Source organism: Paractinoplanes maris, from assembly GCF_023544465.1.
GTDB classification, from domain to species: Bacteria; Actinomycetota; Actinomycetes; order Mycobacteriales; family Micromonosporaceae; genus Actinoplanes; species Actinoplanes maris.
The window spans coordinates 1-230,686 of record NZ_JALPVL010000007.1; the positions used below are offsets into that span (position 1 = coordinate 1).

Annotated in this window: 184 protein-coding genes and 3 pseudogenes (1 of these 187 cut by a window edge); 93 read left to right on the plus strand and 94 right to left on the minus strand. The window is 69.4% G+C overall.

Translation table 11 applies throughout. From position 1 onward, the window contains the following. Nucleotides 1-949 (minus strand): RNA-guided endonuclease InsQ/TnpB family protein (locus NAG42_RS20760; RefSeq protein WP_250032165.1); only part of this gene is annotated, 949 nt, incomplete at its 3' end. 45 nt (nt 950-994) lie between these two features. Here NAG42_RS20760 and tnpA point away from each other — a divergent pair. Further along, a pseudogene (gene tnpA / locus NAG42_RS20765) lies at nt 995-1,174 on the plus strand (IS200/IS605 family transposase); the annotation flags it as partial. On the opposite strand, the gene NAG42_RS20770 reads toward tnpA, so the two are convergent. Continuing rightward, nucleotides 1,171-1,482, minus strand: coding sequence for a hypothetical protein (locus NAG42_RS20770; protein WP_250032166.1), 312 nt, complete (start codon nt 1,480-1,482; stop codon nt 1,171-1,173). The pseudogene tnpA and the gene NAG42_RS20770 overlap by 4 nt on opposite strands. 377 nt (nt 1,483-1,859) lie before the next feature. Between NAG42_RS20770 and NAG42_RS20775 the strand changes: the two genes are divergently transcribed. The 6 genes from NAG42_RS20775 to NAG42_RS45520 all read left to right on the plus strand — a co-directional run bounded on the left by NAG42_RS20775 (nt 1,860) and on the right by NAG42_RS45520 (nt 11,789). Next, nucleotides 1,860-4,688, plus strand: a complete 2,829-nt coding sequence (locus tag NAG42_RS20775) for a PQQ-dependent sugar dehydrogenase (protein WP_250032167.1) — start codon at nt 1,860-1,862, stop codon at nt 4,686-4,688. 11 nt (nt 4,689-4,699) lie between these two features. Further along, nucleotides 4,700-6,403: a ThuA domain-containing protein gene (locus NAG42_RS20780; protein ID WP_250032168.1), complete on the plus strand. Its 1,704-nt coding sequence runs from the start codon at nt 4,700-4,702 to the stop codon at nt 6,401-6,403. Beyond that, nucleotides 6,400-9,276 (plus strand): glycosyl hydrolase family 95 catalytic domain-containing protein, encoded by a 2,877-nt coding sequence (locus NAG42_RS20785; RefSeq protein ID WP_250032169.1) that lies wholly within the window; start codon nt 6,400-6,402, stop codon nt 9,274-9,276. The genes NAG42_RS20780 and NAG42_RS20785 overlap by 4 nt, the downstream gene beginning before the upstream one ends. Before the next feature lie 188 nt (nt 9,277-9,464). After that, entirely contained in the window at nt 9,465-9,836 is a 372-nt protein-coding gene (locus NAG42_RS20790; protein WP_250032171.1) for a hypothetical protein, read from the plus strand. After that, the gene (locus NAG42_RS20795) at nt 9,833-11,413 is read left to right on the plus strand and encodes a caspase, EACC1-associated type (protein WP_250032177.1); all 1,581 of its coding nucleotides are present in this window, start codon (nt 9,833-9,835) and stop codon (nt 11,411-11,413) included. Before NAG42_RS20790 ends, NAG42_RS20795 begins: the two co-directional genes overlap by 4 nt. 232 nt (nt 11,414-11,645) lie before the next feature. Beyond that, complete coding sequence (locus NAG42_RS45520; RefSeq protein WP_438872426.1) at nt 11,646-11,789, plus strand: hypothetical protein; 144 nt, start codon at nt 11,646-11,648, stop codon at nt 11,787-11,789. Nucleotides 11,790-12,122: 333 nt separating this feature from the next. On the opposite strand, the gene NAG42_RS20800 is transcribed toward NAG42_RS45520, so the two are convergent. Then, nucleotides 12,123-12,761, minus strand: coding sequence for a TetR/AcrR family transcriptional regulator (locus tag NAG42_RS20800; RefSeq protein ID WP_250032179.1), 639 nt, complete (start codon nt 12,759-12,761; stop codon nt 12,123-12,125). Between the two features lie 74 nt (nt 12,762-12,835). Next, a complete protein-coding gene (locus NAG42_RS20805) occupies nt 12,836-13,360 on the minus strand; it encodes a GtrA family protein (protein WP_250032181.1) in 525 nt (174 codons plus the stop codon). A gap of 295 nt (nt 13,361-13,655) precedes the next feature. On the opposite strand from NAG42_RS20805, the gene NAG42_RS20810 reads away from it, so the two are divergent. Beyond that, nucleotides 13,656-14,168, plus strand: a complete 513-nt coding sequence (locus tag NAG42_RS20810; protein WP_250032182.1) for a SigE family RNA polymerase sigma factor — start codon at nt 13,656-13,658, stop codon at nt 14,166-14,168. A 1-nt stretch (nt 14,169) separates the two neighbouring features. Beyond that, the gene (locus NAG42_RS20815; RefSeq protein WP_250032184.1) at nt 14,170-15,153 is read left to right on the plus strand and encodes a hypothetical protein; all 984 of its coding nucleotides are present in this window, start codon (nt 14,170-14,172) and stop codon (nt 15,151-15,153) included. A gap of 115 nt (nt 15,154-15,268) precedes the next feature. Here the strand turns inward: NAG42_RS20815 and NAG42_RS20820 are convergent, their stop codons facing one another. From NAG42_RS20820 to NAG42_RS20870, 11 genes are all read right to left on the minus strand, one after another. Beyond that, nucleotides 15,269-15,673, minus strand: coding sequence for a cupin domain-containing protein (locus NAG42_RS20820; protein ID WP_438872431.1), 405 nt, complete (start codon nt 15,671-15,673; stop codon nt 15,269-15,271). Between the two features lie 42 nt (nt 15,674-15,715). Then, the gene (locus tag NAG42_RS20825; RefSeq protein WP_250032186.1) at nt 15,716-15,853 is read right to left on the minus strand and encodes a hypothetical protein; all 138 of its coding nucleotides are present in this window, start codon (nt 15,851-15,853) and stop codon (nt 15,716-15,718) included. 180 nt (nt 15,854-16,033) lie between these two features. Further along, nucleotides 16,034-18,166: a UvrD-helicase domain-containing protein gene (locus NAG42_RS20830; protein WP_250032187.1), complete on the minus strand. Its 2,133-nt coding sequence runs from the start codon at nt 18,164-18,166 to the stop codon at nt 16,034-16,036. Next, on the minus strand, nt 18,166-20,052 hold the full coding sequence (locus tag NAG42_RS20835; protein ID WP_250032188.1) for an N-6 DNA methylase: 1,887 nt from the start codon (nt 20,050-20,052) through the stop codon (nt 18,166-18,168). The genes NAG42_RS20830 and NAG42_RS20835 overlap by 1 nt, the downstream gene beginning before the upstream one ends. A gap of 61 nt (nt 20,053-20,113) precedes the next feature. After that, on the minus strand, nt 20,114-21,982 hold the full coding sequence (locus tag NAG42_RS20840) for a protein kinase domain-containing protein (protein WP_250032189.1): 1,869 nt from the start codon (nt 21,980-21,982) through the stop codon (nt 20,114-20,116). Between the two features lie 112 nt (nt 21,983-22,094). After that, nucleotides 22,095-23,831, minus strand: coding sequence for a DrmB family protein (drmB, locus tag NAG42_RS20845; RefSeq protein ID WP_250032190.1), 1,737 nt, complete (start codon nt 23,829-23,831; stop codon nt 22,095-22,097). A gap of 56 nt (nt 23,832-23,887) precedes the next feature. Beyond that, on the minus strand, nt 23,888-27,064 hold the full coding sequence (locus NAG42_RS20850; protein WP_250032191.1) for a helicase-related protein: 3,177 nt from the start codon (nt 27,062-27,064) through the stop codon (nt 23,888-23,890). Then, complete coding sequence (locus NAG42_RS20855; protein ID WP_250032192.1) at nt 27,057-28,868, minus strand: UvrD-helicase domain-containing protein; 1,812 nt, start codon at nt 28,866-28,868, stop codon at nt 27,057-27,059. Before NAG42_RS20855 ends, NAG42_RS20850 begins: the two co-directional genes overlap by 8 nt. Further along, nucleotides 28,865-33,520 (minus strand): DEAD/DEAH box helicase, encoded by a 4,656-nt coding sequence (locus NAG42_RS20860; protein WP_250032193.1) that lies wholly within the window; start codon nt 33,518-33,520, stop codon nt 28,865-28,867. Before NAG42_RS20860 ends, NAG42_RS20855 begins: the two co-directional genes overlap by 4 nt. A 566-nt stretch (nt 33,521-34,086) precedes the next feature. Further along, nucleotides 34,087-35,283: a hypothetical protein gene (locus NAG42_RS20865; protein WP_250032195.1), complete on the minus strand. Its 1,197-nt coding sequence runs from the start codon at nt 35,281-35,283 to the stop codon at nt 34,087-34,089. A gap of 357 nt (nt 35,284-35,640) precedes the next feature. Then, a complete protein-coding gene (locus NAG42_RS20870; protein ID WP_250032197.1) occupies nt 35,641-36,510 on the minus strand; it encodes a LysR family transcriptional regulator in 870 nt (289 codons plus the stop codon). 50 nt (nt 36,511-36,560) lie between these two features. Between NAG42_RS20870 and NAG42_RS20875 the strand changes: the two genes are divergently transcribed. Beyond that, complete coding sequence (locus tag NAG42_RS20875; RefSeq protein ID WP_250032203.1) at nt 36,561-37,199, plus strand: type 1 glutamine amidotransferase domain-containing protein; 639 nt, start codon at nt 36,561-36,563, stop codon at nt 37,197-37,199. Nucleotides 37,200-37,329: 130 nt separating this feature from the next. Continuing rightward, nucleotides 37,330-37,467 (plus strand): hypothetical protein, encoded by a 138-nt coding sequence (locus tag NAG42_RS20880; protein WP_250032204.1) that lies wholly within the window; start codon nt 37,330-37,332, stop codon nt 37,465-37,467. 195 nt (nt 37,468-37,662) lie between these two features. Here the strand turns inward: NAG42_RS20880 and NAG42_RS20885 are convergent, their stop codons facing one another. Next, the gene (locus NAG42_RS20885) at nt 37,663-39,516 is read right to left on the minus strand and encodes an AfsR/SARP family transcriptional regulator (RefSeq protein WP_250032205.1); all 1,854 of its coding nucleotides are present in this window, start codon (nt 39,514-39,516) and stop codon (nt 37,663-37,665) included. Nucleotides 39,517-39,684: 168 nt separating this feature from the next. Between NAG42_RS20885 and NAG42_RS20890 the strand changes: the two genes are divergently transcribed. After that, the gene (locus NAG42_RS20890; RefSeq protein WP_250032206.1) at nt 39,685-40,425 is read left to right on the plus strand and encodes an ABC transporter ATP-binding protein; all 741 of its coding nucleotides are present in this window, start codon (nt 39,685-39,687) and stop codon (nt 40,423-40,425) included. A gap of 2 nt (nt 40,426-40,427) precedes the next feature. After that, a complete protein-coding gene (locus NAG42_RS20895; RefSeq protein ID WP_250032207.1) occupies nt 40,428-41,750 on the plus strand; it encodes an FtsX-like permease family protein in 1,323 nt (440 codons plus the stop codon). 14 nt (nt 41,751-41,764) lie between these two features. Here the strand turns inward: NAG42_RS20895 and NAG42_RS20900 are convergent, their stop codons facing one another. Then, complete coding sequence (locus NAG42_RS20900) at nt 41,765-42,232, minus strand: MarR family winged helix-turn-helix transcriptional regulator (RefSeq protein ID WP_250032208.1); 468 nt, start codon at nt 42,230-42,232, stop codon at nt 41,765-41,767. A gap of 107 nt (nt 42,233-42,339) precedes the next feature. Between NAG42_RS20900 and NAG42_RS20905 the strand changes: the two genes are divergently transcribed. The 5 genes from NAG42_RS20905 to NAG42_RS20925 all read left to right on the plus strand — a co-directional run bounded on the left by NAG42_RS20905 (nt 42,340) and on the right by NAG42_RS20925 (nt 49,861). Continuing rightward, nucleotides 42,340-42,708, plus strand: a complete 369-nt coding sequence (locus NAG42_RS20905) for a nuclear transport factor 2 family protein (protein ID WP_250032209.1) — start codon at nt 42,340-42,342, stop codon at nt 42,706-42,708. Further along, a complete protein-coding gene (locus tag NAG42_RS20910) occupies nt 42,705-43,160 on the plus strand; it encodes a nuclear transport factor 2 family protein (RefSeq protein WP_250032210.1) in 456 nt (151 codons plus the stop codon). The genes NAG42_RS20905 and NAG42_RS20910 overlap by 4 nt, the downstream gene beginning before the upstream one ends. A 100-nt stretch (nt 43,161-43,260) precedes the next feature. Continuing rightward, nucleotides 43,261-45,966 (plus strand): AAA family ATPase, encoded by a 2,706-nt coding sequence (locus tag NAG42_RS20915; protein ID WP_250032212.1) that lies wholly within the window; start codon nt 43,261-43,263, stop codon nt 45,964-45,966. Continuing rightward, entirely contained in the window at nt 45,963-48,773 is a 2,811-nt protein-coding gene (locus NAG42_RS20920; RefSeq protein WP_250032213.1) for a helix-turn-helix transcriptional regulator, read from the plus strand. The genes NAG42_RS20915 and NAG42_RS20920 overlap by 4 nt, the downstream gene beginning before the upstream one ends. A 119-nt stretch (nt 48,774-48,892) precedes the next feature. Beyond that, complete coding sequence (locus NAG42_RS20925) at nt 48,893-49,861, plus strand: alpha/beta hydrolase (protein WP_250032214.1); 969 nt, start codon at nt 48,893-48,895, stop codon at nt 49,859-49,861. 77 nt (nt 49,862-49,938) lie between these two features. Here NAG42_RS20925 and NAG42_RS20930 read toward each other — a convergent pair whose 3' ends face one another. After that, on the minus strand, nt 49,939-50,940 hold the full coding sequence (locus NAG42_RS20930) for a hypothetical protein (RefSeq protein ID WP_250032215.1): 1,002 nt from the start codon (nt 50,938-50,940) through the stop codon (nt 49,939-49,941). A gap of 241 nt (nt 50,941-51,181) precedes the next feature. On the opposite strand from NAG42_RS20930, the gene NAG42_RS20935 reads away from it, so the two are divergent. Further along, nucleotides 51,182-54,031 carry a helix-turn-helix transcriptional regulator gene (locus NAG42_RS20935; RefSeq protein WP_250032216.1) on the plus strand — a complete coding sequence of 950 codons (2,850 nt, stop codon included), beginning with the start codon at nt 51,182-51,184 and terminating at the stop codon, nt 54,029-54,031. Between the two features lie 6 nt (nt 54,032-54,037). Here NAG42_RS20935 and NAG42_RS20940 read toward each other — a convergent pair whose 3' ends face one another. Beyond that, nucleotides 54,038-56,911, minus strand: coding sequence for an AfsR/SARP family transcriptional regulator (locus NAG42_RS20940; protein WP_250032217.1), 2,874 nt, complete (start codon nt 56,909-56,911; stop codon nt 54,038-54,040). A gap of 154 nt (nt 56,912-57,065) precedes the next feature. Further along, nucleotides 57,066-59,864: an AfsR/SARP family transcriptional regulator gene (locus tag NAG42_RS20945; protein WP_250032218.1), complete on the minus strand. Its 2,799-nt coding sequence runs from the start codon at nt 59,862-59,864 to the stop codon at nt 57,066-57,068. A 165-nt stretch (nt 59,865-60,029) separates the two neighbouring features. On the opposite strand from NAG42_RS20945, the gene NAG42_RS20950 reads away from it, so the two are divergent. Together NAG42_RS20950 and NAG42_RS20955 are read left to right on the plus strand one after the other, a co-directional pair. After that, nucleotides 60,030-60,911, plus strand: coding sequence for an NmrA family NAD(P)-binding protein (locus NAG42_RS20950; RefSeq protein WP_250032219.1), 882 nt, complete (start codon nt 60,030-60,032; stop codon nt 60,909-60,911). A gap of 9 nt (nt 60,912-60,920) precedes the next feature. Next, entirely contained in the window at nt 60,921-62,093 is a 1,173-nt protein-coding gene (locus NAG42_RS20955) for a low temperature requirement protein A (protein ID WP_250032224.1), read from the plus strand. A 33-nt stretch (nt 62,094-62,126) separates the two neighbouring features. On the opposite strand, the gene NAG42_RS20960 is transcribed toward NAG42_RS20955, so the two are convergent. The 11 genes and pseudogenes from NAG42_RS20960 to NAG42_RS21010 all read right to left on the minus strand — a co-directional run bounded on the left by NAG42_RS20960 (nt 62,127) and on the right by NAG42_RS21010 (nt 76,291). Further along, a complete protein-coding gene (locus NAG42_RS20960) occupies nt 62,127-62,600 on the minus strand; it encodes a GFA family protein (protein WP_250032226.1) in 474 nt (157 codons plus the stop codon). Nucleotides 62,601-62,667: 67 nt separating this feature from the next. Then, nucleotides 62,668-63,864 (minus strand): DUF4331 family protein, encoded by a 1,197-nt coding sequence (locus tag NAG42_RS20965; protein ID WP_250032227.1) that lies wholly within the window; start codon nt 63,862-63,864, stop codon nt 62,668-62,670. Between the two features lie 32 nt (nt 63,865-63,896). Continuing rightward, nucleotides 63,897-66,521 (minus strand): TIM barrel protein, encoded by a 2,625-nt coding sequence (locus tag NAG42_RS20970; protein ID WP_250032229.1) that lies wholly within the window; start codon nt 66,519-66,521, stop codon nt 63,897-63,899. A gap of 23 nt (nt 66,522-66,544) precedes the next feature. Further along, nucleotides 66,545-68,413, minus strand: a complete 1,869-nt coding sequence (locus tag NAG42_RS20975; protein WP_250032230.1) for an oxidoreductase — start codon at nt 68,411-68,413, stop codon at nt 66,545-66,547. A 3-nt stretch (nt 68,414-68,416) separates the two neighbouring features. Further along, nucleotides 68,417-69,151: an ABC transporter ATP-binding protein gene (locus tag NAG42_RS20980; protein WP_250032231.1), complete on the minus strand. Its 735-nt coding sequence runs from the start codon at nt 69,149-69,151 to the stop codon at nt 68,417-68,419. Further along, nucleotides 69,148-70,959, minus strand: a complete 1,812-nt coding sequence (locus NAG42_RS20985; protein WP_250032233.1) for a branched-chain amino acid ABC transporter ATP-binding protein/permease — start codon at nt 70,957-70,959, stop codon at nt 69,148-69,150. The genes NAG42_RS20980 and NAG42_RS20985 overlap by 4 nt, the downstream gene beginning before the upstream one ends. Further along, the gene (locus tag NAG42_RS20990; RefSeq protein ID WP_250032235.1) at nt 70,956-71,825 is read right to left on the minus strand and encodes a branched-chain amino acid ABC transporter permease; all 870 of its coding nucleotides are present in this window, start codon (nt 71,823-71,825) and stop codon (nt 70,956-70,958) included. Before NAG42_RS20990 ends, NAG42_RS20985 begins: the two co-directional genes overlap by 4 nt. Nucleotides 71,826-71,891: 66 nt before the next feature. Then, nucleotides 71,892-73,046: an ABC transporter substrate-binding protein gene (locus tag NAG42_RS20995; protein WP_250032241.1), complete on the minus strand. Its 1,155-nt coding sequence runs from the start codon at nt 73,044-73,046 to the stop codon at nt 71,892-71,894. Between the two features lie 29 nt (nt 73,047-73,075). Next, nucleotides 73,076-73,525, minus strand: coding sequence for a thiamine pyrophosphate-dependent enzyme (locus NAG42_RS21000; protein ID WP_250032243.1), 450 nt, complete (start codon nt 73,523-73,525; stop codon nt 73,076-73,078). 343 nt (nt 73,526-73,868) lie between these two features. Continuing rightward, nucleotides 73,869-74,816 (minus strand): annotated as a pseudogene (locus tag NAG42_RS21005) (thiamine pyrophosphate-binding protein); the annotation flags it as partial. After that, nucleotides 74,816-76,291 (minus strand): aldehyde dehydrogenase family protein, encoded by a 1,476-nt coding sequence (locus tag NAG42_RS21010; protein ID WP_250032245.1) that lies wholly within the window; start codon nt 76,289-76,291, stop codon nt 74,816-74,818. The pseudogene NAG42_RS21005 and the gene NAG42_RS21010, both read right to left, overlap by 1 nt. A gap of 238 nt (nt 76,292-76,529) precedes the next feature. Here NAG42_RS21010 and NAG42_RS44940 point away from each other — a divergent pair, with 238 nt between their 5' ends. The 3 genes from NAG42_RS44940 (at nt 76,530) to NAG42_RS21025 (ending at nt 79,574) form a co-directional block, all read left to right on the plus strand. Next, the gene (locus tag NAG42_RS44940; RefSeq protein ID WP_250032247.1) at nt 76,530-77,324 is read left to right on the plus strand and encodes an IclR family transcriptional regulator; all 795 of its coding nucleotides are present in this window, start codon (nt 76,530-76,532) and stop codon (nt 77,322-77,324) included. Between the two features lie 54 nt (nt 77,325-77,378). After that, the gene (locus NAG42_RS21020; protein ID WP_250032248.1) at nt 77,379-78,590 is read left to right on the plus strand and encodes a CaiB/BaiF CoA transferase family protein; all 1,212 of its coding nucleotides are present in this window, start codon (nt 77,379-77,381) and stop codon (nt 78,588-78,590) included. A gap of 195 nt (nt 78,591-78,785) precedes the next feature. After that, nucleotides 78,786-79,574, plus strand: coding sequence for a citryl-CoA lyase (locus NAG42_RS21025; protein ID WP_250032249.1), 789 nt, complete (start codon nt 78,786-78,788; stop codon nt 79,572-79,574). A gap of 54 nt (nt 79,575-79,628) precedes the next feature. Here the strand turns inward: NAG42_RS21025 and NAG42_RS21030 are convergent, their stop codons facing one another. Both NAG42_RS21030 and NAG42_RS21035 read right to left on the minus strand, forming a co-directional pair. Next, nucleotides 79,629-82,304 (minus strand): outer membrane protein assembly factor BamB family protein, encoded by a 2,676-nt coding sequence (locus NAG42_RS21030; protein ID WP_250032250.1) that lies wholly within the window; start codon nt 82,302-82,304, stop codon nt 79,629-79,631. A gap of 19 nt (nt 82,305-82,323) precedes the next feature. Further along, complete coding sequence (locus NAG42_RS21035; protein WP_250032251.1) at nt 82,324-83,385, minus strand: ThuA domain-containing protein; 1,062 nt, start codon at nt 83,383-83,385, stop codon at nt 82,324-82,326. Between the two features lie 571 nt (nt 83,386-83,956). Between NAG42_RS21035 and NAG42_RS21040 the strand changes: the two genes are divergently transcribed. Genes NAG42_RS21040 through NAG42_RS21055 form a run of 4 tightly spaced genes read left to right on the plus strand, consistent with a single transcriptional unit; the run spans nt 83,957 to nt 86,630 of the window. Next, complete coding sequence (locus NAG42_RS21040) at nt 83,957-84,505, plus strand: dihydrofolate reductase family protein (protein WP_250032252.1); 549 nt, start codon at nt 83,957-83,959, stop codon at nt 84,503-84,505. A gap of 14 nt (nt 84,506-84,519) precedes the next feature. Further along, entirely contained in the window at nt 84,520-84,876 is a 357-nt protein-coding gene (locus tag NAG42_RS21045; RefSeq protein ID WP_250032253.1) for a DUF1801 domain-containing protein, read from the plus strand. 28 nt (nt 84,877-84,904) lie between these two features. After that, nucleotides 84,905-85,330 (plus strand): YciI family protein, encoded by a 426-nt coding sequence (locus NAG42_RS21050; RefSeq protein WP_250032255.1) that lies wholly within the window; start codon nt 84,905-84,907, stop codon nt 85,328-85,330. 13 nt (nt 85,331-85,343) lie between these two features. Beyond that, nucleotides 85,344-86,630, plus strand: a complete 1,287-nt coding sequence (locus NAG42_RS21055; protein WP_250032257.1) for an RNA polymerase sigma factor — start codon at nt 85,344-85,346, stop codon at nt 86,628-86,630. A 218-nt stretch (nt 86,631-86,848) separates the two neighbouring features. Here NAG42_RS21055 and NAG42_RS21060 read toward each other — a convergent pair whose 3' ends face one another. The 4 genes from NAG42_RS21060 to NAG42_RS21075 form a co-directional block, all read right to left on the minus strand. Then, nucleotides 86,849-89,599: a helix-turn-helix transcriptional regulator gene (locus tag NAG42_RS21060; RefSeq protein ID WP_250032259.1), complete on the minus strand. Its 2,751-nt coding sequence runs from the start codon at nt 89,597-89,599 to the stop codon at nt 86,849-86,851. Nucleotides 89,600-89,784: 185 nt separating this feature from the next. Continuing rightward, on the minus strand, nt 89,785-92,493 hold the full coding sequence (locus NAG42_RS21065) for a helix-turn-helix transcriptional regulator (protein WP_250032261.1): 2,709 nt from the start codon (nt 92,491-92,493) through the stop codon (nt 89,785-89,787). Between the two features lie 241 nt (nt 92,494-92,734). Next, the gene (locus tag NAG42_RS21070) at nt 92,735-93,499 is read right to left on the minus strand and encodes an SDR family NAD(P)-dependent oxidoreductase (RefSeq protein WP_250032263.1); all 765 of its coding nucleotides are present in this window, start codon (nt 93,497-93,499) and stop codon (nt 92,735-92,737) included. Nucleotides 93,500-93,530: 31 nt separating this feature from the next. Next, nucleotides 93,531-94,106 carry an NADPH-dependent FMN reductase gene (locus tag NAG42_RS21075; protein WP_250032894.1) on the minus strand — a complete coding sequence of 192 codons (576 nt, stop codon included), beginning with the start codon at nt 94,104-94,106 and terminating at the stop codon, nt 93,531-93,533. Between the two features lie 381 nt (nt 94,107-94,487). Here NAG42_RS21075 and NAG42_RS21080 point away from each other — a divergent pair, with 381 nt between their 5' ends. Further along, the gene (locus NAG42_RS21080; RefSeq protein WP_250032264.1) at nt 94,488-94,871 is read left to right on the plus strand and encodes a hypothetical protein; all 384 of its coding nucleotides are present in this window, start codon (nt 94,488-94,490) and stop codon (nt 94,869-94,871) included. Here the strand turns inward: NAG42_RS21080 and NAG42_RS21085 are convergent. Then, nucleotides 94,842-97,574 (minus strand): ATP-binding protein, encoded by a 2,733-nt coding sequence (locus NAG42_RS21085; protein WP_250032266.1) that lies wholly within the window; start codon nt 97,572-97,574, stop codon nt 94,842-94,844. The genes NAG42_RS21080 and NAG42_RS21085 overlap by 30 nt on opposite strands. A 403-nt stretch (nt 97,575-97,977) precedes the next feature. On the opposite strand from NAG42_RS21085, the gene NAG42_RS21090 reads away from it, so the two are divergent. Continuing rightward, nucleotides 97,978-98,745 (plus strand): SDR family NAD(P)-dependent oxidoreductase, encoded by a 768-nt coding sequence (locus NAG42_RS21090; protein ID WP_250032273.1) that lies wholly within the window; start codon nt 97,978-97,980, stop codon nt 98,743-98,745. A gap of 106 nt (nt 98,746-98,851) precedes the next feature. Here the strand turns inward: NAG42_RS21090 and NAG42_RS21095 are convergent, their stop codons facing one another. Together NAG42_RS21095 and NAG42_RS45335 are read right to left on the minus strand one after the other, a co-directional pair. Further along, nucleotides 98,852-100,057, minus strand: a complete 1,206-nt coding sequence (locus tag NAG42_RS21095; protein ID WP_250032275.1) for an MBL fold metallo-hydrolase — start codon at nt 100,055-100,057, stop codon at nt 98,852-98,854. 4 nt (nt 100,058-100,061) lie between these two features. Further along, a complete protein-coding gene (locus NAG42_RS45335) occupies nt 100,062-100,163 on the minus strand; it encodes a VOC family protein (protein WP_369077103.1) in 102 nt (33 codons plus the stop codon). A gap of 308 nt (nt 100,164-100,471) precedes the next feature. On the opposite strand from NAG42_RS45335, the gene NAG42_RS21100 reads away from it, so the two are divergent. Beyond that, nucleotides 100,472-101,674 carry an epoxide hydrolase family protein gene (locus NAG42_RS21100; protein WP_250032280.1) on the plus strand — a complete coding sequence of 401 codons (1,203 nt, stop codon included), beginning with the start codon at nt 100,472-100,474 and terminating at the stop codon, nt 101,672-101,674. A 72-nt stretch (nt 101,675-101,746) separates the two neighbouring features. Continuing rightward, a complete protein-coding gene (locus NAG42_RS21105) occupies nt 101,747-103,042 on the plus strand; it encodes an epoxide hydrolase family protein (RefSeq protein WP_250032281.1) in 1,296 nt (431 codons plus the stop codon). A 1,585-nt stretch (nt 103,043-104,627) separates the two neighbouring features. Here the strand turns inward: NAG42_RS21105 and NAG42_RS21110 are convergent. After that, nucleotides 104,628-105,233, minus strand: a complete 606-nt coding sequence (locus NAG42_RS21110) for a MarR family winged helix-turn-helix transcriptional regulator (RefSeq protein ID WP_250032283.1) — start codon at nt 105,231-105,233, stop codon at nt 104,628-104,630. Between the two features lie 159 nt (nt 105,234-105,392). On the opposite strand from NAG42_RS21110, the gene NAG42_RS21115 reads away from it, so the two are divergent. From NAG42_RS21115 to NAG42_RS21135, 5 genes are all read left to right on the plus strand, one after another. Beyond that, nucleotides 105,393-106,364 (plus strand): aldo/keto reductase, encoded by a 972-nt coding sequence (locus NAG42_RS21115; protein ID WP_250032284.1) that lies wholly within the window; start codon nt 105,393-105,395, stop codon nt 106,362-106,364. 30 nt (nt 106,365-106,394) lie between these two features. Beyond that, nucleotides 106,395-107,513, plus strand: a complete 1,119-nt coding sequence (locus NAG42_RS21120; protein WP_250032286.1) for a Gfo/Idh/MocA family protein — start codon at nt 106,395-106,397, stop codon at nt 107,511-107,513. Beyond that, the gene (locus tag NAG42_RS21125) at nt 107,488-108,021 is read left to right on the plus strand and encodes an SDR family NAD(P)-dependent oxidoreductase (protein WP_284045706.1); all 534 of its coding nucleotides are present in this window, start codon (nt 107,488-107,490) and stop codon (nt 108,019-108,021) included. Before NAG42_RS21120 ends, NAG42_RS21125 begins: the two co-directional genes overlap by 26 nt. A 225-nt stretch (nt 108,022-108,246) precedes the next feature. After that, nucleotides 108,247-108,468: a hypothetical protein gene (locus NAG42_RS21130; protein WP_250032287.1), complete on the plus strand. Its 222-nt coding sequence runs from the start codon at nt 108,247-108,249 to the stop codon at nt 108,466-108,468. 51 nt (nt 108,469-108,519) lie between these two features. Beyond that, entirely contained in the window at nt 108,520-109,383 is an 864-nt protein-coding gene (locus tag NAG42_RS21135) for an LLM class F420-dependent oxidoreductase (RefSeq protein WP_250032289.1), read from the plus strand. Nucleotides 109,384-109,557: 174 nt separating this feature from the next. On the opposite strand, the gene NAG42_RS21140 is transcribed toward NAG42_RS21135, so the two are convergent. Continuing rightward, nucleotides 109,558-109,818, minus strand: coding sequence for a hypothetical protein (locus tag NAG42_RS21140; protein WP_250032291.1), 261 nt, complete (start codon nt 109,816-109,818; stop codon nt 109,558-109,560). Between the two features lie 581 nt (nt 109,819-110,399). On the opposite strand from NAG42_RS21140, the gene NAG42_RS21145 reads away from it, so the two are divergent. Then, nucleotides 110,400-110,672 carry a hypothetical protein gene (locus NAG42_RS21145; protein WP_250032293.1) on the plus strand — a complete coding sequence of 91 codons (273 nt, stop codon included), beginning with the start codon at nt 110,400-110,402 and terminating at the stop codon, nt 110,670-110,672. On the opposite strand, the gene NAG42_RS21150 is transcribed toward NAG42_RS21145, so the two are convergent. Then, nucleotides 110,669-111,712, minus strand: a complete 1,044-nt coding sequence (locus NAG42_RS21150) for a GlxA family transcriptional regulator (protein ID WP_250032294.1) — start codon at nt 111,710-111,712, stop codon at nt 110,669-110,671. The genes NAG42_RS21145 and NAG42_RS21150 overlap by 4 nt on opposite strands. On the opposite strand from NAG42_RS21150, the gene NAG42_RS21155 reads away from it, so the two are divergent. Further along, a complete protein-coding gene (locus NAG42_RS21155; RefSeq protein ID WP_250032297.1) occupies nt 111,693-112,676 on the plus strand; it encodes an NAD-dependent epimerase/dehydratase family protein in 984 nt (327 codons plus the stop codon). The two genes, NAG42_RS21150 and NAG42_RS21155, sit on opposite strands and share 20 nt — an antisense overlap. 106 nt (nt 112,677-112,782) lie before the next feature. Beyond that, complete coding sequence (locus NAG42_RS21160) at nt 112,783-113,850, plus strand: alkene reductase (RefSeq protein WP_284045678.1); 1,068 nt, start codon at nt 112,783-112,785, stop codon at nt 113,848-113,850. A gap of 432 nt (nt 113,851-114,282) precedes the next feature. On the opposite strand, the gene NAG42_RS21165 is transcribed toward NAG42_RS21160, so the two are convergent. From NAG42_RS21165 to NAG42_RS21170, 3 genes are all read right to left on the minus strand, one after another. Next, the gene (locus NAG42_RS21165; protein WP_250032301.1) at nt 114,283-114,642 is read right to left on the minus strand and encodes an STAS domain-containing protein; all 360 of its coding nucleotides are present in this window, start codon (nt 114,640-114,642) and stop codon (nt 114,283-114,285) included. Nucleotides 114,643-114,732: 90 nt separating this feature from the next. Then, on the minus strand, nt 114,733-114,861 hold the full coding sequence (locus NAG42_RS44205) for a hypothetical protein (protein ID WP_284045679.1): 129 nt from the start codon (nt 114,859-114,861) through the stop codon (nt 114,733-114,735). A 449-nt stretch (nt 114,862-115,310) separates the two neighbouring features. Next, nucleotides 115,311-115,976 carry a TetR/AcrR family transcriptional regulator gene (locus NAG42_RS21170; protein WP_250032303.1) on the minus strand — a complete coding sequence of 222 codons (666 nt, stop codon included), beginning with the start codon at nt 115,974-115,976 and terminating at the stop codon, nt 115,311-115,313. Nucleotides 115,977-116,084: 108 nt separating this feature from the next. Between NAG42_RS21170 and NAG42_RS21175 the strand changes: the two genes are divergently transcribed. Beyond that, entirely contained in the window at nt 116,085-117,005 is a 921-nt protein-coding gene (locus NAG42_RS21175; RefSeq protein ID WP_250032305.1) for an SDR family NAD(P)-dependent oxidoreductase, read from the plus strand. 243 nt (nt 117,006-117,248) lie between these two features. Here NAG42_RS21175 and NAG42_RS21180 read toward each other — a convergent pair whose 3' ends face one another. Then, the gene (locus tag NAG42_RS21180) at nt 117,249-118,034 is read right to left on the minus strand and encodes a helix-turn-helix domain-containing protein (protein WP_250032307.1); all 786 of its coding nucleotides are present in this window, start codon (nt 118,032-118,034) and stop codon (nt 117,249-117,251) included. Nucleotides 118,035-118,097: 63 nt separating this feature from the next. Here NAG42_RS21180 and NAG42_RS21185 point away from each other — a divergent pair, with 63 nt between their 5' ends. Beyond that, nucleotides 118,098-118,907, plus strand: coding sequence for an SDR family oxidoreductase (locus NAG42_RS21185; protein ID WP_250032308.1), 810 nt, complete (start codon nt 118,098-118,100; stop codon nt 118,905-118,907). Nucleotides 118,908-119,068: 161 nt separating this feature from the next. Here the strand turns inward: NAG42_RS21185 and NAG42_RS21190 are convergent, their stop codons facing one another. The 7 genes from NAG42_RS21190 to NAG42_RS21220 all read right to left on the minus strand — a co-directional run bounded on the left by NAG42_RS21190 (nt 119,069) and on the right by NAG42_RS21220 (nt 129,164). Beyond that, on the minus strand, nt 119,069-119,407 hold the full coding sequence (locus tag NAG42_RS21190) for a response regulator (protein ID WP_250032311.1): 339 nt from the start codon (nt 119,405-119,407) through the stop codon (nt 119,069-119,071). A 94-nt stretch (nt 119,408-119,501) separates the two neighbouring features. Further along, on the minus strand, nt 119,502-124,913 hold the full coding sequence (locus tag NAG42_RS21195; protein WP_250032313.1) for an AAA family ATPase: 5,412 nt from the start codon (nt 124,911-124,913) through the stop codon (nt 119,502-119,504). A gap of 39 nt (nt 124,914-124,952) precedes the next feature. Next, entirely contained in the window at nt 124,953-125,393 is a 441-nt protein-coding gene (locus NAG42_RS21200) for a hypothetical protein (protein WP_250032314.1), read from the minus strand. Nucleotides 125,394-125,434: 41 nt separating this feature from the next. Further along, nucleotides 125,435-127,057 carry a ribosomal protection-like ABC-F family protein gene (gene abc-f / locus NAG42_RS21205; RefSeq protein WP_250032316.1) on the minus strand — a complete coding sequence of 541 codons (1,623 nt, stop codon included), beginning with the start codon at nt 127,055-127,057 and terminating at the stop codon, nt 125,435-125,437. A 246-nt stretch (nt 127,058-127,303) separates the two neighbouring features. Beyond that, nucleotides 127,304-127,999, minus strand: a complete 696-nt coding sequence (locus NAG42_RS21210) for a sigma-70 family RNA polymerase sigma factor (protein WP_250032318.1) — start codon at nt 127,997-127,999, stop codon at nt 127,304-127,306. A gap of 116 nt (nt 128,000-128,115) precedes the next feature. Continuing rightward, on the minus strand, nt 128,116-128,970 hold the full coding sequence (locus NAG42_RS21215; protein ID WP_250032320.1) for an alpha/beta fold hydrolase: 855 nt from the start codon (nt 128,968-128,970) through the stop codon (nt 128,116-128,118). After that, on the minus strand, nt 128,970-129,164 hold the full coding sequence (locus NAG42_RS21220) for a hypothetical protein (RefSeq protein ID WP_250032321.1): 195 nt from the start codon (nt 129,162-129,164) through the stop codon (nt 128,970-128,972). The genes NAG42_RS21215 and NAG42_RS21220 overlap by 1 nt, the downstream gene beginning before the upstream one ends. Before the next feature lie 190 nt (nt 129,165-129,354). Between NAG42_RS21220 and NAG42_RS21225 the strand changes: the two genes are divergently transcribed. The 3 genes from NAG42_RS21225 (at nt 129,355) to NAG42_RS21235 (ending at nt 133,714) form a co-directional block, all read left to right on the plus strand. Continuing rightward, nucleotides 129,355-130,197, plus strand: coding sequence for an oxidoreductase (locus tag NAG42_RS21225; RefSeq protein WP_250032323.1), 843 nt, complete (start codon nt 129,355-129,357; stop codon nt 130,195-130,197). 133 nt (nt 130,198-130,330) lie between these two features. Then, nucleotides 130,331-130,663 carry a hypothetical protein gene (locus tag NAG42_RS21230; RefSeq protein WP_250032324.1) on the plus strand — a complete coding sequence of 111 codons (333 nt, stop codon included), beginning with the start codon at nt 130,331-130,333 and terminating at the stop codon, nt 130,661-130,663. Between the two features lie 309 nt (nt 130,664-130,972). Next, nucleotides 130,973-133,714: an AAA family ATPase gene (locus NAG42_RS21235; RefSeq protein WP_250032325.1), complete on the plus strand. Its 2,742-nt coding sequence runs from the start codon at nt 130,973-130,975 to the stop codon at nt 133,712-133,714. A gap of 60 nt (nt 133,715-133,774) precedes the next feature. Here NAG42_RS21235 and NAG42_RS21240 read toward each other — a convergent pair whose 3' ends face one another. Together NAG42_RS21240 and NAG42_RS44215 are read right to left on the minus strand one after the other, a co-directional pair. Continuing rightward, nucleotides 133,775-134,227 (minus strand): SRPBCC family protein, encoded by a 453-nt coding sequence (locus NAG42_RS21240; protein WP_250032326.1) that lies wholly within the window; start codon nt 134,225-134,227, stop codon nt 133,775-133,777. 108 nt (nt 134,228-134,335) lie between these two features. Beyond that, nucleotides 134,336-137,062 carry an ATP-binding protein gene (locus NAG42_RS44215; protein WP_308201166.1) on the minus strand — a complete coding sequence of 909 codons (2,727 nt, stop codon included), beginning with the start codon at nt 137,060-137,062 and terminating at the stop codon, nt 134,336-134,338. Between the two features lie 377 nt (nt 137,063-137,439). On the opposite strand from NAG42_RS44215, the gene NAG42_RS21255 reads away from it, so the two are divergent. From NAG42_RS21255 to NAG42_RS21265, 3 genes are all read left to right on the plus strand, one after another. Further along, a complete protein-coding gene (locus NAG42_RS21255; protein WP_250032327.1) occupies nt 137,440-138,156 on the plus strand; it encodes an alpha/beta fold hydrolase in 717 nt (238 codons plus the stop codon). Nucleotides 138,157-138,188: 32 nt separating this feature from the next. Beyond that, nucleotides 138,189-139,004 carry an alpha/beta fold hydrolase gene (locus NAG42_RS21260; protein WP_250032328.1) on the plus strand — a complete coding sequence of 272 codons (816 nt, stop codon included), beginning with the start codon at nt 138,189-138,191 and terminating at the stop codon, nt 139,002-139,004. Nucleotides 139,005-139,301: 297 nt separating this feature from the next. After that, on the plus strand, nt 139,302-140,324 hold the full coding sequence (locus NAG42_RS21265) for an alpha/beta fold hydrolase (protein ID WP_250032330.1): 1,023 nt from the start codon (nt 139,302-139,304) through the stop codon (nt 140,322-140,324). Between the two features lie 54 nt (nt 140,325-140,378). Here NAG42_RS21265 and NAG42_RS21270 read toward each other — a convergent pair whose 3' ends face one another. The 7 genes from NAG42_RS21270 to NAG42_RS21300 form a co-directional block, all read right to left on the minus strand. Beyond that, entirely contained in the window at nt 140,379-143,108 is a 2,730-nt protein-coding gene (locus tag NAG42_RS21270; RefSeq protein WP_250032332.1) for a helix-turn-helix transcriptional regulator, read from the minus strand. A gap of 147 nt (nt 143,109-143,255) precedes the next feature. After that, nucleotides 143,256-143,855: a GAF domain-containing protein gene (locus tag NAG42_RS45525; protein WP_438872427.1), complete on the minus strand. Its 600-nt coding sequence runs from the start codon at nt 143,853-143,855 to the stop codon at nt 143,256-143,258. Continuing rightward, nucleotides 143,738-144,523: a hypothetical protein gene (locus NAG42_RS45530; RefSeq protein ID WP_250032334.1), complete on the minus strand. Its 786-nt coding sequence runs from the start codon at nt 144,521-144,523 to the stop codon at nt 143,738-143,740. The genes NAG42_RS45525 and NAG42_RS45530 overlap by 118 nt, the downstream gene beginning before the upstream one ends. A gap of 220 nt (nt 144,524-144,743) precedes the next feature. Next, nucleotides 144,744-145,961 carry an epoxide hydrolase family protein gene (locus NAG42_RS21285; RefSeq protein ID WP_250032336.1) on the minus strand — a complete coding sequence of 406 codons (1,218 nt, stop codon included), beginning with the start codon at nt 145,959-145,961 and terminating at the stop codon, nt 144,744-144,746. Between the two features lie 12 nt (nt 145,962-145,973). Further along, entirely contained in the window at nt 145,974-146,432 is a 459-nt protein-coding gene (locus NAG42_RS21290) for a nuclear transport factor 2 family protein (protein WP_250032338.1), read from the minus strand. Nucleotides 146,433-146,516: 84 nt separating this feature from the next. After that, nucleotides 146,517-147,113 (minus strand): TetR/AcrR family transcriptional regulator, encoded by a 597-nt coding sequence (locus NAG42_RS21295; protein ID WP_250032340.1) that lies wholly within the window; start codon nt 147,111-147,113, stop codon nt 146,517-146,519. Nucleotides 147,114-147,417: 304 nt separating this feature from the next. Further along, nucleotides 147,418-147,795 (minus strand): nuclear transport factor 2 family protein, encoded by a 378-nt coding sequence (locus NAG42_RS21300; RefSeq protein WP_250032341.1) that lies wholly within the window; start codon nt 147,793-147,795, stop codon nt 147,418-147,420. 240 nt (nt 147,796-148,035) lie between these two features. On the opposite strand from NAG42_RS21300, the gene NAG42_RS21305 reads away from it, so the two are divergent. Then, nucleotides 148,036-150,669: an AAA family ATPase gene (locus NAG42_RS21305; protein ID WP_250032343.1), complete on the plus strand. Its 2,634-nt coding sequence runs from the start codon at nt 148,036-148,038 to the stop codon at nt 150,667-150,669. Here NAG42_RS21305 and NAG42_RS45350 read toward each other — a convergent pair. From NAG42_RS45350 to NAG42_RS21315, 3 genes are all read right to left on the minus strand, one after another. Continuing rightward, a complete protein-coding gene (locus NAG42_RS45350) occupies nt 150,567-150,980 on the minus strand; it encodes an ATP-binding protein (protein WP_369077105.1) in 414 nt (137 codons plus the stop codon). The genes NAG42_RS21305 and NAG42_RS45350 overlap by 103 nt on opposite strands. Before the next feature lie 213 nt (nt 150,981-151,193). Then, a complete protein-coding gene (locus NAG42_RS21310; RefSeq protein WP_250032345.1) occupies nt 151,194-151,550 on the minus strand; it encodes a hypothetical protein in 357 nt (118 codons plus the stop codon). 132 nt (nt 151,551-151,682) lie between these two features. After that, nucleotides 151,683-153,221 carry a tannase/feruloyl esterase family alpha/beta hydrolase gene (locus tag NAG42_RS21315; RefSeq protein WP_250032347.1) on the minus strand — a complete coding sequence of 513 codons (1,539 nt, stop codon included), beginning with the start codon at nt 153,219-153,221 and terminating at the stop codon, nt 151,683-151,685. A 174-nt stretch (nt 153,222-153,395) separates the two neighbouring features. Here NAG42_RS21315 and NAG42_RS21320 point away from each other — a divergent pair, with 174 nt between their 5' ends. The 4 genes from NAG42_RS21320 (at nt 153,396) to NAG42_RS21335 (ending at nt 157,274) form a co-directional block, all read left to right on the plus strand. Then, nucleotides 153,396-153,974 (plus strand): TetR/AcrR family transcriptional regulator, encoded by a 579-nt coding sequence (locus NAG42_RS21320; RefSeq protein ID WP_250032349.1) that lies wholly within the window; start codon nt 153,396-153,398, stop codon nt 153,972-153,974. Nucleotides 153,975-154,031: 57 nt separating this feature from the next. Continuing rightward, the gene (locus NAG42_RS21325) at nt 154,032-155,306 is read left to right on the plus strand and encodes an epoxide hydrolase family protein (RefSeq protein ID WP_250032351.1); all 1,275 of its coding nucleotides are present in this window, start codon (nt 154,032-154,034) and stop codon (nt 155,304-155,306) included. Next, nucleotides 155,303-156,748, plus strand: a complete 1,446-nt coding sequence (locus tag NAG42_RS21330; RefSeq protein ID WP_284045681.1) for an MFS transporter — start codon at nt 155,303-155,305, stop codon at nt 156,746-156,748. Before NAG42_RS21325 ends, NAG42_RS21330 begins: the two co-directional genes overlap by 4 nt. A gap of 88 nt (nt 156,749-156,836) precedes the next feature. Then, the gene (locus tag NAG42_RS21335; RefSeq protein ID WP_250032353.1) at nt 156,837-157,274 is read left to right on the plus strand and encodes a DUF1877 family protein; all 438 of its coding nucleotides are present in this window, start codon (nt 156,837-156,839) and stop codon (nt 157,272-157,274) included. Between the two features lie 434 nt (nt 157,275-157,708). On the opposite strand, the gene NAG42_RS21340 is transcribed toward NAG42_RS21335, so the two are convergent. The 6 genes from NAG42_RS21340 to NAG42_RS21365 form a co-directional block, all read right to left on the minus strand. Next, nucleotides 157,709-158,764 carry an aldo/keto reductase gene (locus tag NAG42_RS21340; RefSeq protein ID WP_250032357.1) on the minus strand — a complete coding sequence of 352 codons (1,056 nt, stop codon included), beginning with the start codon at nt 158,762-158,764 and terminating at the stop codon, nt 157,709-157,711. After that, nucleotides 158,761-159,993, minus strand: coding sequence for an MFS transporter (locus tag NAG42_RS21345; RefSeq protein ID WP_250032358.1), 1,233 nt, complete (start codon nt 159,991-159,993; stop codon nt 158,761-158,763). The genes NAG42_RS21340 and NAG42_RS21345 overlap by 4 nt, the downstream gene beginning before the upstream one ends. 66 nt (nt 159,994-160,059) lie before the next feature. Continuing rightward, the gene (locus NAG42_RS21350) at nt 160,060-160,905 is read right to left on the minus strand and encodes an enoyl-CoA hydratase/isomerase family protein (RefSeq protein WP_250032360.1); all 846 of its coding nucleotides are present in this window, start codon (nt 160,903-160,905) and stop codon (nt 160,060-160,062) included. A gap of 12 nt (nt 160,906-160,917) precedes the next feature. Beyond that, complete coding sequence (locus NAG42_RS21355; RefSeq protein ID WP_250032362.1) at nt 160,918-161,571, minus strand: TMEM175 family protein; 654 nt, start codon at nt 161,569-161,571, stop codon at nt 160,918-160,920. Further along, nucleotides 161,571-162,413: an alpha/beta fold hydrolase gene (locus NAG42_RS21360; protein ID WP_250032364.1), complete on the minus strand. Its 843-nt coding sequence runs from the start codon at nt 162,411-162,413 to the stop codon at nt 161,571-161,573. Before NAG42_RS21360 ends, NAG42_RS21355 begins: the two co-directional genes overlap by 1 nt. Then, nucleotides 162,410-163,243 carry an alpha/beta hydrolase gene (locus NAG42_RS21365; protein WP_250032365.1) on the minus strand — a complete coding sequence of 278 codons (834 nt, stop codon included), beginning with the start codon at nt 163,241-163,243 and terminating at the stop codon, nt 162,410-162,412. Before NAG42_RS21365 ends, NAG42_RS21360 begins: the two co-directional genes overlap by 4 nt. A gap of 148 nt (nt 163,244-163,391) precedes the next feature. On the opposite strand from NAG42_RS21365, the gene NAG42_RS21370 reads away from it, so the two are divergent. Together NAG42_RS21370 and NAG42_RS21375 are read left to right on the plus strand one after the other, a co-directional pair. Beyond that, on the plus strand, nt 163,392-163,850 hold the full coding sequence (locus tag NAG42_RS21370; protein WP_250032367.1) for a winged helix-turn-helix transcriptional regulator: 459 nt from the start codon (nt 163,392-163,394) through the stop codon (nt 163,848-163,850). A gap of 49 nt (nt 163,851-163,899) precedes the next feature. After that, entirely contained in the window at nt 163,900-165,552 is a 1,653-nt protein-coding gene (locus NAG42_RS21375; protein ID WP_250032368.1) for an FAD-dependent oxidoreductase, read from the plus strand. A gap of 15 nt (nt 165,553-165,567) precedes the next feature. Here the strand turns inward: NAG42_RS21375 and NAG42_RS21380 are convergent, their stop codons facing one another. After that, nucleotides 165,568-166,032 carry a winged helix-turn-helix transcriptional regulator gene (locus NAG42_RS21380; protein ID WP_250032370.1) on the minus strand — a complete coding sequence of 155 codons (465 nt, stop codon included), beginning with the start codon at nt 166,030-166,032 and terminating at the stop codon, nt 165,568-165,570. Further along, nucleotides 166,029-166,883: an enoyl-CoA hydratase/isomerase family protein gene (locus NAG42_RS21385; protein WP_250032372.1), complete on the minus strand. Its 855-nt coding sequence runs from the start codon at nt 166,881-166,883 to the stop codon at nt 166,029-166,031. Before NAG42_RS21385 ends, NAG42_RS21380 begins: the two co-directional genes overlap by 4 nt. A gap of 119 nt (nt 166,884-167,002) precedes the next feature. Here NAG42_RS21385 and NAG42_RS21390 point away from each other — a divergent pair, with 119 nt between their 5' ends. From NAG42_RS21390 to NAG42_RS21410, 5 genes are all read left to right on the plus strand, one after another. Beyond that, on the plus strand, nt 167,003-167,704 hold the full coding sequence (locus tag NAG42_RS21390; RefSeq protein ID WP_250032373.1) for an SDR family oxidoreductase: 702 nt from the start codon (nt 167,003-167,005) through the stop codon (nt 167,702-167,704). Between the two features lie 83 nt (nt 167,705-167,787). Further along, complete coding sequence (locus NAG42_RS21395) at nt 167,788-168,252, plus strand: NUDIX hydrolase (protein WP_250032375.1); 465 nt, start codon at nt 167,788-167,790, stop codon at nt 168,250-168,252. Beyond that, a complete protein-coding gene (locus NAG42_RS21400) occupies nt 168,249-168,977 on the plus strand; it encodes a 5-formyltetrahydrofolate cyclo-ligase (RefSeq protein WP_250032377.1) in 729 nt (242 codons plus the stop codon). Before NAG42_RS21395 ends, NAG42_RS21400 begins: the two co-directional genes overlap by 4 nt. A 70-nt stretch (nt 168,978-169,047) precedes the next feature. Next, a complete protein-coding gene (fxsT, locus tag NAG42_RS21405) occupies nt 169,048-171,297 on the plus strand; it encodes an FxSxx-COOH system tetratricopeptide repeat protein (protein ID WP_250032378.1) in 2,250 nt (749 codons plus the stop codon). 306 nt (nt 171,298-171,603) lie between these two features. Then, complete coding sequence (locus NAG42_RS21410) at nt 171,604-172,290, plus strand: hypothetical protein (protein WP_250032380.1); 687 nt, start codon at nt 171,604-171,606, stop codon at nt 172,288-172,290. Here the strand turns inward: NAG42_RS21410 and NAG42_RS21415 are convergent. Further along, nucleotides 172,230-173,000: a diguanylate cyclase domain-containing protein gene (locus tag NAG42_RS21415; protein WP_284045714.1), complete on the minus strand. Its 771-nt coding sequence runs from the start codon at nt 172,998-173,000 to the stop codon at nt 172,230-172,232. The two genes, NAG42_RS21410 and NAG42_RS21415, sit on opposite strands and share 61 nt — an antisense overlap. A gap of 122 nt (nt 173,001-173,122) precedes the next feature. Here NAG42_RS21415 and NAG42_RS21420 point away from each other — a divergent pair, with 122 nt between their 5' ends. Beyond that, nucleotides 173,123-173,935, plus strand: coding sequence for a hypothetical protein (locus tag NAG42_RS21420; protein ID WP_250032385.1), 813 nt, complete (start codon nt 173,123-173,125; stop codon nt 173,933-173,935). A gap of 84 nt (nt 173,936-174,019) precedes the next feature. Here the strand turns inward: NAG42_RS21420 and NAG42_RS21425 are convergent, their stop codons facing one another. The 3 genes from NAG42_RS21425 to NAG42_RS21435 form a co-directional block, all read right to left on the minus strand. Then, nucleotides 174,020-174,991, minus strand: coding sequence for an alpha/beta hydrolase (locus NAG42_RS21425; RefSeq protein WP_250032386.1), 972 nt, complete (start codon nt 174,989-174,991; stop codon nt 174,020-174,022). Further along, nucleotides 174,988-175,818, minus strand: a complete 831-nt coding sequence (locus NAG42_RS21430) for an alpha/beta fold hydrolase (RefSeq protein WP_250032388.1) — start codon at nt 175,816-175,818, stop codon at nt 174,988-174,990. Before NAG42_RS21430 ends, NAG42_RS21425 begins: the two co-directional genes overlap by 4 nt. A gap of 104 nt (nt 175,819-175,922) precedes the next feature. Further along, a complete protein-coding gene (locus tag NAG42_RS21435; protein WP_250032390.1) occupies nt 175,923-176,393 on the minus strand; it encodes a winged helix-turn-helix transcriptional regulator in 471 nt (156 codons plus the stop codon). A 66-nt stretch (nt 176,394-176,459) separates the two neighbouring features. On the opposite strand from NAG42_RS21435, the gene NAG42_RS21440 reads away from it, so the two are divergent. Continuing rightward, nucleotides 176,460-176,939, plus strand: a complete 480-nt coding sequence (locus tag NAG42_RS21440; protein ID WP_250032391.1) for a hypothetical protein — start codon at nt 176,460-176,462, stop codon at nt 176,937-176,939. Nucleotides 176,940-176,967: 28 nt separating this feature from the next. Here NAG42_RS21440 and NAG42_RS21445 read toward each other — a convergent pair whose 3' ends face one another. Next, complete coding sequence (locus tag NAG42_RS21445) at nt 176,968-178,983, minus strand: sensor histidine kinase (RefSeq protein WP_250032393.1); 2,016 nt, start codon at nt 178,981-178,983, stop codon at nt 176,968-176,970. A 68-nt stretch (nt 178,984-179,051) separates the two neighbouring features. Between NAG42_RS21445 and NAG42_RS44950 the strand changes: the two genes are divergently transcribed. The 4 genes from NAG42_RS44950 (at nt 179,052) to NAG42_RS21465 (ending at nt 181,824) form a co-directional block, all read left to right on the plus strand. Next, nucleotides 179,052-179,705 (plus strand): response regulator transcription factor, encoded by a 654-nt coding sequence (locus tag NAG42_RS44950; RefSeq protein ID WP_250032394.1) that lies wholly within the window; start codon nt 179,052-179,054, stop codon nt 179,703-179,705. Between the two features lie 129 nt (nt 179,706-179,834). Next, nucleotides 179,835-180,500: a DUF998 domain-containing protein gene (locus tag NAG42_RS21455; protein ID WP_250032396.1), complete on the plus strand. Its 666-nt coding sequence runs from the start codon at nt 179,835-179,837 to the stop codon at nt 180,498-180,500. Beyond that, entirely contained in the window at nt 180,461-181,606 is a 1,146-nt protein-coding gene (locus NAG42_RS21460) for an EamA family transporter (RefSeq protein ID WP_250032397.1), read from the plus strand. The genes NAG42_RS21455 and NAG42_RS21460 overlap by 40 nt, the downstream gene beginning before the upstream one ends. Further along, nucleotides 181,540-181,824, plus strand: coding sequence for an ester cyclase (locus NAG42_RS21465; protein WP_369077108.1), 285 nt, complete (start codon nt 181,540-181,542; stop codon nt 181,822-181,824). Before NAG42_RS21460 ends, NAG42_RS21465 begins: the two co-directional genes overlap by 67 nt. Nucleotides 181,825-181,833: 9 nt before the next feature. Here NAG42_RS21465 and NAG42_RS21470 read toward each other — a convergent pair whose 3' ends face one another. The 3 genes from NAG42_RS21470 to NAG42_RS21480 all read right to left on the minus strand — a co-directional run bounded on the left by NAG42_RS21470 (nt 181,834) and on the right by NAG42_RS21480 (nt 184,110). Continuing rightward, a complete protein-coding gene (locus NAG42_RS21470) occupies nt 181,834-182,283 on the minus strand; it encodes a YsnF/AvaK domain-containing protein (RefSeq protein ID WP_250032398.1) in 450 nt (149 codons plus the stop codon). Between the two features lie 83 nt (nt 182,284-182,366). After that, nucleotides 182,367-183,167 (minus strand): PRC and DUF2382 domain-containing protein, encoded by an 801-nt coding sequence (locus NAG42_RS21475; protein ID WP_250032399.1) that lies wholly within the window; start codon nt 183,165-183,167, stop codon nt 182,367-182,369. Nucleotides 183,168-183,342: 175 nt separating this feature from the next. Further along, nucleotides 183,343-184,110, minus strand: a complete 768-nt coding sequence (locus NAG42_RS21480) for a TetR/AcrR family transcriptional regulator C-terminal domain-containing protein (protein ID WP_250032400.1) — start codon at nt 184,108-184,110, stop codon at nt 183,343-183,345. Between the two features lie 400 nt (nt 184,111-184,510). Between NAG42_RS21480 and NAG42_RS21485 the strand changes: the two genes are divergently transcribed. The 23 genes from NAG42_RS21485 (at nt 184,511) to NAG42_RS21595 (ending at nt 209,512) form a co-directional block, all read left to right on the plus strand. Continuing rightward, complete coding sequence (locus tag NAG42_RS21485) at nt 184,511-185,572, plus strand: YihY/virulence factor BrkB family protein (protein WP_250032401.1); 1,062 nt, start codon at nt 184,511-184,513, stop codon at nt 185,570-185,572. A gap of 46 nt (nt 185,573-185,618) precedes the next feature. Next, a complete protein-coding gene (locus NAG42_RS21490) occupies nt 185,619-186,047 on the plus strand; it encodes a phage holin family protein (RefSeq protein WP_250032402.1) in 429 nt (142 codons plus the stop codon). Next, nucleotides 186,044-186,403 (plus strand): DUF3618 domain-containing protein, encoded by a 360-nt coding sequence (locus tag NAG42_RS21495; protein WP_250032403.1) that lies wholly within the window; start codon nt 186,044-186,046, stop codon nt 186,401-186,403. The genes NAG42_RS21490 and NAG42_RS21495 overlap by 4 nt, the downstream gene beginning before the upstream one ends. Next, nucleotides 186,400-186,672, plus strand: a complete 273-nt coding sequence (locus NAG42_RS21500) for a DUF4235 domain-containing protein (RefSeq protein ID WP_250032404.1) — start codon at nt 186,400-186,402, stop codon at nt 186,670-186,672. Before NAG42_RS21495 ends, NAG42_RS21500 begins: the two co-directional genes overlap by 4 nt. A gap of 36 nt (nt 186,673-186,708) precedes the next feature. Next, a complete protein-coding gene (locus NAG42_RS21505; RefSeq protein WP_250032406.1) occupies nt 186,709-187,014 on the plus strand; it encodes a hypothetical protein in 306 nt (101 codons plus the stop codon). Between the two features lie 179 nt (nt 187,015-187,193). After that, complete coding sequence (locus NAG42_RS21510) at nt 187,194-187,748, plus strand: TetR/AcrR family transcriptional regulator (protein WP_250032408.1); 555 nt, start codon at nt 187,194-187,196, stop codon at nt 187,746-187,748. A gap of 359 nt (nt 187,749-188,107) precedes the next feature. Then, nucleotides 188,108-189,322 (plus strand): alkane 1-monooxygenase, encoded by a 1,215-nt coding sequence (locus NAG42_RS21515; RefSeq protein WP_250032410.1) that lies wholly within the window; start codon nt 188,108-188,110, stop codon nt 189,320-189,322. Between the two features lie 24 nt (nt 189,323-189,346). Beyond that, on the plus strand, nt 189,347-189,736 hold the full coding sequence (locus NAG42_RS21520; RefSeq protein WP_250032412.1) for a DUF302 domain-containing protein: 390 nt from the start codon (nt 189,347-189,349) through the stop codon (nt 189,734-189,736). Between the two features lie 163 nt (nt 189,737-189,899). After that, the gene (locus NAG42_RS21525) at nt 189,900-190,559 is read left to right on the plus strand and encodes a hypothetical protein (protein WP_250032414.1); all 660 of its coding nucleotides are present in this window, start codon (nt 189,900-189,902) and stop codon (nt 190,557-190,559) included. A gap of 58 nt (nt 190,560-190,617) precedes the next feature. Then, nucleotides 190,618-191,391 carry a PRC and DUF2382 domain-containing protein gene (locus NAG42_RS21530; protein ID WP_250032416.1) on the plus strand — a complete coding sequence of 258 codons (774 nt, stop codon included), beginning with the start codon at nt 190,618-190,620 and terminating at the stop codon, nt 191,389-191,391. Between the two features lie 182 nt (nt 191,392-191,573). Next, on the plus strand, nt 191,574-193,040 hold the full coding sequence (locus tag NAG42_RS44955) for a GGDEF domain-containing protein (protein ID WP_250032419.1): 1,467 nt from the start codon (nt 191,574-191,576) through the stop codon (nt 193,038-193,040). 46 nt (nt 193,041-193,086) lie between these two features. Next, nucleotides 193,087-196,764: a SpoIIE family protein phosphatase gene (locus NAG42_RS21540; protein WP_250032420.1), complete on the plus strand. Its 3,678-nt coding sequence runs from the start codon at nt 193,087-193,089 to the stop codon at nt 196,762-196,764. Nucleotides 196,765-196,833: 69 nt separating this feature from the next. Then, nucleotides 196,834-198,786 carry a PAS domain-containing hybrid sensor histidine kinase/response regulator family protein gene (locus NAG42_RS21545; RefSeq protein ID WP_250032422.1) on the plus strand — a complete coding sequence of 651 codons (1,953 nt, stop codon included), beginning with the start codon at nt 196,834-196,836 and terminating at the stop codon, nt 198,784-198,786. Nucleotides 198,787-198,959: 173 nt separating this feature from the next. After that, nucleotides 198,960-200,597 carry a methyl-accepting chemotaxis protein gene (locus NAG42_RS21550; protein ID WP_250032423.1) on the plus strand — a complete coding sequence of 546 codons (1,638 nt, stop codon included), beginning with the start codon at nt 198,960-198,962 and terminating at the stop codon, nt 200,595-200,597. 45 nt (nt 200,598-200,642) lie between these two features. Then, entirely contained in the window at nt 200,643-200,930 is a 288-nt protein-coding gene (locus tag NAG42_RS21555) for a hypothetical protein (RefSeq protein ID WP_250032425.1), read from the plus strand. 2 nt (nt 200,931-200,932) lie between these two features. Continuing rightward, complete coding sequence (locus NAG42_RS21560) at nt 200,933-201,454, plus strand: GAF domain-containing protein (protein ID WP_250032428.1); 522 nt, start codon at nt 200,933-200,935, stop codon at nt 201,452-201,454. A 129-nt stretch (nt 201,455-201,583) separates the two neighbouring features. Next, a complete protein-coding gene (locus NAG42_RS21565; protein WP_250032437.1) occupies nt 201,584-203,848 on the plus strand; it encodes a putative bifunctional diguanylate cyclase/phosphodiesterase in 2,265 nt (754 codons plus the stop codon). 330 nt (nt 203,849-204,178) lie between these two features. Then, nucleotides 204,179-205,552, plus strand: coding sequence for a sensor histidine kinase (locus tag NAG42_RS21570; protein WP_250032439.1), 1,374 nt, complete (start codon nt 204,179-204,181; stop codon nt 205,550-205,552). A gap of 34 nt (nt 205,553-205,586) precedes the next feature. Next, on the plus strand, nt 205,587-206,021 hold the full coding sequence (locus NAG42_RS21575; protein ID WP_250032442.1) for a roadblock/LC7 domain-containing protein: 435 nt from the start codon (nt 205,587-205,589) through the stop codon (nt 206,019-206,021). Continuing rightward, entirely contained in the window at nt 206,018-206,392 is a 375-nt protein-coding gene (locus NAG42_RS21580) for a DUF742 domain-containing protein (RefSeq protein WP_250032443.1), read from the plus strand. Before NAG42_RS21575 ends, NAG42_RS21580 begins: the two co-directional genes overlap by 4 nt. Continuing rightward, nucleotides 206,370-206,945, plus strand: coding sequence for a GTP-binding protein (locus NAG42_RS21585; RefSeq protein WP_250032444.1), 576 nt, complete (start codon nt 206,370-206,372; stop codon nt 206,943-206,945). Before NAG42_RS21580 ends, NAG42_RS21585 begins: the two co-directional genes overlap by 23 nt. Next, nucleotides 206,942-207,508: a GAF domain-containing protein gene (locus NAG42_RS21590; protein WP_250032446.1), complete on the plus strand. Its 567-nt coding sequence runs from the start codon at nt 206,942-206,944 to the stop codon at nt 207,506-207,508. Before NAG42_RS21585 ends, NAG42_RS21590 begins: the two co-directional genes overlap by 4 nt. A gap of 417 nt (nt 207,509-207,925) precedes the next feature. Then, the gene (locus NAG42_RS21595) at nt 207,926-209,512 is read left to right on the plus strand and encodes an acyl-CoA dehydrogenase family protein (RefSeq protein WP_250032447.1); all 1,587 of its coding nucleotides are present in this window, start codon (nt 207,926-207,928) and stop codon (nt 209,510-209,512) included. 79 nt (nt 209,513-209,591) lie between these two features. Here the strand turns inward: NAG42_RS21595 and NAG42_RS44960 are convergent, their stop codons facing one another. From NAG42_RS44960 to NAG42_RS21605, 3 genes are all read right to left on the minus strand, one after another. Further along, nucleotides 209,592-210,401: an alpha/beta fold hydrolase gene (locus NAG42_RS44960; RefSeq protein WP_369077106.1), complete on the minus strand. Its 810-nt coding sequence runs from the start codon at nt 210,399-210,401 to the stop codon at nt 209,592-209,594. Continuing rightward, on the minus strand, nt 210,320-210,832 hold the full coding sequence (locus NAG42_RS44965; RefSeq protein WP_308201168.1) for an epoxide hydrolase N-terminal domain-containing protein: 513 nt from the start codon (nt 210,830-210,832) through the stop codon (nt 210,320-210,322). The genes NAG42_RS44960 and NAG42_RS44965 overlap by 82 nt, the downstream gene beginning before the upstream one ends. Nucleotides 210,833-210,968: 136 nt before the next feature. After that, a complete protein-coding gene (locus NAG42_RS21605; RefSeq protein ID WP_250032448.1) occupies nt 210,969-211,973 on the minus strand; it encodes a magnesium and cobalt transport protein CorA in 1,005 nt (334 codons plus the stop codon). A 67-nt stretch (nt 211,974-212,040) separates the two neighbouring features. Between NAG42_RS21605 and NAG42_RS21610 the strand changes: the two genes are divergently transcribed. Further along, entirely contained in the window at nt 212,041-212,373 is a 333-nt protein-coding gene (locus NAG42_RS21610) for a nuclear transport factor 2 family protein (RefSeq protein WP_250032449.1), read from the plus strand. 121 nt (nt 212,374-212,494) lie between these two features. Then, nucleotides 212,495-213,457, plus strand: coding sequence for an AraC-like ligand-binding domain-containing protein (locus NAG42_RS21615; protein WP_250032450.1), 963 nt, complete (start codon nt 212,495-212,497; stop codon nt 213,455-213,457). On the opposite strand, the gene NAG42_RS44970 is transcribed toward NAG42_RS21615, so the two are convergent. Next, nucleotides 213,454-214,971, minus strand: a complete 1,518-nt coding sequence (locus tag NAG42_RS44970; protein ID WP_250032451.1) for a diguanylate cyclase domain-containing protein — start codon at nt 214,969-214,971, stop codon at nt 213,454-213,456. The genes NAG42_RS21615 and NAG42_RS44970 overlap by 4 nt on opposite strands. 197 nt (nt 214,972-215,168) lie before the next feature. On the opposite strand from NAG42_RS44970, the gene NAG42_RS21625 reads away from it, so the two are divergent. Continuing rightward, nucleotides 215,169-216,758 (plus strand): methyl-accepting chemotaxis protein, encoded by a 1,590-nt coding sequence (locus NAG42_RS21625; RefSeq protein WP_250032453.1) that lies wholly within the window; start codon nt 215,169-215,171, stop codon nt 216,756-216,758. Between the two features lie 12 nt (nt 216,759-216,770). Here NAG42_RS21625 and NAG42_RS21630 read toward each other — a convergent pair. The 7 genes and pseudogenes from NAG42_RS21630 to NAG42_RS44975 all read right to left on the minus strand — a co-directional run bounded on the left by NAG42_RS21630 (nt 216,771) and on the right by NAG42_RS44975 (nt 228,489). After that, a pseudogene (locus tag NAG42_RS21630) lies at nt 216,771-218,378 on the minus strand (carboxylesterase/lipase family protein). Between the two features lie 56 nt (nt 218,379-218,434). Continuing rightward, nucleotides 218,435-221,566, minus strand: a complete 3,132-nt coding sequence (locus tag NAG42_RS21635; RefSeq protein ID WP_250032455.1) for an alpha-L-rhamnosidase — start codon at nt 221,564-221,566, stop codon at nt 218,435-218,437. Further along, nucleotides 221,566-222,783 carry a glycoside hydrolase family 1 protein gene (locus NAG42_RS21640; protein ID WP_250032456.1) on the minus strand — a complete coding sequence of 406 codons (1,218 nt, stop codon included), beginning with the start codon at nt 222,781-222,783 and terminating at the stop codon, nt 221,566-221,568. Before NAG42_RS21640 ends, NAG42_RS21635 begins: the two co-directional genes overlap by 1 nt. Before the next feature lie 33 nt (nt 222,784-222,816). Further along, a complete protein-coding gene (locus NAG42_RS21645) occupies nt 222,817-224,082 on the minus strand; it encodes an ABC transporter substrate-binding protein (RefSeq protein WP_250032458.1) in 1,266 nt (421 codons plus the stop codon). A 20-nt stretch (nt 224,083-224,102) separates the two neighbouring features. Next, nucleotides 224,103-226,739, minus strand: coding sequence for an alpha-L-rhamnosidase (locus NAG42_RS21650; protein ID WP_250032459.1), 2,637 nt, complete (start codon nt 226,737-226,739; stop codon nt 224,103-224,105). Then, on the minus strand, nt 226,736-227,557 hold the full coding sequence (locus NAG42_RS21655; protein WP_250032460.1) for a carbohydrate ABC transporter permease: 822 nt from the start codon (nt 227,555-227,557) through the stop codon (nt 226,736-226,738). The genes NAG42_RS21650 and NAG42_RS21655 overlap by 4 nt, the downstream gene beginning before the upstream one ends. Beyond that, nucleotides 227,554-228,489 carry a carbohydrate ABC transporter permease gene (locus NAG42_RS44975; RefSeq protein ID WP_250032461.1) on the minus strand — a complete coding sequence of 312 codons (936 nt, stop codon included), beginning with the start codon at nt 228,487-228,489 and terminating at the stop codon, nt 227,554-227,556. The genes NAG42_RS21655 and NAG42_RS44975 overlap by 4 nt, the downstream gene beginning before the upstream one ends. Nucleotides 228,490-228,727: 238 nt before the next feature. Between NAG42_RS44975 and NAG42_RS21665 the strand changes: the two genes are divergently transcribed. Further along, entirely contained in the window at nt 228,728-229,753 is a 1,026-nt protein-coding gene (locus NAG42_RS21665; RefSeq protein ID WP_250032463.1) for a LacI family DNA-binding transcriptional regulator, read from the plus strand. 148 nt (nt 229,754-229,901) lie between these two features. Here NAG42_RS21665 and NAG42_RS21670 read toward each other — a convergent pair whose 3' ends face one another. Further along, nucleotides 229,902-230,686, minus strand: partial view of a dienelactone hydrolase family protein gene (locus NAG42_RS21670; RefSeq protein ID WP_250032466.1) — the 3' portion only. The gene runs 91 nt beyond the window's last position; the window shows 785 of its 876 coding nt (coding positions 92-876); its start codon lies beyond the right edge, outside the window; the stop codon is at nt 229,902-229,904.

Genomic DNA, 230,686 nt, shown 5'->3' on the forward strand with positions numbered 1-230,686 from the left:
GGCCGAAAGTGCGCCCGTACCGCGCCGCCTTGTACTCCAACATGCCGGTGAATCCGGCCCATCCCGCATCGTGCACAGACTTCGCCAGTCGGGTCCGGCCGAGACCGACCACGCACAGATCCTCGACGTACACCGCTTGGTTCTCGCGGATGATCGCCGTGGACAGTTTGTGCTGCCAGTCCCGCCGGGTGTCGGCCACCCGAGCGTGCGCCCTGGCGACCTTCACGACGGCCTTCTTCCGGTTCTGACTCCCGCGCTGCTTGCGCGAGAGCGCCTGCTGCAACCGCTTTAGCTTGCGCGCCGCGCGGCGCAGGAACTTCGGTGCGGCCACCTTCGTGCCGTCCGAGAGCACCGCGAAGTGGGTCAGTCCCAGATCGATACCGACCTCGGATTCGACCGGCGGCAACGCCTCGTCGGTGCTCTGCACAACGAACGAGGCGAAGTAACGCCCGGCCGCGTCCCGGATGATCGCCACACTCGACGGGTCCGACGGCAGCGTCCGGGACCAGCGGACCGCAAGGTCGCCGATCCTCGGCAGGCGCAACCGGCTGTTGTCGAGGACCTTGAACCGGGAGTTTTTCGTGAAGCGGATGGCCTGCCGGTTGTCCTTGCGGGACCGGAACCGGGGCGGGGCCAGCTTCCGCCCCTTGCGCTTGCCCGAGATCGAGGCGAAGAAGTTGCGGTACGCGGTGTTCAGGTCCGCCAGGGCCTGCTGCAAAACCACGGACGACACCTCGCCCAGCCATGCCCGCTCAGGCGTCAGCTTCGCCTCGGTGATCAGGCGGCGGGACAGCTCGCCGTCCGAGACGTACTTCTCGCCCGCCTCGCGGGCCTGCTGACGCAGACGCAGCCCGTCGTTGAACACCACCCGCGCGCACCCGAACGCCCTGGCCAGCTCGATCTGCTGGCTGGTCGTCGGGTAGACGCGGAAGTTGTAACGAAGCTGCACGAGACACACTGTGCCATGTCGGTTTATCGCTGAACCGTGGCCCGGCTGGTCAACAGCCTCAAGGGCGTCTCCTCGCGGCGGCTGCGGCAGGAGTTTCCCGACCTCGTGCGGCACTACTACCGGGCCAACAAGCTGTGGTCGGGCTCGTACTTCGCAGGCTCCGTCGGCGGGGCACCGCTCAGCGTCGTAAAGCAGTACATCGAGCAGCAGAACCGTCCCGGTTAAGGCACCGCTCGGGCCTGGCGGCCCTCCCAGCGCGGGCCTTCACCCCCGGCCTGAAGGCCGGAGCACTGGCCCGCATTCCGGTAGCTGTCGCCGGCGTTCAACCCGTACAGCACCAGCGGCTCGCCGGTGAAGTTGTCACCGGCCCGGGCCCAGTTGACGCCCTGGAACTGGCTCGTCGCCGCCGACGCGCCCGGTGCGCTGGCCACCACGGCCAGCGGGATCGCCGCCAGCGCGGCCACGGCGCCGGCCAGCGCCGCGACGACGCGGCCGGCCGCGGGCCACCCGCCCTTCACTCGCCGTCCGATCATGGTCCTCCCCTATCCGCCGCACATCGGGGTCCATCTATACAACACACGTCATACGAATATCTACGCCGGTGGCGCCGATTCGCGCGATGCGCACGAATGTGAACGTGCACTCGCTACCGGCACGGACGACGGGCTTGCCTGCATTGACTGCCCTCTATCCGGCCCATAGCGTAAGACGTCATATGAATTAACGTTCACAATTTGGCCACGAAGACCGCGACAGTGCGGCGAGGCCGGGGTCGGTCGCGCGCACTGGCCATCGGGTTCCGCCTGGACGGCCACCGGCCGGTCCGGCGTGACTCGCCGGCCTGACGGATCCCACCCCGGCGCCTGGCGCCGCGCCCGCATCGAAGCCGACGACGAAAGTGTGACCATCCATGAGAACACGCGTGATGGCGGCGGCAGCGACCGTCGTTCTTCTGGCCACCGGCACGGTGGCGACCATGCTCGGCCCCGGGTCACCGGTCGCCGCCCACCCGGTCAACGCGGCCGAATTCCAGCAGGTCGAGCTCGCCCGCGGGGTCGGCGAGCTGGGCGAGCCGATGTCGATGGCCGTGTTGCCGGACCGCTCGGTGCTGCACACCGCCCGCAACGGGGTGCTACGCCGGACCACCACCGCCGGGGTCACCACCGCGATCGGCACCTTGGCGGTCTACACGCACGACGAGGAGGGCCTGCAGGGCGTGGGGGTGGATCCGGCTTTCTCGACCAACCGGTTCATCTACCTGTTCTACGCACCGCCGTTGTCCACGCCCAGCGGTGACGCGCCGGCCACCGGCACCAACTTCTCCGCGTGGAACGGGGTGAACCGGCTGTCCCGGTTCACGCTCAACGCCGACTACACCCTCAACACGGCCAGCCAGGTGACCGTCATGGAGGTGCCGACGAATCGCGGCATGTGCTGCCATGTCGGCGGCGACATCGATTTCGACGCGGCCGGCAACCTGTACTTATCCACCGGGGACGACTCGAACCCGTTCGACTCGGGTGGCTACACGCCCATCGACGAGCGCAGCGACCGCAACCCGGTCTACGACGCCCAGCGCAGCGCGGGCAACACCAACGACCTTCGCGGCAAGGTGCTGAGGATCAAGGTGAACGTGGACGGCACGTACTCGATCCCGTCGGGCAACCTGTTCGCGCCCGGCACCGCCCGGACCCGGCCGGAGATCTACGCGATGGGCCTGCGCAACCCGTTCCGGCTCAGCGTCGACAAGACAACCGGTGCGGTGTACGTCGCCGACTACGGGCCCGACGCCGGCACGACGAGTTCGACGCGCGGACCGGCGGGCCAGGTGGAGTTCAACCGGATCACCTCGGCCGGCAACTACGGCTGGCCCTACTGCACCGGCTCGAACACCACCAACGAGACCTATGTGGACTACACGTTCCCGTCCGGCCCGTCGGGGAACCGGTTCAACTGCGCCGCGCCGGTCAACAACTCCCCGCGCAACACGGGGCTGACCACCCTCCCGGCCGCACGCCCGGCCTGGATCAAGTACGACAACTGCTCGCTGGCCGCGTTCGGCTGCGGCTCGGAGTCGCCGATGGGCGGCGCGGTGTACCGCTATGACGCCGCCAACCCGTCCACGGTCAAGTTCCCGGCCACCCTCGACGGGCACTACTTCGCGATGGAGTTCGGGCGGCGCTGGATCAAGAGTGTCGACGTCAACGCCGACGGGTCGGCCGGACTGATCAGCGACTTCCCCTGGCGCGGCACGCAGATCATGGACAGCGCCTTCGGCCCCGACGGGGCCCTGTATGTGCTGGACTACGGCACCGGCTGGGGCAACGGCGACGCGAGCTCGGCCCTGTACCGCATCGAGTACAACGGGGCCGGAAACAACCAGTCGCCGATCGCTCGCGTCGCGGCCAACCCCTCGTCCGGCGCCGCACCCCTGACCGTCAGCTTCTCCTCGAGCGGCTCGTCCGATCCTGAGGGCGGGGCACTGACCTACTCCTGGAACTTCGGTGACGGCAGTACTTCGTCGGCGGCCAATCCCAGCCACACCTACGCCAGTACCGGCCAGCGCACGGTGACGCTCACCGTGACCGATTCCGCCGGCCTCACCGCCAGCGCCTCGACCACGATCTCGGTCGGCAACACCGCCCCGACGGTGGTGCTGAACACGCCGGCCGACGGAGCGCTCTTCGCCTTCGGCGACAGCGTGCCGTACACGATCACGGTGTCCGATCCCGAGGACGGCGCCGTCGACTGCACCCGGGTGAAGCTGAGCTACCTGCTCGGCCACGACGACCACGCGCATCCGATCAGCTCGAGCACCGGCTGTTCAGGAACGCTGCAGATCCCGGTGGACGGCGAGCACGACACGGCGGCCAACCTGTTCGCGGTGCTCGACGCGGAATACACCGACCAGGGCGCCAACGGCCAGCCCGCGCTGACCACCCGGGCGCAGAAGATCCTCCAGCCCCGGCATCGGCAGGCCGAGCACCGGAACACCCAGTCGGGCACCTCGCTGTTCAGCAAGGCCACCGCGGAGGGTGGCCAGACGGTCGGCGACATCCAGAACGGTGACTGGATCGCGTTCCAGCGCTACACGCTAGCGGGCGAGAGCCGGTTCACGGCCCGGGTCTCGTCGGGCGGCGCCGGCGGCACGCTGTCGGTGCGCGCCGGGTCGCCCACCGGCACAGTCCTCGGAACCGTCACGGTGCCGGTCACCGGGAGCTGGGAAACCTTCACCGACGTGTCGACGACCCTGTCCGGAGCGCCGGCCGGCACCGCCACCCTGTACCTGACCTTCAGCGGCGGCTCGGGGACGCTGTTCGACGTGGACGCGTTCACCATCGGCGCGGCGCCGGGCGGCGGAGGCACCGGCCGGATCGTCGGCGCCAACGGCTCCTGCGTCGACGTCAACGCCAACAGCTCCGCCGACGGCACCAAGATTCAGCTCTGGACCTGCCGCACCGGCACGAACCAGCAGTGGACCCGCAACGGCAGCACCTGGCGTTCGCTGGGCAAGTGCATGGGCGTGGCCGGCGGCGCGACCGCCGACGGCAGCCTGGTACAGCTGTCGACCTGTAACGGTTCCGCCGGTCAGAACTGGACGGCGGGGACCAACGGATCGGTGGTCAACACCGGATCCGGCAAATGCCTGGACGCCAACGGCGCCAGCTCGACCAACGGCACCCAGCTGATCATCTGGACCTGCCACGGCGGCACCAACCAGCGCTGGACCCTGCCATGAGAGGCCCGACCATGCGAACACTGACCCGCACACTCCTGGGCTCGGCGGCAGCGGTGCTGCTGACCCTGGCCGGCATCGGCGCGACACCGGCGAACGCCGCCGACGCACCGTACGACGTCCTGGTCTTCTCCAAGACGGCCGGCTTCCGGCACGACTCGATCCCGGCCGGCATCCAGTTGATCCGTGATCTGGGCTCGGCCAACAGCTTCACTGTCACCGCGACCGAGGACGCCGGCCAGTTCACCTCGAGCAACCTGGCCCAGTTCGAGGCGGTCGTCTTCCTCAACACCACCGGCGACGTGCTCAACACCACCCAGCAGAGCGCGTTCGAGAGCTACATCCGGGCCGGCGGCGGGTACGTCGGTGTGCACGCGGCGTCGGACACCGAGTACGACTGGTCGTTCTACGGTCAGTTGGTCGGGGCGTACTTCTCCTCGCACCCGGCGATCCAGCAGGCGACCACCCGGGTGGAGGATCGGGCGCACGCGGCGACGGCCGGGCTGGCGCCGACGGTGGTGCGTACCGATGAGTGGTACAACTTCCGGACCAATCCCCGATCGTCGGCGCGGGTGCTGTCGTCGCTGGACGAGTCGAGCTATTCCGGCGGCACGATGGGCGGCGATCACCCGCACACCTGGTGCAAGACGCTCCAGGGTGGACGATCCTTCTACACCGGGGCGGGCCACAACCAGGCCAACTACAGCGAGGCGGGCTTCCGGGCGCTGATCCTCGGCGGCATCCGGTACGCGGCCAACCGCACCAAGGCCGACTGCCGCCCGGAAACCGGGTACACCGCCCTCTACAACGGTTCCACCACTGGCTGGTCCCAGGCCGGGCCGGGCGCGTTCAGCAACAGCAACGCGACGCTGACCTCGTCCGGTGGGCTGGGCATGCTGTGGTACAGCGCCAAGGAGTTCCGGTCGTACTCGCTCAAGCTCGACTGGACGGTGCCGGGCGACGACAACTCCGGCGTCCTGATCGGCTTCCCGGCCGGCAGTGACCCGGACGCGGCCATGGCGAACGGGTACGAGGTGCAGATTGACGCCACCGACGCGGCCGACCGGACCACCGGCGCGGTGTACGGGGTCAAGTCGGCCGACATCGCCGCCCGCGATGCGGCGCTGAACCCGCCGGGTCAGTGGAACACCTACGAGCTGCTGGTCGAGGGGGAAAGGCTGCAGGTCTTCCTGAACGGCGTCGTCGTCAACGACTTCACCAACACGGATCCCGCACGGTCGCTGACCTCCGGCTCCATCGGCATCCAGAACCACGGCACCGGTGACGACGTGTCGTTCCGCAACATCAGGATCAAGGAACTGGGCGGTACGACCACCCGGACCGGTCCGATCACCAGCGCCGGCGGCAAGTGCGTCGACGTCAACGGCGCCACCTCGGCCGACGGCACGAAGATTCAGCTGTGGCGGTGCACCGGCAGCACCAACCAGCAGTGGACGGTCAACGGAAGCACCCTGCGCTCGCTCGGCAAGTGCATGGGCGTCGCCGGCGGCAGCACCGCGAACGGCGCGCTGGTCCAGTTGTCGGCCTGCACCGGCTCCGGCGGTCAGAACTGGACTCCGGGAACCAACGGCTCCCTGGTCAACCCCCAGTCCGGCAAATGCCTGGACGCCAACGGCGCCGGCACCGCGGACGGGACCCAACTGATCATCTGGTCCTGCCACGGCGCCGCCAACCAGCGCTGGACCCTTCCGTCATGACCGACCTGACACGCAGAAAACTCCTCGCGGCCGGGATGGCCGGCGCCGGAGCCGCTCTGCTGCCGACCGGGTGGACGGCGGCCGCCCAGGCCGGGGCCGCGCCCCCGGCGGGTGTGCTGGCCGCCGGGGACCTGGCCCTCTGGTACGACGAGGCCGCGGGAACGGACTGGCTGCGGGCCCTGCCCGTCGGGAACGGGCGCCTCGGGGCCATGGTGTTCGGCAACATCGACACCGAACGGCTCCAGCTCAACGAGGACACCGTCTGGGCGGGCGGCCCCTACGACTCGGCCAACACCCGGGGCGCGGCCAACCTGGCGGAGATCCGGCGACGCGTGTTCGCCGACCAGTGGACCCCGGCCCAGGATCTGATCAACCAGACGATGCTCGGCAACCCCGTCGGGCAGCTGGCCTACCAGCCGGTCGGCAACCTGCGGCTCGCCGTCGGCAGCGCGTCCGGCGCCTCCCAGTACAACCGGACGCTCGACCTCACCACGGCCACGGTGACCACCACGTACGTGCTGAACGGCGTGCGATATCAGCGGGAGGTGTTCGCCAGCGCGCCGGACCAGGTGGTGGCGGTCCGGCTGACCGCCGATCGCGCCGGCGCGATCACCTTCAGCGCCACGTTCGACAGCCCGCAGCGCACGACCACGTCCAGTCCGGACTCCGCGACGATCGCCCTCGACGGCATCTCCGGCGACATGGAGGGCATCGCCGGCTCGGTCCGGTTCCTGGCCCTGGCCGGCGTGAACGCCGGCGGGGGCACGGTCAGCAGTTCCGGCGGCACGCTGCGGGTCTCCGGGGCCACGAGCGTCACCGTGCTGGTGTCCATCGGCACCAGTTACGTCGACTACCGCACTGTCAACGGCGACTACCAGGGCATCGCGCGACGGCACCTCGCCGCCGCCCGTACCTCCGGCTTCGACCAGCTGCGCGCCCGCCACGTGACCGACCACCAGGCGCTGTTCAACCGGGTGACCATCGACCTGGGGCGCACGACGGCGGCCGATCAGACCACCGACGTACGGATCGCCCAGCACGCGAGCGTCAACGACCCGCAGTTGTCGGCCCTGCTGTTCCAGTACGGCCGTTACCTGCTGATCGCCTCGTCGCGGCCGGGCACGCAGCCGGCCAATCTGCAGGGCATCTGGAACCAGGAGATGGCCCCATCCTGGGATTCCAAATACACCATCAACGCGAACCTGCCGATGAACTACTGGCCGGCCGACACCACGAACCTGTCCGAGTGCTTCCTGCCGGTCTTCGACATGATCAAGGATCTGACGGTGACCGGAGCTCGCACCGCCGGCGTGCAGTACGGCGCGAGTGGCTGGGTGACCCACCACAACACCGACGCGTGGCGCGGTTCCTCGGTGGTCGACGGCGCGCTGTGGGGCATGTGGCAGACCGGCGGCGCCTGGCTGGCCACGATGATCTGGGACCACCACCTGTTCACCGGGGACGTCGAGTTCCTCCGCGCCAACTATCCGGCCATGAAGGGCGCCGCACAGTTCTTCCTCGACTCGCTGGTGACCCACCCGACGCTCGGACATCTGGTCACCAACCCCTCGAACTCCCCCGAGCTGCCCCACCACTCCAACGCGAGCGTCTGCGCCGGACCGACGATGGACAACCAGATCCTGCGCGATCTGTTCAACGGCGTCGCTCGGGCCGCCGAGGTCCTCGGCGTCGACGCCGCCTTCCGCACCCAGGTCCTGGCGGCCCGCGACCGGCTGGCGCCGACCCGGGTCGGCTCGCGCGGCAACATCCAGGAGTGGCTCGCCGACTGGGTGGAGACCGAACGGAATCACCGGCACGTCTCGCACCTGTACGGCCTGCATCCGAGCAACCAGATCACCCGGCGCGGAACGCCCCAGCTGTACCAGGCCGCGCGTCAGACGCTGGAACTACGCGGCGACGACGGGACCGGCTGGTCGCTGGCCTGGAAAATCAACTACTGGGCCCGGCTGGAGGACGGTGCGCGCGCTCACAAACTGATCCGCGATCTCGTACGGACGGACCGGCTCGCGCCGAACATGTTCGACCTGCATCCCCCGTTTCAGATCGACGGCAACTTCGGCGCCACCTCCGGGATCGCCGAAATGCTGCTGCACAGCCACAACGGCGAGCTGCACGTGCTGCCCGCGCTGCCGTCGGCCTGGCCGGCCGGCAGCTTCACCGGGCTGCGCGGCCGGGGCGGGCACACCGTCGGCGCCTCCTGGAGCAGCACCGGCACCGAACTCGTCATCACGCCCGACCGCCCCGGTACGGTCCGGGTCCGCAGCCGCATCTTCACCGGCACCTTCGAGATGCGCGACGACACGAGCGGCGTAACGGTGCAGCCGACCCGGCTGGAGACCGACCTCGTCCAGTTCGCCGGCCAGGCCGGCCACACCTACCGCGCCTCGGCGGCACGGTCGGGGCCGGTGTCGACCGGTGTGAACTATCGGCTGGTGGTCCAGCACAGCGGGAAGAGCGCCGACATCAACGGCGCGTCGACCGCCGCCGGAGCGCAGTTGATCCAGTGGCAGGCCGCCGGCTCTCTCAACCAGCAGTTCGACTTCCTGTCCTCCGACGCTGGCTACTACCGGATCCGCGCCCAGCACAGTGGTCTGGTGCTGCAGGTCGCCGGCACCGGCACCGGCGCCGACATCACCCAGCAACCCGACGCCGGCACCACCGACCAGCAGTGGCGGGTGGAGGACCAGGGCGGCGGGGTGGTCCGGCTGGTCAACCGCCGGAGCGGATTGGCCATGGACGTGTGGCAGGCCGCCACCGCCGACGGCACCCGCATCTCCCAGTGGACTCCCGGTGGCGGGGCCAACCAGCGTTTCCACCTCCAGCGCGTCGAGTTCATCGAAGGAGCCGCATGATGCTCGGCCAGGACGGCACAGCCACCGCGAGAACGCTATTGCGGCGGTCCCGGATATCGCCCCTTTCGACGTCATCCATGCGCTGTTTCCGCCGTACCGGTCTTAACAAGATCAATACGAAAGTGGGGCCAGGGTTACTGGTGCGTTTCGCTTGACCAGCGATGGCGGCCAATCCATAATCCTCTGCTGTGCCACGACTCGAAATCACGGTGAGTGGATCAGAGTTCGTCGACGACGATCTTGCGTACGCGGTGCAGGCGTTGCGGTCAGAGCTCCTCAACCTTGATGTCGACGACGTGACGGTCCCGGACGGCGGCACGCCCACGCCCGGGGCGAAGTCCGCCGCACTGACCGCGGCCGGGCTCATGCTGGTCTCCACCGCACCGGAGGTGATCCCCGCGGTGATCGACGTGGCGCTGAGCTGGCTCAAGCGTCAGCCGCTGGACGTGCACCTCGAGGTCGACGGCCAGATTCTGACGGCACGGGTCACCCGGAAACAACGCGACGCCCTGGTAGCGGCGTATCTCGAGCGAATCGGCCGGGACGCGAGCGAGGCGTGACCGCGCCCGCCGGTACGCAGCCAAGGTCACGGCGACGCGCTCTGCTGCTCGCCTGCAGCCGATTCACCGACGAGACCCTTCCCGCCCTGCGGTCCCCCACCCGGGACGCAGAAGCACTCCAGCGGCTCCTCGACCAGATCGGGTACGAGACCAGGACGCTGACTGACTGCACCGCCCAGGAAGCCCGGCACGCGGTGGCCGAGTTCTTCGAGACGGCCACCCGGCGCGATGTCAACCTGCTCTACTTTTCCTGCCATGGGCTGCAGGACGCCGAAATGAATCTGCATTTCGCGTTCTCGGACAGCCAGTATCGGCGGCCGGACGTCACTGGAGTGAGTGCCGAATTCGTCCGGATTCACATCGCTCGCAGCCGGGCTCGATCGACGGTCGTGATCGTTGACTGCTGTTTCAGCGGAGCGTTCCTGCGCGCCATGCGACCGAAGGCAAGCCGGGACGCCGGCGTGAACGCTCTGGTACGTGACCTACCCGAAGGCACCGGAGTAGCAGTGCTGACCTCATCGGGCGCGACCGAGTTGAGCCTCGAGGATCCGAGCGACCAGCACGCCGCAAGGTCGCGGGGATCCTATTTCACCGAGGCGATCCTGACCGGCCTCGGGACTGGAGCAGCGGACACGGACCTCGACGGGCGGATCACCGTCGACGAATTGTTCAGCTACGCCTCGGACCGTGTCGCCGATGGACCATCCCATCAGAAACCCCGCAAGTACGTCGAGGCGGTCGGCGATCTCGTGGTCGCCGCCGTCCGGGTGCGCAAACCCGAGCCTGGGCCGCCTGTCCCGCCACCGGCCATGTCCGGTGCGACTCTTGCCGCCCAGGATCCGATACAGCCGTGGCCGCCGCTGCCGGGTCCGGGTCCGGGTCCGGAAGAATCCCGACGCCGTAACCGTCGTCGCCGATCTCGTCGGCCGCTCTCGGTCGGGGTCGCGCTGGTGGTGGCGCTCGCCGGCGGCCTGGTGCTTTGGACGAACTGGCCGTCGATGGCCCAAGCCGAACCGGTTCCGGTCCCGCCGGTCGTCGGGCTGACTCGCGCCGACGCGGAGACCGCGATCCGGTCCGCCCGGTTGATCCCGGTCGCCGTTCCCGCATCGACGGCCGCGGCCGCCTGCGCGACCGGATCAGTCACCGGCCAGGCACCAGCGCCGCGGAGCACAGCTGCGCAAGGTTCCACCGTGACATACCAGGTCTGCGCCCGCTCGAAGTCCGCCGTCCCGGAAACGAGCCCTACACCGAAGCGCGGCAAGAAATCGACGGTCTCGCCGGCACCTCGCACGAGGACTCCCGCCATTGGACCGACCTCGAACTCACCGTCACCGAAGCCATTGCCGCCGAAGGTGCCGTGCGTCGCCAACTACTCCGAGGAAACCGCGACCGCTGTCCTGGGCGAAGCCGGATACAACGTCAGCACGGTCACCACCACGGATGGCGGCACCCCGGGTGCGGTGACCTCGCAGAGCCCGAGCTGTGGCACCCGCCTCGTCAAAGGCAACACGGTACGCATTTTCGTACCGGCCGAGCCCGAGCCGGATACCTCCGACGATCCCGGCAACGGCGGCTGACTCCCCACTGTGGTTTCCATGCCGTTCTGCTTCTCCTTGACGGGAAACGTCAGCACGGGATGAGGCGCGCCGGACCGCCATTGCCTGACTTCAGGCAACTCCTGCCGACGCCGGTCGATCGACGGCGGGCCCATCATGGAGGACCGCCGGCCGGCGACGAAGTGCCGCCCGATGGGACCCGAGGTGCTGCGGCTGGCTGGAGGTACCCGATCCGCAGCCCGGCCCGGACGAGGTGCTGATCCGGGTGGAGGCGGCCGGGGTCAACTTCATGGACCTCAAACGGCGGAAGGGCATGCCGTACGACCCCCCGACGCCCCCGCCGTTCGTCCCGGGGCCGAGGTCGCCGGCACCGTCACCGCGCTCGGCGAAGGGGTGACCAACTGGTAGGTCGGCGCCCGGGTGTTCGGACCGTACGGGTCGCCGGCCGGCACCGGCTGGGCGGAGTTGACGACGGCTCGGGCCGACAGCGTCTTCCCGGTGCCGCCGGGCTTGACCGCCGAGCAGGCAGTGTGGACAGACGGCTGATCCGGCGATCGTGGCCCTGCCCCGGGCGTTGTTCGGCCACCGAATCTTGGCCACCGAGCCATTGCTCGTACGTCAGCGATCGAACTGCTCCATCGCGCCTGACGCGCGGCCCGGCGCCCATTTCACGCCAACGGCGAACCTCAGGAGCGAGCCGGTGCCACGAGCCGGTCGGCGCGACCGGGAGTCAGCAGTTCAGGTGGGCCAGCGCCGTGATCATGCGGTCGTCGATGTCGGGCGGCGCGGGCAACTGGTGAGTGACGGTGCGCTGATGCGCGAGCCCGTGCAGGCCGAGCCAGACCCCGACCGCGTCGCCGGCTGGGTCGGCACTCGAGGAGACACCGGCGGCGACACAATCGGCGAGCGCCTCGGCGAGCATCCCCAGGCCGACGTCACCGAGGGTGGTCAGGTCTTCCACGGTCACCGAGCTCTCGCCGGGCGTGGGGGTCCACAGGCCGCCGAACATGGTGCGGTATCGCTGCGGGCGCGCCTGCGCGAAGTCCAGGTAGGCATGGCAGATGGCCAGCAACGGTGCCGGTGGCGCCGCCTCGGCGTAGTCGACGGCGGCCCGCAAGGTCTCGTGCAGCTCGCGGAAGGCGTCGCGCACCACAGCCAGCATGATGGCCGGCTGATCGGGGAAGTGGCGGTAGATCGAGGGCGCCGCGATGCCGGCTCGCCGGGCGATCGACCGCAGGGTCAGGGCGCGTTCGTCGCCGGTCTCGTCCAGCAGTTCGACCGCGGCCTCGACGATCTCGTCGCGCAGCCGCCCGCCTTCGCCCCGGCGGTTGCGGGACCTGCCGATGGCTGTCACGTCTGAGCTCGTCATGTCCGAACCTTACAGCTGAAAACTTCGGTACGTAAGCTATCAGCCGTAAACTTCCAGCGGCGCGTCTGTACGCTTCACGCGGGCGCCCGATCGCCGGCGAAGACCCACACGCGCAGCAGAACGAAACGGGTGAGCCCGACCACCGCGTTGACCGCAGCGATCAGAAGCACCCCGGATCGCCAATCGTCGCCGACCACGTCGCCCAGCAACGCCAGCGCCAGACTCGATGCCGCCAGTGCGGCGGCGGACAGCCCGCCGCCCTCCCACTGCGCGGTCAGCCAGGAGACGCGGGCGCCGGCGCGGAAGGTGAGCCGGCGGTGCATCTCGTTGGCCAGCATCGACGACAGAACGACGCCGGCCAGGTTCGCCACCTGCTCGCCGGCCCCGAAGAGCAGGAAGAAGACGCCGAACTGGAGAAGCGCGGTGGTGCCACCGGTTGCGGCGAACCGCACGAGCTGAGCCACCACCGCGTCGGAGCGCAACCACGCGGCCGGGATGGATTCGGCACGGCGAATCGTCGGCTTCCGCGCCTCGAAACCCCGGGCGTACGCCCGGACGCCGAGAGCATCTCGCAGGGGGAGGGCAGCGGTTTCGGTCATGACGGTCAACTCCCGAATGGACGACTGCGTTAACTAACGAGCGTTAGCTAACGCCCGTGACTCTAACTTGTCAAGGCCGGGAGCCAGTGCGAACCACGCTCCGGCCACCCCACTGAGCAACCGGCCCACGTACCGGAAAGCAGTTGTCGCGTCCAGCCGGTGAACGGTTCTCCTCGCCTCGTGCGGCCGGGAACCGAAGTGACGAACAGTGACGGGTCCGCGCTCACGAAAAAGTTTCCTGGCCGCTGACAACGTCTTCAGGAGCAGAAGGGTCTTACCGGATGTGACGACCGTTATGAGCCACCGAGCGTCCGGGACGCACGACGCGGAGCAGGAGTTCCGCGTCTTCGTCGAGGGCATCGCCGATTCGCTGCACCGCACCGCTTATCTGCTGTGCGGGGACTGGTATCTGGCCGATGACCTTGTCCAGGAGGCTCTGGCCAAGGCCTACAGCAACTGGCGCAAGGTTCAGCGGGCCGACAGCCCGTCCGCGTACGTGCGTCGCATCCTGATCAACGAGTCGCGGCGGGGCTGGCGCCGGAACCGGAATCACACCGTGGAGTCCGGCACCCGGGTGCCTGATCCGGCGGTCGCCGACATGACCGACAGCGTGGTGAACCGGGAAGAGCTGCTGCACGCGTTGCAGTCGCTCCCGGCGCGGCAGCGAGCCACCGTCGTGCTGCGGTTTCTCGAGGGCCTGAGCGAACGGGAAACCGCCGCGACCCTCGGGTGCAGCGAAGGCACCGTCAAGAGCCAGACAAGCCGCGCGTTGATCAAGCTGAAGTCCGTCCTGAAGGAAGAGTACTGATATGTCGCACGACACCGAGGATCGCCTCACCACGGCACTGCAGGGCTTCCGCTCCGACCCGTCGTTCTCGCCGGAGATCGACGACATCCTGGCCCGCGGCAAGAAGATCAGCCGTCGCCGGATCGCCTGGCGCGCCACGGCCGGTGGCACCTTCGCCGCCGCCGCGGTCACAGCGGTGGCTCTCGCCGCCGGCGGCACCGGCATCCCGGCCCGGTCGCCGGCGCCCAACCTCGCTGCCCCGGGCTCGTCCGCAACTGCGGAACAACCTCCGGTCGTACGACTGGTCGGCCACCTCACCGCGCTCGAGCAGACCGAGGGCGACGCCACGCTGATCTCGCGCAGCCAGGCCTACACCGACGGCAAGAAGGTCGACGTCTGGGACCTGCACGCCGACAACGGCGACTACTTCTTCGCCAAGACCCGCGCCGGGCTCCCGGCCCGGGTCGAAAAGGGCCGGTCGCAGATGGACAAGGCGGACGAGGCCGGCCGTAAGCGGGCGGTCGCCGCGGCGAAGCTGGCGGCCAAGGGCGACCTGAACGAGGCCCGTAAGCGGATGGCGCGCGCCTTCTACACCGGCGACAACCCGGTGCCGATCGAGGCTCCGGGTGCCGTCAAGCCCCTCACCGAGGGGGACAAGATCAAGGCGAAAGCCACTGGCACCAAGGCGGTCGCGGGCAACTACACCGACAACTGGGTGTGGAACACCTCGATGGACGCGCTGCGCGACGGCGCCGGCGACCCGGCCGTCCGCGCCGGTGTGCTGCGGCTGCTCGACCAGATGCCCGAGATCTCGATCGAGGAGGGCACCCTCGGCGGCCGCAAGGTGCTGACCCTGACCGCCGGCGCCCCGGCCGTCGACAGCCCCGAGAGCGTCGTCGTCGACGCCGGAAGCGGCATGCCCGTCAAGTACACCAACACGTTCGTCACCGTCACCTACACGGTGACCCGGGTGACGCTCGCAGACGTCGCCGCCGGCAAGTTCTGATCACCGCCAGATCAGGAGGCCGCATCCGGGGAACACCCTCGGGTGCGGCCCTGTCGCGTTCAAGGTTGTGCCTACCAGGCCGGGTCCGCCCTGTAAGACCGGCCGCAGCCCGCCCTCATTCCAGGTGGAAGTCGGCGAAATCGAAGCCAGGACTCACCACGCAACTGACCAGAACGTGGTCGTCGCCCGCCGGTGCGGCTGATTGCCACTCCCCCGCCGGCACCAGGATCTGCGGATTGCCGGCGCTGAGGATCGCGGGCTGGTTTCCCTTGCCGATGGTGAGCGCCAAGGGGCCACCTGAGTGCCAGAACCAGATCTCGTCGGACCGTACGGTGTGCCAAGCCGACGACTCGCCTGGTTGGAGGAGAAACAGGATCGCCGTCGCGGCAGCACGGCGGCCCGGATAACCATCAGGCTCGAACGCCACGGCCGACCGGTACGTCTCCCTGAACCACCCACCTTCAGGATGCGGCTGGAGGTCGAAGCGTTCAGCGAGAGGCGGGCGCACGGTCATGGAGATCATGCTAGTTCGGCCTGACGGCGCCCAGCGGTGTCAGACCTGTCACGTACCGAAGCCCACGGCCGAATACGACCACACCACGGCGTACGCGATACCCGCCACCGTCACGAGCATGAGCAGACCGAAGACGAAGGGCCAGGCCCACGCGACGGTTTCGCGGTCGTTCGATGCCAGCGACATGATTGCTCCCAGAAACGTCGTTGCTTCTTGACGCTCCTGATTCTTCGATCCGACCGCCTCTCCCACATCCGCACGTGGGTGGATCCTCACCCGACTCGACTACGACTTTGGTGGGAAGCCGGCGCGCCCGCTCCGATGGGCAACTCGAGTCCGCGCCATTCCGGAACGGCGGCAGGGCCGTCAGCGGCGCACGGACAGGAACGGACTCGGTGTGCCGTGCCAGAAGATCGCCAACTCGTCGCGGGCTCGGGTGCAGGCGACAAACAGCAGCGACCGGTCACGCTGTTGTTCGCGCTGAAACCTCCGGGGATCGCTGTCGCGGTAGCGGTAGATCATCTGACGCGGAACGAGGCCGTCGGTGACGCCAGCGATGATCATCTTTCGGTATTCCAGTCCCTTGAAACGGTGCATGGTGCCGACATGCACGCCGTCGGACTGCTGGGGACCGTCCGGACCGATTTCCACCGCGATTATGCCGTCCTTCCCGAGTCGGGCCACAACATCAGTCACCAGCTCACGGGTCGGCAGGCAGACGGCGACCGACCCGTCCGCCGGGGTACCGCAGGATCTGAGCTCCTCAACAATCAACTCGCGCTCCTGATCCCAGCTGTCCGCGCCGATGAAGCGGGGTTCACCGCCCTGCAGCAAGGAGCGGTACCCGGCGAGACTCTCGTCGCCGCCGTCGAGGTCGTCGTAGGTGACTCCGCTCATCACCTCGAGTGCCGCGGCCAGGATCTGCCGTGTGGTGCGATAGCTCAATGTGAGCCGCGCCGACCGGCCGCGAATGTTGATACCAAGGCTGCCCAGCGTCACTCGGTTGTCGTAAACACGCTGGTGAGTGTCACCGGTGAGGAACATGTCGTCGGGGCCGGACGAGACCATGGCTCGCAGCATCCGCCAGTGGGCGGCGCTCAGGTCCTGCGCCTCATCGACCACGACGTGCTTGTAGCGGTGGCTCCCGGCATCGGCGTGCGCTGTCTCGAGAACGGCCGCGCGCACGGCGACCTGCCGCCAGGTCCACAGATCCTGGGCGGCGAGCCACCGGACGAAGCGATCGGTCAGCTCCCAGATCTGATCACGTTCCATCCGGGTGAGGTTCCGCCCTCGATAAGGCCGGCGTGCCCGGAAATAATCGGATCGCGAGGACAGCGCTTGACCGAGAATCACCTGCTCCCACTCGGAAGCAAGGAAGTCCGCGTCCCACCCGGTGGTTCCGATCTCGCCGGTCAGAAACCTCCGCCACAGCTGGGGACCTTGACTGTCATCGACCTTCCGCTTCGGTGCACGGGAGTCGTTCTCCGCCACGACCCGACTCGCCAGGCGATCGATGGTCACCACATCCACCCGGGCGACAACTTCCGCGCCCCCCAGAGCCAGCAGGCGCGCACGCAGGTCGGCCGCGAGATTGCGGTTGAACGTGGTGAGCAGAATCGGCCTGTCCGAGCCGGGTGGGAGCTGCCGGACCAGGTGAACCACCCGGTGGAGTGCCACGATGGTCTTACCTGTACCGGGGCCACCGCCGATACGGGCTGGGCCGCTGTACCGGCGCTCCACAATCTTCCTCTGGGTCGGATGGAGAAACACCTGCCACCGCTCGAACGACCCGGCCAACATGAACTGCAAGGCCTCGTCGTCGCTCGTCACCTGGGTGGCGGGTCTCATGACCGCAGCCGCGAGGTCCTCGACGTCCACCTCGTCGTGCGCCTGTACCGGCTCGGTGATCCCTTTGAGCACCTCGTCGTACGATTTGCCGTCGAACAGCGCGAACAGCACGTCCGTCGTCAACTGAGGCGCCCTGTCGAGAAGTTCCATCAACTCGTCCTCGCTGGTGAGACGCCGGATCCGCGGAAGCAAAGGCTCGGCGACTCCCAGCCTGATCAGTTGTGCGTCGCTGTGTTCGGCGAACAGCGGACGCGATTCTTTCACGTCCGAGAGGACCCGTCCGACGATGCTGTCCCCGACCGGTCTCGTATCGATCGGCTCGAGTTCCGTCACCTCGATGCCACCGGTCACCCGGTTGATCCGGTAGGCGAACCGGTCCAGGTCCTCGTACACCGCACTGCGGTGCTCCACGCCGATCAGCAGATAGTTCTGTTCGGTGACGTGCAGCAGCAATGCTCGCAGATCCCGCTTGACCCGGGCGGACAGAAGTCTGTTGTCGCCCTGGAGGGCCTTGAGGTTGATTCCGGGTTGGTGAGGGTTGTTTCGGAACTTGTGCATGAATTCGTAGACCGCCCCGATGTCGGAGCGGGACAGTTTCATGATTTCTTTCTCCGCACGGTCCAGGACCTGCAGGCGCGCCGCGGTAGTCATCACGCCTTCACCGCCGAGGTTCCCTCGGATGATGCGTCGTCCTCCCGATTCGGGGTCAGCGCTCCGGCCGCCAAACCATCGGCGGTCTGACGGGTCAGCCGATCCCCGATCACGGTCGCCGCACGCACAGCCATGTCGAACTGCTGAAGCTTCCGGAAGATCGAACCGTGACGACGCTGCTCCTCGACCGGAATGCGAGGCACCTGCGCCCTACGGACGTCGGAGCGCTGCGAGCCCGACGAACTTCCGGTCTGACGTTCGTTGGCCGAGGTGCGCAGATAGCCGGCGAGGAACCAGGGATCCAGGCTTTGCTGGTCCGATCGCAGAAGATGGAGCCCTCGGCCGAGCAACGGTCCACCGTCGACGATCACGCGTGGGGACAAACCGAATGCTGCGGTGGGAACCACGACATCTCCAGGCTCCAACGTGATCAGTGGGGCCGGGCGAAGATCCGCGCGGCCGGCCGGTCGGCCTTGAAGGACGTCGTCGCTCGTCAGGACGAGAACCTCGGAGGCGGATCCGGAGTCCGCCGAGCCGACCCGGACCGGTCCGAGAAGTTGTAGATGGCCGGACCGGATCAGATCGGCAACGGAGACCGAGGGCAGAGCGATCCCGGGTTCGGCAATCGCGCTGACCGCGGGAAGAAGCTCATGGAGCGAGTCGAGAACTTCGGAGAGACGCTTCCAGTCGTCGAACACAGCGGCAGCGAAGTCAGGTCCGCTCGGCCCGGGGTGGCCACGTCGGCCCGGCGTCAGGTCGACCTCGTCGTCGAGCAATTCGACCACCGGCACGGAGTGCACGAGCGCTCCACCTCGTTCGACCGCGTCCGTGATGCGCTTGAAGGCAAGGTCGAGAGGCTCCGTGCCCGCATCGACGAACAGCACATCCGAGGCAGGCGATGCCACGTCGCGTTCGAGAACCCACAGGTGCAGGCCGACAGCGTGGGGCGCAGCCGCTCCCGGCGGAAGGGCAACAACGGCTCGAACAACACCTCGCCTCAAGAGTTCCGCCCGGATCCGTCGGCCTGCACGCCGGCCGGCCGCCGACGGGGGCATCAACAACACAGCTCGTCCACCGGTCGTCAGATGTGCCAGCGCGTGTTGCACCCAGGCGAGCTCGGGCTCGGTGCGCGGCGGCACCCCGAACTCCCACCGCCGATCGTAACCGAGCTCCTCGTGTCCCCAATTCGTCAGCCCGAACGGCAGATTGGCCACCACCGCGTTCACAGTCAGGTCAGGAAAGCCATCGTGTCGCAACGAATCACCCGTACGGATCTCGCCCGCGGAGCCGCTCGAGCCCAGCCAGAGCGACGCCAGCCGGGTGGCCGCCGCATCGTTGTCCTGGCCGTAGACCGCCTCGGCGCCGGCGCGCGTCGCGGCGCGCAACAGCCGACCGGTCCCACATGCGGGATCAAGAACCGAGCCCGCTCGTACGCCCGCAAGAGTGACCATAAGATCGGCAAGTGCGTCGGGCGTGGTCACCGCGCGTTGACCCGGCTGGTCGGCGAACCGATCCCACAAAGCCTCGAGAGCCGGCTCCTCACCGATTGCCGCCGACAAGGCATCGAGTGCCGGCCGGAGCTCCTCGAACGGCAGAGCCTGGCGTCCGAGCAGGTGTTCACCCGCCACGGCGAGCGCCTCGGCCGGACCCTCCGCGACGGCCAGCAGACTGCGCCAGAGCCGGTCCTCGTCCGCCACGGCCGGCAGCTTTCCCTGCTCGGACAGCCACTGCTCGACCTCGTCCAGATCGAACTGTGGACTCGCTGCTGTGCCACCCACAGGCCGCGGGAAAGATTCGTACCGCTTGCGCCAGTTGCTGACCGCGGCGCGTCCGACCCCGGCCAGCCGCGCGATGTCGGCTGCGGTGATCTTTGCTCTTGACTGCACGAACCGCAGTGTACGCCTTCGACAAGCTACACGAGTGTTGACATGGTTGACGAACAACACGTCATCGAGCGAACCTCTTCGCGATCTCCTCGGCCGTCCACCTGTCGGTGGTCCGTGCATCCCAACCAGCCGCCAGGAAAGCGGCATCTCGAGCCACAGCTTCGCGACCACTCCCGCTCAGGAGGACAGCGGTCTTCCGGTCAGGCCAGGCCAACTCGGCCGGCCACGCCTCGTCGCCGAGTTCGTAACCGACCACTGGCACCGGTACGCCGCGCCCGGCGAGGCTGATCACCAACTGGTTCAGAGCCGGCTCCTCCCGGTCGGCGTAGGTGAGCACCTCTCGCCACGCCGGGTCCACCCGGGCCACCTCATCGTCCGTTCGCATCGAGTTCAAGAGACCCGACACCTCCTCAGGTGCCCGGCCTTGCGGATCGGGGAACCGCCGGAGGTCCGCCAACAGACCCGTCAGAGTCTGCCGAGCGGCTCCTCGGCGGCCCGCACCGAGCTGAAGCAGCCCGATCTGCTTCCGCAGCTCCAGTGTCCGAGGATCGTTCTCACCGGAGGTCCGGCGGCGTTCGGCGAGCAACTCGTCGAGCTGGCTGATGGCCTGGCCGACCTGGCCGGTGAGCGCGTAGCAGGTGGCCTCGTTCAGGCGGCAGTCGAACAGAAGGTCCGCGGAGCCGGCACGGGCAAGGTCCGCAGCGAGAGCGTGAAAGGCGGGAGCGGCACGCCGATAGTTGCCACCGTCGAACAGGGTGGTGGCCAGATCGTAGCGGACTTTGACAACATCGTCGTCGGTGTTGCCGAACGCTTTACGGGACCGCCTTTCCACGTCCTGCAAAGCCTCGGCGGCCTGCCGGAACCGCGACTGCCGCACCAGATCCCGAGCCTCGTTCCGCGTTCGGGTGAGGTCTTGACGGCTGATGCCGGCGTCCGTCGTCCGGGGCGCATCGTCGTCACTCACCGCAACAGGCACCGGCGACGACGCGGCCGCGGCCACGGGTCCTGGCTGGATCCGACTCAGGACCCCGGCGTACATCCGATTTCCGCTGGTGCGTCCCGGCGGGTCGAGGGCACCGAGAAGTGGACCGAGGTCGGTGACGAACGGCAGCAGACGCTCGTAGACGACGTCGGCGCCCGCCGGACGGTCATCCGGCTTCTTCTCCAGCAGGTCCAAGATCAGGCGCTCGAGCTCGGCCGGGACGTCCGGCCGTAGTGAACGCACCGGCGCGGGTTGTTCCTTGACCTGTTGAGCCATGACCGCGTACGACGTCGATCCGGCGAAGACATGGCGGCCGGTCAACATCTCGTGCAGCGTGCAGCCGAGTGCGTAGAGATCGGTGGCCGGTTCGCTGAGGTTGGTCTCGACCTGTTCCGGAGCCATGTAGGCCGGAGTGCCGAGATGTTCTCCCGTCTGCGTGATGCGGGAGAAGTCGGCCAACGTCAGCGCGACAGCCAGTCCGAAGTCGAGAACCTTGACGCCGCCGTGCGGCTCGAGCACAAGGTTGCCCGGTTTGAGATCACGGTGCACCAGGGACTCCGCGTGAGCCGCGACAAGCACTGAACACACTTGCGCTGCGATCGCCGCCACCCAGCCGATCGGAAGCGGCTTGTGCTCCTCGAGCAGATCATTTACGCCGACGCCATGAATGCGTTGCATGACGATGAAAGGGAGCCCGTCGTCGACGCCCACGTCGTAGATGGCCGGGACGCCTGGATGTTCCAACCGAGCGGTGATCCGGGCCTCTCGGGAGAACCGGCGGAGAATGTGCTCCTCGTCCTGGGTCCCGGCCGGCAGCCGGACGAACTTCACCACCACCTCGCGATCAAGGGTGGTGTCGCGCCCCAGCCAGACCTCCCCCATCCCGCCTCGCGCCAACGGCAGGCTGTCCAACTCGTAACGCCCGTTGTTGAGGCTGCGCCCTGGCACTGTCTCTCCCCGGCTCGCATTGATGTTCGACGTTCCGTGGTGGCGCGAACACCACCCCGGACTCCGTCGTGCATTCTCGCGTACGGACGTGTGCCCGTGCGGCCGGCCTTGGTCAAGCGCTGAAGAAGCCGCTCTGTGGGCTGCCGGGCCAGCCGACGACCAGACCGCGGTCGAGGAGCGTGTTGTTGTGCTCACAGCTCGTCTCGGGCAACAGGCTGCAGACATGGCAGGCGGCCAGGTTCAGGCTGTCCGCACCGGCGGCGTCGGCTTCCATGCAGAGCGGGTCGGCCGAGCACCACTCGGCACGGCTCAGCGCCGACGCCAGAGTGCGGCCGAGGCGATCCGAGGTCGCCTGACGGACGATGCCGCCGAGGCTTCCCGCCGAGTCGCTGGTGGCGGTGTAGATCAGGAACCCAGCCATCTCGCCGGTGGTGTAGAGCCGCTCCCTCATGGCCGACGCCGAGTAGCCCGAGTCCAGGCTCCACTCGTTGATCAGCAGGTGCGCGATGGTATGTATGAGGAGCGTCCGCGGCGTCACCTCGGACATCGGCGCATCCCGTCCGGTGGTCGAGGCACGCCGATCGAGCAGCTTCTGATGGTTGGCGACGATCCGACCCGCGCGTTCCCGTACCGGCGTGGACGACTCCCAGCTCTGAAGCCGCGTCGGGTCGAGCCTGATGAAGACGCCTTCGCCTCGGACCTCCATGGCGGGCAGCCAGTCCAGTTGTCCGATGGACAACGAGGCACGACGACCACCCGCATCCGCAGGGCTCGGCGGCTCCACGCGGGTGAAAGCTTGCAGTGCACGTACTTCGCGCAGCCGATTCACCTGCATGACCTGCACGATCTGCGGCGCCGGCGGATCGCCGACGGCGGGAACGCATTCGAAGTCGTGGTTCTGTTCGATCTCGTCATCCGTGGCGGGCGTGCAGAGCTGCTCGTACTCGGCCACCTTCAACGTGTCGTCGAGTTGCCCGTCGTCGTCGGGGTCGACGCCGGCGGTCAGCTGCTCTCGTCGTCGGACAGCGTCGATCACGTGCTGGGCAGTCACGTTGCCCTTCAGCCAGCCTGCCTTCTCGGCCATCCTGGCGATCGTTTCGTCGCTCTCGCCTGCGAGCATGTCGAACCGCTCGTCGATCATCTGGTGCAGCTCGCTGGACCATGGCGGAATCGCGAGCGACGAACGAACCACCCCGAACCAAGCGGCCGACGATCCGCGCTGCATGGTTCGAGGCGGCTTGGTACAGCCGGCCATCCGATGACTGCTGCCCAGCCACGGCCGGCCACCGCGACACTTGATACCGAGCCGGCCGAGCTCGCTCCGACGGAAAGCACCTTCCATCGAAGCCTTGCGCCCACACTCGCAGATGATCTCGATCGACCGCAGCGAGGCCGACCGGCCGGTGGAGACCAGGTGAAGGGCCCGGTCGCACCAGCCGTCCTCCGAGCCACGATGCACCCAGGCCCGATAGGGGAAGTCGTCCAGATGACCGTCCTCGCACGCAACGACGAAGCGGGACGGGATGAGCGAACCGCCGCAGACGCAGGCGGAGCCACCCCCGAAGCGACGGTGCTCCTGGAGAAGGTTGCACGAGCCGCCCTGGCACGAGTACATCTCGGGGAAGCGGCGAACAGCGGCTCCGTGGAACGAGTTCTCCGACGGCGGCAGGTAGAGCTCGGCAACGCGCAACGCGCTCTGCAGACGCGGCTCGATGATTCGCTGCTGCTTGTTGAGCTTCCAGGAGTCGAGGCCGGCGACGATGTAGGAGGCCTCGTCGATCGCGATCATGCCGCCCACGCCGTAGGTGGTGATCACCTGAGCGCGACGTACCGTGCCGATCGGCTTCACGCTCGGTCCGGCTGCGTTGCGGGTCGGGCGCTGGGGCCGCCCGGGTCGAGGTCTGGTCATCGTTCCTCCCGAGGCAGCAGGTTGGTCTCGACGTCGACGTCGCGAAGGCTGTTCATGGTCGCGAAGGACCAGGGCAGGTCGTCATCCTCGAACTGGCGCAGGAGAGCCGCGTAGTCAGGACGGCGTTTCGTATCACCCGGGAATGCCCTGGCTTGCTGATAGAGAAGGCTGGGGTTGGACCCCAACATGTCCCGCCATTGGCCGAGAATCTCGTCCAGGTCGTAGGCCGTTCCGTCGGCCTCGTCCGGGGCGACCCGCCTGGCCCGATCAACGATGTGGTCGGCGATGGAGCGCAACTCGGTCTCGAAGTCGTCGAGCCGGGCCGCGCCGTCGTTGTCCCTGGCCGCAGGGAGGGTGAGGCGAGCCGCGCCGATCAACGCGGCGTGCAGAGCCCGGTCACGGGCACGGGCCGAGAACGGAGTTACGCTCGTCGACTCCACCTGTCGGTACAGCGCCGAGTGATAGGAGCGGAAACGTTCGTAATGTGACCTGTCCCTGGACCTGGCTGCGTTGTAGAGAACGACCACGACACCCGGGTACTGGCGCCCCACCCGGCTGGTGGACTGGATGTACTCCGCGGTGGTCTGGGGTTGACCGGTGACCGCCATCAGACCCAGCCGATCCACGTCCACGCCGACCGAGATCATGTTGGTGGCGAGCACGACGTCCAGCGAGTCCGGGTCGGGGTGACGGGCATAGAGCTGACGTAGCCTGCGCGGGATCTCGGAGGCAGAGGCACGACTGGTCAGTTCGGTGACGTTCGTGACCTCCCGGGGTTCGTTCTCCCCCGCCAGCAGCCGCAGTCGATCCGTCACGTCGTCGTTGACCTGCAGTTCCGCCGCGGCGAGCAGGCGGAGGCTGTTGAAGTAGCCGAGCAGGGTCCAGTACGGGTCCCGGACCTCGTCCTTGCCGTCGAGCCGGGACGCGTGGTGCAGCAGGGCGCCGTATGCGCGGACCAGGAGGCTGGCCTGGCTGGTCCCAGGTGCGAACAGCCCGACGTAGCGCCGGGAGGGTTTGCGCTCAGCCGGCGCCTCGACCGCGAACCACGAGTTGCGGGCGTCGAGGCCGGACGGCGGGAACTGGTGCACGTCCCGGTCGAACAAGGCACGCCCTTGTTCCTGGGCGCGGCGGATGGTGGCGGTGGAGGCGATCACCTTGGGACGGGCGGCCGCGATGTCCAACGCGCTTTCGTAGAGACCGACCAGGGTGCCGAGCGGGCCCGAGATGAGGTGCAGCTCGTCCTGGATGATCAGCTCGGGCGGTGGTGTCCCCTCGGGCTCACCGGCACGGTTGACCAACGCCGCAGGCTCCGGCTTCCACGTGATCTGGGCGAACTTGTCGACCGTCGCGATGATGAGTGTCGGACGATGCGTATACACGGCCTGATCCACGAGGTGAACCGGTAGTCCGTCCCGGAAGTGACATCCTGTGGTGCCACAGGCGACGACGAGCCGGACGGCGGAGTCGTCGACGCGGTAGTGCACCTCGTCGATGTCGGTGCCGCACCAGGGGCACCTCCGCAATTGCACCGGATTCATCGTGGCGAGGGTCTCGCCCTTGGCCAGCTTGGCGAGTGCCTTTTTGGCATCGGCGAGGCTGTTCGGCGTCGCCGACCGCCCGACCCACATGCCGATCGAGATCTCCTCGCCGGGCATGTCGGGCTGATCCTGGCGGACCTTCTCCATGGCGCAGATCAGAGTGGCGGCCCGCTCGAACTGTTGCAGTGTCAGCAGCCGCAGGGTGTACCGCATGAGGACGGTCACGCCGCTGCCGAGGACGCCGTGCCGAAGGCGACGCAGGAAGGTACTGAAGGCGACGAGACCGAGATACGCCTCGGTCTTTCCACCACCGGTCGGAAACCACAGCAGGTCGGCGACGCCCCGGTCCTGGTGCTGAGGATCGGCGATGCCTCGTAGACACAGGAGGATGAAGCCGATCTGGAACGGGTACCAGCGACCGGCGGTGAGACCTTGGCCGGGCGTCCCGTCACGCATGAGCAACGTCTGCGCCCGCTGCATGGCCATCGCCCGGTTGGCAAGCTGGAAGGCGCGCATGACCTGCGGGTCCTCATCGAGCAAAGCGATTCCGGAGTTCATCCGGTCATGCGCCGTCCTGCACTGCCGTGCCTGCTCGAGAGCCACGGCGGCGTATTGCGTGTTCTCGAGAGCCACCGCCCTCGCCTCGATGCCCTTGACCCATTCGTGGTAGCCGTCGACCAGCCGCCGCAGTCCGGCGACCACCTCCCCCGTGGAGCGGTCCGCGATATCGATCATCCGAAGCCCGGCCGTGTCGATATCGGTGTTGCTCTCGGAGAGCAGGACGTCGAAGGTCGGGACGAATGAGGAGCGGACTCGGGAGACCGCCCCGACGGCTGTCACAGTGTCCGACTCGGCGTGGTCGTCCCACTCGGCGGCGCAACCGTGCCCGGTGGCGAACGTCGGCGCGTGGCGATAGAGCAGGGCCGCCAACAAGGTGTCGTCATCGTCGCCCGCCATCGGCTGAAGTTGTTCGACGATGGCCGAATCGCACCGCACCTCCAGCTCGCACTGGAAGAAGGACCGAGGATCGCGCAGCGCTCCGCCCTCGACGGTGTGGACGTTGACCAGAGTGACCGTCACCGCGATCGTGTCACGCAGCGGATCGACCGGCCGGACACGGACCCGCAGTTCCAGACCGTCGACCACCACGACGGGCAGACGGTTGTCAGCGGACAGGTCGATGGTTCTGGTTTCCTGGAACGGCCGACGCCGCCACCGAACTGTCGACTCGTCAGTCGTACGGGCCTCCAACATGGATGGCGTGGCGGAGTTGCCGGCTTCGTCGACCGGCTCGTAGACGGCGGCCTCGACCTTGACGTCAAGGGTGCGGCACGACGCCTCGACCGAGAATGTCAGCCCCATCGAGGACGGGCTCTGGACGTTCGCGAGGGCGACTCCCGTGTCCGGTTGCTCGTCCTTGTCCAGGCGTGCGTCGGCCAGATCGGCGTCCGCCTCGGCACTGTCCTCCACGAGCTGTTCGGTGACGCGCTGAGGAAACAGCACACCGGTGAGATAGGTATTGATCGGCGGATCGGTCAGGACCTCCTTCTCGCCGTCGACGGGTCCGAGGACATCGAGCCGAAGTCGCTCGGTCAACCCGTCCCGGAACCGGAAATGTTCATCGAATTCACTCATCGTCCTGCTCGTCGCCCTTCCATCGGAACCACGTCAATCCACTCAACCGCGGAACCAGCCACACCCCGTACTCGTTGAGGCCGGCCCTCCGCGCGCTCGCGACGCTGCCGGCCGCCGCCTCGATGTCGTCGATCCAGCCGTCGACAAGAGCGACCGGCCACCGATCACCAGGCTTCTTGTTTCCATACCGGTATCGAGCCAGAGCGCGTCGGAACGACTCCGAGACAACGCCGATCGGACGACCCCGATGATCGATGGTGTACATCGGCGCCGGAAGTTCGTCGTCAATCCCGCCGTCCACTCGTGACAGCGTCACCGGGTCTCCCCGGCGGACCTCGTTCTTCAAGTAGTGCTGGAGACTGATCGGGTCGTCGAAGAAATGCGCCGTCCCAGCCGGCCGGGCGCGCTCCACGTCCCCGTTCTCCAACGACATGCCGTGCCGCGCCCACTTCACTTTGAGGTCGATCCGACCCCACCGACTCGCCGGCTTCGAGATCTGCACCCGGTGGGAACCACGAAGAGGTAGCTGGTCGAGCCGGTACAGGTCATCGCGGCTGCGAGTCATCGCCGTGTACAGAACACGCGCCTCCTCCATGGCGTCCTCGTCCTTACGCGTCCGGTTCTCCAGGACGAACACCCGGTCGTATTGGAGACCCTTGGCGCCGTGCATGGACGAGACGGTGACCCGGTCGACGCCCGATGGTGTCGGCAAGCGAGTAAGTCGACCGCCGGCAAGGACGGACCGCAGCCGCTCAGTCGACACGCGACCGTGCCGCCCACCGGTGATGGCGAGCAACTCGGCCCACACCTCGCCCGCTTGCTCCTGCGGCAGTCCGGAGCTCTCCACGAACGCAGACAGGTCGATGGTGACGCCGCGCGCGAGGTCGAAGACGTCTACCAGCCACGGTGGACTACCGCCGTCCTCGGCTCGGCGTCGAAGTCTGTGGCCGACGCCTTTGCTCCAAAGCGCTGCGGAGACCTCCAGCGCTTGGCCGTTGTCGCGGCAGAGGATGGCGGAGGTGCCGTCCTGATGAGCGAATCCGCCGATGATGTCGTCCAAGGTTCCGGCGTTCTCGGTGTCCAGGAATTCCTTGCGGATCAGCCCGGGCAGGTCCTCCAACTCGGTCGAGCCTCGCAAAGCCTCCCCACAGGCCAAGATTCCGGCCGGGCGGGGTGAACGCGCCCGGAAGTCCTTGGTGAGGGCCAACTCCTCAAGATCATCGGCATAGGCTGTCCGAACCCAGGCGAACAGATCGCCTTCTCGGTGGCCGGAACTCGCCTGGAAGTTGAAGATGGCTTGCGCGGGATCGCCGACGACGGTGAAACCGCAGTCGAGGGAGCTGAGCAACGCTTCGACCATTTCCTGACGGTCACCCACGAGGTCCTGGATCTCGTCGAGAAGGACATGCCGGATCTTGCGGGTGTACTCCTCGGCGTCGCCGTCCAGGATCGTCCCTACGGCCTCCTTGATGCGCTCCGCGAAGTCGAGCTTCTTCCAGTCCTCGCCCGGGTAGGTGTTCTCGAGGAGCGCGAGGGCCCACGCGTCGAACGTCCGGGCCCGGACGAACCGGCCCGCGCCCGCGCCGGACCTCGAACGCTTGGCAAGTTCGGCGACGACTGCCCGGGAGAACGAGAGGAGGAGCACTTCGTCGGCGGCCAGACCCGCGTCCAGAAGATGGTCGATCCGGCGGATCAGCGTGAATGTCTTTCCCGTTCCAGCCGGCGCGACCAGCAGGGTGCGGGCATCGGCGGGTTGCTCGATGACCGCGAGCTGCTCGTCGGTCGCCGGGTTCGGCTCGGTCATGACCGCCTCCACATCTCCTCGAACTCGGTGAACGCCAGTTTCTCCCGGTGGTTGGTGATGTTGTCGGCGACGTTGAGGATCAGGCACCGCTCGGTTCCCCCGTTGGTGACGCCGCGCAGACCGCGGCCGATCATCTGTTGGTACACGTTGGGGCTGTAGGTGGGTCGGGCAACGACGACCGCCCGTGTCGCGGGAGCATCGAATCCCTGGTGAAGGACGCCGTAGTTGGTGAGAACCCGGATCCGGCCCGTACCGAACTGCTCGATGATGCGCTGCCGCCGCGGGGTAGGGGTGTCCGAGTCCACGGCTGCTGCCTTGATCCCGTGGTCACCGAGCACGGCGGCGAGGAAGCGGGCGTGGTTCACCGAGGTCGCGAAAACCAGCACAGGCCAGTCTCGGTCGAGGCTCAGCAATGCCTCGACAAGGGTGTTGTTTCTCGCCTGGTCCTCGGCGAGCCGCCGCTCCGCGGCGGCCGGCAGGGTGCCACGTCCCATCTGTGACATCTGAACGGCCTCGTCGTCGGTGAGCATGAAGCGGCTGCCCGGAAGCTCCCGGTGGTCGACACGGGCGAGAACGCCCATGTCCTGTAGCGTCCGGTACGGGTCCTCGCCCAGGACGCCGTCGTCGAGCCGCTTGCCGCCGTACCGGTCTACCAGACGCTTCGTCTCCGTGCTGTTCTTTCCCCTGAACGGGGTGGCAGTCAATCCGATCAGAGGACGCTCGGTCCGGTACTGAGTGAGTCCGAGTTGCTCGAGAATCTTCGTGTAGCCGGATGTGATGGAACCGTGCGCCTCGTCGACGATGACCAGAGCCGGGTCCCGCAACCACGCATAGGCGTCCTTGCCGAGATTGGCGGTCAACTTGTCGTCGGTCGCGACCACGAGATGCGGGTTGCCGCTGACCGCGACGGCTTCCCTCGCCTGCCAGAACCGGCTGATCGTCAGACGGGTGTTGCCGAGTCCGGCCTTCTCCCACACATACTTCCAGCTCTGAACCGCCTGCTCACAAAGCTCGTTCGACTGAGCGATCCAGAGGATGGGCCGACCCGGTCCCTGGCCGCCGAAACGCTTGAGGTACTGGATCACGGCCTCGGCAGCGATGCGGGTCTTGCCGGCGCCGGTGGGTAGGCTCAGCATGGCTCGGCCAGGCCTCTCCTGCATCAGCTCGAACTGCATCATGAGCGCCATCCGCTCCTGATAGTCGTGCAGTGGGAAGTGCGGTGTGGGACCCTTCACGTGTTCGGTCTCGGCCGGACGCTCCTCCTGCATCCCGGCGAACGCGACCGGGAATCCCAGGTCGGAGACGACGGTCTGGGATTTGCGATCGCCCGTGAACGTGACTCCCAGCGTTTCGTGGACACGCTTCAGATCGTCACGGTGATGGCGCAGGATCTCCTCACCGTGCGCATGCATCGCGAGCTCCGCCACCCGACGGTCGGCGACTGTGGCACCGGTCCGCTCCTGCTCCCACGCGATCAGGCCTTCCGGCAGACCACGCCGCAGTCGTTCCGGCCCGACCAGGAGCAGCAACTTCTCGGCGAGATTGCGCTCGGCCCGGACCTTCTTCAACGCGTCCTGGTTCTTCGCCTCCTCGCCACGCTCGATCACCTTGCGGATGTCCTCGCCGGAGAGACTCATGTCGAGTTCGCGGGAGATCGCTTCGAGGATGGCCTTGGCGTCCGCCGGATAGCGGACGTAGACGGTACGGTCGTGCGACGCGGACGCGAGCGGATTGATCCGCATGCCGTTGGGCGTACGCCGGACCTCGTCGAGCTCTCCGCAAAGTACGAAGGACCAGCCGTCCGCCAGTCGACCCCGGAGCACGCGCAGGTGCGGGTACTCCGTCACGATCATGACCGGATCGGTCTCCTCGGCGGACCGGACCTCCGTCATGATCATTGTGGCGTACCGCTGCATACCCCACGCCGAGATCATGGCCTCCGCGTCGGCCTGGGTCGGCGCCAGCAGCGCCGGCACGTTCTCCAGGACGAGAGCGTCGTACTCCTCACGGCTTGCCGTGACACAGATCTGGTCGTCCGGCCGGGTACCCCACGACTCACCGACACGGCACCGGGTCTCGCCGCCGGGCCATTGAGTTCCGGCGCGGAGTACGAGCGCATAGACCTTGCCGGGAACGGTGTCGTCCTCCGTTGCCTCCACCATGCGTACAACGTGGGCCCAGAGCTTGTTGCTCACGTTGTCGATCGTCGCGGCCAGACCGAGAGCGTCCGCGATCGAGCGGTCGATCCGGGCGACCGGGAAGATCTCCCCGTACTCCCGCATGGTGGGGTTGACCGCCATGGAGACAGGCACCAGTCCCTGGCTGGTCCGCAGCTTCGCGGAATGACGAATCATCCAGACCATCGGGGACCGGACCGTGGCGGTCATGCGGCCGATGCGAGCCGTCCAGTCCTGGACGAGCCGCGACGGCGGCAGGTGTTCGACGAACAGCGCCGTGCCCTCGGCGCTCAAGGTCGGCAGCAGACCCAGCGGACCCGGCGGATTCGTGCCGTCCAGCTCCAGGCTGTTCAACCGCGGCTGCGGCTTTCCGGCCGAGGTGGCGGCGGAAAGGGCCGTCAGCATCGCCGACCGGTAATCCTGGAACCACGCGTCGGTCCGTGGATCGATGTCGGCCACCGGCACGTCGGACATGCCGAGCGCCTCCAGTGTGGGCCTGTCAGCGGTGTGCGCTCGCAGGTCGACACCGGCATGGGGATCGCGGAGACCGTCAGCCGGGACAACGCGGCCCGGAAGCAGGCAATCGGCCGGCGCGCGATAGCGGCCGTCGATCGTTCGTACTCTGAGCACACGACGCCATTCCGGAACCGCTTCCCGGATCGTCGAGGCCGCTTCCCGTGGCTGGACCCGCCGCGCCAAGGCCCAGAAGTTCTGCCAGTCCTCGTTGTTGTAGCTCGCGAAGCCTCGATCGAGGACGGCGGTGAGCTTGCCGACGGGCGTGGCCTCGCGCACGCCCAAGGCGTTGAGGTCGCTGCGGAGCCCGATCACATCGGTCACACGAGGATCCACGTAGATGAGGTCGTCCGCGAGCTCGTCGCTGCCGCTGCGCTGATAGACCGCCGCCCGGTCGAGCGGGACCAGGCCGTCCGACTCCGTCAGCAGAATCTTGGCGGATCGGGCCTCCACCGCCTCGGCGTGGTGCGCGGCGGTGAGGCCTGCGAGAATCTTCACCGCGCTCGCCGAGGCATCGGCACCGCCTTCGCGGACCAGTGCCTCCAGCCATTCGCCCAGCGTCGACTCCTTGCGACCGGCATTTTCGAAGATCTGCCGGGCTCGCGCCCGTCGTTCGCGGTTCTCGACGGACGAGTGGGTCCAATCGACCGGACGATCGGGGCAGGCGGCCCAGATCTTCATCCATTGCTCGCCGATGTTCTCGGGCGGCAGGTGCAGTTCTTCGGGCTTGCGCAGGACACCTTCCTGATCCGGCAGGGAGGGAAGGTAGGCCGCGGTTGCCCACACTGCGGTCGTGAGCCGGGCGTCGGCCCACTGCGGAGCCTCCCTGCCTCGGCCCGGGAGGACGGCGAGATAGGAGCCGGGATCACGTGGATCGACAAGATCCGGCAGCGAGTCGACCACGAGCCGAGCGGACTGCTCGATCAACTCATCGTTGAAGCCGTTGTGGTCGAACAGGTTCTGCCGGTCCTCACTTGTCTTCCAAGGAGCGTTGAGCAGACCACGCAACGTTGTCGAATAGTTCGTCGGAAAGTAGGCCCAGAACGTGCCGCGGTCGCTCCAATTGCGTTCCTGCACGGCCCAGGCAATGTCGATCGAGGGACGGTCGTGCAGCTCACCGGCACTGGCGAGAGCCTTTAGCGAAGGGTGGTAGGTGCGACGGAAGACCCGCCACCGGCTGGTGACGTCCTTACCTCCGCCTCCGACGGTCTGCAGGGTGTACAGGTTGCGCTCGGAACGCACATAGAGCTCTCGTCGGAAATCCCTGACGCCGGTGCGATCCTCGAGGTAGATGGAACCGACGTGCGGCGAGAAAAGCTGGAACTCCGCCGGGAAGTTACGCAAATCGTTGCTGAGCCGCGGCGCCGTGCCGGGAAGCAGGGGCAGGCGCACGACCGTGACCGCCCATGCGAGAAGCTCGCCGAGCAAGGGATCGGCGGCAACGGCGGCAACGGGCTCCAGCGGACGGCCCATGCGCAACACCGGCACCTCGGCGGCGTCCGGCACCACAGCGCGGACCATCCGTTCGGCCCACTCCTTGTCGAATCCGAACGAGCCGGTCGCACTGAAGAATTCGGGCGCGTCGCTCACGCTCAGAACCGACTTGACCCCGACCCCGAAGCGGCCGATCTGGCCTCCCCGCTTGCTCGAGACCCCCATCCGAAGGATGGTCTCCGCACCTGCGCGAGTCATCGGGCGACCGGTGTTGGCGCAGTACAGAAAACGGTCGGTGAGGAGGACATGGATCTCGCCGTTGTCGCTGTCCCGCATCTCGTCGGCGCCGTTCTGCACCAACTCGTAGATCTGCCGCTCGCCGTAACCACCCTGGTTGATACGACGCTCACCGTTCGCGTGCTCCTGCAGAAGGCCAGGGTCGATGGCATACAACTCGAGCGCTCGTCGGGACTGTTCCTCGACGACCTGTCGAACCGTCCGTTCCGATCCATCCGCGAAGTGGGTCATCAATCCTGCCTTGGCTGTAGCGAGGTCGTCGAGGAGGGGCTCGATGACCGATCGGAGAATTATCGAGCTACTTGAGGCCCGACAAGAACAACACCGCTCAGTCGCATGGTTGGTAACTCCGCCCGGACGGGCTGTCCACCGTGCCGTTCCATCTTAGGTAGCGCTCGTGAACACTGTCAACAGATGCGCATGACCTGTCACTGTCAACGGACAATCCGCGACGTCAAGCCACAGCTTTCCACCAAGGTCTGCCGGCATCGGATTCAGCGTGATGGTCCGGCGATCGCCAGAGTCAAGCCGTCAGGCAACGAACCCAACCATCGAGGATGCGACAGAGGGTTCCCTGAGATCGAGCAACTGGCGATGTCTGACTGGCGTCGCTACCGCAGGACTGGTCGGAACTCAAATCTCGGGTCAAGCAGACGGTAATCGTCGCCAACGAGCAGCCTGCGGAAGAAGCCCCACGTCGCGGGGCTCAACAATGAGGCGGCTTCCGGCGGATCGGCACGGCATGCATGGGCCCGCCGACGGCCGCTCCGCTCTCAGTTACCTGCCCGGGCCGGGCGCTACTCGCCGGACGGCGAGGAACGTTGGCGGCGTCGGCCGGTGAGGGCCAGCGCCGCGCCGACCGCGACCAGCAGTCCGCCGCCGACCGCGAGCGCCACCACCGGCGCACCGGTGATCGGCAGGCCACCGCCGGAACCACCGCCGTCACCCGCGCCGCCGCCATCACCCGCGCCGCCGCCATCACCGGCGGGGCCGGTCACGCCGGTCGTCGTGGTCGCGGCCGTCGCGGCGAACACCTGGGCCGTCCGGCGCGGGGCCAGCGCGATCACCGGTGCGACCACCCGGTATTCGCGAGTGCCGGCGAACGGAGCCTGGAGCGCGTACGTGCCGTCCTTGCGGGCCTTCGCCGTGGCTACCGTCCGCCACTGGGCCGTGGTCCCGGCGCGCTCCTGCAGCCGCACCTCGCGGCCCGCGTCGTCCTCCTCGTAGGTCGGGCACGGGCCCCGGTCACACAGACGGTTGAGCTTGACCGCCCGGCCGGTCACGGTGACCGTGCCCCCGATCGTGGCCGTCGCGGGGATCGTCGCGGTCAACCGGCTGCCCTGGACGGACGCGCTGACATCCGTGAAGTCGTACCAGCCGTTCGGCGCGGTGCGCAGACCGACGTCGACCGGCCCGGGGCGCGGCGGCACGACGAACGACGTCGCGGTCGTCGGCTCGGCCAACTGCTCGAAGTGGTTGAACTCGAACAGCGTGGCGATCGGGATGTACCGCGACGGTTCCGGGGTGTCCAGCGGGTCGCCCGGGTTCGGGTCGGTGTACGGGCCCGGACGCCACGTCATCAGGATCGACCCGTCCTCGCGCGGCACCACGCCGACGATGCGTGCCGCCGGGACCCGGTCGGTGTCGAACACCGGCGAGAACGCGGGCTCGCTGATCTCGGCGCCGTCCGCGTCGACCGCCACCACCCGTACCCGGAAATCGGTGTCGTGCAGGCCCTGCCACAGCAGCGCACGGTTGGGCTGATCGGCCTCGACGAGCTTCGGTTCCACGCTTGCGGCGACACCGTCGTCGGCGCGGACCAGCGTCAGCCGGTTGCGCGTCGCGCCGGTCTCGTCCCAGGTGATCGCCACGTCGGTCCGCGCGGCGGAGGTCCAGGCCACCCGCACGTCCGACGGCGCGGGCACGGTGGGGGCGAGCGCGGCGGTCAAGCCGACGGCAGGCGTCAAGGCCAGGGCCGCAATGTGTCCGATCACGCGGGGAGCCTAGCGCCCGGCCCGGCCCGGCACGGGCCCGGTGGTCCCCAGCTCTGCTCGGCGGCGATCCGGCGCTTACTGGTGGCGATGTGAGCCACGGCCCCCGGGACGACGGCCCGACGTGTGCTGGGCCGTCGTCCGGGTGGTCAGCCGATCTCGTACGTCCGGAACTTCGGTCACTGGTCGGCACTCCCCTCGCTTGCTTACCGGCCGAGGATGGAACGGTCCGGCCAGACGGCTCTCATTCATCGTTCAACGCAAGCGAGACTGTCGACGTTCACCAGCAGCGGCACCGACGCGGCCGCACCCTCCAGCCGGGCGCCACGCCTTGCCCCCGCCGCACCGGCGAAAGCCCGGTCACCAGGCTGGGCCGGCGCTCAGCAGCGCCGCCCGCACCAGCGCCAGGTGCGCCGTCGCCGGGGCGGCGGTCCGCTCGACCAGATAAGCCGTGTTGATCGGCGGGTCGTCGGGATCGTTGAGCAGCGTCAGCGCACCCGACTCGAGTTCGGCGGCGCAGAGGTAACGCGGCAGCACCGTCCAGCCCCCGCCCGCAACCACCATGGACAGCACGCCACGCAGGTCGGCGAGGACGACAGCGGGGCGGGTGGTCAGGCGGCGCCCGAAGACGTGCCGCCAATACCGTCGGACGATCGGAACATCTTCCGCGTACGCGATCAGGGGCGCCCGTTCGAGGTCGTCCACCGGGCCTGCCGCCACGAGCACAAACTCCTCGTCGGTCAGCGGAGTGGCCGTCAGGACGCGCCCTCTCGGCCGTACGGTGGAAATGACCAAGTCGTAGCGCCCTTGTCGCAAACCGTCCAGCAGATCGTCGGCCAGCCCGGCCGTGACTCGCAGCCGCACACTACGAGTGACCAGCGAAGCCAGCGAAGGCATCACCCGTAGAGCCAGCAGCTCGGCTGGACCACCCAGATGGACCGGCTCGGACGGCGCCGATGCCGCAACCGGCGCCGTCACCAGCGCCAGCTCGTCCAGTGGGCCGGCGACCCGGGCGGCCAGCTCGTCGGCGACCGTGGTCGGCAGCACGCCGCGCGGCACCCGCTGGAAGAGTTGCCGCCCCCACTGCTGCTCCAGCGCCTGGATCTGGCCGGTGACCGTGGGCTGCGACAAACCCAGAGCCCGGGCGCCGCCGGTGATCGACCCGGCGCGATAGACCGCGAGAAAGCTCCGCAGCAGGTCAAGGCGCCCATCGGAAATCTGATCGGTCACACCGGCAATTCTATTGGGATGCGGATGCCCCGGCGGCATACCGTCGGGGCATGACCAAGGTTCTGTTCGTGATGACCGCATCCGACCACTGGACGCTCAAGGACGGCACCCGCCACCCCACCGGGTTCTGGGCGGAGGAGTTCCAGGCGCCCTACCGGGCGCTGACCGAGGCGGGCTACACCGTCGAGGTCGCCACCCCCGGCGGCGTGGCGCCGACCGTCGACCAGGCCAGCCTCGGCGACGACGAGCCGCCGGTCGTGCCGTCACCGGTGCGCCTGGCCGATGTCGACCTCGACGCGTATGCCGCGGTCTACTACCCCGGCGGCCACGGCCCGATGGAGGACCTGGCCACGGACGCGGACTCGGCCGCCCTGATCGAGAAGGCCTTGGCCGCCGGCACGCCGCTCGCTCTGGTCTGCCACGGCGTCGCCGCCCTGCTCCCGGTGCACCCCGAGCTCATCGCCGGGCGCCGGGTCACCGCGTTCAGCAACGCGGAGGAGGCCGCCGCCGGCCTGGCTCCGAAGGCGCCCTGGCTGGTCGAGGACCGGCTGGTCGCGCTCGGCGCCACCTACGACGCGGGCGCGGACTGGCAGCCGCACGTCGTCGTCGACGGCAGGCTGATCACCGGTCAGAACCCGGCTTCCTCGGCGCCGGTCGCGGCCGAGATCGTCCGGGCCCTGCGCGCCTGATCGAGGTGCCGTTGCGGGTCCAACCAAAGTCGTACCCGGCTCGCATCTGATTCGCCTGTGAGCAGATGTGGAAAGCGCTGTTCGAGCGAAGGATCGATGGTGTCGCGCAACGACGTCATCTGGAGAACTCATGTCCCTCGCAACGAACGATCAGCAGCCCATCGCGTGGGCCTGGCCTGCCGTTTTCCTCATGCTCATGCTTATCCCGGTGGCCGGGACGGTGTCCGTCGCCGTGTGGGTGTGGGGCGTGTACTTCGGCCAGATGTGATGTCCGGGGACGCTTCGACTGCTCGGCGGCGTTGGCAGGACCAGCTCGGTCGATCTTCGTGACAGGGTGCCGCTGTGCCGACGCGGCGGGGCGCCCAGCCCATGGGTGGCCCGCACGCTGAACGGCCCGGCGCCGACCTCGGCGGTAGGCGCCACGGTGACTCGGTCGAAGCCTGACGGCACGGCGCGCCGGTGGTCACGACGCTATCCGCAGGTTCGATCGCCGGTCGCCTCCCGAGAGCGGCGCTTCGCTGTGGTCCTCCGCGGCGTACGCCCGGACGAGTTCGTGCAAGGCGAACTGACTGGCGCCGCGACGGTTCAGCAGGCGGTGGCGGACCAGTTCGGTCAGGGACGCTCGCGCCTGTGCCGGAGCCACTCCGGCCACGGCTGCGGCGGTGTCCGTGGTGACGATCCGGTCGCCGTGAAGTGCCAACGCTCGCAACATACGGACGGCGCCGGCGCTCAGAAGACGTTGCGACTGCCCGAAAACCCGCCTGATATCGACATCCATCGTTTCGTCGGTGAAGGCCTCCAGCGTTCCGCGCCGGTGGCTCAGGACTCCGGCGAAGGATCGCAGCGGCCTGTCGTCTTCCAGCGCCGCACGCGCCGCCACCAGGGCCAGGGCGAGCGGAAGATGTCCGCATCGTTCGGCGATCTCCTGGGCGGCGGCCGATTCCGCGTCGACCCGGGCCGTGCCGAGCCGCCGTTCAAGGCACAGTCTTGCCTCCTGCGCGGAGAAGACGTCCAGGCTCAGGAGCGTGGCGCCGTGGCCGGTCGACAGACCGGTGAATCGCTGCCGGCCGGTCACCACCACGGCGTTGCCGCTGGCCCCCGGCAGCAGCGGCCGGATCTGCTCGGTCGTGCCGGCACCGTCGAGGACCACGAGCAGCCGGCGCCCCGCGGTGACGCTGCGGTACAACGCCGCCCGGCTTTCGAGACCGGCCGGGATGTGTTGCGGGTCGATGCCCAGCGCGAGGAGGAACTGGTGCAGGACATCGCTCGGATCGACCGGCCGGTCGGCGCCGAACCCGTGCAGGTCGGCGTAGAGCTGGCCATCGGGGAATCGGGTGGTCAGCTGGTGACCGAGATGCACCGCCAGCGTCGACTTTCCCACTCCGGCCATACCGTCGAAGGCGACGATCGCCATGGCCCGCCCACCGGCCGTGAGCACAGTGGAGGCCTCCCGCAGTTCCCGTGACCGCCCCACGAACATCCGGAGATCCGAAGGCAGCTGAGCCGGCCGGTGCGCCGTCGGGGAGCCATGTGTACCCGCGTCGCCGCTGCGGAGAACCGATTGGAAGGCCGCCTGCAGCTCCGGCCCGGGACTGACCCCCAGCTCGTCCGCCAGGGCCCGGCGGAGCTCGTCGTAGCGTACGACGGCCTCGGCCTGTTTGCTGTCGCCCGCCAGCACTCTGAGGAGCCGGGCCTGCAGCGCCTCGTCCAACGGGGTGCGGGAGACGGCTTCCCGCAGGAGGGGAAGGATCTGGGACTCACCGCCGCAGCACAGAGCCGCATCGGCGGCGCCGCGGACGGCGTCGACGTACTCGCGCTCGATGGCCATCAGGTCGGGGCACACCTCGACAGCCGAGCCGAGCCCGGCCGCGACTCTTCCCCGCCACAACCGCAGGCCGGCCAGAAAGTGCCGCAGTGCCCGGGTGGCGTCGCCGGATGCGGCCGCCCGCCGGGCCGCGTCGTGGACGAGACGGAACTCGAGGAGGTCACTCGCCCGCTCGGGCAGGACCAGTCGATAGCCGCCCGCGTCGCTCAGCAGCAATCGGCTCGGGGTGCGAGGTGCCAGGTCGGGCTCGAGGAGGCGCCGCAGCCCGCCGACGTACCGCTGGATCATGTTCTTCGCGGTCGGTGGCGGGTCACCGTCCCAGAGCAGGCGAGCGAACTCCTGCGTCTCGACCAGCTGACCGGTCCGGGCGAGCAGCAACGCGAGGATCAACCGCTGGTGACGCGGACCGGCCGGGATCTCCCGGCCTCGCCGCCACAGCCGGACGGGTCCGAGCAGGCCGAGGCGCACGTCATCGCCTTCTCCGGTAGTCATCGGCCGCCACCTCCCTCAGTTGATGTTCGGACGATAGCCGCTAGTTGCTTGAGCCAGCAAATACATGTACGCACAGTAACTGTCGGCACACGGAGTCACATGACCGATGCGTACGTCATCGCACCGTGACCACCATGGGGCGGTCGGCGTCGAGCGGGGAAAGGCACCATGAGCGAGTACGTCGTTGAGGCGAAGAACATCACGAAAACCTTTCCGACCGGGCGCGGTGAGATTCCGGTTCCGGTCCTGCGCGGCATTTCGCTGCAGGTCACGGCCGGAGAGTTCGTGGCGATCGTGGGCCCGAGCGGATCCGGCAAGTCCACGCTTCTCTACTGCCTGTCGGGCCTGGAGACGGTGAGCTCGGGCGAGGTCTTCATCCTCGAGCAGCCCTTGAGCCGGCTGAGCCGTCCCGCGCAGGCGACGATCCGTCGCGATCACATCGGCTTCATCTTCCAGTCGTACAACCTGATCCGTTCCCTGTCGGCGCGCGACAACGTGGCGCTACCGGCACGCCTGGCCCGGCGCCGGGTCGGGGCGAAGGCCGTCGACGAGGCACTGGAGCAGGTCTCGCTGTCGGATCGGGCGTCCTACAAGCCGGCCATGCTCTCCGGCGGGCAGCAGCAGCGGGTGGCGATCGCCCGGGTGCTGGCCATGCGCCCCGACGTCGTCTTCGCCGATGAACCCACCGGCGCTCTGGACACCCACGCCGGTGGCCAGGTCCTGGATCTGCTGGCGGGCATCGCCCGGGCCGGCGGCTCGGTGGTGATGGTGACGCACGATCTGCAAGCCGCGGCCCGGGCCGACCGGGTCGTCGTCCTGCGCGACGGCGCCACCCATCGCACCCTGCTGCGCCCTCGCGTCGAGGACGTCTTCGCGGCGCTGGCCCAGGATCAGCCGGCCGGGGCTTGAGCATGCTGCGTCTCGTCTACTCCGATCTGCTGGAATCCGTACGTGTCTGGCTGGGCATCGTGGTGGTGTCCGCGGCCGCCGCCATGGTGGGCGCCGTCGTCGCGACCACCGTGGAGACCGGCGTGGCGGCCGGGGGCAACACGGCCCTGGCCCTGTACGCCATCAGCGGGACGATGACCGTCCTCAGCCTGGCCTCCGGATTTGTCGTGCTGAGTTCGGTCAGCGGCCTCGTCACCACGCTGAAACAACGGGACTACGCGGTGTGGCAGCTGGCCGGTCTGCGGGCGCGCCAGATTCGCGCCGTGGTGTACGCCCAGCTCGCGACGCTGGCTCTGATCGGCTCGGTGGCCGGTCTGGTCCTGGCTGTTCCTCTGGCCGGGCCGGTGTTCCGGTACGGCTTCGGTGCCTCCGAGGGCCTGGCCGAGGTCGAGCCCCGGTTCGGCCCGGTGTCGGGCGCGGCGGTGACCGTGTTCGTCGTCGCCCTTGTCGTGACCGGGAGCAGGCGGGGGGTGCGCTCGGCGGGCCGGGTCCCGATCATCCAGACGCTGCGGGAGGCCGACGTCGCCGTGGCGACGATGACCTGGCGCCGGTGGGTTCTGGGGGCGGCGACCCTCGCGGTGCTCGCCACGGTCGGCGCGTCCCTGCGCGGCCGGGCCCCGGAGCAGGTAGGTGCCCCGTTGATGCTGTTCAGTCCCCTGCTGGCGCTCGCCCTCGTCGCCCTCGCGCCGGCCTTCATGGCCCGGCTGATCGACGGCTGGACCCGTGCGCTGCCGGAGTCGCGATCCACCGGCTGGTATCTGGCCCGCAACGCGACGACGTCGGCCAGTGGGCTCAGCATCCCGGCCATCAATCCCCTCATGGTCTCGATCGCCCTGGCCGGCGGGCTCTATGCCGCGGCCGGCGCGGGTGGGGGATCCGGCTCGGTGACGGCCGGGACCGTGGTGCTGTTGTTGGGTGGCCCGGTCCTGCTCGCCCTTCTGGGCGCGGCCGCGACCATCTTCATGTCCAGCAGAACCCGGGAACGCGAGGTCGCTCTCGTGGTGGCGACCGGCGGAACGAGAGCGACGGTGGTCGCCGCGGCCGTCGCCGAGGCGGTGATCTACGTCGGCACCGCCTTGCTGCTGGGCTCGGCGGTGGTGGCGGCGACGCTGGTCGTGGGTGGGTGGGCCACCGGCCAAGGGGCCGCGGCGCTGCTCACGACCGGGGCTCCGGCCGCGGTCGCCTCGGTTGCCGCGCTGGGCGCGATCCTGATCGTTCCGGCGACCGTGATCCCCGCTCTGGCCGCGTTGCGCAACGACGTGCCGCAGGTCCTGGCGGCGGAATGAGAAGCCCGAAATCCTTACGGTGCCTCGGCACGGTCGACGATGCGCTCCACCAGTTCGGTGAGCCGCGCGACGTCGATCCCGGTCTCCGCCACCGGCGACATCACCCGCCGCCGGGCACTGAGCAGGTGCCCCGGCCAGGCGGCCTGAAGGCGAGCGAGGCCGCGCGGTGTCAAGGTCGCCCGGAAGCCCCGGCCGTCCTCGGCCGCCGGCCACCGGCGCACACAGCCGTCGGCCTCCAGGCTGTCCACCACGCGGCTGACCCGGCTGGCCGACAACGCGGTGCGCTCGGCGAGCTCGTTCATCCGCAGCGTCTGCTCGGGCGCCTCGGACAGGTTGAACAGGATGCCGTAGCGCGAGCTGTTCAGGCCGGTGAGCTTCTGCAGATCCTGGTCGAGAGCCTTGGGCAGCGTGAAGAGCATGCGGTTGACGGCACGCCAGAGCCTCTCCTCGTCCGGGGTCAACGGCTGTGGGGCGTCATCCATGTGCTGATCGTCGCACAGCGCCGGGCCCCGTCAGACATCCCTGAAGCATATGCTTGCCAAAGCAAGTTAATTACGCTGAGTAGCCAAGCGAGAGAGCGGAGCCTGTCATGGACAACCACAACGTGGTGCTGGCCCACAAGAACCTCCTGGAGGTCTTCGGCCAACGCGACCCGGACGCGCGGGCCGCGGCCATCCGCGAGGTCTACGCCGAGGACGTGACCTTCGCCGACCCCGAGGAGGTCATCGTCGGCTGGGACGCACTCGATCGCAAAGTCCAGCGCCTGCTGGACGAGGCCCCCGGCTTCGCCTTCACCCCGGTCGGCGAGGTCCGGACGGTGCAGAACCTGACGCTGTTGTCCTGGCAGCTCGGACCGGCCGGGCAGCCCCCGGTCGTCAGCGGTACGGACATCTCCATCGTCGAGGACGGCCGGATCAAGCACCTCTACACCATGCTCGACACGCCGGTGCCGGCATGAGCACCATCGATGACCGGCTGGCTCTGCGGGAGCTGGTCGACGCCTACGCCCACCATGCCGACCGGCGTGATCCGCACCGGCAGGCGGAGGTCTTCACCGCCGACGGCCGGGTCACCCTTTTCGACGGCGACCCGGACCTGCGAGCGCCGATCCAGCAGGTCCAGGGTCGTGAGCAGCTGGTCGAGGCGTTCCAAGGCCTCATGGCCCAGTACGCCGTCACCACCTACCTCAACGGCCAGTCGACCGTGACGGTGGACGGCGACTCGGCCACCGGGGAGACGTACTGCCTGGCCCATCATCTCCACGACCGGGACGGGGTCCGGAATCTTCTGATCATGGCCATCCGCTACCTCGACACCTTCGTCCGGACCGGCACCGGCTGGCTCATCGCTGATCGCCGGCTGGTCATCGACTGGACCGATGAACGACCCTCGTCGCCGCAGCGGCAGTGACCGCCCGGCCGGGATCAGCGGCAGATAAGTCGAACTTCAGAACGCTCGGTGAGACTGAGCGGGCTCGGTTCGTTATCGGTCTCGGCCGGAGGGAGCTTGCATGTCGGGCGATCTCGAGAACAACTCACCCATCATCGGGCGGGCCGATCAGCTATCGCTGATCGCCACCGCCCTGTCCGAGGTCCGCGGGACCGGTGCGGTCACCATCGCCGGCGGTCCCGGGACGGGCAAGACAACCCTGCTGGACGCGGCCCACGAGGCAGCGCGAGCAGCCGGGTTCAGCGTTCTGCGATGCACCGGATCGCGGCATGACCGGGGCAACCAGCTCTGGCACCTGCACGAGGCCGTGTACCCCCTGCTCGACGACGCACCCCGGCTCCCCCATCGGCAACGGACGGCCCTGTCGGCGTCGTTCAGCGAGCTCGACGGGCCGGACCCGGACCTGCCGTCCGTACGGCTCGCCGTCCTGGGACTGCTCGAACTGGCCGCCGCCCGCCGGCCGGTGGTGTTGCTGGTCGACGACTGGCAATGGCTGGACGCCTCGACCGCGGACGTGTTGTCCTTCGTGGCCGGCGAGGTTGCCCACACGGCCGTCGTCCTGCTGGCCACCAGCCGCGCCGTCGACGGCCTGTCCGGCACGCCGGTCCCCGGGACGGTCACCCATTTGCCGCCGATGAGCGAGGGCGAGGCGGCGCAGCTGCTGGAGCGCTCGGCCCGCGACCTGCCCGACGCCGAACGCACCCGCATCCTCGAGGCGGCCGCAGGCAATCCGCTGGCCCTGGTCGAGTACGCGTCCGCCGCGATTCGCAAGCTGAGCGGGGCCGTGACCGGGCCGGCCGAGTTCCCGCCGACCGACCGGCTGGCGAACTCGTTCCTGGACGAGGTGCGGACGCTGCCCGAGACCACCCAGCTGCTGTTGTTGTGTGCCGCGGCCGCCGCGCGGGCGACGACCTCGGAGCTGTTGCGGGCCGGTTGGTCGATCGGCGCGGGCCCGGCCGACGTCCAGGAGCTGACCCGGCGCGGGCTGCTCGACCTCAGCGGCGAGCGATTCCGGCTGCGGCCGCCGCTGCTCGGAGCCATCCTGTACGCCGGCGCCGCGATGACCGACCGGATCACCGTCCATCGGGCTCTGGCCGGGGTCAGTGGTGAGCCGCTGCAGGTAGCCAGGCACCTGGCCGCCGCGACACCGCATCAGGACGGGAAGGTCGCCGCCGCACTGGAACTCCTCGCCCACCGGGCGACCGGGCGAGGAGCTCTGGCCGAGGCGATCACCGTGCTGACGTGGTCGGCCGATCTGTCGCCCGGCATCGACGTCCGAGCCGGCCGCCTGGGAGACGCCGCCGAGCTCGCCCGCCAGGCCGGCCAGACGCGGACCACCGATCGCCTGCTGCACGAGGCCCACGCGGCCGTCGGGGAGTCGCCGGACGTGACCACCCTGGCGATCACCCGCGCCGGCGATCGCAACAGTCGCGGGGCCGGTGCCGGCGACATCGCGATGCTGCTGGCCCTGTCGCGCCGGTTGGCCCGGCTGGATGAGCGGCCCCGCGTGGCCGAGCGGCGGCGCCTGCTGGCCGCGGCGGCCGTGTTGTCGACCACCTTGACCCCGGCGGCGCCGGTCCTCGAGGAAGCCGCAGCCGAGCTCACGGCGCTCGATCCGGCGCGAAGGGATCCGGTCCGCGCGGCCGCGCTGGCCATTCTCGACCCGGCCCGCCACGGCCCGGGCATCCGGGACCGGCTGGGTGAACTGGGCGGCACGGGCGATGACCCGGCCCTGCTGATGATCCTGGGACGGGCGGCGCAGGCCATCCACGATCCGCGGGGGGCCGTCGCCGTCCATGAGAAGGCGGCGCGGTTGCTGCGCGAGGGTGGACGATCAGCGGATCACGCTCAGGAACTGCTCTGCCTGTCGCTGCTGAGGGTGCTCGCCGGCGATCTCCGGCGGGCCTGCGCGGAGGCGAGCGAGGCGCGCCGGCTGGCTCGCGCGCTCGGGCTCGCAGCGGTCGAGGCCGAAGCTCACGCGGTCCTGGCCGTCACCCACGCGTGGACCGGTGACGAGAGGAAGCACAGCTACGAACCGGCATCGTGGTCGTCCACGAGAGCGCGTCGCGGCTGGGCGGCCGGGCTCACCGCTCTCGTGCAGGGCCGCTACCGCGCGGCCTGGATCGACCTGCAGGCCGTCGGCGCCCACCCGGTGACGGCCGCCTGGGCGGTGGCGGACCGCACCGAGGCCGCCGTCATGTCCGGCCGAGCCGACCTGATGACCGGCCCGGTGGCGGCAGCCGAGGCGACCGCCCGGAATCTGCGCTCGGAGCACCTCACCGCTCTGGCTCACCGGGCGCGGGCGCTGCTCGATTCGTCGGCGGACGCGCGGGTGTTCTACGAGAGCTCGATCGCCGCCGCGGACCGGGCGGGCTCGGCGCTCGAATCCGGCCGGAGCCACCTGACCTACGGACGGTGGCTGCGGCGCCGGCGCCGGATCGTCCGGTCCCGGGAGCACCTGTCGACCGCAGTGGCCATCTTCCACGCGGCCGGTGCGCAGCCCTGGGCGACGCTGGCGCACCGGGAGCTGGAGGCCGCGGGCGTCTCCACCCGCCCCTCCCCCACCGAGTTCGGGCCCACCGAAAGTTTGACCCCTCAGGAGCGGCAGGTCGCCGAGCTCGCCGCCGGCGGTCTGTCGAACCGGGAGATCGCCGCCCAGTTGCTCCTGTCGCACCGGACGATCGGCAGCCACCTCTACCGGGCCTTCGCCAAGTTGTCCATCACCGACCGCCGCCAGGTCGGCCAGGCCCTGATCGACGCCCGGTGAGCCCGCGAGCTCCCGGCGACCCGGCCGTGGTGCCGGCCACCGTCGGCCGGATCCGGCACGACCGGCCGGCCACCACGGAGCCGATGCGATCCCGGCACCTCGTCGGTCGCGACGAGGAGCTGGACCGCCTGACCCGAAGCTTCGGGCGTCTGCCGTACGAGGGCACCGTCGTCGTCGTCGACGGTGAGCCGGGCATCGGCAAGACCGCCCTGGTGGCCGCGACGGCTCGGGCCGGCCGGGCCGTCGGCCTGCGACACGTTCACTGCGCCGGCCTCCAGCATGGCGCGTCACCCGGCTTCAGCGGCCTGCACCAGCTTCTTCAGCCGCTGCTGGGCGGACTGCCCGCCCTACCGGCACGGCAACGCGCAGCCTTGTCGACCGCCCTCGGCCTGTCCCACGGCGACCTGCCTCATCGTCTGATGATCAGCCTGGGCGCGCTCGGCCTGGTCGAGGAGGCGGCCCATCGCCGGCCGCTGCTGCTGGTGGTGGAGGACGCCCACTGGCTCGATCGGTCCAGTGTCGATGTGATCGCCTTCATCGCCCGCCGGATCCGGCACCTACCGGTCGTGCTGATAGCCACGCTGCGCGACGAAGGCAATCCCGTGGAGCTACGGTCGATCTCGGCCGAACGACTGCATCTGAGGCCGCTGCCCGACGACTCGATCGCCACGATCCTCGACCGCTCGGCCGGCGCACCCGCTCCCTCGCGCCGGGCGGACATCCTGCGGGCCGCGCGCGGGAACCCTCTGGTCGCCCTGGAACTCGCGGCCGCGTTCGATCGTCGCCGGCTCACCGGAGAGCTCCCGGACCGGGCGACCACGGGCCGGTTGGAGAGCGCCTTCCTGGACCGGGTGGCCGAGCTGCCCGAACGCAGCCGGGCCTTGCTGCTGCTCGCCGCGGCCGGCGAAGGGATGCCCCTGCCGGAGGTGATGACCGCAGCCCTGCGCCTCGGCCTCGACGCCGCCGACATGACGCCCCTGCAACGCGCCGGACTGGTCGCGCTGACCGACGCCACCCTCACGTTCCGCCACCCGATCCTGCCCTCCGCGGTGTACGGAGCGGCCCCCGCCACCGAAGTGGTGCGGGCGCACCTCGTCCTGGCCGACGTGACCAGCGACGCGGGCCGGTTCGCGTGGCATCGCGCCGCGGCGAGCACCGACCACGACGAGTCCGTGGCCGCCTCCTTGGAGGAGACCGCACGCCGGGCACACCAGCGCGGGGCCCAGGCCGAAGCGTCGGCCGCCTTCGCCCGATCGGCGCGGCTGACTCCGCTGACGCCGAACCGGGGCAGGCGCCTCGCGCTCGCCGCGCAGGCGGCCAACATGGCCGGCCAGCTCGACACCGCGAGCCTGCTGCTGCGCGAGGCCATCGAGCTGGCCGACGACCCCGACTCCATCGTGCGGATCGCCGTGACCCATCTCGCCATCAGCATGGTCGCCACCCTCCGGGGAATGGCCACCGACGACTTCCGTTCGATGAGTCGCCGGCTGGGCGGTCCCGGCGGACGCGGTTATCCCGAGCAGCGGATCAGCATTCTCTGGTGTGCCGCCGTCAACTGCCGGGGCAAGAACCTTCCGCAGCAGCAGTGGCGCAGCGTCGAAGCCGACCTCGACGCCATCGAGTCGTCGTCACCGATGAAGACGCTGGCTCTGGCCACCGTCGTCACACCGGCCCGGGCGGCGCTGCTCAAGCCGGCTGTCCGCGACCTGGTCGATCGGGTGCCGGACTCGGCCTACGCGATGATCGCCGGGGCGATCGCCGCCGAGGCCGTTCACGACCACCCGACCGCGCTCGCCGCCTGGCAGCTGGGTGCGGAGATCTCGCAGCGCTCGGGGGCCCCGGTCGACGAGGCGCAATGCCTGCGCGGGCGCGGCATGCAGCGTTTCCTGGCCGGCGACCTGTCCGGCGCGCTGGCGGACGCGGACCACGCTTTTCATCTGAGCAGCACCAGCGGCGCCCAGCACATCGCCGGCATGGCAGCGGCCGGGGCAGCACTCAGTCACGTCTGGCTGGGCGACCACCAGGCGGCCCGCGAGATGCTGGGCCGGCTGGGCGAAACGCCCGCCGAAGCCGGCGGGATGGCGTCGCTCGACGGGCAGTGGGCGGCTGGTCTGCTGGCGCTGGACGAGAATCGCCCGATCGACGCCTGGGAGCATCTGTGGGACCTGCGATGGCATCCCATCCGCGCGCTGTGGTCGCTGGCCGATCTCACCGAGGTCGCCGTCCTGCTGGGCCGGGCCTCGGAGGTCGCCGATTGCCTGCGGGACGCTTCGGTCCAGGCGGCTGCGTTCGTCTCGCCCCGGCTCACCATGATCGTCGAGCGGGCGCTCGCGCTGGTGGTCGGCGGCGATGACGCAGCAGCTCACTTCGAGGCCTCCCTCGTCGCCGGCGCCCAGGCCGGCGCCACCCTGGAGCTGGCGCGGACCCGGTTGCTGTACGGCCGATGGTTGCGCCGCCGGCGCCGCACCGACGAGTCCAAGGACCATCTGGCTCTGGCCCGGCACGCGTTCACCGAGGCACGGGCGGTGCGGTGGGCGGCGAGGGCCGAGGACGAGGTACGGGCATCGGGTATGCCGACCCCGCCGCATGTGGCGGCGGACCGCAAGTGTCCCGATCTGACACCGCGGGAGCTGCGGATCGCCCAGCTGGCCGCGTCCGGGCTGACCAACAAGGAGATAGCCGACCAGGTCTACCTGTCGCACCGCACGGTCGGGGCAGTGCTCTACCGGATCTTCCCGAAGCTCGGCATCAGCAAGCGAGCCCACCTGTCGGCCGCGCTGACGGACCTGACCTCCTCTCCACGGTGACTCCCCAGCAACCGTCGCCGGCCTCGGGCACGGCGCAGTCATCTGTCGGATGTCCCGGCGGCCGGCGCTGACGACGATGGAGAAACCGCGAACGCGGTGACAACTAAGGAGATTCACTGATGACGGAGCCCGTCAAGCCCGTGCTCGAGACGCCGGCACAGGCTTTCGCCGACGCCAACGCGAAGCCGCCGTTCCTCTACCAGCTGCCGCCCGCCGAGGGACGCAAGATTGTCATCGGGGTGCAGACCGACCCGCCGCCGCACCTGCCGGACGCCGACATCTCCGACCTCGAGATCGAGGGCGGTCCGACGGGCAAGGTGCGGGTCCGGATCGTCCGGCCGCCGAACTCCACCGGCGTTCTTCCGACGATCCTCTACGTACACGGTCTCGGCTGGGTGTTCGGCGGCCCGGAGACCCACGACCGGCTGGTCCGTGAACTGGCCGTCGGGGTGAACGCCGCGGTGGTCTTCCCGGACTACGACCTGGCCCCCGAGTCGCAGTACCCGACGCAGATCGAGCAGGTCTACGCGGTGGCCGACTGGATCAGCATGAACGGCCCCGAGCAAGGGCTCGCCACCGACCGCATCGCGGTCGCCGGCGACTCGGTCGGCGGCAACATGGCCACGGTCACCACGATCCTGGCCAAGCAGCGCGGGGGCGTGCAGTTCCAGGGTCAGCTGCTCTTCTACCCGGTGACCGATGCCTCCTTCGACACCGGGTCGTACCACCAGTTCGCCGAGGGTTACTTCCTGGCCCGGGAGGCGATGAAGTGGTTCTGGGACCAGTACACGTCCGACCCGGCGCAGCGGGCCGAGATCACCGCCTCACCGCTGCGGGCGACCACGGACGACCTGGCCGGCCTGCCCGAGGCGCTGGTCATCGTGGCCGAGGGCGACGTGCTGCGCGACGAAGGTGAGGCGTACGCCGCCAAACTGCGCTCGGCCGGCGTCCCGGTCACCACGGTGCGCTACGGCGGCATCATCCACGACTTCGTCGGGCTCAACCCGCTGCGGCACACCTTCGCCGCCGAGGGAGCCATCACGCAGGGCATCGCCTTCCTCAGCCGGGTGCTCGGCACCGCGAAGTAACGAGCCGGCAGGTCACGAGAGAACGGGCTCGGCCGTCACCCCGGCCGAGCCCGTTCGTGATGGAGCCGGCCGTGATGTCACCGCGAGGACAGGGCCTCGACCGGAAGCTCCTTCGTCACGCGCGGCGCGGCGGCCCGCTGCCGCAGCAGGACCAGGCCGAAGCCGGCGAGGGCCCAGACGGCCAGGACGATCAGAGGCATGGCCGCGTGCGACCCGTCGTAATATCCGAAGTCGTTGACGGCGCGCACCGCAGCCCCCGGTGGCAGCTTCGCGGAGACCGCCTGGGCCCACGCCGGCAGCACGTCGTAGCCGAGGGTCGCCCCACTGGTCGCGTTGCCGATCGTGGTGAGGATCAGAACGGCCAGCCCGAAGCCGGCCGGTCCGAGCCAGACACCCATCGCCTTGGTCGCGAACGCGCTGGCGGCCGAGAGAAGGCTCAGCGACAGAGCCAGCAGCAGGAACGGCGCCTTCAGCGATCCGTAGATGGGCCCGGCGATGGTGGCGGCGACCACACCGATGACGACGGCGAAACCACCGATCGCATACAGCCGGTGCCGCAGGCGCACGGCCCCGGCCGCACCAGTGAGACCCTGAGCCAGGACGAACGAGGCGAGCGTGACCCCGAAGACCACATAGAACGTGGCCAGCCCGCGCGCGTCGTAGCGGGTCAACGGGACGATGTCGGTCTCCTCGACGGTGAGCCCCGCCGGCCCGGCCAGGCCGGCGACCAGTTGGCGCACCGCCCCGCTCTCGCTGATACCGCTGGCACCCGAATACTCGAGGAGCAGGGACGTGGGCGACGTCGCGCCGACGACGGCAACGGCATCACCGTTACGGACCAGCTCGGCGCCCTCGGCAAGGCCGGCGACCTGGGTGACGTCGACGGCGTCGCCCAGCCCCGAGCGTGCGGCACCGGCCAGTTCCGGCCCGGCCACCGCCAGCGGCAGCCGGCGCGGCTCGGGATCCCGTTGCAGTCCCACGTAGACGGCGATGAAGGCCGCACCGATGATCAGTCCGGTGACGACGACTTGGATCCACACCTTGTGCAGGGTGGCGACAGGGGGCGGTGCTGAAGACATGGCGACTTCCTCGGCCGGCTCGGTTTTCATGGTCGCTGCTCGCGGAATTCGGGGCCCACGCTCGCTCGCGAAGGCCGGAGCCACTTCAGACTGGCCGACCGCAATGATGTTTCACTTATTCGCCGCTGACGGCGCACCGCTGACCGTCGTCAGCGCTGGATAAGTGAAAGGTCATTACGCTCGGCCAGTCTGGTGTCCGGCACCGGTCAGCGGTGGTTGGTGCCTGGCGACGGGAGGACCGATGGCGGCGAGCGAGGTGATCGGGCGGGAAGGACAGCTCGCCTACCTGACGAAGCTGATCGCGGCGGCATCCGGGCCAGGAGCCGCGGTCACCATCGCCGGTGAGCCCGGGGCGGGCCGGTCGGCACTGCTCGACGTGGTCGCCGAGCGGGCCGCTTCGGCCGGGCTCCGGGTCCTTCGGTGCGCGGGCGTACGGTCGGAGACCGATCAGCCGGGCGCGGGTCTGCACGAGCTTCTGCACGACGAGCTCGGCCGGCTGGACGCCTTCCCCCAGCCGCAGCAATCAGCGGTACGCGCCCTGCTGTCGGCCGAGGAAGGCCCGCAGCCGTCCCGGCTGAGGACGGGCACGGCAGTCCTGGCCCTGCTGGAATCGATCGCCCGGGACCAGCCGCTGGTTGTTGCGGTCGACGACGTCCAATGGCTCGACGAGGCGACCATCGATGTGCTTTCTTTCGTGGCTCGCCGGCTGCGCACCGCGCCGATCCTGCTGATCGCGACGATCCGCGACTCGGGCCCGGCGGCCGGGCGTCGCCTCCCGTGGCCGGCCACCACGATCGAACTGCCACCCCTGCCGCCCGCCGCGGCGAGGCAACTGGTGGCAGCGGCGGCTCCCGGGCTGTCCGACATCGCCCGGGAGCGCGTGGTCGACGGCGCCGAGGGCAATCCTCTGGCCCTGCGCGAGTGCGCCCTGGCGATGGCGTCGGACAGCAGTGCCGCCTTCACCGGCGGCCGGCTGCCGATCAGTCGCCGCCTGCAGGACAGTCAACTGGTGGAGGTCACCGGCCTGCCCCCGGCGACCCGTCGATTCCTGATTCTCGTGGCCGCCGCGGGACGGGCGTCGCTCGTCGAGCTGATCCCGGCCGCGCACAGCCTGGGCCTGTGCCCCGAGGACCTGGATCCGGCCGAGCGGGCCGATGTGATCGTGGTCGACCACGATCGTGTGCGGTTCCGGCGAGACCTGCTGCGCCGGGCTGTCTACGCCGCGGCCACGTCGTCCGAGCACGCGGCCGCGCACGACGCCCTGGCGTTCGCCACGCGCACTTTCGACCACGCTTCCTGGCATCGCCACGCGCCCGCCCTGGACCACGACGAGGTCGCCGCCGCCGAGCTGGCGTCCGCGGCCACGCACGCGGCCCGGCGAGGAGCGCTGGTCGAGGCGGTCCGTCTGCTGCGCCGATCGGCGCGGCTGTCGCCGGGCGGTGAGCAACGCGGTGACCGGCTCGCTCTGGCCGCCGAACTCGCCCGCCAGGCCGGCCACAGCGCCGAAGCCGGTGAGCTCATCACCGCGGCGTTGTCCACCGGTCACCGGCCGAACGCTCAGGTGCTGGGCCGGACGATCCTGACCCGGTCGATCCTGAGCCTGACCGCGGGCCTTCAGCACCGGTCGGCCGAGGAGGCCGTGACCTCGGCCATCGCGCTGGCGAGCGACCACTTGGACCAGGCACCGGCGTCGGTCACCGAGCTCGCACCGTTGCTGGTCGGCGTCGCGTCGGTGGCCTGGACGTACGGAATCTCCGAGACCACCTGGACCGGTCTCCGGCAGATCCTCGAGGTGACGTCGAGCCCGGCTGAGGCCTGGCCGTCATCGCCGGTGCCGAGCGAGATCCCGGCGCCGCTGCTGCTCACGATGGCCCTCACCTGGATCGACCCGCTGACCGGAGCGGCCGCGGTCCGGGATCGGCTGGCCGGGCTGACCACGCGACTGGGCCGGCTCATGCTCTCGGACGGCGATCAGCAACGGCGTAACACCGGCCGGCTGCTGATGGCGACCGCACGTACGGCGGAATGCCTGCACGACATCGAGGCCGCCGCACACAGCTGGGATCTGGTGCGCGACGCCCTGATCGCCACCGGCGGCGCGGTCAGCGACGAAGCGCGCCGGCTGGCCGACAGCGCCGTGACCCGCGTGGTCTCCGGCCGGGTCCGGGACGCCGTCGCGGAGACGACCCGAGCCCAGGTTCTCAGTGAGGAGCTGGGCCTGAGCGTCACCTACGGTTTGGCCGCGGCGGGCCGGGCGCTGGCCCACGCGTGGTCGGCTGACCTGTCCGCCGTCGCCGCGGACGTGTCCCGGGCCCGCTCGATGGAACCCGGGCCCGCGCTGACGAGGGCGATCACCGGTTGGGCGGCGGGCGTCGCCGCACTGCGGGCGCACCGGCATGCCGAGGCCTGGGCCGAACTGAATCTGGTCGACGAGCACACCACGACCGCCTGGAACGCGATCGCGGACCGGGTCGAGGCCGCGGTGGGCACCGGGGAACCGGCGTGCGTCGCGGTCGCGGAGAGCCGGTTGGCCGAGGCCGAGCGGGCCGCGTCGGTGCTGGGGTCGGCCCACCTGTGCGCCCTGACGCTGCGCGGCCGGGCGTTACTGCGGGCCGCGCGACACCCGCAGGACCAGGACGAGATCGGGGCGCTCTTCCAGGAGGCGGTGGATGCGGGGCGCCGTTGCGGGGCCCCGCTCGAGCTCGGTCGCACGCTTCTGTCGTACGGGATCTGGCTGCGCGACCACGGTCAGGTCATCATCGCCCGGAAGTACTTCGGCGAGGCCCAGTTCGTCTTCGACAGCGCCGGCGCCGGCGGGTGGGGGCTGGTGGCCGCGGATCAGCTGCGCGCGGCGGGGGTGGCCACCGGGCGGCCGGTGCGCGAGCCCGCCACCGCCGACGTCCTGACCGCCCAGGAGCGCCGGGTGGCCGAGCTGGCCGCGAGTGGCCTGACCACGCGCGAGGTCGCGACCGCCCTGCACTGCTCGGAACGCACCGTCACGTGGTATCTGGCCGAGGTCTATCCGAAGCTGGGCGTGGCCGGCCGGTGGCAGTTGGCCGGAGTCTTCGAGGGAGCCGGTGAAAGTGACTGACCAGCCTCAGCCTCCGACGGCGGCCGGCTCCGAGGTGGTCGCCTCCTCGACGGCCTCCGAGCAGATCGCCCGCATCTCGGGTGGCAGCCAGGAGATGACGGAGAGCCGCAGGACGCCCGCATCGGCCATGCCGCCGGCTCTGCGCCACACCCGGCACGCGTCGTCGACCTCACCGGCGCCGTACAGGATCGCGCCGACCTGGATCAGGCTCATGGCCACTTCGTGAAGACGGTTGTCGGCCAGCTCCTCGTCGACGATGTACTGACGCATCCGCAGCGCGGAAACCGTGTGCCCCCGGCGCGCCTCCAAGCGGCTGACCGTGCCCAGCAAAAGGCTGATCTTGTGAGCGTCGTCGCGTCTGCGGGCGATCCGCAACGCGGACACGGCCATCTCCCGGCTCCGGTGGTCGTCCCCGGCGGCCAGATGGTGATCGGCCAGCAGCGCGCGCACATTGAGCTCCTCGTGCGGCCGATCCGCCTGGACGAAGATGCCCAGCGACTCGTGGAGCATCTCGATGCCGTTGTCGTGGTCACCTTCGGTCATCGCGACCCAGCCGAGGTTCATCAACACCTCCGCTCGCCCGATCCGGTCGCCCGTCTGCTCGAACAGGCCGGCCGCGACCTCGAGGTGATGGGTGGTGGCGGTGGTGTCACCGAGGAAGTGCCGCGCCCCGGCCAGACTGCGATGGCTCTGCGCCATGCCCGTCAGATCGCCGGCCCGGGTGGTCGCCTCGACCGCCACGGACGATGTCAGAGCCCATTCCGGCCACAGGAACGCCAGCTGGAACATCTCCTTGGCCAGCATGGCCAGTTTCCAGCAGGTGCCGACGTCGGTCCGGGCCGCCGCCTCGTCGATCACCGCGCGAACGGTGACGTGCTCCTCGGCGAACCACCCGCGCGCGGCGGTCAGATCGTCGAACGTGAGAACGACCGCGCCGCTGACCGGCGGCGCCACGTCGATTCCGGCGAACCCCACCCGGCCCAGCCGGACCGCCGCGTCTGTGGTGTGCACGAAGTGGTCCACGAGCCGGTGCCAGGCGTCCCGCCGGTCAGCGGGCGGGAGGTGGGCCGCGGCGAGCTCGGCGGCGAAGACGCGGACCAGGTCGTGCTGCCGGTAGCGCCGCGGCAGGTAGCGGCACAGCAGACCGGTGCGCACCAGCTCGGCCAGCTCCGAGCGGGCCCGCGCCTGGGGAATGCCGCCCAGGCTCGCCGCCACCTCGACCGTGATGTCAGCACCCGGGTGCACGGTGAGAAGCTCGAGCAGCCGGGCGGCACCGGGGCTCAGGGACCGGTACGACCAGGTGAACACCGCCCGCACATCCCGGTCGAGCCCGTCGTCGCTGAACGCGGTCAGCCGGTCGCCGCCCGATCGCAACTCGGTGGCGATGTCGCGCAGGGACTGGTCGGCGTCACCGGCCGCCCGCGCGGCGACGACGGCGAGCGCCAGGGGCAGGCGCCCGCACCGGTCGATGATCTCCTTCAACGCCTCGGACTCGGCCTCGGCCCGGCCCGCACCGATGCGCCCGGTGATGCACGCGACGGACTCGGCCTCGGTGAGCACTTCGAGCCGGCGCAGGTGGGCGCCGTTCATCGTCGCCAGCCCACCCAGCCTCCCCCGGCTGGTGACCAGGACAGCGTTCGGCGCCGTTCCGGGCAGCAGGGGCCGCACCTGGTCGGCATCGCGGGCGTTGTCCAGCACGATCAGCAGCCGCCGCCCGGCGGTCACACTGCGGTAGAGCGCGGCCCGGCCGTCGAGCGAGGCCGGAATGGCCTCCTGGTGGACGCCAAGGGCGACCAGGAACAGCTGCAGGACGTCGGCCGGGTCGAAGGTGCGGCCGTCGGCGTCGAACCCCCGCAGGTCGGCGTAGAGCTGGCCGTCGGTGAAGCGCGGCGCCAGCCGATGGGCCAGATGGATCGCCAGGGCGGTCTTGCCCACCCCCGGCATGCCGTCCAGGACCAGGATCGGTACGGAGGACCCGTCGGCGCTGAGCAGAGCGAGCCCCTCGTCGATGAGGTCCTCCCGTCCGACGAAGACCCGCAGGTCCGACGGCAGCTGAGCGGGCGGGACCGGCGCCGGAGTCACCCGCTCGGAGGCGGCGCCCGGCTCATCGGCGCCCGGTTGAAGGATGGCCAGGTAGGCCGCCTGCAGCTCGGCGCCCGGATCGACTCCGAGCTCGTCGGCGAGATATGCCCGTACCTCCCCGTAGCGGGACACGGCCGCGCTCTGGTTGCCGTCGGCGGCCAGCGCCAGCAGCAGTTGCGCTTGCAACGCCTCGTCCAGGGGATGTCGGGCGGCAGCCGCGGTGAGCACCGGCAGGACGCGAGAAGCCGCCCCGTGCCCCAAGGCGATGGCGGCGGCGGCCCGCACCGCGGAGAGCTGTTCCCGGTCGATCGCCACGAAGTCGGGGTGCGCGTCGACGGCGGCGCTCAGACCGGCCCCGCACCGGCCCCGCCACAACGACAGCCCGGCGAGGAGCTCGTCGAGGGCGGCCGGTCCATCGCGCCCGGCCCGCTCCCGGGCCGCGGCGACGTGCTGCCGGAAATCGGCCAGGTCGAAACGACTGCCGTCCAGGGCCAGCCGGTAGCCGCCGACGTCGCGCGACAACCAGCGGCCGCCCGAGCGCGCGGCGAGTCCGGGCTCGAGGACGCGCCGCAGCATGCCGATATGACGATGCACCATGTTCACCGCGGTGGGCGGGACGTCGGCTCCCCACAACAGCTGCACCAGCTCGCCGATCTCCACCAGCCGGCCCGAGCGGGCCAGCAGCAGCGCCAGCACCAGACGGGAGTGCGCCGGGCCGAGGTCGAGCTCCTGCTCGCCACGCCAGACCCGCAGCGGGCCCAGCAGCGCGAACCGCAGAGCCCTGTCGTCGTCGCTCAAGACCGACCCCACTCCGTTCGGCCCGCCCGTCCGTCAAGGTCCCGCAAACATAGCGCTGAACAGGGGAAACGGCGCGCGGTGGGGGCACTGTTGCCCCAACTGCGGGCCGGACGCCGAGATTCGGGCAGGGGCGTCGCGCGGCGCGCGGCGGCCATCAGCCGCCCTGGGTCAGCCGCTGCCCGGCGCGCAGGGCGGGCCGGGTCATCGGCTCGCCGGCGAGCCGGGCCAGCACGCCGGTCCAAACCTGGCGCGCGCTGTCGGTCTCGCCGCTGGCGTGCAGTGTGTCGGCGAGCTCGTTGGTGTCCTCGGCCACCGCCAGCACCGATCCCCGCCGGCGCAGCAGGTCGATGCCGTACTGGTGGAGCCTGATCGCGGCGACAAACTTGCCGTGGCGGCGATGGATCCGGGCCAGCGTGCTCACCGCTCGGGCCTCGTTCCACGCGTCCTTCAGCTCGGCACACAGCAGGGCGGCCCGTGCCGCGTACCGGGCGCTTTCCTGCTCGTCGCCTTCGGCCAGCCAAGCTTCGGCCAGGGTGGCCAGCACGACCGCCTCCAATTGCCGCTCTCCCCGCTCGCCGAAAACCGTCAGGGCGGCGGTCAGGTCGTCGACCGCGGCGCCCTGATCGCCTCGCTGATGCGCGATGTAGCCGAGATTCATCCGGACCAGACCGAGACCCAGTTCGTCCCCGTACGACGCGAACGCCTCGTACGCGACCTCGAGGTGGCCGACGGCGGCGTCCGAGTCGCCGAGCAGGTGCCGGGCGACGGCCAGGCTCCGATGAGTCTGGGCCACTCCTTCGGCGTCACCGGCCCGCTCGGCCGCCTCGAGCACGATGGCGAGAACGGCTGCGGAGTCCTGCCACCATCCGTGCCGGTGGAACAGGTCCTTGATGAGCAGCGCCAACTGCCAGGCATGGCGGCTGTCGCCCCGGCGCGCGGCCGCGACGATGACGGCCAGCAGGGCGTGCCGTTCCTCGGCGGTCCAGGCCATCGCGGCCGCCTCGTCCACCAGTGGTTCGGCCGCGACCCCGTGCATGCACCCGGGCACCGGAACCGGCTCGTAACCCGGCCGCACCAGCCGGTTGGCGGCCAGCGCGGTGCGGAAGTAGTAGCCGAGGATCCGGTGCGTCACCTCACCGGCGGTCTGCTCGTCGACGCCGAGGTCGAGCGCGTACCCGCGAATCAGGTCGTGCAGCCGGTACTGGCCCGGCCGGAACTGCTCGATCAGGCCGGTCAGGCTGATCTCGTGCAGGTGCCGGCGCGCCTGCGGGACGGGTTCGCCGGTGAGCGCGGCGGCGGCCGTGACGGTGAGGTGACGGCCAGGACTCAGCGGCAGCAACCGGAACAGCCGGGCGGCCGCCTCGCTCAGCAGCCGGTAGGAGGACCCGAACACCGCGTGCAGGTCCAGGTCCGGTTCGCCGTCGGTCAACGCGGACAGCGTCCGCGGTGCCCGCCGGAGCTCGGTGGCGATGGTGGCCAGCGGCTCACCGGCCTGGACGGCGAAGCCGGCCGCGACGATGGCCAGCGCCAGGGGCAACCGTCCGCACAGCTCGATGATCTCGTCGAGGGCGGCTGGTTCGGCCGCGGCCCGGCGCGCCCCGACCCGCTCGGCGAACAGGGCGCGCGCGTCCGCCGCCGAGGGCACCTCGACCCGTACGAGGGTGGCGCCGTGACCGGTGGCCAGGGCGGCCAGCCGGCGGCGGCTGGTGATCAGCACCCCGTTGCCGGCGGTCCCCGGCAGCAGCGGGCGAACCTGGTCGGCGTCGCGCGCGTTGTCGAGCACCAGCAGCATCCGCCGGTCGGCCAGGACACTGCGCAACAGCGACGATCGCGCGTCCACCCCGGCCGGTACGGACGAGGGCGCGATCCCCACGGCGGTGAGGAACCCGTGCAGCACCTCGGCCGGGCCGGCGCTGTCGGCGGGGGTGTCGAAGCCGCGCAGATCCACGTACAACTGCCCGTCGGGGAAGTCGGCCGCCACCTCGTGCGCCACATGGACCGCCAGGGTGGTCTTGCCGACGCCGGGCATCCCGTCGAAGGCGAGGATGGGCACCCCTCGATCGGCCCGCCGGAGCAGACCGGCGGCCAGCCGGACGCTGGTGTCACGGCCCGCGAACGACGGCAGGTCGGACGGCAGCTGAGCCGGCCGGACCCTCTCGGCCCGCGGCGCCTGCGTCTCGCGACGCGCGACCTCCGGGGGGCTCAGGACCTGGGTGTACGCCTGCATCAGCTCCGGCCCGGGGTCGACGCCCAGCTCGTCGGCCAGCCGGGTGCGGAGCCGGCCGAACAGCGCGATCGCCTCGGCCTGTTTGCCGTCGGCGGCCAGAACGCGCAGCAGGTCGGCGTGCAGGCTCTCGTCGAGCGGGTCGCGGGCGGCCACCTCGCGCAGCAGCGACAACACCTCGGCGCTGCGGCCACACCGCAACGCGAGCCGCGCGGCGGCCCGGGCGGCCAGCACGTACTCGTGCTCGACCGCCACAAAAGCCGGATCGGCTTCGGCGTCGGCGCCCAGGCCCGTGGCGCAGCGGCCGTGCCACCGCGCCACCGCGGCCAGGATCAGGTCGAGGGCGTCGTCGCCGGCGCCGGACCGTTCGAGCTGCCCGGCCCGGTCCAGGTCGTCGCGGAATCGGGACAGGTCGATGTCGGCGTCGTTGGGCACGAACCGGTAACCGCCCACCTCGCGCAGCAGCCACCGGCCGTTGGCGCGGGGCCGCAACCCCGGCTCGAACAATCTGCGCAGCGACCCCACGTAGACGTGAACCATGTTCTGCGCCGTGGGTGGCGGGTCCTCGCCCCAGATCAGGCGCACGATCTCGCCGGACGGGACCACCTCACCGGCCCGCAGGATCAGCAGCGCGAGCAGCAGTCGCTGCTGGCGGGGGCCGAGATTGACCTCGGTGCCGCCGCGCCACGCCCGCACGGGCCCGAGCACCGCCAGCCGCAGGGAGGACATACGACTCCTTCGGTGACGGCGTTCGGTCTGCGCTCCAGGCTAGGCAGCCATTCGCGAATCGCCACCTCACCGGCCCGATCCGTGCGCAGATCACACCTCGTACTGAAGTGCGCGATGGGTGGCGGATAACTGGGAGTTAAGTGGCGATCTCTAGCGTCCGCCCTCATGACAACCGTTCTTGTTACCGGCGCCTCCGGCATGATCGGCAGCCGGCTCGTCCGCGAGCTCGCCGCCCGGGGGCACGACGTCCGGGCCTCTGTCCGCACCGCCGACCGGGCTGCGACTCTGGGTGATCTGGCGACCCTTGCCGTCATCGCCGACCTCGACGATCCCGCCGCGGTGGACCGGGCGGTGGCCGGTTGTGATCAGGTCGTCCTGATCGCCGCCAACAGCGAACGACAGGCGCAGCAGGAGCTGACCGTCATCGACGCCGCTGAGCGCCACGGCGTGGCGTACCTGATCAAACTGTCGGTCGGGGGCCCGGCCGCCGATGCGCCGCTGGCCCTGGCCCGGGACCACTATCGCAGCGAACAGCGGTTGCAGGCCGCCGGCGTGCCGGCCACCGTCGTCCGGCCCGGTTTCGTCATGCAGAACCTGCTGCAGTTCGCCGCCTGGATCCAACCGGACGGCACCTGGCGGCTGCCGTTCGGTGACGGAGCGATGGCGATGGTGGACGCGGTCGACGTCGCCGCGGCGCTGGCCGTCCTGGTCGGGTCGGGCCGGCCGACCGCCGACCAGGTGTGGACCGGGGCCGAGTCGCTCACCATGGCCGACGCGGCGCAACAGCTCAGCGGGGCCACCGGGCGGCCGATCACCTACGCCGACGGCGACGCCGAGGCCTTCTACGAGCACTACGTGGCGGACGGCCACGAACCCCGGTACGCCCGCGACATCACCGTGCTGTACGACCAGATCGTCCGAGCCGGCTGGGTGGCCCCCGTGGCACCCGACCTCGAGCAGGTGCTCGGACGGGCGCCGCGCACCTTCGCGCAGTTCGCCGCCGAGCATGCCGCGGAGTTCGCCGCCACACCGTCCTCGCCGGAATAGGCGACCGGGATGCGGCCCCTGCGCACCAGGATGACGGCCCGCCGGACAGACGAGCGGCACCGCGCGTCGACACCGCTGGAGCTGCTGTTCGACCTGACCTTCGTGGTGGCCGTCGGCCAGATCGCCGTTCAACTCGCGCACGGCATCGAGCAGGGCCATCCGGCGTCGGCCATCGCCGTGTTCCTCGTGGTGTTCTTCGCCATCTGGTGGGCCTGGATGAACTTCACCTGGTTCGCCTCGGGCTACGACACCGACGACGTCCCGTACCGCCTGTTCACGATGGTGCAGATGGCCGGCGTGCTGATCCTGGCGGCCGGGGTGCCGGCCGCCTTCGACGACGGGGACTTCCGGGGCATCACCATCGGGTACCTGATCATGCGGGCCGGACTGGTCGCGCAGTGGATCCGGGCCGCGATCAGCGATCCGCACCACCGGCGCGGCCCGGTCCGGACCGCCGTCGGATACAGCGTCGCGCAGGTCGGCTGGCTCGCCCGCCTCGCGCTGCCGGCATCGGTGGCGCTGCCCAGCGCCGTCGTGCTCGCGCTGGCGGACATGGCCGTGCCGCTCTGGGCCGAGCGGGCCGGCGCGTCCAGCTGGAACCCGCATCACATCGCCGAGCGGTACGGGCTGTTCACCATCATCCTGCTCGGCGAGAGCGTCCTGGCCGCCACCACGGCGGTCCAGGAGGCGCTGCGTGTGCCGGGCCATCGGGGCGCCCTCGCGGTGGTCGCGCTGTCCGGACTGATGCTGGTCTTCGCGCTCTGGTGGCTGTACTACCTGCAGCGGGCGGGCACCGGGCTGGAACAGCGACGCCACCTGGCCTACGTGTGGGGTTACGGGCACTACGGCATCTTCGCCGCGCTGGCCGCCCTCGGCGCGGGCCTCGAAGTAGCGGTGCTGCGGACCGGGCACCCGCTGGAGGCGGCCGACCTGGTGGTCAGTGCCGCGGTCGCCATCCCGGTCGGCGTCTTCCTCATCCTGCTGTGGGCGTTGCACGCACCGCTCGTGCCGATCACCGGCATCCCCGGCGCGGTGATCCTGCCGGCGGCCGTGGTGGTATTGCTGTCACCGCTGGCCACGGCGGTCCTGACGACCACCGGCGTGATCCTGGTGGCCGCCGTGGCCTGCTCGGCGGTGGTCGCCCTGACGCTGGTCCGACAAGCGCGAGCCGGCAGCGCCTGATGCCTGCCGGCCCGCCTCCCGCGTCGGGCTGGGTCAGCCGCACCCCTCGCCGGCGCCCACCTTTTCCCGCTCGCTGGGCGACAGTTCGAGCCCGTCGGGACGACCGGGATACTGCGGCACGTCCAGTGCTTTGGTCCAGGAGATGCGGAACCTCGTGAAGATCTCCATGATCGGCGGCTTGATGGTTTCCGGGTGGTCGAGGCTGCCGAGCATCACGAACACCTGATCGGGAAACCCGGAGAGCTTGTCCTGGAACAGCCGGGCACCACAATCAGGACAGAAATTGCGCTGGAGCGTGTTCCCGCTGGCGGCGATGTAGGGGTAGGAACGCGGGCTGCCACTGAGGAGCTTGAAGTCGTCGGCGGCGGCGCTGAAATACGTTGCCATCACGGCGCCGGACGACTTCTGGCAGTCCCGGCAATAGCAGTTCGCGACAAAGTCGGGGGCGTTGCTGAACTCGTACGAGATCGCATTGCACACGCAGCGACCCGTGAACTTCTCGGGCATTCTTGATCCTTCGATGTCTTTGCGAGTGGGATTCGGCACGGCTCGCGCCGGTGACGGGAACAGGCGGTCAGGCCGGGACGACGTAGGGAAATTCCGCCGTACGGAATTGTTCGTTGCTGGTCGGGTCCAGGCCGGAGGGAATGGCGGTGCCAGTGACCAGGGACAGCATGACCTCGGGGGCGTTGTCGGCCAGCGTGCGGCCATTGCGGACAGCGAAGCCGTATGTTGCCGGCGTACCGACCGTATAGCTGAGCACATCGGGAAAGAGCTCGTGAGCGACGGTTTGGGCGTATCCGGTGGGATCGGCCGACGATTTGCCGGCGGCAATGGTGGCCGCGATGTGCTCGGCGATGTGGGCCCGGTCCGACTCCACGTCCTGGGACACGTGCTGGGTGTCGAACGGCTGGTCGAAGTGCACGTCGGCGGGCCAGAAGATCGGCCACATCATGGGGTGGCCGGCTCGGTTGACCTGGCGCCAGCCGCCGGCGTCGGTGGCCAGCTTGGTGGCGGCCCAGACGCCGATCCGATGACCGGGGCGCAGCCGGGGATGCCGGTGCGAGATCTCCAGCACGATGGAGTCGACGGTGGTGCCGGCGAAATTGTTGATGGCGCTCTGTGGCCGCCAGCCGGACATGTCGACAGCGTTTCCGTCGTTCACCGCCGCGTTGATTTTGGACAGCAGAGAAAGGTCGGTGTAGAACCAGTCCTTGATGCGTCCCGCCCAGATCCGCGCGCCGGAGTCGCCGGAGCTTTCGCCCGTACGACCCTCCAGCAGCAGTTCGCCGTCGGCCGAGTCGTCGCGAGCGTCACCGCCGGTGAGCTCGTGCACCTGCAGGGCCTGCCACCCGTCGGCGTCGGGCTCGGCGAAGGAGATCCGGTAGGTCAGCTCCTCGAACTCGGCCCCGTCGAAGTGGATTTTGAATTCGTAGCGGCCCTCGGGGTGAAAGCTCGGCTCGGAGTGCAGCCCGTTGATCGTCGAGTTGACGTCCATCACCAGGACGGTGCTGTCCTCCCCCGGGAAAACGCACAGATCGTCGAGAAACAGCTGCCCGGTTTGCGCCGCCAAGGGGGTATCAAGATGGTGGGACACAGCCGATTCCTTTCGTAGATGCCAGACGGTTGATGGCCGGCTGCGGCGTGTGACGGGCGAAGGCACCGCGGCCGAGCCAAGCGCATGCGTCAGGTCATGGCGTAATCGTCGCGCGCAGCCGATCCGACGGCATCGGTCACCTGACTCCAGAAGGGCGGCGACCGCCACCGGCACTGACACATCACGGTGAAGATGAGGCGCGCCTGTCAGTGCTCTTCCAGGTCGAGGTAGCGGCGGGCCGCGGCGAGGGACAGGCGCGCGTGTTCCTTGGGGCCCACGGAGGCGACGGAATCGGCTCGCGGGATCTCCAGGGCGTACGGGATGCCGGAAGGCAGGGCGTCGAGGATGCCGTGCACGTCGATGCCGCCGTCGCCGGGGAAGAGCCGCTCGAAGCGGGCCGTCCGGATGAGGCCCTCGTCGGTGGCCGGGATGGCGGCGAGGGCGTCGCAGACGTGCACGAAGTGGAACCACTCGGCGGGAAGGCGCCGCAGTTCCCGCACGTCCGATTGTGAGCGGGCGAAGTGCAGCAGGTCGACCAGGATGCCCGCGTTCGGCTGGCCGGCAGCACGGAGCACCCGGACGGCCTCATGCAGGTCGCTGGTCTGGGTCCAGGACGGGAACTCGAGGTCGATGGTCAGCCCGAGCGGACGGGCCATCTCGCAGAGCCGCGCGAAGTTGTCGACCTTGCGCTCGGGGTCCGGGTCGGGAAGCTGGCTGATGACATGCCGGGCGCCGAGTTCGGCGCCCGCCTCCAGGACGCGCTGGAACGTTCGCGGGTCGTCGTCCGGGCCGATCCGGGCGAGTTCGATGTCGAGAACCTCGATGCCGGTGGCGGCCAGCCGCACCTTCGTGGTCCGCATGAGCGCGGGGTCGGTAGTGAGCGGGTGGTTCGGCTCCTGAGCTGTCACCCGGGTCAGCCTCAGCCCCACGTAGCGGTATCCGGCCTCGGCCGCCGCATCGACCAGATCGGGCGGGGACAGGCTCAGCGCCGTGAGGTGAGCCAGGGAGTAGTCACGCCGGCTCTGCCGCAGGGCGGCTATCCGGCGCTCGCGGTGGCCCGCCATCCGCACCGGCACGCTGTTGGGGTCGCCGAATCCCCGGTAGTCCCCGAGGCGCTGCACCACTTCGAAGAACACGCGCGAACCGACCATCGGGGTGGAGAAATGCAAGTAGTCGCCGTGCTCGTCACGGTCGAAGAGCACCGAGTGGGCCCGCATCTCGGCCAGCAGACCGGGCGGCAGGTCCCAGTGCGCGTCGAGGTAGTCGTAGTAGTTGGCGGGGATCGGCAGGACGGATGCGCGCACCTGCTTCGCCGCGGCGATGGCGTCGGTCGTGGCGAACGCGATGTGCTGAGGGCGGTGCACGCCCGGCGCCCAGTCTCCGCGCCGCATGATCGCGGCGTTGAGCGTGATCCGCACACGCCCCGACGGGTCGATGAACGCCCGGCTGTGCAGCATGCCGAACGGTGCGGCGAGCTCCTGCAGTTCGCCGGGCTGCAGACCGAGAACGCACCGGTAGAACAGCGCGGCCTGGTCGAAGTCGTCAACGGTCTCGGTGAGCGCCACGTGGTCGATGCCGGTGGTCCACGCGCCGTCGCGCCGCGGCTCCCCGGTGGCCGCGAAATCCGCCGTCCAGAAGTCGCCGTGGCAGAAGAAGACGGCGGTGCCGTCGGGTGCGGCTACCGAGTTGAGGTCGGCCTCGCCGGCCTGGCGAGTGCGCGGCAGCAGCGGGGCCAGCAGCCGGTCGGCGCGGCGGGCGGAGCCGGCGGGATCGGTGCCGGCGACGCCGAGCGCACAGATCGCCGCGGTGCCCGGTGTGGTGGCCTGGTGCGGCGCCGCGTTGAGCAGGATCCGGACGTCTCCCTGTTGCCAGAGGTCCACGGGCTTGGAGCGGTGGCGTCCGGTGCGGGCGAAGCCCAGGGCGGCGAGGAGCCGGCCGACTGCCGGTCCCGAGTCGTCGTCCACGCCCAGTTCGACGAAGGCGTATCCGGCGAGCTCGGTCGTGGGCGGCAGCCCGGCCACCAGCATGCGCAGGGCCCGCATGCCGTCGACGGCGGTCTGCCACGGATCCATCTGGCGGTAGATGTCGTTGCCCACGGCCAGCGACAGCGGGCCGGCGTATCCGGTTGCGTGGACGTGCGAGAGGAACCCTGGGAGGTCGAGAACGCCGAGGCCCGGGAAGAGCCGATGGCGCCGGCTGTCGTCGGCGGTGCTCGCGCCCCGACGGGCGTCGGCCAGCCGTACGTGCAGGAGCTGGTCGCCGGGAACGGTCGCGACGACGGTCGCGTCGTCCGGCCCGGCCAGGACGTGGAAGCTGTCCACGCTCAGACCGAGCGCGGGGTGGGCGGTCCGGCGCACGATCTCCCACGCGTGCCCGGCGCTGCGCACGAATCGTCCCCACGGGACCGCCTCGTAGGCCAGCCGCAGACCGTGCCCGTCGGCCAGCGAGGCCAGACGCGACAGTTGCTCCGCGGCCGTGTCGGCATCATCGAGCATGCCCGAGCCCGACGAACGGATGAGTACGGTTCGCAGACCGAACTGCTCGAGCTGGGCGAACTCGCGCCCGGCCCGCCGCAGCACCGCGGCGAACGCGTGCGCGGTGGTCGGCTCGAAGTCCCACGGCGACCGGTAGACGTCGGCGGTGAGGCCGCGATCAGCGCACTCCCGGCGCAACCGTGACGGCGCCCACGGGGAGGCGATGAGGTCGCTCTCACCGATCTCGATGCCGGTGAAGGAGGCGGCCGCGGCCGCGGCCACCTTGTCGTCCAGGGTGCCGGACAGGCTCTCGGTCGAGATGCTCAGCATCTGCTCGGTCGAGGTCGTGATGGCCATGATTCCCCCTCCGGTCCGCAAGCTCAGAACCGCGCCGCCGCGCCGTGCCGGATCGCCTCGGCCGCGGAGGCGGCGTGGTCCAGCACGATGGTCTGCCAGGCTCCCCGGCCCACCTCGACACTTCGGGGCACGGTGCCCTGGGACACCACCACCGGTCCGCGCACAGGTAGCCATTCCCGTCGGCCGTCGTGGCCGACCAGCAACCGGTCGTCCTCGATGGCCTCCACCGTTGTGCCCAGCCGCACGCTCACGCCCGGATCATCGGTCAGGCGCCGCACGAGCAGCACCTTCTCGCGGAACCCGGCCTCCGGCGCGATCTCGCCGCCCGCGCCGAGCAGCACCACCCGGCAGCCGGACCGCGCGGCCGCGTCGGCGACGGCCAGTCCGGCCCGGTCGGCGCCCCACACCGTCACGGCCTCGCCGCTGCCGACCGCCGGTGGCGACCGCAGCCAGTCGTCCAAGCCGATCACGCGGGGCCGGTCGCTGCCCGGCACCAGCGGCCGATGGTCGTGCCCGCCGACCGCCACGACCACCACCTCGGGGGCGTGCGACGCGATCAGCCCAGGGGTCGCGGTGGTGGCGAGCCGCACCTCGACCCCGAGACGGGACAGCTCGGCCTCGTACCAGTCGAGCAGCCGGCCGAACTCGGGCCGGCTGGGCAGGTCGGCGGCGAGCCGGTACCGCCCACCCAGCAACGGCTCCGCTTCCCAGACGGTGACCTGGTGCCGCCGCTCGGCGGCGCGGCGGGCGGCCTCCAGCCCGGCGACGCCGGCCCCGACGATCAGCACCCGGCGCCGGTGGGAGGCCGGTTCGTTCTCGTGCGAGGTGGCCGGGTTGACCAGGCACCAGATCGGCTGTTGGGTGTGCAGTTCGTCGATGCAGCCCTGATTGCAGCCGATGCACGGCCGGGGCGCCCGGCCGGCCAGCACCGTCGCGGTCCAGGCCGGGTCGGCGTGCTGGGCCCGGCCCACCGCCACGAGGTCGGCCGCGCCGGATCGGAGCACCTGTTCGGCCACCTCGCCGGTGGGGATCCGGCCGGCGACACAGATCGGCCGGTCGAACTCCCGGAACCGGGCGGCGTACGGCGCGAGCACCGCCCGGGCGACCTCGCCCGGCTGCACCATCCACTCCCCCGCCTCGTACGAGCCGGCCGAGATGTCCAGGACGTCGACCAGGTCGAGATCGAGGCGGCGGACCAGGGCCAGGGTCGCGTCGGCATCCAGCCCACCGGGGACGCCCTCGAAGGCGGACAGGCGCAGGAACAGCGCCGGTCCGGGGGCCTCGCGCCGGATCTCGGCCAGCACCTCGTTGAGGAAGACCGGCGGATCGGCGTACCGGTCGTCGCGCAGGTTGGTGCGCGGCGACAGGAACTGGTGGATCAGATAGCCGTGCGCGGCGTGCACCTCGAGGACGTCGACCCCGGCCTCCGCGCACCGGCGGGCGGCCGCGCCGAAGGCCACCACGATCCGCGCGACCTCGTCCGTGCCGAGTTCGCGCGGCGTGCGCCCGCGGAACGGGACGGGCGACGGCGCGACCGGCTGGAACCCGGAGACGGCCGGATCGGTGACCCGGCCGCCGTGGTTGAGCTCCACCCCGGCCAGGGCGCCCTCGGCATGCACCGCGTCGGCGACGGCGCGCAGGCCGGGTACGACGTGATCGGCGTGCGCGCCGAGTTGCCGGACCCGGCCACGCCCGTCGGCCCGCACATAGGTCGCCTCGGTGAAGACCAGCGCGGCGCCGCCCGCCGCGCGGGCCCGTAGATAGGCCAGATACTGGTCGGTCACGCGGCCGTCGGCCGTGCCGTAGTTGCGCTCCATCGGCGGGCTCACCACCCGGTTGCGCAGCACCGTCCGCCCGATCGGGAACGGCTCGCCGAGCAAGAGCGCGAGCACGGCTCACAGCCCCAGATAGATCTGCCGCACCCGGGGATCGTGCCGCAGCTGCGCCGAGGTGCCGGTCATCGCCACCTCACCGTTCTCGACCACCAGACAGCTGCTGGTGGCCTCGAAGGTGAGCTTGGCGTTCTGCTCGACGAGCAACAGCGACAGTCCTTCGGTACGCAGGCGCAGCAGCACCGCCAGGATGTCCTCGACGAGTTTCGGCGACAGGCCCATCGACGGTTCGTCGAGCAGCAGCAGCCGGGGGCGCGACATCAGGGCGCGGCCGATGGCGAGCATCTGCTGCTGGCCGCCGGAGAGGGCACCGGCCAGCCGGCCGCGCATCTCACCGAGCACGGGGAACAGGTCGTACACCTCGGTCAGGGTCTGCCGGGTGGCGGCGTTCCATTTGCGGGCGTACGCGCCGAGCAGCAGGTTCTTTTCGACCGGGAGCCCCGCGAACACGTGGCGGCCCTCCGGGACGTACCCGATGCCGTGCCGGACCATGGTGCGGGCGCTGACCACGCTCAGGTCGACGTCGCCGAAGCGCAACGCGCCCACTGTGCGCGGCACCAGACCCATCACCGCTTTGAGGGTCGAGGTCTTGCCGGCGCCGTTGGCCCCGATGACGCCGATCGCCTCGCCGCCGGGGACCGAGAAGCTCAGGTCCCGGACGGCGCAGACGCCGCCGTAGTGCACGGTGAGGCCTTCGACGGTGAGCGTGGCGAGGCCGGTTGCGGACGTCGTGGTCATCGGGTCACCTCCGGAACGGTGGGCAGGTCGTCGGCCGTCATGGAGTCCCCCAGGTACGCCTCGATGACGGCCGCGTCGCGCGCCACCTCGTCCGGTCGTCCCTCGGCGATGATCCGCCCGCTGGCCAGCACGGTGATCTGCTCGCAGAGCGACATGACCAGGCCCATGTTGTGCTCGATGATGATCACCGTGAGGCCGCTGTCGCGGATGGACCGGACGATCTCGCTGAGCTGCCGGACCTCCTCGCCGTTGAGGCCGGCGGCGGGCTCGTCGAGCAGCAGCAGGGTCGGTGCGGCGGCCACGGCCCGGGCGATCTCCACCCGGCGCTGGATGCCGTAGGGCAACGCTTTCGGGGCCAGCCCGGCGAATTCGGTGAGCCCGTAGCGGGTCAGCACCTCGCGCGCCTGCCGGTGCAGGTCGCGATCGCGCCGCAGCACGCTGATCGGCCGCAGCACGTATCGCCAGCTCTGCCGGGTGCGGCTGCGGTCGAGCGCGACGAGCAGGTTCTCCTCGACGGTCAGGTCGCCGAACAGCCGCAGGTTCTGGAAGGTCCGGGACATGCCGGCGCGGGCCAGCCGGTAGGGCGCCTGGCCGGTCATGTCGCGCCCCAGGAACCGCACCCGGCCGGCGGTCGGCCGGTAGAGGCCGCTGATCACGTTGAACAGCGTGGTCTTGCCCGAGCCGTTGGGTCCGACGATGCCGCGGATCTCCCGGTCGGCGACGGTCAGCGACACGTCGTCGAGGGCCTTGAGTCCCCGGAACTGCTTGCTCACGTGCTCGACCTCGAGGATCGCGGTGGTACGCCGGGTGTCGTCGGCCGGGCTGGTCTCGTACGGCTGGAAGGGTTGAAGTTGGGCCGCCGTGCCCTGGTGGCCGCGGCGCCGGGCCAGCAGCGCCCTGATCCGCGTCGGCAGGCCGGCCAGACCGGTGGGGGCGAAGACCACGACCAGCACGACCACCGAGCCGTACGCGACCTGGGCGATCGTCGGATGGTCGACCAGCGCCTCGCGCACCAGGGCCAGGCTCACCGCGCCGATCACGCAGCCGATCAGGCTCTGCCGGCCACCGATGATGACCATGCCGAGCAGCAGGAACATGTTGGCGATGTTGAAGGATTCGGGCGCGACGTATCGGATGAGCCCGGCGTAGAGCACCCCGGCCACCCCGCCGTAGACGCTGGCGAGCATGAAGGCGGTCATCCGCAGGACGGGCACCTCGGCCCCGAGGGCACCCGCGGCGAGGGCGTCGTCGCGCATGGCCCGCATCCGCCGGCCCAGCCCGGTGCGGACGACGAAGAGCCCGAACGTGAGCACCACCGCGAAGACGGCCAGTTCCAAGTAGTAGTACAGGTATTCGCTGGACAGGTCGATGCCGGGCAGGGTGGGCGCGGGGATCGCCGAGATGCCCTCGGCGCCGCCGGCGATCTCGGCGTTGGTGACCCAGTTGGTGAAGGCGAGGGCCAGGCCAAGGGTCACGATGCCGAGATAGTGCGACTGGACCCGCAGCGCCGGGGTGCCGACGACCACGCCGACGACCACGGTGGCCAGGACGGCCAGCACGGCGGACACCCAGAATCCGAGGCCCTGGTGGGTGGTCAGGATGGCCGTGGCGTAGGCGCCGACGCCGAAGAACGCGACCTGGGCCAGGTTCACCTGGCCGGCGACGCCCATCACGAGGCCGAGACCGATGGCCAGGATGGCGAAGATCAGGATGACGTTGACGACGTGGATGGCGTACGAGTCGAGGCCGTACGGCAGGAACCACAGGGCCAGCCCGATCAGGCCCGCGACCGCGATGCGCTGTTTCATGCCCGGTTCACCGTCCGCTCGCCGAAGACGCCGGTCGGCCGCACCATGATGATCACCGTGAAGACGAGGAAGGTGACCAGCTCGGAGTAGCCCTGGAAATGGCCGGCGGTGAAGGAGTCGAGGATGCCAATCGCGAGACCACCGACGATGGCCCCGGGGATGCTGCCGAAGCCGCCCAGGATGGCCGCGGCGAAGCCCTTGATGCCGAGAGCGCCGCCCAGGGCGGGACTCACGTACAGCAGCGGGCCGACCAGACCGCCGGCCAGCGCGGCCAGACCGGCGCCGATCATGAAGGCGATCGCGTTGCTGCGCCCGACGTGGATGCCGACCGCGGTGGCCGCCTCGTGATCCATGGCGACCGCTTGCATCGCGGCGCCGCGCTTGGTGCGCGAGAGGAACAGGACGAGCAGGACCGTCGCCGCGGCCGCGATGGCCAGGACCACGAGGTCGTAGGTGCGGATGCGCAATCCGAACAGCTCGATCGGGGCGGACGGGACGGGCGACGGCACGGCGCGGCCGGTGGCGCCCCAGACCATGATGATCAGGGCGTCGAGCACGATGCCGAAGCCGATGGTGCCGATCAGCATGAGGTCGAAGTCGCGGTTCTCCAACGGGCGCAGCACCCGCTCGATGACCAGTCCGATCGCTGCGGTCAGGCCGATCGCGACCACCATGGCCAGGGCGAACGGCAACTTGGTGGACAGGTAGAAGGTGGAGGCGAGGTAGGCGCCGACGGTCACCACGTTGCCGTGGGCGAAGTTGACCAGGCCCATGGTGCGGTAGACCAGGGAGAAACCCAGGGCCACCAGGGCATAGACGGCACCGAGGCTGACCCCGCCGATGACGGTCTGCAGGAAGACCTGCATGGTTCTCCTTCTGGTGGCGGTGCCCGGCGCCGCCGGAGGCCGGCGCCGGGCCTCGGCGGGGATACGTCAGGAGCCGGCGGCGACGAGCTTGCCGTCGCGGATGATGCCGATCGAGGTCTCGAAGATGCCGACGCCGGTCTGGTCGTACGCGAAGTTGCCGAGCAGACCCTGATACTTGGTGCCGCGGATGGCCTCGGCCAGGTCCTTGCCGGTGGCCACGTTGCTGGTCTTGAGCGCGGTCAGCAGGATCTGCGTCCCGTCGTAGGCCTTGGCCCCGTGCAACTCGGCCTCCTCGTTGAACTTCGCCTTGTACGCGGCGGCGAACTTCTTCGAGGCCTCGTTGATCTCGTTGCTCAGGTACGGCGAGCTGACGATGGTGCCCTCGGCGTTCTTGGCGCCCGCCGTGTCCACGAAAACCGGCGTGCCCTGCGGCGCCGCACCGGCGAAGGTGGCGGTGATGCCCAGATCCCGCGCCTGCTTGACGATCAGGCCGGACTCCACCTCCTCGGCACCGAGGAAGATCACCTTGGGGTTCTTCTGCCGGATCGAGGTGAGCACCGCGCTGAAGTCCTTCTGCTCGGTGGTGACCACCTGGTCGACGACCGGGGTGACACTGCGGCTCTTCAGCGCCTTCAGGAAGGCGTCGTGCTCACCCTTGCCGTACCCACCGTTGTTGGTGATCATCGCGATGCTCTTGACACCCTCACCGTCCAAAATGTGCTTGGCCAGGGTCTCGTCGTAGGTGGTGCTGGTCGGCCCGTTGAGGAAGAGGAACTCACTGCCCGCGCCGACCAGGCCCGGCGACTGGCCCGAGGTGATGTTGGGAATCTGCGCCTGTTTGAGCAGCGGCGCCATCGCGATGGTGACCGCGCTCTCGGCGGTGCCGATCATCGCGAGGTAGCCCTCACTGTCGATCTTGCGGGCCAGGTTGGTGCCGATCGTCGGATCGCCCTGGTCGTCGAACACGTCGAGCTGGATCTGACGGCCGTTGACGCCACCCTGGGCGTTCCATTCGTCGACGGCCAGCCGGGCACCCTTGAGCTCCCAGGCGCCCAGCGAGCTCAGCTGCCCGCTCTGGGCGTCGACCACGGCGATCTTGATGGGTCCGGAGTCGCTTCCCGACTCCTCCTCGTCCGAACCGGGGGCGCTGCAGCCGGTGGCCAGGACGGTGGCGAGCACGGCGACGGTGGATATGGCAGCGGCGGCGCGGAGTCGAACCATGAGCGTCTCACCTCTTTTTCAGTAGGGCTTTACTCGAAAAGGCCCTGATAGATGTCCTTGATGTTCCAGTGGCCCGGGGTGGGCACCGGCTCGTTGACCATCGGCACGTCGATCACCGCGGGACGGCGGCGGCCGATCGCCGATTTGAGGGCGGCGGTGAGCTCGCCCGGTTCTGCGACCAGGTAGCCGTCGGCGCCGCAGGCGCGGCCGAGGGCGGCGAAGTCGGGGCTGTACGGGTTGCCGTCCGGGTCGACGAAGTCACACCCGTAACTGCGGCCGAAGAAGCTCGACTGCAGGTCTGAGATGGTGCCGTGGGCACGGTTGTTCATCACCAGGAAGATGACCGGCAGGCCCTGCTCGACCGCCATCGGCAGGGCCGGCAGTTGCGCGCTCATGCCGCCGTCGCCGATCAGCGCCACGACGACCCGATCGGGCTGGGCGATCTGCACGCCGAGCGCGGCGGCCGGCCCGAAGCCCATCGTGGACGCTCCGCCGGGGGGTGATGAACCGGCCGGCGGCGGGCAGCGGGTAGCACTGGGCGACACCGTTCTTGTTCCAGCCGACGTCGGTGACGAGCACCGCGTCCTCGGGCAGGGCGGCCCGCAGGTCGGCCAGGATGCGTTCGGGCCGCAACGGGAACTGGTCGCTGCGGCCGCGCTCGGCGCTGCCGGCGAACAGCTCGGCCCGCGCCGTCTGGATGCGCTCACGCAGTTCGGGACGGTCGGTGCCGGCCGGGAGCCGGCGGCGGACGGCGGCCAGGATCTGCTGCGCGGCGAGGCCCGCGTCGGCCACCGCGCCGATCTCGACCGGGTAGTTGCGGCCGATCTCGGCCGGGTCGATGTCGACCTGGATCAGCCGGCCCGGGGGGAAGGCCCAGGTGAAGTCGGGATTCCAGGAGCTCGAGTCGGTTTCGGCGAAGCGGGTGGCCAGGGCGAGCACGACGTCGGCCTCACGGGCGTACGTGTTGGTGACCTCCAGGCCCCAGAAGCCGGTCATGCCGAGCACCAGCGGATGGTCGTCGGGCAGCGCCCCCTTGGCCATCAGCGAATGCGCGATCGGGATGTCCAGATGCTCGGCGAGTTCGCGCAGCGCACGGCGGCCGTCGGCGCCGCCGAGTCCGCCACCGGTGTAGATCAGGGGTCGGTCGGCCTCGATGAGGGCCGCGGCGATCCGATCGGCGTCGGCCGGGGGCAGGTCGGGACGGGTCGCGGAGACCGGGAGCGGGTAGCCGGGCACCGTCGGCGGCAAGGGCCGGGAGAACATGTCCATCGGGATGTTGAGCAGCACCGCGCCGGGACGGCCGCTGGTCGCGGTCCAGAACGCCCGCTCGGTGAACCGCGGCAGGTCCTGCACCCGGTGCACGGTCCAGGCCCGCTTGACGAAGGGCCGGTAGATCGCGGTCTGGTCGGCGTCGGCATGCAGATTGACCTCCTGATGCGGATGCCGGCCGTGCAGGTAGGACGGGATGTCGCCGGAGATGGCCACCAGCGGCACCGAGTCCAGCGCGGCGGTGGCCACGCCGGTCACGGCGTTCATCATGCCGGGGCCGACGTGCATCAGCAGGACGCCGGGCTTGCCGGTGGCGCGGGCGTAGCCGTCGGCCGCGTGCGCCGCGGTCTGCTCGTGGCGGGCGACGACGAACTCGATGTCGCTGCGGCCGAGGGCGTCGAGCAGCGCGATGTTGGTGTGCCCACAGGTCCCGAAGATGTGGTCGACGCCGTAGCCGGCGAGCTGGGCGACCATCGCCTCGGCGGCGGTGCGTGCGTCCATCAGTTCTCTCCCCAGATCGACAGGCCCCGCAGCAGGAGCGTCTTGATGACCGTGTAGTCCTCGACCATCTGCCGTGGCGCCTCGCGACCGAAGCCGGAATCCTTGACCCCGCCGAACGGCACGTGGTCGAGCCGGAAGTTGGACGAGCCGTTGACGACCAGGCCGCCGACCTCGAGTTCGCGCCAGGCGGTGAGGATCCGGCCGATGTCGTGGGTGAACAGCCCGGCCTGCAATCCGAACCGGCTGGCGTTGCAGGTGTCCAGCACCTGATCGAATTCGTCGAAGGGCAGCACGGTGACCAGCGCGCCGAAGACCTCGCGCAGGACCACGGACGCGTCCGCCGGTGGATCGGCGACCACCGTGGGCGCGAGAGTGGCGCCCTCACGCGTGCCGCCGACAGTGATCCGCGCGCCCGCGCCGGCCGCTTCGGTGGCCCAGGTCAGCACGCGCTCGGCGGCCTGCTCGTCGACCATCGAACCGACGTCGGTCGCCGGGTCCAGCGGGTCACCGACACGCAGCCGCCCCACTTCGGCGGTCAGCAGATCGACGAACTCGTGGAAGCGGCCGCGGTCCACATAGACCCGTTGGACCGAGATGCAGCTCTGACCGGAATTGCTGTACCCGGTGCGGGCACACACCTGGGCGGCATCCGCCAGATCCGCGTCCGAGCAGACGATGGTGGCGGCATTGCCGCCCAGCTCGAGCACCAGCCGCTTCGCGCCGGCGGCCCGCGCCACGGCCGCGCCGGTCTCCGCGCTGCCGGTGAAACTGATGACAGCGACCTCCGGGGCCGCGCAGAGTTGCGCACCCACCTCGCCCCCGCCGTGCAGCAGTTGCACCGACTCGAGTGGGGCGCCAGCTTCGAGGAGCAGGGCGACCAGCGCCGCGGAGACGGCCGGCGCCTGGGGTGGCGCCTTGACGATGGTGCTGTTGCCGGCCGCGAACGACGCGCCGAGTTTGTGCGCGAGCAGGTTCGCGGGCGCGTTGAACGGGGTGATGGCCAGCGCCACGCCGGCCGGCGCCCGGTAGGTCAGGGCGGTGTTCCCGACGCCCCGGTCCCAGCCGGCCACCGGCAGCACCTCGCCGCCGATCTGCCGCGCTTCGGCCGCGCAGACCGTGAAGGTGTCGGCCACCCGGTCGAGTTCGGCGCGTCCGTCCTTGACCGGTTTGCCGAGCTCGAGAGCGATCAGGCGGGCGAAAGCGTCACGGTGCTCGCCGGCCAGCACCGCGGCGCGCTCCAGGATGCGCGCCCGGGTCGCCGGAGCCTGACGAGCGACCGTACGGGCACCCGTCCTCGCGTATCGGGCCGCCCGTGCGACGTCGTCCGGCGCAGCCACCCGGGCCCGGCTGACCACGGTGCGGGTGAAAGGCCCGACACGCTCGGCCGAGGGGCCGTCGAGCAGCCATTCACCAGCGAGCAGGGAAGGCGCGGCCACCGCCACACCGTCGGCCGATTCGAGGATGGATTTCAGCATTACGCCTCCAGTGGTCCATTGAGCGGACCGCAATGGCATTTATGGACCGCTGTACGGACTACGGTGTAACGTACGGTTGGCCGAGCGCCGAAGGCAAGAGGCCGAGTCGGAAAAGTTACGGTCCGATGACACGGCGGCGCTGACGGCACAATCGGGATGTCCGCACCAGCACCGGCCGCACCACGCGGCCGCATCGCATCCCGGCGAGCCGGGGTGCGACGAAAGGGAGTGAGTCACCGTGACATCCGCGACCCGGCGCCCGGCCACCGATGAGTCCGGCGACAACCAGGGCGTCCGCAGCGTCCAGCGCGCGCTCGACATCCTGGCGCTGCTGACCGAGGAGCGGCCGCTGATCGCCGTACGGGACATCGTCGCGGCCACCGGGCTGGCCAAGACGACGGTGATCCGCCTCGTGCAGACCCTCGAGCAGAGCGGGCTGCTGTGGGCCACGAATTCGGGCTACATGGCCGGACCGGGGCTGTGGCGGTGGGCCCACCTGGCCCGGCGCAGCTGGGAGCTGCCGCCGGAGACCCAGCGGATGATGCGCGAGCTCGCGGCGCGCGAGCGCGAGACCGTCAACGTCTACGTCGTCCGCGACATCGTCCGGATCTGCATCGCCCAGCAGGAAAGCCCGCAGCCGCTGCGGCATGTGGTGCACGTCGGCGACGAGCTGCCCCTGTGGGCCGGCGCCTCGGCCAAGGTGCTGCTGCGCAACGCCTCCCCGGCCCTGCTGGAGCGGGTGGCCCGCTCGTCGCCGTACGGGGAAGGGCATGTCCGCCGGATGCGTGAGTGGATCGACGAGGCCGAGCAGCGCGGATACGCCGTCAGTCACGGCGAGCGGGACGAGGGCTTGTCCGCGGTGGCTGTGCCGATCGTCGGGCGCGCCGGCACCGTCGTCGCCGCGCTGACTCTCAGCGGGCCCACGGTGCGGTTCACCGACGAACGGGTGGCCGCGTTCGCCCAGGCCCTGCTCGCCGCCGCCGCGCAGATGAACGAGCGCGGGTTCGACCATCCCCTGGGTTCGTCGTTCTAGCCCCCGGACGGTCCGCTGCCGGGCCGGCCGGGGACACCGGAAGGAGAATCGCCCATGCAGGACCGCCCCCTCGACGGTGTCCGCGTTCTCGACCTGACCAACGTCCTGGCCGGCCCCTACTGCACGTATCACCTCGCGCTGCTGGGCGCCGAGGTGGTCAAGATCGAGATACCGGGCCGCGGTGACCTGGCCCGCCGGCTGGGCGCCGACCCCGAGCTGAACCGGGCCGGCCTGGGCGCCTCGTTCCTGGCTCAGAACGCCGGCAAGAAATCCGTCGAGCTCGACCTCAAGCAGGCCGCCGACTGTGCGACGTTCGAGGAGCTGGTTACCCACGCCGACGTGCTCGTCGAGAACTACCGGGCCGGCGTGCTGGCCCGGATCGGCTTTCCCTGGCACCGGCTGCAGGAGCTCAACGCCGGGCTGATCTACTGCGCCATCAGCGGTTTCGGGCAGCAGGGCCCGATGAGCCAGGCGCCGGCCTACGACCAGATCATCCAGGGGCTGTCGGGGATGATGAGCATCACCGGCACGCCGGAGACCGTCCCGCAGCGAGTGGGTTTCCCGGTGGCCGACACCGTCGGCGGGCTGAGTGCCGCGCTGGCCATCGCCGCCGCCCTGGCCGGGCGCAGCCGGGACGGCCGGGGCCGATACCTCGACGTGTCGATGCTCGAGGCGTCGTTGTCGGCGATGGGCTGGCCGCTGTCCAACTACCTCATCAGCGGGGTCGAGCCCGAGCCGATGGGCGATCAGAACGCGACCGCCGCCCCCTCCGGGACGTTCCAGACGGCGGACGGACCACTGAACATCGCGGCCAACCGCCAGGAGCAGTTCGAGACGTTGTGCCGGCTCGTCGACCGGCCCGATCTGGTCGCGGATTCGCGCTTCGCCGATCGGGAGGCTCGCAAACGCCACCGCGGGGAGCTCAACGACGAGTTGAACAAGACGCTGCGGGCGCGCCCGGCCGCCGAGTGGGAACAGCTGCTGTCGACGGCCGGGGTCCCGGCCGCCCGCATCCTCACCGTCGCCCAGGCGCTGGCGTCCGAGCAACTCGCGAGCCGGGACTTCGTCACCGAGCTGCCGCCGCCTGTGGGCACGCCGGGCGACGCACTGCGGGTCACCGGCAACGGGGTGCACTTCGACGGCCGGCCGCTGTCCCCCCGGACCACACCGCCGACGCTCGGCGAGCACAACCCGGAATTGCCGGACCTGCTGGACCGCTGGCGCAGCGCGCGGCCGGCCGAGCCGGCCGCGGACCTGACGCGCTGACCGCGGCATCACGTCACTCCGCGCGGACGCCGGTTGCAACAACACGCCGGCCTCCCGCCCTTTGTACGAACCAGTACGTTAGTTATCGATCCGCATGTGTATCGATGTCAAGCCCCGCCTTCTCCTGATTCTCTGCCGCGGTCTATAGAACGGACCTTATGGACCGCTGAACGGACCATGGGTAGTGTCGAGGACATGACGACCCAAGAAGTCGCTGACTGGTGGGGCACTGCGGTCTCCCGCATCGAGCCCAACCGGATCGAGCTTCGCGGCACCCCGGTGCAGGACCTCATCGGCACGGTCGGCTTCGGCTCGATGATCTGGCTCATGGTGCGCGGCGAGCGGCCCACCCCGGCCCAGAGCCGCCTGCTCGAGGCGGCGCTGGTCGCCGGCGTCGACCACGGACCCCACGCGCCGTCCATCGCGGTGGCCCGGATGGCCGCCACGTGTGGTGTCGGCCTGAACAACGCGATGGCCAGTGCCATCAACACCTTGGGCGACTCGCACGGCGGCGCGGGGCAGCAGTGCGTCGAGCTGCTCGACGACATCCGCGAGCGGGTGGCCGCGGGTGTCGCGGTGCCGGCGGCCACCGACGAGGTCATCGCGGGCTGGCGTGCCCGGGGAATCCGCTATCTGCCCGGCTTCGGCCATCGTTTCCACACCCGCGATCCGCGCCGCGACCCGCTGCTCGCGCTGGTCGACGAGGCGGTCACCGACCGGACCGTCGAGGGCGGTCATCTGCGCGCCGCCCGTGCCGTCGAGGAAGCGCTCAACCGTGGCCGCAGCCGGCCGGTGCCGATGAACATCGACGGGGCCACCGCGGTCATCTACGCCGAGCTGGGCTTCCCCGCTCCGCTGGCCCGGGGCCTGTTCGTCCTCAGCCGCAGCGTCGGCATTCTCGCTCACGCCTGGGAGGAGACCGGCCAGGGCCGGCGCAACAAAGGGCCGATACCGCCGTCGGTCCGGCCCACTTTCCTGGGCTGACGCCGCCGCCTCCGGCGAGGGGCACGGGGCCCTCGCCGGAGGCGCAACTCGGCCCTACTTGACGACCCGCACCGTCGCGGTCGAGGTGAGCTGCTGCTGAGTTCCGTCGTGGAGGAAGTTCGCGACCACGGTCAACGGCACCGCATCACCTTCCGGCACGTTGTTGTCGAGGTCGGCCTTGTCAAAGACCACGATCAGCGTGCGGCCGACCACCTTGGCCCGCCGGGCCACGACAGCCGTCTTGGACAGCGGTGTCCGCAGCTGGACCTCACCGTCGAGCCGGTAGCCGGACGGAAGGCGCAGCGTCGCCGTGACCAGTCCGTTCACGCCGGTGAAGATCCCGGTCCGCGACCCGAGATCAAGGGTCGCCGGGACGAATCGCAGGGCACCCGGCTGGTCCTGCGGGACCGGGTAGACCTCGATCTTGCCGGCCGGCCGCGGGTCGGTGCAGTCGTTGAAGTAATACTCACCGGCGCGGTCGAAGGTGAACTCGAAACGCTCCCCCGGGTCGAGCCGAGGGTTGAAAAGCCCTTCGAAATACTGGGTGGCGCAGTGCGGCCGCCGGTTGGGGAAGTTCGGGAAGGTCTCCGCGCCCGGGTTCAGGAACGTCACCCTGGTTCCCACCGGTACCCGCAGATGAGTCGGCGCCATTCCGCGCTGCGCCGTGCTGTCCTGCGCCGCGGCAGTATCGGTCGTGCGGTCCTGACGGCCCAGATACACGGTGTTGTCCACCGTCGCGCCCTCGACCGGATCGCCTTGAACCGGGCGGCGGATCGTCAGCGGCGCCGTGTCTGGGCCCTCCTGGCTTCCCGACTCGGTCGTGTAGGTGCCGCCGAGCTTGAAGGCCCACAACGAGTCGCCCTGCGTGACCGAGGCACCGTACGGGTTCGTGGACCCGGCGGCGAGGACGGCAACGTACTGTTCGCCGTTGATCTGGTAGGTGATCGGCGCACCGGCGATGCCCGAGCCGGTCTGGAAATCCCACCGCACAGCGCCGTTGCGGGCGTCCAGGGCCAGCAGGCGGCCGTCGATCTGACCGACGAACAACAGGTCGGACGCGGTTGTCAGAGGACCCTGACCGTGCGCCATGTCGGTGCCCAGGTGGTTCCTCCACTTCACTGTGCCGGTCGAGGCGTCGTAAGCCAGGATGCCGCCGGTCTGGTATTGACCGATCGCCCGCTGGCCGTTGGACGCGGCGCCGTTCCAATGGGCCACCGGGCTGACGCCGTACGGGAAATAGACCATGTTCGTGCTGTGGCTGTAGGAATCGTTCGACCAGTCGCCGCCGCCGTTCGGGCTCGTGGTCGACAGGATCGGCAGATCCCACTGCGGGTCGTACATGCAGCCGCGGCGGTGGTCCGTGGGCTGGTTCGACGGGTAGGTCAGGAACGGCTCGTCGGCCTTGACGTAGCTGTCCGGGTTGAACACCAGATTGCCGTCCGCGTCGGGCTGGTAGCCGTTGTAGTTGGGCACGGCACGCCACGGGTCACCCGGGACGTTGCGCGGATCCAGCTTCTGCCAGACGACGCATTCGGGCAGCAGGCGCTGCGCCGGGAAGGGCTGGGTGGCGGCGTTGTGCTGCCGGGAATCCTGGATCATCGGCTTGTCGGCGACCGGGAGCACCGGCTTGCCGTTGGTGCGGTCGAGCACGAACTGGTGCCCCGACTTGCTGCCGTAGAACACCACCTTGCGCTTCTGGCCCTTCACGGTGATGTCGGCCAGGGTCGGCGGGTGGACGTTGTCCATGTCCCAGACGTCGTGACGGATCGACTGGTAGTGCCATTTGTAGGCACCGGTCTTCAGGTCGACCGCGACCATCGTGGTGGAGAACAGGTTGTCCCCCGGGCGCAGCGACCCGTCCTGCGAGCTGCGGCAACTGCGCGGATTCCCGTACGTCATGTAGTAGAAGCCCAGCTCGGGGTCGACAGCGCCGTGGATCCACGGCGTGGCACCGCCTTCGAGGTTGCACTCGGTGCCGTCCGGCAGCACCGGGCCCCACGTGGCGCCGGCGTCGACGGAGGTGCCGTTGACGTCGGTGTAAATCTTCCCGCGCTCGGGTCCGCCGAAGAAGTGCCACAGATAGGCGCCGTCGGCGGCCCGCACCGCAACAACCGCGGCCCGGTCGCCGTTGGCCGCATGGGCGTAGACCACACCGTCGTGGTAGACGGTCGCGACCCGGTCGAGGTTGCCCAGGTCGACGCCGGCCTGGACGGCCGGCTGCACCACCCAGACCTGGGCGCCGGTGTCCTTGTCGAGGGCGACGATGCGGTCGCCGTCGGCGAGCGTGTAGACCTTGCCCTCACCGATGGAGACGCCACGGCGGGTGTCCGCCGGTTCGAAGCCCTCGGGGGCCCACTTCCATTTGGGGGCACCGGTCGCGCCGTCGACGGCGATCACCTCGCCGCGAGGCGTGTCGAGGTAGATGACCCCGTCGGCGACGATCGGCGTCGTCTGCTGGCCGACGTCGGCACTGGCCGGCGCCACCGCTGAGACGTGCGTGCGCCACGCCGGTCCCAGCTTGTCGAGGTTTCGCTTGGTGATCTGGGTGAGTCCGGAGTAGTGCTGGTTGCCCAGGTTGCCGCCGACGGTGGGCATGTCGGCCCCGGTCGGTGCCACGCTGGACGACGGCGTTCGCTCGGAGCTCTCCCGGGCGCCTTGAGCGGACGCGGTCGACGGCCCGGCCGCGACACCGACAGCCAGCAGGGCCGGCAGGAGCATTCGTGGTTTCATCGAGCACCTTCCACTATGGCTACTTGCGCTTGGCCGGCGTGCAGAACGGTTCCAGCCCCATGGCGGACTTGATGCCGTGCTGAAGGTGGGCCTGGAATTCCTTGGCGCCGGGGAATGCGGAGTCCGCTTGGAAAGCCGCCGCGTCGTGGCCGAGGGTGGTGACCCAGGAACGGCCGCCGTCGTAGTACTGGCACCAGGTGACCGGGTGGAAGGCGCCATGCCCGGGGTGCGATCCCTCGCCGCCCGCGCCGTCGGGCAGCGTCCGCTCGTCGACGGTGGCAAGGAAGTTCACGTTCGTCGGGAACGGGACAAGGTTGTACCACTCGTCGGAGAAGCCCCAGCGTCGCGGGAGACCCTTGGTGGACACGTCCCGGTCGTTGACCACGACGACATCTCCGGGCTGGCTGCGCCCGTGGTTGTAGTAGTTCGCGTTGCCGAGCAGCCCCTCGTACCACTGCCAGCCGTACTCGGTGCCGAAGGCGTTGTGGACTCCGACGAATCCGCCGCCGCCCTGGAGGTATTTGCGCAGGGACTCCCGGGCCCAGTCGAGCCGGGTGCCGCCCTGGGCGCCGCGTGCGTGGTTCCACAGCGTGTCGCGCGTGGGACTCATGAAGATGACGGCCTTGTAGCTGGCGTTCAGCCGCTCGATCGCCTGCACGTCCTCGGTGACGTGGACCTCGATGCCGTCGGCCTCGAGCATCCTGACCAGCGCCGCTTGCGCCACGTTGGAGGCGTTCAGGGGGCGCGGCCAGGCCGCCGGGTCGCTGTGATCGTGGGTGATCACGTACGGGCGGGGCAGAGCGAGACCCTGGACGCTCGGGTTGTCGGGGTCGAAGGTCTGGCCCAGGTTCGCGTGCCGGGGACCGGCCGTGCGCGAGTAGACCAAAACCTTGTTGTCGCGCTGAGTGCCCCAGTCGCTGTAACAGCTCCGGTCGACCCCTCGGCACACGCCGTACACGGGATCGATGCCGGATGGTCCTTGCTGACCATTCGATGAGCCCTTGATCGCCAGGGCCGAGGCCGGCGCGAGGATGGCGAGCGCCGCGAGGGGCACCACCGTCTTGAGCCAATGGTTGTTCATGCCGGGAACTCCTGTCCGGAGGTGGCTGGTTCTTTCGCCCCGTCGCGGAGCGCGCACGCGCCGCCCGCGCGTCTGCTCAGGTCGCGAGGCGTCGCGTTCAGTAGTCCAGTCAAATGACGGCTTCCGGCCATGGCTGACCCCTCCAGCGGGCCGGTCATCGCTCCGGACGCCGTAGCTTGGTGGTCCGCTGGGTGGACTGCCTGGACCACTAGACAGACCATAGCGGCGCATCGATCCGCTCACAAGGTGATGACATAGGCCTCTTTCACTGGCAGTTCCGGCCGGTGCCATGGAGAGGTGGCCCGTCGGATGGCCCGCAAATCCGCGAAGAAAGGTCCCCGGCCGAGTCCGGAACCGCAACGGGCATCGGAGAGCCGGGGCACCGGCCGGCGGACCGTTCTCGTCAGCAGGAATAACAGCGTGATGGCTAGATGTCGGAGTTGTCGGAGGCTGACGCTAACCTCTGCGCTGCGCGGAGAAAGTTCCTTCAGCTCTGATGTCGAAACGATGCGCTGTCGCGCGAAGGACGGGTGCGGGCAGGAAAAGCCGGCCCACTACCAGGGGAGACCCGATGCGACGCATCATCGCCTCGACCTACACCACTGTCGACGGCTTCATTGACAACCCCCACGAGTGGTCGCTGGCCTACAACGACCCGGCGGCCATGCAGTACGCCCTGGATCTGACCCTTGGCGCCGACACCCTGCTCCTGGGCCGCGTCACATACGAGGGCATGGCGCAGGCGTGGCCCAACATGGGTGGCAACCCGTACGCCGACCACGTCAACGCCATGATCAAGTACGTCGTCGCCTCCCAGCCGGTCGACACGAGCGCCTGGAACCCCACGACCGTCATCGCCGGCGCCGAGCTACTGACCGCTGTCAAGGCACTCAAGGAGAACGACGGCACCGACATCCTGATCTGGGGCAACGGCCGGTTGACCGATGCGCTCGCGACGGCCGGCCTCCTCGACGAGTACAAGATCTGGACTTACCCGGTCCTCAAAGGCAGTGGCGAGCCGCTGTTCCGCGCCGACAGCCGAACCGGCCTCCAGCATTTCGAGACCACCACCTTCGAGTCCGGGGTGGTCGTGTCGACCTACCGCGTCACCACCGCCTGAACAGGAGCACCGAGATGAGCGGCAACATGAGCCAGGACATCATCGACTACCTCGCCAAGACCAAGCCGTGGCAGCAGAACCTGTACGCGACGCTGCGTCAGACCGTTCTGGACACCGTTCCCGGCGTCGAGGAGGTCATCCAGTACGGCAAGCCGCACTTCAACCTCGCCGGCCGGAACGCCGCCGTGCTGCACGTGGCCGCCGCCAAGGTCTCGTTCATGGTGTTCGGTGCTGGTGAGATCGACCCGGTGCCGGGCGTGCTGCGGTCGATGGGCAACGGGGACCGCAAGGTCGTCGACCTTACCGAGGGCGACACCGTCGACACCGACTTCATCGCCGGCCTGCTGCGCCGGACCAACGGCCTGGACTGAGACGAGATCAACGGAGAGGATCTTGCTCATGCGTGTAATGGTGATGACCAAGGGCGATGCCGCCGACGAGGGCAAGGGTGAGCCGACGACCGAGATGTTCGAGAAGATGCGGGTCTTCAACGAGCAACTCGTCAACGCCGGCATCATGCTCGGCGGCGAGGGACTGCAGCCCAGCGCAGCCGGGGCGAAGGTCGCGTTCTCGACAGCGGGCACGACGGTGGTCGACGGCCCGTTCACCGAGTCCAAAGAGGTAATCGCGGGCTACTGGATCTGGGAGGTCAGCTCGCTGGCCGAGGCGATCGAGTGGGCGAAGCGGTGTCCGTTCGATCCGTCCTACGGCGACTCGCAGATCCTGGAGATCCGGCCGCTGTTCGACATGGCCGACTTCGCCCAGACTGTCGACGCTGACGCGCTCGCCAAGAGCGAGCAGTTGCTCGACCCGGCCTCGGACTGAACCGGACCCGGCCATGGACCTGCGCAGGTCGGTCGAGGCGCTGTGGCGGATTGAGGCGCCCCAGTTGATCGCGACACTCGCCCGCCGGATCGGGAGCCTCGACATCGCCGAGGATCTCGCGTCCGAGGCGTTTGTAGCGGCACTGGAGCAGTGGCCGGCCGACGGCATCCCGCCGAAGCCGGGTGCCTGGCTGATGAAGACCGCCTGGCACAAGGCGATCGATCGCGCCCGGCGCGAGGAGACGGCCCGCAAGAAGGCGCCGCTCCTCGTCGCCGGGCACGACGGCGGGCTGGCTGATGTCGCGGACGAGGCACTCGATCCGATCCGGGACGACCTGCTCACCATGGTGTTCACCACGTGCCATCCTGTGCTCTCCCCCGAATCCCGGGTGGCGCTCACACTGAGGCTCTTCGGCGGACTGACGACCGACGAGGTGGCCCGGGCTTTCCTCGTGCCCTCTGCGACGATCGGGCAGCGGATCTCACGCGCCAAGCGGACACTCGCCGAGGTGCGGGTGCCGATCGAGGCCCCGTCAGCCGAGGAACTCCCCGAACGCCTGCGCGCGGTGCTGGAAGTGCTCTACGCGAGCTTCAACGAAGGCTATTCGGCCTCGTCAGGCACGAACGTCGTCCGCGCCGACCTCGCCGTCGAGGCGATGCGGATGGGACGGGTCCTCGCAGGACTCTGCCCGGCCGAGCCCGAAGTGTTCGGACTGGTCGCCCTCATGGAGCTGCAGGCCTCCCGCTTCCGGACCCGTGCCGACGCTGCCGGCATCCCGGTCCGGCTCGAGGACCAGGACCGCCGGCTCTGGGACCGCACACTGATCGAGCACGGCCTCAGCATGCTCGACCGCGCTTTCGACTTGGGCCGGCCCCTCGGCGTGTTCTCCCTGCAAGCCGCCATCTCCGCCTGCCACGCCCGCGCGGCGACGTTCGCGGTCACCGACTGGATCGCCATCCTCGCGCTCTACGACGCCCTCACCCAGATCACCCGATCACCCGTCGTGGAGCTCAACCGCGCGGTCGCCGTACTCCACGTCGACGGACCCGAAGCCGCACTTGCCATGACCCGACCACTGCTCGCCGACCGCCGGATGGCCGGCTACCACCTGCTGGGCGCAGTGCGCGGGGACATCCTCACCCGGCTCGGCCGCCACGCCGAGGCCGCAGCCGAGCTGGAACGCGCGGCCGAACTGGCACCGACCAGACCGGAGCGGCAGCTCCTTCTCAGCCGCATGGCGCAGGCGCTCGCCTCCCGCAACGCCGGCGGCCAGTCCAGCAAGGAGCCGCCAGCGGAGTGAACCGGATACGCGCCAGGCAGCGTCTCCCCGACGGGCCTGGGCGAGCGTTCCACGTTGGCCGACGTGGCGGTCACGAAGCGGCATGGTCTGGGTCCGTCATGGCTTCATGCCGGCGATCCCAGCGGCGAATCGCAGGGTGATGGCATGCTCAGGGTCGTCCGACGCGCCGTCCACCGGAGACCCTGCCTGGGTCGATCGCGGTGGACGGCGCGCGTCGTTCATTCTGTGGCTGTCTCCGCGGTGTGCGGCAACGCGCCGCGGAGCTGCCGCCGGGAGGTGACGCCGAGCTTCCCGAACACCTTGCGCAGGTGCCATTCGACGGTGCGCGGGCTGAGGAACAGCCGCGCCGCGACCTCCGGGTTGGTGAAGCCGTCCCCGACCATCTGGGCGATCTGCCGCTCCTGGGGGGTCAGTTCCACGTTTGGCGCAGCCGAGACCGCACGTCTGCGGACGGTCTCGCCGGTGGCGGCGAGCTCCCGGCGGGCGCGCTCGGCGAATCCCTCCATGCCGATCGCCACGAACATGTCGTACGCCGTACGCAGGTGTTCGCGTGCGTCCGCTCGCTGCCGTTCGCGGCGCAGCCATTCGCCGTAGAGCAGGTGAGCCCGGGCCAGTTCGGTCCGTAGGCGGGTGCGCTGGAACCGCTCGATCGCCTGGCGGTAAAGCTCGTCGGCGTCCGCGCCGTCCGCGACCAATGCGCGGGCGCGGGCCTCCATTCCCTGGGCGAACGGGGTGCCGAACGGCTGAGTCTCCTTGACGAGTCGGGCCAGGGCGTCGAGCGCCACCTCGGAATCGCCTACGCGAACCGCGGCTTCCACCAGTTCCGGCAGAACCCAGGTGGAGATCGTCGGATCTGAGAAGTCTCCGCTGGACTTAATGGCGCGCAGGGCCTCCGGATATCGGGCCAGTCCGTTGTACAGCACCGCCGCCGCCCAGTTGGCCGCGACGACCCCCATCCCGAAGCCGGCGGCGATCGAATTAGTGATGGTGGGCCCGATGATCTGGGCCGCCTCGGCCTCCCGCCCCTGCAGCGAGAGCAGCCGCATCTGGGCATACGGCGGCATCGGACTGCCGATCGCCAGGGAAACCGTGTCGACTTCGGCGATGAGGGCAGTTGCGGCCTGGAAGTCTCCGCTCCACGACGTGATGAGGCACAACGACGCCAGGTGGTACGGCAGGTCGGTGAGCATCCCCGCTTCCCGCACGACGCGGGCTTGCCGGGCATACATGGCAAGCATCGCGTCGTCGTCCCAAATCGCGCCGGCCGCACCTGTCGCGACCCAACCCCACTTCAAGACGTCGTCCACCGGGATGTCCATCAAAACCTTCGCGGCCTCCTGCAACGCGGCGGCCGCGACGGCGCGTCCATCGGTGACCAGCAGCGTCAGGCCGTTGAGCAGCAGATCGATCGGTCGCGGATGCGACGGCAACGGTAGCGCCCTCGCCGCGAGTGACACCGCCAGAAGAGCCTCGGGCTGCGAGACCGAGATCGCCACACCCCACGCCGACATGTAAGCGTCGCGAGCCAGTTGGTCGTCCGCGGTAGCCAGGCGCTGGGCCGAAGCCAACAGCAGCTCCGTGGCTTCGCGACCGTGACCGGACGCGAAGGCGACCTGTCCTCGTAACGCCATGGCACGACTGGCGGCGAGCGCGTCCAGTTGCTTCTCGTCGAGGATTGCCAGCAGTCGCCGTACCTCGTCGAGGTCGCCGACCGGAAGGCAGGCCTCGGCGGCCGCCAGCAGCCGGTCGGTGCGCCGCTGGGGGTCGGCGGTCAGGACGACCGCGCGGCGCAGGAACGCGGCCGCCGCCGCCATCCCGCCCCGGGCCTGGGCCTGAGCGGCCGATCTCTCCAGTTCGGTGGCGACCTCCTCGTCAGGTCCGGCCGCGGCCGCGGCGAGGTGCCAGGCGCGCCGGTCGGCCGCGTCTTGCCGGTCGGTTACCTCGGCCAGGGCCAGGTGAGCGGCCCGGCGGTCACGGGACTCGGCCACCCGGTACACCGCCGAGCGCACCAGCGGGTGCCGGAAGGTGACCCGGTCGGCGAGGCTCAGCAGCCCGTCGGCGTCGTCGGCCGCGGCCGGCAGCAGGACGCCGAGTCGATCGGCGGCGCGCAGCACCAGATCGGGGTCGCCGACCGGCTCGGCCGCTGCGATCAGCAGCAGCAGACGACTCGCGGCCGGCAGTTCGCGGATGCGATTGAGGAAGCTGTCCTCGATGCGGCCGGGGAGCGTGTCGGCGTCCATCAGGCCGAGCCCGCCCGCCATCTGGGTGGCGGTCAGGCCGCGGGTCAGCTCCACCAGAGCCAGCGGGTTGCCGTCGGTCTCGGCCACGATCCGGTCGCTGATGTGCCGGTCGAGCCGGGTGAGCGTCACCGCGTTCAGCAAGGTGTGGGCGTCGGCCTCGGCGAGCCCGTTCACCTCGAGCTCCGGTTGCCCGAGCAGGTCCGGTCCGGTCTGGCGGGTGGCCAGGACCAGGCCGACCGATTCGGCCAGCAGCCGGCGGGCAAGAAACCCGAGGACCTGGGACGAGGCTCGATCGAGCCACTGCGCGTCGTCGATCAGGCAGAGCAGCGGTTCCTTCTCCGAGGCGTCGGCGAGCAGGCTGAGCACTGCCAGTCCGACCAGGAAGGTGTCCGGCGGGGTGCCCTCGCGCAGCCGGAACACCGTCTCGAGGGCGGCGCGCTGGGGTGCCGGCAGCGACGGCAGCCGGTCGAAAAGTGGGGCGCAGAGCTGGTGAAGCCCGGCGAACGCCAGCTCCATCTCGGATTCCACTCCGGCCGCCCGAAGCATCCGGACACCGGTAGCCTGCTCTTGCGCGTAGGCCAGGAGTGCGGTTTTGCCGATTCCGGGTGCGCCTCGCAGGACCAGCACGCGGCTTTCCCCGAGCCGCAGCGCGGCTATCATCTCGTCCAGCCGGGATTGCTCAGATTTCCGCCCGAGCAGTCCGGCTCTCTTCTGAACCGGTTGACTCATTGTTCCCCCTCGTACCGCCCTTGGTCGTCCGGGCGGTCGTCCTCTGCGGGACTTGTGCACATGATGACTGCGTCATCATGACGATGATCAACACTTCTTGAAAGGCTGAAGGTCACCTCGGCCTTTGTTGCTCGAGGCTGTGCTGAGCTTCGAGTGGCGGCAGGACAAGGGGTGCCATCGGCGGCCTACGGCCGGCCGGTGAGCGTACTGCGCAATTGCCGCCGCGAATCGATGCCAAGTTTGATGAAGATCTTGCGCATGTGCCATTCGACCGTGCGCGGACTGAGGAAGAGTCGTTCGCCGATTTCCGGGTTGGTGTACCCGTCACGGACGAAGCGGGCGATCTGCGCTTCCTGATCGGTCAGCTTACTACCGGCCGCCGGCTCAGCCTTGCGTCTGCGGATTGTCTCTCCGGTGGCCGCCAGCTCGCGTCGGGCGCGTTCCGCGAACGCATCCATGCCGATTTCCACGAACATGTCGTACGCGGTGCGTAACTGCTCACGCGCGGTGGTCCGTTGGCGGCGGCGGCGCAGCCATTCGCCGTACAGGAGATGGGCTCGGGCTACGTCGGGGCGTTGGGATGTGCGGCCGAGATGCTCGATCGCCTGCCGGTAGAGGTCTTCCGCGGTGTCGTCGTCGGCGACCAGGGCCCGGCTGCGCGCCTCGAGTCCCCGGGCATAGTCGGTGTCGAAGGGCTGGGTCGTCTCGACCAACCGGTCCAGGGCGTCCCGCGCGACGTCGGTGTCGCTGTTACGGCTGGCGGCCTCGATGAGCTCCGGAAGCACCCAGGTGGAGCCGAAGGGTTCCCATCTCTGCTCAGCAGCCAGGGCGGACTGCATCGCTTCGGCATAGCGGGTGTGTCCATTGTGCAGAATGGCTCCGGCCCAATGAGCGGTGGTCACCGCGGATCCGAAACCGGTGGCCTCGGCAATCGCGAGTGCCGTCCCCATCAGTTCGGTGACCTCATCCTCCCGGCCGCGCAGGGACAGCAGATGCAGTTTGGTGTACGGCAGCATGGGCAGACCGGTAGCGGAGGCGACCGTTTCGCATTCGGCCATGATGGCGGCTGCTTCCTCGAACTCACCGGCCCATGTGTGAGCGTAGGCGAGAGCCGTGAGGTTGTACGGCAGCGTCTGGAGGGCACCAGCGTCACGCAGCAGGCGAACCTGGCGGGCGCAGAGGTCACGCATGCCCTCGAAGTCCCAGATCGCCGGGGCGGCACCTTGGGCGAGCCACCCCCACCGCATGACGTCGGCGGTGGGCATGGACGAGACTGCTTCCGCAGCTTCCCGCAGGATCGTGGCGGCGGCCGCGCGGCTTTCGGTGACCAGCACCGCCAATCCATCGAGAAGCAGGTCCATGGCGTTGCCGCTGTCGCCCGGCGGCAGGCTCCGCGCCGCTCGGCCGACTGCGACGCCGCTGTCGCGGTCGCCGGCAACGACGGCGATGCCCCATGCGTGAAGGCACGCTTCTCGCGCCAGATCCGGGTCGAGGGAGGCCAGCTCGTCAGCGGCGCTCAGCAGCAGCGGGATGGCGGTGGCGGCAGCGCCGGCGGCAAAGGCGACCTGGCCTTGGAGCAAGCCGGCTCGGCCACGACGGAAGGTGTCGAGCGCAATGGTGTCCAGCGTGTTCAGCATGCGGCGGGCGTCGTCGAGTTCGCCGGCCCCGAGGCTCGCCTGCGCCGCCGCCAGCATCCGGTCGGCCCGCCGTGAGGGGTCGCCGGTCAACGCGACCGACCGTTGAAGGAATGCGGCCGCCCCCGCCAGCCCGCCACGCGCTTGGGCAAGGTCCGCACAGTGTTCGAGTTCCGCGGCGACAGACTCGTTCCGGCCGACCGCGGCCGCGGCGAGATGCCAGGCACGCCGGTCCGCACCGGCACCGCGGCCGATCGCCTCCGCCAGCGCCTGGTGCGCGGCCCGGCGCTCCGACGGAGCCGCTGCCCGGTAGACGGCCGACCGCACGAGGGGGTGGCGGAAGATGACCCGCTCGGCGATCGTGAGGAGCCCGTCCGTGTCGGCGGTGGCCAAGGAGACGCCAAGCCGTTCGGCGGCGCGAATCACCAGGTCGGTGTCTCCGACGGGTTCGGCGGCGGCCACCAGCAACAGCCGGCGAGCGGGCTCGCTCAGCGCCGCGACCCGGCCGAGGAAGCTTTGCTCGATGCGACCCGGCAAGCTGTCGGCATCGAGCAGTCCGAGGCCACCGGCGATCTGCGTACGGCTCGTTCCCTGCGGCAGCTCGATCAAGGCGAGCGGGTTGCCCTGGCTTTCCGCGATGATCCGGTCGCGGATGTCGGCATCAAGCGACGCGTGGGTGACCGAGTCGAGCAGGGCATGCGCGTCGTGGTCGCGCAGCCCCATGATTTCCAGCTGCTTCAAGCCGTGAATCTCGGGACCCGGGACCCGAGTGCCGAACAGCAGACCGATCGATTCGGCGAGCAGCCGTCGGGCGACGAAGCCGAAGATCTGCGCCGAGGCCCGGTCGAGCCATTGGGTGTCGTCGATCACGCAGAGCAGCGGCCGGCTCTCCGAGGCGTACGCCAGAAGTTCGAGCACGGCCAGGCCGACGAGGAACAGTTCCGGTGGTGCCCCCACGCGCAGGGCGAACGCCGTCTCCAGCGCCTCGCGCCGGGGGGCGGGAAGGTCCGGCAGCCGGTCGAGCAGCGGTAAGCACAGCTGGTGCACCGCGGCGAAAGCCAGCTCCATCTCGGATTCGGTGCCGCCGATCCGTAGAACGCGAAAGCCGGCGGCGTTCTGCTGGGCGTAGTCCAGCAAGGCGGACTTACCCACACCGGCGGAGCCGTGCAGGACCAGGACGTGACTCTCGCCGGCGCCGACTGCTGCGATCAATCGGCCGAGAACCGCGCGTTCCTCCTGGCGGTCGACGAGCGTGGTCATACGTCATCGGCCTGAGCAGGCCGAAGTCGGGCGCCTGTGAAGCGCCTGGCGGACAGCGGAATTCCCAGTGCCACGAACATGCGTACGCCCATCACCCGAGCGGCAGTTGATCGGTCTGACCATACCGTCACCTCGAACACGTGAAGGTTCCTATGATCCAGGTCACACTGGACCGCGTGCCGTACTAGTTCTGCTGCACGCAAGACGGCCCGCCGCGATCGCGGCGGGCCGTCTTCTGTTGCTACCAGGCGGTCGAGCCGCCGTCGACGGCGAAGTTGGTGCCCGTGATGTAGGACGCGCGGTCGGACGCCAGGAACGCTGCCAGCTCGACAATTTCCTCAGGACGTGCGAAGCGCTTGAGGAGCGTCTTGCCGGTGATCGCGTCCCGAGCGGCCTGGTCGTCACCCAGATCGCGATCGCTCAGTGGCGTCAAGGTGGGGCCCGGGCTGATCGCGACCGCGCGAATGTGCCGGCGCGCGCCTTCGAGCGCAAGCTGGCGGGTCATGCCGATGATCCCTGCATTGGCGGCAGCATGGCCGACCATGGGCGGAAACTCGCCGCCGATCATGCCGGCGATCGAGGCGACGTTGATGATGACGCCGCCTCCGCGGCGGACGAGGTGGGGCCAGGCGAACTTCGACACGAAGTACGGGATGTCGAGTTCCCCGGTGATAGTGGTCCGCCAGTCCTCCACCGAGTAGTCCGGGAGCGGCCCGAACCGTACCAGGGCCGCATTGTTGTAAATGACGTCAAGCCCGCCGTAGATCGTCTCGGCATGATCGACGGCCAGCCGCACCTGGTCCGGGTCGGTGAGATCGACCGGTGCGATCTCGAACATCTCCCCACCTTGCTGGCGTACGAGCTCAGCAGTCTCCTTGTTCGCTTCGATATTGATGTCCAGGCCGACGATCCGCGCGCCCTCTCGCGCGAAGACCGACGCAGAGGCGCGCCCCAGACCGCCACCGCTGCCGGTGACCAGCACGACCTTGCCGTCCAATGTGCCCACGCGCTTCTCCGTCCCGACGTGATGGTTGATGTCAGGCCGAGGCGGTGACCGGTGTGCGCAGCGGAGCCAGTGCGGCGCTCCACGCGATGACCTGGTCCAGCAGGATGGACAGCTGAGGTACCTGGTAGTCGCCGGGCTTGAAGAGTGTGTAGTCCTCGAATTCGGTGGCGAGAGCGAGAGTGACCTGCTGGCGGACGTCGGCCATTTGCAGTTCCGCCACGACCAGGCGAAGGTGTTCCGCCGCCCGCGCACCGCCGACGGATCCGTAGGAGACGAACCCGGCCGCTTTGTTGTTCCACTCGGCGTACAGGTAGTCGATGGCGTTCTTCAGCACGCCCGAGGTGCTGTGGTTGTACTCCGGGGTGACAAAGACGAAGCCGTCGAACGAGGCGACCTTCGCGGCCCAGTCCTTGGTGTGGTCGTTCTGGTACTGGCCCATCGATGGCGGGATCGGCTCATCCAGATGCGGCATGGGGTAATCGCGGAGGTCGACCAGCTCGAACTCGGCGTCGGTGCGTTGCGCGGCGATGTCGAGCACCCAGCGAGCGACCTGCTCACCGTTGCGGTTCGGGCGCGTGCTGCCCAGGATGATGCCGATGCGGATCATGAGTATCCTGCCTTCCGAAGAGGGATTCACCGGCGTATGCGATCCGCCGGTCCAGGTCGACAGTGCGCCGGCGTTGCCTTGCTCCGTACCGGTGAAAGACACTGGTGAGCGCTTCCGGACGCGCCCAGTGAGTGACCCTGGGGAACGTGGCGCCGAAAAGGTGTCCTCGGCTGTGGCGAGCCGTCGTGACCATCTGACGCGGGCGTTCCACCGTCAGCCATGACGAGCGCTTGCACGACGCCGCCGACGTCGACCCGTGGCTTCGCCTGGCCGACGGACGGCCGTCATGATCAGGGTCCGGCGCCGGACCGAACCTGCACGCGCCTGGGCCAGGGATCCTCACCGGTTCGGGGGCTCCGGCCCGCCAGCGACGGTGTGGTCATGGATTGGCTCATCACTGGCGCGTTCTCGTTCATCCGCGCCGACATACCCGCGATCCCGCCGTCCGGGCTGTCACGCGCGGCTGTACCGACCGAGACGGATCTGGAGCTTGTTCGGCTCTGCTACGACGTCATGGCGGCTGGGCTGGGCTGCAGCGCATGCCCGGCACCGCTCGGCCGCGACCTGTACCTGGTGGCTCCGGCCGACGCCGAGGCGCCGACGTGGCAGGTCATCGTGGTCATGCGATGCCGCGGCTGGCGGCGGCATCGGCACACCGCGGTCGTCGCGGAGGTAGGCGGTAATTTGCACTTCGGCCCCGTGCGGGGGCGAAACCGAGCCAAGGCACAGCGGGTCTCATGGCCCGGCGGCCCGTCCCGTGGATGACAGGGCGGTACGCAGCTCGCGACGGGAGGTGACGGCAAGTTTGGTGAACACCTTGCGTAGGTGCCATTCGACCGTTCGCGGGCTCAGGAACAGACGTGCGCCGATTTCCGGGTTGGTGAGCCCGTCGCGCACCAGCTGGGCGATCAGGGTCTCTTGGGTCGTCAGTTCACCGGTGGCCGCGGCCGGGGTCGCGCGCCGTTTCGGGCGGGACACGCCTGTTTGGACCAGATGGAGGTGAGCGCGCTCGGCGAAGGCTTCCATGCCGACGTCGACGAACATGTCGTACGCGATGCGTAGCGGTCCGCGCGCTGCCTGCGGGCGGCCGTTGCGGCACAGCCATTCGCCGTACAGCAGGTGTGCCCGGGCCTGCTCCGGCCGCAACTGCGTGCGGGAAAGGCGGGCGATCGCCTCCCGGTACAACTGGTCCGCGTCCATTCCGTCGGCCAGCAGCGCCCGGCAGCGGGCGGCGATACCCGCCGCCCAGTCCGTGCCGCACGGCTCCGTGGCCTCGATCAGGCGGGCCAGCGCGTCGCGCCCGCGCTCGGGGTGGCCGGCGCGCACCGCGGCCTCGATGAGCTCGGGCAGCGTCCAAGTGGCGATCCACGGCTCCTTCGCCGGCAGATTCTCCGCGGCGGCTAATAACGCCTCGTCGAAACGAGCAAGCCCGTTGTAGAGGATCGCCTCGCACCATCGCACGGCGGCCAGACCGAGGCCCTGCCCGGCGGCGGTCGCCCACTCGGCGGTGCTGGTGAGCAGCGGCGCCGCCTCGGCAACGCGTCCCCGCATCGAGGCGACGTGCATGGCGGCGAACGGCGCGATCGGTACCCCGGCCCAGCCGGCCACGTCGGCGGCCTCGGCGACCAACGCGTCCGCCCCGGTCAGATCGCCGAAGAAGGACGCCACGATGCCTACGTTGGTCAGGTGCGCCGGTAGCTCGGCCATCGCTCCGGCCGTACGGACGAGGTCGAGCTGGCGGTTGTACATGGTGTGCATCACCTGTTCGTCCCACAACGGCGGCGCCACGCCGGACACCACCCAGCCCCAGCGGACCGCATCCGCGGCCGGCGCATGGCGGAACGCCTCCGCGGCCCGCCGAAGAGCCGGCACCGAAGTCCGACGGTCGTCGATGACCACCGCGGTGAGCCCGTCGAGCACCAGGTCGATCGGCCGGGGCGCAGTGAGCGTCGGCAGCCGCCGGACCGCCTGCCCGATCTCCGGCAGGCTCGTCTCGTCGGCGGTGAACCGGGCGGCGCGCCAGGCGAGCAGGTACGTCTCCCGGGCCAGTGCCATGTCGTGCGGCTCCAGCCGCCGGGCCGCCCGCTGGAGCTTTCGCGATGCTTCGGGGCCGAAGCCGGAGGCGAAGGCGATATGGGCGCTCAGCAGTTGAGCCCGGGCCCGCTGGATGTCGTCCACGGCGTCTCGGTAGGCGGCGTCGGCGAGCCGGCGGGCCGTATCGAAGTCCCCGGCGAGCAGACTGACGTCGCCTGCCGCCAGGGCGCGCCGGGCGCGTTGATCAGGCATGACGGTCAGCTCGACCGCCCCGCGCAGCAGCGCCGCCGCGGCGGCGACCCCACCGGTGGCCCGGCTGCGTTCCGCTGAGCGCTCAAGCTCGGCAGCGATCTCCTCGTCCGGCCCGGGGGCGGCCGCGGCCAGGTGCCAGGCGCGCCGGTCCGGATCGATTACCGGGTCGGTGACTTCGGCCAGGGCTCGATGCGCGGCTCGCTGGTCGGCGGGATCGGCCGAGCGGTACACGGCGGAGCGCACCAGCGGGTGGCGGAATCGGACATCAAGGTCGATCACGCACAGTCCGTCGAGGTCGGCGTCGGTGGCCTCCGACGGCGTGACACCAAGGTGGCGCAGCGCGCTCCAGACCAGCCCCGCGTCGCCGAGCGGCTCGGCCGCCGCAACCAGCAGCAGGGTCCGGGTGGACGCGGGCAGGGCCGCCATCCGGTCCATGAAACGGCGCTCGACGCGATCCGGCGCGCCGGCCGCGTCGAGCATGCCCAGCCCACCGGCCAGCTCGGTGATGGACCGGCCGCGCGGCAGCTCGATCAGCGCGAGCGGGTTGCCGTCGGCGTCGGCCAGGACCCGGTCGCGGATCCGCGGGTCGAGTGTCGAGCGGGTTGCCGACTCCAGCAGGTGCCGGGCGTCGGCGTCGCCAAGCCCCGTGACGGTCAGCTGCGGCAGAGTGGTCAGTGCGGGACCGGGATCGCGGGCGCCGAAGAGCATGCCGATCGGATCGGCCAGCAACCGCCGCGCCACAATGCCGAGCACCTGCGCCGACGCCTCGTCCAGCCAGTGGGTGTCGTCCACCAGGCACAGCAACGGCGTCCGTTCAGCGGTGACCGACAGCAGGCTGAGCAGCGCCAGTGCGACGAGGAAGCGATCGGGTGGCGGCCCGGGCCGGGAGCCGAACACGGTCTCGAGAGCGGCCCGCTGCGGCGCGGGGATGCGCGGCAGCAGGTCGAGCAGCGGCAGGCAGAGTTGGTGAACGCCGGCGAACGCCAGCTCCATCTCGGACTCGACCCCCGCCGCTCGCAGCACGCGTAACGGGGCAGCCCGATCGGAGACGTACTGCAACAGCGCCGATTTCCCGACGCCGGCGTCGCCGCGTACGACCAGCCCGCGACTCCGGCCGGCGCGGACAGCGGCGATCATCTCGTCCAGCACGGCACGCTCCGGACCGCGTCCGATCAGCTCCACCCGGTCAGTGTTCGCCGACCGGCACGCGGTGTCCGCCAGATGTGCCCCGTGTCACGGCGAATCCACCGCCGGATCGGCGCATCGCGGGGTTGAGGCGCGAAAGACCCGTTCTGCTGGGCTTCGCGTCGGGTGGCGGCCCCGAACCCTACGATCCCCTCGGGGAAGCGGTCCTACTCCTCGACGTGGCCGAAGTGCTAGCTGCGCAGCAGCATGAGCATACCCGCGTACGAACGAGCGTGTGATGCGGTGACTTTTCGGCTGCGTCCTGACTCGCGGCGACCAGTAGGTCTCCCTGGTTCGGCCGAGCACCCGGCCGAGCGATCCTTCTCCTGTCCGCGGATCGAGCAGGCGGGCTCGAGGGACCACGGAGTCGCGGAGTCACGATGCGAAGGAGAGGCAGAGCATGGACGCCAAAGCACTGTCCGGGGCGGTAGCGCTGGTCACCGGCGCGAGCAGCGGCATCGGCGCCGCCACCAGCCGGCGCCTGGCCGCCGAGGGCGCGGCGGTGGCCCTGGTCGCCGACCGCCGCGACCCGTTGGACCGGCTGGTGTGCGAGATCGCGCGCGCCGGCGGGCTGGCGGAGGCCTTCGACTCCGACATCACTGACCCTGAGCAGGCGTACCAGGTCGTCCAGGACACCCTCGAGCGGTTCCAGCGGCTGGACATCCTGGTCAACAACGCCGGTGTCATGCTGCTGGGCACGGCGCTGCACGCGACGATCGAGGAGTGGGACCGGATGGTCGCGCTCAATGTGCGGGCGCTGCTGCACGTGACACACGCTGCTGTGCCGTATCTGATCGACGGGGCCTCCACCTCGGCTCGGCAGGTCGCCGACATCGTCAACATCGGTTCCACCAGCGGGCGGGTCGCCCAACCGGCCGGTAGCGTCTACAGCCTGACCAAGTTCGGTCTGAACGGCTTCACCGAAGCGCTCCGCCAGGAATTGCTGCGGGAGCGGGTTCGGGTCAGCGTGGTCGAGCCTGGCACGGCGCCGACCGAGCTGGCCGATCACCTGGACGACGACATTCGTGAGACAGCGCTGGGACAGATCAGCGGCCTCGAGCCGCTGCATCCCGCCGACGTCGCCGACGCGGTCGCCTACATCGTCCTGTGTGACCGGCGGGCAGCGATCAACCAGATCATGATCCGTGCCGCCGACCAGACATGGTGACGCGCGGGTGCCGGCCGATGATCGCTGCGCTGCTCGTCGTTCACTGCGGCGACTCGGCCGGGCGGCGTTGAGGCTGCCGCCCGGCCGGAGGATCAGCCGGCCAGGGTTACGGGACGGTCGAGAACGGGCCCAGCGAGTTGAGGTCGAGGCGCAGTGATTCCGCCATCGCCCACGCGTTCGGAAGAGTGAAGACGTCGGCACCGCCGAGGCGGTCCTTCCAGCGGGGAACAATCTCGTCGGCGGTGGCGGCCGCGACGGCGTCCAGGTAGGCCCGGAAGACCGCCCAGACGTTACTGGTGTCGATGGCCGCCATCGTGGCGGGCAGATCGATGCCGGACAGCGCGGCCTCGGCGGTGGTTCGCAGATCGGTCAGGTACTCCTGCTGGACACGTACGTCTTCGGGGGTTCCCGGGCGCGTGACGTGCCCGCCGACGAAGTGGTCGAACTGATAGTCCAGCGCCTGCTCGTGGGCTCGCAGAACGCCGGGCACGAAGGCGGACAGCGACAGGTTGGAGAACGGGACCCAGCCCGGGAAGATGACGTCGACGAGCATCAGCACACGCTGGTTCGGAGCGTAGATGAAGCTGTTGCCCTCGGAATGGTTCGGGCCGGGATAGTCCAGCCGAAGGCTGTGGTCGCCGAGCTCGAGAGTCAGGCTGTCGTCGTAAAGCTCGGTCGGCAGAGGCCGTCGCGGATCGCCGAGGAGCTTCAGCCGCTGCGCGGTCGCACGCTGAGCGTAGTAGGCCGCCTGCTCCGGAAAAATCGACATGGCGCCCACGTGATCCGAGTGATGATGGCTGTAGATCACGTGCCGGACCGGTTCGCGCGTGACGCGGCCGATCGCGCGCAGGATGTTGTGCCCGAGAGTCGGTGGCGCGTCGACGGCAACGACTCCGTCGGCGGTCACGACGAACATCGATTGGTAGCTGCCGTCGGAGAGCCAGAAGATGCCGTCGGCGATCTCGTCGAGAACGTACCCCGAGGCCGGCACCTGTGGTCCCTTGGCGTTCGCCGGAACAGGTGCGGTCGGGGCCTCCCGGCGGCGCCTGGCCTCTTCGGCGAAGGACGCCAGAGCAGTGGCGCCGTTGGCGTTGATGGATGTGGACACGTTGCCTCCTGGTTGTGGGCTGGTCGCGTACGGGCCGGACTCGTAGGTCCGTTTGTCTTTCTGTCGCAGCTCGCCGATCGCGGTGCCGAGGTCGGTTTCTACGCCGTCGGGTCGCTGGAGGCCGTTGTCGAACAACAGCTCGACGAACGGTCGGTGCTTGGGACGGCCCGCGGTCATGAAGTAGGCCTTCAGCCCTGCCGCCAACTCGTCATCGCCGCGACCTCAAAGTTATCCCCAGCGCCGTGTAGAAGTCCTTGGCCCGGTCGACGTCGGACACCGGGAACACCGCGACTTCCAGCTTCATGTCCATGACTCGCGCCTCCTGCAGTCGTGGTTTCCGATGGTTACGAGCCTGGTGGTTCCGGGGCACGGGCCAGACCCGTGAGAGTCACTGGTCCCGCCCTCCCAGGGAGTGTCAAGGGTGTGCGGCGGCCGCCGGTGCCTTGAGGGTGGAGGTGGAGAAAGAGGGGGCTGAGATGGATCTCCGGACCACTGCCACCACCCAGCGTCGACCGATAACCCGCCCGGCACGCTGGTCGACCGCCTGATGCAGGTGACGCTGGAGAAGTTCCCGGATTCCGCATGGAAACCGGATGTCAACCGAAACGGAGTAGCACCATGACCACAGTGGAACAGCGAGCCGGCCATGCGATTCGGCCGTTCACCGTGCGTTTCCGTGCGGAGGCCCTCGACGACCTGCGCCACCGGCTGGCGGCGACGCGCTGGCCGACCCTGGAGCTCGTCGGCGACCGCTCGCAGGGGGTACAGCTAGCCACGATGCGCGCGCTGGGACAGTACTGGGAGAACAAGTACGACCTGCGGCGGGTGCAGTCCCGACTGAACGCGCTGCCCCAGTTCACGACCGAGATCGACGGCGTCGGCATCCACTTCGTCCACGTACGCTCGCGGCACCGCGATGCCCTGCCGCTGGTCATGACCCACGGCTGGCCCGGCTCGATCATCGAGATGATCGACTCGATCGGCCCGCTCACCGACCCGACCGCGCACGGCGGCACCGCGGCGGACGCGTTCCACCTCGTCCTGCCGTCGCTGCCCGGATACGGCTTCTCCGCCCAGCCGACCGAGGTCGGATGGGACCTCGTGCGCACCGCCCGGGCCTGGGCGGAGTTGATGAGCCGGCTCGGCTACGACCGCTACGTGGCCCAGGGCGGCGACGTCGGCGCCGGCGTCACCGACGCGATCGGACGACTGGGACCTAAGGGACTGGCCGGCATCCACACCAACCTGCTCGTGCCTGCACTCAACGACCCGGCCTCGCTGCCCAACAGCACCGACGAGGAACGCGCGGCGCTGGCCGCGATCAAGGTCTTCCAGACCAGCGGCAACGGCTACTTCGTGGAGATGGCCACCCGGCCCGAGACGATCGGGTACGCGCTGCTGGACTCACCCTCCGCGCTGGCCGCCTGGATGATCGACCACGACACCGACGCCTACTACAAAATCGCTCGCGCGTTCGTCGACGGACAGCCCTCGGGCAACCTCACCCGCGACCACATCCTCGACAACATCACCGCGTACTGGCTGACCGGCACCGGCGCGTCCACCGCCCGCTCGTACTGGGAAGCCTACGGAGCCGACGCGCCGGCCGCCGGTCGCGCACCGCTGCCCGACCCCCGTGTCCCGGTCGGGTTCAGCACCTTCCCCGGCGAGATCTGGCGCACTCCGCGCAGCTGGGCCGAGAAGTCCTACCCCACGCTCAACTACTTCGGCGTGGCCGAGCGCGGCGGCCACTTCGCCGCCTGGGAAGAGCCGGAACTGTTCGCCGGGCAACTGCGGGCCGCGTTCCGGCCGCTGCGATAGACGTACGAGCCAAACCCATCGCCGTCCGTTTGAAGCTGACATCAACGCGCCAGTACAGGAGATTGAGCAATGATGACCTCGTCCGGGTCCCAACCCACTCGACGGCAGCTGCTGCAGGGTAGCTTCGCCGCCGGCCTCACCGTCGCCGCGACCGCCGTCCTCGGCCAGGCACCGGCAGAAGCCGCCCCGGTCACCGCCCCGACCGGGATCCGCCCTTTCCGGGTCGCGATCCCCCGCGAACAACTGGCCGAGATGCACCGCCGCATCACGGCGACCCGCTGGCCGTCCCGCGAACTGGTCACCGACCGCTCGCAGGGCGTCCAGCTGGCGGCCGCCCAGGCCCTCGCCCGGTTCTGGGCAACCGGCTACGACTGGCGCCGGTTCGAGGCCAAACTCAACGCCCTTCCCCAATTCACCACCGAGATCGACGGCGTCGACATCCACTTCATCCACGTACGTTCCCGGCACCGCGACGCCCTGCCGCTCGTCATGACCCACGGCTGGCCCGGCTCGATCGTCGAACTGCTCGAAACCGTCGGCCCGCTCACCAATCCCACCGCGCACGGCGGGACCGCGGCGGACGCGTTCCACCTCGTGCTGCCCTCGATCCCCGGATACGGCTTCTCCGGCAAACCCGGCCGGCTCGGCTGGGACACCACCCACACGGCGCGCGCCTGGGCCGAGCTCATGCGCCGCCTCGGCTACACGCAATTCGTCGCTCAGGGCGGTGACGTCGGCGCCGCCGTCACCGACAAGATCGGCCGTTTGGCCCCGGCGGGACTGCTGGCCATCCACCTGAACCTGCTGGTGCCAGCATTGGGTGGCACCGACAACCTGCCGAAGAACACCACCGAGGAGAAAGCCGCGGCCGCCGCGCTCCACACCTTCGCGACGACCGGCAACGGCTATCGGGTTGAGCAGGCGACCCGGCCACAGACGATCGGTTACGCATTGCTGGACTCACCGGTAGCACTGGCCGCCTGGATGCTGGATCACGACACCGACAGCTACCTCAAAATTGCGCGCACCTTCCGCGGCGGGCCGGCAGCAGGCAACCTCACCCGCGAGCACGTCCTCGACAACATCTCGCTCTACTGGCTGACCGGCACCGGCGAGTCGGCCGCCCGCATGTACTGGGAGAACGCCAACGTCGCCGGCACCGGCCAGGCCCCTCCCCCAGTGACCGTCCCGGTCGGAATCAGCGCCTTCCCAGGCGAAATCTTCCAGGCGCCACGCAGCTGGGCCGAGATCGGCTACCCGAGCCTCAACTACTACAACAAGCCCGAACGCGGCGGGCACTTCGCGGCCTGGGAACAGCCCGCACTGTTCACCCGGGAGATCCGTGCCGCCTTCCGCTCCGCCCGCTGAGCTGAACCGTCAGACGACCCGGATGATGGAAGATTCCGGGCGGAAGACCTCGCGATGCCGTACGCGGCACGGACCGAAGGTGGTCGCGAGGTCGTGGTCGCGACGCCCGGCGGGACGACGCCGAACGTCGACACGATCGGTCTGAAGGTCGTCGCCGGAGAAAATGCCAATAGTGGGTCCTAACCTGCGTTAGCGGGTGCCCGAAGGGAATGTATCGGTCATGACAAGCGTGCCGGCTCGGCCGGATTGCGCCGCCACAGTGCTTGGAGCCCCTACCGTAGTCGACGACGTAGGGGGTCTGCGGGTCATCGTGGACCTGACGCTCGATCCCCCGGGCCGCACGGTTACTTGACCGAAGTGGGCGGCCCGGCCGCGGTAGAAGCTGAGGTCGGTGCTGTTGACGTTGTCTTGGTCAGCCATGCCGACCACCCGGACACCTGGACGACCGCGGCCGGGCCTTCACCCTGGTGGCGCCGCTGGTACTGACGGGCCCGGCGGCGGCCAGGCGGCTGGGGCCGTATGCAGTCGGGCTGCCCGCTTGACGTCGTATTCCCTGTCACGCGCTGACGGCGGCGGCATCCGACCGTGCGGGCGGTGCCGGCGGTACACGGCCTTTGAGGATGGCGAGCGTGACGTCGACGGCAACGTCAACTGCGAGGTGACCGGGTTTGTGCTGTCCGGGCAGGGTCTGCTGGTCGTCTACGTAGCGGCGACAACGCGTCCCTTCGAGTGGTCGCCGAACTGTCCCGGCGGGACCGGATGTAGACGTGGCCGTGCTCTTCGCGGGGCGGCCAGGGTGACGTCGAAGTTTCGTGGCCGTCCCCCGAAGCTGGACAGCCGCCGGGCCGCCGCAGCCGCTGCGGCCCTCGGCGCAAAAGATTGTGATCCCCGCCCACTACGACGGCTGGACACACTTCTCCGAGAATCCGGCGGACATCGAAACGGCGTTCGAGGAGGCAGGGCTGCCCTCGTTGCTGCACCTGGACGAGTACGGAACCTGGATATCCCCACAGCCATAACGGTGCTGACCCCGAAGTCCGTCCTGCCGCCAGACGCCTGCGCTATCAGCGCGTCAGCGCTGACGCGCGGAATCTACTCGCGTCCGAAGGCGAACCCGACCGGTTCGAGAGCAAGGAGAAAGCTGGAGCATGTCGAGGCGCTGGCGCCTGTCAGTGATGGAGACTCACCTGAGTTCCCCCCGGTTCGGTGGAGCTTCTCAAGCATGATCGACTGATCATGGGGAGTAAGTATCCGTGGCCGCACCGAAGAAGTACCCCGCCGATGCGTTTACGCTGACCCGAAGATGCATGAAACGCGGGGCAACTCGAACCTAACCAGGTTGGTCGCAGCGGGGAAGTACGGCCGAACCATCGTGCAGGCACGCGGCGGCCGGGTGTAGTGGTGGTGGTCGCGCCGGCCGCTGACGATGCCTGCCCCGGTGGGTAGGCGGTGATCTGCCAGACCTGGCGCGGCGCAGTCATACAGGACTCGAACCCGAACTCAGGCGCCGGGTCGCGACCTACGTCGCCGACCAGCAGGCCATCACCATCCGCTGCCACCAGGCCGTGTCACTGCGCTCCGGGGATCACGACGTTCTCGGGGGATCGACGTCAGGCCTTCTGCGGTTGATGGCGGCATCGACGGCGATGCCGATGCGGCGCAGAGTCGCCAATTCGTGCGGCTCGAGCACGTCTATCAGGTACTCGCGGACCGCAGCGACATGCCCTGGTGCGGCCGCCACGACCTCTCGGTAGCCGGCTTCGGTCAGCGTCGCGACGGTGCGGCGGCCGGCGCCGGGAACGCGGGCCCGCTCGAGTAGACAACGTTTCTCCAGCCGTCCGACGACGTGCGACAGCCGCGACAGTGACGCCGACGTACGGGTGGCCAGCTCACTCATCTGCAATGTGCGTTCCGGTTGTTCGGACAGGACCGACAACACCATGTATTCGAAAAACGTCAGTGGCGTCTCGCGTTGCATCCGCGCGTCCAGGGCGGCCGGCAGGCTGATCATGATCGCGGAGTTCGCCCACCACGCCGCCAGCTCGTCTTCGTTCAGCCAGCGCGTTCCGGTGGCCGGCTCAGACTCGCCTGCACCCGGCTTTGATCCGGTGGCCCGCTGCGCCGCCGGCGGCTCGCTGCCGGCATCCGGTCGCGTCCGGGCATGCCTGCCGCTCGCTGTGGTCTTGGCCATGCCAGCAACCATACCGCACGTTGTTGACGCATCAAGTTCGGCTGTGTTCTGATGTTGATGCATCAAGTTCCACCTCGGCACGGCGTACTGCGCGTCAGCCGTCGCCACCACTGCTCGCCACAGAACGCGGCGAACCGATCGGAAGGAGGGAGACCAGATATGCAGAACACCCGACTGGGCGGGCTCAAGGTGTCGCGTATCGGCCTCGGAGCCATGGGGATGTCGGCGTACTACACCGGCGCCGGCCGCGACGACAGCAAGTCGATCCGGACGATCCATCGGGCCTTGGACCTCGGTGTCACCCATCTGGACACCGCCGAGGTGTACGGGCCTTATGTCAATGAGGAACTGGTCGGCCGCGCGATCAGGGGCCGCCGGGACGACGTTGTTCTCGCCACCAAGTTCGGCCTCGTGTCGTACACCGGCCGGCCGGGTATGGACGGCACACCGGCCAACATCCGGACGGCGATCGACGGGTCGCTGCGGCGGCTCGGCACCGATCGCATCGACCTGTACTACCAGCACCGGGTCGACCCCGGCACACCCGTCGAGGAAACGGTGGGAGCCCTCAGCGAGCTGGTGGCCGCGGGCAAGGTCCGTCATATCGGGCTGTCGGAGGCGAGCCCGGCGACGATCCGGCGGGCTCACGCGGTGCACCCGCTGGCCGCTGTGCAGACCGAGTACTCCCTGTGGACGCGCGATCCCGAGACCGGCATCCTGCCAACGCTGCGTGAGCTCGGGATCGGGCTTGTCGCGTATTCCCCGCTGGGGCACGGCTTCCTCACCGGCGGTATCCGCACGCTCGCCGGCCCGGACGCGGGCGACTGGCGTCGCACCAACCCCCGGTTCACCGGTGACAACCTCACCCGCAACCTGCGCATCGTCGACGAGGTGCGCGACGTTGCCGCTGAGGCCGGTGCCACACCCGCGCAGGTCGCTCTGGCCTGGCTGCTCACCCGGGGAGACGGAATCGTGCCCATCCCCGGCACCAGGCGTGCCGATCGGCTCGAGGAGAACACCGCCGCCGACGGCATCCGGCTCACCGCCGGCCAGATCGCCCGTCTGGACAACCTGGCTCCGGCATCCGGCGATCGCCACGCCGAGGCCGACATGGCCGTGATCGACGGCTGACCTCGCCGAAGCGGGGCGGCCACCCTCGCTGTGCATCAACCGAAGGAGCACAATGCCATGTCAGACACCGTGATTCGCGTAGGCATCATCGGAGCGGACACCAGGGCGAGCTGGGCCGGGGCATCCCACATCCCCGCACTGGCGGCGCAACCGCAGTACACCCTGGCCGCCGTGGCGACCCGCCACGAGGAGAGCGCCCGCGCCGCCGCCGAGGCGTTCGGCGCCGAACGCTGGTTCGCCGATCCCTTGGAACTCATCCGTGATCCGTCGATCGACCTCGTCACTGTGGCCGTCAAGGTGCCGGCCCACCGCGACCTGGTGCTCGCGGCTCTCGCTGCGAACAAGGCCGTGTATTCGGAGTCCCCGCTCGGTGCAACGGTCGCGCAGACGGAAGAAATGGCTGCCGCGACGGGCCGGCTGCACACCGCGATCGGCCTGCAGGGCCGGCTGAACCCCTCGGTGCGCCGCGCAGCGGAGATCGTCGCTGAGGGCCGGCTCGGACGGCTGCTGTCGGCCCGGGTCGGCGCGACGACCTTCGGCAACGGCCCGGAATCGATGAGCGCGTACAAGTACTTCGACAAGGCGGCGGCCGGAGCCGGCTTCCTGACGATCGCCGCCGGTCATGTTCTGGACGTGGTCGAGGCGGTCCTCGGTGACGTCAGCGACATCGATGCCCGTACGGAGATTCTCTGGCCGGAAGTGAAGCTGGTCGACACCGGCGCGATCACCGTCCGGGAGGTCCCGGACCACCTGGACGCCATCGTGAAGACCGCCTCGGGCGCCCCCGTGGGGGTGCAAATCCTCGCCGGCGTCCCCGTACCGGATGCCCACTTCAGCCTCGAGGTCCGCGGCTCGGACGGCTGGCTGGCCCTGGCTGGCAACCACCCCGCGGGCGTTCGGGTCGGCGACCTGACGCTGTCGTCAAGCGTAGACTTTGACGCGCCCGACCGGCCCGTCGCCACCGGTGCCGGCCCGACCGCCGCCGAGATCTGGACCGGAGCCTCCATCAACGTGGGCGAGGTGTACGCCAGCCTGGCCCGCGACATCGCGAACGGGACCCACCACACCCCGGGCTTCCACCACGCCGCCCACAACAGCCGACTCATCGCCCGGGTCGATCAGGCTGCCCGCACCGGAATCCGCCAGTGAAGGTGCATCCCCTCTCGACCCACGAGAGGACCAGACCAACGCCGGCACCATCCGTCATGGCAACCTCACCGAGCTCAGCCCCGACGACATCAGTGACGTTCTGCACGTCAACGTCCGAGGCACCGTGCTGACCACCCGGGCCGCCATCCCCCACCTGACGAACGGGGGTCGCATCATTACCATCGGCTCGACTCACGGAGATCGCGTCCCCTTCCCCGGAGTGACGCTTTATGCGCTGACCAAATCCGCGCACCACTCCTTCACCCGAGGCCTGGCCCGGGAACTCGGGCCCGCCAACATCACCGTCAACCTGGTGCAGCCCGGGCCCATCGATACCGCTCTCAACCCCGCCGACGGCGAGGACGCTGACTACCTCCGCAGCCTGGTGCCACTCGGGCGATACGGCACCACCGACGAGGTGGCCGCCGCCGTAGCCTTCCTGGCCGGCCCTACCTCGTCCTACATAACCGGCTCCATCATCACGATCGACGGCGGCTTGAACGCCTGAAGAGAGTCAACAAAGTGCGACAGGGCAACGGCACGGAATTTCCCGTCGTCAGGAGGCTGATCGAGGCAGTCAACGCGCGCGACCTCGATGCGCTCGTGGCCACGTTCGCTCCCGACTTCACCAGCTCGTGGCCTGCCCACCCTGGCCCGCGCGTTCAACACCCCGGAACAGGTACGCCGTAACTGGGCCTTCATCTTCGCCCAGTTTCCCCAGATCTACATGTCCGTGACCGGATCCGTCGTCACCGCCGACGAGTTCTGGGGCGGATTCCATTACCTGCGACCCGGCGCGGCCGACATGCGCGGCGTCATCATCATCAAGGTGCGCAACGACCGGATCGTCGAGTCGCGGTTCTACCTGGAGGAAGTCGAAGGCGCTTCGATCCCGAATCCCATGCCGGGAGTCCCGGGAAAGCCGACCGGGAGCAGACTCCCTCCGGCCCGATGACCGCACGGCCGGACCTGGAATACCATCACCGCACAAGAACAGGACCTCATCATGGAAATCGGCCTCCACATCGCGGATTACGCATGGAGCGGCGGCTCCGCCGCTCTCGGCCCCAGGCTCGCCCAGCACGCTCGCGAGGCCGAGGAATGCGGCGTCACGCGCATCACCGTCATGGACCACCTCTGGCAGATGAACGCCTACGACCTCGGCCCGTACGAGAACGACATGCTCGAGGCGTACAGCGTGCTCAATTTCCTGGCCGCCGTGACGAGCACCGTCCGGCTACATACACTCGTCACGGCGGTCGCTTACCGACAGCCCGGACTGCTGGCCAAGCAGGTGTCCGCCCTCGATGTCCTCTCCGGTGGACGCGCCGGCCTCGGCATCGGAGCCGGCGCTTCCGTCGACGAGTCCCGAGGCCTGGGTCTTCCCACCCCCTCCACGAGGGAACGCTTCGAGCTGCTGGAGGAGGCGGTCCAAATCTGCCTGCAGATGTGGTCGGACTCCGACGCGCCGTTCACCGGACGGCACCACCAGCTCGAGCGGACCCTGAACGTGCCGCAGTCGCTGCAGCGTCCGCACCCCTACCTCCTGATCGGCGGTGAGGGCGAACAGCGCACACTCCGGCTGGTCGCGCAGTACGCCGACGCGTGCAACATCGGCGGCGGAGACCAGACCGTGCACAAACTCGACGTCCTCAGAGCGCACTGCGAAGCGGTGGGGCGCGACTACGACGCGATCGAGAAGACCACCCTGTTCGCGATCAACCCCGAGACGACGACGGACGACATCCTGCGCATGGCCGAGCCGATGCGTGAACTCGGCTTCTCGACGGCGTACATCTTCGCGCAACAGATGCCCGATCCGGGGAATATCATCGACGTGATCGCACCGGCCGTCGCCGGACTGCGCTGACCGGCCGACCAACGCGCTTCAGCTCCCTTCGACGGCTCGTGTGTGAACCGGAGCGCCGCCCACGGCGGACAGAGGCGCGCCAGCTCGCCAATCCCGACAGCCAGGTCCAACCGCGCCGCCTGTGGCCGCTCCTGACCCCGGCCGACATCGACGAGCAAACAATTGTTCACTCGGTCACCGATCAGTCACGATCCCGGCGACGGTCATGGCGACGATGGCCACCAGGCTCAGCAGCAGCCCCGCTCCGGTGAGGCGGCGCTGGAGCGCGGACCGGCCGGCCGGCGGCTGCTGTTGGGCCGCCAACACTGTTCCACCCATCAGCGCGAACGTCAGTACCACCAAAATGATCATGAGCGGATCCCTGACCTCGGAGGTATCGGTCTCCTCGAGCCTGCGCCGGCACACGCGGCATGGCAGGCCGACAAAGCTGAACATTGAGCGAACGACCGTCCGCACCGTGGCGAGCTGAACCTGTCACCAAGACCACTCCCGCGTGACGGTTGGTGGACGCAGCTGCGGCTTGACGAACGTGCGTTGTACGGGTGTGAGCGACGTGAAGAAGTACTTCCCGATCCCCCTGTCTTCGACCTATCAGAAATAGTCGCCGTATTTCGTTGCTTTCGAGACATGATTCCCTGTTCCCCCGGAGCGCCTCCAAAGTAGGGACAGAGATCCGATGTGCGCTGCCTGTGTAGAACTGTGCGCACGGTACTGACGACAGGACTGCACTCCCGGCTGAAACTGAAGCACAGACTCGGCAGGGTTCGCCGTGCAGTCATGACACACGAAAGCGCTAGCGGCGGTGATCGCCGTCTTGACTGGTGTCCTGCTGGTGTTGGCGGCTGCCGCACCCGCGGATGCTGTGGTCGTGGCCGGCGACGACTTCATTGCTGGGCTGACTTCTCGGGAACTCCATTCCTCGGCATGTACTTTCTGCGGAAAGCGGGCGCTCAGAAGTGTCTGGACGCTCCTGAGAGCGGCGGTGGGGCGAACGACTCACACGTTGATCTTTGAGAGTGCAACATCGGCACCCCGCTGCGCTGGAGCTCTACGAAAATCGGGAGTTCAGCTATCCATATTGGCTCGAGAACATTCGTTTCAGCAATAAGCGCTTGGACTATCCGGCGTCCTCCGGCGGCGCCAACGGCAAGCGGTACAACGTCTACGAATGCTTGTACAGCACCGGTGAAAGGTTTCGCATCCCCGTGTACGACGCGCAGGTCGGCGATCGGCTGCTCGCCGTACTGACCGCCAAGAGCCGGGCCTCCATCTGCCTCGGCGACGGCTAGCGGTGTTTCGGCAGACGGGTGAAAGATCGCCGGTACGCCGTCGGTGTCAGCCCGACCCGACGCGTCAGGTGCTGGCGCATCGAGTCGGAGCTGCCCAATCCGCTGCGAACGGCGACGAGGTCCATCGGCAGGTTGGTGGACTCCAGAAGTTCGCGCGCCCGGTTGATGCGCTGATGCAACAGCCATTGCAGCGGGCTCAGGCCGGTTTCGGTGCGGAATCGGCGGGTCAGCGTCCGTACGCTGTGGTTGGCGTGCCGGGCCAGGTCGACCAGCGTGAGTGGCTGATCGAGCCTCTGCAGCGCCCAGGCTCGCGTGGCGGCAAGGGAGACGCCGGTCTCGGCGGGCAATGGTGTCTCGATGAACTGCGCCTGACCACCAGGGCGCACAGGTGCCACAACGGCCAGCCGGGCCACCGCGTTGGCCGCTGCGGCACCGTGGTCGGAGCGGACCATGTGCAGGCAGAGGTCGATGCCGGCCGCCAGCCCAGCCGAGGTGATCACGGGGCCGTCCTCGACGAACAGCACGTCCGGTTCGAGCGTGACGGCCGGGTAGCGCTGGCGAAATATCTCCGACTTCACCCAGAATGTTGTGGCGCGCCGGCCCTCCAGCAGACCGGCGGCCGCCAGCACGAAGGCGCCGGTGCAGATCGACGCGAGACGCTTGCCTGCTGCGGCCGCTGAGCGCAGCGCCTCCAGGACCGCCGGCGGGACGTCGTCGCGACCGGCCCCGCCGGTCACCATCACCGTGTCGGCCTCGTCGACTGCCTCCAGGCCGTACCGGACGAACAAGTCGAAAGCGCCATCGGACGGCAGGATCCCCGGCTCAGCCGTGCAGACCCGGACGTCGTACGCAGGCCGTCCATCGATCTCCACCCCACGGAAGATCAGGTCAGGGATGGACAGATCGAAAGTATTGACCGGTGGAACGGCAATGACGACGACGCGATGCATGGCCAGAACCTCCGGATGTATGGCACTCGGGCCAGTACTGTACAGCGCTGCAGCTCGGCAGGCTCGAGACATGTCATTCGTCGTTGTCACCGGAGCCGGCGCAGCCGGCCTACCCACCGCCCGCCAGTTCGCCGAGAGCGGCGAGCGCGTCCGCCAGATCACCCGCAGTGGCCGCGGCGCTGACCACCCGCTGGTGGAGACCGTGGCCGCCGACATCACCGATGCCGACCGGCTCACCGAGCTCACCAAGGGCGCACGCGTGCTGGTCAACTGCGCCATTCCCGCGTTGGACCGTTGGGCTGCCGACGTGCCACCGATGTCCGCGGCGTTACTCACCGCGGTCGAGCGAACCGGAGCGGCCTACGTAATGCTGGGCAACACGTACGGCTACGGTCATGTCGACGGACCGATGACCGAAGACCTGCCGATGACCGCCACCACGGTCAAAGGCCGTGTCCGAGCGCAGATGTGGCTCGACGCGCTGGCCGCTCACGAAGCAGGCCGCGCGCGGGTCACCGAAGTGCGGGCCACAGGTTTCCTCGGCGCGGGCCCCGTGGGTCCCTACGGCGCATTCGTGCTCGGTCCCCTTCTGGCCGGCGAGGTGGCGTCCTACCCGGGAGACCTCGACGTACCGCACAGCTGGAACTACACCGAAGACATCGCCCGGACGCTCGTGGCCGCGAGTCGCCACGACGACGCGTGGGGCCGGCCCTGGCACGTGCCGGTCACGTCGTCTCTTTCCGTGCGGGCACTGAGCGAGCGACTCGCCGAACTGGCCGGAGCGCCCACTCCCAAGCTGCACCGCATCGACCGCGACGAGCTGGCCGCGCTGGCTCGACAGCAACCGATGTTCGGCGAACTCGCGGAAATGATGTACAGCAACGAGAACCCGCATGTGATCGACTCCAGCCGCACCGAGGCGATCCTCGGTGTGAAGCCGACGCCACTGGACACAGTCCTGCGAGAGATGGTGACCGGCGCCGCCGGTGCGACCGGAAACCTCGCCGACCGGCTCTCCCGCCGCCTCGCGCCTCAACAGCGCGGCGCTATCTGAATAGGTAGCCGCGGGGCTGGTGGGCCCACCGCTGATCCCCGGCCGAAATTCCTGGCTACCGGTCCAGAAATAGCCATCCCCAGTTGACTTCGTCAAAGGAACTGTGATGTCCATCAAAGCGTTTCAGCCGTATGAGTTGGCCGGTAAGAAGCTGAAGAACCGTATCGTCATGGCCCCGATGACCAGGAGCCGTGCCCCCGGCGCCACGCCGACCCCGTCGATGGCCACCTATTACGCGCAGCGAGCCGGCGCCGGTCTGATCATCACCGAGGGCACCCACCCGTCGGCGCAGGGGCAGGGTTACACCGACGTGCCCGGCCTGCACTCGACGGCACAGGTGGACGCCTGGCGCACCGTCACCGACGCCGTGCACGCCGAAGACGGTGCGATCTTCGCGCAGCTGATGCACAGCGGTCGCATCGGGCATCCCGACCTACTGCCCGACGGTCTTGTCCCGGTCGGCCCGTCCCCCGTGCAGGCCAAAGGGCGATTCTTCACTCACACCGGCCTGCAGGACTTCGTCACCCCCCGCGAACTCACCGAGGACGAGATCCTGTCCACCATCGAGGATTACGCCTCGGCTGCCCGCAACGCCATCACGGCCGGATTCGACGGCGTCGAGCTGCACGGCGCCAACGGCTACCTCATCCACCAGTTCCTGTCCACCCACACCAACCAGCGTGACGATCGATGGGGCGGGGACGTGGACGGCAGGATCCGATTCGCCGTCGAGGTAGCCCGGGCCACGAGCCAGGCCATCGGCGCCGACAAGGTCGGCATCCGCCTCTCACCCGGGGCCACCGTCAACGACATCAACGACGACCCTGACCACGACGCCACATACTTGCCCCTGGTTCGCGAGCTGGCGTCTCTCGACCTCGCCTACCTGCACTTCGCCGAACGGGCCGGACGCGACCTGACCCGCCGGATCCGTGCGGCATGGCCCAGCACCTTGATTCTCAACCCCGACACCGGAACGACGCCCACCGGTCCAGCGGACCTGGGACTCATCGAGGACGGCATCACCGACCTGCTCGCCTTCGGCGCCAACTTCATCGCCAACCCCGACCTGCCATACCGTCTCGCCACCGGTGCCCCCCTCGCCGAGGGCGACCGAGCCACCTTCTTCGGCGGCGACGACCGCGGTTACATCGATTACGCCCCGCTCGACTGAACGACGGGCCGGCATGCTGAGCGGCGGCCGCATCGAAAGTACGCGTACAGCCGCCGCCAGACCTCGCAGGCGAGCGTGACGAAGCGGCGAGCCTACAGGCTCAAGGTCGCCTGTCCTTCTTCGACTTCTTCGCCATCATGTTCTCCTCACTCGTGAGCGACCGATGCGCGAGCCGGGTCAGCGATCGCCTCGCTGCCATCGGCGTGACACCTGCGATACACCGTAAGCGCAGCAAACCTCGCCTGCCGGTCCTTGCGGAGATCTCGGCGCGGAGGACGTGATCTTCTCTGATTGGCGGGCCATGCCCCTACGACCAGAGCGAAATTCGTCGAATATAGCCGCACACGCGACGGAGAAGCTTCTCCGTGCGGCGGCCCGCCGGCTCGATGCCCTCGAATGCCTGAAGCGGTTGTTGCAACCAGGCGGCGAAAGTCACGAGAGGGCGGCCTGCGGGCGGATCGAAGGTTTTTCGCCGACCCGGCGGAGACGGTGAGCGGGTATTCCGGCAGCTACCAACTCGTCCGCGAGCGTCGGCGACGGGTGATCCAGAAAAACCGCGACACGATGGTCGTCACCGAGGTGGCAAGCTCCGGCAAGAGTGCCGAGGTTGATGCTGTCCAACCCGCGCACCTCGCTGAGGTCGAGGACCAGCCGCAGCGGCCGGTGATGCCGGATGGCTTGCACGAGGATGCGGCGCAAGTCGACCGCATCGCTGGCTTCGAACATTCCGCGTGGGTGGATGACCAGCGTTCCATCGGCCATGGTGTCGACGTCGACCAAGGCATCGGTCATCGCGCCGCCTCCGTTAGCTGATGTTTCCCGAGCTGTCAGGCTAAAGGCTCCTCGATGACCGGTCGATAGCCGCCAAGATTGTTCACTTGGTCACTGATCGGTCACGATCCCGGCGACGGTCATGGCGATGATGGCCACCAGAGTCAACAGCAGTCCCGCTCCGGTGAGGCGGCGCTGGAGCGCCGCCCGGCCGGCCGACGGCTGCTGTTGAGTCGCCAAAACTGTTCCACCCATCAGCGCGACCCGATCGGGGGCGCGCGCCTGGCTCAAGGCCGATGAACGGGCCTCTCCGCCAAGACATGGCAGAGAGGCCCGTGGCCGCCGACGCCTCGAGCGCAACGCCACCCAGGCCCGACAGCCAGTGGCCTAACCCCCGAGGGCGTCGTCTACCGCGCACCCGACACCCGTCAGCGATTCCTCGGATTCATGGAATGGGCCGGCAGCCTCGGCACCAACGCCGACACGATCGTCGACTCCGCCTCAAGGTCTACGTCCGCGACGCCGAGAAGGCCGACGTTTACCTCACGCCGGGCGACACGATCGTCGCCCGCGCCGATGGCCTCGGACAGATCTTCACACCATCACCGCCGGACAACACGCCGACACCGAATAGTCCCTTACCCGCCCCCTCGCCGAGCAGGCGAAGGGGGCGCTGTCGTACTACGCCATCAGTGGCTGGTAAGCACTCCCAGGAAGGTTACGGTCAATGCCTGCTTCAAGTAGTCGTTGGGGTCCAAGCGGGAGCGGGCAAGGTCCGGTTCGGTTTGGTAGGCGGCCTCGAGGCTGGGTGGCGGTGTTCGGTACGGCGCCAGCGCGCCGGCCGTGAGCATGGTCTGCAGGCTGCAGAACGCTGCGTCATCCCCGAGCTCCGGCAGGCATTTCTGAACCAGGGCGGCCATGGTCGCCAGCCGGGCCAGGGAAGCGCGCTTATAGCGTGTGACGACCTCGACGGAGACGTTGTGCTCCAGGACGCTTGCCTGTGCGCCGAAGAGTTCGCACAGCACGACCCGGCTGGACAGCGACCGGCTGAGGATTGCGGCCACTGCCACCGCCCGTTCGGCCGGGGACAGCTCATGGTCGACGCCGGTCGCCAGCTCGTCCGCCAGCTCCGTCAACCACTCCTGCAGGAAGCGGTCCAGCAGGTCCAGCAGCACTGCTTCACGCGACTCGAAGTAGCGCAGCACGTTCGGCTTCGCCAGCCCGACCCGGCGGCTGAGCTCGTTGAGGGTCAGCGCAGCGACCGGCATCTCGTCCAGCATGGCCGACGCCATGTCGAGGATCGCCCGGCGGCGGACCTCCCGCTGCTCCTCAGTCCGCGCCCGCTGAAACGTCATGACCACCACCCTAACTTAAGTACCTACGGTACGTTGACAAACGTACTGGCGGTACTTTAACGTCGTCCATGCAAGATACCTCCGGTACTTAAAGATGAAGGGCACGACATGAGCGACAAGTGGACGACGGCGAACATCCCCGACCAGCGGGGGCGGGTGGCCGTGGTGACCGGCGCCAACACCGGACTCGGGTATGAGACCGCCAAGGCTCTCGCCGAGCGCGGGGCAACCGTCGTGCTCGCCGTGCGCAACGTCGAGAAGGGCAAGCAAGCCGCGGCCCGCATGACCGGCGACGTGAGCGTGCAGGAGCTCGACCTGACCTCGCTCGACTCCGTCCGCAGCGCGGCGGCGGCGCTGCGGTCCCGGCTCGACCGCATCGACCTGCTGATCAACAACGCCGGCGTGATGTACACGCCGAAGCAGGCCACCCGCGACGGCTACGAGATGCAGTTCGGCACCAACCACCTCGGCCACTTCGCGCTCACCGGGCTGCTGCTGGACCTGCTGCTCCCCGTGCCCGGCTCCCGGGTGGTCACGGTCAGCAGCACCGGCCACCGCATCCGAGCCGCCATCCACTTCGACGACCTGCAGTGGCAGCGCTCGTACAGCCGGGCCGGCGCTTACGGCCAGTCCAAACTGGCCAACCTCATGTTCACCTACGAGCTGCAACGCCGGCTCGCCACGCACGGCACCACGGTCGCGGTCGCCGCGCACCCCGGGCTCTCCAGCACCGAACTGACCCGCAACAGTCCTGCCATCTTCCGGCTCCCGATCACCCTGATCGCGCCGCTGGCCACGCAGACACCGGCCATGGGCGCACTGCCGACCCTGCGCGCCGCCACCGACCCTGCCGCACTCGGCGGCCAGTACTACGGTCCCGGCGGAAATTTCGAGATCAAGGGCCACCCCCGGCTGGTCACCTCCAGCCCCGATTCCTACGAGGCAGCCATCCAGCAGCGGCTGTGGACCGTCTCCGAAGACCTCACCGGCGTGCGGTTCCCCGTCATGGCCGTCAGCGTGCCGAACTAGTCCTCAGGATCACCCATCCCGAAATGCCGCCGCACGGTCCGCATCCCACGGCTTCGGCGCTCTGCGGCGGTGTCGGAGAAAGACTCCGGCGTCATGTCGCGGCGCCGAACCCGCGTGCTGAACGACGGCGACGGACCCCGTCGTGGAGCTTCCCGGTATGCCGCAGCACCACCACCGATCCAGTCCGAGGGGGGTGGCAGACGCCCGCTGAGGATCTCATCGCATGCGCGGCAGGTGCCAGCCTCAGTGCAAGCGGGCCAGCGCGTCCACGGACGGCGTGCCCGGGTCGGCCTGGTAGGTGATGATCACTCGGTCAATGCCACCCGCGATCGACAGCGCCTCGCGCCGTAGTGTCAGCGACCCGACGATCGGGTGGTCGAAGCGCTTGATCGCGTCGCGCACCGGCCGGACGTCGTGGGCCTCCCACATAGCGCGAAAGTCGCTGTCGGCCAGCATCGACGAGACGAGCTCGGCCGTACGGGGATCATGCGAGGTGCCCTCGGCGCGCAGGGCGGCAGCGGTCTGCGCGGCAACCTCAGTCCAGTCGGGGAACAGCGTGCGGACGGCCGGATCGAGGAACACGCCGCGGACCAGGTTCCCGCCGGGCGTGTAGAGCGTGGAGAGCGCCATGGCGCTCTTGTTGGCCGCCAGCACGTCGAAGCGCCGGTTGCGGACGTACGCCGGGACGTTGGTCCACGCGTCGAGCAGTCGCTGCACGACATCGGATACCTCGTCGTGCCCGGTGACCAGTGGTGGCGGCGCGGCCAGCGCACACAGGTGCGCCGTTTCGTCGGCATTCAACCGGAGTGCGGTAGCCAGAGCGCGCAGCACCTGTGGCGAGGGGTTACGGTCCTGGCCCTGTTCGAGCCGGGTCAGGTAGCGCGGGCTGACTCCGGCGATGCGGGCGAGTTCCTCCCGGCGCAGGCCGGGCACACGCCGGCGCCCGGACGGCGTCAGTCCCACCTGCTGCGGCGGGATCCGCCCGCGCCGTGCCCTGACGAAATGGCCGAACTCGTTGTCGCCGTGCACCTGTTCGAGGCTACCCCTGGCAGGGGTCTGGTTACCGGTCGTCCGATGGCGGACGGTCGAATCATGAAGACATGGTTCATCACCGGTGCGTCCCGCGGCTTCGGACGGGTCTGGGCGCGAGCGGCGCTCGACCGCGGGGATCGGGTCGCCGCGACCGCACGAGACCCGCGTACGCTCGAGGACCTGGCCCAAGCGCATGGCGACCGGTTCCTTGCTCTGACCCTGGACGTCACCGACCGCCCGGCCGTCTTCGCGGCGGTGTCACGGGCCGTGGACACATTCGGTCACCTGGACGTCGTGGTCAACAACGCCGGATACGGATTGTTCGGCATGGTCGAGGAGACCACCGAGCAACAAGCCCGCGCGCAGATGGAGACAAACTTCTTCGGCGCGCTGTGGGTGACCCAGGCCGTTCTGCCTTTGCTGCGTGCCCAGGCTCACGGTCACCTTCTGCAGGTTTCCAGCATCGGCGGCATCGGCGCCTTTCCGAGCCTCGGTCTCTACAACGCGTCGAAGTGGGCGCTCGAAGGGCTCAGCGAGGCGGTCGCCGCCGAGCTGGCCCCGTTCGGGCCGAGGGTGACAATCGTCGAGCCCGGCCCGTACGGCACGGATTGGTCCGGCGGGTCTGCCGTGCACACCGACCCGATCGAGGCCTACAAGCCGGTACGGGAGGCACGTCAGGCCGGGGCGTCCGGGCGCACGCCGGCCGACCCCACGGTGACTGCCCCGGTCATCCTGCAGCTGGTCGACGCGGAACGTCCGCCGCTTCGCTTTTTCGTCGGCCCGTACCCGTACGCCGTGGCCGAGAAGCTCTACCGCGAACGGCTCGCCACCTGGGACGAGTGGCGCCCGCTGGCGGAGCAGGCGGTATGAACGATTCGCCGCCGCGGCGCGAAACGGTGCCCGTCATCGGGGCCGGTCGACAGCGAACTCGTCGCCGCCGAGGCGAGCGACCACGTCGTCGTGGCGCACCGAGGCCAGCAGCCGCCGCGTAGCGCCAGTCCATCTACCGGCTGGCGGTCGGAGAGGCCGGCTCAGACCATGCCGAGCACACGGCGGACGGCCGCGCCGGACAGCTCGGTCTTGGGGACGAATCCGGCCACGGGCGCCTCGTCGATCAGGTCGGCGTAGTCGGCACCGGCATACGAGGAGATCATGACGAGCCGACTGGCGTGCCCGCCTGCGGCGAGGTCCCGGACCACGTCGAATCCGGATTCCTCGCCCAGGCGGATGTCGACGAGGACGACGTCCGGGCGCAATTCCGCCACCTGCCGGAGGGCCGCGGAGCGGTTGCCGGCGACGCCGGCCACGATCAGGCCGTCCCGTTCCAGGGCGACCCGGGCGGCATCGAGGAAGTTCTCGTCATCGTCCACGATCACGCACCGTAGCTGCACACGGACACCCTTCCAGCTCGCTGGGCTCCGCGCATTGCAGGTAGCAGGGGTATGTCCACATGCGACCGGCGGATCATTCGGGTCGGACGGAACCGACTTCGACGGTGGCGATGGGAAGCTCCACGGTCAGGCTTGTCCCGCCACCTTCCGGACTGTCGAGCCATAGCCTCCCGCCGAGCGCCTCGACCCGGTCCTTGAGCCCGACCAGGCCGGTCCCTCCGGCCACCATCGCGCCCCCGATGCCGTCGTCGGTGACCGCGACACGCAACAATCGGCCAGCCACCTCAGCGCGGATGCTGACAGTCGAGGCGCGCGCGTGCTTGACCGCGTTGGTCAGCGCCTCGGCGACGACGTAGTACGCGCTGACCTCGACGTGTCCCGGGAATCGCCGGTCAACAAGCAGGTCCAGCTCGACCGGGATCAGTGAGCGGCGGGCGAGCCCTCGCAGTGCGGGGCGCAGGCCGCCGGTGGCGAGGACGGCCGGATGGATGCCCCGGGCGATCTCCTGCACCTCCTCCAGGGCGTCGGTGGCGGCGGTCACCGCGCTGCCGAGCTGGGCGCGCAACGCTTCCAACTCGGGTGGCACGGTCGTCTGCGCGTCGCGCAAACGCAGCGCCAGCAGGACCAGCCGCTGCTGGGCGCCGTCGTGCAGGTCCCGCTCGATGCGCTGGCGGGCCTGGTCGGCGGCGGCGACGATCCGCGCCCGCGAGGCGGCCACCTCGGCTCGGGCCTCGGCGTTCGCGATGGCGGTCGACACCAGCTCGGCGAAGGCGGTGAGCCGGGCCTCGCTGTCCGGGGGCGGCATCTCGTCGTTGGTGGACCCGGCCAGCAGAACGCCCCACAAGCGGCTCTCCGCGCTGACCGGCACGCCGACCGCCGCCTGCCAGCCCCAATCGCGCATGGCGACCTGGCTGATCGCGCCGGTGGCGTCGGCCCGATACACTCGCGCGGGCTTGTGCGTGCGGTGGATGAGGGTGCTGACGTTTGTCCCGCCGAGCGGGAGCCGGGCCCCCAACGGCATCGGCGACGGGCCTTCCCCGGCGCCCCACCGGCCGACGATCTGGATCATCTCGGCCTCGTCGTATCGGAACAGGGCCGCGAAGTCGACCGCGAGCAGCTGCCCGGCCTCCGCGGCCACCGCGGCGAACACCGACTCCGGAGGCTCGGCCCGGGCGACCAGGGTGGCCACCCGCCGCAGGGCCGCTTGCTCGTCGGCAATGCGCCGGTATTCGGCGTACAGCTGGGCGTTGTCCAGGGAGACCGCGAGCTGGCCGGCGATGAGCCCGACAGCTTCCAGCCGTTCGGTGGTGAAGGCACCGCGGATGAGGCGGTTCTCGAGCAGGAGCACCGCGCGCAGCGCGCCGCGTCCGAATACCGGCACGGCCAGCAGCGAACAGCAGGTGACCCCGTCGAAGTACGGGTCGCGGGCGAACCGGTCGTCGCTCGTGGCGTCGCTGACCGCCAGCGGCTCCTGGGTCCGGCGCAGGTAGCGCAGGACCGACATCGGTGCGGCGGGACTGCTCGCCGGACCGGAGAGCACCCAGTCCTGGCGGGCCTCGTCCCACAGCACCAGTTCCACGCCGGTGGCGCCAGCCATAGCGCTCAGCACCTCCGCCACGCGGGCATGCAGTTGCTCGATGCTGGTCTCCGAGCTCAATGCCCGCGCGGCCGCCAGGATGCCGAGAAGGTCGGTAGCGCCGGCCGTCACCGGCGCGCGCAGAGGAGGGTCGGTAGCGTGAACCCCCTCACCGGACGCGCCGTCGGCCGCTGCGCTCAGGCCGGGGTAGGCCCATTCCATCTGCTCGGACTTGGCCACGGCTCCCCAGACGAGGTATTGCCCACGGGCCCGGCCGAGGAGTTCATAGCCGGTGTGTTCCATGCCGTGGGCGAGCGCGAAGCGACCGGCGCGCTCGGTGATCAGCGCCTGGTGCCACGGGCGCTGCCGCTTTCCGGCCTCCCGGCGGGCGGAGTCGAACGCGAAGGCGGCGGCCCGGAAGTCGCCCACCGCCCACGCCTGCTCGGCCTCCACGAGCCGCAGCAGGTGCAGGAAGTTGTCGGGCGCGTCCGCGGCACGGGCGCCGAGCCACCGCAGCACGCCGTCCAGTTCGGTCAGCAGGGCGGCGCGCTCGTCGCCCTGGGCGGACCGGGCCTGCCCGGCCAGCCCGAGGCCGTACAGCGGATGGGCCAGGGCGCTCATCGAGAAACCGGTGATGACCGGCAGCAGCCGCACCGCCGCCGCTCCCTGCCGCGCCACTTCGGCCGGGTCACCGAAGATCGCCGCGGCGATCGCCCGGCACAGGTGGACGTGGATCACCACGAGCGGGTTACCCGCATATCGGTCGACCGGGATCACGTCGGGGGTCGCGGCCGAGCCCTTGCGGCGGAGCACGTCGGCCAGCCACTGATAGCTCTCCAGCCACTGCGACGTCTGCTCGGTGCCGGTCCGCCGCGCGAAGGCCTCCGCCGCGCTCACCTGCGCCATGCAGGTGTCCAGAACCGGCCCGCAGTCCAGCAGACCCACCACCGTCTGGTGGTACGTGTAACCCGCGTTCATCAGGTCGCCGCCCGCGAGCAGGCCCTCCCGGGCACGCAGGCTTTCCTGGACGCTGTTCTCCACCAGCTCGAACCAGGACTCCAGCAACGACACGACCAGGCGGGCATGCGAGGTGTCCGGCTCATAGGACCGGGTCTCGGCCAGCGTGAGGATCCGCCGGGCCACACGGTGCGCCGCGGAGTAGTCGCCTCGCTGGGTGATGGCGTGGAACGCGGCGTTGGCGGCCGACCCGACCAGGGTGTGGCCCGGTCCGTGTTCGGTCCAGATCCGCAGCGCCTCCAGGCCCACCCAGGAGAACATGGCCTGGTCGCCGACGAAGTACGCCGGGGACAGCATCGCGTTGAGCAGGCTGCCCACCGTGAGCAGCGCCGGGTCGGTGATCTCGGGGCGGGTCGCGTCGGCGGGATCGGCACGGTCCAGCCACTCGTACATCCGGGCGAACTGCCGGTCGACCGCCGCCGCCATGTGCTCGGTGTCGGGGACGTCGATGCCGCACTCGCGCAGCGACCTGACCACCAGATCGATGGCCTCCGGAAAACGATTCCGGTGGGTCAGGCCCTTCACCTGCAGCGCCGTCGCGGCTGGGCGGTCGAGGACGGACGCGGCCAGTTCCTCCAGCATGCGGTAGTCCTCGTCCGCCTCCTCGAGCCGGCCCAGGCTGAACAGCGCGGCGTGATGGAGGGTGTGCAACTCGATGAGCGCCTCGGCGCCGGCCTGATCGGCAAGGGTCAGCGCGGCCGCCAGCAGCGCATGCACCAGCACGAACTCGCCGATCTGGGTCACCTCGTCGGCGGCGCGTCGCAGCAGCGCGGCCGCGGCCTGGCGCTCGGCGGGCTCGGTGACCGCGCCGGCCACCGGCAGGTACTGCTCGGCCGCGACCGCGAACAGGTCCGGCACCGCCGCGAGCCGCCGCGCCATGGCCAGGTGAAGCTCGGCCCGGCGATCCGGCGCCAGCCCGCTCAGCACGTCCTCCCGGATGCGGTCGTGCCGGAACCGCACCGCCGCCGCAGCCCCGGCCTCCATCACCAGAATGCCTTCGCGCAGGGCCGGCTCCAAGACGTCGGCCAGGCGGGCGTCGGCGGTCGCGATCTCGAGCACGCTCAGCTGGGCGCGCCCGCCGAGGCAGGCCATCGCCTCCACCGCCTGCCGCGACCGCGCCGGCATGGCCGCGACCCTGGTGGCCGCCAACCCACCGGCCTCCGCCCCGGCCAGGTGCGCCCGCACAGCCGCCGTCTCCCACTGCCAGCCGTCCGGCGCAGCGGTCAGCACGCCGCCACGGCGCAGGGCGTTGAGCAACTCCACGGTCTCGTACGGGTTGCCGTGGCAGTGCGGCTCCAGCACCTCCCCCAGCTGCGCCGCGGCGACCGCGGGCACGTGCAGCGTCTCGCCCAGCAGGGTGAGGAAGTCATCCCCGGTGAGGTTGTCCAGACTCAGGTGCGGCACGGCGGCTTCGCTCCAGCGGGACAGCATGCCGGCCAGCGGGTGCGACGGGTCCACCTGTCCTTCCCGGTACGCCGCGACCAGGAGCAATCCTTCGGATCCCTCGTTGCTGAGAACCATGTCGACGAAACCGAGCGGCACACCTCCGCCCCATTGCAGGTCGTCGATGAAGACCACGAGCGGGCGCCTGCGGGACGCCACCGCGCGCAGCGCCCCGGCCGCCACGAGTTGCGCCCGGACCGCTGCCGTCAGCGGGTCACCGAGGTCGCCGGGCCCGAGCAGCGTCGCGAACTCCGGCACCACTGTGGCCAGCAGGCCCGCGTTCGCGCCGAGTGCCCGCAGCATCCGGACGCGGATGGCGGCCACCTCGTCCTCGGGTTCGGCCAGCAGCAGCCGGCCGAAGGACGTGAAGGCCTGCTGCACCGCGTTGAACTCCTGATCGCGGCGGTACTCGTCGAACTTGCCCGAGATGAACCAGCCCCCGGCGGCGGTGACCACTGGGCGCAGCTCGTCGGCCAGCACGGTCTTGCCCACCCCCGGCGCGCCGCTGATCACCACCCCCGCGCACCGGCCGGCCAGCGCTTGCGAGAAGGCGTCCTTCAAGGCGGCCACCTGCTTGTCCCGGCCCACCAGACGGGACGGCGGCAGCAGCCGTACGGGAAAATCATGCTCGCCGACCGTGAACTCGCCCGGGACGGCCCGGGTGTCGCGCTGCTGCTCAAGATCATGAACGACGCCGTCCGCCGACTGGTACCGGTTGTCCGGCTCCTTCTCCAGCAGATGCATGATGATCTTCGACAGCGGCTCCGGTATGTCGGGGTTGACGTCGGCCGGCGGGACCGGCAGCCGGGCGAGATGGTCATGTATCAGGCGGAAGGGATCATCCTTGCCGAACGGCGGCTCGCCGGTGGCGAGCTCATAGAGGACCGCGCCCAGCGCGTACAGGTCAGCACGCTGGTCCACCGCCCGGCCCGTCCGCCCGGTCTGTTCCGGCGCCAGGTACGCCAGCGTCCCCGGAATTTCGCTGTGGTGCGTGAAGGCCGGGCGGATCTCGGCCACCGACGTGGCGAGGGCGAAGTCCACGAGGGTGGGAGTGCCGTCGGCGGCGAGCACGACGTTGGCCGGGGTCAGGTCACGGTGGATCACCTCGCGGCGGTGCAACTCGGCCACGGCGCGGGCCAGCTCCAGAGCGAAGCGGGCCAGATCGCTCACCGGCAGCGGTTTCGGCAGGTCCGCCAGGGTACGGGCGCCGGCGTCCGCCAGCACGATCGAACCCTCATGCGATGGTTCGTCCCCCAGCTGAGCCACTCCAGTCGCGCCGCGCAACCGCTCCAGGATGGCGGTTTCATGCCGCAGGCGGGACTCGGCCTCCGGACCCAGCGGTTCCTTCGCGACCAGCGTGCGGCCCGCACGCGACAGCCGAACGACACGCGTGCGGTTGCTTTCGTGCACGACTGCGAACCGCACGGACGGATCCAGCTCGTCCGCCATCCCGCACCTCCACGCCTGGCCGGTGATCCTGCATCATCCTTACGCTCCTGGAGCCCGAAAGCGACCGGCGCCCGGCAACTCGTCACTGCTCAGCGCGCCGGACGCGAGCGCGGAAGGCCAGCGGAACCCCATATCGACGTGCAGGATGATGGCGGCTCCGTCATAGCTGAGCGCGGCGGTGGTGATCCACTCATTCGGGGTTGCTCTGGTCCAAGGCGCGCTCCCGACGTACGCCGCCAGCGCCCGTTCCAGGGCGAACGCGGTCAGGGCGGGCAGGGCGGAGGTCAGGATCGGGCCCGCCGCCGGCAACAGCCGCGCGGCCGGCCAGCCCTCGAACAGCATGCTCATCACCAGGGCGGCGGTGAGCACGTACCCGCAGGCCGCACTGATGACGCCCTGCTTCCTGTGCGCAAGTTCACGCACGAGCAGACAGGTGAACGGGCGGAGGACGATGACCGGATGTTGTCGGCCAGCGATCACGCTGCTCAGCTCGCTGAGCGGTTCGCACGCTTCAGGGCAACTCAGCCGACCTCGGTCAGTAGGCCGGCGACGAGTCTCATCCGGCGGTTCACGCCAACCTCGGCGAGGAACCGTTCATCGTGGCTGACCACCACGAAGGCCCCCTGATAAGCGGTGAGGGCGCTCTCCAGCTGCGCGACGCTGACCAGGTCCAGGTTGTTCGTCGGTTCGTCGAGCAGAAGCAACTGTGGCGCCGGTTCGGCGAACAGGATGCAGGCCAGAGTCGCGCGAAGGCGTTCGCCGCCGGACAGCACGGCGACCGGCAGGTGTGCCCGGGCGCCGCGGAACAGGAATCGGGCGAGCAGGTTCATTCGCTCCGGGTCGGACAGTCCTGGGGCGAAGGTGGCCAGGCTCTGGGCCACCGTGCGGTCGGGATCGAGCAGGTCGAGACGTTGGGAGAGGTAGGCCACTCGGCCGCTGGCGTGCCCGGCGGTGCCGGCGGCAGGCGTCTGGGTTCCGCTGATCAAGCGGAGCAGGGTGGACTTGCCGGCGCCGTTCGGGCCGGTGAGCGCGATTCGCTCGGGCCCACGGATGGTCAGATCGACACCGTGACCGGCGAACATCAGGCGTTCACCGTATCGGGCCTGCAACGCCCTGCCTTCGAAGACGGTGCGTCCCGCGGGCACGTTGGTTCCGGGCAGTTCGATCGCGATCCGGTCCTCCTTGCGGACCGCGCGGCTCGCCTGGTCGAGGCGAGTTTGCGCGTCGCCGACCCGCGAGGAGTGGGTTTCGTTGGCCTTGGCCGCCGACACCTGGGCGTCGCGTTTCAGATTTCCCGCCACGATCCGGGCCAAGCCGGCGTCGGCCAGGTTTCGGGAGGCGGTGGACGCGCGGCGCGCGGCGCGTTCCCGAGCCTGCTGCATCTCGCGCTTCTGCCGTTTCAGGTCCTGTTCGGCGTTGCGGACCTGCCGCTCCGCCACCTCACGCTCGGCCTGCACCGCGTGCTCGTACTCAGTGAAGGTGCCGCCGTACCAACGGATGCCGTCCTGGTCGAGAGCGGCGATGCGATCCATCTCGTCCAGCAGTGCCCGGTCATGGCTGACGACCAGCAGAGCTCCGGTCCAGGTGCGCAGAACCGCGGTCAGGCGTTCACGGGCATCGCTGTCGAGGTTGTTCGTCGGCTCGTCGAGCAACAGCACGTCCGGGCGTTTAAGGAGTTCGGCGGCAAGGCCGAGGGAAACCACCTGCCCGCCGCTGAGGGTCCCGAGCCGCCGATCCAGGTCGAGGTCGCCCAGGCCCAGCCGGTTCAGCTCAGCACGGGTGCGTTCCTCGATGTCCCAATCGTTGCCGACGACGGCGAAGTTCTCCTCGTCCGTGTCGCCGGCCTCGATGGCGTGCAACGCCACGATGGTGCGGTCGACGCCGAGCACCCCCGCAATGCTCTGTTCCGCGAGGAAGGGCAGGTGCTGCGGGAGATAGCCCAGCACTCCGTGCACGGTGATCGTTCCCTTGGTGGGGCGCAGTTCACCAGTGATCAATTTGAGCAGGGTGGTCTTGCCGGCGCCATTAGGGGCGACCAGTCCGGTGCGCCCACCGGGCACCGAGAAGGAGAGGTTGTCGAAAACCGGGGTGTCATCCGGCCAGGAAAAAGACACAGCGGAGCCAACGATAGAGCTGTCGGACATGAAAGACCTCGGAAAAGAAGATCCGGGCGCGCACACGGGTCACCCGGAGCGGACAGGACACGACAAAGGCAACCGCGGCGTTGGCGCGTTCACGCGCTCGCCGGCTACCGGTCCGGACTCACCCGGAGATGTCGTCGTCACCTGCCATGCGGCCACGATAGCCCCACCTGCCTGCCGTGCCCTTGGCCCAGGAGGTGGACCTGGTCACAGCCGAGGTCGTCGAGGAGCCGGTCGAGCGCTGCGGGCTCATCGGCACGGACCGGTGGCCGGGCGGCGGCCGTCGCGGACGGATCCGCGACGCGGGCGCGCGGCGAGCGACTCGTCGGCAGCGATCGCGCGGCGCACGGACCGCAGCGCGTAGTGTGCCCGCGACTTCACGGTTCCCAGCGGTACACCCAACCGGGCCGCCGCCTCCTGCAGGCTGTGGCCCTCCAGATAGAGCGCAGCGAGGATTCGCTGGTGCTCGGCGCTCAGGGAGCGGAACGCGCCGCGCAGTGACTCCATGGCCACAACGGAATCGGTCGTGTCGTCCCGGCTCGGCGAAACCACGTCGTCGGCCAGATTCACCAGGACCGGCCGGGTCTGCGCGCGGCGGATCGCGTCGATGCCCACGTGGCGGGCAACGGTGAACAGCCAGCGCCGAGTGTGTTCGGGCTCGGCCGGTACGTCGTCGAGGTTGCGCCACACGTGGATCATCGTCTCCTGGAACAGGTCTTCCGCACTCAGCCGGCCGGCGGTCGTGAAGCCACCGAGAAATCTCAGGAGCGCGCGACCGTATTCGTGGTGCAGCTCGGTCATGCGTGCCTGGGCGTCCGCCGTGGTGGTCTCCGCCACCGTGTTAAGTGCGGCTGTCGTGATCGGACCCATGTCACTCCCCTGACTTCTGTGCTTGGTGAGGTCCACGGTGGCGGTAAAGGGGTGGGTTCCGAGCCAGTGCGGCACCCTGGCCGGCGCCCTGGCCCGGCCTGGCGGACACGGGGTGCCGCCATAGGCACGCGGGCATGGCGATGCGCAGCTGAGACCCGTACCGATGACTAGCGCCCTGGATATTTGCCTGCCTATTTGGTGGCGGCGACGAAGTCGGTGAGCGCGGTGGCGAACTTCTCCGGCTCCTCGATGTGGCCCAGGTGGCCGCTCTCCACAAGAATCAGCAGCTTCGAGCCGGGGACCAGATCGGCGATCTCACGGGCCCACCGCTCGCCGCAGATCACGTCGTACCTGCCGGCGATGGCCAGGGTCGGGACGGTGAGTCCGGCGAGCAGCTCACGATCCTGCACCAGGCCGGAATCGGCGATGTATGCGACGCCCAGCCGGTCGCGGATCGGCTTGAATTCCGACTCTCGCTCCCAGTAGTGCGCGAAGTACGCCGGCAGCAGGCCTCGCAGCGCCTCGGTCAATCGGTCGTCGTCGGTGATGGAGCCGACCGTCTGCAGCGCTGCCAGCACGCCCGGCAGTTCCGGGTTGCCTTCGTTGCGGGCGGCGAACGCAGCCAACTGCCGCATGGTCTCCTCGCCTTGCTCCGCGCCGGTGACCGGCGCGGAGTCGTAGAGCACCAGGCCGGCCAGTTTCTGCGGATGCCTGGCGGCGTAGTACTGGGCGACGAAGCCGCCGTGCGAGTGGCCGAGCAGGTAGACCTTCTCCCGTCCCAGGTCGTCGATGACCCGGTCCAGGGCCGCCGCGTACGCGTCCCGGCTGTACCCGTGCGGGTGTTCGGGCAGACGACCGGACTCGCCGGTACCGATCGGCTCGACGTAAACCACCGTCAGGTGCCGTTCGACCTCCGGCATGAGCAACGAGTCCCAGTCGACGCCCGGTCCGCCCGGCATCGCGACCAACACCGCGGCTCCCTGACCGCGGACGTGGTAGCGCTGGGCGACACCGTCGACGTCAACGACGTGAGTGCCTTTCTTCATCATTTCTCTCCTCTGCGGGGCGACACCGAGATCAGCTCGACCCAGGGATGCCATCGGGTCTCCCCCGACGGGTCCGGTCCGGTGGTACTGACCGCCGCGGCGTCGCCGATGGTCTTCTCGCCGTCACAGGGCGAGGCGAAGGCGAGACCGAACGCCGCTGCCACGGCGAACGGCCCGATGCGGTTAGCCAACATCAGTACGGTCCTTTCTCTGGTGCTTCGTTCCGATCCACGCGCCGTGAGCCGCCGAGTTCACCGAGGGGATACGCGACACACCTCAACCGGCGAGGCAGCCCAGGGCCGCGACCAGTCACTGCCCCTGGGGCCGGAACCGTCGCCTGCCGGAAGGCTGGGTCCGCAGCTACCGACAGGGAGGACAGCACCCATGGACGAGCCCAAGGTATGGCTGGTCACCGGCAGTTCGAGAGGGTTGGGTCGGGCCATCGCCGAAGCCGCCGCCTCGTCCGGCGCCCGGGTGATGGCCACCGCGCGCCAACCCGGCCAGCTCGACGATTTGATCACGGCGTACCCGGGCCGGGTCGAGACCGTCGCGCTGGACGTCACCAACCCGGCCGCGGCCCGCCGGGCGGTCCGGGCCGGCGTCGACGCTTTCGGCCGTCTCGACGTGGTTGTCAACAACGCGGGGTACGCCGACAGCGCTCCGATCGAAGAGATGTCCGATGAGGACTTCCGCCGCCAGATCGACGCGAACCTGTTCGGGGTGGTGAACGTGACCCGGGCGGCGCTGCCGGTGCTGCGCGCGCAGCGCTCCGGCGTGTTCGTGCAGATCTCGTCGATCGGCGGCCGGGTCGGCGGCACCCCGGGCCTGGGCGCCTACCAGGCGGCGAAGTTCGCCGTCGAAGGCTTCTCCGAGGTGCTCGCCGCAGAGACCGGTCCGTTCGGCGTCAAGGTGATCATCGTGGAGCCAGGTGCGTTCCGCACAGAGTGGCAGGGATCGTCGATGGTCCGGCACCCGGTCGGCCCAGACTACGAGGCCACCGTGGGCCGGATCCATGCCTTCCGCGCCGAGTCGCACGGCGGCCAGCCGGGCGATCCGGTCCGGGCGGCCGACGCGATCGTCCAGGTGGCGGCTATGGATGACCCGCCACGGCGGCTGCCGCTCGGATCCGACGCGTTGAGCGCGGCCCTGACCGCCGGCGTGGCCCGTAACGCCGAAGCGGAGAACTGGGCGGACCTGAGCCGCTCGACCGACCACCGAGCCGCCTGATCTGGTTCTGGTCTCGTCGCGGTGGTCTGGTCCTTCCGGTAACCCGGCCCTGGGCGGCGAAGCCGACCCGGGTATCGGCGACCAGGGTCAGGCACCGGTGCGGCCGCATCCCTTCACGAGTGACCGTGACGGCATGCATTGGCTGTTGACCGGCGCCTTCTGGCCCCACTTCCCTGACCTCTCCCAGCTACCGGGGTCCGTGCCGCTGCACGCGACCAATCTCTCCGACACCGATCTGCGGCTCGTACGCATCGTGTACGACTTCATCGCGGCCGAGACCCTGTGCGACAAGTGCGCGGCCCTGCTCGGCCGGTCATTGAGCCTCGCCGTCACGGGTGGTGGCCCCGGCCGCCCTGGTTGGCAGATTCTCGTCGTGACCCGATGCCGGGGATGGCGGCGGCACCGGCACACCGCCGTCGTCACCGATTTGCTCGGGCACCTGCGGCTCGAGCCGTTGCGAGCGTGATCCGGATGCAGCCCGAGGTGCGGAGCACCCTGGTCCCCCGGGACCAGGGTTCGTGCCGGAGGTAGCCGGGCACGAGTTCCTGCAGGCGGCCACGATCGCCGTCGTCGGCGAGGTGGCGATGCGCCGCCTACGCCACGCCATCCCGGCGTTTCCCACCCGCAGCGAAATTCGGCTACACCTGTTCGACGGTGTGCGCTCAGCCCGGCAGGTCACTGGGCCACACACGGGACCAGTCCCTGGGGTCCTTGTCCACCTGCGCCCGCCCGGTCAACGTTGAACCGGTCAAGAACGCGGACAGGGGGCAACACGATGCTACGGGGCCGAGACAACGAGCGAGCAGTTCTCACCGGATTGGTGCAGGCGTCCCGTGGCGGCCGCAGCGGTGCACTGGTGCTGACGGGTGCGGCGGGCATGGGCAAGACCGCGCTGCTGGACGAGGCGGTTGCCGCCGCCGGCGACCTCCAGGTCGCCCGGGTCGCCGGCATCGAGGCGGAGCAGGAGTTGCCGTTCGCGGCACTGCATCAGCTCTGCGGGCCACTGCTCCCCCGCCTCGACCACCTGCCGCTGCCCCAGCGCGACGCGTTGGGAATCACCTTCGGCCTGCGGACGGGTGCCGCACCCGAACCATTCCTGGTCGGGCTCGCGGTACTCAGCCTGCTGGCCGAGGGCACCGCGGGACAGCCGCTGGTGTGCGTGATCGACGACGCGCAATGGCTCGATCAGGCATCCGCGCGGACTCTGGCCTTTGTGGCCCGCCGGTTGCTGGCCGAGTCCGTGGTCATGATCTTCGCCGTCCGGGAGCCGGCCGCGGAGACCATGAGCATTCTGCGGAGCTTGCCAGAGCTGCGGATCACCGGGTTGCCTGACGCTGAGGCGCGAGCGCTGCTCGCCGAGGCGGTGCGGTGGCCGCTGGACGCAGACGTCCGTGAGGCTGTTCTGGCGGAGGCGCGCGGAAACCCGCTCGCCCTGCTGGAACTGCCGCAGACCTGGTCACCGGTCACGCTGGCCGGCGGATTCGGGCTGCCGCAGGGCCGCATCGAGGAAAGTTTCCTGCGCCGCGTCGACATCTTGCCGGCTGATGCCCGCATGTTGCTGCTGCTCGCGGCGGCCGACCCGGTCGGCGACACTGCCCTGCTGCAGCGGGCTGCCGCTCATCTGGGGCTCGGCCCGGAGGCCGGGGACTCGCTGCGCGCGGCTGATCTGTTGCAGATCAGTTCGCGCGTGGTATTCCGCCACACGCTGGTTCGTTCCGCAGTCTACGGCGCAGCGTCGTCGGCCGACCGGCGCAAGGCGCACCAGGCCCTCGCCCAGGCCACCTCGCCGGAAACGGATCCCGACCGCCATGCTTGGCACCTCTCGCACGCTACGGTCGGCGCGGACGAGTCAGTCGCGGTGAAGCTCGAGGCGTCGGCTGGGCGCGCCCATGCACGAGGTGGTCTGGCCGCGGCCGCCGCATTCCTGCAACGGGCGGCCGAGTTGAGCGCCGACCCGGCGCGCCGGGCGGATCGCGCACTGCTGGCGGCCCGGGCGACGTACCGCGCCGGGTCGGCCGACGCCGCGACCGCGCTGCTGGCCGGTTCCTCGGCCGGCCCGCCGGACGAGCTGCGCGGCGCCCGCATCAGCCTGCTGCGCGCGGAGATGGTGTTCGCCTCGGCTACCCGCAGCACCGAGGCGCCCGGCCTGCTGCTCGACGCGGCTCAGCGGTTCGAGAGCATCGACGTCGATCGGGCGCGCAGGACATACCTGGAAGCCTTCGCCGGAGCGGTGTTCGTGGGCCGGTTCGCCGGCGACACAGGATTGGTCGAGGTGGCGGCAGCCGCTCGCAAGGCCCCGCTCGCCGACGGCCCGGCTGCCGCGCCGGACTTGCTTCTCGACGGCCTGGCCCAGTTGTACACCGACGGGTTCGGCGGCGGTGCCGCTCTCGTGCGGCGGGCGTTGGACGGCATTCGCGGCAACGCCATCGACCAGGACACGGTCCAGCAGTTCTACGTCGTGTCGCACGCCGCCCATACGGTATGGGACGACGAGGCCTGGCAGGAGCTGACCTCCCGGCATCTGCGGATCGCGCGGACCACCGGCGCACTCAGCGGCTTGACCTTCATCCTCTACCAACGACTCGCCCTGCATCTGCATCAAGGCGAGATCTCGCAGGCGGCTGCGCTGATCGACGAGGTCGACGCGGTAGGCGTGGCCACCGGCGACAGTCAGCCGCCTATCGCGGCGCTCGCCGTGGCCGCGTGGCGTGGTCAGGAAGCCGACGTGGCGCGACTGCTTCCCGGCGTCACGGACACCCTGGCCGCACGCAGCCAGGGTGCGGTGCTGACGGCGATGCACATGTTCGCCGCGGTGCTGCACAACGGCCTGGGCCATTACGCGCAGGCACATGCCGCGGCGGCGAACGCGACGTCATACCCGCCGGAGGCCGGATTCGCGAACTGGGCCTTGGTCGAACTGGTCGAGGCGGCCGAACGCTGCGGTGACCGGGCAGCCGCTTCCCAGGCTTTGGAGCGGCTCGCCGCCCGCACCGGTCCGAGTGGCGGCGAATGGGGGATCGGCGTCGAAGCACGCTCGCGGGCCATGGTCACCGACGGCGCGGCTGCCGAGCCGCTCTATCGCGAGGCGATCGACCGGCTGGGTCGCTGCCGCGCCGCTTTCATGTTGGCCCGAACCCACCTGGTGTACGGGGAGTGGCTACGCCGGGCCGGCCGGACCTCCGACGCGCGCGCCGCCCTGCGTACGGCGCACGAGATGTTCGTGTCCTTCGGCGCCGAGGCCTTCGCCGAAAGAGCCGGCCGGGAACTGGCCGCCACCGGGGCGCCGACCCGAACCCGGATGCTGATGGCACCGGCCGAGCTGACCGCTCAGGAGCGGCAGATCGCCCGGCGCGCCCGAGACGGCCAGTCTAATGTGGAGATCGGCGCCGAACTGTTTCTCAGCGGCCGCACCGTGGAGTGGCACCTGCGCAAAGTCTTCACCAAGCTCGGCATCAGCAATCGCCGCGAACTGCGGACCGCACTGCCCAGGAACGCCATGGCGGGACTGCCCGGCTGATCGTCGAGCGGCCGGCGGTGTGGGCGTGGTACTGCCACCCACACCGCGGGCCGCGCCCGGCTATCGGACGATGTGGTTGCGGGCCTCGATGGCTTTGACGGTGTTCTTCAGCGCCTTGCCAAGGACCCCTTTGCCGATGGTCCCGAGCAGCACACCGGTCAGGCGGCCCTTGAGGTTCTTGCCCTCCCGCACCACCACCACGTCCAGCACCGTGGTCCCGTCCGGCTGCGGCGTCAGCGTGTAGGTGTGCCCCGACCGGCCGCCCCAGATGTTGGAGTCGGTGGTCGTCATCACGACCCGGTGGGCATCGGACCAGTCGTAACGCAACCGCTCCCAGATGCCACCGGAGCCTTCGGTGACGTCGGCCCAGTCCGGGCCCTGGCCGTGGATCTTCAGATACTCGTCGGCGCTGTTGCCGAACAGCTGGGCGCGGCCCGGCCCGAAGTCGGTGAGGCCGGCGAGGAACTGCTCGGGCGTCGCGGTGGTCTTCTCGACGAAGTGAATCGTGGACATGTCGTACTCCTCGGGCGATGGCAGGGGAACTTCCCTCAGACTGCCCGGTCCGAGGACACGGCGCGCCCGTGCCGGACCCTGGCGGGCCCGGGCCCGGGCCCTGGCGCCTCACCGGTCGCGCAGTGCGGCGGCCAGTTCCCGGCGCGAGCCGATGCCGAGCTTGGTGAAGACCTTCCGCAGATGCCACTCGATGGTACGCGGGCTGAGGAACAGCGCCGATGCGATCTCCGGGTTCGTCTGCCCGGCGATCGCCAACCGGACGATCGCGGCTTCCTGCCGGGTCAGGTGCTCACCCGCGCCCGCCGGCCGTTCTGCGACCGCCTCGCCGGTGACCGCCAGTGCCCGCGCGGCCCGCGCGGCGAACACCGGCGCCCCCATCGTCGAGAACGTCTCGTACGCCGCCCGCAACTCGACGCGAGCCTCGGTGCGCCGGTTGGCCCGCGCGAGCCACTCGCCGAAGAGCAGCCGTGCCCGGCAGCCATGAGTGGCGGTTTCGACGGCGCTCAACTGGTCGATGGCTTCGCGGTAGCGGTCCTCCGCCTGCTCGGGCGGCCCGGCGAGCGCGTCGGCGAGCGCCTGCACGCCGAGGGCGGCACGTGTCGGTGTGTCCGCGGTCCGCTCGGCGAGCCGGTCCCGAGCCTCGGCCGCCACCTCCGGCTCCCCCGCCCGGGCAGCCGCTTCGACCAACTCCCGCAGTGCCCAATGGCCAAGCGCCATCTCCGGGTACGCGGTCGCCTCCTGCGCCGCCGTCATCGCGGCACGGTGGTTGCCCAGCCCGTTCTGCAGCGTCGCGAGGGCGTGGTGTGCCACCGAGTGCAGCCGGCCGTTGCCGAGTGCCGCCCCCTCGTTCAGTCTCGCCTCGATCAGGTGCATCGCCGCCTGCTCGGGGCCGCGGTGCGCCTCCAGGAACAGCCGGGACAACTGGTCGGCCGAGCCGTCGGTGGCCGCCGTGACCGCGTCGATCTCGTCCATCAGGTCCGCCGCCTCTGCGAACCGACCCGCGTCGACGAGGCTGTTCGCCCAGTTGTCCAGCGCACTGGACAACAGCGACAGCGCCCCGTTGCCCAGTGCGAAGCGCACCGCCTCCTGGTTCATCCGGAAGGCCAGGTCCAGCCGGAACATCTCGTAGGCGACGGCCGCCGCAGGCCAGACCGGACCGACGTCCCCGGCCGGGACCATCGCGTCCAATGCCCGGCACAGCAGCGGCACGGCCGCGGACCGCCCGTCCAGAACCCAGGAGACCACGCCGGCCAGTAGCAAGTCGGGAAATGCTTGTCCCGCCGATGCGCGGCTGCGCGCGGCTTCGGCGGCCAACCGCAGGGTGTCGTCACCGAATCGGCCGGCATACATGGCGGCGCTCATCGTGGTGAGCAAGGTGTCGCGGGCGGCGACCGGGTCGAGCTCATCCAGCCCCCGGGCTGCGGCGAGCAGCGCCGGCACGGACCCGCTTCCGGGGTTGAGCGCGTAGGCGACCTGTGCGCGCAGCCGCTCGGCACGAGCCTGCCGCAGCGGGTCGAGCGGCCCAGTTTCGGCGGCCCCCAAAAGGTCCAGCCCTCGGCCGTAAGACCCTGCTTCGATCCGGGCGTGCGCCGCGGACACCAGCAGCTCACTGCGGTTGCCGGGATCCGGGGCCAGTTCCGCGGCCCGTTCCAGGAAGGCGGCCGCTGCTGCACAGCCGCCGCGGGACTGTGCTCGCCGCGCTGAACCTTCCAGCTCTGCGGCGATCTCCTCGTCGGGGCCCAGCGCGGCGTGCGCGCGGTGCCACGCGCGGCGGTCCGGGTCTCTGGCATGGTCGGTCGCCTCGGCCAGCGCGGCGTGCACCGCCCGCAGTTCGGCCGCGCGGCCGGAACGCCATGCGGCCGAGCGGACCAGCGGATGCGGGAACCGCACCCGCACATCGAACTCGATCAAACCTTCGTGCTCCGCAGCGGCCGCCGCTTCCGGCTCCACCCCGAGCAGTTCCAAAGCCCGCCACAGCAAAGGCACGTCGCCGACCGGCTCCACGGCCGCCGCCAGCAGCAGGGTGCGGGTCTGCTCCGGCAGCACCGCGATACGCCGCTGGAAGCCTTCCTCGACCCGGCTCGCCAGGGGCGTCGTGATGTGCCCGCCGAACCCGAACGCCAGCTCGGCCGGCGACAGTCCTCGCGGCAATTCCAGCAGCGCGAGCGGGTTGCCGCGGGTCTCGGCGACGATCCGGTCCCGGACGTGGGCATCAACCGGACCGGTCAGCACGGCATCGAGCAGCGCCCGGGCGTCCGCGTCCGGCAGACCGGGCACCTGCATCTCTGGCAGACCGGCGAGAATCCGGTCGTCGCCGGGACTGCGGGCGGCGAAGAAGAGCGCGACTGCTTCGACGCTCAGCCGGCGTGCCACGAAAGTCAGGATCGCCGTGGACATGGCGTCGGCCCATTGCACGTCGTCGACCATGCAGACCAGCGGTTGCTCGGCGGCGGCCTCGGCGAACAGGCCGAGCACCGCGAGCCCGATCAGCAGCGGTTCCGGCGTCCGCCCGGCGACCAGCCCGAACGCCGTGGCCAACGCCTCACGCTGCGGCGCCGGCAGTGCGTCGAGGTGGCCCAGCAGGGGCGCGCAGAGCTGCTGCAACGTCGAATACGCGATCTCGGACTCGGACTCGACCCCGGCGGCCCGCAGCACCCTGGCAAAGCTCGCCCGCTCAGTGAGGTGGTCGAGCAGTGCGGTCTTGCCGCAACCCGCCTCCCCGCGCAGCACCAGCACCCGGCTCTGCCCGTCACGTGCGTCACGCAGCATACGGTCGAGGGTCTCCCGCTCCTGCCGACGTCCGCGCAGCTTGGAACTTCTGATGCCATAGGCCACCTGAGCCTCCTCGCAGGGAGATTACCGTGGTGGTGCCGCCGGCCGGGTCGAGACGTGACAGCGCTCGCAGGTGGCCCCGGCTGGTACGGACCGGTGCCACCTGCTCACGGTGGAGCGCTGCGCTCGCGGGAGCGGGACGGTGTCAGGCGCCGAACCCTGCGGCCTTCGCCATGGACCATGGCCGCGTCCCTTGTGACTTTTCCGCTGCCCGCCGCACCGCACAGGGCAGTAGGGCAGACGACCCAGGTCACTGGCTTCGGCGCGCGCACCGCCAGGGTCCCCGGCCGGGGTGGACCAGTGCCCGCGCCGGGGGCGGACGGTGTCCTCGGCCAGCAAGGCTTCTCGGCACAGCCCAAACCGCATTTTCGGAGGAAGCCATGCCCGATGTCACCGTCGTCCTCGTCCACGGTGCGTTCGCCGAGTCGGCCAGTTGGAACGGCGTGATCGAGCGCCTCGCCGCCGTGGACGTCGCCGCCGTGGCGGTCGCCAACCCGCTGCGTGGCGTTGCCACCGACGCCGCTTACGTCCGTGACGTCGTCGCGTCGCTCAATACGCCCGTCATCCTGGCCGGCCACTCGTACGGCGGCCAGGTCATCACCCAGGCCGCCGCCGACGACCCAGCCGTACGCGCCCTGGTATTCGTGGCCGCGTTCGCTCCGGACATCGGCGACACCGCGCTGGCTCTGTCGAACCGTTTCGCGGGCAGCACACTCGGCGACGCTGTAGTCGCCCGGCCGCTGACCGGCGGTGGCCGAGAACTCTCCATCTCCCCCGCCAAGTTCCCGCACCAGTTCGCCGCGGACGCCGACCCGGCTCAAGCGGCACTGATGGCGATCACCCAGCGGCCGATCACCGAAGCCGCCCTCACCGAGGTCCTGACCGGCGACGAGCCCGCCTGGCGACGGCTGCCGAGCTGGTTCGTCTGGGGTAGCGAGGACCGCAACATCCCAGCCGCCGCGCTGCGCTGGATGGGCGAACGCGCCGGCGGCAAGGAGCTCACCGAGATCCCCGGCGCCGGGCACGCCCTGCCGGTCTCCCAGCCCGGCCCGGTAGCCGCCACCATCCTGCAGGCCGTCGCCGCCGCGCGCGCCTGACCACCATCCGCACCGATCGAAAGAAGAAGACGATGCTGCGCACCACGAAGTCCCGCGTCCTGGCCACCGCCGTCGCCGCTGTCATCGCCGCCGGCGTGCTCAGCCCCGTCGTGGCACAAGCCCACGGCGGCGGCTCACACCAGGCCGAACCTACCGTCGTGCTGGTACACGGAGCGTTCGCCGACTCCAGCGGCTGGAACGACGTCGTCCAGCGCCTGCAGAACCACGGCTATCCGGTCGTCGCCGCGGCCAACCCGCTGCGCAGCGTCGCCGCTGACGCCCGCACGGTCCGATCGATCATCGACAGCATCGACGGCCCGGTGGTGCTCGTCGGCCACTCGTACGCCGGAAATGTCATCTCCGCGGCGGCGACCGGCGAGAAGAACGTCAAGGCGCTGGTCTATGTCGCCGCGTTCCTGCCCGACACCGGCGAGTCGGCCGGGGAGCTCTCGAACAAGTTCCCCGGCAGCACGCTGGCCGCCACCCTGCAGCAGGTTCCGGTTGCCGGCGGCGGCACCGACCTCTACATCGATCAGGCGAAGTTCCCGCAGCAGTTCGCCGCTGATGTGCCGGTTCGCAAGGCGAAGCTGCTGGCCGTCAGCCAGCGCCCGGTCGACGCCGCGGCATTGGCCGAGCCTGCGACGGGCGTACCCGCGTGGCGGAGCATCGCGAGCTACGACCTGATCCCCGGCGCGGACCGCAACATCCCGCCGGCCGCCCAGTATTGGATGGCGAAGCGGGCACGCGCCAAGGTCGTCAGCGTGCCGGGCGCCTCGCACCTGGTGCTCGCTTCGCACCCGGGCGTAACGGCGGAGCTGATCGAACGGGCGGCCCGCGAGACCAAGTGATGTGAACCCGAAGGGGCCCCGCGCGGTGCGCGGCGGCCCCCTTCGGCACGTTCGGGACCGTGGTCCCCGCGCCGGGCGGCTGACGAGCGGGGGAACTCGTGTCCGCCTGAATGCGGGCCAGTTCGCTGAGCGTCCCGCTCCGGCCGGCCTGTAGGAACCATATTCACTATATGGACTTATGGTCGATATACCCCAGGGTACTGGTCGTCGGCACCAGTGCCGCTCCCTGGGGAGGCCGGAACGGCTGCTGTGTGAGCGTGGAGAAACAGACGCCCAGCAGGAGAAAGGTTGGTCATCATGTTTGCCGACAACCCGAGCCGCCGCCAGGTCCTACTCGCCACCGGCACCGCCGCCGTCACCGCCGGCCTCGGCCCGCTCCTGTCGGCCGGCCCAGCGACAGCGACAGCCGCCGGCGGGAAAGGGCCCACGTTCGGCCCGGTAAGGCAGATCAACACGGGCGTTCTCAGCACCGGGTACGTGGAACTGGGACCGGCCCGCGGCACCCCCGTGATCCTGATGCACGGCTTCCCGTACGACATTCACAGCTACTCCAAGGTTGCCCCGTTGCTCGCCGCCCGCGGGTACCGGGTGATCGTGCCGTACTTCCGCGGACACGGCAGCACCACCTTCCACTCGGCATCCACGCCGCGCGACGCCGACCAGGCTGCCTTCGCCCTCGACATCCTCGCCCTGATGGACGCACTGAAGATCCGCCGAGCAGTCCTGGCCGGATACGACTGGGGTTCGCGTACCGGCGACATCATCGCCGCGCTGTGGCCGGAGCGGGTCAAGGCTCTCGTCTCGGTGACCGGCTACCTGATCACCAACCTGGCCTTCAATCGCAAGCCCCAGTTGCCGTCGGCCGAGAACGCCTGGTGGTACCAGTACTACTTCGCCACCGAACGCGGCGTGCTCGGGCTGCAGGAGAATGCGTACGAGATCGGCGAGTTCATCTGGAAGTTCAATTCGCCGACCTGGAAGTATTCCCGCGCCGAATACGACCGGACCGCCGCGGCGTTCACGAATCCCGACTACGTGCCCATCGTGATCGGCAACTACCGGTGGCGGCAGAGCCTGCTGCCCATCGAACCGCAGTACGCCGCGTTGGAGAGCCGGCTGCAAGCCACTCCCGACATCACGGTGCCGACGATCACGATCGACGGCCGGGATGACCCGTTCACCCCGGCGGGCGACGGCAGCAGCTACCGCTCGCACTTCACCGGCAAATACCGGCATCGCACCTTCGACGTCGGCCACAACGTGCCGCAGGAGGCGCCCCGCGAGTTCACCCAGGCGGTTGTCGACGCGGACCGGCTCTGATCGACAGCACATCGCGTCGACCCGGCCCGTTCAGCTTTGAAGGGCGCGGCCGGGTCAGCGCGGGCGCAGGGTTGTAGCGAGTTCGCGCCGGGACGTGATGCCCAGCTTGAGATACACCTTGCGCAGGTGCCACTCGACAGTCCGCGGACTCAGGAACAACGTTGCCGCGATCCCCGGATTGGTCTCCCCGGTCGCCGCCAGCCGCGCCACCGCCGCCTCCTGCGCTGTCAGAGCGGCCAGGTCGGCCGCCCCCTCGACGTGCCGGCGTACCGTTTCTCCTGTCGCAGCCAGTTCACGCCCGGCCCGCTCGGCGAAAGCTTCGGCGCCCATCGAGGTGAACGCCTCGTGTGCCGCCCGCAGATGCGGCCGCGCCTCGGTGCGGCGATTGCCGCGGCGCAGCCACTCACCGAAGAGCAACTGGGCCCGGAAACCCTCGATCGCCGTCTCCGCGGTGGTGAGCAACTCGACTGCCTCCCGATAGCGTTCCTCGGCTTTCTGCGGTGGGCCGGCGAGGGCATCAGCGAGCGCCTGCAGGCCCAGTGCCGATGGGGCGCCGGCCGCTGTGGTCTGCTCAGCGAGCCGCTCCCGTGCCTCTCCCGCCGTCGGCAGATCCCCAGCTCGTACGGCTGCTTCGACGAGTTCGCTCAGCAACCGGCCGTGCAGGGCCAAATCTTCGTAGGCGGCGCCGTCCCGGGCGGCGTCCAGGGCGGCCTGGTGATCTCCGAGCCCGTTGCCGAGCACTGCTTTGGCGTAGCTGGCCAAGCTGTGCAGCCGGCCGTCACCGCGCTCGGTGGCGTCGCGCAGCTTCGAGTCGATCAGCTGAAGGGCCGGCTCTTGGTGACCCCGGTACGCGGCCAATTGCAGCTTGGCGGACTGCTGGACCGACCCGCCGGTCGCCTGGGTGACTGCGTCGGCCTCCGCCAGCAAATTCGTGGCGCCGGCGAAGCGGCCGGCGAACAGCAGGCTGCCGGCCCGCAACATCAGCGCGGCGGGCAGCAGGGAGAGCGCGCCGGTCTCGCGGGCGAAACAGACGGCTTGCTCACTCATCCGGTTGACGAGATCCATCCGATGAACCTCGTGCGCGACCGGTGACGCCAGCCAGATCAGGCTGACGTCCTCCGGCGCGCCCATCGCGTCCAGAGCGCTGCGCAACGCCGGCATCGCCGCGGCCCGGCCGTCGAGGACCCAGGAGACGAGGCCGGCCAGCAGCAGATCGGGGAAGCTCCGCCCGCACGGCACATCACGCGCTTCCTCGGCGGCCCGGCGCAGATCCTGGCCACCGAACCGGCCCGCGTACACCGCCGCGCCGATCGCAGTGAGGTACGCGTCGCGAGCGGCGTCCCGGTCGAACCTCCGGAGCCGGTTGGCGGCGGCGAGCAGGGCCGGCCCCGCCGTGCGGCCGGGGGTGAGCACGAATGTCACGTGTGCGCGCAGCCGCTCAGCCCGGGCGCGTTCGAAGTCGGACAGTGGCGTCAGTTCGGCTACAGCCAGCAGGTCCGGGACCTGAGCGTACGAGCCGGCGGTGGCCCGGGCGGCGGCAGCGTCCACCAGCAGCGCGCCACGGCGGGCCGGCTCCCCGGTCAATGCCGCCGCACGTTCCAGGAAGGCTGCGGCCGCTGACCGCCCGCCGCGGGTCAGCGCCCGGCCGGCCAGTCGCACCAGTTCCTTGGCCACCTCGTCGTCCGGGCCGGCTGCGGCGTGCGCCTGATGCCAAGCCCGGCGGTCCGGATCGCGGACCGGATCGGTCACCTCGGCAAGGGCCTGATGCACCCGTCGCAAGTCGGCTGCGGTGCTGGAACGCCACGCCGCCGAGCGCACCAGCGGATGCCGGAACCGCACCCAGATGCCGAACTCGATCAGCCCGTCGGCCTCCGCCGGCGTCGCGGCCTCAGGCTCGACGCCGAGAAGGCGCAAGGCCCGCCACAGCAGCACGGTGTCACCGATCGGCTCGACCGCCGCGGCCAGCAGCACCGTACGGGTGTCCGGTGGCAGCGCCGCGATCCGCCGGCGGAAGCCCTCCTCGACCCGGCCGGCCAGCGGCGCCGTGCTCAGGCCACCGAACCCGAACGCCAGCTCCGCCGACGACAGCCCGCGCGTCAGCTCCAGCAGCGCGAGTGGGTTGCCACGCGTTTCGGCGACGATCCGGTCCCGTACGCGCGCGTCCACCGGCCCGGCCAGCACCGAGTCCAGCAACTCCTGCGCGTCGGACTCCGGCAGGCCGGGCACCGCCAGCTCCGGCACCCCGGCAAGGACGTCACCGCCGTCCTGCTCTCGGACGGCGAACACCAGCGCCACCGACTCGGCGTCGAGCCGCCGGGCGACGAAGGCCAGGATCAGCCCGGACAGCCGGTCCAGCCATTGCACGTCGTCGACCAGGCATACCAACGGCTCCTCCAGGGCAGCCTCGGCGAGGAGGCCTAGTGTCGCCATTCCCAGGACCAGCAGATCGGGGGTCGGGCCGCCGCTCAGTCCGAACACGATGTTGAGGGCGGCGCGTTGCGGCTCCGGCAGCCGGTTCAGGTGGTTCAGCAGCGGTGCGCACAACTGCTGCACTCCGGAATAGGCGATCTCCGACTCCGACTCCACCCCGGAGGTCCGCAGGACGCGTACGCGTGACCCGCGCCCGGCCAGGTAGTCGAGGAGCGCGGTCTTGCCGCTGCCCGCCTCGCCTCGCAGCACCAGGGCGCGGCTGCGCCCGGCACGGACCTCCAGCAACAGTCTGTCGAGGACGTGCTGTTCCTTCCGACGGCCGCGCAACGTGACGCCGTTCGTCGTGGTTGCCATGGCTATGCCGCCGTCGGTTCGGCGCGGGCGATGTCCCGCTCCAGCTGGTCGATGGACGCGCACGGAGGCCGGTGTTCGCACATGCCATCAGTGTGGGAAAGACGACCGCCCGGCACATCGCGGCCAGCCCGACTCTCCGGATACCAGCTAGCTGGTATCCGTGGCACTCGTGCGGTAGTCATAGTCTTTCACCTTCAGGGGGATCATGAGTGGCTTGCGCGTGGTGTTGGCGAAGGACGACGTCCTGTTGCGGGAGGGCATCGCCGGCCTCCTGGACCGCTCGGGACTGATGGCGCAGGGCAGTCCAACGCCAGCATCGCCCGGCGGTTGTTCATCGCCGAGGACACGGTAGAGAAGCCGCAGCGCGAGCGCGACGAGCCGCTGCTGCGCACCGTCGTGCAGATCCCGCTCGATACGACGGCGAGCCTCATCGGCGGCGGCCACGATCCGAGCCCGGGAACTGATCAGCTCCGCATGGCTCTGCGCGTCGGCGACCGCGGTCGCCACCAACTCGGTGAACTCGGCCATCCGCGCCTCGGTGTCGTCCGGCAGCCGGCCCTCACCGGAACCCACCGCGATCATTCCCCATAGCGGGCCGTTGACGTGGATGGGCATGCCCACAGCGGAGATCAGGCCCTCAGCGGCGTACTTCTGCCCGCCGGGAAGATCACGGTAGTCGTCCACCGGGCAGTCTGCCCGGAGCGCTGCACGGTCGCGGTCAGCCCAGTCGGCGGGTAGCCCTTCCAAGCGTGGCCGACCTGCACGTGCGGGCCAGTGGTGCCCTCGTTGGCCAATAGCGTCGCGGTGCCGTCCAGTTCGTACCGGATCAGCCGAGCCGTGCCGTTGCCGAAGTGACGCAACACCTCCTTGGTCACAGCCGCGAACACCACGTCCGGCGCCACCCCCTGCGCGATGAGCAGGGCCAGGCGGCGCAGCGCCTCCTGTGTCCCGGCCAGGACGCGCAGCTCCTGTTCGGCCTGGGTGTTGGCGATGGCCACAGCCGCAAGCTCGATGAAGTCGCGGATCCGAGACTCGGTGCCGGCGGGAAAGTCCTCCGCTTCCCCCGTGGCCGGCTCGTCGCGGCGAGCCACGAAGGTCGCGTCAGCGCCGATCAGGCCAGCCAGCTCATCGGCGACCGCGGTGAACACGGCGGCGGGCCGGGCCCCACCAGCGACCAGGGTGGCTACCCGCCGCAAGGCGGCCTGCTCCTGCGCCAGGTCACCGTGGGCCCGATCAGACTCCACGACACGCCGGCCGGCGGCCGTCGCCACCGCTCCCACGATCACCGCCACCGTGACGAACATGGCGAGCACGATGAGGGCGTTGCTGTTTACCTCCCCCATCGCCCAACGAATGCCCTGCGTGTGCCGCGTTACAGAAAGGCAGGTGACGGGGTCGGGCTCGGCGGCGCTCACGGGCGCGCCCGGGAAAAGTACGCCGGGCGTCGTCGGCCCACTCGTCCGGCGCCTCCCAGCTGCCGAAGTGGCCGAGCGACGTTCAGGATCGCCCCGTTGAAGACGAGTGGGCAGCTGGGCAATCGACAAGACAAGGGCGAGATGCCGGTTCTCGGTGCCCCACATGGAAGGTCTCCAGCTTTCGCGGCTCCGCCCCGGGCGGAGACGGAGCCGAAGAAGGTCAGCGCAGTTTGCGGAAGGTGTCGCGGAGGTCGTTGATCCAGGCCTCGGGGTTCTCGAGAGCGCCGAAGTGGCCGCCCTTGCGGTGGGCCTTGACGTTGACCGGGTTGTACCAGTCGCGGGTGGGGCCGTTCTCGAAGGCAGCGATGCGTTCCTGGGGTGTGCGGACGCCGATCGGGTTGACGTCGCCGAGCGTCAGGGTGAAGCCGGCCGGGGCCTCGATCTGCGGGGTGCGATCGTGTGACGGCGTCCACGGGTAGCGTTCCGCATTGCGGTAGACGCGGATCGACGAGCCGAGCGCCTGGTTCACCCAGAAAATGGTGGCGGCGGTCAGGATGAAGTCGCGGGGAAAGACCTCGTCGAAGTCGTCGGTCCAGCGGTCGCTCCATGTCTGCCACTTGCGGAGCAGCCAGGCGAGCATGCCGGCCGGGGAGTCGTTGAAGCCATGGGCGACGGTCTGGCCGTCGAGCATGTGCACCGCGACATGGGCAGCGTAAGTGTCGACGAACTTACGCATGTCGTCCTTGAGCATCGGTGAGGCGTCCGCGGGCAGGTCGGCGCCGCCGGTCAGGTCCCAGAAGCGGTCGCCGCTGAAGATGCCCGGCACCATTTCCACGCCGGTGTGCAGGCCGTAGAGGTCCTCGGCGTATTTGTGGCCCAGCTGGGCTTGGATGAGGGCGCCGTAGTCGGAGCCGCCGACGGCGAACTTCTTGTAGCCGAGGACGCCGGTCATCAGCTCGTGGAAGAGGTCGGCCATCTTCCAGTAGTTGAGATCGCCGCGCCCGAGCGGCGTGGAGAAGCCGAAGCCAGGCAGGTCCGGCACGATGACGTCGAAGGCGTCGCCGGGGTCACCTCCGTACGCAGCCGGGTCGGTCAGCGGGCGAATGATCTTGTTATATGACGTGGACGGCCACGGCCAGCCGTGCAGCAACAGCAGCGGGATCGGCTCCGGGCCCCGGCCCGGCTCGCGGATGAACTGGATCGGGGTGCCACCGACCTCGACGCGATGCCGGGTGAAGGTGTTCAACTCCTTCTCGGCCCGACGCCAGTCGTAGCTGTCGGCCCAGTACTCAACAAGCGGCTTGAGGCGCGCGGTGCTGAGCCCGTAGTACTCGTTCTCATTGTCGAGATCCTGGGCGAACCGGGTCGCCTTCAGCCGGCGCTTGAGGTCGTCGAGGGCCTCCTGCGGGACGTTGATGGTGAAGCGCTCGAGTTCCATGGGATTGTCCTTTCAGTACGTGAAGTCGAGTCGGAGCCGCGTCTGCACAAGGTCGGCGATCTGCCAGGAGTCGCCGGCCTTGACGAAACGCGCGCGGTAGTGCCCGTACCCGTGCATGCCTTTGAAGGGGAAATCCGCGGAGACTTCGGCGCCCTCCGGCCGGATGATGATGTCCTCCATGGCGAAGACGCCCCGGGCCTCACCGGCCGAGTCGACATCGATCTCATCGGAGAACAGGTGGTGGATCAACGTGTCGTCCGGGGTGTTGCTACCGCCGACGGTGGCCGCGATCTGCTCACGCCCTTCCATCCTGAGCCAGACGCTTCCGTCCGGCTTGTGCGGGGTGAAGGCGCCGTTCGGGGTGAACAGCTCGGCCAGGTCCCGCCAGCGGTGATGGTCGGCGTAACGCACGTACCGGGCCATGACCCGGCGAATCTCCTCGACGATGCCGAGCCGCTCGATGGCGTCCATCAGACTCTCCTCCTTGTTGTGCCTGGTAGCGCCAAGGTAGGTCAGCAGGAATGGACTGGCCAGTCCAGAAATTCATGGTGCTGATCACGGTCTCGAGCAGTGGCCCTTGAGGCCTTCGATCACGTTGTCCACAGCGGATTCCAGATAGTCGGTGCGTCCGGTGCTGGTCAGTAGCAGCACTCCGCCCTGGATACCGGCGATCAAGCTCGCGGCTGTGCGCGATGCGTCGACCTCGGATGAGACTTCGCCGGTCTCCTGCATACATCGGATGCCGGTGACGATCGAGGTCTGCCAGCGGTCGATGAGATCGGTCAACACCGACTGCGCCGCCGGGATACGCCGGCCGGTGTCGCCCAGCAGTCCGCGCAGCGGGCACCGATCACCCTGCCTCACATATCGGTCGATCAGCCGATCTCGCCAACGCTGCCAAGCCATCCAGGACGTCAGGTCGCTCAGGTAAGGCTCTTGATCGGACAGGACCTGGTCGGCCTCCCGTCGCACCACGGCCAGCAGCAATCCCTCCTTACCGTCGGGAAAATAGTGGAACAGCTGGCCCTTGCTGACGCCCGTACGGGCCATGACGTCTTCGAGGCGCAATTCGTCGACGCCGCGCTCGCGCAGTTCTGCCGTCGCACCGTCGACGATGCGGTGAAGGGTCCGTCTCCCCTTCGCGGTCAGCATGCGGGTCACTCCGCCGCCCCGTTCAGCACTGGCCGAGCGCAATCCGCCGGCTCTTCGCCGATGGCCGGGCGGGGGCCGACGGGCATGGTTCCCAGGTCCAGGTGGCTGACGCGAAGTCCGGAGCGGCCGATCAGGCAGTAGCGACTCATGACGGCTACGGTGTCGTCGAAATCGTTGGCACACAAGGCTCTGGAGTCCACACAGCCATGGTCCCGCGTGTTGCGACGCGCATTCAGGTGGCCCACCGGTGAGTCGGCCAGGGTGCACCACGGGGGTCAGCGCGTCAGGGCCTCCGGCGAAGAGGTCAGGCTTGGAGCAGACGTCGCGCGTATTCCGGATTACTGTAGTCCCGCCATGCGGCGATCTTGCCATCCCGAATTTCATAGACGGCCAGATTCATGATGGGCGCGACCGGGCCGCCGGGAAGGCCGAGGCCATGAACTTGCTCCGCCAGGACGACGTCGCCGTCAACCGCCTGATTGACCGTCTCGAACCTGATCTGAGGGAAGGCGCGCATTACTCCACGCCACAAATCGATAACTGACTCGCGGCCGTGCACCGCGTCCTCGCCGTAGTTCTGGAAAACGACATCATCGGCCAGGAAGCGCGACAGTTCGTCTGCGTTCTTGGTGTTGAAGGCTTCTACGAAATCTCGAACAAGTGCATCATTTCCGCCTGCCACGGTGTACTCCTCGTCTGCCTGTATCGCACGATCGTCCTGCTTGCACTCCCTACCACGGCCGCAATCGCACATCGTTCACGCGAGTGTTATGCGCCACATCTGTTCTCGAGAGAGCAGAGTGCAGGTGCTTTTCTCGAACACGGTCGCCTCGCTATCGGGCGACGGCGAGGAGCACGTGTCGTGAACCTCCCGACAATTCCTGCGTGGTGTCCTACAGAGGATCAATGCACGGAGGCGGAGATGACGAAACCGATGGCTTGGTCGGCCGATCGGGTACTGCTGGGTCGGCAGCGGGAACAGCAGACGCTCGTCGGGCTGCTGCGCGATGTGGAGGCCGGCGGCAGCCGAGTGCTGGTGTTGCGCGGCGGCGCGGGTTCCGGCAAGACCGCGTTGCTCGAGCATCTCGCCGCCGCCGCTCAGTTCGGCCAGGTCATCCGGGTTTCTGGTGTCGAGCTGGAGGCTGAGATCGCGTACGCCGGTCTGCACCAGCTCTGCGCGCCCCTGATCGGTCATCTTGGCAGGCTGCCCGAATCACAGCGGATCGCGCTTTCGACTGCGCTCGCTCTCGCCGCCGGCGAACCACCGAATGTTCTCGTGGTCGGCTTGGCCGTCCTCAGCCTGCTCGAGGAGTCAGCGGCCGCGCGGCCGCTGATTTGTGTGGTGGACGACGTGCAATGGCTCGACAAGATCTCCGCGACGATCCTCACTTTCGTTGCCCGCAGGCTGGGTTCCGCATATGTCGGCTTGGTCTTCGCGAGCCGAAGTCCCGGTGATGAACACCTGCTTGAGGACGTACCCGAGCTGACGGTCCGTGGGCTCCCCTACCCCGCAGCGAGGGCGCTTCTTGACTCCGTCCTGACTGTTCCGGTCGACGTGCAGGTCCGCGACCAGATCATCGTCGAGACCCAGGGCAACCCGCTGGCCCTGCTCGAACTGCCCCGCGGGCGGACCGCGGCCGAACTGGCCTACGGTTTCGGCGGCCGGAACACCACTCTGGTGGGGCAGCTCGAGGAAGATTTCCAGCAGCGGGTGAGGGCTCTGCCGCGGAAGACCCAGATGGTTGTGCTCGCCGCGGCTGTCGAACCGGTCGGCGACATGTTGTTGTTGTCGCGCGCGCTGGAACAGCTCGGCGTGGCGCCCGATGACGCCTCGCCGGCCGTCGCTGCGGGCCTGCTCGAGTTCGGCGCCCAAGTGCACTTCCGGCACCCATTGGTTCGCTCCGCCGCATGGCGATCAGCGGATCCGGTGACGTTACGAAACGTACACCTGGCCTTGGCCGACGCAACCGACCCCCAGCTGGATCAGGATCGCCGAGCCTGGCACTTGGCGCACGCTGCGGTCGGGCCGGACGAACAGGTCGCCGCCGAGCTCGAACAATCAGCCCAGCGGGCAATGACGCGCGGCGGATGGTCCGCCGCGGCGAACTTCTTGGAACGCGCCGCCGAGCTCACGCCCGATCCGGAACCACGGGTCACCCGCCTCTTCTCGGCCGCCCAGGCTCATCTGGAAGCCGGCGCGCCTGACCGGATTCCGAATTTGCTGTCGGCGGCCGAGCTCAATCCGCTTTCCCCCTTGCTACAGGCCGAGCTCGAACGACTACGGGCGCGAGCTGCCTTTGCCGTCAATCCGGGACGCTCCGCCGGCCCGCGCCTCCTCGCGGCCGCCCAGCGGCTGGAGAACTCAGATTTGATAGCTGCGCGTGAGACTTATCTGACCGCACTAGGCGCCGCCGTGCACGCAGGCCGGCTCGGCGGCGGCGACCGCGACCGGGCGGCAGTGGCCGCACGCGCAGTGCCGGCCGGAGACGAGACCGCCGGCCTTTTCCTCAGCGCCTTAGCGACCTGGAGCTTGGACGGCTACGCGGCCTCTGTTCCCCAGCTGAAGCGAGCGATGACCCGCAACGCCAAGAACGCGGACCCCGGGTTGCTGTGGCTTTCCCTACCGGTCGCACACGAGATTTTCGACGATGTGGCTTGGCACGAGCTGTCCGAACGCTCGGTCGCCGTCGCCCGCTCAACAGGGGCACTGTCTGTACTGTCGTCCGCCCTGTCGTTTCACGCCGGCGCGCTGTTGTACGCCGGCCGGTTTGCCCGCGCGGCTGAGCTGATCGACGAGATGGAGGCGCTTGCCGGGGCCACGGGTTTGCCGCCTGACCCATCCGGGCCGCTCAACCTGCTCGCGCTGCGGGGGCGGGAACGGGAGACGCTCGCCATGATTCGAACGAAGACCTCCGATGCGCGGTCGCGTGTCGAAGGACGCCCCGTGAATATGGGTCACCACGTGAGAGCGGTGCTGTTCAACGGGCTCGGACGCCACTCGGAAGCGCTCACCTTCGCTCGACATGCCGCCGAGTACCCCGACCTCGGTTTCCACCACTGGGCGCTCAGTGAACTGGTGGAGGCGGCTGCCCTTTCCGGTGACCGGCAGACTGCAGCCGATGGGCGAAGGCGCCTGGCGGCGCGCACTGAGGTAGCGGGTACGACCTGGGCTCGGGGCGTACAGTCACTTGCTGATGCGCTCGGCGGCACGCCTGCCGACGCCGAGCACAATTACCAGGCGGCCATCGCACTGCTCTGTCCAACCAGACTCAGACTGCAGAGAACAAGAGCCAGGCTGCTCTACGGGGAATGGCTGCGGCGGGTCGGTCGAAGCGCCGACGCCGGCGTTCAACTGGGGGCCGCCTACGGGGCCTTCAGCGCGATGGGCGCCGAGGGATTCGCGCAACGGGCCGCGGGCGAGCTCACCGCCTTGGGCGTTCGGCCGTCTACTCCTCAGTCTGAATGCGCCAGGCCGTCAACGCGGACGGCGGATCGGAGGTTGAGTCGGGCCTTGTTGGAGCCCCCTCCGTACGACAGCGGCGAACGGGCCAATTGACCGCGGATCCGGGTGAGCACGGCTACTGCGGGGCGACGCGGGTCGGGTACGGCAGACTCGCCGCTGGCCAGCAGTTCCCGCCGGGCGCGGTCGGCGAAGGCCTGAGCTCCGGTGGCGGTGAAAATCTCGTGGGCTTTGCGCAATTCAGTGCGGGCTTCGGCATGGCGGTCCCGGGTACGCAGCCATTCGCCGTACACAGTCTTGCCGACGCCAGGTTCACCGTGCAGCACCAGGACTCCGGCGTGACCCTCCCGCGCTGCGGCGAGAGCCTCGTCGAGTCTCCGGCACTCGGCACTTCGGCCCAGCAGCATCTGATCACCCCTCCGCCGCCGATGCTACGACGACTGAGAGGGCTGCGGCCTTGCCCTGTGTCTCGGTTGCGCCGCGGTCGCGGTGGCCGCGACCGCGGGCAACCGCCATCGAGGAGAATCAGTCCCGCGACTACCGTCGCCGCACGGGCTTTCGTTGTGCGAGAAAGACCTGATCCCTCACGGGTTTGGCGCCTGACCGGGATCAGAGCCCCTCTACTGCGTCGCGTCGAATCCCGTTTCGTTGACGCGGCGGAAGCGGCCGTCGTCGGAGTATTCCCCGAAGACGAAAATCTCCCGGCGGAGCGTGGTGCCGTTGGTGAGCGTGGCCTCGTACTGATGGCGTTCCGCGTACCGCCGGCCGTCGATGAACTCGTCGAGGACGGTCACACTGCCGTTGACGATCTGAGACTGCAGGCCGGCGACGAAGGCGCCGAAGGCTGCTCGGTCCTTCACGACGCCGTCGGAACGCCACTCGAGATCGGGTGCGTAGTACCGGTCCAGAGCGGTCTCCACCGGCTCGTGCGGGGCGAACGCCAGGTCGTCGAGGGCGTCCTTGATGTGTACGACCATCGTCGTCTCCTTCTGTTGACATCTTCCATCGACATCGACTTCCGGTCGGTATCAGCCGATGTGGTCGCGACGCTCGCGAGCAGGCGGCGACCCCGGCGCGAGACCAGGGCCGCCGTGGGCGAGCGGTGCGGATCAGGAGTGGTACACGTTGCCCTTGGTGGTCGGCAGGTAGGCCGGGGCATCGCCCTTCTCCACCCAGTTGATCAGGGCGTTCAGGTCGGCGCCGGGCTGCACGAGGCCACCGGTGGTGAACAGCGTCGTGCCGCAGTGGTCGACGCCCGGCAGCAGGAAGACGCGGTAGAACTTGTCGACCCGCTTGCTGCCACCGAGGGTGGCGTTGACGCGCTTGCGGTAATCGACGGTGCCCTGCGTCGGGATCAGCTGGTCGGACTGGCCGTGCCAGGTGAGGATCTTGCCGCCGGCCTTCGCGAACTTCGACAGGTTGGGGTCCCGATTGCCGATGATGCCGTCGAACTGCCGCGTCGCCGAGTTGAAGAGCTTCTCGAACGACTTGTAGGTGAGTTCGGTGCTGTCGAACGTGGGGTTCTTGGTGACGAAATACTTGGCCCACTGGTCCGGCACGGTGAACGGGACGCCGGGGTTGGCGATGAAGGCGAACGACGAGCCCTTGTTCTGTCCGTACCAGAGCTTCTTGCCGGAGGTCGTCACCGGCCCGGCCCAGATCTTGTTGACCGCAGTAGCCAGCTGCTCGGAGATGGCCAGCTCTTTGCCTTCACACAGGACCTTCTCGCCGACCAGCTCGCGGGCGTCCCACTTGCAGGCCTGGGGGTTGGCGATGACACCGTCCTTGGTCCCGTCGATGGTGTCGCAGGCGGCGACCGCGGCTGTGTTGAAGGCGGCCAGCTCGCACTGCGACGGGGTGACCTTCTCCTCGTTGAAGACGGCCTGCGACCACAGGGTCGCGATCTCGAAGCGGTTCCACTCGATCGCCGGGGCGTTCGCAAGGATGCCGTCGAAGTCGTTGGGGTAGTTCTGCGCCTCGGCGTAGCCCTGACGGCCGCCCGTCGAGCAGCCGGTGAAGTAGGTGTACGACGCGGCACGCTGATAGAAGCCGGCCGTCACGCTCTTGCCGATGACCGCCATGTCGTGCACCGAGCGGGAGGCGAAGTTCGTGAGCAGTCCCTCGTTGATCTTCCCAGCGGCGGTGAGGCCCCAGCTGGCGTCGGTGGAGCCCTTGACCCCTGCGTCGGTGGCCGCACCGACGAAGCCGCCCTTGACCGCGGCGATCAGCGCGACGCTGAGGTCGCCGATGTCACCGGTGGAGTAGCCGCTGCCCCCGGTGGCCTGGAAACGCCCGTTCCAGTTCTTCCGATCCTGGGGCAGCGAGATCTTGATCTTGACGTTGTCCGCGGCGCCCGGGTGGGTCACCACGACGTTGATGTCGCACCAGGCCGGCACGCCGTTGATCGGCGGCACGGGCGGCAGGCCAGGCGTCTGAGGGAACGTGAAGTCCCCTCCCGCCCGTGCCACCGCCGTCACCGAAACGACCTTGGTGCCGGAAGGGGCGGACACGGGGACGGCGGCACAGGAAGTAGCGGGCTTCGCCACTACCGGAGCGCTGTCGCGGTTGGCCGCGCTGGACGCGGCCGGCACGAGTAGAGCGATAGCCGGTACCGCGGCGGCCATCAGGAAGTTCAGGCGTCGTTTCATGCTCAACACCCTCACAGGGCAGGCACGGCTCTGGCCCCGGTAGACACCCCTGGCCCGGGCACTGGCCTGGGCACGGGAGGGGTGCAGGCGGCCATACGCCCGGCCGCGAGCAGGCGCAATACTCAGTTTGGACTATCCCCTCCAATCGTGGAGCATGGAGAGGTGAACAGGGGTATGACTGCCAAAGGCGCCGCTACGCGGGGGCGCATCGTCGAGGCCGCTGCGCAACTCATCCGGGAGCATGGAGCCGCCGATACAAGTCTCGACGATGTGCGTGCCGCCTCGGCGACCAGCAAGAGCCAACTTTTCCACTACTTCCCCGAGGGGCGGGCCGACCTGCTGGTCGCCGTGGCCGAGCACGAGGCCGCGCAGGTGATATCTGCGCAGATGCCGTGGCTCGACGACCTGACGACGTGGGAGTCCTGGCAGTCCTGGCGGGGTGCGGTGTTGCGGCACTACGTCGAGCTGGGGGACCGTTGCCCGCTCGGCGTGCTCACCGCCGAACTGGGCAAGTCGTCACCGCAGACCCGCACGGTGGTCAGTCGTCTGTACGACACATGGGAGGCGGCGCTGGCCCGCGGCGCGCAGGCCAAGGGCATCGACCGGCCCTTCGAGGTGGCACGGCACATCCTGGTCACCATCCAGGGTGGCGTGGTGATGTTGCGCGCAACCGGCCGAGTGGCCTATCTCGAAACCGGCCTGGACGCAGCACTCACGCCGCTCGCGCCTGGTGGTTCATCACCACGATTGTGATACTTGAGATCAGATTATGGACTTGTCGGTCCAAAAATTCACCCACATTATTGGACTATGCAGTCCGATCGCGAGAACGACATCCAGCAGATCCGCGAGCTCAAGGCCCGCACCAGGCCCTTCCCGCTGACCCCCACCCCCATCCACGTGCCGGACGACGTGCTGGCCGATCTCAAGACACGCCTGGCCGCCACCCGCTGGGCCGACGATCTGGGAAACGAGGACTGGCACTACGGCGTTCCCCGTACGTATCTGCAAGAACTCATCGGCAAGTGGCTCGACGACTACGACTGGCGGACCGCCGAGAAACACCTCAACGAGTACGAGAACTACTTCGTCGAGGTCGACGGCGTGAAGATCCACCTGCTGCGCAAGCCCGGCACAGGCCCTGACCCGAAGCCGCTGATCCTCACCGGCGGCTGGCCCTGGGTCGTGACCCACCTGCTGCCGGTGGCCGATCGGCTCGCCGACCCGGCCGCCTTCGGCGCCGACCCGGCCGAGTCGTACGACGTCATCGTCGCCACACTGCCCGGCAGCGGCTTCTCCACCCCGGTCAGCCGCCCCGACCTCAATTTCTGGAAGATCGCCGACCTCTGGCACAAGCTGATGACCGAGACGCTCGGCTACGAGAAATACTTCGCCGCCGGCAGCGACATGGGCGCCCTGGTCACCGAGCAACTCGGCCACAAATACCCGGACGAGCTGTACGCGATCCACCTTGGCTCGTCGATACCGCTCGACATGTTCGGCGGAGAGCGGCCGTGGGACCTTACTGGCGGCGCGGCCATCCCGCCCGGAGTTCCCGCGCCGATCCGCGAGCAGATCGAGAGCTTCCAGAAACGGTTCGTGGCGCACGTCGCCGTGCACGTCCTCGACTCCAGCACCATCGGCCACGGTCTGACCGACTCGCCGGCCGGCATGCTGGCCTGGGTCCTCGAACGGTGGACCAACTGGTCGGACAACGACGGCAATGTGGAGAACGTCTGGAGCAAGGACGAGATCCTCACCAACGCCACGATCTTCTGGGTCACCAACTCGATCAGCACGTCGATGCGGCTGTACGCCAACGCGGCCCGGTACCCCTGGCAGCCCTCACACAACCGCATCCCGGTCATCGAGGCACCGACCGGCATCACCTTCGTCGGCTACGAGAACCCGCCCGGAGTCACCACCGAGCACCGGGTCGAGGATTTCCGCAACGGACCCAAGGCCAAGTGGTTCAACGCCGTCAACCTCACCGCGCACGAGCGCGGCGGCCACTTCGGCACCTGGGAGGTGCCGGACGAGTGGGCCGACGACGCCCGCCGTACTTTCCACGGGCGCGCCCGATGAGCGCCGCCGTCCTCGGGGGTCCGGCCCCGGCCGTCACCGGCCGAGGCCGGACGGCTGGTTTCGTCGTCACTGTCCTGTCGGTCGCCGCCGTCTCGTACGCGCTGGTCCAATCCATGGTCAACCCCGGCCTCGAGGCCCTGCGTGCCTACGTGCACACCGACCAACTCGGCGTGAGCTGGGTACTCACCTCGTTCCTACTGGCCAGCGCGGTGCTCACGCCGATCCTGGGCCGCCTCGGCGACCATTTCGGCAAACGGCGGATGCTGCTCACGGTGATGGCTCTGCTGACTGCAGGCAGCGTCGTGGCGGCCCTGGCGCACACCCTGCCTGTGCTGCTTGTCGGCCGCGTGCTCCAAGGCGCCGGCGGCGCTACCCTCCCACTCGCCTTCGGCATCGTCCGCGAGCTCCTGCCCCGCATGAAGGTCGGCTCGGCGGTCGGCACGATCGCAGCGGTGAGCTCGGTCGGCGGCGCCGTGGGCGTGCTGGTCACCGGCCCCATCATCGTCCACCTCGGCATTCCATGGCTGTTCTGGCTACCCGCCATCGCCAACGCCGTAGTCGCCTTCGCCTTGCTGGCGGGCATCCCACGCTCGGAGCGCGGAAGCACCGGCCCCGGCGACTTCCTGGCCGGCGCCACGCTCGCGGTCGCGCTTGTCCTGCTGATCCTGCCGCTGAGCCAAGGCGGCGACTGGGGCTGGGCCTCTCCCCGCACGATCGGCTCCTTCGTTCTCGCCCTGGTCTTCGGCGCACTGTGGATCCGCATTGAAGCCCACTCGAAATCGCCGCTGATCGACATGAGAGTCTTCCGGCTGCGGCCGGTCTGGACGGCCAATCTCGCCTCGTTGCTGTTCGGCGTGACGTTGTACGCCGCTTTCGGCTTCATCCCTACATTCCTGCAGACCCCTACCATGACCGGGTACGGGCTGGGCGCATCGATCACCCTGTCCGGGCTGCTGTTCGTGCCGGTAACCGTCGTCCAACTCGTGGCCGGCATCGCCGCCGGCCCCCTGTCGAGCCGCCTGCCGGCCAAACTGCTCCTGGTCCTCGGCGGCATCCCCGTCATCGCCGGGTTCATCCTGCTTGCCTTCGCACACGAATCCGCCTGGCAGATCGTGCTCGCCACCGCGGTCAGCGGTGCCGGTTTCGGCCTCGGGCTCTCGGCACTGTCGGCTCTGGTCGTGCACGCCGTGCCTGCTGCCCACACCGGAGCCGCCACCGGTATGAACGCCAACCTCCGAACCATCGGCGGCGCAATCGGCGCCGCCATCGTCACGGCAATCCTCGCCGCACACACCGGCGCCGGCAGCTTCCCCACCGAGACGGGCTGGACGATCGCGTTCACCGTGCTAGCGCTGGCCGCCGTCCTCGGACTGGCCGCCTCTCTCCTCATCCCCAACACGACAATCCACAGCGACGAAGAATCCGCACCCATCACCACTTGAGGTCCTTCAAACCAGGCTTGAGCTCCGCCCGGTCACCGGTACCACGCTGGCTCGCCGTCGGCGAGCCGATGGAACGGCGCAGGCGACCGTGCGCACACGCCTCGACCAGACCCTCGAACATTGCAACGGGCGCGCCTGGATGCAGGGCGAATACGTGTTCGATCCAGGACAGTGGCGCTCAGAGGTGGGAAGGTCGGACGAACGCAGAAAGACGATGGCCCACTGCATCATCCGCGGCGACGCTGTGTTCGCCGATGAGACTGCGCCCGACCTCGGGATTCCCTGGCGCTGCTCCACGGCTGGCTTTCTGACCGAGGTGGTCGAGCGCATCGATCGACTGGATGTTGCTGCCGCTCGTCACGAGTTCTCCGTCGCCGAGATGGTCCAGTTGGACTTATACAAGGTGCATCCAGAGGGTGAGACCGACGAGACCTTCGACCGGCTGATGACTTACTTACGTGACTTTGCCGATCGCTGCCGCGGGATCGCCGCTCACGGCCTCGGACTGGTCATCACCATGCACTAAGAAATCGCGCTGAGTGGCGGTGCCTCCATCGCTTGCCACAGCAGGTCGACTCCTTGCTCGAGCCGCCTCAGGCAGCCGTGGCCGGAGGCATTGCCCGCAAGCACCTACCCTGAAGAGAGGTCACACCGTTCCGCTTCGTCATGATTGCGAAGCTTCCAGCGGTCTTGGTACGGGCGCAAGCGGCGGGAAATCCCGGTCAGCGCCGCCCGATCGCCCGTCTTTGCAGCACCGGGATTGCAGCTGACGTTCAGGATACGGGCTGCACCGGGGCAGCGCGACCACCGCGGTGTGGGGTCTGGTGTCGTCCGCGAGCAAGTACCCCAAGCGAGCCGCTCAACGCCGGTCAACTGTCAGCGATGACCCACTGACCCAGCGCGTCGAGCATGGTCCTTGCTCGACCCCGCCCCGGCCCGGATCTCTGCCCCTGCCATGGGTCAGTTTGCCGCCGCCTCCCGGGACCGGCGGATGATGAAGTTGTTGCCCTGGCCACCGAGGACGCTGTCGCGGATGGCGTGCGCGCCGTCGTGCGGGATGCCGAGGGCCGGCGCGCTGACGGTCTCCAGCCGCTCGTACTGGTCCTGGTCGAAGGGCACGGCGAGGGCCTTCAGGTAGGCGTCGAGTTGGTCGGGAGTCCGGGGGCCGATGATCGGGACGATCGCCGTGGCTGAGCGGCGGCCGCGTTCGAGCAGCCAGGCGATCGCCAGGACGGCCGGCTCGATTCCGGTCTGCCGGCCGATCGTCAGCAGCTCGTCGACCGTGGCGGTCTTCTGGGCGGTGTCCTCGCGTTGGATGATCGAGTTCATCGTGGTGAGCCGGCCTTCGGCGCTCGTGCGGTATTTGCCGGTGAGCAGGCCGCCGCCCAGTGGTGAGTAGACGGCGGCGCCGATGCCGAGGTGCTCGGCCATCGGCAGCAGGTCGCGTTCGCCGTCGCGCGCGGCGAGGCTGTATTCGAACTGGGTCGCGATGACGGGTGTGCGCTGGTGCCCGGCGATGGCGGCCGAGACCTGCCAGGCCGGGAAGTTCGACAGCCCACCGTGCAGGATCTTGCCGGCCCGCACCAGGTCGTCGAGGGTGTCGACGACCTCGTCGAGGGGCGTGACGGAATCCGGGGCGTGGGCCCAGTACAGGTCGAGGTGGTCGGTGTTCAGGCGCTTCAGGCTCGACTCGAGGGCGTACGTGATGGTCTTGCGGCTGTTGCCGGTCTTGCTGACGCCGGTCTGCCCGGCCGTGCCGAAGGTGAACTTGCTGGCGAGCACGAAGTGGTCGCGGTCGGCGGCCAGCAGCGTCGCCAGGTAGGTCTCGGATTCGCCCTGCTGGTAGGTGTCGGCGGTGTCGATGAAGGTGCCGCCGGCCTCGGCGAAAGCGGTGAAGATGCGGGCGGAGGTGGCCTCGTCGGCCCCGGTCCCCCATCGGGTGCCGAAGTTCGACGTGCCGAGGGCGATTTCCGAGACGCGCAGGCCGGTCCGGTTGCCGAAGGTCGTGTATTTCATGGCTTCTCCACATCATGCGCTGGTGTGCGGGAGGTGGTGATGAAGGCGATGACCCCGAGGCCGGCCACCACGGCGCTGTAGCCGAGTGCGGTGTGGGTCAACCCCTCGTGGGTGCTGACGATCCCGGCGATGACGGCTGGGACGGCGAAGGTCGTGTAGCCGATGACGTAGGTGGCGGAGATGAGCGCGCCCCGCTCAGCGGGCCGGGCGAGTGCGACGAGGCTGCGGAACGTGCCGGAGAAGGCGAGGCCGAAGCCGACGCCGGACACGACAGTGCTGACGTAGAAGATGGTCGCGCTGGTGAGCGCGGTCGCGACAACGGTGAGGCCGGAGCCGGCCGCGAGAACGGCGCAGCCCAGGAGCGTGCAGGTGCGCGACGACCAGTTTCTGGTGATCACGGTGCTCGAGCACGAGCATCCGGTGAGCAGCGCGACCGAGATCGCTCCGGGCAGATGGCTGCTGCTGTGGCTGAGGGCCTTCGCGAGGGTCGGCCCGAGCGAGAGGTAGAAGCTGTTCAACGCCCAAGTCGACAGCAGCGCGGGGGTGGCTGCCCAGAAGGCGGCGCGGGCGTCGGCCGCGACGGCAACGCGGATCCGGATGCGGCTCAAGGGTCGGGCGGTGATCGTCTCGTCGGCCCGGGCGGCGACGGCGACTCCGAGCACGATCAGCAGGGCCAGGATGACCAGGTAGGTCAGGCGTGACGGGCTCCAGGCGTACTGGACGAGCAGACCGGACAGCAGCGCGCCGACGGCCAGACCGCCGGTCGACAGGCAGGCGCCGAGCAGGGACGCCAGGCCCGGCCGGTGGCGTGGTTGCAGGTCCAGCAGGGCGGCTGAGGCGACCGCGGTGAGCAGGCCGGTGGCGAAACCCTGCACCGCCCGGGCGGCGATCAACAGCGTCAGCCCGTCGGCGGCGGCGAACAGGACCATGCTCACCGTCAGCAGAGCGGTCGCGGTCAGGGCGACGGGTTTGCGGCCGATCTCGTCGGAGATGCCGCCGAAGACGAGCAGGGCAATCAGCAGCGGACCGGCGTAGACGGCGAAGACGACGGTCAGGGTGCTGTCGGTGAAGTGCCAGCGGGTGGCGTAGTCGCCGTAGAGCGGGCTCGGGGCGCTGGCCGCGACGTAGAAGAGCCCGAGCAGCGCCGCGAAGGGCCAGAAGCCACGAGTGCCGCGGCCGGCCGCGGCGGTCCGCCGTGAAGGTACGACGGGCTGTGCCTGGATGGTCATGGCTGTGCTTTCTCGAGGGATGGATGGCGTCGCCGCACGAGCACTGGCCCGTGCGGCGACCGCCTCTCAGCGCGCGATGGGGGCGATGTCGTCGCCGAGGTGATATTCCAGCGGGCCGCGCTGCTGCAGTCCCTTGTCGAACAGCCGGGAGGCGGTGGTGCGGAACTCCGGACGGTGCGCGGCGGCGGCCCAGAAGGCGTCGGAGTGCAGCGGGAACTCCGCGTCGGGCAGCCGGGTGTACTTGTTGACGAAGGACTTGATCTCGGCGAGCGCCTGGTGGTTCCAGCCCGACACCCGGGTGGCGTAGGCGGTGACGAAGGCTTCGAACTGCTCGTCCGGGATGGCGCGGTTGACGTAGCCGTACTTCTCGGCCAGGGCACCGTCGTAGTCGTTGCCGCCGAGCAGGATCTCGAACGCGCGGCCGCGGCCGACCAGCGCGGGCAGCCGTCCGCCGGCCCCACCGCCCGCGACCGCGGCGAAGCCGACCTCCATCTGGCCGAGAATGGCCTTCTCGAGGCTGGCGAAGCGGATGTCGGTGGCGAGCGCGAGCTCGCTGCCGGCGCCGCGGGCGATGCCGCGGATCGCGCTGATGGTGACGGCGGCGAGCTTGCTGATGCGTACGGTGACGTCGGCCCACGCCGCATAGCCGGTGGGGCTCGGCAGCGCCTCGGCCTGGGCCGGGTCGGCGGCGAGATCCCAGTGGGCGAGGAAGAAGTCGGGGTCGGCGCTGTCGAAGACTACGACGTTGACGGTGTCGTTGCTCTCGAGCTCGGTGAGCAGCGTCTTGAGGTCGCCGATCATGGTGGGGCCGATGACGTTGACCGGCGGATTGTCGAAAGTGACCCGCCAGAGAGCAGGCGACTCGGCGGTCAGTCGCAGGTGGGTGGGCTTGAAGTCGTCCAGGAAAGTCATGAGAGCGACCGTTCAGTCAGAGGTGGAAGGAGGAAGAATCGGGGTCTGCTCGACCATGTAGAAGCCGGTCTGAGCGGCGTAGAGCAGCAGCATGACCACCGGTGCGAAGAATCCGACCAGGGTGATCACCGGATAGAGAGCGGTGCCGAGGCCGAAGCGCCGCAGCGATCCGCGGGCCTCACCGGCACCGGGCGACCACCGCAGCAGCTGGCGGCGCAGCAGGTGCCGCAGGATGAGCGTGAAACTGAGCGCCATCCCCTCGTTCGAGATGCCGTAGAGCAGAACCGCGAGGTGGGTGTCGAGGCCGCCGGTCCGCAGATAGTCGGCCAGCGCCGAGGTGCTGAACGGGATGGTGGTGACCCACATCAGAAGCAGCAGGTTGAGGAACACCACCGTCCGATCCACCCGGGCCACGAGCGCGAAGAGCGCGTGGTGGTTGACCCAGATGACGCCGACGACGAAGAAGCTCAGTGCGAACGCCGCGAACGACGGCCACTCGTGGCGCAGCTGGGGGGCCAGACTGCCCGGCCCGTCGGCTTGGACGTGCAGGTCGAGCGCCAGCAGGGTGATTACGACGGCCAGCACTCCGTCGCTGAAGGCCTCGAGGCGCCCCTTGGACCCGCCGTAGGCCCGGCGCGAGAGCACCGGCTCCTCGGCGGCCGCCATCAGTGCGTGGCGGCGGTGAGGATCACGTCGGTGACCTCGGCCGGGTGGGAGATCAGCGACAGGTGCGACCCGTTGATCCGGGTGACCCGCGCGTGGGCGCGCGCCGCCATCAGCGTCTGGGCGGCGGGCGGGATCACCTTGTCCTGGCGGCTGATGACCGCCCATGAGGGGACGGTTTTCCAGGCCGGGGCGCTCGACGGTTCGGCGAACGCGGTCGTGGCGAACGGCGTCTGGGTCGCCGCGAGAACAGCGGCTTGATCACGGGGCAGGTCACCGGCGAACTCGGAGGCGAAGATCGCCGGGAGGACGTAGGAGTCGCCCGCTCCGGCCGGTGCCCCGGGGTATCCGGTGAGGCGGAAGACGCGGGCCGGGTCGGTCAGGGCGGGCTCGAGGACCGAGCCGGATCCGCCGGTGAGGCTGCCGATCGACTCGCCCTGGTCGGGGGCGAAGGCGTCCACGTACACCAGGGCCTTGACGTTGGGGTTGCCGGTCGCGACGCCGGTGATGACGAATCCGCCGTACGAGTGCCCGACCAGCACGATCGGGCCGGTGACCGCGGCCAGGTAGTCGCGCAGGTAGGCGGAGTCCTCGGCGGGGCCGCGACCCGGCTGGGGTGCGACGTCGACGGTGTAGCCGCGGCGCTGGAGGCGGCTGATCTCGCCGGACCAACTGGAGCCGTCGGCCCAGGCGCCGTGCACGAGCACGATCGTCGGCCGGCCCGAGCCGGACTGAGCTGGGGCGGCCGCCGCCGAGGACAGCGAAGAGGTCAGGGTGCCTGCGCCGAGCAGCAGGCCGGTGGCTACGGCGGCGGCGATGCGCCGGCCGCGTCGGGTGATGGTCACAGGGTTCCTTCCGAGAGGGACTGGTGGGAGCGTCGTGCTGCGGACAGGTCCTGCCGGTCGATCCAGCCCAGGACGTAATGGGCCACGTCCGACCAGCCGCTGTCGAAGACCAGGGAGTGGCCGCGGCCCCCAAAGGCGTGGTAGTCGGTCACCGCCGGTGAGCCGGAGTAGAGCCCGTAGGCCTGGCGGCTGACGACCTCCGGGACGGTGTGGTCGTCGGTGGCGCCGGTGATCAGCAGCGGGCCCCGATCGGCGGTGAGGTCGACCTCGGTCGGCGAGTGCGGGTCCTTCTTGGCCGCGATGAGCTCGAAGACCGGCCGCCCGGGACCGGGGATGGCGTACGCGTCGAACAACCGCCGCGACTCGTCGCGGTCGAGCGCGTTGCCGAACCCGTACCGGAACTGGCGCTCGCTGAGCGCGACCGCCCGGGTCTTGTTCCGGGGGTTGCGCAGCACCGGCAAGGCCGAGCGGATCTGGGCGAAGGGAAGTTTGCCGGCGCCCTTGATCGGTGCCGGGCTGATCGCGACGGCGGCGGCCGCGACACCGGCGGCAAGCAGCTTCTGGGCGATCAGGCCACCGAACGAGTGCCCGACGACGATGGGCTTGCCGGGGAGTTCCGCGATGTAGCGGGCGTAGCCGGCGGTGAGCTCGGCGACGCCGAGGCCGGCCACGGCCTCGGGCCGGGCGCGGGTGGCCGCCGGGGTGGCGTCGTCGCCGGTCCAGCCCGGGGCATGGGTCGCGTACCCGGCCTCGGCGAACATGTCGTGCCAGGGCTTCCAGGCGGCAGTGTGGATCCACAGACCGTGGATCAATACGACGGGGGTCGGCATGATGCGCTCCGCACGTTGGTGGGTCGGGGTCTCCCGCCACTGTGCGCCCCTGGATTGGGAAAAACAATCCAGATGTCCGGGCCGTCACACCTGGGTTGGAAAAGTTGTACGCTGGAAAAGTTGAACAGTTTCTCCGGAGGCGAACCTCATGCCCATCACGAAGCTGCGCGACAGCAGCTGCTCGGTCTCCCGCAGCCTGTCCGTCCTGGGCGAGCGCTGGACCCTGCTCATCCTGCGGCTCGCCTTCGAGGGCGAGACCCGGTTCGACGGCTTCCGATCCAACCTCGGAATGGCCGCCGACGTGCTCAGCGACCGGCTCGGCACCCTGGTCGAGAACAGCATCATGACCAAGCAGGCATACCAGGAACCCGGCCGCCGGACCCGCTACGAATACCACCTGACGCCGGCCGGTCAGGAACTGCACGTCGTCATCGCCGGCCTGCAGCAATGGGGCGATGTCCACCTGCCCTGGGAGGGCGGCCCGACCGTGGTTCGCCAGGAGCATGAGACCTCGGCGCCGGTCCGGGTGGCCTTCGTCGACGGCGACGGCCACGAGGTTCCCCTCGACGAGGTCGACGCGGTGCGCACCGCCGTCTATCCGCGTTAGGCCGCGTCCCTGCTAGGTTGTTTTTTACAACCTAGATGGGAGTCGTGGCATGGAACCGAACCCGACCGAGGCACGACCCGCTCTCACCGACGAGCAATGGCACCGATTGAGCGCGTACGGCGTCGCGGACCACCTGCCCGCCGGCACCTGGATCTTCCGCGCCGGGGACGAGGTGGCCGACATGATTCTCGTCGAGTCCGGCCGGGTGGCCATCGTGCGACCGTCGACCGCCGACGACAACGAGGCCGTCGTCGCCCGATACGGCCCGCGCGAGTTCACCGGCGAGCTCAACCTGCTCACCCGGCAATCGGCGTATCTCAGCGCCCGCACCACCGAGGCCTCGGCCGTTCTCCGGGTCGGCACAGACGCTTTCCGTACGCTCATGGACCGCGACCCGGAGCTGTCCGACATCGTGCTGCGGGCCCTGATCGCCCGGCGCCGCGACCTGCGCGACGGTCAGGCCGCCCGCAGCCTGGAGATCGTCGGGCACGACGCCTCCGCAGCCGCCCTGGCGCTGCGGACCTACGCCGGCCGCCTGCAACTGCCCCACACCTGGAATGACATCGATACACCCACCGGCTCCGCACTGGCCCGGGCGGTGTCGGCCTCGGCCGGGGACCTGCCGTTGGTGATCACCCCCGGCGCTGTCCTGCGGCGGGCCACACCCCTCCTGCTCGCCGACCACTTGGGCCTGTCCTACCGGCCTCGCAGCGGCGAAGAGGTCGACCTGGTCGTCATCGGCGCCGGCCCGGCCGGGCTCGCGGCCGGCGTCTACGGAGCCTCCGAGGGACTGCGCACGCTGGTGCTGGACTCGGTCGCGGCCGGCGGGCAGGCGGCGTCCAGCTCCCGCATCGAGAACTATCTGGGCTTCACCTCCGGCATCAGCGGCAACGACCTCACCGCGGCCGCCGCCGTGCAGGCCCAGAAATTCGGCGCCCGCATCGCCAGCCCGTGCGAGGTCGCCGAACTGCACTCCGAGCCCGGCCAGGTCCGCGTCGTGCTCACCGATCGCACCACGATCTGCGCCGGCGCCGCGGTGATCGCCACCGGCGCCCGATACCGGGCCCTGCCCCTGCAGCGGTGGGCGCAGTTCGAAGGGGCCGGTATCTACTACGCCGCCACCGAGATCGAAGCCCGCGCCTGTGGCGAGCGCCCCGTCGCCGTGGTCGGCGGCGCCAACTCCGCCGGCCAGGCCGCGCTCTACCTCGCCGCCCGCGGCAGCCAGGTCACCCTGATCGTCCGCGGTCCCGATCTGCGGGCCGGGATGTCGGCGTATCTGGCCGACCGCATCCTCGCCGACCCGGGCATCACCGTCCGCACCGGCACCCAGGTCACCGCGCTGCACGGTGACGACCACCTGGAGGCGGTGACCCTGTCCGGGCCGTTCCCCGACGCCGGGCCGCAGGAGTGCGCCGGGTTGTTCTGCTTCATCGGCGCCACCCCGGCAACCGCCTGGCTGGAGGGTCTGGCCACCGACGATCACGGCTTCCTGCGTACGGACGCCCAGCTCGACGACGGCGACCTGGGCGCACAATGGGCGACGCTGGGACGCCGACCATTGCCCTTCGAGACCAGCCGGCCGCGGGTCTTCGCCGCCGGGGACGTCCGCGCCGGCTCGATGAAACGCGTCGCGGCCGCGGTCGGCGAGGGCGCCAGCGCCGTCAGCTCGGTCCATACGGCGTTGGCTGCGATCGTCGCGTAGCCCCCCGGCGGAGGATCACAGACGGTTCGGATAGCCGTTGTGGTGGACCACGTCGATCTTCTCCTCCGGCAGTTGCCGCCCGCCCTCATCGACGAAGGCGACCCGGACCGGCCTGCCGGTACGCCGATCGAGGCGCTCGGTCGACGGCCCGGCCGGCCTCGGCAGATTCGCGTCGCCCCAGAGCTGCAAGCCGCCGATGACGACGTGAAGCTGCCGTCCCGCCGCGGTCAGGTGGTATTCGCACCGCGCCCGCGCCCCGATCTCCTGGTAGCCGCGCTTCTCCAGGACACCGGCGTCGACCAGCGTGGCCAGCCGATCGGCCAGCACGTCGGCCCCGAGACCCAGGGACTCCCGGAACGCCTCGAACTTGGTCAGCCCGCTCAGGGCGTCCCGGATGATCAGCAGTGTCCAGCGCTCACCCAGGACGGCCAGGCTGCGCGACACCGAACAGCTGGAACCGGCGAGCTTGTCGATGGTCACCGCGGCCCACTTTCCTCGAGGCCGGACTCCGGCCGGCTCAGGCGGTCCAGATAGCGGCCGAGGTGCAGCTCCGCGTCGCCGCGTTGCTGCAGGCCGAGCTCGAAAAGCTGACGGGTGCGGTCCTGCGTCTCGGGCCGGGCCACTGACGTCCAGAACGCGTTCATCTGCGGCGGGAACTCCGCCGCGGGCGGTAGCGTCACGGTGTCCACAAAGGCTTTCATCTCGCGCAGGGCCCGGGTGTCGAACCCGGCCATCCGCTCGGCGAACCGGTCGACGAAGGTGACGAACTCGGCGTCGGGGATCGAGCGGTTGACGTAGCCGTACCGTTCGGCCAGGTCGGCGTTGTAGTCCTCGGCGCCGGCCAGGATCTCCAGGGCCCGCCCCCGGCCGACCAGACGCGGCAGCCGGGTGGCCGGGCCACCGCCGGGGACAGCGCCGGCGCCCAGCTCGAACTGCCCGAGCACGGCGCGTTCCCGGCTGGCGAACCGGATGTCGGTGGCCAGGGCGAACTCGCTGCCGGCACCGCGGGCCCGGCCCCGCAACGCCGAGATGGTGATCTGCGGCAGGCGGGCGAGCCGGACGAGCACGTCCAGCCACGGGTGCATCCCGGTCGGCCCGAGCGGCAACGCCTCCGTCGAGGCCGGGTCGGCGGCGATGTCCCAATGCGCCAGGAAGAAGTCGGGATCGGCGCTGTCGAAGACGATGACGGCGAGTTGCTCGTCGGCCTCCGCGGCCGTGAGCAGTTTCTGCAGCTGCAGGACCATCGGGGCGTCGATCAGGTTGATCGGCGGGTTGGCGAAGGTGGCGGTCCACAAAGTCGGCGACCGCCGGTCGATCCTCAGGCGTGACATGGCGTTCAACATAGCGGCTGAATTGTTTTTTGCAACCCAGGTGAGCGCCACCACAAACCGGCCTTCCCGGCCCCGTCGACTGCTAGGTTGCATTTTCCAATGCAGCTCAGGAGGATCGCATGACCAGCATCAAGAACGCCGTCGTCGTCGTGACCGGAGCCAACGGCGGACTCGGGCAGGAGTTCATCAAGCAGGCACTCGACCGCGGCGCCGCCAAGGTCTACGCCACCGCCCGCATGCCCCGGAAGTGGAACGACGACCGCGTGATCCCGTTGCCCCTCGACGTCACCGACCCGGCGTCCATCGGCGCCGCGGCCGCCGCAGCCGGTGACGCCACCATCGTCGTCAACAACGCCGGGATCTACGACTACGGCGACACCATCACGGGTACGCCGATGAAGCGCATCCGCGAACTGTTCGACACCAACTTCTTCGGCGCCGTCGAAGTCAACCGGGCTTTCGCGCCGATCCTCGGCGCCAACGGCGGCGGCGCCTTCCTGGATGTGCACTCCGTGCTCAGCTGGCTCGGCGTAACCGGCGGCTACAGCGCCACCAAGGCCGCGTTCTGGAGTGCCACCAACGCCTTCCGGGTCGAGCTGGCCGGCCAGCACACCCAGGTCGTCGGGCTGCACCTGGGCTACACCGACACCCCGATGATCTCGATGGTGACCGACGAGAAGAACGACCCGGCCGACATCGTGCGGGCCGGCTACGACGGTCTCGAGGCCGGCGAGCACGAGGTCCTGGCCGACGACCTCGCCGTCACCGTGAAAGCCGGCCTGGCCGGCACGATCGAAGACCTGTACGGCCTGAGCCGCTGATCCCGGGACCACAGCGGTGAGCCGGACGGGGTCATCGCGCGACTACAATGACCGCGACACTCGGAGGTTGGAGGGCCGGCACGATGATGGTGCGGCACTTCACTGCGAGCGCCATCGTGGTCCAGGAAGACCTCAAGCGGGTGTTGCTCGTCCACCACAACAAAATCGGGAAATGGCTGTATCCCGGTGGTCACGTCGAACCGAATCAAACGCCCGCCGAGACGGCGATCCGCGAGGTCGAGGAAGAAACGGGAATCCGCACGCGGGTGTTGGCCGACACGCGCTCGCACCACCCGTCCGTGACGAGACACCCGATGCCGTTCGCCATCATCGAGGTGACAGCGGACGACAGAGACGGACTCGGCCTCCACCACCACATCGACTTCGTCTATGTACTGCGGGCCGTTTCCACGGACATCCGGATAGAGCTGGACGAGGTCGGTCTGGCGCGATGGGTCCCGATCGACGAGATCAGCCGACTGGATACACCGCCCGATCTGCCGGTGCTCATCGAGAACGCGATTCGTTGGGCCGAGACCAACGCATGACCCGGATCAGCGGGGATCTCGGCGCTTGCAAAGCAGCCGTACGCGAAAGGATGTGGTCTCTGCTGGACGCACACGGTGTGTCGTACCCGCTGGGCGCGACCGGTCGCATTCCGCGCTTCAGCGCCGCGGACGTGGCTGCTCAGCGACTCGCCGAAACGGCCGCCTGGGAAGCAGCGGAAACGCTCAAGGTCAACCCGGACACAGCGCAGTTTCCGGTACGGCTCCACGCGTTGGCCGAGGGCAAAGTGGTTTACATGGCCGTTCCCTACCTCGCCGGCCCCCATCCTTTCTACTTTCTCGATCCGGCCGAACTCGGCGAGCAGGCTCCCGAGGCCGCCACCATCGACGGTGCGGCGCGGCTCGCTCCGTCAGTGGGCTTCGACGAGATGCGCGAGATCGATCTGGCGGTCTGTGGCAGCGTGGCGGTCAATCGCAACGGCGCCCGCGTCGGCAAAGGAGGCGGGTACGCAGATATCGAACTGGCGCTTCTCGTCGAGGCTGGACTGATCACCGCGCGTACCGTACTGGCGACCACCGTCCACGAGTTGCAAGTCGTGCACGAAGAGCTTCCCGAGACCGCGCATGACTTCCGCCTCGACGTGATCGCGAGCCCGGTCGAAGTGGTGCGCTGCGGATCACCGTATCGACCCAGCGGGATCTATCCCAGTCACCTCACGTCCAGCAAGATCGCCTCTATCCCGATTCTGCGTGACCGCATGGGTTGACGGACAAGCGGCGGCACCGGTGGCCTTTGAAGGGAGTGGTGGAGGGAACGTGCGGCGGATATGGCGATGGGTGATCACCACCGGCTCCACGGTCGGTGCGGCGTCGGCGGTCTTCGGACTCGGCCGACTCTTCCCGGCCTGGGACGATGGCTGGGTCCAGACTGCGACCGGGCTCGCCGCCGCCGTCGTGGCCGCTCCGCTGTGTGTATGGGCCGGCAAGGCGAAGTCGGTCGCCGGCAAGAAATCCGTCACCGGCCCGGCCACGTGGAGCATCCCGATCCTGCCGAATCCCGAGTTCGTCGGCCGGGAGGTCGTGCTGGACACCCTCTCCGCGCGGTTCTCCGAATCGGCCGGCGTGGCGGTGCAGACCGTGCAAGGGATGGGCGGAATAGGCAAGACACAGCTCGTGGCCCACTACGCTCACACAAACCGAGCGAAGTACCGGATCGTGTGGTGGATACCGGCCGAGGATCCGACATTGATCGGGGCCCGGTTCGCTCAGTTGGCTGTGGCCCTTCACTTGGCGCGCTCCAGTGACGATCTCACCACGAGCGTGACACGCGTCTTGGGCCACCTGAACGCCACTTCCGGCTGGTTGCTGATCTTCGACAACGCGGTGTCCCCCAGCGATCTCCGCTCCTGGCTCCCGTCCGGGGCGGGGCACATACTGATCACATCCCGGACCGGCGCCTGGAACCACTTGGGGGCGACCACCGAGCTGCGGGAGATGCCCCGCGGCGAATCGGTGGAACTGGTCCGTCGAAGACATCCGGCGCTCTCGCGCGCGGACGCCAATCGGCTGGCGGAGGGTCTGGGAGACCTGCCGCTCGCCCTGATTCAAGCAGCCGGCTTCATGCAAACCAGCGGCACACCGGTGGCGGTATACCTCCAGCTGGTGGAGAAGTACGCCGGGGAGGTCATGCACCACGGCCCGGTCGGGGACCACGACGGGACGCTCACCGCCTCGGTGACGATGAGCATGCGGCAACTCGCGGCCGGTGATGCCGCAAGCTTGAGACTCTTGCAGGTGGCCGCGTCGCTGGGCCCCGAGCCGATTCCCCTGACCTGGCTCGCCGGGCGCCGGGGAAGTTCCGGTGAACGTCCGCTGGAAGCGGAGCTGGAGATTCGCGCGAGCGTCAGCACTTTCGTCGAGCTCGGTCTGGCCACCTCAACCAATGGCGGTATTCAGTTCCACCGCTTGACCCGGGCCGTCATCACCGATGCCATCGACCCCGATGTGCTGGTCTCGGTCCGCGACGAGGCCCGTGAGTTACTGAGCAGTCAGAGACCGGCGTCCACGGACGATTCGGCGTCCTGGGGCCAGTGGGCTCGGCTGATCCCGCACCTCCTCGTGACGGACCCCGCCGACAGCCATGATCCGGAAACCCGGCGGACGGCCTGCGATGCCACCCGCTACCTGCTCAAGAGTGGCCAGATCGACGCTGGGCACCACCTCGCGACCACGCTCCACGAGGCGTGGAGGGTCCGCCTCGGCGAGGAGGATGTCGACACCCTGCGCGCCGCCCAACAACTCGGTCACGCCCTGCGTATCCGGGGCGAATATCGCCAGGCGCAGGAGATGGACCTGGACACCGCGAATCGGCGTCGCCGGATTCTCGGCTTCGACCACCCGGACAGCCTGTGGGCAGCGAGCAACCTGGCAGTGGACTGGCGTCAGCTCGGTGAGTACCAGAAGGCCGAACAGGTCGATCAGGACACGTACGATCGGCGTCGGCGGGTCCTCGGTGAGAGCCACCCCGATACGTTGTCGTCGGCGAGCAATCTCGCGGTGGACTGGCGTCAGCTCGGGGAGCACGAGCGAGCCAGTCAGCTTGACCGCCATACTCTCGACCTGCGAAAAAGAATCCTGGGTGAGAGCCATCCGGACACCTTGGATTCTGAGAACAATCTCGCCATTGATCTGTTGGAGCTCGGGCAGCCTGAGCAGGCCCTCGCAATAGGGCAGGACACACTCCGGCGACGACGGGCGATCCTGGGAGAGAACCACCCGGACACACTCTGGACCGCGAGTAACGTCGCACTCGCGTGGCGGCGCCTCGGTGAGCACCAACGCGCGCGAAGACTCAATGAAGACACTCTGCACCGCCGCCGGCGCATACTGGGCCACGATCACCCCGACACACTGCGATCGGCGAGTCACCTGGGTGTCGATCTCCGAAACCTTGGTGAATACGAGCGCTCGCGGGAGCTGACCGAAGACACCTTGCGGCGCCGGCGGCGAGTACTGAGTCCCGATCACCCCGACACGCTGCGATCGGAGAAGAACCTCGCGATCGTCCAAGGGAGGCTTCTGGGCTGAGCTGAACTCCGGGTACGCACGAGTGGTGTAGTTCGCGGGTTCCGGCACCACCTCACTCACCCTCTGTGATGGCACTGGGAAGCGGGAAGCCCTTTGTCGGCGGCAGAAGGGTGCACGTGATCTTGTGCGCGCGTCCCCGACCTTCGGCAACATCGCGTTGCCCCTTCCGCGAAGACGGCTTGGTCTTGACGTGACGACTTGGACGGACGAGTCGGTCTCCTCGATGTAACGTCGGATGATCGGGTGATCCGCCGAGTCGGCGTGAGTGGCAGACTCTTGTCGACCTCGCCGGAGAAGGAGATCCACTTGAGCGTCGCGCTCGCGATATTTGCAGCCGTCGTCGCCGCACTGTTGGGCTGGGCAGTCAATCAATTGCCACCGCTGAAGGATCACGTCTCTGTCGGGTTGCGGCTGTGGCTGGTTGTGGGCCTCGTAGCCATCTCCGTGGTGGCGACCGTGACGGTTACCCGCCTGAATGATGATCAAGAAGTCACCGGCCGGTCCGAAGCCCAACCCGACCCGGCGGTCACCTCGATCCCAGGTAGCACCCTCGGGCCTGCAAATACCTCAATCCCCAGCCCAACGAGTGCGCCGACGAGCGCGTTGCTTCGTTCCGGTTCGGTGATCCTGAATGCCCGCCAAGTCATGAATCTGGATGCCCCTGCCCGAGACCTGAGGTGGGGAATCGATGACGACTGCGCTTGCCCCGGGACGAAGCAAGATCTTAAGTGGAGTTCCTCCGCCGGATTCGAACCTCCCACCTGGGTCAACGACACATTCTTGCTATTGCTGGACGGGCCGGTCGACGGCCCACAGGTGTGTCCGGCGCTTACCGGGTACAGCAAAGACCCGATCGGCCCGGACGAACTCGATCGAGGAAGCTCCCTCTGCGTCCAGACAGCGGAGAAAAACTTCGCGTTGGTCAATGTGACTCAAATCGACAAAGGAAACAAGGCGATCCACTTCGATGCGCGTGTCATCGCTGGCTCCTGAGCGCCTACCGTCGAGCGTTTCTTGGCTGCCGATGTGGGCCGACGCGGTTCTCGCCGCCTACCGAAAGCTGATCGGCTTGGTGCACTGAGATGCGGTCGGTACCGACGCCATGACAGTTCAGGACAGGGCGGTCGACATGTCGGTGGTGAACCGCTCGATGCGCCCGCCACCGTTGTTCTTCGCTCATAAAGCGCCGAGTCAGCCTTCTGAATCAATGTCTCCGGGCTGTCGGCCCGCGAGTCGGCCAGGGCGAGCCTGATCGAGACGCCGATGCCGACCTGGTGGCCGGCCACCTCGAACGGTGTGTTCAGGCACTGCTGGACCCGAGCGGCGACGGCTTCGGCGTCGTTTGCGTCCTCGGTGCCGGGGCACAGCACCAGGAACCCGTCGCCGCCGAAGCGACTCACATAGTCGCCGGGGCGGACCGCTTTGCGTAACCGCTCGGCGACCTTCTTCAGCAGTTCGTCGCCGGCCGCGTGGCCGTAGCTGTCGTTGACCGGTTTGAAGCCGTCGAGGTCGAGAAAGAGCGTGGCCACCGGACCGTTCGGATGGCGGTCCCGGTCCGGTTCAGGAACAACGTAAGGCCGGGCAGACCGGTCAGCTGGTCGTGCAGACGCGCGTGGCCCAGCCGAGCCAGGCTGATCAGCGAGGTACCTCCGATGATCAGCAGCAACAGCATGGCCGCGGCGAAGGCTGTGAAGATTTACCAGGCACGTCGAGTGGCGTCCTCAAGCGGCCCGAGCAGTCCGGCGTGCGAGGTGACGACGACGGTCCGCCAGCCGGCCCTGGACTTCGTGATCATGGCGATTAACGCGGAGCTGGGTGAGGTGACGTGCCCTCCGGGCACCTGGTCATCACGGACGGGGGCTGTCTCGAGATGTGGTCCGGCGACCGGGTACCGGACGACGAGGAACGCCCGGCCACCGACTTCGTCATCGTCGGGCCGGATGCCGAGGCCGCCGGGGAGACCTTCGAGCGGCAGACCGGCACCCGGCTTTACAACATTCCCGCCCGCGCTGTCACCGAGTTCACGGCGACGTTCGACGACCACTGCCGGCAGCACGGGCACGATGCGAAGCTGCGGGCGTTCGAGCAGCAGGTCCCGCATCGGGAGCGGGTCCGGCACGCGGTCGCGGCCCGGGACCCGGGACCCGGGATTCATCGTCATGGGCGTACCGGTGCTGTCGATCGAGGTGCCGCCGGCCCGGGCCCTGCCGGTCACCGCCGTGCCTGGCGAGAGCACACCTGGTCGCTGGACGGGCTGGCCGACCTGGTCCTGTGGGGTCGCGACCAGGAGCGGGTCGCGGCCGAGTTCGGCGTCTCCGGGCTCGGCGGCTCCACTGATTCCTCGTACGAGTGGGTGGATCTGCCGGTCGAGGACGGGATCCGGCGTGGGCAGGCCATCGAGAGGCGCCGGGACCAACCGGACGGGCCGACGTTCGCGTTCGACTTCCGGCCGCACTCGCATCATTGGCAGGTCATGCGCCTGGTCCGAGCCGCCGAGCACGAGGCCGGGGTGATTTCCGTCGGTGGCGCGGACATCCTGATCGCGATGACCTCGGTCGGTGACGGCTTCTTTCCCGTCCACCTCGACGTCGACGCCGAGGGGATCCCGGTCGCCCTGCGCATCGACATCGACGGCTGATCTGTCGCCGTCAGCAGGCTCGGTCCCCCACCGCATCGTGGGCCGCCGGGAGTGGTTCCACTCGCGGCGGCCCATCGGTGCTTGTCAGAGGGCGATGAGCCGAGCGATCCAGGCCGCGCGGGCCTCGCGGGCCGCTACCGACAGCCCTGCCTCGGGAGCGAGAAGCTCGAAGAGGTGGTAGCCGCCGGGCCAGACGCGCAGTTCGGCTGTCCCTCCCTGGGCCCAGATCTTTGAGGCGTACGCGACATCCTCGTCCCGGAAGACCTCGGCCGAGCCGACCTCGACGTAGGTCGGTGGCAGGCCGGACAGGTCGGTGGCCAGCGCCGGTGACTCGTACGGGCTGACTTGCGGGGTGTGCCGGCGGTCGCCGAGGGAGAAGTCCCAGCCGGTGTTGTTGCTGGTGCGGTCCCAGATGCCGATGCCGTCGATCTGCCGGGCGGAGACAGTGTCGTTGCGTTCGTCGAGCATCGCGTACATGAGCACCTGCCCGGCCAGGGTGGGCCCGCCGCGGTCCCGCGCCAGGAGAGTGATGCCGGCCGTGAGGCCGCCACCGGCGCTGCCGCCGATCGTGATCAGCCGTTCGGGATCGATGCCCAGCTCGCCGGCGTGCCCGGCGGTCCAGACCAGAGCGGCGTACGCGTCCTCGAGGGCCGCCGGGGCCGGGTTCTCCGGCGCCAGGCGGTATTCGACGGTGACCACGACGGCGTCGAAACGCTCCACGTAGTCGACGACCGGGCCGACGCCGACAAAACGATCGCCGAAGATGAGGCCGCCCACGTGGGTGAAGAGGAAGCCGGGTCCGGCCGTACGGTGATCGGTGCGGCGGAAGACCGAGACGGTGATGTCGGGCGCACCCGGCGGTCCTTCGACGGTGTGTTCCTCGTGGGTGATCGGGCGTCCTTCGAGGAGCTGCTCGAGGGTGGGCGTGAAGCCCGGTCCGCGCAACGCCGGCAGGTCCCCGGGGAGCAGCGTGGGGCTGATCGATCGGTTGACGACCTCGAGTACCGCACCGAGTTCCGGGTCGAACGGCGGCGCGCTGTGCACGCTGGTGGTCATCGCCGGGCCGCCTGCTCGATCGTGGCGGCCACGACGGTCGGCTTCTCCACCATGGACAGGTGGTCGGCGGTGACGGTCACCGTCGTACCGTGTGCGCGGGCGGCCATGACCTGCTGCTCGGCGGCTGGGATGACCTTGTCCTGGGTACCGATGACGAACCAGCTCGGCTTGGACTTCCAGGCCGGGGCGCCGGACGGCTCCTGCAGGGCGCCGGCGGCGATCGGGGATTGGGAGGACGCGAGCAGCGTGCCGGCGGCGGCGGGCAGGTGCGCGGCGAACGCCTGCGGGAACAGGCTCCGCTTGACGTAGAGGTCGACGTCGCCCTGCGGGCTGGACGGGTCCTGCACGACGTCGAAGACGCTTTCGACCGGAGCCGCGAGCGCTGATCCCGGCTTCGCGCCGGTGAGCTGCACGACGGTCTCTCCTGCGTCCGGGGCGTATGCGTCGACGTAGGTCAGTGCGGTCACCCGGGGAGTGCTGGTGGCCGCGTTGGTGATCACGGCGCCGCCGTAGGAGTGGCCGACGAGCACGACGGGCCCGGTCGTGGCCTGGTTGACGAACGCGGCGACCGAAGCCGAGTCGGCGGCCAGGCCGCGCAGGGGATTCGGGGCGTTCAGCACGGTGTAGCCGCGGCGCTGCAGCAGCGCGGTGACCGGCGCGAAGCTCGACGCGTCGGCCCACGCGCCGTGCACCAGCACGATGGTCGGCTTGGCCGGGGTCTGGGTGGTCGCCGAGGCGGAGGCGGCTGGGACGACGGCCAGCGCGGCCGTGGTCGCGGCGGCCACCGCGGTGATGCGGAGCCGGCGGGTGTGGGAAGTGCTCGACATGGTGCTCTCCTTGAAACTCGGGAGCCTGCGGTAAGTAGCAATTTGCTACTCACTGCAACGTATGGCTGTGAGTTTCGAAAGGCAACGGACTCGGTGACGCCTTGTCAGTGAGCTGCGATACCCATCGCCTGAGGTTTGAGGTCCTCGGGCACGACGGGCTGATGGCAGTGGTGGCAGGTGTGATCGACCTGCAGCGGCGCCCCGCAGGAATGCGGGAAGCTCTCGATCGGCTCGTCGTGGCCCCACCGGTCGCCCCACTGGGACAGGGCGATCAGGACCGGAACCAGCTCGCGGCCGGCCGCGGTGAGATGGTATTCGAAGCGCGGCGGACGCTCGGAATACTGGCGGCGCTCGACGATGCCGGAGCCCTCGAGGCTCTTCAGCCGGTCGGTCAGGATGTTGCGCGGAGCGCCGGTGTATCCGGTGATCTGGTCGAAGCGGTGCACACCGTAGGCCATCTCGCGGATGGCGAGCAGCGACCAGCGCTCGCCGACCAGCTCCAGCGCACCGGCGATCGAGCAGGAGACGCGACGCTTGACGACATCCTGATCGGCGGTTTTGGGGGATCGTGGCATCCCCCCAGCTTAATCCGTTGTGTTTTGGAACTGACTCGCCGCTGTCCGGGCTGCCAAGATGTCGACGTGCGAAACGCCGACTTCTACATCACGACCGCGCAGGTCCTGCCGGCGCTTCTGATCGCCTTCGCGATCGAAGCGAACGTCTTCTTCCGTCAACGTTTTCGGGCGCAGCAGCTCGGGATGCTACCCATTGGCTGGTTCGGCGACCGCTTCCATGACCCGGACGAGCGGGCCCGCGCGATCGAAGCTCGGCGCTGGCCGAATTATCGGACCGAGCCGCAGAGATATCGCACGGTCATGACGAGGCGACTCGTGCGGACGGTGCCCGTCGCCATCATCGTCTTTCTCGGCGAGGTCGCCGCTCTGACCGTGCTGTGGACCGGGACCGACGGATGGTTCCCCCTGCTTGCCGCTCCGATCTGCGCCATCGCCATGGTCATCATGACCGGCGTGGTGGTCCTCTTCCTGATGCTGCGCTTCGTCCTTCCGGACACCGAGCAGTACGAGCCGCCTCAACCCACGGATACCACGACGCCAAGCTGACAACCGCAGCGACCACCGGGGCCGATCGTCAGGGCGTCTGGAGGGTGGCGGCCGCGGTGGTCAGCGGCAGGCGGCCCTCGACCCGGACGCCCGCGCCCGGGGCGGCGGTGATCTCGACCGTGCCGCCCACCGCGCCGACGCGGTCGGCGATGCCGGTCAGGCCCGTGCCGTCGCCGGGCTGCGCCGGGTCGAAGCCCGGGCCGTCGTCGGCCACGGTGAAGCGCAGCCAGCCGTCGTCGGCGTCGAAGCGCACGGTGACCGCGGTGCCCGGTGCGTGTTTGACCGCGTTCTGCAGGGCCTCCAGCACGGCGAAGTAGGCAGCAAGCTCGACGTCTTCCCCCGGGCGAAGACCGTCGAGGCCCGGGCCGGCCGTGACCTCGACGGTGGCCGGGGCGGCGCGCGCCCGGGCTTTGACCGCGGCGACCAGGCCGCGGGTGGCCAGCACCGGTGGGTAGATGCCGCGGGCCAGGTCGCGCAGGTCCTGGAGGCAGCGGTCCAGGTCGGCGCGGGCCCGGGCCAGCGCCGACGGGTCTGTCTCGGCCGCGCCGAGGCTGACCGCGAGGGCGACCATGTGCTGCTGGACGCCGTCGTGGATGTCGCGCTCCAGCCGTCGCCGGCCGCGGGCCTCGGCGGTGACGATGCGCCGCCGGCTGGCGGCCAGGTCGGCCAGCCGGTGCTCCAGCCGGCCGGCGAGGATGACACCGCGCAGCGCGGGCCCGGCTTGCGCGGCGAGGTCGGCGAGCAGCCGCCGGTCGGCCGGGGTCAGCGGCCGGTCCACTGAGGACCGTACGGCCACGTCGCCGACCACCTCGCCCAGGTGCCACACCGGCACCTCGATCAGATCGGGCGTCGCCTCCGGCGCCGGCGTAGCGGGGAACCAAGCCTCACCCGCCTGTGCGCCGGTGTAGGCGCGGACCCGGGCCGCGGGCACGCCGAGTCCCAGGGCGAGCGCGCGAGCTGTGCCCGGCAGCACATCGCCCGGCGCGGGCGTCTGGGCCAGCTGGCGGGGCAGGGCGGCCAAGGCCTCGTACGGCGTCGCGCGCACCCCCAGGACCATCCGCCGCGCTGTCCGGCTGATCCGTTCCTTCACCGGTGCGAACAGGATGGCGACCAGCGCCGTGGCGACGACCGAGGGCAGCAGCGCGGGCGTGGAACCGGTCGTGCCGGCTACACGGCCGAAGGTGACCACCACGCCGACGTACACCGCCGTGATCCCGATGGTCAGCGCGCCGTAGACGATGGTGGTGACCAGCACCTGGTCGAGGTCCCACACCCGGTAGCGCAGGGCGCCGACGATGAGGGCGGCGGGCAGCCCGACCGCCACCGCGGCCACGAAGCCGGCCACGGCGACGTCGTGCAGGCCGGGAACCGGCTGCAGCAACAGGAATCCCGCGGCGAGGCCACCGGCGAGGGCCAGCGGGATCAGCCGCCGGCGGTCCTCGCCGGTCGTCCGGGCCAGCCGGACGACCAGGTTTCCGGCCGCCACCACCAGAAGCAGCAGGCCGAGCGACGTGACGATCTGGCTCAGACCGGCCACCCGGTCGGCGGACGCGGCGGGCAGCGCGCCGGTCCACGGGATGTCGTAGTGGAAGGTCTCATCCGGAATCGGTCCTGGGCGGATCAGATTGAGGATGACGGCGACGACAGTCAGAAGGAGACCGGCGGCCAGAACCGGTCGCCAGCGTCGCGACGGCAGGCGTCCGTCCGGGAAGAGCAGCACCAGCAACGCGATCGGCACCGGGAAGAACAACGGGTCGAGGGCGAGACCGATCGCGGCGACGGCGGAGTGCTCACGGGCCGCGTACACCCGCAGGGCGAACTCGAGGGTGAGGGCGCCGCCCGCCGTGACCAGCAACGGCCCGAGCGGGTTGGCCGGGCGCAGACCCGTCAGCAACGCGCCGGTCAGCCCGAACATCAGCCCCGTGGCCAGCGACGTGAGCACGAACAGGCCGGCGCCGGACCCGATCGCCGGAACGGCCCCGGCGACGGCCACCACGGTCAGCAGGGCGGCACCGGCGATGCAGGCGCGCAGGCGGAGGGTCATGGCCCGCAGTCTGCCGGTCGGGGTCGCCACAACGCACTGGTGCAGGCACCACGATCTATTGTCGGTGCGTGCCTATTCGGGTGGTCGTCGCTGAGGACAGTCTGCTGGTCCGGGAGGGACTGCGCAGTCTGCTGTCCGGCCGGCCCGAGGTGGAGCTGGTGGCCGTCTGTGCCGACCTCGGCGAAGTCCTGACCGCGGTGGCCGAGCACGACCCCGACGTGGTGCTGACCGACATCCGGATGCCGCCCACGATGACCGACGAGGGCATCCGCCTGGCGGCGCGGCTGCGGCAGGAGAAGCCGTCGACCGGGGTGGTGGTTCTCAGCCAGTACGACGATCCGGAGTTCGCGGTCGAGCTGCTGGCCGACGGCTCCCCCGGCCGGGCCTATCTGCTCAAGGAACGGATGTCCGACCCTCGGGAGCTGGTGGGGGCGATCGTCGCGGTCGCCGCGGGCGGCTCCGTGGTGGACGCCAAGGTGGTCGAGGCGCTGGTCCGCGGGCACGCCGAGCGGTCGCCGCTGGCCGGGCTGACGGCCCGTGAGCAGGACGTGCTGGCCTGGATGGCGACCGGCAAGGACAACCGGGCGATCGCCGCGGGCATGTTCCTGACCGTCCGGGCGGTCGAGAAGCACATCAACAGCATCTTCGCCAAGCTCGGGCTGGGCGAGGAACCCGAGGTGCACAAGCGGGTCAAGGCGGTGCTACTGCACCTGGCCGGATAACGAGCGCTGGACAACGAGCGCTGGATAGTGGTGCCTGCACCACCATCGTTGTCGTGGGCGCACCCTGGGGTGGACGCGCCGGGTCCGTGAGTCTGTGGGAGCAAATAAAACCACGGAAGGACCTCACGAATGTCCACCCAGACCGCGACCGCCACCGCCATCCACCGATGGCCGGTTCCGGCCCGCATCGGCGCCGCCGGCGTCGCCACCTTCTTCGCCGCGTCGATCGTCACCGCGGCTCTCACCCCGGGCTACCGCTCGACCCGGGACCAGATCAGTGCGCTGGCCGCGCTCGATTCGCCGTACGCCGGCATCATGATCTTCGGTTTTCTGGCCGCGGCAATCGGGTTGGTATCGACCGGCGTCGGCCTCGCCCGGCGGTACGGCGCCACCCTTTCCGGCAAGATCGCGGCCGGTCTGGTGACGGTCGCCGGAGCATTGATGGTCCTCGCCGGCCTCGCCCGGCAGGACTGCTCGCAAGCATTGCCGAGCTGCGTCGACCACGGCGACGGGGCGCTCGCGTCGGGCAGCTTCTGGATTCACCAGTACGTGTCCCTGCTGCTCTTCCTGCTGCTCGTGAGCGCCTCGTTCGTGCTCGTCCGGGCGGTGCGCCGGACCGAGGGTTTCGGCTTCCTCAAGGTGGCGGCACGAATCATCGCGTACGGGACTCTGGCCCTGACCGTGGCCATGGTCGTGGTCGGCTTCGGTGACCACGACGGGCTGGTGCAGCGGCCCTATCTGGCCGTCCTGTTCGGATGGCCGATCCTGGCGGCGGCCATCGCCCCGCGCCGCTGATCGGCGTGCCACTGATGGCCCGCGGCAGCCACCTCACCACGTCGGGACCGGTCGTGCTGACCGTCGTTTCGATGACCAGTGTGCAGCTCGGCGACGCCTGGTCGGTCTCCCTGGTCGCCACGACCGGGGCGGCCGGCGCCGCCTGGCTGCGGGCGAGTTTCGGCGCCGTTCTCCTGCTCGTGCTGATCCGGCCCCGCGTACGGTCGACCACATGGCCTCAGTGGCGCGCCATCGTGGCGCTCGGGGCGGCCTCGGCCGTCCTGAGCCTGAGCTTTCTGGGAGCCCTGCACCACCTGTCGCTGGGCACGGCGGTCGCCATCGAGTTCCTCGGACCGCTGGCCGTCGCGGTCCACCGGGGCGGCCGGCGCGGGCTGATCTGGATCGTCGTCGCGCTGGCCGGTGTCCTGGCCCTCACCCAGCCGTGGCAGGGAGCGGTGCCCGTGGTGGGAATCGCGCTGGCCGCCACGTCGGCGGTCGCCTGGGCCGCCTGCATCCTGCTGACCACCCGGGTCGGCCGGCTAGTGCCCGGGCTGGACGGCGTGGCGCTCGCGATGCCGGTCGCCGCCCTGCTCCTGACTCCCTGGGGAAGCGTCGCGGCGCTCAGCCACCTCGGGGCGGGCACCGCCGCACAGGCACTGGGTCTGGCGGCGCTGATGCCTGCGCTCCCCTTCGTCCTGGAAACCGCCGCGCTACGACGGCTGCCGCAAGCCGCCTTCGCCACCCTGATGTCGCTCGAGCCGGCCCTCGCGGCCGTCGCCGGGGCGGTCGTCCTGCACCAACGCATCGGGTTCCCGCACGTCGTCGGCGGACTGCTCGTCGTCGCGGCCGGAGCCGGCGCCACCTATCGCCCCTCGCTGGTCACCCATCGCAAGGAGTCCATATGCTCACCGACCCCGGCACCGCCGCCCACCGCCTCGTCACCCGCCTGCTCGACCTGTGGGCCGCACCCATCGCCGATCCGGGCGAGGCACTGCGCCGGTTCTCCGCCGTCTACACCGACCCGGTCACCCTCAACGGGACCGCGCTGCCGCTCAGCACACTGGTCGAACGAGCCGCGGCGACCCACCGCGCTCTCGAGCGCACGGGCGTCGAAGTCCTCGAGGTAGTCGCCCAGGACAACAAGGTGGTGGTCGCCTTCGCGATGACCGCCCGGCACATCGGCACCTGGCCGTCCGCGCTCGGCGGGGTGCCCGCGTCCGGTCGCACGGTGACCGTCCGCACGATCGACGTCCTCACCCTGACCGGCGGACTCGTCAGCGGGATCTGGGTGGTCAGCGACGAAGCGGGAATGCTGTCGCAGGTGGGCGCTTCCCTGCGGCAGTGACGACGGTGCTCAGCCGAAGGTCATCGGCGGGCGGCCGGGCACGTCGGCCTCGATGCGTTCCTTGAGGACCTCGCCGGTGGCGACGTGCTGCTCGGTCTGCACGATCTTGCTGAGGCGGATGCGCTCCACCGGCACGACCTCGGTCGTGATGACGGGGCGTTCTTCGTGCAGGACGACGTCGAAGATGACGCCGCCCTCGGGGCCGCCGAACTCCTCCAGGGTTCCGAACACATCGGGGTCCTCGACCGGCGTCCGGTGACCGTCGGCGATGGGTTCGCGCTCCAGGCGCAGCTCTTCGCGCCGGACCTGCACGGTGATCTGGACGTCTTCGGTGACCACGTACTTGCGCAGCCTGGCCCGGCCGACCTCGAACACCTCGGTGCCGGCGACCAGGCGTTGCTCGGAGCGGGTCATGGCGTCGTCGGTGGCGGGCGCCGCCGGTGGCTCGGGGGGATTCATGTCGCCTCCGCGGATCGTCTTGATGGCCCTGCCCACCGGCGCCTCACCACTTCCGCGGTGAGGCGCCGACGGGAGGAGAAGGGTCAGCGACGGACGTCGGGACCGTCGAACTCGATCTGCTCCTTGCGGACCTCGCCGCTCACCGTCTCCTCGTCGCGGACGGTCTCCTTGCCCAGCCGCACCCGCTCGACGGGGACCGTCTCGGTGTCGACGACGGGCCGCTCGGCGCGCAGGGTCACCTCGTGCTCAGCCTCGGTGATGTCGGCACCGGCGTACGCGTCTCCGCGGTTGGCGTCGGTGATCGGCTCACGCTCCAGGCGGACCTCTTCACGGGCCACCGGCACACGGACCTGCTGCTGTTCGGTGACGACGTACTTGCGCAGCCGCGCCTTGCCGGTCTGCTCGGTACGGGTGTCGGCGACCAGCCGCTCCTCCGACCGCGTCATGGCGTCGTCGCCGGCCGTCGACCGGCCGCGGGAGTCGGCGTCGTCCTGTCGCGTCCGGCTTGTGCCTTCGGCAGTGCCAGACTCGGTGCCGGTCGTGTAGCTGTTGCTGCCGGACTCGGTGCCGGTGGACCGCACGCCGTAGTAGGTGTAGAGCTCGTTCTCCTCGGCGTAGCTCAGCGCGCCGTCCGGGTCGATCCGCGGGGCGCCCTTGACGGTCGCCTTGTCGTGAGCGACGGTGATCCGGTCGTCGGACAGGGTGGCCTGGTTCAGCGGGATGAAGGTTTCCTTGGTGCCGAACAGGCCGGTGCGCACGGCCACCCACTCGGGGTCGCCGGTGTCGGTGTCCAGGTAGATCTGACCGACCGAGCCGATCTTGTCACCGTCGGGTCCGTACACGTCGGCGCCGTCGAGCCGGGTGAGGTCGTTCTGCGTGATCACAGTGTTTCCTTTCCGAGGGGATACGCAATTGCGCAAGGGAATGAGGACATGACCGTCGGCCGATCCCGGGGAATCCGATGACCGAAGCGGTGCGCTGCCCTGACTCTCGAAACGTGCCCTCGTGTTTACGCGATAAACGACTCGGCCCGAGATTTACCACCCGGCCCGCTCGGCGTCACTTCTGTTCGGTCAGCCGAGGGGGCCGGCGCCGGCGCGGCAGCAGCAGCGCGACCCGGTCGAGCAGAGCCTCGAGGGCCTCTTCGAAGTCCTGCGCCGCGGCGTCGACCGACAGGTGCGGCTCGAGGCGCTGCAGGATCGGGTAGCCGGACAGGTCCTCGGTCGCCGCCACGTCGGGTTCCTCGACCGGGCCGGTCTCCACGCCCCGGCCGGAGACCTCCAGCAGCAGGTAGCCGAGCAGGAAACTGCTGAACGCCCGGTACACCGCGGCGGCGTTCTCGTCGGAGAAGCCGGCCTCGGTCATGACCTCGAGCATCGACTCGATCCAGCGCAGGCTGCGCAACGGCGGCCGCACCCAGGGCGCCGCCGGTGGACGCGTGGCCACCAGCGGGAACACCTCGGGATGGGCCAGCGCGATGCGGCGCAGCCCGTGCGCCAGCCGTTGCAGGTAGTCCACCCAGCCGGCATGAGCCTCCAGGTGCACGTCGGGGTCGCCGAACAACTCGTCGACGACGGTCTCCACGACCCCGTCGAGCAGCGCCTCGCGCCCGGGCACGTGCCGGTAGAGCGCCATGCCCTCCACGCCGAGGTAGGCGCCGAGGCGCTGCATCGTGAGCATCCGCAGACCGTGCTCGTCGATGAACCGCACCGCGGCCTCGATGATGCGCCGCTGATCCAGGGCACCGCGGCCGGATCCCGGACCGCCCCCGGTGAACGGCACGGCAGCGGATCCGCCGCGAGCCTCGGGTGTGTCCGGGTCGATCACGGCGCCCCTCCGTCACGTCGGTTGCGGCATACCGCTCAATTCTGTCAGAAGGGCGACAGCGGCAGCGAAGGGACAGCGCAGCAACGTGCGGCCGTCTCACGATCGGTCACCTCGGCGACGATGCCGACGGCTCCGGCTGCGCGGTCCGGACCCGTACGTGAATGATTTTCGACTGCGCGTTTACCTCATAAACCAGGAGACCGGCGCGTCCGGATGATCGTGGCAATGCGGCCCGGCCGGCACCGAAAGAATTGTCACCGAAGGGGATTAGCGAATCGATCGGGTGGGGACTCACACCGACGAAACGCCGCCCCTGCCGCGGACACCGTGAGCGACCATCGACCGGTGCGTGCTCGGCTCCGTCGGGAGCAGCGAGTGCCGCATCCGAAGGACATCAGCTATGAGCTCTGACCGCAGACCAGCCCGCGATGGCGTCGACCTCGACGCGGCCGCCACCACCAAGACCGGCGACGACAAGCCGAGAGACCTGTCCGCTGTCTCGCCCGACGCCGGCCCCGGCAGTCCAGCCAAGCTCGGCGGCAAGGGACTGCTCGCCGCGCTGAAACGCACCTTCAAGCAGTTCTCGCAGGACAACGTGTCGGACTGGGCCGCCGCGCTGACCTACTACGGCGTGCTGTCGATCTTCCCCGGCGTGCTCGTGCTGGTGTCCGTGCTCGGCATGCTGAGCAGCAACGGCCAGCAGACGGTCCGGGACGCGGTCGAGGAGGTCGCCCCCAACGAGCAGCTGCAGAGCCTGGTCGACACGGTGCTCGGGCAGGTCAAGGACCCCGGGACCGCCGGCCTCGCCGCGATCATCGGTATCGTCGCCGCGTTCTGGTCCGCCTCCGGTTACATCGCCGCGTTCATGCGCGCCTCGAACGCCATCTACGACGTCCCCGAGGGCCGCCCGATCTGGAAGACGCTGCCCATCCGGGTCGGCGTCACCGCGGTGGTCGGCCTGATGCTGGTCGTCTCGGTGGCCATCGTCATCTTCACCGGTGACCTCGCCCGGGTGGTCGGCGATCAGATCGGATTGGGCTCGGCCGCGGTCACCACCTGGAACATCGCCAAGTGGCCGGTCCTCATCCTGCTGGTCAGCCTCATGTTCGCGATCCTCTACTGGGCCTCGCCGAACGCCAAGACCGGCGGGTTCCGCTGGGTCAGCCCGGGTGGCATCTTCGCCGTACTGCTGTGGCTGCTGGCCTCGGTGGCGTTCGCGATCTATCTGGCCAACTTCGCCAACTACAACAAGACCTACGGCACCCTCGGCGGCGTCATCGCCTTCCTGGTCTGGATGTGGATCACCAACATCGCCGTCCTGCTCGGCGCCGAGTTCGACGCGGAACTCGAGCGGGGCCGTGCCATCGCCGCCGGCCAGGACCCCACCGACGAGCCGTTCCTGCAGCTGCGCGACGACCGCAAGGTCAAGAAGGGCAGCGAGCAGGGCCTGGGCTCGGCCTGACGACAGAGGACGAATGCCCGATCCGCCACCGTCGACAAGGAGTGACATGTCGCAGGAATTCTTTCGTGAGTCGCCACCCCCGGCGTCGTCCACCTCCGAGCTGGTCAGCCAGGCTGCCGAGCAGGTATCGACCCTGGTCCGCGACGAGCTGGCGCTGGCCAAACTGGAGCTGACCGAGAAGGGCAAGCGCGCCGGCGTGGGCGGCGGCCTGTTCGGCGGCGGCGCGGTCCTCGCCCTGTACGGGCTGGGCCTGCTGCTGACCCTCGCCGTCGTCCTGCTCGACCTGGCCTGGCCGCTGTGGCTGGCCGTCCTGGTCGTGATGGTCGTCGTGTTCGCCGCCGCCGGCGTCGCCGCGCTGCTGGGCCGGAAGAAGCTCAAGGAAGCGACACCGCCGATGCCCAGTGACGCCATGGCCAGCACCCAGGCCGATGTGCAGACCGTGAAGCACGCCGTACGGGAAGGACGTTCGTCATGACCAACTCGGAGACCCCCACCGATCCGGAGCAACTGCGCGCCGAGATCGAGCAGACCCGCGCCGAGCTCGGTGAGACGGTGCAGGAGCTCGCGGCCAAGACCGACGTCAAGGCGCGCGCCAAGCAGGCCATCGGCGACACCCGCGCGCGGGTGGGCCAGAAGGTGAGCGGCCTCAAGCACCAGGCCGGGCAGGCCACCGGCGCAGTCGCCGAGCGCGCGTCGACGGCCAAGCGGCAGCTGGCCGAGTCCGACCTTCCCGCCCCCCTGCGCCGGCCGTTGCCGCTGGCCGCCATCGGCGCGGCCGTCGCCGCCGCGCTTGTCGTCATCGTTGTCGTGACCCGTCGGAGGTCGTCATGAGCAGCAAAGCAGCGAAGATCGCGTACAAGCCTGTCGGTTTGCTCCTCGGCGCGGGCGCCGGTGTCGTCTCCGGTCTGGTCTTCAAGCAGGTGTGGAAGGTCGCCGGCCACGACGACGACGCGCCGAACGCCACCGACGAGGATCGCGGCTGGACCGAGATCCTGCTCGCCGCGGCGATCCAGGGCGCGATCTTCGCGGTCGTGAAGGCCGCGGTCGACCGGGCCGGCGCCGCGGGTGTTCGCAAAGCCACCGGCCAGTGGCCGGCGTAAACAGCTCAGCAAACGCTGCAACGTAAGGAGAAATACATGAGGGTCATCAAACTCGCTGCCGGCCTGGCGGTCGGTTACGTGCTCGGCAGCCGCGCCGGTCGGGAGAAGTACGAGCAGATCGTCGCCACGGCCCGCAAGGTGCAGGGCAGCCCGACCGTGACGCAGGCGCAACAGAAAGCCAAGGCCATGCTCGGCACCGAGTCGGAGTCGCGTCCCGCCCGCACCGATCCGGCGCCGTCACCCGCGCCCGAGGCCTCCGTGACCGCTCTCCCCCGGCCGCCTCGCCGCCAGCCCAAGACCACGCCCGCGAAGCCGGCCGCATCCGTCGACCCGCTGGCCTGAGAATCCCGGCGTAGGCCGCCGGCGAAGCCCGCAACGCAGCCGAGGCCGAAGTGACGTGTCGCTTCGGCCTCGGCGGCACCCTGGACGGATGACCTGAGGTGCGCCGACGCCGGTGATGGCGGCCCGTCTAGGCTCTGCTGACCATGACAGCCAAGCCGTCATATCGGGACCGTAACCAGATGACGTTGCGCGAAGCGCTGGTCGCCGCGGCCCGAGACCTCACGGTGTCCGCGGGGTGGGACAACGTCCGGATGATCGACGTCGCCACGGCGGTCGGCGTCAGCCGCCAGACCGTCTACAACGAGTTCGGCGGGCGCTCCGGACTGGCCGAGGAGCTGGCGACCACCGAGATCCAGCGGTTCGCCACGGCCGTACGGAATGAATTGTTCGCACACGGCGGTGACGTCAGGCAAGCCGGCCGGGCCGCGATCGCGCACGTGCTGAACGAGGCGGCGGAGAATCCCCTGGTGTCCGGGATCCTCAGGAGCGATCGGGCCGGTGGGGCGGAGCTGCTGCCGTACCTGAGCACTCGAGCCGACGTCATTCTGGCCGCGGCCGGGCAGATCATCGTCGAGTGGGCGTCAGTCCACCTGCCTCAGCTCGATGCCGCGGTCGTGAACGTGGGCGCTGATTCCATCGTCCGGCTCACCGTCAGCCACATCGTGTTGCCGGCCGACTCGCCCGAGGAGTCGGCCGACGCGCTGGCTGAGGTCTTCGTCCGCCTGCTGCGGTGAGTTCTTCAGTGCGGCCGCATCCCGGCCTCCACTGTGCCCCGTCGACCGGCGGCCTTCTCTCGTCTCACCGAACTTGACAAAGGCCATGCGCGTGTCAAGCTGAAGACCTACGGTATCCCGCCCGGCCGCTACCCCTGCGCCGGAGGCGATACCGCGGCGAGCAACCGCGCATCGGCAGTCTCCGCCCCCGAATCCGCCGTTGCGCGGCCTGTTTCCGGAACCGCCAAATCCGGAGACGGGAGCCGCCGGTGCGTTTCGCCCTCCCCCGGGCGACGCGTGCCGGCGGCTCGCTACCGCCTTCCTCGGTCCTTCATCGGCATACACATCGAAGCTTGACACGGAAGGCTGGAATGTAAAGCATGGACGCCACCGCCCCGCTGTGGCACGACACCAAGCGCCCCCTCTGGCCGCTCGCCCTGGTCGTCCCGGCGCTGCCCTTCGTGTCTCTGGTGCTGGCGACCCTCGTCACCGGCACCTGGGCGTGGTGGCTCACGCCGGTGGTCATCCTCGGTGTCATCCCGATGATCGATCTGCTGATCGGTGACGACCGCGCGAATCCGCCCGACGAGGCGGTGCCTGCCCTCCAAGCCTCCGCCTACTACCGCTGGATCACCTACCTGTTCCTGCCCGCTCAGTTCGCCGCGCTGGTGGTGACCGGCCTGGCCTGGGCCGACGATCCTGGACCGGTCGGCGGCGCCGGGCTCGTGCTGACCGCGGGGCTGGTCAACGGCATCGCCATCAACACCGCGCACGAGCTGGGACACAAGCGGGAGCCGGTCGAGCAGTGGCTGTCCAAAATCGCGCTCGCCCCGACCGGGTACGGTCATTTCTTCGTCGAGCACAACCGCGGCCACCACGTCCGCGTCGCCACCCCGGAGGATCCGGCGAGCTCCCGCCTCGGTGAGAGCTATTGGCGGTTCTGGCCCCGCACCGTCCTCGGAAGCCTGCGATCCGCGTGGCGATTGGAGACATCCCGACACCGGCTGCGCCGGCGCAGCCCGTGGACGTGGCGCAACAACATCCTCAACGCCTGGGCCATGACCGCCGTGCTGTATACCGCGCTGATCGTCGCGATCGGTCCCGCGGTGCTGCCTTTCCTGATGATCCAAGCCGTGGTGGGATTCTCCGTGCTGGAGGCGATCAATTACCTCGAGCATTACGGGCTCCGCCGGGCGCGCAACACCGCGGGCCGCTACGAGAAAGTCGACCCGCGGCACAGCTGGAACAGCGACCGGCTGACCACGAACGTCTTCCTGTTTCAGCTGCAGCGGCACAGTGACCACCACGCCAACCCGCAGCGGCGATACCAGACGTTGCGCAGTTTCGAGGTCTCCCCGCAGCTGCCGGCCGGATACGCCACCATGCTGCTCGCCGCACTCGTTCCACCGGTGTGGCGGCGCATCATGGACAAGCGGGTCCTGGCCCATTACAACGGCGACATCGCACTCGCCAACGCGGTTCCAGGCTATTCATGCGACATGCGGCCCCGTGCCGACGGGCATCGGCATCGACGACCGAGCCCGACTCGTACGCGGCGGAGGGCGCCGAGGTCACCCGGAACCCGTACGTTGTAACCACCCTGTTGCGAGGAGCGTGCCATGTCCGTTGCGCTGATCACCGCCCGTTCCCGGTCCGATGTGGCGACGACGGTGCAGTTGCTCCAGGAGGCACTGCATCGACGTGGCATCACCGTCTTCGCCACCATCGACCACGCGGCCGGTGCTCGCAGCGCCGGTCTGGAGCTACCCGACGAGGTGGTCCTGGTATTCGGCAACCCGGCGGCCGGCACCCCGGTGATGCAAGCCGATCCCCGGGCCGGTATCGACCTGCCGTTGCGCCTGCTGGTGTGGTCGGAGGACGGCGGCACCCGGGTCGCGTTCCGCGATCCCCTGTCCCTGGCCGAGGACTTCTCACTGGCTGCGCAGACCCAGACCCTGCAGAAACTCCGCAGTGTGCTGGACGCGCTCGTCGCCGAGGTGGCCGGGTAACCACCGGCGCGATCTCCAGGCTGAGCTTGTGCTCCAGAAGATTTCGGGTTCGCTGTTTATGACGTAAACAGGCGGGCATTCGCCGTGCCGTCGAGAGCTTGTATCGAGGCAAGCAAAACACGATCTTGACATCCGAGAACTGCTCCCGCCGATCGGAGATGTCGTGAGCCACACCCCCGAACCCCCTGACAACGGCCGTGATGAACGGCGTTCCGAGCCCACGACCAAGTCGGGCGACGGCGCCCGGGCCGCCGTCCTGTCCACCCGGCGTTCCGTGGTGGCCCGCGAACAAGACCGTTACGGCGGCATCAAATGGGGATCGGCGTTCTTCGGCTGGCTGACTGCCACCGGCACCGCCGTCATCCTCACCGCGGTGCTCGTCGCGGCGGGTGCCGCGGTCGGCGTTTCCACGGGTACCGACGTCGACCAGGCGCAGGACCAGGCCTCGGACAACGCCGGCACCATCGGCGTCGTCGGCGGCATCATCCTGCTCGCCGTCCTGCTCGTCGCCTACTACTGCGGCGGATACGTGGCCGGGCGGATGGCGCGTTTCAACGGGGTCAAGCAAGGCATCGCCGTGTGGGTGTGGGCGGTTGTCATCGCCGTGCTCGTCGCGGTCGCCGGTGCGGTGCTGGGCGACAAGTACGACGTTCTCGACAAGGTCGGCGGCTTCCCGCGCCTGCCGATCGGCGGCGACGCGACCACCGGCAGCATCATCGCCCTGGTCATCGCCGTGATCGCCGCGCTGGTCGGCGCGATCCTGGGCGGCCTGGCCGGGATGCGGTTCCACCGCAACGTCGACAAGGCCGGCCTCGGCCACTGAGCGGCCACAGCACGTTTTTCGCACGACGCACGCCTGTGCATTTCGAGAAAGGACCGTCATGATCACCCAAAGCGACATTCAGCGGATCTACGGCATGGACGTCTACGCCACGGACGGTGACAAGATCGGCTCCGTCGGCCAGGTGTATCTCGACGACCAGAGCGGCGCGCCCGAATGGGTCACCGTCAAGACCGGCCTGTTCGGATCGAAAGAGTCCTTCGTCCCGCTGGACAAGGCCAGCCTCAACGGTGACCGGGTCGAGGTCGCGTTCGGCAAGGACCAGGTCAAGAACGCGCCGCGCATCGACACCGACGGCGACCTGAGCCCGGCCGAGGAGGATGAGCTGTACACCTATTACGGCCTGTCCTCCAGCAGCGGGCGCCTGGCCGGCAACACCGGCCACGACCGGACCACCGACGGCGACACCGGCCACGACACCTCCGGCCCGAACACCGATGACGCGATGACGCGCTCCGAGGAACGGCTCGTCGCGGACACCCGTACGGAGCAGGCCGGTAAGGCGCGGCTGCGCAAGTACGTGGTCACCGAGCAGCAGCAGGTCACCGTCCCGGTCACCCGCGAGCAAGCGACGCTCGAACGGGAGCCCATCACGGACGCCAACATCGACAGCGCCCTCGACGGTCCCGCGATCAGCGAGGAGGAGCACGAGGTCGACCTGCACGCCGAGCGCCCGGTGGTGGACACCGAGGCCGTGCCCGTCGAGCGGGTCCGGCTGGGCAAGGAGACGGTCCGCGACGAGGAGACGGTCGGCGGAGAGGTCCGTAAGGAGCAGATCGAGTTCGACGGCCCCGAGGGCCGCAACCGCTCCTGATCCGCACACACCCGAGGGGGGTGAACGGGGACTACCGATCATCGGTGGCCCCCGTTTTGCGGCAACGGGTCAGCCCCGGTGCCGCGGCCGGCTGAGGACGGCCGGGAGTGTTCGTCCCGCCGTTGCGTACCGGATCTCAGTTCCCCCTGCCGGGGGTCGATAGGTCGATCGTGGCAAGCTCGGTGATCCGCAGGCTCTGGATCTGGTACGGCGCCGTCAGTGTCGTTCTGACGCTCGTACGCGCCATCGTGCCCGAGCAATCGCCGGCCGCGACGTTTGTCACCTTCTGCTACCCGGTGCTGACGATCGCCGCTATCGGCCTCGGTATCCGGTTGAACCGGCCCGCACGCGTCCTGCCGTGGGCGCTTTTGCTGATCATGACCGTCGCCGGCGGGGCGGGCAACGTCGTCATGTCGGTCTACCTGTTCCATGGCCGGGTCCCGTTCCCGTCGCCGGCCGACGCCCTGTGGCTGGCCTGTTATCCGCTGCTGCTCGCCGGTTTGATGCTGCTGGTGGACGGACTGTCCTGGCGTCGCGACCGGGCCGGGATCCTCGACACGCTGATGGTCACCGGTGGTCTGGGCCTCGGGGTGTGGTTGTTGTTCCTGCGGGAGCTCATCGCACCGGCCATGCCGCTGGACGCCCGGCTGGTCGCCGTGGCCTACCCGCTGGCCGACCTGCTGCTGCTCGCCGGGGTCATCCGGATGTTCACCTCCTCGGCCCGGCGGGGGCCCGCCTTCTGGCAGCTCGTCGCCTCGCTCGGCATCCAGGGCCTCGCCCATGTCGGCTGGATCTGGCAGTTGTCACACGGAACCAATCACAACGAGCTGGCCCCCGCGTTCGTGGCGAGCGCCCTTCTGCTCGGTGGCGCCGCACTGCACCCGTCGATGGCGAAGATCGGCAGCGAGGACATCCGGCCCTCGGCCGGCGTCACCCCACACCGGGTTCTGCTGATCAGCTCGGCCTGCCTGCTCGCACCGATCCAGCTGATCATCAACGGCGTGCTGGCCGACGGCCACGTCGACTGGCTGGCCGCGTCCATCTGTTCCATCGCGGTGTTCCTCCTGCTGATCGTCCGCATCCTCGGGCTGATGCGCACGGTGCAGGATCAGGCCGACAAGCTCGAGTCGATCGCCTACCTGGACGGGCTGACCGGGATCCCCAACCGCCGGGCGTGGGACACCGAGCTCGAGCGCCGATTGGCCATCACGCGCCGCTCCGGGCAGACATTAGTGGTCGGCCTGATCGACCTCGACCACTTCAAGCGGTACAACGACCTCTTCGGTCATCCGGCCGGCGACGAGCTGTTGCGAACCGCCAGCTCCGCCTGGCAACAGCAGCTCAGAGCCGGCGACCTGATCGCTCGCTACGGCGGCGAGGAGTTCGGGCTCATCCTGCACTGCCGGCTGAAGGACGCGGCCATCGTCATGGATCGGCTCCGAGAGGTGACGCCCGCCGGTCAGACCTTTTCCGCGGGCCTCGCCCAATGGACCGGCGGTGAGTCGGCCGAGCAACTGACCGCACGAGCCGACGCGGCGCTCTACGGAGCCAAGCGCGACGGACGCGACCAGTTCTTCGTCGGCGGACACCCGTCACGCACCGACCTGCAGGCCGACTTCGTCGGCGGCACCCGCCCCGTCGCCCAGTAGGCCACCTGCAGGAATGGCCACGGCCTGGCGTGGGTAGCGTGACCTCGTGACAGACGACCTCTTCGCCGATGGTGGGGCCGCCGGACGATTGATGGGCCGGCTCGACTGGTCCGCGACCGACGTCGGCCCGGTGGAGAGCTGGTCGCAGAGCTTGCGAGCAGTGGTACGCATTGTGCTGTCCTCCCGCTACCCGATGTTGCTGCTGTGGGGCCCGAACTACACCCAGCTCTACAACGACGCCTACTCCGCGTTGATCGGCGACCGGCACCCGGACGCACTCGGTGGTGACGTCCGGGTCACTCTGGCCGAGGGCTGGGACGTGCTGGAACCCCTGATCGTCGAGGCCCGGACGACCGGCGTGGCCAGCTGGGTGCCGGCGCTGCAGCTGGCGCTGAACCGGTCCGGTTACCGCGAGGAGGCCTACTTCAGCGTCTCGCACGCGCCGGCCCGCGACGACGACGGCACCACTAAGGGCATCCTCACCGTGTGCAGCGAGGTCACCGAGCAGGTGGTCGGGGAGCGACGGCTCCGCCTGCTGCGTGAGCTCGCGGTGCCGGCCGGCGGGCGGGCGGCCGACGTCGACCAGGTCTGCGCCCAGCTCACCGCGGTGATCGGCGAGCACCGGACAGATGTCCCTTTCGCGGCGATCTACCTGCGCGACGGCGCGTTCCTGCGGCGCGCCGCGGCCGTCGGGGTGGATGAGGTCGACGCGGTGCTGCCGCCGCTGGTGGGCCCGTCCGACGACGGCTGGCGTCTGCACGCCGCCGCCGCGAACGAAGCGCTGGACATCGAGGACGTCGAGGATCGGCTCACCGTGACCGGCGGCGTCTGGGACGACCCCGTCCGCACCGCGGTCGCCCTCGCGCTGCCGTCCGCGGAGCGGTTTCAGCCCCTGGGCGTGCTGCTGGTCGGGGTCAGCCCCAGCCGGGGCCTCGACGAGACGTACCGCTCGTTCTTTCAGCTGCTCGCTCAGCAGGTCGCGGTCGCGGTCCGCAACGCGCAGGCGTACCAGGAGGAACGCGATCGGGCGGCGGCGCTGGCCGAGCTGGACCGGGTCAAGACCGACTTCTTCACCGACGTCAGCCACGAGTTCCGTACGCCGCTGACTCTGATGATGGGCCCGCTGGCCGATGCCCTGGCCGACGCCGGTGAACCGCTCGGGCCGGCCCAGCGCGACCGGGTGGAGCTCGCCCGGCGCAGCGCCGACCGGCTGCTCTCGCTGGTCAACAATCTGCTGACCTTCTCCAGCCTGGAATCCGGGCGATCCGGGCACCGGCCACGACCGGTCGACCTGGCCCGCTACACCACCGAGCTGGCCGGGGTCTTCCGCGCGGCGATCGAACGCGCCGGCTTGCGCCTGGTGGTCGACTGCCCACCGCTGCCGGTCACCGCGGCCGTGGACCCGCTGAACTGGGAGAAGATCGTCAGCAACCTGCTGTCGAACGCGCTCAAGTTCACCTTCGTCGGCGAAATTCAAGTACGGCTGGACGCCGACGCCGGCACAGTGCGGCTGCGCGTCTCCGACACCGGGATCGGCATCGCCGCCGACGACCTGCCCCAGCTGTTCGACCGTTTTCACCGCGTACGGGATGTGCGGTCCCGCAGTCACGAGGGCAGCGGGATCGGGCTGGCCCTGGTCCGCGAGCTGGCCCGGGTGCAGGGCGGGGACGTGACGGTGGACAGCGCCCCCGGCGCCGGGGCCACGTTCACGGTCACCGTGCCATTGGTCGAGGCCGCGCCGGACGAACCGCTGCCGGACATGTTCACCGCGCAGACGGCGGCCCGCGAGGCGGTCGGCTGGCTCGACGATGCCGTCGACCCGGCCGAGCCGGCCCCAGCACCGGCGGCGGACAGCGCCCGGATCCTCGTCGCGGACGACAACAGCGACATGCGGGCATACCTCACCCGATTGCTCGCCCGGGAGGGCTGGCACGTCGAGTCGGCGGCGGACGGGCAGACGGCGCTGGAGGCCATCCACCGAAACCCGCCGGACCTGCTGCTGACCGACGTGATGATGCCTCGCCTGGACGGATTCGCCCTGGTCCGGGCCTTGCGCGGCGACGAGGCGACCCGGGCCTTACCAGTGATCATGGTGTCCGCCCGGGCCGGTGACGAGTCCGGTGTGGAAGGCATGGAGGCCGGCGCCGACGACTACGTGGTCAAGCCCTTCACCGCGGCCGAGCTGATCGCGCGGGTCCGCAACACGCTGCGGCTGGCCCGGGTCCGCGCCGCGCACACCCGGCAACTGTCCGCGCTGGCCGACACGGCCGCGGTGATCACCTCCGGGCGGGCCCTGGAGGAGGCGTTCCAGACCGTCACCGAACAGGCCCGGGCCCTGCTCGACGGGATCGCGGCCGAAGTCGTGGTCGCCGACAGCGACAGCCGTCCCGAGCTCCGGTTCACCGCGGGCCTCGAGGCCGCCTCGGCCGACACCGCGGGGAGCGTGCGGGCGGCGATCCGCGGGCGCGGCGGCGAGCCGATCGGCACGCTCACCGTCCTGGTCGACGCGACGCGCCGGCTCAGCGACCTCGAACGGGGCCTGCTCGTACCGATGGCGAACATGCTCGCCTCGCTGGCGCAGGCCGGGTGGCAACTGGACCAGGACCGGCAGTTGGTGCTGACCCTGCAGCAGAGCACCCTGCCGGAAAACCTGCCCACGCTGGACGGCTGGGAGCTGCAGGCCGTCTACCGGCCGGCCGCCGGACGGGTCGGCGGTGACTGGTACGACGTCGTGGTGCTGCCCGGCGGTGACACCGTGATCAGCATCGGCGATGTGGCCGGTCACGGGCTGGGCGCCGCGGTGATGACCGGCCAGGTGCGGAACGCGGTCCGCGCGTACGCGGTCGAGGACTCCGCCCCGGCGACCATCATCACCCGGGTGGCGGCGTTGCTCAACCGCCTCGGCACGCCCTTGCTGGCAACGCTTTTCGTCCTGCGCGTGGATCCGAGCACGGGTGATTTCGCGTGGTGCAGCGCCGGCCATCCCACCCCCGTGCTCTCCACCCCGTCGGGTGACACCGACCTGCTGCGCGGAACCGTCGGACCGCCGCTCGGCCTGCGCCGGGCGTCCTACCGGCAGAACGACGGTTCGCTGCCGCCCGGCGGCCAACTGCTGCTGTACACCGACGGCCTGGTCGAGAACGCGCCGAGCTCGATCGACATCGGACTCGAGCGGCTGCGGCGGTCCAGTCACGAGTCGTACAAGGCCGACGCGTCCACCACCGCGGTCCTGGACTCCGTGCTGGCCGGCGTCCCGCAGCCCCAGCACGACGACATCGCCGCGGTCGTCCTGCGCCGGAGGCGGGCACCCGAGGATCCGGTGGAGACCGAGGTGCCGGACCTCGACGTCACGTGGGTCTATCCGCTGGAGCCGTCGGCGGCCGGCGCGATGCGCCACGACCTGCGGGTCATGCTGGGCGATTCCGACATCGACACCGATTTGCTGTACGACCTGCAGACGGCCGCGACCGAGGCGGTCAACAACGCGGTCGAGCACGCCCAGCGGCCGACCCGGCCCGAGGTGGAGGTGCGGATGCGGATCGTCGATGGCACCGTAAGGATCGTGGTCCGCGACTTCGGCGGGTGGCGGGCCCGGCCGGCGGCCCGAGACCGTGGACGTGGCGCCACGTTGATGAGCGCGTACGGCGACGTCCGCGTGGTCCCGACGGCCACGGGTACGACCGTCACCATCGAACGCCGCTGGCGGGCCCATCACCTTCGGTGATCGTCCGTGGTCTCCAGCAAAGCAGGGCGCACGGCTCAGTGTCGGCGGTTCGCGGCCGAAGTGGGGACTATGCCGGACCAGACTTTCCTGCTGGCGAATCTGATCATCACGGTCGCCTACGGGTCGATCACCGTGGCGATTCTGGTACCGGTGGGCCGAGCCGGACAGTTGCGCACGAACAAGCTGGCTGTGGCCACGTCGATGATCTTTTTCAGCTGCGCGGTGGGGCATGCTCTGCACGCGGTCATGGCCTACCAGACGCTTGTCCGGGGCCCGGCGACGCATCATCTGACCGAAGACGTGGGCTGGCCGTGGACGTCGGCGCTGTGGGACGTCGGCACGGCCGGCGTAGGTGTCTACTACTGGACGTTGAGGCGGGGCTACGGGGTTCTGCTGGGGCCGGGGGCGATCTACGTCGACCCGTGGGGGCAGAGCCGCCTGGAAGAGGCGACCGCCCGGGAGCAGGCCGCCCGTGATGTCGCCGAGGCCCAGCGGGCGACGCTGGCCACGGTGGTGGAGCACAGCGACGACGCGATCGTCGGGCTCACCCCGGAGGGACTCGTCACCGCCTGGAACAAGGGTGCCGAGAAGCTGTTCGGTTACACCGCTGCGGAGATGCTCGGCCGGCCGGCCGCCATGCTGGCCGATCAGCGGGAGGCCGAGAGCCAGCAGGATGTGCTGGCCGGTATCCGCAGCGGGGAAGGTGGCCGGTCGTATGAGGCCCGGCGTCTGCGCAAGGACGGCACCGCGGTCGATCTCGCGCTGACCGTCACCCCGATCGCTGATCAGGCGGGCACGGTGATCGGGATCTCGGCGATCGCCCGGGACATCACCGCGGCCAAGGAAGCCGCCGAGCGGCAACGCGCCGTGCAGGACCGCACCAATCAGGCTCAGCGCATGGAAAGCCTGGGCAACCTGGCCGGGGGCGTCGCGCACGACTTCAACAACATCCTGGCCATCATCGGCAACTACACCGACTTCGCGATCGAGGAGACCGAGGACAAGCCGCAGGTCCAAGCCGACCTGAAGCAGGCCCGGACCGCGGTGGACCGAGCCGGCAACCTGACCCGTCAGCTGCTGACCTTCACCCGGGGCGACGCCATCCAGCCCCGCGACATCGACCTGAACACCTCGATCGCCGAAGTGCACGCCATGCTGCGACGCACCATCGGTGAGCACATCACCCTGATCGCGCGGTCCACACCGGAGCCGCTGATCGCGCACGCCGATCCCGGTCAGGTCCAGCAGGTGCTGCTCAACCTCGCGATCAACGCCCGCGACGCGATGCCCGACGGCGGCACCCTGGTCCTGGAGGCCAACGCCACCACGCTCGACGGCGACGACGTCATCATGCAGCCGGCGTTGGCCGCCGGCGCCTACGCCCGGCTGCTGGTCAGCGACACCGGTCACGGCATGTCAGCCGACACCGTGGCGCGGATCTTCGAGCCGTTCTACACCACCAAGCCGCGCGGCAAAGGCACCGGACTCGGCCTGGCCACCGTCTACGGCATCGTGACCGAAGCCGGCGGCAGCATCAACGTGTACTCCGAGATCGACATCGGCACCACCTTCCGGGTCTACCTGCCGCTGGTGACCACCCCCGTCAGCGCACCGGCCGACACCAGCCTCCAGGCGCCGCCGCCGGGCGACGGCGGCACCGTGCTGGTCGTGGAGGACGAACCCGCCCTGGCCCGGGTCATCAACCGCATCGTCGCCAAGGGCGGCTATCACGTCCTGGCCGCGGCGAACGGTGTCGAAGCACTGAAGCTCTACACCGAACACGGGTGCGACATCCTGCTCACCGATGTGATCATGCCCGAGATGTCCGGGCCCCGGCTCGCGGAGCTGGTTCATGAGCACAACCCGGAGCTGCCCGTGGTGTACATGTCCGGTTACAGCAACGGCCTCCTCGGCGAGACCCACGTCCTCGACGACGACATCACCTTCATCGAGAAGCCCTTCACCGCCGGCGATCTGCTGCACAAACTCGCCTCGGTGAAGCCGCGAGCCCTGGATCGCTGACCGCAGTCCCCCAGGCGCCGGCGACCGGATACCTCAGACGTTCGAGGTGGGGCTAAGCGCTTCCTTGACCACGCCGATGTAGGTGGTGCGGGAGGCGGGGGCTTGCCCGTGAGACATCCCTTGCGGCGCAAGCCGGGACGGATGACTCTGTGCTATCAGAGAGCGAAACCATCGTGAGTGAGACCAGGGCTGTCGAACTGCTGGTCGGCCGAGCGGGGGGCCGGCGACGGTCGTTCGCCGACCTCGGTGTCAATATCAAGATCTTGGCGGCGGTCGCCGTCGCCGCCGCGGTCGCGGTGATCGTCGGCGTCGTCGGTCTCACGGCCTTGGGTCGCTCCAGTGCTGCCGCGCAGCAGATCTATCAAAACAATCTCACCGGCGTCGACGCCATCGGTGTCGTCAACGCGGCGGCCAGCCAGACCCGCTTGGACCTGGCCAACCATGCCATCTCGCAGGACGCGGCGACGATGGCCAAATACGAGGACAAGTTCAGCTCGGGTCTCCAGGCGGTGACCGCCGGGATCGCTGCCTACCGCGCCAGCAACCCGGCCGGTAGCGCCGCCGCGATTGACGAGCTGGAATCAACCTGGCGGAAATACACCGAGGTCGCGCAGAGCCGGCAGATCCCCGCGGGACAGCGTAATGACCTCGTTGCTTGGCAGCAGACCCGAGACTCCACGATCACTCCGCTCGTCACCAGGATGACCGAGCAGTTGCAGGAGCTGGGAAAGGCCGAGAGGAGTGATGCGGCCGCGGCCGCCGCGTCCGCCCGATCGGACTACGAGACCAGCCGGCTCCTCTCCATCACCCTGCTGGTAGTGGGGCTGTTGGTGGCGGCGGGACTGGGTGTCTGGGTCGCCCGGCAGATCGTGCGGGCACTGCTCAGGGTGAAAAGCGTGTGCGAAAGCCTGGCCGCCGGTGACCTGACCCGCACCGCCGGGCTGGTCTCGCGGGACGAGCCCGGGCAGATGGGTGCGGCGCTGGACACGGCGGTCGGACGGCTGCGAGAGACCGTCACCACGATCGGCGGATCGGCCACGACCCTGTCCGCGGCATCGGAGGAACTGTCGGCAGTCAGTGCACAGCTGCAGTCCGGCGCGGGCGACGCCGCGTCGCAGGCGACCAACGCCAGCGCCGCCACCGAGGAAGTGAACGCCAGCGTGCACACCATCGCCGCCGGCGCCGAACAGATGAGCGCGTCGATCGCCGAGATCGCGACCAACGCCTCGCGCGCCGCGGAGGTCGCCCGTCAGGGACTGACGGTCGCTGAGCGCACCAACCAGCAGGTCGCCGAACTGGGTGTCGCCAGCGCCGAGATCGGCGATGTGGTCAAGTTGATCACCAGCATCGCCGAGCAGACCAACCTGCTGGCCCTCAACGCCACGATCGAGGCGGCCCGCGCCGGCGAGCTGGGCAAAGGCTTCGCGGTGGTGGCCGGCGAAGTCAAGGAGCTGGCCCAGCAGACCGCCAAGGCGACCGAGGAGATCACCGCCCGGATCTCCAACATCCAGGCGTCCAGCGGATCCGCGGCCGGGGCCATCGGGGAGATCACCTCGGTGATCGCCCAGATCGGCGATTACACCACCACGATCGCGTCAGCGGTCGAGGAGCAGACCGCCACCACCAGCGAGATGAGCCGGTCAGTGGCCGAGGCCGCCAGTGGAAGTGGCGAAGTCGCCCGGACCGTCTCGGGCGTCGCCGAGGTCGCCGGAGCCACCGCCGACGGCGCCAAGGCGACGCAGCAGGCCGCCGTGGACCTGACCCGTCTCGCCGACGACCTGAACACCCTGGTCAGCGGTTTCCGTCACTGACCTTGCCACCGCGCCCGCGGGTCAACGCCGACCTGGAGGAGAGCTATGTCAGCCACCGACGACGACACCACCTACGGGTTGCATCGGCCCACCATGAACGACGCCCATGAGGCGATGCATCGTGTCCACGGCGTCGATGGACCGGCCGTCTGGGCCCAGGCGCTGACCGCGGCCGGCCTCAGCGCCACCTCGCAGAAGGACGACGACCTGCCCCGGCTCCTGGAGGCGATGACACGGCTCGACCCGGTCTCCCGGCTGTGTGCTCAAGCCCTGCGCATCCGCCTGTCCTCGCACACCCATCTGAGCGCCGCCCATACCCTCACGAGGAGATAGCAGTGGCCACCCTGAGCCTGCCCGAACTGTTCGCCCGCCTCGGCTCACCGCAACGGATCCGGCGGATCGCCAGCTACGACCTGTTCGACCCCGGCCTGCGACCGCTGCTGGACGCCATCGCGGCCCGCAACGCCGAGCGACTGCACGCTCCGGTGTCGATGGTCTCGGTCATTCTCGACAGCTCCCAGTTCATCCTCGGCAGCCACGGCGTCACCGGATGGGTGGCCGAAGCACAAGGCACCCCGGCCGAGTGGTCCTTGTGCACCCACACAGTCCTGGGCGGCCGGCCCTATTGCGTCAGTGACAACACCCAGGATCCCCTGCACGCCGACAATCCCCTGCTCGCCATGAGCGGTCTGCGCAGCTACGCCGGCGTGCCACTCCGAGACGACAGCGGTCAGAGCCTCGGCTCCCTCTGTGTCGTGGACGTCGTGCCACGAGATTTCACCGACGAGGACCTCGAGTTCCTCCAGCAGGGCGCCGATGACGTCATGCGGGTCCTCGCCGACCATCGCACCGGCTGACGCCGCGGCGGTGACAGCGCAGTCGTGCGCCCGGCTGGTCAGCCGGACCCGCTACGGCGGCTGAAAGCAGCGAAGGACATCCTGGCGCCGATTGGTTGACCGGGGACCGATTCTGCCGATGGATATCGCGTGGTGCAGCCAGAGTTCGAGGAACACGAAGCCGAGTACTGGGCGCGACAGATCCGGGTCGGCGCCCTCATCGCGGCCGGTATCACCCTGCTGGGCGCGGCACGGGTCCTGCTCAACTGGGCCCCCGGGGATCAGTGGCTCCTGGCCCCGATGGTCGTCGCCGGACTCCTGCAGGCAGCCACCGCCTGGCTGCCGTGGAAGAGGTTCGTGCGGCGGGTGCGGACCCGCCGGCTGCTCGTGGCATGGTGGGTCGCCGAGATACCGGTGCTGTTCATCTTCTCCCAGCACGACACCAACGGCATGCTGCTGTACCTCCCCGGTGCCACGCTGATCCTCGTCCTGGCGACGGCCCTGTTCTCCCCCGCCGTCGTGATCTGTCTGGGCGTCGTGTCCGTTTCCGGGTTCCTGGCCCTGTTGCCGTTCCAGTCCTCGGTCGAGACGGTCGCCGTCCTGGGCATGGTGTTGATCATGATGAGTGTGGTGGCCGTGAACGCGATCATCGCCCACAACCGGGGCCGGCTCGACGCGCGGCGTCGCTCGGCCGAGCGACGCACCGAGGCGCTGCTGGAACACTCCTCGGACCTCGTCGTCGCGCTGGCCGGCAAGGGCCGCATCCGCTACGCCAGCCCGTCGGTCGCCGCCGCTCTGGGCCGCAGCACCGACCAGCTCACCGGTGACGAGCTCGGCGCCATGGTGCACGCGGACGACCTGCCTTTCGTCCAGGACTGGATCCGGCAGGTCTGGGCGGCACCCGCCGGGCAGACGTCACGCACGGAGCTGCGGCTGCGGCAGGCCGACGGCTCGATCCTGTTCGTCGACGCCATTGCCGCGAACCGCCTGAGCGACCCCGACGTGCAGGCCGTCATCGTGAGCCTTCGCGACATCGGCACCCGGCGCGCGCTGGAGCAGCAGCTCAGTTTTCAAGCCTTCACCGACTCGCTGACCGGGCTGGCCAACCGTGCGCTGTTCCGAGAGCGGCTGCATCAGGCCGTCACCGAGCCCCACGACCAACCCGTCACGCTCGTACTGATCGATCTCGACGACTTCAAGGACATCAACGACGAGCTCGGCCACAGCGCCGGCGACGAACTGCTCACCATCCTCGCGGACCGGCTCCGCCGGCGGGTACGCCCGAACGACACCCTCGCCCGCCTCGGCGGGGACGAATTCGCTCTGATGATCCACGGCGGGGACACCGACACCACCGCCCTGGCCGAGCGCCTGCTCGACGACATCCGCGACCCCGTCCAGCTGGCCAGCCGGGAACTGCACCTCACGGCCAGCATCGGCATCGCCGACACCCGGGACGGCCCGCTGCAACCGGACGAGCTGCTGCGCAACGCCGACCTGGCCATGTACGCGGTCAAACGGGCCGGCCGCAACGCCCACGCCACCTTCGAGCCGGCCATGCACGCCGCGGCCCTGCATGAGGCTCAGCAACGCGCCGACCTGGAACAGGCACTCATCGGCGAACAGTTCGAGGTGCACTACCAACCCGTGATCAACCTCGCCACCGCCGAACTCACCGGCGTCGAAGCGCTGGTGCGATGGCAGCATCCCCGGGAAGGCCTCGTGGGCCCGGTGCATTTCATCCACCACGCCGAGAACAGTGGTCTCATCGTGCCGCTGGGGCGCTGGATCCTGCGTCAGGCCTGCCGGCAGCTCGCTCAATGGCAGCAGAGCATGCCCGCCGCCGCCGGCCTGCGGATCAACGTCAACCTGTCCGCCCGCCAGTTCCAGCACGCCGGCCTGCTCGACGACGTGACCGCCGCCGTTCAGGACGCCGGCATCGCACCCGAGTCGCTGACGCTGGAGATCACCGAGTCGATGCTCATGGACGACGTCGACGCCGCCATTGAGGTGCTCCACGCACTCCGCCGTTTCGGTGTCCGCCTGGCCATCGACGACTTCGGCACCGGCTACTCGTCGCTGAGTTACCTGCAACGCCTCCCGGTCGACACGATCAAGATCGACCGCAGCTTCGTCGAGCACGTCGAGGCCAACCCCGACAACCTGGCCATGGCCGAAGCAATCGTCGACCTCGGCCAGACGCTGGGACTGAGCACCGTCGCCGAGGGCATCGAGACCCCCGGCCAGCGCGACACCCTGCTCCGGCTGGGCTGCGAATACGGACAGGGCTACCTGTTCAGCCGCCCGGTGGACGCCGATCAGCTGGCCCGCCTGCTGCGGGCCGGCACCCACAGTCCGGCCTCGACGCCGGAGGACACGACAACGGTGGCGCTGCTGACGACAGGAATGTCCTGACCGCGGCACCGCGTGCCGCGTGCCGCGTGCCGCGTGCCGGCCCATTAACGAACGAGTTGTCGATTAGTTACGGGCGCTCTATTGCCAACAGCCCAAAATGCATCACTGAAGTCGCGGGCAAAGAGCGGCCATCGGGACCTTAGCCCTCCTCCAGTGTGGTGTCACGGCCGATTCACCCGTCCAGATGATAGGGAGCTGCATCGAGGCGAACCGATTCACCGGATCGATGCCGTACGTCATTCCCGCCTTGGTAATGCATCCGCTGCGATTTACAGTGAATGCCTTCTCCACGACCGGACACTGCCGCATCGCCCGAAAACAAGGATGCTCATGGTCGCCCTCCCTTATCTGATCGCCGCGGTCGCCGTTCTCGGCGCGGCCCTCGCCGCCGTCTGGACGGTCCGGCACGCCCGTTCCCGGTCCGGCGAGTTGCAGGCCTCGGTCACCGAGTCCCAAGCCGCGCTGACGGCCGCCCGCGCCGAGGTCGACCAGCTCACCGAACGGCTCCGGCAGGCACCGGCGCGGACGGCGGGGACCGTCCAGGGCCCGGCGGCACACGTTGAAGGCCGGCACGTCGAGGTCTTCGTCAACCTGTCCCGCCGGCTGCAGTCGCTGGTGCATCGGGAGATCAAGCTGCTCGACGGGCTGGAGAACGAAGTCGAGGATCCCGATCTGCTCAAGGGCCTCTTCCAGGTCGACCATCTGGCGACCCGGATCAGGCGGCACGCGGAGAACCTGGCGGTGCTGGGCGGGTCGGTGTCGCGCCGGCAGTGGAGCCGGCCGGTCGCGCTGACCGAGGTGCTGCGGTCGGCCATCGCCGAGGTCGAGCACTACTCGCGGGTCAAACTGGTGCCGCCGATCGACGGCACGCTGCCCGGACACGCCGTCGCCAGCGTCATCCACCTGATCGCCGAACTGATCGAGAACGCGACGATGTTCGCGCCGCCGCACACGCAGGTCCTGATCCGGGCGCAGCCGGTCGCCTCCGGCATGGCGATCGAGGTCGAGGACCGTGGGCTCGGCATGCAGCGCGCCGATCTCGACCGGGTCAACCAGCTGCTGGTCAACCCGGACGACACCAACCTCGACGACCTGCTGCGGGACGGGCGGATCGGGCTCTACGTGGTCTCGATGATCGCCCGCCAGCACGGGATCGTCGTGCAGCTGCAGACCAACATCTACGGCGGCATCCAAGCCGTGATCATCCTGCCGCCCCTGCTGATCGCCTCGGCGATCGAAGCCGCGCCCCCGGCGCCGCACCCGCGGAGTCCGGCACAGCCGCCGGAACGGCTCGAGGTGGCGCAGCGACCTCCGCTCGAGCGACGGGTTCCGCTCCAGCAGCGGACCCCGGTGCGGGAACCGCTGGTCGTGCAGCCGCAGCCGCTGAGTCGGTCCGACCGGCCGACCGTCACGATGGCTCAGGTCCCTGCGGACACCGTGGCGCCGCGGCACACAGGGCGAAGCACTGTCGAGGCCCGGGCGACCGCCGTCGTGACCGTTGCGCAGCAGCCACCGCAGGCCACGCCGTCGCGCCCTCCGCTGCCGCGCCGCCGCCGGCAGACCCACATGGCTCCGCAACTGCAGCTCGGCCCATCGCATCCGACGGAACCGGCCGGCGAACACCAGCCGGGCCTGATGGCGTCGTTCATGAGCGGCGTCTCGCAGGGCGAGGCGGATCCACCCCGCCCCGGCAGTCATGGCTGACCAGTGGTTCCGATTCCAGAAAGGCCCGGCTCTCATGTCGCGCACCGATTCCGCACGTACGTCTCAGGACCTGGTCTGGTTGTTGTCGGGCCTGATCGACCGCGTTCCGGAGACCAGGAGCGCGCTGCTTCTGTCGTCCGACGGGCTGCGCAAGGCCGCCCACGGGCTCGACGACGATGGCGCGGACCACTTGGCCGCGGTCGCCTCGGGGCTGTTCTCGCTGGCTCGTAGCGCCGGCACCCGGTTCGGGGGCAGCGACGGCGTCCGGCAGGTGGTGGCCGAGCTGGAGGACTCGTTGTTGTTCGTCTCGGCGGCCGGCTCCGGGGCGGTGCTCGCGGTGGTCGCCGGAAAGGCGGCCGACCCGGGCGTGCTCGGCTACGAGATGGCGCAAATGGTCAAGAGCGTACGGCCGTACCTGTCGACGCCGGCCCGGCATGAGCCTGAGTTCCTGGACGTGCGCGGACGGTGAGCGTGCTGGACACCGATGAGCACTGGTTCGACGACGCCGCGGGACGCCTCATCCGGCCGTACACAGTGAGCAACGGCAGGACCGAGCCGACCACCCGGATGGAGTTGCTGTCGATGGTGATCGCCACCGGCCGCCGGCCGCAGGGTCAGCTCGGACCGGAGCACGCCCAGGCACTCGGGCTCTGTGGCAGCTTCACCACGGTCGCCGAGGTCGCGGCGCGGCTGAGCCTGCCCGCAGTCGTCACCAAAATCCTGCTGTCCGACCTGGTGGATTGGGGAGTGGTGAAAACCCGCGCCCCCGACCCGATGGCTGATTCCACCAACTTGACGGTACTGGAGACCATCCTCGATGCCCTTGAACGACGGATCTGACGGGTTCCCGTCCGCGCTCAAGCTCCTGATCGCGGGCGGCTTCGGCGTGGGCAAGACGACGTTCGTCGGCGCGGTCAGCGAGATCGAGCCGCTGCACACCGAAGAACTGCTCACCACCGCGAGCGTGGGCACGGACCGGCTCACCGGTGTCGAAGGCAAGTCGACGACCACGGTCGCGATGGATTTCGGCCGGATCACGATCAGCAAGGAGCACGTGCTCTATCTGTTCGGCACTCCCGGGCAGGAGCGCTTCTGGTTCATGTGGGACGAGTTGTCCAGCGGCGCGATGGGCGCGGTCGTGCTGGCCGACACCCGGCGGTTGGAGGACTGCTTCCCCGCGGTCGATTTCTTCGAGTCGCGGGGCATCGGCTTTCTGGTCGCGGTCAACGAATTCGACACGACCTGCCGGTACGAGCCGGACGACGTGCGCAGTGCTCTCGACCTGAAGCCGGACACGCCGATCGTGCTCTGTGACGCGCGCGACCAGCGATCCTCCACCGGCGTGCTCATCAGCCTGATGCAACACCTCCTCGCCCAGCAAGCCTGTCGATGACCGAACGGAGCCCCGGCATGATCTACGACCCGTCCGGACGCCAACTGCTCACCCCCACCGATCCGGAGGTGCCCGCTCGCCTGCGCCGGCTGCGGGAGCTGGGCCTGGGCGACGACGCGGATCCGCAACTCGACGAATTCGCGCGCCGCGTCGGTGACATCACGAGCGCGCCGCTCGCGATGGTGAACTTCATCCAGGAGGACCGCCAGTACCTGGGCGGTCTGTTCTCCGGCACCTCGATTCCGGCCGCTGTCCGCGCCGGCTTGGCCGGTCGCACGTTCTCGCGCGAGCACGGGTACTGCCCGCACGTCGTGGTCCGGCGTAAGGCACTGGTGCTCGACGACGTCTGCGACTATCCGCGGTTCGCCGGGAACCCGGTGGTGGACGAGATCGGCATCCGGTCCTACCTGGGTGCTCCGCTGATCGACCGGACCGGTGTCGCCCTCGGCACGGTCTGCGTGGTCGACGTCGAACCGCGGCCCTGGGGACGGCCGGGACTCGAGACGATCAAGGCGCTCGCCTCGGAACTGATCGCCCAGCTCCACGCCCGCGAGGGCAACTAGCGCGATCAGTCCGGCCTGCCGCTCCTCCCAGGCAGCTCTGCTCAGGCGCCTGCCGGTCAGCACGCTGCGCGTAAAGGGTCGAATCCCCCTCATCCGGCTGGCGACCCTGGAGAAGCGGCATGCTTCCAGGCTCGGCCACGGCGTTTCGCTCCCGCTGTGGACCTCAACGGGCAGCCATCACTGCAAGTGACGACGCGACCCCGTTGAGGAACCAAGAGCCCCGTTGTAGAGTTCGGTCGGGACAGGGACAAACGTAGGCCCAGGACCCCTGGACAGGCCTGCTGCCCGCACCGGATTACTGCGCGCCGCACCATTCTCGGCGAACCCCGATTCCCGAGTCAGCGCCGGCGCCTGTACGCGGTATTCAGCCGATCGTCGGCATACGACGGGCGAATATCGAAATCCCCGGAGGAGCGAATGACGGACACCAAGGCCATGAAGCAGGACGCTGCGCCCAGCGCTGCGGAGGATCGGCCGGAATCATCATCGACAGCGGGTATGGTGCGATTCCTGCGCACGTACGCCCAGAACTTCCTCAACTCCCGGCTGATGGACGAGCGTCGCTCATTACCGCCGGCAATGATATCGGAATTCGCCGAAGCCGGCCTGCTCGGCCTGCAGGTCCCCCGAGAATTCGGCGGACAGGACCTGTCCCACTCCGACATGAACCGATTATTCACTCAATTGGGAGCCATCGATGCCAACCTCGCCGTTTTCTGCGCGGTGCACAATACGCTCGGAATAGCGCCGATTCTGCTGTCCGCGACCGACGAGGTCAAGGCCTGCGTGTTGCCCCGCCTGGCCGCGGGACAGGCCCTGACCACCAGCGCGATCAGCGAACCGGGCATCGGCTCGCACGTCCGGGGCATGACCACCAGTGCGACCAGGCATCCGGACGGCTCGTACACGATCAAGGGCGTCAAGAAGTGGATCTCGCTGGGCGGCGACGCTCGGTACGTCAACATCTTCGCCGGGCTCCGGGACGAGCGCGGGCGCAACCTGGGCATCACCGGCTTCCTGGTGGACAGCCGCACACCGGGTTTCGCCATCGGTCCGGAAATGCTCACCCTGGGCCTGCGGGCAGTGCCCCAGTACGATCTCACCTTCAACAACCTCAGAGTTTCCCCGTCCGCACTGCTGGGGGCCGAGGGAAACGGCCTCGCCACCGCCAAAGCGGCATTCATGGGCGGTCGGGCGGTGCTGGCCGCGATGACGATGGGCGCGGCCATGCGCTCTCTCGAGCTGGCTCAGAGATTCACGAAGGGCCGCGAGGTCGCCACCGGCTCGCTGGCCGAGAACGGCCGCATACGCGAGGTGCTGGCCGAGACCGCGGCCGCGATCCAAGCGGTGCAGACATTGATCTCCCGCATCGCGACGTGGCGGGACGCGGGACAGGACGTGCCCGACGCGTGGTATTTCTGCGCCAAGATCCTGGGGTGTGAGCTCGGCTGGAAGGCCATCGACACGTCCCTGCAGGTGCTGGGGGCCCGGGGCTTCCTCGACACCAACACCGTCGGCCAGCATTTCCGCGACTACCGGTTGTTCCGCATCTTCGAAGGCTCCACCGAGGCGATCACGGTGTACCTCGGCACCACGTTGGTCAGACATCCTGACCAGTTCACAAAACTCGTGCACCAGACTCATCCGACCGCACCGATGCTCACGTTGATCGACCAGGTGGCGGAGATCGGCGCCGATCGTCCCGACGACGTCGCCGCTCAGCACATCCACGCCGCCGTCGTCGGCGAGCTGGTGTGCTGGACTCTGCTGACAATGGTGACCAGCGAAGTCGCCACCCGCTCGGCGATGCATCAATACACCGCCTCGTGGACCGAGCACCAGCTGCAGCGGCGCCTTCGCAGCGCACAGCTCGGTTCCCGCGGAAGCCTGCCCACCCAGGCGGAGTTCGACCAGCACGTCGCCGGCTACGCCCAGGTCATCGGCGACGTGGACCAACGGCGTTGGCCTGCCGAGGAGTGGCGATCCGACCCGCTGCTCAGGTGACATGCGGCCGGACCCGCTGGGCGGCCGCGCCGATCGTTCCCCGGCCACCCTGCTGCGGTTCGGCACCCACAGTCCGGCCTCAGCCCGGTCCCTCGCCTCGCTGACCGGCCCGAAGTGACCGGAACGCGGCCCGGAGTTCTTCGGCCAGCAGTTGTGGCTGCTCCCACGCGGCGAAGTGCCCACCCTTGGCGACACGGTTGTAGTGGATGAGGTTCGGATAGGCGCGTTCGGTCCAGCTGCGCGGCGCCTCGTACTGCTCACCGGGAAAGACGGTCACAGCGACCGGGATGGTGACGCCCTTGGCGTTGAAGAAGCCGCCCCGGTACTCCCAGTAGAGCCGGGACGCGGAAACCCCGGTGTTGGTCAGCCAGTAGAGGGTGATGTTGTCGAGAATCTCGTCGCGCGTCAGTTCACCCTCGGCCCCGGCGGCGCGATCCAGGGCTTCGAGGACCGCTGCCGCGGGTTGATCGTCGGCGTCGTTGTGGTCGAGAAGCCAAGCGGCCAGGCCGACGGGCGAGTCCGCGATGCCGTACAACGTCTGCGGCCGGGCAGCCATGTAGCGCGCGTATTCGACCTGCCCGAACGTCCGGAGGAGCTGGTCGTAGGCGCGACGTTCGTCCTCGGCGAGACCGGGCGGCGGCGCGTGGCCCGCCTGGGCCGCGTCGTTGACATCGGCCGGGACGACGGCCGGCATGTTCGTATGGACGGCAAGCAGTCCCGTCGGCGCCTGCAAGCCCATCTGATCGACGACGAACGCACCCCAGTCGCCGCCCTGGGCGACGTAACGGGTGTAGCCCAGCCGGCTCATCAGCTCGGCCCAAGCGCTCGCCATCCGCTCCGGACCCCATCCGGTGGTGGCCGGCTTGCCGGAGAATCCGTATCCGGGCATTGACGGAACCACCACGTGGAACCGTCGGCGGGAGTCCCGCCGTAGGCCGTCGGATCGGTCAGCCGGTCGATGAGCTTCAGTTGTTCGACGATCGAGCCCGGCCAGCCATGGTTGATCAGGAGGGGCAGTGCGCCCTCGTGACGCGACCGCGCGTGGATGAAGTGGATGTCCAGGCCGTCGATCTCGGTGAGGAATTGCGGTGAGGCGTTCAAGGCTGCCTCGCATCGGCGCCAGTCGTACTCCTCGGCCCAGTAGCGCGCGAGCTCCCGCATCACGGCGAGCGGCACACCTTGTGAGTGATCTGTGACCGTTTCTTTCTCGGGCCACTGGGTGGCCTTGACGCGTCGGCGAAGATCGGCCAGCTTGGAATCGGGAACATCGACGGAGAAGGGCCGGAGAAGGGTCTTGGTGCCGCTGTCGACGGTTGTCATGACTTCCTCTCAGCGAGCGAAGGGTTCTCGACCCAGGCTCACGGGAGCGGCGCCGTCTTCGCACCCGTGCAAGTCCCTGGTGTGGCTCCCGGGTCTCCCTTCGAGCAAGAAGGGACTGCCGGGACCGGTCTCGGGCTCAGAGCCAGTTCTGCTTCCTGAACACCACGTACAGGCCGATCCCGACCAGCACCATCAGAGCGACAGCGAACGGATAACCCAGTTCCCACGTCAGTTCCGGCATGGTCCGGAAGTTCATGCCGTAGATCGTGCCGATGGAGGTGGGAGCGAACAGGATGGCCGCCCACGCGGAGATCTTCTTGACGACCTCGTTCTGATCGTTCGACATCTCGGTGAGAGCGTTGGACATCTCGGCCAGACTCTTCGTCTCCAGCGTGAGATTGACACTCAGAATGTTCTGCAGGAGCTGCCGGAAAGCGTCGGCCTGCTCGACCAGCCGCAAGGATCGGTCTTGCACGTCCCTCAGATACTGCCGTTCGTCCTGGTCGAACATGGACTCGTCGATCAGGCGGTCGATCATGCGGGGCAGCGGTTTGGTCGCGCGGTGCAGAGCGATCACGGCCCGGGAGAGCCGGTACACCCGCCGGGGCGCACCGGCACTGCCGTTGAAGACCTCGTCCTCGATCTCGTCGATGTCGTTCTCCACCCCGTCGACGACCGGCGCGTAGTCGTCCATGATCTGATCCAGGACGGCACGCAGGACCGCCACCGGACCACGCCGCAACCGGTCGGGCCTGGCATCGAGGGCCTGGCGCACCGTGGCCATGTCAGGCGTCACGCCGTGGCGGACAGTCACGACGAATCCGGAGCCCAGGAACACGTGGACCTCGCCGAACTCGACCGTCTCGGACTCGTCGACGTAGCGGGCCGTGCGCAGCACGCAGAAGAAGGTGGTGCCATCGCGTTCCAGCCGGGGCCGCTGGTGCAACTGAAGAGTGCGTTCCACCGCGGCCCAGTCGAGGCCGAACTGGTCGGCCACAGTAGTGACCTCCTGCTCGGTCGGCCGGTCGAGCGCGACCCAGGCCCACGCCACGCCGGTCTCGTGGTCCTCACCCAGGATTCCCGGCTCGAGTTCCTCAGCCGTGCGCATCCCGTCCCGGTAGATCGCGCGATCGACGGTCATCAGGAAACACCCTGACTCTTCGGGCACCGGGGAGTGGCAAGGCGAACCGACAACGAGGAGGCAGGCAATGAAAGGCGCATATCCCGAGATCCTCAGCCGTTACTTCAGTTCGGTCGAACGATGCGATCTCGACGACCTGCCCACGTGCTTCGGCGACGACGCAACCCTCATCGACGACGGCCGAACGTATCACGGCCGCGCGGAGATCGTCGCCTGGCGGCGGAAGGCCGGGCAGGCGTACGAGTTCATCGTCGAGGTTCTGGACTGGCAGCAGGCCGACGACGGCACATACGTCGTGGCCACCAACGTCGTCAGTACCGTGTCGGGGGAACCCGTCGGTCTCATGTTCCGCTTCACGCTGCGGAACCAGCTCATCAGCAGTCTGCAGATCGCGCCCTGACGCCCGGCGCCAGGGACGGACCGCCGGCCGATGGGTGGCCTCGACACCGCGGGCGTCGACCCGTTCGGGCGGCTGGGCGCGATCGCTCCCCGGCCACCGGTCTGTCAGTCAAGCTGTCATCATGCTGTTCCTGACCGAAAGCACGGGCGACCTCGACGAGGCGCGGTCGATCATCGCCCGGCACTTCTACACCAACTTCGTCGACACGCTCTCCGCCCGGCGTGACTGGCGAGCACGGTTCGGCATCGCGCCGGCCGGCCCGGTCACGCTGGGCGATCTGAGCTTCGGCACCGATATCCGCATGCAGTTCGGCGACCTGGGTGCGTATCACGTCGATGTGCCCCTGAGCGGCGCCGTGACCTGGCGCCAAGGCAACAACCTGGCCCACACCGCCACCACCAGCAGCGCGGCCGTGTTCCAGCCGGTCGGCGATACGACGCTGGAACGGTGGAGCGGCGACTGCCGGCTGCTGGCCGTCAAAATCGACAAGCAGGCGTTGGAGAACCACCTGGCCGTCCTGCTGGACGCGCCGGTACCCGGCCCGGTCCGGCTCGGGCCCGCCCTGGACCTGACCAGCGCGGCCGGTGCGAGCTGGCGGAACCTGCTCCGGCTGGTCGCCGTCGAGTCGGCCCGCAGCGGCGGCCTGCTGCATCATCCCGTGCTGGGCGCCCGGCTCCGGGAGGACCTGATCACCGGATTGCTGCTGGCCGCGGATCACCCGTACCGGGAGGCGTTGCACCGGCCCCGGCCGACTCTGGCCGCACCCCGCACGGTCCGCAGGGTCGTCGAACTCATGCGCGCCGAGCCGTCGCGGCCCTACACGGTCGTCGAGCTGGCCCGCGTGGCCGGCGTCAGCCCACGATCGCTGCAGCTGAGCTTCCGCCGCTACCTCGGCATGTCGCCACTCTCGTACCTCCGGGAACTACGCCTCGGTCTGGCCCACGAGCTGCTCATCGAAGCGGACCCGGCGCAGACCACGGTGGCCGACATCGCCGACCAGGCCGGATTCCCCCACCCGAGCCGGTTCGCCGCCGCCTATCACCATCGGTACGGCGTCTATCCCAGCGAGACGCTGCGACGCTAGGAGATCGCCGGGAGCGTGTCGGCCGCGGGCGGCTGGTGGCGGCGCACCAGGCCTTTGCCGGCGGCTTTGGCCGCGTACAGCGCCAGGTCCGCTTCGTGCAGGAGACAGTCGAGATCATGGCCGGGTCCGTCCGCGACCGTGACGCCCACGCTGCCGTACGCCCGTACCTGACGGCCGGCGATGCTGATCGGCTCGGTCAGCTGCTCGAGGATGCGGTGGCCGACGGCCACGGCGTCGTCGGGTCCGGCGATGCCGGGGACGACGACGGCGAACTCGTCGCCGCCGAGGCGGGCCACGGTGTCCCCCTCACGCAGTGCGGCCGAGAGCCGTTCGGCGACACCGATGAGCAAGGCGTCGCCGGCTGCGTGCCCCAGCGTGTCGTTGACCTGCTTGAAGCCGTCCAGGTCGAGCAGCAGCACAGCGGTGCTGTCGCTCCGCTGTGCCCGGGCCAGCGCCTCGCGCGCGCGGTCGTAGAAGGCACTGCGGTTGGGCAGCCCGGTCAAGGTGTCGTGGTGGGCCAGCCGGTCCAGGCGGCGCCGCTGCTCGTGCAGGTCGGCCAGCAGGCCCCGGACCACCAGAAGATTCAGGAACTGCCGGAACATGGCCAGCGCGACCGTGGCCAGCAGGGACCAGACCAGAACGGGGCTGAGGGTGCCGCTGCGCCCGTAGGCGACGCCCACCGAGGCCAGGGCGACGGCGACGGGAAAATAGGGCAGCGTGCTCCAGGAGCCGGCCGGCGACTCGGCGGCGGCGGTGTCGCCGGGCAGAACGGCGGTCCGGCTGCCCAGGGCGATGGTGAGACCGGCGATCAGATACACCGCGCCCAGACCGCCGGTGTACCAGGGAACGTCCTGGGTGTGGTTGCGGACGCTGATGAGTGCGGCGAGAGCGAACGTGCCCATGCCGGCCGCCATCACCCGCATGGATCGGTACTGACCGGCGCCCGGGCGGGACATGAGCATGAGGGCGAGGGCGGCCGCGATGATCTCGGGCAGCATGGTGACCAGGAACACCGCGCGATCATCGGGTGCGAGGCGGACCAGCGTGGGCGCGAGCACGAACTGCCACGCGGTGGCGAAGATGGCGCCGGCGACGGTGATGACGTCGATGGCGTACGTCGCCCGGGCCAGCCGGTGGCCGAACGGCGGCACAGCCACCAGAATCGCCGGCACCGTCACCGAGGCGGCCAGGATGCCGAGAACGTCGGCCGTAATGTTGAGCACGGAGTTGCTGAGTACCGTGCCGTCGCCGACGACGGCGCCCACGGTGTAGAGAACGTACGCCGAGCCCAGCAGCGCGGCCGCCACGGCGCCCAGAATCAGCCCCGCCCGCTGACGGCCACGCCGAGTCCGCGCCTGCCGCCGGAACCCGTCGCAGGCACACCACCCGGCGACCGCGATGGGACCGCTGGAGACGATCAGGCCCGCCCTCAGCGACAGGTGCGGCAGCGCCAGTTGGAGCACGAGCCCGGCCAGCCCGACGAGGGCGTACCGCGGTGCCGTCCCGACTCTCACGCCATGGTCATCGGCAGCCTGCCCGGCGGCTGAGGACACCGGTATCCGGATGCCGAAAGCCGATCCCGCTTGCGCAAGAGATTGCTTCCGCGGCCGGGTGACCTTGGTGCCGGCACTCAGCAGTCGTCGCGGCGGAGCCGATGGCTGGTTCGTGAGACCCGATCGCTTGATCGGAGCATACAAAGCCGGAGGCGACAGTGAGGAACTGGTCTGTACGGTGGAAAATCAGCAGTCTGGTGCTGCTGAGCGTTCTGCTCGCCGGTGCGTTGGGCGCGACGGCGCTGGTCAGCATGGACAAGCTCGCCCAGAGTGCCACCACGCAGGACGGATATCGTCAGATCCAGGCGTTGCTGGAGAAACTGAACACCAACGCGGCGAACGTCGACAGCTTCGTCAACGCGAACCTCGCCTTCCCGACCCAGACCAAAACCTTCGTCGACGGCGCCGCCGGCTACATGGCGGCCGGCGACAGTATCGTGGCCGCGCTGCGTGCGAAGCCCCTCGACAAGGCGGACGCGGCCACGGTGGACCCGCTGGCCGGCTCATGGTCATCGTTCACCGATTCGGCCAGATCGATGCAGCAGAGGCTGCTCCAGCCCGTCCCGGCCGGCCTGATCTACAAGTTCGGCAACGACCTCTACAACGCGTACACGAAATTCTCCGAAGCTCTCACCCAGGCCGCCAAAACCATGGACGCCAAGGCCGCAGCGGCCGCGAAATACCGGGCGAGCCTGACCGAGCGGGTCAGGTGGATCTTCGGGAGCACTGTCGCGGCCGGCGTCGTGCTCATCACGGCGTTCGGACTCGCGGTCGGCCGCAGCATCATCCGGCCGTTGACCGGGGCGGTCGAGGCGCTGCGGCGAGTCGCCCGGCGGGATTACACGGTCGACGTCGAGGTGCGGGGCCGCGACGAGATCGGGCAGATGTCGGAGGCGCTCAACAACGCCGTCGGCGACATCCGATCGGCGATCCTCACCATTGCCGGTGGCGCCCGGTCGCTGAGTTCCGCCTCCCAGCGGCTCACCGCGATCAGCTCGGACGTCGGCTCGTCCTCCGCGCAGACCTCCGGCCAGGCCGCCACGGTCGGCGGTTCGAGCATCCTGGTCAACGAGCGGGTCCGCGAGGCCGCTCAGGGTGCCGAGCAGATGACCGCCGCGATCCGCGAGATCTCGGGCAACACGGCGACGGTCGCCCAGATCGCGCAGAGCGCGGTGTCGACCGCTCAGGAGACCACGGCGGCCATGTCGAAGCTGTCCACCTCCACGGACGAGATCGGCAACGTGATCAAGCTGATCACCTCGATCGCCGAGCAGACCAACCTGCTGGCGCTGAACGCGACGATCGAGGCAGCCCGGGCCGGCGAGTCCGGCAAAGGCTTCGCGGTGGTGGCCAGCGAGGTCAAGGACCTGGCGCAGAGCACGGCCCGGGCCACCGAGGACATCGGCCACCGCATCCAGACCATCCAGGCCGACACCGGCCGCGCCATCGAGGCCATCGGCAAGATCGCCGGCGTGATCGACGACATCAACCAGTACCAGACCTCCATCGCCGGCGCGGTCGAGGAGCAGACCGCCACGACCAACGAGCTGAGCCGGCTCTTCGGCGACGCCGCCCACGCCGCGGACGCGATCAACCAGTCGATCGAGCAGGTGGCAGCGACCGCGGATCAGACCGCGGGCGGCGCCACCGCGACCCGCGAGGCGGCGGTCGAACTGCGCCAGCTGGCCGCCGACCTCAACGACGTGGTGGCCCGCTTCCGCGTCGAGGCCACCACCGCGACGGCGTGACGCCGAAGGACCTCAGCGGTTGGTCCAGAAGAGCCTCTCACTCCGGTCGGGGTCCTTGACGATCCGGCAGTCGGCGTCGATCCACATCGTGGCCCGATCCTTCGGGGTGTAGGCGGGCCAGCGCGGCACGTCCCGCGCCGTGGGACGGCCGTGGTGGGCGAAGCCCGCCCACAGTGCGCTCATGTGCCGCGCGGCGGCCCGCTGGCCCGGCCGGGCGTCGCTGGGGGTGTTGGCGAACTTGAGAGGGATGTCGGAGGCGTGCGGGGAGCCGAGCGGGAAGGTCGTGCCGGGCACGAGCGTCGGGTCCGGGTAGGCGAGCTGGTACATGAACACGGGCGCGGCCCGCTGCGCCGCTTTGGCTTCCGCGATTTTGATGGCGTCGCGCCAGATGGGCGACGTGGTGATCGCGAAGTAGACCTGCGCCGGTGTCGCGCCCGGCCGCGACCGCCGGAAGGTCGCGATGATCCGGTCGAGCTCGGCTCCCTGATAGGTGCCGCTCAACCGCGTACGCAGACCGGCCTCGTCGACGCCGAAGATGTCCGGCGGTCCGAAGAGGCTGAAGAACACCGTCTCGTCGCGGCAGGTGCCGACCATCAGCGGCTTGCCGGCCGAGAACGGCGCGGCACCGTCGGCGAAGGGGTGGCGCGGAATGATGTGGCCGTCGACGAAGGCCCCGAAGCCGGGCAGTGCGGGCGGGTCGCCCCAGGGCGCGACCCCGTTGGGGGCTTCGGACAGTTGGATCTAGAGCAGCCGGGCGGCCGGGATCTCGCGCAGCCGGGGAATGTCCGCGGCGGTCATCCCCAGCAGGGCGAGCGTGCGCGAAGCGCGGTCAGTGGCACCGTCGCGGGTGGGGAAACGCAGCGGCGCGGCGCTTTCGATGGACGCCTTGTGGAACAACCGTGCGGCTTTCGGCATCGTGTAGACGGCGGCTGTCTTGGCTCCGCCGCCGCTCTCACCCCAGACCATGATGTTGTCCGGGTCGCCGCCGAAGTTGCCGATGTTCTCGCTCGTCCAGCGCAGCGCGGCGAGGATGTCGAGCATCCCCTGGTTGGCGGCGTAGTCGCCGTCGGCCAGGTCGCCGAGGAACAGGTAGCCCAGCAGGCCGAGCCGGTGGTTGGACTCGACCACCACCACGTCGTGGAGCTGGGCCAGCCGCGTGCCGTCCTGCCCGGTGGCCGAGCCGGACCCGATCATGTAACCGCCGCCGTGGTTGTAGAACATCACCGGCCGGCGCTTGCGGTCGGCGGCCGGGGTCCAGATGTTGAGGTAGAGGCAGTCCTCGGAGGGTGCGGGCATGCGGCCGTTGCCGGTGGGGCCCATCTCGCCGCCGACGGCTTGATACGCCGGGTTGGGGAAGTCGACGGCGTCGCGGACGCCGGACCACCGTACGGGTGGTTTGGGGGCCTGGAAACGCAGCCGGCCCAGCGGCGGCGTGGCATAGGGAACGCCGAGGAACTTGAAGATGCCGTCCTCGCGCTTGCCGCGGACTTTGCCGTACCGGGTGGCCGCCTCGTCAGTTCGGTGGTTGCTGTGCGCCTGGGCCGGGATCGGCAGGCTCATCGCGGCGACCGCGGACAGCGAACCGCCGATCATCGTCCGCCGGGTCATGGGGGAACTCATGGTCAGACCTCCGTGGTCAGCCGCCCGGAGCACGTGGCTCCGGGCGGCGGATGGTGTCAGGAGCCGGCGCGCACCGTGAACGTGTGCGAGCCGGACGCCACGGCATACACGGCGTAGGCGCCGTCGATGCGCTGGAACGTCGCTCGGTGGGAGGCGGCGACGGTGCGCTTGTCCGTGGCCGGCACCCATACTTCGGCCGGGGTGTTGGCGGGGACGGTGACCGAGAGCGCGAACCGGCCGTCCTTCTTGGTCCAGGACGAGCGGGCCCAGCCGGCCGGGGTCTGGTAGGAGCCGCTCGCCGTCGTCAGGTCGCCCACCGGTTTCGGCTTGAAGACGAGCCGGTCGTACGCCGTCGATCCGGGAGCCGCCTGGATCCCGGCGAGGCCGGCGTGGAACCATTCCTCGATCTGGGCCAGGATCATGTGGTTCTTGGAGTCGCCGCGGTTCCAGCGCTCGCCGATGGTGGTCATGCCGCCCGGGTTGGCCGGCGTCGACTCCAGGAAGTAGCCGTAGCTGGGCTGGTCGTTCTGCTGCAGCACTTCCCACAGCACGTCGTCACGGTCGCCGTTCATCAACGCCCGCACGATCGGGCCCATGCCGATGGTGCCGCCGCTGAGGTGCGGTCCGGTCCCGTTCGGGTGGAAGTTGCCGATGAGCTCGACCAGCGTGTCGAGGACCTTGCCCCGGCTGTCCGCCGGCACCAGGCCCGCGTCGAGGGCGAGCCCCTGCGCCGTCTGGGTCGGTCCCTCGGGTCCGGCGTAACGGCCCTGTGCCTCATCGAAGAAGGCCCGGTTGAAGGCCGCCTTGATCTGCTCGGCCAGTGCCGCGTAGCGCGCGGCGTCGGCCCGGTGACCGGTGAGCGAAGCGATCCGGGCCATCGACTGGATCGTCAGGTAGTAGCCCCAGGTGCCGGTGATGCGGCCGGAGACCGGTTCGGCGGAAACCCAGTCGGCCAGGGCCGCGTCGACGTAGTAGCCGTCGACGACCTTCTGCCGCTGGATGTAGTCGACGAAGCGGACCAGGCGGTCGTAGGAGGCGCTCATCGTGGCGGTGTCGCCGTAGAGCTGGTGCAGGATCGCCGGGACGAGCACGATCGCGTTGCCCCAGTTGATCTCGTCACCGAAACGGCCGCTGTAACCCCAGTCGTAGACCGGCGCCTTGAGCGCGACGTTGCCCGCCATCGGCGTGTCTGCTGTGGACTGCGCCTCGACGAGGTGCCGCATGGTCGTGCGCAGGAACGCGTTGAGCTGGAAGTCGCGGTGGATCGCGCCCATCGGCATCGTGTAGTCGGCCGGGTAGGACAGCTTCTCGCGCCCGGGGCAATCGGTGAACACGCTCATGATGTTCGAGGCGAACGAGTACCGGGACATGGTGTGCACGCGGTTGACGCGGGCGTTCGACGACGAGAAGGTGCCCGCCACGGGAGTGTCCGCCTGCAGGCGTACGCCGGTGATCAGATCCTTGTCCGGCGTGTAACCCGAAGGCAGACCGGTGATTTGGACCCACTGCATGCCGAAGTAGTTGAAGTTCGGATGCCACTTCTCGTTGCGGCCGCCGGCGGTGGTGTAGGTGTTGAACAGGTCGACGCCGCGCGAGCCACCGCCGCCCATCAGGGACGCCTGGTCGACCGTGCCGTCGGGCTTGAGCGACTCGGCCGGGGCCATCTTCACGGTCGTGCCGGCGGGCAGGCGCCGCGCGTCCAGGCGGGGCCAGCCGACGATGTTCTGGCCGAAGTCGAACACCCACGTGCCCGAGGCCGGGTTGGTGACCGCGACCGGCTGGAACTCCTCCTGCACGGTGACCGGCTCGGCGGTCCGGGCCACCAGCTTGGTGGCCAGGTTGGGCGGCGGCGCGAACCCGGCGGCGATCCAGCCGGTCGCGCTGCCGTCGCGGCGCTTCGCGGTGGCGCCGAGATCGGCGCCGGGGGTGTTCCAGCCGGGCTGCTCGCGGCGGGCGTCGTAGTCGGAGCCGGAGTACCAGGCGTCGGTCACCAGCGGGCCCAGCGCCGTCCGCCAGGACCGGTCGGTCACAATCGTCTCGCTGCTGCCGTCGCGGTAGCGGATCTCCAGGCGGCCGATGAACCGCGGGGTGACGGCCGCGCCGGCCGAGGCGTCGCTGGCGGCGATGTTGTTGCCGGAGCCGGTCACCTTCGCGCCGGTGGCATGGTTCCCGGCGAGCGCGGGTGTGAAGCTGAGGCTCGTGGCGCCGATCGCGGTGATGGTCCGCGATTCGAGCCGGTCGCCCCCTCCCCCGGTGTCGACATTGACCGTCCCGCCGACGTGATAGCCGGTGACCGAGCTGAGCTCCACGGTCGTGCTGCCGGCGGCAGCGTCGGCGGTCAGGGTGCCGTCACCCTTGAGCTGGCTCTGCCACCACGAGTAGGGGGCGGTGCGCCCGACGGCCGGGTTAGTGACACTGCGGCGTACGTAGGCCGGGCCGTTGCCCAGCTCGACGCCGACCGCGTTGGCGCCGGAGCGCAGCGCGGACGTGAGGTTGTAGGTGCGGTATTCGCTGGAGAGCTGGTAATTGGAGTTGCCCGGGGCGAGGACCTCGTCGGTGATCTCCCGGCCGTTGACCGTGGCGTGGTGCAGCCCCACGCCGGAAAGGTAGAGCCGGGCGTCGGCGACCCTCTTGTGCTTCGGCACCGCGAACTGGCGGGCGAAGATCGGCATCGGCTGGTTCTCGGCCCGGTCGGGGTAGTCGATCCAACGGGCCGTGCCCCAGTCGGCCGGGTCGAGCAGTCCCGTGGTCCACGTGGACGGTGTGGACCAGGCGGACTGCTTGCGGTGGGCGTCCCACACCCGCACGCGCCAGGCGACGGTGTCGCGCGAACCCAAATCGCGCCCGAAACGAACCTGCTGGCTGTCGCCGGAGACCTTTCCGGTACGCCAGAGAAGGCGCCCGGTGTGCAGGTCGGCGACGGTCGGGGCGGCCTGGATCTCGTACGCGGTCTGGCGGTCGGCGGCGCAGACGCGCTGCCGGCAGTCGCCGGTCTGGGTCATCTGCCAGGCCAGGGTGGGACGGACGTTGTCGAGGCCGAGCGGTGAGTCGTAGCGGCCGTCGACGCTGAGCCGGTCGACGCGGACGCCGCCGGCGGATCCGGAATGGGCGTCGGCCGGCACGGCGGCTCCGAGGGTGAGCAGTAACGCTGTCGTCAGGAGGGTCAGGGGTCTTCTGATCGGGGCCATCAGATTCCTTCTCTGTCGGTGGGGACGAACAGATCGAGGCGACCGGTGCCGGCTACCCGGGCGAAGGCGTGGGCGCTGGGCTTGGGAGTGCGGGTGAAGTTGTCGCGGTCGACGGCGATCAGCCCGAATTTCGGCCGGTAGCCTTCGCTCCACTCGAAGTTGTCGAAGGCCGACCAGTGCAGGTAGCCGCGCACGTCGACCCCTTCGGCCCGGGCCTGCCCGACCGCGGCGAGATGGGTGTGCAGGTAGTCGACACGTTCGGTGTCGTCGGTGGTGGCGATGCCGTTCTCGGTGACATACAACGGGAGGCTGGTGCGGGCCGCGGCGTGCAGCATCTGCCGCAGGCCGTCGGGGTGGACGGCCCAGCCCATCTGCGTGGTCGGCGTGCCGGCGGGCGGCCGGCCGAACCAGGTCGGTGAGGCCGGGTCAACCCATTGTTTGCGGTAGTACTGCACGCCGAGCCAGTCGCCACGGTCGGGCCCGGTGAGTCCGTCGAGATAGCGGTCGACGATCTCGTACTGCATCAGCTGGTGGAGCGTGTGGCAGGCGTCGTCGTCCCGGGCGGGGGCGAGCAGCGGCAACTGCAGGGCCAGACCGGTGCGGCTGTCGGCTTCCTTGCGGACGGCCCGCACACAGTCGAAGTGAGCGTCGAGCAGCGCCGCACCGGCGCGTTTCCAGAGGACGGGGTTGGCGATCCCGGGTGGGTGGTAGCCCTCGAGGTAGCCGTGCAGGGCGATCATCTGCGGTTCGTTGATGGTGCCGACGTACGGCATCAGATCGCCCAGCTCAGCGGCGACCCGGCCGCTGTAGCGGGCGAAGATGGCGCCGGCGTCCGGGGCGAGCCAGCCGCCGCGGGCGGCGAACCACCGCGGCAGCGTGAAGTGGTGCAGCGTCACGAAAGCGGTCAGCCCTTCGTCGCGCAACGCGGTGAGGACCCGGCGGTAGTGGGCGATGGCGGCCCGGCTGAACTCGCCGGGCGCCGGTTCGATGCGCGACCATTCCAGCGACAGGCGGTGCGCGTTGTGGCCGAGCGAGGCCAGGAGCTGGAAGTCCTCGAGGTAGCGGTGGAAGTGGTCGATGCCGTCGCCGGAGGACTCGACGGCCGCACTGGCCGGGTCGTGTTCGAAGTCCCACCAGTCGTTGTTGGTGTTGCCGCCTTCGACCTGGTGCGCCGCGGTGGCGCTGCCCCAGAAGAAGTCATCGGGGAAGTCAGTCATGGATTCTCTCCCGGGGCCGCGCCGCGCAGTGCTCTACTCGCCCTTCTTGTATTCGGTGTCCATGTCCTTGAGCACGTCGTCCGCGGTGGCCTGGTTGCTGAAGACCTCCTGCAGGCCGCTGAGCATGGTCTGCTGCACCTTGGCGTTGGGCCACAGCTGGTCCATGAACGGCACGGTCTTGTTCTCCTGGACGAAAGTGGTCAGCTGCTTGAGTCCGGGGTCGACGGTGGTGCCGGCGTCAGGCAGGGTCGGCAGGCTGCCCTGCTTCTCGTTGAACAGCTTCATGCCCTCGGGCGACATCACGTAGGTGATGAACTTGAGCGCCAGTTCCTTGTTCTTGGCCTTGGCGTTGACGCCGTAGCCGGCACCGGCGGCGGCCGGCATGAGGAAGGTGGCCGGGTCGTCGGTGGCCGGCAGCGCCGTCATCGTGAACTTGCCGTTCGGGTTCTTGCCCTTGAGCAGGCCGATGATCCAGTTGCCCTGGATGATGCCGAGCGTTCTGCCGGTCGCGGCCAGGGTCTGGCTGGCCTCGTAACTGGTGCCCAGGGGATTTTTCTGGAAGCAGCCGGCCTTGCTCATGTCCTGGTATTTGGCCATCGCCTGGGTCCAGGCGGAACCGGCGAAGGTGGTCTGCCCGGCGGCCAGTTTGGTGTTGAAGTCCTTGTCCTGGCCGAAGACGACGGTGGCCGCGAGGGCGTAGAGCACGAGTTGGGTGACCCAGTTGTCCTGGATGCCCAGCGCATAGGCCGGGGTGCCCTTGCCGGCGGCGTCACGGCAGAAGCTCAGCAACTCGGTCCAGGTGGTCGGCGCATTCAGGCCCGACTTGCTCAGGGCTTCGTCGTTGTAGACGGCGCCGATGCCGTTGAGCCCGAACAGCGCGTTGTAGGTCTTGCCCTCGTACTGGGCGACGCTCTTGAACGAGTCGGGCAGTTTCGCCGCCCACGGCTGGTCGGACAGGTCCAGCAGATAGCCCGGCTTGGACAAGACGTACGTCGCACCGGGGTTGCCGTTGCCCGGCCACACGGTCATCACGTCGGGTGCGGTGCCGGAGGAGAGCTGGGTGCGGATCTGAGCCTGGTACTGGTCGGCGCCGCTGGTGGTGAAGTTGACCTTCACGCCCGGGTTGGCCGCCTCGAACGCCTTGATGACGTCCTCGATGGACCCCTGGTCGACCGAGGCGAGTGTCAGGGTCTGGTTGCCGCCGCCGCCGTCGTCCGATCCGGAGTTGGCGTTGGTGCCGCTGCTGCAGGCCGTGGTCAGCATGACCGCGGCGAGCGCGATCGTGATGCTTTTCTTCATGTCTTCTCCTGCGTTGGAGATCAATAAGAGGTGGCGGTGAAGGTGTAGCGGCCGGAGGTCAGCCGCAGGGTGGCCCCGCGGGCGGACGGCAGGGCCGGGACGGGAGCGTCGTCGTGACGGACGCTTCCCGGGTCGGGGGTGGGAATTTCGAGAACGGCGGTACTCCCGGGCGGCACCGCCACGACGACGGTGAGCTGCCCGCCGTCGACGTCCCAGCCGCAGCAGACCCGGCCGCGGGCGGTTTCCTGCTCGGCGCGGGCCCAGGTGAGCTTTCCGCCGGGCGTCGGGCGCAGCAGAAGCTCTTTGTAGGCGACCGAGCCGGGCGTCTGATCGATGCCGGCGACCCGGCCGAAGAGCCAGTCGCCGACGCTGCCCAGGCTGTAGTGGTTGAAGGAGTTCATCGCGGCGGACTGGAATCCGCCGTGCTCGGTCCAGCCGTCCCAGCGCTCCCAGATCGTGGTGGCGCCGTGCCGGATGGAGTAGCCCCAGGACGGGAACTCGTCCTGGTGCAGCAACGCGTAAGCGAGGTCTTCGCGGCCGTGCTCGGTCAGCACCGGGCACAGCAGCGACACCCCGACAAAGCCGGTGGTGAGCCGGTTGCCCCGCTTCTCGATGTCGGCGGCCAGGTGGTCGACCGCGGCCGGGATCAGGTGGCCGGGCAGCAGGTCGAAGCTCAGGGCCAACAGGTACGCGGTCTGGGTGCCGCCTTCGACGGTGCCGTCGTCTCCGACGTACGCGTCGATGAACGCTGAGCGGATTTTGTCGTGCAAGGCCCGGTACTCGCCCGCCTCGGCCCGCCCGAGCACGTCCGCGGCGTCGGCGACGATCCGCGTGCTGTGGGCGAAGTAGGCGGTCGACAGGACGTCCCGGGGAGTTTCGGCATCGACCTGCAGCCAGTCGCCGTACGAGTTGCCGGTGCGGTGCCGCCACAGCAGGTCGGCGTTGTGCCGCCGGATGTGCTCCACCCAGCCGGCCATCGCGTCGAAGCTGCGCTCCAGGGTGCGCCGGTCGCCGTAGATCCGCCACAACAGCCACGGGATGATGACACCGGCGTCACCCCACGCCGGAGCGCCTTCGCGGTCGAGCACCATGATCGGTGCGACGTCCCGGAACGCGCCGTCGGCGTCCTGACCGTCGACCACGTCCCGCAGCCAGCGGGCGAAGAACGCGGACACGTCGGCGTTCCGCGTGGCGGTCGGCGCGAACACCTGGGCGTCGGCCAGCCAGCCGAGCCGTTCGTCGCGTTGCGGGCAGTCGGTGGGCACCGCGACGAAGTTGCCCCGCTGCCCCCACCGGATGTTGGCCTGCAGCTGCTCGACCATCGGGTCGGAACAGGTGAACGTCCCGGTGAACGCGGTGTCGTTGTGCAGCACCCGGGCGCTCACGTCACCGGCGTCCAGGCCGCCGGGACAGCCGCTGATCTCGGCGTAGCGGAAGCCGTGGAAGGTGAACTGCGGCTCGAACACCTCGTCGCCACCGGCGGTGACGTACGTGTCGGTGGCCGCTGCCCGGCGCAGGTTGTCGAGGTAGAGCTCGCCGTCGGCGAGGACTTCGGCATGGCGCAGCACGATCCGCCGGCCCGGCTCGGCACCACGGACGCGCAGCCGCACGCGGCCGACCAGGTTCTGGCCGAAGTCGACGAGGACGCGGTCCTCGCGGTGGTCGACGATCGTCGCGGGCAGTTCGGCGGTGATCCGCATCGGCTCGTCAGGCTCGGCGACCAGGGGGCCAGACTCGGTGTCGAGCACGGCGACGGGCCGGAAGCCGTCGCCGTCCCACGCGGCCCGGCGGGCGTCGACGAACTGCCCCATCAGCAGGTCGGCGGCGCGGATCGGGCCGGGCCGCTCGCTCCAGGCGCCGCCGGTGGCGATCACCTGCCGGGAGCCGTCGGCGAAGTCCAGGACGAGCTGGGCCAGGTAGCCGGGCGCGGTGCCGTAGTGCCGGGCGGGCCGGCTCGGGTCGAAGCCGACGTGACCGCTCCACCAGCCGTCGGCCACGATCGCGGCCACGACGTTGGTCCCGGCGCGCACCTGCTCGGTCACGTCGTACGTCTGGTATTGCCGACGATGCTGGTATTCCGTCCAGCCTGGCGCGAGCTCGAGGTCGCCGACCCGCCGGCCGTTGAGACTCGGCTCGTAGACGCCCCGCGCGGTGGCGTACAGCCGGGCCCGGATCGGCGGCGCCGCGACGTCGAAGGCGTGCCGGACGTAGAGGGGCGCTGACGCGGGGTCGGGAAAGGAACGTTCCTCGTCGGTGGGCGGGTCGACCAGCGGCAGATTGACCGGGTCGCGGCCGATCCACACCGCAGTCCAGTCGTCGCGATGCAGCAACCCGGTCTCGAACCAGGTCTGCGCCGCACCGGACGCTGCGCCGGTCTCGTCCCAGGTCTCGACGCGCCAGTGGTAGCGGGTGGCCGACTGCAGGGCCGGGCCGTCCCAGGCGACGAGCAGCGTGTCGTCGCTCATCCGGCGCCCGCTGTCCCAGATCAGCCGGCCGGGTTCGTCGAGGTCCGGCTCGCTCAGGGCGGCGGTGATCCGGAAAGCGGTCTGGGCCGCGCCCTGGCGGTCGCTGCGCAGTTTCCAGGACAGTCGCGGGCTGGTCTCGCCCAGACCGAGCGGCTCGGTGCGCTGTTCGGTCGTCAAACCGTACGGTGTCATCCCTTCAGCCCTCCGGCGAAGCCGTTGATGATGCTGCGTTGCAGTGCGAGATAAACCGCCAGGACCGGCACGATGCTGATCAGCAGGGCGGCGAAGATGAGGTTCCAGTCGGAGACGAACTGGCCCACGAAACCGGCCACCGCCACCGGCACGGTCTGCTGGTCGCTGCCGCTCAGATAGAGCAGCGGGGTGAAGAAGTCGTTCCAGACCGCGACGGCGTTGAGCACCAGGGCGGTGACCGTGATCGGTTTCAGCATGGGCAGCACGATGTAGCGGAACGTCTTGAACGGGCCGGCGCCGTCGATCGACGCGGCGTCCTCGAAGTCGCGCGGCAGGGCCCGCAGGAATCCCACGTACAGGAACGTCGTGAACGGCACCTGCAAACCGGCGTAGAACAGCACCAGCGACCACACCGAGCCGAGCAGGCCGAGATCGCGGACCGTCTGGTAGAGCGGCAACGAGGCCAGCTGGAAGGGCAGGATCAGCCCCAGCATGATCAGCAGGAAGGTGCCGCGCGACCATCGGGCCGTGCTTCTCGCCAACGGGTACGCGGCGAGCGCCGAGACAGCCAGCACGATGAACACGCTGACGGTGGTCACCAGCACGCTGTTGACCAGCGCGCCGCCCAGGCCGGCCTCGCGCCACGCGCCGGTGAAGTTGCCGAACGTGGGTGACGTGGTCGGGCTGATCGGCGACGACGTGTCCGACGGCTGCCGGATGGCCAGGTTGACCAGCACGTAGACCGGGAAGGCGAAGACGATGCCGACCGCGACCATCACCATCTCGAGCAGGAACGTCCGTTTGGTGTAGCGGTTCATGACGCCGCCTTCTCGTTGCGGTTGAGCACGACGAACTGACCGGCGGAGACGATCGAGACGATGACGGTGAGCACGACGGCGAGCGCGATGCTGTAGCCGAACTCGCCGAGGGTGAAGGCGTCCTTGTAGATCAGCGTCGAGATGGTGTCGGTCGCGTGCCCCGGACCGCCGCCGGTGAGCGCGTAGACCTGGTCGAACAGCTTGATCCCGCCGATGATCGAGAGCATCAGATTGATGGTGATCGCCGGGGCGAGCAGGGGCCGGACGATGGACCAGAAGCGGCGGACGGCGCCGGTGCCGTCGATCGCGGCGGCCTCGTAGATCTCGCGCGGGATCGACTGGAGGCCGGCCAGGAAGATGACCATCGAGTAGCCGGCGAACTGCCAGACCACGACGAGCACGACCATCCACAGGGCGAGATCGGGGTCGCCGAGCCAGTCCTGTCGCCAGCTGCCCAGGCCGACCATCCCGAGCAGGCTGTTGACCGCACCGTCCGGGCCGAGCAGGTTTCGCCACAGATAGGCGGTGACGATCGGAGTGATCACCGCGGGGGCGAAGAGCAGGACCCGGAGGAAGTTCCTGGTCTTGATCATGCTGTTGACGCCGAGGGCGAGCAGCAGGCCGATGCCGTTCTGGATGACGGTGATGGCCACCGCGATGACCAGCGTGTGCCAGACCGCCTGCAGCGCGTCGCCGTCGTCGAGCATGTCGGTGAAGTTGCGCAGGCCGATGAGGGCGAAGTCGGGGTCGAGACCGTCCCAGTCGGTGAAGGCGTAGTAGATGCCGCGAGCGCTGGGCACCAGCACCACGAAGGCGAACAGCAGCAACGCCGGAAGGACGAACCACCAGGGCGGCGCGACCCGGCTGCGCCGGCGGGGCGACGCGGGGGAGACGGTCCGGCCGGGCGGGCGGACCTGGAGATCAGCTGACACGGAGAACCCACTTGACTGAATCGTTTCATCACGCTCGGTGACGAGCCGCTTCGACAGAAACTGGAGGGACGTGGCGTGTGACGTGAGTAACGTTTTCCACTATGTTTCGCCGACACTACGAGCCGATGCCAACCTCGTCAAGACCATCCGTGGTCAACGTTTTCCACGTCTCGAGCAGGTTCTGGAACCCGCCTGCGTTGATCTAGAGTGGGTAACGTTTCTCGCCTTAGGAGCTCGCATGCACCCGTCCCGACGCATCACGATCGTCGACGTGGCCCGGCACGCCGGGGTGTCGACCACTGCCGTCTCGAAGGTCATGCGCAACGCGTACGGGGCCAGCCCCGAGATGCAGACGAAGGTGCGCGCGGCGATCGAGGAACTCGGCTACCGCCCCTCGGCGGCGGCCCGGGGGCTGCGCGGGCAGACGTACACGATCGGCGTGATGCTGCCCGAGATGCGCAACCCGTTCTTCGCCGACATCCTCGACGGCGTCACCGAGCACCTGGGCGGCACCGACTACCAGGTGCTGATGGCGGCCTGCTGCAACGACGAGAAAGGCGAGGTCCGGATCACCGAGGCGATGATGGACCGGAGCATGGACGGCATCATCCTGATCGCGCCGATCTCCTCCCGCCGCCACCTGCAGAAGGTCGCCCGCGCCGTGCCCACGGTGGTGGTCGGCCGGCACGGGCACTCCCCCGACTACGACACCGTCACCGACGACGACTTCGCCGGCGCCGGGCTGGTCGTCGACCACCTGGTCGGGCTCGGCCACCGGCGCATCGCCCACATCGAGCATGCCGAGAAGGACCCCGTACGCCTGAAGGAGATGCCCAACGCGCTGCGCGCCGACGGGTACCGGTACGCCATGCAGTCCCATGGACTGGGCGACTACATCGACATCGCGTCCACGACCTACACCCAGCAGGGTGGGTACCTCGGCGCCCAGCAGCTCCTGGCCCGCGCGCAGCGCCCGACGGCCATCTTCGCGGGCGCCGACATCGTCGCCATGGGAGTGCTGGACGCGCTCACCGAGGCCGGCCTGTCCGCGCCCGAGGACATCTCCGTGGCCGGTTACGACGACACCATGTTCGCCGCCTTCGGCCCGATCTCGCTGACCACGGTCGATCAGGCCGGGCACCAGATGGGTGTCAACGCGGTCCGGTTGCTGCTCGATCGCATCGGCAGCCGAGGCCGGCCGACCGCCCAGATCAAGCTCTCCCCCACCCTGATCACCCGGCGCACCACCGCCCCGATCCGCTGATCTCGAGGCGCGGACGGTGACGCGACGGCGGCCGACGCTGCGGAATCGTCGAGCGCGGCCGTGCCGTGGCAAAGTGCGGCCGGGGCGGTCACCGGCTGCCGCCGGACTGACGACCGGGCTCGTCGTCAGCCCGGCGGGGCACTCCGAGCTATCGGGCGGCCACGGCGGTGGAGATCAACGGGCAGCTGTTGCGGTACTGCCTGATGCCCGACGTGTTGGTCGTGGGGCACAGGAACTGGCTGTAACGGGCGTCGTCGTCGACGAAGATCTTCAGCCACGGGATCATCGTGCGGGCGAGGATGGTGCTCGGCTGCCCGATGTAGTTGTGGCCGGCCCCGGTGACCTCGAGGTAAGCGCGCTCGGTGGTCGCCGGAACGGTGTTGTAGAGGCTGGTCAGGCGGGACGGCGGGACGAGGGTGTCGTTCTGCATGGCGTAGATCAGGGTCGGGACCCGGTCACCGGCGAGACTGCCGGAGGGCAGGTACGGTGCGTTGCCGATGGCCGCCTGCAGGGCCGGGCGCTGCAGGGCAGCGTCGAGCGCGCCGCCGCCGCCCATCGAGTGCCCGATCACCGCGAGCCGGCCGGCGTCGACCCGGGTGCGCACGGCGCTGCTACGGGTGAGGTAGTCCAGGGCCGCCAGCAGCTGGGTTCCGCGGCTGGCGGGGCTGTCGTTGAGGTTGTTCGTCTCGATGCCGAACACCACGAAGCCCTGCGAGGCCAGCCGAGGGCCCAGCCAGGCGATGCCGGGCCAGGTGCCGTTGAGACCGGGCGAGATGGCCACCGCGCCGAACGTGCCCTGGCTCGTGTCGGTCGGGTAGTAGATGACTCCGCCGCCGAAGCCGTTGCCCCGGGCGACCGGGACCGACGCGATGGCGAACGGGCCGGTGGTCGCGGCGATGCCGGCCGCCGTCGGGTCCGGGCCGCGCTCGTAGG

Excerpts from the sequence above, each read along its gene's own strand:
- NAG42_RS21090 (WP_250032273.1), top strand. The coding sequence starts at position 97,978 with ATGGACGCCAAAGCACTGTCCGGGGCGGTAGCGCTGGTCACCGGCGCG.
- NAG42_RS20990 (WP_250032235.1), bottom strand. The coding sequence starts at position 71,825 with ATGCAGGTCTTCCTGCAGACCGTCATCGGCGGGGTCAGCCTCGGTGCC.
- NAG42_RS20825 (WP_250032186.1), bottom strand. The coding sequence starts at position 15,853 with ATGTCGCTGGCATCGAACGACCGCGAAACCGTCGCGTGGGCCTGGCCC.
- NAG42_RS20885 (WP_250032205.1), bottom strand. The coding sequence starts at position 39,516 with ATGACTACCGGAGAAGGCGATGACGTGCGCCTCGGCCTGCTCGGACCC.
- NAG42_RS21045 (WP_250032253.1), top strand. The coding sequence starts at position 84,520 with ATGAGCGGCAACATGAGCCAGGACATCATCGACTACCTCGCCAAGACC.
- NAG42_RS21375 (WP_250032368.1), top strand. The coding sequence starts at position 163,900 with ATGGAACCGAACCCGACCGAGGCACGACCCGCTCTCACCGACGAGCAA.
- NAG42_RS21220 (WP_250032321.1), bottom strand. The coding sequence starts at position 129,164 with ATGTTGGCTAACCGCATCGGGCCGTTCGCCGTGGCAGCGGCGTTCGGT.
- NAG42_RS21080 (WP_250032264.1), top strand. The coding sequence starts at position 94,488 with ATGGATTGGCTCATCACTGGCGCGTTCTCGTTCATCCGCGCCGACATA.
- NAG42_RS21325 (WP_250032351.1), top strand. The coding sequence starts at position 154,032 with ATGCAGTCCGATCGCGAGAACGACATCCAGCAGATCCGCGAGCTCAAG.
- NAG42_RS21030 (WP_250032250.1), bottom strand. The coding sequence starts at position 82,304 with ATGAAACCACGAATGCTCCTGCCGGCCCTGCTGGCTGTCGGTGTCGCG.
- NAG42_RS21530 (WP_250032416.1), top strand. The coding sequence starts at position 190,618 with ATGATCACCCAAAGCGACATTCAGCGGATCTACGGCATGGACGTCTAC.
- NAG42_RS21505 (WP_250032406.1), top strand. The coding sequence starts at position 186,709 with ATGAGGGTCATCAAACTCGCTGCCGGCCTGGCGGTCGGTTACGTGCTC.
- NAG42_RS21470 (WP_250032398.1), bottom strand. The coding sequence starts at position 182,283 with ATGAATCCCCCCGAGCCACCGGCGGCGCCCGCCACCGACGACGCCATG.
- NAG42_RS21235 (WP_250032325.1), top strand. The coding sequence starts at position 130,973 with ATGCTACGGGGCCGAGACAACGAGCGAGCAGTTCTCACCGGATTGGTG.
- NAG42_RS21500 (WP_250032404.1), top strand. The coding sequence starts at position 186,400 with ATGAGCAGCAAAGCAGCGAAGATCGCGTACAAGCCTGTCGGTTTGCTC.
- NAG42_RS21135 (WP_250032289.1), top strand. The coding sequence starts at position 108,520 with ATGGAAATCGGCCTCCACATCGCGGATTACGCATGGAGCGGCGGCTCC.
- NAG42_RS21100 (WP_250032280.1), top strand. The coding sequence starts at position 100,472 with ATGACCACAGTGGAACAGCGAGCCGGCCATGCGATTCGGCCGTTCACC.
- NAG42_RS21400 (WP_250032377.1), top strand. The coding sequence starts at position 168,249 with ATGACCCGGATCAGCGGGGATCTCGGCGCTTGCAAAGCAGCCGTACGC.
- NAG42_RS20805 (WP_250032181.1), bottom strand. The coding sequence starts at position 13,360 with ATGACCGAAACCGCTGCCCTCCCCCTGCGAGATGCTCTCGGCGTCCGG.
- NAG42_RS20915 (WP_250032212.1), top strand. The coding sequence starts at position 43,261 with ATGTCGGGCGATCTCGAGAACAACTCACCCATCATCGGGCGGGCCGAT.
- NAG42_RS21460 (WP_250032397.1), top strand. The coding sequence starts at position 180,461 with ATGGCCGATCCTGGCGGCGGCCATCGCCCCGCGCCGCTGATCGGCGTG.
- NAG42_RS21065 (WP_250032261.1), bottom strand. The coding sequence starts at position 92,493 with ATGACCACGCTCGTCGACCGCCAGGAGGAACGCGCGGTTCTCGGCCGA.
- NAG42_RS21255 (WP_250032327.1), top strand. The coding sequence starts at position 137,440 with ATGCCCGATGTCACCGTCGTCCTCGTCCACGGTGCGTTCGCCGAGTCG.
- NAG42_RS21215 (WP_250032320.1), bottom strand. The coding sequence starts at position 128,970 with ATGAAGAAAGGCACTCACGTCGTTGACGTCGACGGTGTCGCCCAGCGC.
- NAG42_RS21040 (WP_250032252.1), top strand. The coding sequence starts at position 83,957 with ATGCGACGCATCATCGCCTCGACCTACACCACTGTCGACGGCTTCATT.
- NAG42_RS20905 (WP_250032209.1), top strand. The coding sequence starts at position 42,340 with ATGGACAACCACAACGTGGTGCTGGCCCACAAGAACCTCCTGGAGGTC.
- NAG42_RS21595 (WP_250032447.1), top strand. The coding sequence starts at position 207,926 with ATGACGGACACCAAGGCCATGAAGCAGGACGCTGCGCCCAGCGCTGCG.
- NAG42_RS20880 (WP_250032204.1), top strand. The coding sequence starts at position 37,330 with ATGTCCCTCGCAACGAACGATCAGCAGCCCATCGCGTGGGCCTGGCCT.
- NAG42_RS21105 (WP_250032281.1), top strand. The coding sequence starts at position 101,747 with ATGACCTCGTCCGGGTCCCAACCCACTCGACGGCAGCTGCTGCAGGGT.
- NAG42_RS21520 (WP_250032412.1), top strand. The coding sequence starts at position 189,347 with ATGTCCGTTGCGCTGATCACCGCCCGTTCCCGGTCCGATGTGGCGACG.
- NAG42_RS21110 (WP_250032283.1), bottom strand. The coding sequence starts at position 105,233 with ATGGCCAAGACCACAGCGAGCGGCAGGCATGCCCGGACGCGACCGGAT.
- NAG42_RS45335 (WP_369077103.1), bottom strand. The coding sequence starts at position 100,163 with ATGGACATGAAGCTGGAAGTCGCGGTGTTCCCGGTGTCCGACGTCGAC.
- NAG42_RS20900 (WP_250032208.1), bottom strand. The coding sequence starts at position 42,232 with ATGGATGACGCCCCACAGCCGTTGACCCCGGACGAGGAGAGGCTCTGG.
- NAG42_RS21605 (WP_250032448.1), bottom strand. The coding sequence starts at position 211,973 with ATGACCGTCGATCGCGCGATCTACCGGGACGGGATGCGCACGGCTGAG.
- NAG42_RS21225 (WP_250032323.1), top strand. The coding sequence starts at position 129,355 with ATGGACGAGCCCAAGGTATGGCTGGTCACCGGCAGTTCGAGAGGGTTG.
- NAG42_RS20980 (WP_250032231.1), bottom strand. The coding sequence starts at position 69,151 with ATGACCACGACGTCCGCAACCGGCCTCGCCACGCTCACCGTCGAAGGC.
- NAG42_RS20895 (WP_250032207.1), top strand. The coding sequence starts at position 40,428 with ATGCTGCGTCTCGTCTACTCCGATCTGCTGGAATCCGTACGTGTCTGG.
- NAG42_RS20960 (WP_250032226.1), bottom strand. The coding sequence starts at position 62,600 with ATGCCCGAGAAGTTCACGGGTCGCTGCGTGTGCAATGCGATCTCGTAC.
- NAG42_RS21490 (WP_250032402.1), top strand. The coding sequence starts at position 185,619 with ATGTCGCAGGAATTCTTTCGTGAGTCGCCACCCCCGGCGTCGTCCACC.
- NAG42_RS20925 (WP_250032214.1), top strand. The coding sequence starts at position 48,893 with ATGACGGAGCCCGTCAAGCCCGTGCTCGAGACGCCGGCACAGGCTTTC.
- NAG42_RS21650 (WP_250032459.1), bottom strand. The coding sequence starts at position 226,739 with ATGACACCGTACGGTTTGACGACCGAACAGCGCACCGAGCCGCTCGGT.
- NAG42_RS20815 (WP_250032184.1), top strand. The coding sequence starts at position 14,170 with ATGTCGCACGACACCGAGGATCGCCTCACCACGGCACTGCAGGGCTTC.
- NAG42_RS20950 (WP_250032219.1), top strand. The coding sequence starts at position 60,030 with ATGACAACCGTTCTTGTTACCGGCGCCTCCGGCATGATCGGCAGCCGG.
- NAG42_RS21140 (WP_250032291.1), bottom strand. The coding sequence starts at position 109,818 with ATGTTCAGCTTTGTCGGCCTGCCATGCCGCGTGTGCCGGCGCAGGCTC.
- NAG42_RS21170 (WP_250032303.1), bottom strand. The coding sequence starts at position 115,976 with ATGACGTTTCAGCGGGCGCGGACTGAGGAGCAGCGGGAGGTCCGCCGC.
- NAG42_RS20785 (WP_250032169.1), top strand. The coding sequence starts at position 6,400 with ATGACCGACCTGACACGCAGAAAACTCCTCGCGGCCGGGATGGCCGGC.
- NAG42_RS21035 (WP_250032251.1), bottom strand. The coding sequence starts at position 83,385 with ATGAACAACCATTGGCTCAAGACGGTGGTGCCCCTCGCGGCGCTCGCC.
- NAG42_RS21590 (WP_250032446.1), top strand. The coding sequence starts at position 206,942 with ATGACCGAACGGAGCCCCGGCATGATCTACGACCCGTCCGGACGCCAA.
- NAG42_RS21295 (WP_250032340.1), bottom strand. The coding sequence starts at position 147,113 with ATGCTGACCGCGAAGGGGAGACGGACCCTTCACCGCATCGTCGACGGT.
- NAG42_RS21510 (WP_250032408.1), top strand. The coding sequence starts at position 187,194 with ATGACGTTGCGCGAAGCGCTGGTCGCCGCGGCCCGAGACCTCACGGTG.
- NAG42_RS21515 (WP_250032410.1), top strand. The coding sequence starts at position 188,108 with ATGGACGCCACCGCCCCGCTGTGGCACGACACCAAGCGCCCCCTCTGG.
- NAG42_RS21345 (WP_250032358.1), bottom strand. The coding sequence starts at position 159,993 with ATGACCATCCAGGCACAGCCCGTCGTACCTTCACGGCGGACCGCCGCG.
- NAG42_RS21350 (WP_250032360.1), bottom strand. The coding sequence starts at position 160,905 with ATGACTTTCCTGGACGACTTCAAGCCCACCCACCTGCGACTGACCGCC.
- NAG42_RS21330 (WP_284045681.1), top strand. The coding sequence starts at position 155,303 with ATGAGCGCCGCCGTCCTCGGGGGTCCGGCCCCGGCCGTCACCGGCCGA.
- NAG42_RS21230 (WP_250032324.1), top strand. The coding sequence starts at position 130,331 with ATGCATTGGCTGTTGACCGGCGCCTTCTGGCCCCACTTCCCTGACCTC.
- NAG42_RS21195 (WP_250032313.1), bottom strand. The coding sequence starts at position 124,913 with ATGGCGGACGAGCTGGATCCGTCCGTGCGGTTCGCAGTCGTGCACGAA.
- NAG42_RS20995 (WP_250032241.1), bottom strand. The coding sequence starts at position 73,046 with ATGGTTCGACTCCGCGCCGCCGCTGCCATATCCACCGTCGCCGTGCTC.
- NAG42_RS21615 (WP_250032450.1), top strand. The coding sequence starts at position 212,495 with ATGCTGTTCCTGACCGAAAGCACGGGCGACCTCGACGAGGCGCGGTCG.
- NAG42_RS21155 (WP_250032297.1), top strand. The coding sequence starts at position 111,693 with ATGTCATTCGTCGTTGTCACCGGAGCCGGCGCAGCCGGCCTACCCACC.
- NAG42_RS21340 (WP_250032357.1), bottom strand. The coding sequence starts at position 158,764 with ATGAAATACACGACCTTCGGCAACCGGACCGGCCTGCGCGTCTCGGAA.
- NAG42_RS20780 (WP_250032168.1), top strand. The coding sequence starts at position 4,700 with ATGCGAACACTGACCCGCACACTCCTGGGCTCGGCGGCAGCGGTGCTG.
- NAG42_RS21430 (WP_250032388.1), bottom strand. The coding sequence starts at position 175,818 with ATGTCGAGCACTTCCCACACCCGCCGGCTCCGCATCACCGCGGTGGCC.
- NAG42_RS20830 (WP_250032187.1), bottom strand. The coding sequence starts at position 18,166 with ATGACTACCGCGGCGCGCCTGCAGGTCCTGGACCGTGCGGAGAAAGAA.
- NAG42_RS45350 (WP_369077105.1), bottom strand. The coding sequence starts at position 150,980 with ATGCTGCTGGGCCGAAGTGCCGAGTGCCGGAGACTCGACGAGGCTCTC.
- NAG42_RS21355 (WP_250032362.1), bottom strand. The coding sequence starts at position 161,571 with ATGGCGGCCGCCGAGGAGCCGGTGCTCTCGCGCCGGGCCTACGGCGGG.
- NAG42_RS20890 (WP_250032206.1), top strand. The coding sequence starts at position 39,685 with ATGAGCGAGTACGTCGTTGAGGCGAAGAACATCACGAAAACCTTTCCG.
- NAG42_RS20855 (WP_250032192.1), bottom strand. The coding sequence starts at position 28,868 with ATGACCGAGCCGAACCCGGCGACCGACGAGCAGCTCGCGGTCATCGAG.
- NAG42_RS20970 (WP_250032229.1), bottom strand. The coding sequence starts at position 66,521 with ATGGCCATCACGACCTCGACCGAGCAGATGCTGAGCATCTCGACCGAG.
- NAG42_RS21610 (WP_250032449.1), top strand. The coding sequence starts at position 212,041 with ATGAAAGGCGCATATCCCGAGATCCTCAGCCGTTACTTCAGTTCGGTC.
- NAG42_RS21115 (WP_250032284.1), top strand. The coding sequence starts at position 105,393 with ATGCAGAACACCCGACTGGGCGGGCTCAAGGTGTCGCGTATCGGCCTC.
- NAG42_RS21020 (WP_250032248.1), top strand. The coding sequence starts at position 77,379 with ATGCAGGACCGCCCCCTCGACGGTGTCCGCGTTCTCGACCTGACCAAC.
- NAG42_RS20810 (WP_250032182.1), top strand. The coding sequence starts at position 13,656 with ATGAGCCACCGAGCGTCCGGGACGCACGACGCGGAGCAGGAGTTCCGC.
- NAG42_RS44960 (WP_369077106.1), bottom strand. The coding sequence starts at position 210,401 with ATGCCCGGATACGGATTCTCCGGCAAGCCGGCCACCACCGGATGGGGT.
- NAG42_RS21000 (WP_250032243.1), bottom strand. The coding sequence starts at position 73,525 with ATGGGCTTCGGGCCGGCCGCCGCGCTCGGCGTGCAGATCGCCCAGCCC.
- NAG42_RS21165 (WP_250032301.1), bottom strand. The coding sequence starts at position 114,642 with ATGACCGATGCCTTGGTCGACGTCGACACCATGGCCGATGGAACGCTG.
- NAG42_RS21270 (WP_250032332.1), bottom strand. The coding sequence starts at position 143,108 with ATGGCAACCACGACGAACGGCGTCACGTTGCGCGGCCGTCGGAAGGAA.
- NAG42_RS20935 (WP_250032216.1), top strand. The coding sequence starts at position 51,182 with ATGGCGGCGAGCGAGGTGATCGGGCGGGAAGGACAGCTCGCCTACCTG.
- NAG42_RS20800 (WP_250032179.1), bottom strand. The coding sequence starts at position 12,761 with ATGACGAGCTCAGACGTGACAGCCATCGGCAGGTCCCGCAACCGCCGG.
- NAG42_RS20860 (WP_250032193.1), bottom strand. The coding sequence starts at position 33,520 with ATGACCCACTTCGCGGATGGATCGGAACGGACGGTTCGACAGGTCGTC.
- NAG42_RS21175 (WP_250032305.1), top strand. The coding sequence starts at position 116,085 with ATGAGCGACAAGTGGACGACGGCGAACATCCCCGACCAGCGGGGGCGG.
- NAG42_RS21240 (WP_250032326.1), bottom strand. The coding sequence starts at position 134,227 with ATGTCCACGATTCACTTCGTCGAGAAGACCACCGCGACGCCCGAGCAG.
- NAG42_RS20930 (WP_250032215.1), bottom strand. The coding sequence starts at position 50,940 with ATGTCTTCAGCACCGCCCCCTGTCGCCACCCTGCACAAGGTGTGGATC.
- NAG42_RS21575 (WP_250032442.1), top strand. The coding sequence starts at position 205,587 with ATGTCGCGCACCGATTCCGCACGTACGTCTCAGGACCTGGTCTGGTTG.
- NAG42_RS20985 (WP_250032233.1), bottom strand. The coding sequence starts at position 70,959 with ATGAAACAGCGCATCGCGGTCGCGGGCCTGATCGGGCTGGCCCTGTGG.
- NAG42_RS20875 (WP_250032203.1), top strand. The coding sequence starts at position 36,561 with ATGACCAAGGTTCTGTTCGTGATGACCGCATCCGACCACTGGACGCTC.
- NAG42_RS21435 (WP_250032390.1), bottom strand. The coding sequence starts at position 176,393 with ATGCCACGATCCCCCAAAACCGCCGATCAGGATGTCGTCAAGCGTCGC.
- NAG42_RS21260 (WP_250032328.1), top strand. The coding sequence starts at position 138,189 with ATGCTGCGCACCACGAAGTCCCGCGTCCTGGCCACCGCCGTCGCCGCT.
- NAG42_RS21395 (WP_250032375.1), top strand. The coding sequence starts at position 167,788 with ATGATGGTGCGGCACTTCACTGCGAGCGCCATCGTGGTCCAGGAAGAC.
- NAG42_RS21365 (WP_250032365.1), bottom strand. The coding sequence starts at position 163,243 with ATGCCGACCCCCGTCGTATTGATCCACGGTCTGTGGATCCACACTGCC.
- NAG42_RS21285 (WP_250032336.1), bottom strand. The coding sequence starts at position 145,961 with ATGGAACTCGAGCGCTTCACCATCAACGTCCCGCAGGAGGCCCTCGAC.
- NAG42_RS21305 (WP_250032343.1), top strand. The coding sequence starts at position 148,036 with ATGACGAAACCGATGGCTTGGTCGGCCGATCGGGTACTGCTGGGTCGG.
- NAG42_RS20850 (WP_250032191.1), bottom strand. The coding sequence starts at position 27,064 with ATGAGTGAATTCGATGAACATTTCCGGTTCCGGGACGGGTTGACCGAG.
- NAG42_RS20910 (WP_250032210.1), top strand. The coding sequence starts at position 42,705 with ATGAGCACCATCGATGACCGGCTGGCTCTGCGGGAGCTGGTCGACGCC.
- NAG42_RS21485 (WP_250032401.1), top strand. The coding sequence starts at position 184,511 with ATGAGCTCTGACCGCAGACCAGCCCGCGATGGCGTCGACCTCGACGCG.
- NAG42_RS21055 (WP_250032257.1), top strand. The coding sequence starts at position 85,344 with ATGGACCTGCGCAGGTCGGTCGAGGCGCTGTGGCGGATTGAGGCGCCC.
- NAG42_RS21290 (WP_250032338.1), bottom strand. The coding sequence starts at position 146,432 with ATGGACGCCATCGAGCGGCTCGGCATCGTCGAGGAGATTCGCCGGGTC.
- NAG42_RS20775 (WP_250032167.1), top strand. The coding sequence starts at position 1,860 with ATGAGAACACGCGTGATGGCGGCGGCAGCGACCGTCGTTCTTCTGGCC.
- NAG42_RS21060 (WP_250032259.1), bottom strand. The coding sequence starts at position 89,599 with ATGAGTCAACCGGTTCAGAAGAGAGCCGGACTGCTCGGGCGGAAATCT.
- NAG42_RS21010 (WP_250032245.1), bottom strand. The coding sequence starts at position 76,291 with ATGCTGAAATCCATCCTCGAATCGGCCGACGGTGTGGCGGTGGCCGCG.
- NAG42_RS21645 (WP_250032458.1), bottom strand. The coding sequence starts at position 224,082 with ATGAAGAAAAGCATCACGATCGCGCTCGCCGCGGTCATGCTGACCACG.
- NAG42_RS21310 (WP_250032345.1), bottom strand. The coding sequence starts at position 151,550 with ATGGTCGTACACATCAAGGACGCCCTCGACGACCTGGCGTTCGCCCCG.
- NAG42_RS44965 (WP_308201168.1), bottom strand. The coding sequence starts at position 210,832 with ATGACAACCGTCGACAGCGGCACCAAGACCCTTCTCCGGCCCTTCTCC.
- NAG42_RS21185 (WP_250032308.1), top strand. The coding sequence starts at position 118,098 with ATGAAGACATGGTTCATCACCGGTGCGTCCCGCGGCTTCGGACGGGTC.
- NAG42_RS21265 (WP_250032330.1), top strand. The coding sequence starts at position 139,302 with ATGTTTGCCGACAACCCGAGCCGCCGCCAGGTCCTACTCGCCACCGGC.
- NAG42_RS21655 (WP_250032460.1), bottom strand. The coding sequence starts at position 227,557 with ATGAACCGCTACACCAAACGGACGTTCCTGCTCGAGATGGTGATGGTC.
- NAG42_RS20955 (WP_250032224.1), top strand. The coding sequence starts at position 60,921 with ATGCGGCCCCTGCGCACCAGGATGACGGCCCGCCGGACAGACGAGCGG.
- abc-f (WP_250032316.1), bottom strand. The coding sequence starts at position 127,057 with ATGTCCGACAGCTCTATCGTTGGCTCCGCTGTGTCTTTTTCCTGGCCG.
- NAG42_RS21635 (WP_250032455.1), bottom strand. The coding sequence starts at position 221,566 with ATGGCCCCGATCAGAAGACCCCTGACCCTCCTGACGACAGCGTTACTG.
- NAG42_RS21665 (WP_250032463.1), top strand. The coding sequence starts at position 228,728 with ATGCACCCGTCCCGACGCATCACGATCGTCGACGTGGCCCGGCACGCC.
- NAG42_RS21315 (WP_250032347.1), bottom strand. The coding sequence starts at position 153,221 with ATGAAACGACGCCTGAACTTCCTGATGGCCGCCGCGGTACCGGCTATC.
- NAG42_RS21555 (WP_250032425.1), top strand. The coding sequence starts at position 200,643 with ATGTCAGCCACCGACGACGACACCACCTACGGGTTGCATCGGCCCACC.
- NAG42_RS20770 (WP_250032166.1), bottom strand. The coding sequence starts at position 1,482 with ATGATCGGACGGCGAGTGAAGGGCGGGTGGCCCGCGGCCGGCCGCGTC.
- NAG42_RS21570 (WP_250032439.1), top strand. The coding sequence starts at position 204,179 with ATGGTCGCCCTCCCTTATCTGATCGCCGCGGTCGCCGTTCTCGGCGCG.
- NAG42_RS21640 (WP_250032456.1), bottom strand. The coding sequence starts at position 222,783 with ATGACTGACTTCCCCGATGACTTCTTCTGGGGCAGCGCCACCGCGGCG.
- NAG42_RS21545 (WP_250032422.1), top strand. The coding sequence starts at position 196,834 with ATGCCGGACCAGACTTTCCTGCTGGCGAATCTGATCATCACGGTCGCC.
- NAG42_RS21320 (WP_250032349.1), top strand. The coding sequence starts at position 153,396 with ATGACTGCCAAAGGCGCCGCTACGCGGGGGCGCATCGTCGAGGCCGCT.
- NAG42_RS21495 (WP_250032403.1), top strand. The coding sequence starts at position 186,044 with ATGACCAACTCGGAGACCCCCACCGATCCGGAGCAACTGCGCGCCGAG.
- NAG42_RS21160 (WP_284045678.1), top strand. The coding sequence starts at position 112,783 with ATGTCCATCAAAGCGTTTCAGCCGTATGAGTTGGCCGGTAAGAAGCTG.
- NAG42_RS21370 (WP_250032367.1), top strand. The coding sequence starts at position 163,392 with ATGCCCATCACGAAGCTGCGCGACAGCAGCTGCTCGGTCTCCCGCAGC.
- NAG42_RS21585 (WP_250032444.1), top strand. The coding sequence starts at position 206,370 with ATGCCCTTGAACGACGGATCTGACGGGTTCCCGTCCGCGCTCAAGCTC.
- NAG42_RS21445 (WP_250032393.1), bottom strand. The coding sequence starts at position 178,983 with ATGACCCTCCGCCTGCGCGCCTGCATCGCCGGTGCCGCCCTGCTGACC.
- NAG42_RS20945 (WP_250032218.1), bottom strand. The coding sequence starts at position 59,864 with ATGTCCTCCCTGCGGCTGGCGGTGCTCGGGCCCGTGCGGGCGTGGCGC.
- NAG42_RS21455 (WP_250032396.1), top strand. The coding sequence starts at position 179,835 with ATGTCCACCCAGACCGCGACCGCCACCGCCATCCACCGATGGCCGGTT.
- NAG42_RS21025 (WP_250032249.1), top strand. The coding sequence starts at position 78,786 with ATGACGACCCAAGAAGTCGCTGACTGGTGGGGCACTGCGGTCTCCCGC.
- NAG42_RS21075 (WP_250032894.1), bottom strand. The coding sequence starts at position 94,106 with ATGATCCGCATCGGCATCATCCTGGGCAGCACGCGCCCGAACCGCAAC.
- NAG42_RS21385 (WP_250032372.1), bottom strand. The coding sequence starts at position 166,883 with ATGTCACGCCTGAGGATCGACCGGCGGTCGCCGACTTTGTGGACCGCC.
- NAG42_RS21050 (WP_250032255.1), top strand. The coding sequence starts at position 84,905 with ATGCGTGTAATGGTGATGACCAAGGGCGATGCCGCCGACGAGGGCAAG.
- NAG42_RS21425 (WP_250032386.1), bottom strand. The coding sequence starts at position 174,991 with ATGACCACCAGCGTGCACAGCGCGCCGCCGTTCGACCCGGAACTCGGT.
- NAG42_RS21390 (WP_250032373.1), top strand. The coding sequence starts at position 167,003 with ATGACCAGCATCAAGAACGCCGTCGTCGTCGTGACCGGAGCCAACGGC.